We start from the raw sequence: 205518 nt of genomic DNA on the forward strand, positions 1-205518 counted from the left end.
CTTAACGAGCGCAACCCTTGTCCTTAGTTGCCAGCACTTCGGGTGGGGACTCTAAGGAGACTGCCGGTGTTAAACCGGAGGAAGGCGGGGACGACGTCAAGTCATCATGGCCTTTATGTCCAGGGCTGCACACGTCCTACAATGCAACATACAAAGGGCAGCGAACCCGTAAGGGTAAGCAAATCTCAAAAAGTGTTGCTCAGTTCGGATTGCAGGCTGCAACTCGCCTGCATGAAGCTGGAATCGCTAGTAATCGCAGGTCAGCTATACTGCGGTGAATATGTTCCTGAGCCTTGTACACACCGCCCGTCAAGCCACGAAAGCGGGGGGCGCCTAAAGTCACTGAGCTATCTCTTCGGAGGGGCAGGTGCCTAGGGCGAACTTCGTGATTGGGACTAAGTCGTAACAAGGTAGCCGTAGGGGAACCTGCGGCTGGATCACCTCCTTTCTAAGGATGACTAATGGGAGGCAGATTAGACGTTTCTTTCGAGGGGCGTTTGGCTGTCAGACCATCCAAACCAGCAGTTTCGGGATTGATTGATTACCTGCTTTCAATCTGCCGAAACTCACAACTTCAGATCTCAACCTGTTGCTATATGCAAAGCCGGTGGACGGTTAATACTGTCCATCGGCTTTTGCATGCGCAACGGCGAAATTTGGGGAGTGCCATGAGCGTTGCAGTTAGCAGGTTGCCGGCGAGCCCCAAAAAGTGTGTGTTGGTGTCGGCAGGTCGGGTGCGTCAGGATTCCCTTTTGTCTGTGGAATATTTTTTGAGAGACAGCAGGAACTGGATTCGTGGTTGTTTCAGAACTGTTTCACCAGGGGAAGCCGTAGCCAAACCACGGTTCAGTGTTTAAGGCTGACCTTGACATTGGTGACCGTTTACGGTTTAGCATGCAGGTTTGGTGGTACAGCCATTCGATATTTTCAGGTGCGATGACCGGAATCACGGATTTCGTTCTTAATCAGGTCGGACCAGTTTCTGTGTTAGGACTTAGTCAAATCGATAGATTGTTCTCTCGCAACCTGGATAACCTGGATTTTGGTGGTGCCCGGCGGCAGCAGGTCTACGACTCTGACGGCGACTTCCATAAAAATGGGGTCAATGTCCACGTTACGCCGGTTCAGGACTTCAAAAAGGAAACGTGAATGAATCGTCACACAACACAGGAGTCAGGGGCCCATCACCAGCCAAGCCATGGACCTCGTTGTTCCATCAGATGACGATGATTTTTGTGGCTGAGCCACTTTGCCATCATGTTCAACATTTCGATCTACCAGAGGCAACCCTTCTTCCGTGCCAGATTTCAAACAATTCAAGCTGATTGCTCCGCTGGAACGGGCTATCGAGGAAGAGGGCTATGTGACTCCAACGCCCATTCAGGAACAAACGCTTCCCGCTGCACTGGAAGGGCACGATATTCTTGGGTGTGCTCAGACAGGTACCGGGAAGACGGCAGCATTTCTGTTGCCAATTCTGGATTACCTGGCGGACCAGGATTTCAAACCGGTCGCCAGACGTCCGCTGGTACTGGTTCTGGCGCCCACGCGTGAACTGGCGATTCAGATTGGTGAGAGCTGCACAACATACGGGCGTTATGTTGATGTGAAGCAGTCGCTGATTTACGGAGGAGTCGGACAGAGCGGGCAGGTGAAAGCTGTTCAGCGGGGCGTCCAGATTGTGATCGCGACACCTGGCCGTCTACTTGATCTGATGCAACAGGAACATATCCATCTGAATCGTTTGCAAATCTTTGTGCTCGATGAAGCGGACCGCATGCTGGACATGGGATTTCTGCCGGACCTGAAGCGAATCATCAGATCATTACCGATCCGCAGACAGTCGATGTTTTTCTCTGCGACAATGCCTCAAAGCATCAGCAGGCTGGCAGAGAAGCTGCTGCATCATCCTGTCAGGGTAAAAATCAACGCTGAGCAAACTAATGTGGAACTTATTGACCAGCGAGTGATTTTCGTCTCGCATCGTCAAAAGAAACCACTGCTTGCCGTGTTGCTGAAGGCGAATGACGTTGGTCAGGCGATCGTATTCACCCGGACCAAACGTGGTGCCAACTATGTGGCCGAATATCTGCGTCGGGACCACATTGAAGCTGTGGCGATTCACGGGAACAAATCACAAAATGCTCGCCAACAGGCGCTCACAGCGTTTCGTGCCGACAAAGTCCGGGTGCTTGTCGCTACAGATCTTGCCGCACGTGGCATTGATGTTGAGGGAATTACTCACATCATCAACTTCGAAATTCCGGTTGAACCGGAAAGCTACGTTCATCGGATTGGGCGAACCGGACGAGCCGGTGCGCACGGTATAGCGATTTCGTTGTGCAGTCCGGATGAAGAAGGTCGTCTGAAGAGTATTGAGCGACTCATCGGATTCAAACTGCTTGAGGATGGTCGGACACCCGACCCATTGCCCGAATCTGACGCGAAAAACAAATCGGATGGTGGTACTTCACCGCCGGGCAATCGCAATCGCAACCGCCGCCGACGGAGACCTCGAACACGAAGTCCTGTCGCGAATGTCCGGAGTGACAGTGATTCCGGGGCAACAGAGTCAACGACAGCAGACAGTTCCCGGAAGAAAACCAGGGGCAAGGGGCGTCGAGGGCGACGGCGGCGTCCGAACGATGGTGCGGATGTAAAGTAGCAGTTGCTCCATCTGCCAGGCTGTTTTGACATTGACCCGGATGGTCACTGATGAAAATCCGACAGAGCAGTTAGCCCTGATTGACTGCCTGTCGTGGATTTTGCAACAGTTTTGACAGTGTCTGCAGCCAGCGTGCGGCGGGTGCGCCATCAATGACGCGATGATCAAATGTCAGACTCAGTCCCATTGTTTCACCAGCCACGATGTTATTGCCGCTTACCACCGGTTCACGAACGATGCGTCCGATACCAAGGATTGCCGCCTGGGGCAGATTAAGAATAGGGGTGAAAAAATCGACGTCAAACATACCAAGACTGGTGACGGTGAACGTACCGCCCTGCAAATGGCTTTGCGACAGCGTTCCTTTGCGAGCCTGTTCCACCAGTGACAGTGACTGGCGGGTGATTTCTGGCAGTGTAAGAGAACTGGCGTGGTTGAGGACCGGAACCACCAGGCCCTCCTTCGTATCGACAGCAATTCCAATGTTGATGTCGTCATAAACAAACACACCCTCGTTGTACCAGCACGCGTTGAGTTCAGGGCATTCTTTCAACGCTGTGGCTGCCAGCCCGACAACGATGTCTGTGTAACCAGGAATCACAGAAATGCCGGCATTGGATTTCAGCGCACTGCGAAACGCCACAATCCCGGCAGCATTCAGCTTTGTGGTGAGTGTCACCGGGGCCGCCTGTCGCATTGCCGCAGTCATACGTTCCGCGACCGCTCTGCGGATCTTTGAAGCCGGGTGATGAGTTCCGGGCGACGCGGGAGAAAATTCAGCCGACCGATGCGCACGATCGATATTGCTCCTGCCAATTATATCTCGCTCGCGAACCCGCCCGTTACGACCTGTTCCGCGAACACCAGTCCAGTCAATGCCCAGTGCCTGCGCTGTGCGACGAGCTCTCGGTGATGCGATCCTTCCGGCCCGTTTTCTGCTGTCGGAGACAATATTCTGTTTACTGACGGCTTCAGCAGTTACTGAAACGTTGGCCGGGCTCACCGGTGTTTTTTCTTCACCGGAAATGTCGGGTGATGAAACGGTGGACTGAAGCGAGGTCGGAGGAGCATCTCCATCGGCCAGCAAATAGCCGATCAGTTGTCCAACCACCACGGTATCTCCTGGCTGTGGAGCATCCGGGGGAAGGTGAAGTGTTCCGGAATCGAATGTCTCAATTTCGTGAATAGCCTTCTCTCCTTCCAGTTCGAAGACCATGTCTCCCGCTGCGACAAATTCGCCCGATTTTTTTAACCAGCTGCCAAAGGTCCCCTCGTCCATCGACCAGCCAAGACGCGGCACTGTGATTTCGACAGGCATGGTTACTCTTCCAGCAAATTCTGCAAAGTCGCAACAATTTTATCGACGTTGGGTACGACCGCCTGCTCCAGGGTCGGAGCATAAGGTGTCGGTGTGAAGGCTCCGTTGAGTCGTTTGATCGGAGCATCCAGGTCATCGAAGCCGGAGTCGGCAACATGGGCCACGATTTCGGATGCAACACTGCACGGCTGAAACGCTTCGTCGACAACCAGTAACCGACCGGTTTTTGCTACGGACCGCAGAATCGTTTCTGTGTCCAGCGGTGAAACGGTTCTTGGATCGATAACTTCAACTGAAATACCGTTGTTTTCAAGCTGTTCCGCCGCGTTAAGGGCATGCTGCACCATCAGTGAAACGGCCACAATCGTGGCATCGGTTCCCTCACGCACAACGGCCGCCTGTCCAAACGGAATTTCATAGTCTGTTTCCGGCACAGGACCTTTTGTGGCCATTAATTCCCGGTGTTCGAGGAACAAAACGGGATCGTTGCAGCGGAGCGCGTGAGCGAAAAGTCCTTTTGCGTCGTAGGGAGTTGACGGCATGACAACTCGCAGACCGGGAATGTGCGAATAGATCGAATGATACAGTCCGGAATGGTGTGTGGCGGCCGAATGCCCGATACCGCCACAGCCGCGGAGCAAAATCGGCATCTTCAGACGACCGCTGCTCATGTACTGCATTTTGGCGATCTGATTGATCACTTCGCCGAACGCATCATTAATGAAGTCAATGAACATGAAGTCGATGATCGGGCGGGTTCCGGTCATCGCAGCGCCACAGCCCAGTCCCACGAATCCACGTTCGCAAATAGGAGTATCACAAAGCCGCTCCGCTCCGTACTTGTCGAACAGTCCGGTTGTCGTGGCAAAATTACCACCACGTGCTCCAATCCCTTCGCCCATCACCCAGATGGCCGGATTGACTTTCATTTCCTGTTCCAGGACCTCGTGTGTTGCCGCCGTATAACTCAGGATGCGTTCGCCGGGAGCTGGTGGGCCCGGCGGGTTCGGTCGGGAATCTTCAAAATAGACATGTGTCGTGGCCGTGGCTGCATCAGGCCAGGCGGCCGTATCTGCGGATGTGGCTGCATCGGCCACCCGAGTTTTGATTTCTTCATCGATATCTGTCAGTTGCTGTTCTTTTGCCAGATCATTCGACTGAACATGTTCTGCAAACCTGCGGATGGGGCAGCGTTCTTTCCATTTGGCAACGTCCTCACGAGTCCGATAAGTGAAATCGCCCATTCCTTCAGCGTGAGCTCGTGTCCGGTAGGTCCTGCATTCAATGAGTGTCGCTCCCCCGCCGGACCGGGCACGCTCGACGGCCTCCTGAGCTGCCTGATAAACGGCCACGAGATCATTACCGTCCACCTCACTGCCGGGCAGGCCATAGTTTGCAGCTCGTCGTCCGACATCAGGAATACCACTGGAGTATTCGAAGGCAACCTCCGTGGCGAACTGATTGTTCTCGCACACAAAGACAACGGGCAGATTCCAGATGCTGGCCATGTTGAGACCTTCATGGAATGCGCCATTGTTGACGGCTCCATCCCCAAAAAATGCCACGGCGACTCTGTCCTGCTGCAGGATTTTGAAACTGTAACCGCCGCCGCACGCCTGCAGGATACACGGACCGACAATCCCGCTGGTTCCCATCAGACCTATCTCGGGTGCAAACAGATGCATACTGCCGCCTCGTCCGTACGAAACGCCGGTACTGCGACCAAAAAGTTCTGCAATCAGTTTTTCTGGTTCCAGACCCTTGGCCAGTGCATGGCCGTGACCGCGGTGTGTACTGAACACCACGTCCTCATGATTCAGGTGAGCGCAGATTCCGGTGGCAATCGCTTCTTCACCAACATAGGTGTGACACGCGCCGAGTACGGTTCCTCGCTGGTGACACCGCGCCAGGTGTTCCTCGGTTTGCCGAATTGTCTGCATTGTTCGATAGAGCGACAGTGCTGTTTCGTGATCGAGACTTACAGATGATTCAGATGCTGTGCTGTTACTCATGTGTCTCTCCGCGAAACGACTGTATGACGCTGTGTTCATGACCCGGTGTTCCGCCGGCGTTCATTGCCATATTGCCGCCATCCATGGGAATGATGGCACCGGTGATCCACTCTGATGCATCGGAGGCGAGCAGCGCTGCCAGGCCCATGATGTCCCTCGGTCGTCCGAGTCGTCCCACCGGTATGCCTTTGAGGAATCGGGTTTCAAGTGTGGGGTCATCTTCCATGCGAACTTTCAGGCTGGGATTGGTTACCTGGGCAGGTGTCACACAATTGACGCGCACACCGCGATGGCTCCATTCGGTGCTGAGTTCCCGCGTCATCTGAATTACGGCTCCCATTGCCATGCTGTACGCAATATGACCTCGGCCGAGTGCGGTGGAACTTGCCAGCGAACCAATGTTCATGATGGAACCGCTTCCCTGATCCAGCATGCGACGTCCGGCTTCCCGACACATGACAAACCGACCAACGACCAGGTTCTGCAGCACTTTGAGCAGGTCGGGGACCTGGAGATCTTCCGGTTTCACCAGGTGACCGTCACCTGCGATGTTTCCCAGAAAGTCAACACGACCGAATCTGGAGTCTACCTGCTGAAACAGTTCTGCAATTGCTTCCGGGTCAGAGGTGTTGGTTCCGGAAACGAACGCGTTTCGGCCCATCGACCGAATTTGTGCGGCGGTTGCTTCCGCTCCGTCGACATTTCGATCAACCAGTGTGACGTCGGCGCCGCACTGAGCCACAGCAATGGCTGTCGCCTGTCCGAGCCCCTGGGCTGCGCCCGAAACCACTGCGACTTTACCATCAAGGTTAAACAGTGGATGTGTCATTGATCGTGTGGCAGTTTGTTTATGCGGGTTTAGTTTTATTTGATTCTTGGCAATCGTAGCAAACCAGTGACGGGTCAGCGCTTCCAGGCGGCGGGAGAGTCATGAATCGATGTGATTGCCGAATCGTCTCTGTCACTGCTGGCCAGGCCGTACGGTTTTCAAATATCGTTTTCCTCACGGAACCTCACTGCGCCCGTTCCGTCAACGCAGAGAACGTCAAAAAAACGGATACGGATTCCGGTACCGGATCATTTTTTGCGACGGCCGACAGGAGATTTGCCGGTGAGTTACCAGCAGCATTGTCAGTACAAAACAATCGCCCGTCCGGGACCTCCGTGACAGTCCCGGACTTTCACAGCAGCGAACAGGAAATATGGGTTGCTGTCAGGGATGTTACCGGCGTTGTGCAGGAATTCGACGCCCACCATTTCCCGGCTGCCCAGGGTCCAGTAAGTCATGAGTGCCTGCCTGGGATCAACGCCGCCCAGATTGGGAGCGTCGGTCGCAACACAGCGGATTTTCTTTTGTTTGAGGTACAGAATTGCATCCGGGCCGGGCGCAGGCCAGCCTTCGGAATTTCCGCTGAGGGGGTCCAGCCACAGTGCCCGATCAGCCGGATGGGGTGTGAGATGAGTATCGATGTGTCCGGTGTGAAAAATGACCACGTCGCCTGGGTTTAGTGAGCCGTGTTTCTTTTCAAATGCCTGGATATGACGGGGCGTAATTTCGGGTGAAGCAGGCCACTGCTGACGTTCGGTTGTACCAACGAGCGATCGTACGTCGATCACTCGTGCCTCACCGCAGGTCCAGGAAAGCGGAACCTTCTCCGTGGTCATCGAACTGGTGCCGCGTTTGCCGTACTTGGTCTCGAATTCCTCCAGCCAGCCCCGAACTTCCGGGGCATATGCGGGCTGCTCATCCGCTGTTGGCAGAGTATACGAGGGCGGTACCAGGTGTGTGCCGGCCATCGAATCCATCAGATGCCCGTGGTGCCAGAAGTCCAGGTATTCAATAAACAGAAAATTGATCTGCAGATAGGTTTGCCGGTGATCTCCCGTGGTGAAGCCGGGTGACGTTACAGGAGTGTCGGTTGAGAGTGTGGGGGAAAGATCAATGGCACGCTTGTTGGTGCAGGACGCAATCAGTCGTTTTGGCAAATCGCCTCCCACAATCGAAAATGCCCGACCTTCGCCATAGGCTCCGTCTTTGTGTTTCGGACCAAGCAGACAATAGAAGGCCCCGGTAGGAGGTATTGCTCCCAGGTTGGTTGCTCCTTCGGTCCAGATCATGCCGTATTTCAGTCCGGCGTAATGAGTCGGCTCACCCAGCGTTGGGAGCGGCCCCATGCTCGCGCTGTCGGTGCCCAGCGTCATCACACGTCGTTTTGCCAGGAATTCCATACAGTCCGGGTCCGGGTCCGGATATCCGGGCGCTTTACGTTCCAGAATGTCTGTGATGTAACGGTGACCCTCCGGAAACGGACGGTAGTAGCGGTCTGAATAATCACTGCGGAACAGGACAACATCGCCGAAGTGCAGTCTGCGATGTCTCTGTTCGAATCGTTTGACATGTCGGGCGGTGACCAGCGGGCTGACACCATTCGATTCCTGATCCAGCAGGTCGCGCACATCGACCACACAGGCTTCCCCTCCAAACTGCCAGGCTTCGATCCGATCCGTATACGCCAGACCATATGGTCCGGATTTTTCACGATTCAGCTCCGGCCTTGCCACCGAATGTGGCGGCACATCCAGCTGGGTTGCTGTGTTTCCGTCGATCAACAGTACGTCGACGTTGTAGGCGGAATCGAGTCCGAGGCGACGTTGATGTGTAATTTGAAAACGAGGGAATGGATACGACGGCCAGGTGCAGGGGTATTCCGGGGCCACCAACAGCGAATGATCCACAAATCGTGGTTCGTCGGCAGTCGCAGTAGCCGGATTAATCATTGCGCAGGCTGGTATCAGCAGACAGGCACAAAAAGTACGCGTTATAACACTGTGGCTTTTGTGAGTGTCGAATTGCATGGATTGGTCCTTGCTTCTGCGGGGAGCCCAAACGTACAGCCAAGTTTCACCCAGGATCTGTCATTTCACAATATCATGAATCATGGCCGTAATCACAATCGACGAATCACAGAACGTCTTACAGCTATGATCTGATGATTTGTTAAGGATCATGTCCCCTGTGTCTGACAACAAGAAGTGAATCGAGACCACTGTCCACCGGTGACACGAGCGAATCATCCTGCGTTCATTCGTGCGTCGTGATGCCTCAATCCTGTAAAATTGCCTTTGATTGACACATAAAAAGAAGATCGGGGCCTCTGGACACCTGTGTCGATTGCACGATACTGCAGTGGCGACGTTCGAAGCCATCACATTTGTCAGATGCACTTTGGTTGTGCCCGACTGGTGGTCGGTGATTCTTCGGACGTACCGTATCCGGGTGTCTGTTGAAAATTCGAAGAGAATGGTTTTTGAAATGCAGCCGCGGTCTCACCTTCTCCTGAATCACTGTTCCCTGTTCATTGCCATTGCTGCTGCAGTGGCACTAATACCGTCAGCGACAGCAGGCGATCCGGTCCAGTGGCAAAAGCACATTGTGATGGACCAGGGACACTGCAATACCGCAGTCGCACTGGATGTCAACGGAGACAAACCTCTTGATGTGATTACCAGTGTCAACGGGAAAGTCAGTCTGTTCATCGGGCCTGGCTGGCAGAAGGAGGTAGTTCTGCATCGGTTCTTCGGCGGAGGCACGTGTATTCACAGCACAGTCATCGATGCCGACGGTGACGGCGATCTGGACTGGGCCGGCGCCCTGGCCAGTGGTCATCCGTTTTGGCTTGAGAATCCAGGAAAAAACAAGGCGCTGCAGGGAGCGTGGACACCTGGAGTGATCGATCCCGATATCACTGCCATTCACTGTCTGACAACGGCGGACATCGATAATGACGGGCGCGATGATTTGATTATCAACAATTTTGACCCGCAACAGGGAATTGGAGATTCCATGGCGTGGTTCAGCGTTCCCCGTAATCTTCGAACGGCAAAGCACTGGAACCGCCACGTCTTTGCTGACCGTGACGCCCGCGGCGGCAGTCACTATATGGGCGCTGGTGACATCGACGGAGACGGGTGGAAGGAGATTGCTGTTGGAGCCAAGGGCCAGCCGTTTGCCGACGGCAACTGGTTTGGCTACTGGAAAAACCCGGGCGCTGAGCGGGTAAACGATGCCTGGGAGAAAGTCGTTCTGGCTGATAAACAAACCGGGGCCACCAATATACTGCCGGCCGACGTCAATGGCGACGGCCGGGTTGACTGGCTGGCCTCACGCGGCCACGGAATCGGCGTCCTTTGGTTTGAAAATCCGACCTGGAAAATGCACGAGATCGATACGGATCTTGAATTCCCTCATGATCTGACCGTTGCCGATCATGATCAGGACGGTGACCCTGATGCTGCCGCCTGCGGTTACGGCAGTGAGCGTGTCATGTGGTATGAAAATGACGGTACGGGAGGTTTCACTGCTCACACGCTCGACAGTGGTCAGCAAAGTTACGATCTGAGATCGATCGACATGGACCGCGACGGCGATCTGGATCTGCTCAATGCGGGGCGGGCGACGGCCAATGTTGTCTGGTACGAGAACCCACTGAAGTGAGTCGTGCGAGTCAGGCTGATCATAGAAGCCGGATTGAGAGGCAGCGGAATGGCGACAACAGACGACAACGAAGTGTTTCAGCGGATCAAGCAGTTTCTGGACACTGCGGAAGTTAGTTACGAGATGAGGGAACATGCGCCCACATTTACTTCCGCACAATCTGCGGCCGCCCGGGGAGAAGATTTGAGTACCGGAGCAAAAGCCCTGCTCATCAAATGCGACGGCGATTTTCGACTTTTCGTGATTCCGGCCGACCGAACGCTGGATTCAAAGGCGGCTAAGAAATCTCTGGGTATCAGAAAGATGCGCTTTGCAACAAAGGAGGAGTTATTGGACAAGACCGGCCTTGTTCCCGGCGCTGTTCCGCCGTTTGGCGAGCCGGTGCTTCCGTTTCCGCTGCACATCGACCAACAACTGAATCAAAACGAGCGCGTTGCCTTCAACGCGGGAATGCTGACTCGTTCAATCATTATTTCCGGTGCCGATTACGCTCGTGTGGCCGGGGGGCGCACCGGAACATTTGCCACTTCGTGACAGGGGCCGACTGCACACACTGATTAGTGTATGAACTTTCCTGTTAAAGCAGCCCGTTGAGGTCTGTTTGCGGACCGCGTTTCATTGCGGGCAGGCAGGCGCGAACGGTGATTTCCCTAACCCTGTCCGTTCGTCAGTTTTCCACGCTGCGTCTGAGCACGGATTCGTCTCGCCACGGTGGAATATGTTTCTCAAGTTCCCGGGTTTCACGTGCGAGTCCCGAACAATTTGAGGCCAGTACTTCAAAAACCTTATTGGCCACAATCCGATGACCCAGATCATTGGCATGCACGGCGTCGTGATGGACCAGCCAGTTTGCGTTGCCATAAGCTGAAAGCAGATCGACAAACAAACAGTCTTTATTAGCTGCCACCTGCGATGTGACCTCGTTGAACACATGAAACTGCTGCAGTGTGGCTTTGTTCCAGTGCGGCCCAAACTGATCGAAGGCCGTCATGTAGTAGGGGCCGAGCAGTACGATCAGTGGTTGAATCCTGGTGCGAACGTGATCGATCAGTTTTCGCATGTTCTCCGCAAACCGGTCAGGCTGCGTGCCGCCGCGGGCGTCGTTGAGTCCGTATGAGACCACGAGCAGGTCGGGTTTGTGCCGGATCACGTGCTGATCAAGTCTTTCCAGTGCGGCCGGTTTTCCGCTGTGTTCATACGAAGGACTCTGCGTGGAGATCACATTTGCACCGATCCCGACATTGACCAGCTGGACGGGGATGCGCTGGAAGTCGTTAATAAGATCAGGCAGCAGATGAGCCCAGGCACGTTCTCTGTGACTCGCCCATCCGCCGGCTGTTGTGCTTTCGCCAAGCGTTACCAGCGTTCGAAATTCTTTATTCCACCAGTCTCGTTTGCCGGCGGGGTCAGTCGTGTCGGCTGTCTTCGGTGCCTGACCGACCGACGATTCGATCAGGCCTGCTGTTACAGCCCCGGCGGTTGCAGTGGATGTAATGATTTTTCGCCGTGAAACTCCGGTCATCGCGATTGTCTCTGTTTCGACTCAGGGGGCACCAAAGAATATCACGTGAGTTTATACCGGTTCCCGGTTTTTGACGAATGACCTGTCGGGTCGTTCGTCTGTGTGATGTTGCGTTTGCTGCAGCTGTTTTCTTAGGCAACGTGCAGTGGTGAAGGCGTTGCCGGCTGTATGAAATCGGTGTTGCCGACAACTGAGTGCTATCGCACGGAACTGTCGTCCGTATTGAATCAGGCTCGGTGCAATGTTCTAATGTGCTTTCAAGCCTGTCACTCCGGCCGAAAGTCTGCGCGACCATGTTTCATCGTCGTGAAGTTCTGCAAATCGGATACTCTTCCTTCTTCGGGCTCGGCCTGTCCGGTGTCCTGGAGTGTCAGGCGGCAGCGGCTTCCGGGGTGCGACGTGCCAAATCTGTCGTCCTGATTTATCTGACGGGAGGCGGCAGCCACATCGACATGTTCGATCCAAAGCCGAAGGCGTCTGAGGTCAAAGGCGAATACGACTCGATTGCAACCACGCTTTCCGGTGTGCTGTTTTCGGAAAAAATGCCCGGGCTGGCGAAACGAACGGACAGGCTGGCGATTGTTCGTTCGATGTCTCACGGTGACAATCGACACCTGTCGAGTTCACACAATGCACTGACCGGAGCCGTCCAGCCGTTTCGTGGATCATCGAACCAGGAAAAAACGCTGAACCGAGCCGACTGGCCTTCATTTGGGGCGACTGCTTCACGGCTGCGACCTCGAAGTGACGGACTGCCGAGTCAGGTCACGCTGCCAAATTCACTGATCGAAGGTCCTTTGGTCTGGCCAGGCCAGCATGCCGGTTTTCTTGGTCCCCGACATGATCCGCTGGTGTTGCAGGGCGATCCCAACAGTGAAAATTATCAAGTGCGAGGTCTTTCGCTCATCGAAGGTATGAGTGCGGTGCGACTCGATCGGCGACGCCTGCTTCTGGACAAAATCAACCGCCAGTGCCACTCGCTCGATCAGTCGCAGCAGGCGATCCGATTCGGCGGCGAACGGGAACGAGCCTTTTCGATGCTGACATCACCGGGTCTTCGGGGGGCGCTTGATATTAACGCGGAATCTGCCGCGACCCGGGATCGTTACGGTCGGCATCAATATGGTCAGACGCTGCTGATGGCGCGGCGGCTGGTTGAACTGGAAATGCCGGTGATCCAGTGCAACATGGGGCACGTCCAGATGTGGGATACACATGTCAATCATTTCCCCAGACTGAAGACGATGCTGCCTGCACTGGATAACGGCTTCAGTGCACTGCTTGATGATCTGGAACAGCGCGGACTGCTGGATCAGACACTGTTGGTCTGTGTGGGCGAATTTGGTCGCACGCCGACCATTTCGCCACTTCCGGGACAAACCGTACCGGGACGGCATCACTGGGCCTCTGTGTATACGGCTGTCTTTGCCGGCGGTGGTGTTCGGGGTGGACAGGTCATCGGTCAGTCCGATCGTATCGGCGGTTCTCCGCTGACGTCCCCTTTCCATCCCAATGACATTGGTGCCACGATTTACAATGCTCTGGGGATCAATCCGCATCAGACGATCATCGATCGCTTTGATCGTCCACGTCATCTTAACCTGGGAAACGCGATGGATGTCCTGTACACCGGGGCTGTGGTCTAGCGGTTAGTTGCTCACAAAGAAGACCGGACCGAAGGCCATGTTTCGAAACGATCGTCGGATCAGGGAGGTGATGCTTCCAAAACAGCGGTTGCCCCGGTTCGTTTTGACACCAACAGGCCCGCAGTCGTACAGCACCTGGCGTGCGGCTGAGCATTTCGGATCCCCGACCGGTCAGTCGGAGTGGAAGCGGACTGAATAAAGGTCGGCATCTTTCATTTCAAAACGCAAACGAATGGTCTGACCGGCCAGGTTGCTTACGTCGCTGCTGCCACGCCATGACACCACCCGTTCAATTTCATCGCCGATGATCTCCTGGCAGTCACTCAACCGGAAGCCCGGCAGGGCCTGGCCGGCATTGTTCTGGATTTCAACGCGGATTCCTCCGGCAGCGGATGAGGCATAGTTGATTACCAGTTGTCTGCCAGAGAAGGTTAGGGGCTTGGTCGTCATTTGGCCGCCGCGATAGGGGGCCCAAACCGAGGCAAAGCCATCGGTCCGCAGCGTCAGACGTTCAATATGGGCCGTGGGCTGGCCATAGTGTCGTTTCACATACAGGGACATTTCCGTTTTACCGGTTGGGACGACACCACGTGCCAGATAATTTGACCGGGCGACCCAGTCCTGCAGATCCTGGCCAGGACGAAGGAACGATTCCAGGAATGTTCGTTCAAAACGCCGGCCCCCCCGGCTGCTCAGCAGTACGCAGTCCGAGAGTGCCGCACGCAGATTCAGGTAATCGTCAAGGCCAGGCAGGTTGAGCTGTTGTTCCTGAGCGTCCGTCAGTGCCCGGCGGCGGGGCATAAAGCGGGCCGCCATTCCCAGGTAAATATGTGGGGCGCGAAAGTACGGTTCGGTCTGGTTGGTGTAGATATGTTCAGCCGGTGCATCACCAAAGTCCGCTTCTACGGCCGGTTGCCAGTTAAGAAAATCCAGTGATGTGGAGCGTGAGACCCAGCGTATTCCGTCTTTCATTGTCCGGAAGTAGCAGACATAGCACTGTTCACTTTGCGACCAGAAGGCGTTGTTCTGCGAGTCGAATGTGCCTGCGGTAATGATTGGTTCGTCCCTCAGCTTCTTCCAGCGCAAACCGTCTGCCGACACATAGGCAAACAATCCAGCAGGGGGGAGCCCTCCAATCGCTTTATAGCGTTCCGCGGCCGGCGCGTCGGGCCGTCGGTCGATGAAGGGAGCAAAGTTGACGGCATCGTGACCGACATCAGTCAGGATCACGTTGTTATTCTTCGTACCGAACACGCGGTGAAATCCAAGATTTGGCCGGGTCCAGCTAATCCCGTCATTACTCTCTGCATAACAACCGACCTCCTGTGACCGGGGTGTTCGGACGCGAGGTGCCCGACCGCGGTAGTACATTTTGTACTTTCCCTGATCGAGGATTACGGTGATGTAGGCTCCCATCATCGGTTCCCAGGGGCGGTCCATCTTCAGCGCCACACCGGCACGTTGTGGATGGTGCAGTCTAAGCCGGGTGCCATTGAGTTGATCGATGAGAAAGTGATCGACGAACAGTTCCCGGCGTGAACCGATTTCAAGCGTCTCGACGGTGAATGCAAACGGAGCGAACCCAATCGTGATCAATCCGAAAAAAATCCAGTGGACGTATCGCATCGTCGATTCGACCTTCGGTGAGTGAAAAGGGAAGTTTTGCGCCGGAGTGAAATCACCGGCGTTTCCGCAGGGAAACGGATCCGATAACCACCGTTGGATGTTACCGGGCAGTTTGACCCCGATTCGAACGCCACGGCTGCAGAAAGATGTGTCGATACTGTTCCGGCCGGAGCACTAATTTACTCCACAGGCCGGGTGTATGGAATGAACTCCTTTGCGTTGACCTGTTCGGTGAGTGGCTGCCGTCACAATCCATGGGCAACAGAATGGAGTCAGCCTCTTCATTTGTTTGAGCAGCAGCGGGCTGTTAATGTTTACTGAAATTTGACCGATTGAACACGGGTGCCTACAGCGGAACATCAGCGAATTCTATGTCAGTCCCGACAGCAAAAATCATCTACACACTCACTGACGAAGCGCCAGCTTTGGCGACCGCGTCACTGTTACCGATTATTCGCGCTTACACATCAACGTCCGGTATTGAAGTGGAGCTCAAAGATATTTCACTTGCCGGACGAATCATTGCCGCGTTTCCGGAGAATCTTAAAGAGGAACAGCGACAGACCGACGCTCTGGAGCAGCTGGGTGTGCTGGTAAAGCAGCCAGGGGCCAATGTAATCAAGCTGCCCAACATCAGTGCATCCATACCTCAGCTTACGGCTGCGATCAGTGAGCTTCAGCAGGACGGTTACAATATTCCGGACTTTCCGTCTCAGCCGCAGTCCGATACAGAGAGAGACATTCGGACCCGTTACGCGAAGGTCCTTGGAAGTGCTGTGAATCCCGTTCTTCGGGAAGGAAATTCAGACCGTCGGGTTGCCGCGCCCGTAAAGAAACACGCTCAGAGCCGTCCCCATTCCATGGGAGAATGGAGTAGCGATTCAAAGTCACATGTGTCACACATGGATCAGGGGGATTTTTTCGGAAGTGAGCAGTCCTGTGTGCTGGCCGATGCCGGCGGCGTGAAAATGCTTCACACTGATTCCACAGGTCATGTGACGGAGCTTCGGGACCAGGTTGGTCTGGAGGCCGGTGATGTGATTGATGCCTCGGTGATGAGCTGCCAGGCGTTGCGGGAGTTCCTAGCGAACTCCATTAAAGATGCCAAAGAACAGAATGTGCTGTTCTCACTGCACCTCAAGGCCACCATGATGAAGGTGTCCGATCCGATTATTTTTGGTCACGCGGTCAGTGTGTTCTTTGAAGATGTATTCGAAAAACACGGATCAACACTGAATGAACTGGGCTTCAAACCGGCAAACGGCGTGGGAAATCTGTACGCTCGTTTGGGCCAGTTACCTGAGGATCAAAAGTCCGCTATTCTCGCCGACATAGAGGCTGTTTATAAAGAACGGCCGCAGATGGCGATGGTCAATTCCGACAAAGGGATTACGAATCTGCATGTTCCGAGTGACGTGATCATTGATGCGTCAATGCCGGCGGCCATTCGAACTTCGGGCCGCATGTGGGGGCCGGATGGTGAGTTGCATGACACAAAATTCGTGATACCGGATCGTTCCTATGTGGGTGTGTATGAAGAAGTGATCAATTTTTGCCGGGAACACGGGGCTTTTGATGTAGCCACCATGGGGAATGTCTCCAACGTAGGACTGATGGCTCAAAAAGCCGAAGAGTACGGATCTCACGATAAAACATTTGAAATTGCTGCCGCCGGCACGGTGCAGGTTGTGGACGACGCCGGCACAACGCTGATGAAGCACACTGTCGCCGCAGGCGATATCTGGCGAATGTGCCGGACGAAAGATGCTCCGATTCGAGACTGGGTGAGGCTGGCTGTCAGTCGGGCCCGGGCAACCGGGGCTACCACGGTCTTCTGGCTGAATCCAGGTCGGGCTCACGATCGAAATTTGATTGCGCTGGTTAAAAAATATCTGAAAGATCATGACACCGGCGGACTTGATATTCAAATTCTGTCACCTGTCAAAGCGACTCGTCTTTCCTGCGAGCGAGCCAAAGCGGGGCTGGATACAATTTCTGTGACGGGAAACGTGCTGAGGGATTATTTGACGGACCTGTTTCCGATACTGGAGTTAGGGACCAGTTCCCGCATGCTCTCGATTGTGCCTTTGCTTGCAGGAGGCGGCTTGTTCGAAACGGGTGCCGGCGGGTCGGCACCGAAGCACGTCCAGCAATTCAGTGAAGAGGGCCACCTGCGCTGGGATTCACTGGGTGAGTTTCTGGCGCTGGCGGTTTCACTGGAGGATCTGGCGGAAAAAACGGAGAACGCCAAACTCTCTGTGGTGGCCAAAGCGCTTGATACTGCCACAGACAAATTTCTGAAAAACAACCGTTCCCCGTCGCGCAAAGTCCACGAACTCGACACGCGGGGAAGTCATTTTTACCTGGCGCTGTACTGGGCTCAGGCCTTGGCGGAGCAGGGCGATCACCTCGAACTGCAGCAGGAATTCAAAGCACTGGCAGAATCGTTAAGCAACAGCGAACAGACCATTATGGATGAGTTGAATTCTGTTCAGGGTCTGCCTCAGGATATCGGCGGGTACTATTCGCCCGACAGTGAACAGGTGCAGCGAGCCATGCGACCAAGCCTCACACTGAATGCTGCACTTGCCGCGCTGCTTCCCACAGAACAACCTGCGTGATAATTCTTGCCATAGAAACATCGGGACTGGATGCATCTGTTGCCCTGGCGGATACAGGCCGGCTTGTCGAAGAGAATGTTCTGGACACTGCCGGACGTCGTAGTGCGCGACTGCTGGTGCCGGCGGTTGACGAGATGCTTCGGCAGGCCTGTTTGCGGCCGGCACAGGTCGATGTGGTTGCCGTGAGTGTGGGACCGGGGAGTTTTACCGGTCTGCGCGTCGGAGTTGTGTTTGCCAAGACATTCGCATGGATCAATCAAACAAAACTGGTCGCGGTAGACACGCTGCAGGCAATTGCTCAACGTGCTTCACCGACCGACAGAACGGTCACTGTTATCGCTGATGCCCAGCGCGGGGATGTCTTCGTCAATTCATATCGGGGACAGGAAACCGTTCAGCCGCTGGGAACGGTACGGATAGAAAGTCTGGAAAGTATTCTGGAAACACAGCAAGGGCAGGCTGATGGTCTGCTCACAGGACCGGGAGTTGACAGGTTCAGTGACCGGATTGCCGAATCCGTTCCGGTTGTCGCACCTGATTGTCGATCACCTCGGGCATCGGCTTTGTTTCCACTGGCGTCTGAAAGGATTGATCAGCAAAGCTGGTCGGACCCGGACACGCTCGAGCCGGTGTATTTGCGGCGCAGCTACGCGGAAGAAAAGCGGGACACATGACGGCAGTGGACGTGTGGACGGACCAGAGGGCAGTTAACCATTGAGCCGGCAGTGACTGAGTGTCGTCCGTCGCAAAATTGCGGACAGGAAAAAAGTTTCGCTCCGGCAAAGAGCAACATTATGAAAGTTCTTGTCGCCGAAGATGATCGCCACACACGTGAGGGGCTGGTGGAGGTCCTGCAGTCTGAGGGGTACGATGTTGTTTCGGCCGCAGACGGAATAACGGCGATAAGACTGTTCAGGGATTCTACGCCGGATTTCGTGTGTCTGGACATCATGATGCCGGGGGCCAGCGGATACGAAGTGTGTAAATCAATCCGGGAGAATTCACCGGACCTGCCGATTATTTTCATCAGCGCCAAAGCCGAAGAGATTGACCGGCTGGTTGGATTTGAACTTGGAGCAGATGATTTTATCATCAAACCATTCAGTGTGCGGGAAGTCGTGGCACGTGTGCGTGCGGTGTCTCGCCGCTGTTATGCCCGGCAGGACTCCCCACCCGAGGAATTTACGATTGATGATCTGCTGGTGATTCCGGCGGAGCTGCGAGCTCGCCGGGGAGACAGCATTGTGGAACTGAGTCCCCGTGACGTGAAGTTGTTACAGCTTCTTCACGAGAACGTCGGTAAAGCGCTCGATCGTAACACGTTGTTTCGTCAGGCCTGGGGAGAAGATTACCTCCCCAGCAGCCGCACGCTGGATCAGCATATTTCACAGCTTCGCAAGCGTGTCGAAGTCGATCCCAAACATCCACGAATCATCAGAACGGTTCACGGGGTTGGCTATCGATATGACAGACAGTCGTCACCCTAACGGTTCAGAGCGGACCTGCAGTGTTCAGCATTGCAATACGTCCGGATTCTGCTGGTTCACCAACACACAGTCTTCGTTTGACAAAAGGGCTGCTTCAGTTCAATAGATCCTTAACGGTATCTCGTTCTTCACGAAGTTCGGCGATGGTTGCGTCGATTTTGGTCTGGGCAAATTCATTGTGGACCAGACCCTGTTCGATGGACCATTGGCTGCCGTTACTGGTGAGCGGGAAGCTGCTGATTAGGCCTTCGTCCACACCGTAGCTGCCGTCACTACAGACGGCCGCACTGAATGTTTCACCTGCCGTTGTGGCCCCCGAAATGGCTTTCACGCTGTCGATGATCGCGTTTGCTGCTGAGGCCGCACTGGAGGCCCCTCGGGCTTCGATGATTGCTGCCCCGCGTTTTTGTACCGTACTAATGAAGTCGCCCTGCAGCCAGGCTTCATCACTGATGGCATCCGCCGCAGGCTGGCCGTTGATTTTTGCATTATAAAAATCCGGATACTGGGTTGCCGAGTGATTGCCCCAGATGGTCATATTGGAAACCGCCGCCACCGGCTGACCCGATTTCTGAGCCAACTGGGAGACGGCGCGGTTCTGGTCCAGCATCGTCATGGCGTACCACCGGTCGTTGGGAACGTTGGGGGCGTTATTCATCGCGATCAGGCAGTTGGTGTTGCAGGGATTTCCAATCACCAGCACGCGAACGTCGGTGGCGGCCGCATTGGAAATCGCTTTGCCGGTACTGGTGAAAATGGGTCCGTTGGTTCTGATCAGGTCACCGCGTTCCATGCCTTTTTTGCGAGGCACACTGCCCACACACAGGACATAGTTGCAATCGCCGAACCCGTCTTCCAGATGATCGCTGTCGGCCTTGACCACACCGGCCAAAGTTGGAAACGCGCAATCGTCCAGTTCCATGTGCACGCCGTCCAGTGCCGACATCACGGGCGGAACTTCAACCAGGTGCAGAATCACGGGCTGATCCGGACCAAACACCTGACCCGATGCGATACGAAAAACGAGCGAATAACCAATCTGACCGGCAGCACCAGTGACAGCAACTCGAATGGGAGACGACATAGATTCAACTTTCTTTTCGTGCAGCCTCTGAATTCAGGCAGGCCGTTTGTCCGTTGCTTACGATGCCCCTGTTGCATCCGGACGACAAATCCCGACCATTCAGCAACCAGCCGAATGATTCCGGCAACATTTCCGAATTGTAGCGTTGGCGCCTCAGGTCTGCCAAATAGGCCTGGCTTTCCCCACAGGCAGGAATGCCGCTTTTCCACAATCCTGCTGTCAGCCTCACTGCAAAGCAACCTGGTCCGGTATCATGACCTGAAGCGGGTCATCAGCAATACTGTCTGCCGCGCCGGTACGCCGAATCTTGTTCTGTTCAGACTGCCCTGTGTCTCTTCGAAAAGTCACGCGAGGGTTCCCGGATTCACATCGCCGCACCGACACCCACGTTGGCGACTGTTGCTTTTTCGATACGACCTTCTTTAAGTCGTACGATGCGGTGTGCCTGACCGGCGATTGCTTCGTCGTGAGTCACCATCACAATCGTCAGCCTGGTTTCTTCGTTCAGATTTTTTAGCAGAGCCATGATCTCCTGACCGGTTTCGGCGTCCAGATTGCCGGTGGGTTCGTCTGCAAGCAGGATTCGAGGCCGGGTGATCAGTGCTCTTGCAATGGCTCCTCGCTGGAGTTCACCGCCGGAGAGCTGTGACGGTCGATGTTTCGTGCGGTGTTCCAGACCGACCTGTGCCAGCATTTCCTGTGCCTGCTGTTTGATGCTCCTGCGGTGTTTCCAGTAGTTCCACAGCGAGTATCGAATCATGAGGGGGGCCATTACGTTCTCAAGCAGTGAGAGTTCCGGCAGCAGATGGTAGAACTGGAAGATGAACCCGAAGACACGATTGCGCAACAGGTCACGAGCCTTTTCATTCAGGTTGTCGATACGCCTGCCTTCGTAGAGGACTTCGCCGACGTCCGGGGCATCCAGCAGGCCCAGCACATGCAGCATTGTGCTCTTGCCTGATCCACTCTGGCCGATCACTGAAATGAATTCCCCTTCAGACGCCGAAATGCCGGCGCCACGCAGGACCCGCACTTCATGCTGCCCGGTTTTGTATGTTTTCTGGATGGCTTTGGCGCTGATCAGTGGTGTGGTCATTTTAATGGTTTGCGACATGAGTGAGATTCCGTCGACAATGAGAGTGGAAAACGACTGAGCTGATAGACATCTTTAGTCGAATCGCAGGGCCCTCACGGGATGGAGTCGGGACGCTCGGCGTGCCGGCAATACACTGGCCAGTACAGCAATACCAATTGCACCGACAGCCACCCAGAACACCATCATTGGGCTGACCTGTGTCGGAATACTCGAAAAGTAATAAATGTCCCGATCAAAAACTCTTCGTCCGGTCAGCCAGCTAAGTCCGGCTTCAATCTGATTGATGTGATGCACAAACACCAGCCCCATCGTGACACCGGCCAGGCTGCCGACCAGTCCGAGACCCAGGCCATAAGACAGGAAGATCGACATGACACCCTGCGAACTGGCACCCAATGACTTGAGGATTCCGATGTCACGCGTTTTCTCAACAACGATCATGAAGAAAATCGCCAGGATGCCGAATCCTGCCACGGTGATGATCAGAAACAGCAGTACGTTCAGGATCGCGGTTTCCATTTCCACCGCTGACAGCAGCAGGCCCTGCTTGGACTCCCAGGTTCGGACAGTCACCATTCCTGGAGGAAATACGGCTTTGAGTCGTCGGACAACCGTTTCGGAATCAGCGTAGTCTTTGAGTTTGATTTGAATCGATGTAACGGCATCACCTGCGATATTGCCGTTTTCGTCAAGTGTCAGCATGCCGCGATTCTTCTGCAGTTCTTCCAGATTCATCAGTACGAGCTGGCTGTCGTATTCGCTCATGCCGCTGCGGAAAACATCACAGATTGTGGCCTCAAAGCTGACGGGCTTTGGTGGTCGACCCCGGGTTACCGTGGTCAAGGTCACGTCTTCGCCGGGCTGAAGCATCATGACTTTTTCGAGGTTCCCGGTCTCCGGATTACGAACCTGATAGCTGACCAGCTCTTCACCTATGTAGATACGAGCGTCCTGTGGTTCCTTGCGAATGCCGGAGGCCACATCATCGAAGGCGACGTCTTCAAAATCTTCAAAAGGATTTTGGTCATCAAATGGAGAAGCAGCCTGGCTGTCGGTGGTTGCTGGTTCGTCGAAATCAGGTTCCTGGAGTGTTTCTGATTCTGTCGCATCCGCGACAATGGAATGCTGCGGGCCCGGTTCGGTGAGGCCTGAGGTTTCAAGGAGTCCCTGATTGCGCAGCAGGGATTCTCTCTGCTGCATAATGGCCCGCCGCCGTTCGGCGGCATCGCCGGTGAGCTCCCAGCCGACCGGTACATCGCGGGAACGAAGAGCAGGTCGAGCGCTGCCGTGTTCTGTCCCTGGGTTGTAACTGGCGAGACAGTCCAGCAGTGGGCCGACTCTGGCTTTCTCCGATGGCACAATTCCAATAATCGTCACGGGGGTTGTGTACGTCTCGCCTCTGATGTCCATCGACACCACACCTGGCATCTCAACGGTGCACGTTGCCGCTTCCACATGCTCCCCGACAGCATCATCAACCCGCTTCAGCAGATCTGCGGAGTCCGGAATCCCGTCTGCATTGCGCGATTCAATCAGAACATCGGCAAGATAACCGTGGATTCGATCTCGCATTTCAGTCGTGAAACCGGCCATCACGCTGTTCACGACGATCATCGTGGCCACGCCCAGCATCACGCTGATAATGCTGGCCAGAGCAATGTAGCGAGTCCGCAGATAACGGATGCAAAGCAGCAATTTGTACATTCGGGCACTCCTTTGCCTGAATCAGATCATTCCCGCAGGGCGCTCGGTTTCCCGCGAATCGAGCGCACTGTAAATTCTGGCAGAATGTGCTGATCGGAGCAATGCGAGGTTGATTTTTGCGTGTAAAAGCCGGCTTTCGGACGTCAGCAGCCCCTCGGAAGTTTCCGTAATGCTCCGGCAGACGTTCGGACAAGCCAAAGGTGGGGAATCACTTGACTGCCTTCAACGTGGCCAGCTCAACTAGGGTCCGTGCAGGCCGCCTTCAGGCGATGTTTTTGAGAACATACCGCCAAATCCGGGTTGTTCACTCCTGCATTGATGGCTGATGCCGGAACCGGGGAAACTAACATTCCCTGCTCACCAGACAAAATCTGTTCTTCCGGTTTTTTTACATGGGATAGGGATCTGCAAACGCAGCGAATGCACCGAGACCCCCGTCGACCTCAAGATCCGCTCCGGTAACGAACGAGGCGTCACCGCTCGCCAGCCATACTACAGCCTGTGCCACTTCATTTGGTCGGCCAATCCGACCGAGTGGATGCCGATTGGCCAGCTCAGCTTCACCTCCCTGAGCTTCAGCACTGGCTTGAACCAGTGGAGTGTCAATTGCTCCGGGGGATACAGACACAACGCGAATGCCTTCGCGTGCGTATTCGACTCCCCATTGTCGCGATTGCAGCACGTTGGCTGCTTTGATCGGACCATAAGCGCCAACACCCCGTGCCGTTCGATGAGCCTGCGCGCTGGCGATATTCACAACAACACCGGATTGTTGTTTTTTCATCACACTCAGGGCGTGCCTGGCGAGCAGGGTGTAACCCGTGAAATTAATTCGAACAATGCGGTCCCAGATTTCGATTGGCAGTTCATCCACCGGTCGATAGGCCTCCACAGGCTGAATCGCCGCGTTGTTGACCAGTACATCCAGACCTCCGTGAGTCTCCACGGCGTGGTCAACGGCTCGTCGACAATCGTCATCCGAACCCACGTCGCCGCGAAGGTATTCCACGCCGTCAGACAAAGGGACATCTGTACAGGGTTCTGCGATATCCAGACAGATGACGATTGCTCCTGATTGAGCAAATGCATCACAAATGGCTTGTCCGATTCCTGAGACGCCTCCACTGACGAGAACTATGCGCCCCTGATTGTCGTAGGTGACTCTGCCCACAGACCTGCCCATCGCGATTGTTTCCCTTAGATTTCGAAACCCGTTAACACCACAAAGCCCGGTAACAGGGCCGAAACTGTGCAGAGAGTCTGCTGTTTCACACGTTTACCGGCTGATGCTGTCATGTGGCAGTCGGGTCACCATGTTTTAATCGTTGCGTGCAAGATAGTCTGCGATGATTTCGTCCGGCGCATCTTCGAAGGCCTGACGACAGCCGTCACAACACACATACCACTTCCTGCCGTTGTGCACCACTGAAATCGTTCCCTGACCGCCGGTGACCACGCATTCCCGCTGATTTCCGGATGTCTGCGCAAGTTTGTATCCCGATCGGGTGTAACCGATTCCGGCGATCCGTCGGAAACTGCCCGTGGAGACGGTCTGTCGCTCGAACAGCATTACCAGACGAATGTCTCTGAGTTGCTCAATGGTGCATCGATAACGTGAGCCGTCCTCTGCGGGTGGAGTAACGAGTCGGATCCTGGCCGGCAATGCAGCGGGAATGTGACCACGGTAGGTCCGGGCAGGCTTTCCATCAATCTGTTGGTGCAGGATCAGCTGTTTGCCGTCAGTCGAAATCGTGAGCGTGAGTCGTGAGAATTGACGACCGTCTTGAGTATCAAACCGGACCGCGGGCTGATTGGCTGAAAAGTCCCAGCGGCAAACGGTTTTTTCCTGCCAGGCGCCTTTTCGCGAACCATGTTTGGGTTGTCCAATGCCACGCCATGATCCGATGACGGAATTGAATGGCTGTAGTCGTCCGGGACGCCCGGTGTTTTTGGTGGAATCTATCACGGATTCCTGTTCGTTTGCTCCGATGGCCAGCGAGGAAATAACTACAGCGGAAATCAGCAGAATTCCACCTGCTGTCACTGACGAAAACAACCACTTCGGGTTGTGACCTGAATATTGAGTCATGTTTTAATCCAGTCGGATGTTATCAGTCGGTTCGATACTGATCCTGCAGTGGATTGACCGCAGATTCGGGAAGTGAGTAAAGATTGGCGACGAATTATTCTCAATCGTTCCGTTCTGTCTGCCGAAATTGTGGCCTGTGTGAAACAGGTCAGTCCGGCTAAATTCCTGAAAATTTTGCGATCCTCTCATGCTGCGACCTGTGTATGGAGTTGGTGTGTGTCCCGTGACCACGACGTTCCTGCCGGTTCGACACAGAGCTTTTCCGTCCGCAGGCGAACAGGTGTTTGGTGCAGATCGCCTGTTTTTTCGGCTCTGTTCCGCCTTGTTCCTTGCCTGTGCCAGATTGACGAACCTGGTTCTCTGCTGTCGGAATCAACCCGTTTACCGGTGCCAGGTGTCGATTGAATCCTGTTATTCAGCTTGCGGCAATTCGTCACAGTGTCGCGTACGGGACTTGTGGTTACCTAGATGATGATTCGTGTGGGCGGTGTGGTTACTGCTTCCCCGGTGTGTTGGGTATGGCACACCGTCGGACTGCCCCCGTAAAATGTGCTCGTTCTGTCACCCCTCCCCGCTTTGGTTGCGAACAAACCCGCTGATGGAATTTTTCAGAACTTCCGACATGCAGCACGTGGGACACAGGCAACCGCAACCAGGCAGCTGATAACAATTCGTCTACAGCCCGTTAATACACTGCCCCGCGTCTTTGTTGTGCAAATTCGGGTTGTGCGAATCGCTCGACTGAACCACAACAGAACGTGCTACGCTGTTGCGGCTTATGCGCTCCCGGCGATCGCAGGGCGTTCCTATGAGACTGCCGACTTCAGCTGGTCTGCCTTGTCTGTGGATTCCCAGGTGAATTCCGGTTCATTTCGGCCAAAGTGACCACCATGTGCTGTATTTTGGAAGATAGGTCGGCGCAACTGCAGATGGTTGATGATCCCTTTCGGATTCAGCGGAAAGATTTCTCTGACAGCTTCCTGGATTTTTTCTTCAGAATAATCTGACGTTCCGTTGGTATCCACACGCACACTCACCGGATCTGCCACACCGATGGCATAGGCCAGCTGAACTTCACATTCGGTTGCAAGTTCCGCGGCTACGATGTTCTTGGCAACGTAGCGGGCGATGTAGGCGGCAGATCGATCGACTTTGGTTGAATCCTTGCCGGAAAAGGCTCCACCACCGTGCCGTCCCCACCCGCCATAGGTGTCCACGATAATTTTGCGGCCGGTGAGACCTGTGTCACCATGCGGGCCGCCGATTACGAACAAACCGGTTGGATTGACATGGTACTTGGTGTTGGCATCCAGCAGTTCGGCAGGAACGGATTCCGGAACGACGTTATTCACAATATAATCACGAATGTCCTGCTGGGAAACGTCGGGTGAGTGCTGGGTCGACACCACAATCGCGTCGATCCGGATCGGACGGTTGTCCTGGTATTCGACTGTGACCTGACTCTTGCTGTCAGGACGCAGCCAGTCTACGTCGGCGTCCTGTCGCTTCTTTGCCAGCAGATTTATGATGCGGTGAGACAATGCGATCGGCAATGGCATCAATTCTTCGGTCTGGTTACATGCGTATCCAAACATCAGGCCCTGATCACCAGCTCCGTCACGATCCACTCCCTGAGCAATATCTGTGCTCTGGTTGTGCAGTGCCGAGAAGACACGACAGGAATCAGCATCGAAACCAATATCATCACTCACATAGCCAATTTCACGAACGACTCGACGGGTCACATCGACGTAGTCGATCCTGGCATCCGTTGTGATTTCCCCGGACAATACGACCAAATCCGTCGTGCACAGGGTTTCGCAGGCCACGCGAGACTTCGGATCCTGTTCCAGCAGCGCATCCAGGATGCCATCCGAAATCTGATCGGATACCTTATCGGGGTGACCCATACTGACCGACTCACTGGTAAATAAGTAGCTGGTCATAACCTGTGGCTTTCGTTCAACCGTAGATTTCGGAGGGAATTCAAAGGAGAGAGAATGATGATGACCGTCAGTCTACGCCGGTAATACAACAGACTCAACGGTCGCAGCCGATCTCGAAATCGAGATTCCGTGAAGTGGCTTGTCCTGTCTCGCCGGCTGAAAATAATGGCGAACACGGACCGCACCCTCATGGGGGTGAGACATTATTATGTTTGAGCGTCCTGCGACCTGAAAAATGTTCTGGCGGTAGAAGACCGTGCTGGAACGTCATCAGGGGCAGCGTTTGGTTGAGGGAAACGGCGTGTGGCTTCTGATCGGTATTGTCAGTGTCGGGAAAGTTGTCGGTTGCGATGCTGCACCGGAGCAGCTGGTGGTTTGTAGAGGTGTTCTCATGGAATACGATGGTTTTGCAGAGCCGTGAGAACTGGTGATCTAAACGTTTGTCTGCAACTGGCCCGGTTGTGGTGGTGTTTTCTATAGTTATCACTGTGTGTGACTCACTGCCGCACTTTTCACTGAACACTGTTTGACTCCGACTCAGAAAAATTAACTCCGACTCAGAAAAACGGATGTTTCGATGGAATATGTTTACTACACGCTGTTAGCACTGGCATGTGTCCTGATCTGGGCTGCCTGGCGCGTTCACGTGTGCAGATGTGGTTTTCAGGCCTGGGTTCTGCACGCGATCGCCCGGGGTTACACGCGTTTGATGTTTCGCGTGAAGGCGGCTGGCCCGCGAACGATTCCGGAAGACTCCGCCGCCATCATTATTGCCAATCACACCAGTCCGGTGGATCCGATGCTGATGTGGGCAGACCACTGTCGCGAATTCAAAAAATCCCGGATTCGCCTGCCAGGATTTATGACGGCAAAGGAATACTGTGAGATGCCCGGAATCGTCGGCTGGATTTGCGGTGTGATGGAATCCATTCCTTTGGCCCGCAGTGGTCGCGATATGGGACCAACCCGTGTTGCGCTCCAACGTCTCAAAAACAACCAGCTCGTTGGTGTCTTCCCGGAAGGCAAGCTGAACGACGTTGCGCCGGATGTCCAGTTGATTGAAGGAGATACCGGTGCAGCATGGCTGGCCCTTAAGTCCGGTGTGCCTGTGATCCCCGTTTATATCCACGGTGCCCCGCGTGGGAAATCGATGCTGCGTTCATTTCTTGTTCGGACACAGACAACGCTGCACTACGGACAGCCGATTGACATCAGCCGGTGGTTTGGTCAGCGACTGACTCAGGACATGCTGCGTGAAGTGACCGATGAACTGATGACCCAGCTGGCCAGACTTGGGGGGGTCCGCCCGCCGGCTCCCCGTGGCGGTAAGATCTCAATGCTGGCATCCCGTCAGACGTCTGAACAGCCGGTCGACGCCGGCCATCCGGTGTAACCGGAAATCCATTTCAATTCGTGCCTTTATGAGAAACCCGTCATAGTGTCCGGCCGCGACCAAAGAAGTTCTGTCCGTCCTGAGTTCGATCAGGTGATTTCCCGGCTTGCGGACTACGTCCTGGATCCTGACGCGACTGTTTCCTCGCTGGCGCTGGAAACGGCGCGGTATTGCTGGATGGATACGGTCGGTTGCGGACTGTATGCCCTCAGATATCCGGCCTGTACAAAGCTGCTGGGGCCCGTTGTTCCTGGTGCCGAAATGCCAGGTGGTGCACGTGTTCCGGGTACTGCCTGGGAGCTGGAACCGGTTCGTGCAGCCTGGAATATCGGGGCGATGGTCCGCTGGCTGGACTACAACGATACCTGGCTGGCGGCAGAGTGGGGGCATCCCTCCGATAATCTGGGTGCCATTCTGGCACTTGCCGATTTTCAGGCACGCAGCAGCTGCCCCGAGCTCACCATGCGCGACGTGCTTGTCGCGATGATTCGTGCTCATGAAATTCAGGGCGTGCTGGCGCTGGACAATTCGTTCAACCGGGTTGGCCTTGATCACGTGTTGCTGGTTCGGGTTGCCTCAACAGCTGTGGCGGCTGCGATGCTGGGATGCTCGCGCGATCAAATTCGCAGTGCTGTGTCTCATGCATGGCTAGACGGATCTTCATTAAGAACATATCGACATGCTCCCAATACGGGTTCCAGGAAATCATGGGCTGGCGGTGATGCTTCAGCTCGGGGGCTGTTTTTGGCACTGGTGGCTCAGCGCGATGAAATGGGATACCCGTCGGCTTTGTCCGCACCGCACTGGGGGTTTCAGGAAGTCAGCTTTGGTGGGAATCCGGTTAGATTGTCACGGGCTCTGGGAAGCTATGTGATGGAAAACATCCTGTTCAAAATTTCGTTTCCCGCTGAATTTCATGCACAGACGGCGGTTGAGTGTGCATTGCAGTTGCACCCCGTCGTTAAAGACCGACTGGACGAAATTGAACGCGTTGTGCTGGAAACGCAGGAATCAGGAAATCGAATCATTAACAAGACCGGTCCGCTGGACAACCCGGCAGATCGCGATCACTGCCTGCAGTACATGGTGGCTGTGCCACTGATCTTTGGGCGACTGACTGCCGACGACTATGAGGATGATATTGCAGCGGATCCTCGAGTCGATGCTCTGCGGGCCAGGATGGTGTGTTCTGAAAACGAAAGATTTACGCGGGAATATATGGAGTCCGGCAAACGTGCCATAGGAAATTCTGTGCAGGTCTTTTTCGGTGACGGCACATCCACGGAACGTATTCGGGTGGATTATCCGATCGGCCACCGACGTCGCCGCGATGAAGGCATTCCATTACTGATCAGCAAATTCGACCGTTATCTTCGGGGTGCGATTGAATCAGACGCGGCCGACCGGATTCTGAATCGGTGCAGCGATCAGACCTCATTTGAATGCTGCACCGTGAACGAGATGATGAAGTTGCTCACGCCACCTTCTAAATGAATCTAACTGACTAAATGAACCTAACTGAACGGTAATTGAAATGACCTGACCGGTTGTCTGAACGGCGTTCAGCAAGCTGAATCGCACCATCCGGCTCGTCTTGGTTGTCGATGCTGACAATAGTTCGAATTTTGTGGGTTTGTTACAGCTTTGTGTACTTCAACGCGGGACTGTGTTCTGTCGGCGGATCACCGGGTGTACCGGAAATGACGTCATCGGTTTGGAGCATTAACAAACCCGTGCTGTGGCACCAGCCGCATCCCTGCGGTGGCCTGTTGCCCGTCGCTCCACTCAAGAGGCACCTGGATTGCACACATGGCCGGCCTGTCACTGTCGTGCCAACGACTTATGTTCATTTATTTTGTGCCAGTTCAGACATCCAGGAGGTCGGGCCTCATGAGCAGCAGACTCCAAGCATTTCACTGGTGGGTCCCACTGTCGGGCAGTTTTTTTCAATAAAACACAAGGATGTGGAACAAAACGGACGAGTGAAAGTCATCGATTGTAATTATTCCATTTATTGACTTGCACAACATTATATGGTAATAAGGGGAACATGAGGATCTTGTGTTTGTAGGGTTAAGCTTCGTGTCTATACACGTAGCTGCACCTTTGCTGTCATGTTTTTTTATGTTCTAAGTACAGAGGTGGTTTGATGTTAACAAAAAAACAGTTGAAGTCCGGAAAGTCGCCGGGGTTCACATTGATCGAATTGTTGGTCGTGATTGCGATCATCGCGATTCTGATTTCCCTGCTTTTGCCGGCCGTTCAGCAGGCCCGCGAAGCGGCCCGACGGACTCAGTGTAGAAATAACCTGAAACAAATTGGATTGGCGTTACACAACTATCACGACGCTCACAATACCTTCCCTTGGGGACTTTATGCCGATGACACTTTCGGCTGGGGCGTCTACATTCTGCCGTTCCTGGATAACGGCGACGTGTATGATGCACTCAGTCCTGGAGATCCGACCGTCTGGACAATTATTGACTCGGACCCCGGAGATGATGATGCAAGTCACCAAACCCGAGGCATGATTCCGGACTGTGCGAACGGACCGGCGGCCATCCGTCAGCAGCTACCTGCCTTTATTTGTCCGTCTGTCATCTGGGCTCTTAACGACGCTCCAGCCGCAAGTTCATGTGGTGTTTCGGATTATTGCGGCAATCGTGGTTCCGGCAACATGACTGACGGTATCGGGGACGACGACCGTGGTAATACCCATGGAATGCTTGGTCAGCTGTTGGACAAAAATGCAAACGTTGGCGGTGAAGGGATTGTCAAAATTCGTGACGTCACCGACGGAACCAGCAATACCATCTTCGTGGGCGAAGTAAGGAATCACGATGACGACACGGGTAATCCAGCTGCCACAATTAATGACGACGACCTCCCGAATGCCGGTGGAAAGCGTTCCTTTTGGGCAGGGGTTTCCGGCGGTTTTGGCGGACGGCTTTGGGACAAACACATTCGTATGACCAATACCGAACATAGCATCAATCAGCTTCCGAAAGGTCTTAACCCCACTGGACCCAAAGACGGTGACTGGAGCTTTGGTAGTTTTCATCCAGGTGGAGCACAGTTTGCCTTCGGCGACGGCTCGGTTCATCTCTTGAGTGAAATGATGGCTGGCTCGGTTTACGAAAGACTTGGCTGCCGTGACGACGGTTTAATCGTCGGTGAATATTAAAAGTACGTTTTCTCAAAGACGACTTAGCTGCTGATTGCAGCTAAGTCAGTTGAGACTGATTTCGCTGAGAAGTTCCGTCTTTTTTTAAAGGCGGAACTTCTTTCCTTGAACCGTTTCCGCTTGTTATTTTGTCAAATTAGTGAAGAGAGTAAAAAGTGAAAAGCCAGCTGCTATATTTGCCGTATCGGTTCATTACAACGGTGTTGCTCGGAACGATGTGTGTGTTCGGTGCAGGTTGTGGCGTAGAAGGTGAAACCTTTGAGTACGTAACGATTCGCGGCACGGTGACTTGTGAGGGGAATCCTGTTCAATCTGGTGAAGTGCGGTTTGCGCCTAGGGAGAAGCCCATAAACCAACCAGGGTCGCACCTGACCGGCAAGCCCGCCTATGCCAGCATCAAGTCGGACGGGACGTATGTCCTCACCACGAGTACGGCGGGTGGCGTGCCGCAGGAAGGTGTTGTTGTTGGTGCGCATCGTATTTCCATCACCCCGTCCAGCAGACCGGTCACGGAAGTGCTGATGGTGGATGATGCGGATTCGGTGGAGGCGGAGGAGCTCGAAGAGGAGGCCGAGGAGGCTGGTTTCGATAATCCGCTCTTGATTCCGCTTCCCTGTGCCCAGGTGGCCGATCTGGATGTTTTAGTCACTGCGACGGACAGTGTGATTAACATTGAGATGTCCGGCGGAGGGAAGATCACCAAGGGCACTTCCGAATAATCTAATAACCGGCTGCTCTGAAGAAATTCACGAGTGATGTCGTCGGTGTATCATCAGACATCGGATCAAGGCGTGTGTTATTCTGAACAGTTTGGTGCGCAGCTGTGAGCCGGAACCGTTTATCTGTCATCGGTTGATACCGGCTCGTCGGCTGAAGATTCCCAGTCGGTGCTGTAGATTCGCGGGTGATTCCTCAGAAACTGTGACCAGCCTTCGAGATTCGGTCCCCAGGGTGGTTCAGCAAGTGGCTCTGTGAGCGGTACGATCCAGTCTGCCGGCCAGATGTTGTAGGGCTCTCGTGCAAGATCAACCGTGGGATCAATCAGTCTTTGCGGACGGCGTCCGTTGATTGAAAGCCATCCGTCGACACGTATTTCGATCGGTCCCTTCAGCCCGCGACGACGCAACTCGTTCTGAATGTCGGCGTTGCCTGCCAGAAACCTGGCAAACTGCTGAATCATCCGTGGCTTACCCGCATATTTTTGGATTTGCCGTTTATTTAGGTATCCGCCTGGGTCGAGTTCCAGGGATCGACCGGTTGCCGGTTCATGAGCGAAAAAGCGGGCGACTCCGCGCTTGGAGCGAAGCATCATGTGCCAGGAAAAACGGTGACCTTCTTCAGTCCAGTTGACATCTCCGGGATACAGATGGTGGCGAAAGGGGACGAGACACTGTAATCCCAGATACAAGGTCAGAATTGCAATTACTAATTTTTGTGGAGCTCCGAGTGTCACAACGGTCGAGTCTGCGATTTCGGCGGGCCGTACCTGTGTAAACCTGGACAGCAGGCGACGAGGGACGTCGATTGGAAAGTAGATCAACGTTGCCAGCATCATCAGCCACGGAAAAATTCCAATATTGAACAGCAGGGTGTTGGTCATATGAAAGAAAATCGTGACCGCGTAAGCCAGCAGGCGGGTTCGTCGCCACAGGATCATCGGGATCACCAGGAGGTCGTAAAACAGTCCTCCGTAGCTGAACAGGATTGCGGCTTCCCATGTGCGGAAAAACTCACTGATTGCGCCCGGGAACCAGTGGGCCTTTTCTGACAACCACAGATACATGGGCTCCCCCCGCAGCCAGTCGTGATTGATTTTTGCGATCCCTCCGTAGAAGTACGGGATAGCGACCTGGAGCCTCAGTAGCCACAATGACCAGGCGGGCGCTACGTTCGAACGAATGCGGGGTCTGATGAGGGCGTCGAGTGAAAATGCCTGGTGTGCAGGAAGAAAGGTCATCACCAGCGTCAGCAGACAGACCAGGTAGAAGTGGTTCAGGTAGTTGATCTGATTGAGCAGAAACAAATAGGTAAAACCCAGGAAGAACAGAAACATACTCAGGCGGTACATCAGGCCTGCAATGATGAAGACCGACAGAATGCCCATTATTCCAAGGAGAACCCACATTCCGTTGCCTGGAAGCGGCTGAACCCATTCAAAGCCCTGATATTTGAAAAGGAACGGATTGTTGATATTCCAGGAAAGCCGGTATCCCGAGTAATGCTTCCAAACCGTGTAGAGCATTTCGATGCCGAACAGGATGCGAAAGTATACCAGCCATCCATTGTCGACCGGTTTGAACAGAGCGCTGCTCCACGGCATTGATGTCCGTTGCTGCTCTGGCGACTTGTCCGGAACCTGATTTGGGGTCGCGGGTGCGTCAGTCAATGGGGCGGGATCCGTCGGACTGTGCCGTTTTGAAGTCAATTGCAGGCCTCATGCGTTGTGTGCAGTCGGGCTAAGTTAAGCGTTGCCACAGAGTGAAACAACAGGCGACGCCCACTTGAAATCTTAACACCACCGAGCCGGTGTCGGAATAAACCGCTGAACGAATTTGAGGGCATCTGAAAGCTTCATTCGCAACGTACTGCGAATCCCGTGACCGGATCAGTGATGGCAGTACTGATCCGTACGTGTGTTTCGGATTACTCGAGGGGCTCCAGGAACCAGTCCCTTTGATAAAGTGGCGGTACCTCAGGCTCCTGCAGGCCTTCACCGGTAATCTGATCAATCGACCAGAGGCTTGTATAACCAATGAGACCGGGAAGCTCATCGTCAGCTGTGAACTGCAGAGCAGGGAGTGCGTCACTGGACTTCATGCGGCCCAGACTGACGGACGACATGCGACGCACTTTGGGTTGCTCGGGTTCATCAGGATCTTTGTCGGTCATTCGATCTGCGAAAAGTTCCGTAAGATCCGAGGGTGCACTTCCGGCATAGAGATGCCCCAGCGACCAGATGGCAGCCGATCGGGGTTCGAAATGGAAACTGTTTTTGGGGATGTAGCGGCGAAGCAGCGTCTCTGATTCGGCAAATTTCATCTGGCCAAACATCTGAAAGATCTGCGAGACTTGTTCGGCGGTCCGGACATTTCTGCGATTGGAAGCAAGCTTTGTGTTTGTCATGCGTGTGGCGTAACCAAGCAAAGGATCCAGAGTATCGGGAATCGCCAGTTTTCTCAATGACCATGCTGCCGCCACGAATACTTCCGGACGTTCGAATTCAAGCAGTTCAATGAGTCGGTCGGCAGCCGGTTCGTGGTCCAGGTTTGCTGCCAGAATCGCTGCCTGCTCCAGGCCCCGCCAGCTACTGGTTCTCAGCATATTCATCGTCTGTTCCCGGACCACGGTATCGAAATTTTCCGATGTGGAGAGATCGGCCAGTGACATACGAACGTAGCGTCGCAGGGCGGGATGGGGATCATCCAGCATCGTTCCGATTTTCCTGATCGTATCGACCGACGGACGAGCGACGAGGGCCTCTGCTCCCAGTCGACGAACGTTGGCGTCAGCACTGCTGATGATCTGATCTGACATAGAGACGATCAGATTGGGGTCGAGTTCCAGCAATCGCTGCAGCGCAACTGCGGCGACCGCCGGTTCCTGGTCAAGTGCCAGTTTCAGCAACAAGGACCGCGTTTCCTCGCTGCTGTGACGAGTCAAAAAATACGCCGATACCAGTCGGTCAATCAAACCTCTCGAAGATTGGTCAGCGGCCAGGGCCGCGGCAGGCTCTTCAAGCCCGCTCGTTTGAAGGATTGACACAGTCCTGGCCGCCTCCAGGCGAATGTCTGCCGGCTGCTCACGGTTGGTTGCCAACTCCAGCAAAGTGGCAGTTGCCCGAGTGTCTCCGACGGTTGCAATTCCGTTGATAGCAAGCAGCAGGGGGCGTCGCAAAAATCCAGGATCCGCCAGCCGGGCCAGCCAGACATCCCGAGCCGGTTCATAATCCCACCGGGCCAGTGCAGGTTCCACAAACTGTCTCGCGTTGCCGCCGGCAGTGCTGATATATTTTGAAAGGAGCGGTGCGGACACACGCGCATCGAGGACCACCAGGGCACGGGCGGCCGACAGACGGACGAGGGGGTGCTGCGACGTGTCCGAAAGAGTTTCCTCGATGACCGGGATTGTTTCTTTGAGTCCTGGCATGCCGAGTCTGTAGGCACGGACAATCGATTCGATCACTTTTCTTTTCAGATCTGCGTTATCGCGTTCGAGTACCGATAGCCACAGAGGTAAGAGCTTTGGCGAGAACCTGACTTCGCGCTGCGGGACTGTCAGGTCCGGATCCTGATCGAGAATGCTGTCGACGTCGTTGACATTCTGAGCCCTCAGGATTCCGGGGGTCAGCATCATGAACATGAGTAATGTCCGTATCCCGGCACCCCGAATAAACATAACGGGTGAGCTGAAGACGGCCGAAGTCCGCTGGAGGAGTTGATGATTCAAACGTTGTGGATCGTGAAGCATTGAGAATCGGATGAGGGTTACTGAGGACGGGTTAATCGCCAGGTTTGGGTGAGCAGTACTGCCAGCATGATCGCAGTCAGGCTTCCCATCATCCACCAGTTGGCGGTTACAAGATCATATTGTGTGAATCCGGGTGCCTTGATGGCTGAAAGTGCAGCCGCCATTGGATTCAGAGCCAGCGCCGTTTCTACGGTCGATCGTCCGAATGGTGCATCCTCGCCCAGCCAAACCAACATTGTGCCGGCAAACAGACTGAACAACATCACGTAGGTGGTTGTTGTTGCCGGTGCTGTCCGGGCAAACAGACTGCTGACTGTGGCACTGAGAACAACGACAAATCCGGCTGTTACCAGCAGGCAGGCAATCACCTGCTGGATTTGCAGACGCAGCCCCGGGTCGATGTACATCATCACTGCGTATCCCGGCAGTGTCGCCAGTAGTAACAGCAGGACCGGCCAGACGACGCTGAGCAGCTTGCCTCGCAGTATGGCGCCGGCAGTCAGAGGAGTCAGCAGCAGCATCCGCCATCCGCCAGTCTCCCGTTCCGCGCTGATTACTCCGACAGCGAGGCTCGGTGTCACAAGGACAATCAGCGCCACCTGCATCACAACCAGAATCCCTCCAATGGTCTGCACATCCCAGTCCATCGTGCCAGTGGTCGTGAGAATCGACAGCGTCAGTGACAGGATGGTGCAGCCGGCAACCATCCGGAGCATCCAGTGCGACCGCCCAAAGCGACGACAGCGAAACTCCTTAACCATTACCGGATTGGCCCACCTGCTAATGGATGGCTTCCGTCGCTGTGGATCGACCAGATACAGTAATCGCCGTATCAGCCGGGTGGATTCGGATTGATCGTCGGTGATGGCTCCCGACGATCGGGGACGATCGAGCATTGAAGAGTTCAGTCGGGTGACTGTGGCCAGCACATAGGCACCGGTGGTTACTATCGAAAACAGAACGTAGCGCCAGGACGCGGACACCTCAGTGATTACTCCCTGTGAGCCGATATCTTCCTGTCCCAGTAATTCCATCACGGCCGGAATCGGCGATACGCACTGCAACCAGGCAGCAAGTTTTGAGAGCAGGCCTGGCTGACCCTGAAGGAACAGGTGAGGGCCCAGGACAACCACCGTGGTGACCAGTACGAGTCCGTATGTAATTCGCAGGGAGGAGTCCGATGAGCCGGCGCGTGAACTGACGAACAGTCCCAATGTGGCATACTGAACAGCCACCAGCATCAGGATTCCGTACAGGCCAAGCACACCTGTGACGAGGCCGACTCCTCCCATGGCATAACAGGTGACAGCAGCAGGCAGACTCATGACCAGCAGCATCAAAGCGAATCCCAGAACGCCCGCCAGTTTGCCGACGTAGATTTTCCAGGGACTCATCAGAGTGTTGATTAAAAGCGCCAGGGTTCTGCCGGTCCGCTCTCGAACAATTGATGTCGCCGGAAAAACCGGCACAAGCAGAATGAGCGTGGCCAGTAAGCCGTAACCAAACAAGCGAAACACCTGTCGAGACTGTGAGCCGGAAAGATCCACTAACGCGTCCGTCGGCCAGCGCAGCAGTACGAGCAGAGCGAAGAACACAGCCACGCTGACCTGAAGCGCAAACGCTCTGCGTGTTCGCAGGATTCCCACTAATTCACGGTGCAGGATCGGATTGTTCATTCCTGGCCTCCGGATTCGTCACTCCGGCCGGCTGCCGACGTCGACGGTGATTGCTTCCCTCTCTCGTCTGTTTTTCGTGCAACCGAAAGAAATACGTCCTCCAGATTACTCTGAATTTCACCGAACCGTGAAACAGCAATCCCGGCCGCCACCAGCTGACCCAGCAGCTTCGTGACATCTGCTTCGGATTTGACGGTCCGAAACCGCACGGTTGCCTCGGCCGCCGATGCGGTGATTTGAGGCGATTTTTCCTGGTCGACGAATTCGCGAACCACACGTGTGGCCTCATCGAGCTGATCTGCGGACAGGAGCTGTACTTCGATTGTTTGCTCCTGGCTAATCTCCCGCATGATTTCTTCCAGAGTACCAAATGCCCGCAAACGGCCGTGAGTGATCATCGCCACCTGGTCACAGATTCGTGCCAGTTCCGGCAGGATGTGGCTAGTCACAATCAGTGTTTTGCCCATCTCGGCCAGTCTCAGCAGCAATTCCCGCATCTCAATTCGTGCCTGGGGATCCAGGCCATTGGCCGGCTCGTCAAAGATCAGCACTTGGGGGTCGTGCAGAAGGGTACGGGCAATACCGACTTTCTGCTTCATTCCATGACTGAGTGTTTCGACATACCGGTCCTTCATATATGTTGACTGTGTCGTCTCCATCACGGCTTCAATTCTCTTTCCGCGTTCTCCGCGGCCGATGCAGAATGCAGCTCCGAAGAAGTCCAGATATTCATGGACTCGCATATTGTCGTACGAGCCGAACGTATCGGGCATATAGCCCACCAACTGCCGAATCTGTCTTGCGTCACGAACGCAGTCGACTCCGGCGATGTAGGCCGACCCGCTGGTGGGTCGCGCAAGTCCCACCAGGATGCTGATTGCCGTGGTCTTGCCTGCGCCGTTGGGGCCGATCAAGCCCAGAATCCGGCCTCGATCCAGCTGCATCGACAACGAATCCAGGGCGGTAAATTCACCGAAACACTTGGTCAGATTCTCCGTGACGACCACGGGGGAAGACTGTTCCATCCTGATACTCACGTATTTATTTCGTATTGAAGACTAAAAAAGGGCCTGTCCTGACAACACGGGACGGGACAGTCTGGTAGAGACTTGGTGATTGCAATCACCGGATTCTTGGGCAGGGCAGTTTCAGCGATCAGGGCTCAAGTGTCTCTCCCTCCGCCTCGACCCGCAGCGAATCAATCCTCCACAGGTTAATCGAACCCGCATCAATGTTTTCAATTGTCGCTTCGTTACCCTCGGGAACGAACACAAAGATCCCCAGCGTTAAACCGCCCTTCTCATCGAGCACCAGTGAATTCGTACGGTCTACTTCCAGTGTCACACTTCCGACAGGAGATTGATTACTGGCAATCACAACAGGCTCGTCTTCTGTTTCCTGCGCGATTTCAATTCGCGTGACAGGACCGGTAATACGGATCATCACAGCCACCCGGCTAAGTTTCATCGGGAGAACTTCATCCGGGAACTGCACCCGCAGCCATGTCTTGGTCGAAGTCTGCTTTTCCACCCATTCCCCGGTGCGGTTCATATAGGTGGAAGAAGAAACTCTTCCCTGAGCCGTACGATAAGGAAGAAACGGCGACGGTATCGCCACCTGGGTGTTCGGCGATGTGCGTTCCATAACCAGTGGAATGGCAAACAGGGCCGTACCCAGTATGCGGGTTTGCTCGGGAAACTCGAACCCGGTTGCAACAGATGGTCCCCAGGCAAACAGTGTGGGCCGATCAGGGTAGGGGGTGTCGGTTACTCGCGGCATCAACCGTCGATAGATTTCCTGTCGGCGGCGCTGTTCATCACTTAGCAGACTGGTGGAGACGAATTCACCCTGGGCCAGTACGTCATCGCTGTTGACGGTAAATTCTCCCGTTGACGACATCTGAACCGAGAGACTTTGACGACCGGGGGTCGCAACCACGATATCAGTCAGTTCGTCAGGAGATGATGTTGATACCTGGCCCTCAAATCCGCCGGGGCCAAAACGGCCTCTGGCCTGAACCGGAGTGGGGGCCGTTGCGGTGAGTTCAAAAGTTGCTGACTGTTCCCCCGGAGGCAACGTCATGTTCTCCCAGTGCCAGGAGCCCAGATCTGTCGACAGCATACGAATCGCTCTGCCTCGTGATTCATCGGAATGCGGAACCAGGACACCACCGTTTGTCGCTGCGATTGTGGACTGCGCGGGACTTTGGTAATACAGACTTGCCACACCGGATACCTGCAGGGCATCGCTGCCCGCAGCGGTCTGCACGAACTGCATTTGCGCCAGCGTGTTCGGCACGGCCTGTTTTAGGGATGCCCCCTTCAACGCAATTGCCGCCGCCGCCGCGACGGCAATGGTCGGCCCCAGCCATCCGAGCTGTTCAAGTCGTCCTCGTCGGATCAGCCAGAGTCCGCCAAAGAGCACTCCACTGCAAAACGAGGCCAGGGTGGCTGCGACAACTCCACGACCGGCAATGCGGTACCCAATCTGTTCGGCCAGCATCGGGGCGAAATCTTCGGTTGGAACCGGTGGCGGGACCGACGGCTGAAAGAATCGGTCAGCCAGCGTCTGCAGAGGGAGGGTTGCCAGGTAGTTTGATGAGAACAGCGGCTTGGTGACAACTTTCTCGTCCGGCGGACGAGACCGAAACCACCCTCGGGGGCCGAGCGTGGTAAACAGAATCTCTCCCTGACCAGCTCTCTTCCAGAAAGCTGCCGGCCAGCCGTTGACTGAATAGGCCACTTCACACCGGCCACTCATGACACGCAGAAGTTGCACGGGCTCTTCGAATTGACGGAGCTCACCATCAGGTGTTTCGTAACCCTGTTGTTGTCCTTTAATCTGCAGTTCAGTGAGACCGACCTGATCAACCACCTGACAGTCAAATGTCTCACCCAGTAACAGGCTAACGGTCTCAGGCTTCAGCTGGTCGAGCATGACCCACAGCCGGCCACCCGAGTGCAGCCAGTCACGTATCGCTGTCAGCCCCGCCGTATCTTCAGCGATACGGTCGCCGGAGACGATCAGCTGATCCATAGCCTGCAATTCGACCCCTGATGCCGGCAGGAAATCGTCTAGGTATTCAGAGACCACGCGCGAGCGTCCCGTTGCAATCCTTGCTGCCATGGACAACTCCATGGCCTCCTCGTCCGCACCGACATCCTGATCGCTGATTGACTTGGTCACGACGGGTTGCCAGCCGGCGGGAAGAATTCCGTCGTCAAACATCCGTCCCTCGCGGGTCTTCACAACTACACCGTCTCCGTCAGCCGAATCGAGTAGCATCGTTTTGACGTCGTAGCGATTATTCTCGGGGACTTTCTGTCCCGGAGGCAGGATCATCACTGTCGACCGATGGACACTCAGAGGTGGTAGCCACAAACTCTTGGCATACTGAAGATTGGGGTCGTTGGCGAAGTGTGTCGCAACGACCACCTCTCTGTCCGTGTCCGCCCTGTTAACGACTTCAACACCCATCGTTCCCCATTTTTGCGGCATGTAGTGGCCGACTCCGGCGGGCACGGCCGCCCGACGCAGGGCGGGCGGTCGGACAGTGTTGTTCTGAGCAATGCAAAACGGCAGAGAGTGCACAGCAGCTGTGATCCACAACAGGCACAGAACTGGCAGTCGCACGCGAAATCTCTTAACGCGGTCTGTCCTCGCCCGAATTTGAGCTAACTCCAGGAAAAACTCCCGACAGTTACTTCGTATATGTGCACAGAACGTTAAGAACCCGGACCAAAAGTAAGTGACCCTCTGCATCATCGGACCTGCAGGGAGAGAAAACTTGTCAGCACCCACCATTAGACGTGTAGCTCCCCGTTCAATAAACATATTATGACAGGACGTGACAGGACGTGACAGGACGTGACAGGATTTGAGCAGGGATTGCCATATTGCCGGTGCAGCCAAGCTGGCAGCTCATACACGTCAACAGCAAACCAACTTTGCGAAGTATTGTCAAACAGAAATGGCTGACGGTTTGAAAGATCGAAAACGAACCTGTAATTGACCATTCGGCGACGTGTCACCACAGCATGATATTCCGGCTGTCCCGGGCGAAAGTGCGTTTCGGCGTAACTACTCCTGCACTACGTGCACGGATCGCGTTCCGATACAGGACGCCGTTCGAGACCCGGCGCGCGTTGGTTGAAGGTGGCATTGAACCGTGGTGACAGGCATTCGGTGTCAAACCGTTTGGCGGTCTCAGTTGTCATTTCTGCGAATTAGTTTTTCCGGTATTCGAATGATGGCTCAGCAGCACGTCCCACTGGTGTACGGGCAGCGTCCAGGTTTCCTCGCGCAGCGGCTCTTTCAATGGCAGGATCCATGGTTTGTGCCGCAGTGATCGGTGTTCGGCCGCCAGATTAATTTTCGGATCGATCAATGCCTGCGGCCTTCGTCCGTTGAGCGACACCAGCATGCTGGCGCGGATCTCAACCTGATCTTCCGGTGATGTTTTTAGTTGCTGTGCAAGGAATTTGCTGAATTGCAGGACCATATCCGGATCCTGAAGACGAACAGCCTGGTACCTGGCCAGGTAAGGCTTGGGGTTGACATTGACGGTTTGCCCCGTTTCTGTATGTGTTGCGATAAAATCGAGGCGAACTTTCTTTTCACGCAGCATCATCCGCCAGGCGAATCTGGCGCCTTCTTCCGTCCAGTCGACATTGCCTGTGTAAAGAAAGTGTCGGAACGGAGCCAGCAACTGGACGCTCACGTATGCGCCCAGTCCGACGACAATAAGTTTCTTTTTCAGCGAGAGACTTCCATTGCCGCTGCTGTCGACCCTTTCAACAGCAGTTCGACGTCGTTGCCGCCAGAGGTACCGGGGCCATTCCGGTCGAAAGAATACCGTCGTCGCTCCAATCATCAGCCACGGGAACACACTAATGTGGAACAGCGCCGCATTCGCCAGGTGAAAAGCTACGGACAGAATGAAAGCCGTTTTTTGAGTCCGCTGCCATAAGAGCAGAGGGACGACGAGCAGGTCAAACGCGAGTGAGCCCCAGGCAAAGAAAAAGATCATCCAGTCCTGATCGACGTAAGGTCCGATCAGCGGATACCCCCCCTTGTCGGCCAGCAACAGTCGTATGGGAGCTCCCTGCAGCCAGTCGCCGCTGAGTTTTGCCGTGCCTCCAAAGAGATAGGGGATCCCGATCTGAATTCTAAGGATCCACAGTGCCCATGCCGAAACAGCTGCCGATCGAATTGTCGGTACGCGAATGGCATCGACAGCAAATGCCCGGTGTGCCGGCAAAATTGCCATCAGCAGACCAATGAGCACGATCAGGTAATTGTGATTTTGATAGGATGTTTGTTCCAGTAGAAACAGATAACTAAAACACGCACACAGGAATGGGGCAGCGATCCGATAGTAAAAGCCGAATGTGACACAGATCGACAGTGCCACCATCACGACAAAGTGAATGTACATGCCGGCACCGGGCCAGGGGCGTATCCACTCAAAACCGTACCAGGTGAAGTGAAATACGGGGTCGATGTACAGTCGTTTAATCCAGCCTTCATCGCTGATGATTAAAGACGATGCGTACCACAACATTGTCAGTCCATAGACGATGCGGAAGAACGCCAGAAAAGATATATCCACAGGGACAAAGAGCTGACGCGAGACCGCGTGAGAGACAGAAACCAGACGGTTTTTTAGGGGACTGCTGACGGATTGCATCGTGGGCACACTATCTTGATCTGGGGTCCGGATCACCGCGACCCGGCTACAGGCGGCTTGTCGCGGACTTTGATTCGTACCCCGACCCTTGTGAAGCGACCCGGGTGTCGCTCAAATATTTTGTACTTGGGATATCGCGACACCAATGGATGGGATTCGTACCGAATTCCGGGCCATGAGTAAAGGGGATCCGTCCGGACGGTACGCTGACAGCCGGCCGCCGGTGAGGACTGGAGCAGGTAGCAATTCTGTTGTTGCCCCTGGCTCACGGTCCTGCAGCAGAATGGCCTGTCCATGTTTTGTAAGTCTATATTTATAATGAGCTTGCGGCGACAGCGCGGTGGTTGAAGAAGCTGGCAGTGGCTGTGTTGAACGTTTCACGCAATGCCGGATTTTTCTGTTCGGTTGACAGAAGTCCACGATCATTTAAAAGCGGTGACTCAGGTATTTCGGGCCTTTGGCCAAATCAGTTTCATTGATTTCTAAGTACGTCGCGGCTGTCCCGGTTGCTGTCTGTATCAGGAATCGGTGCGGTGTCTCTACAGCTCAGGCTGCGGCGGAAGATCATGCCGCAGTTACTTGAGCGGCTTGCCGGTTTGAATCCGGTTGAGCCGGAACGCAGAACTGTTTATGGCGTGTCCAGGATCAGTTGGTGACGTACAAACAAAGCCGAAAGAAGGCCCGCCGGTGTTGCGAAGAAATTTTGGCTGAATTCCCCGGCTGTCTGACTGATCACACAAGCCGCGGCAACTGACCGGATTGCGGGTCTGGAGTTATCCAACGCCGGTTTGCCATCAATGAATCCGGCGGAGAGATTTTCAAAACTGATCGAATAACGTGGCGATACAGCTCAAAAAAGTGGTCACACTAATGAAGCGCGGAGCAGACTGAATCATGAGTGAGAGAAACCGACATCCGTTCGTCAACAGTCCATCGATTGTTGCTACGGTCGCCATCGTTGTCGTGCTTGCACAGGCTGCCTCACAATCACCGGCAACTGAGCCGGAAGGTCTCGTTGGCCACTGGTCATTCAATGACGGTACGGGCAGGGACTCATCCGGTAACGAGCAGTTGGCCGGGTTGGGTGGAGCGAAAATATTCTCGCTGGGAGACGGTCAGGCCTGTCTGCAGTTTGCTGAAGAAGTCGATCCTCTGCGGATTCCTGTCTCGCCAGAGTCCCCGGCTGCTATCGAAAGGGGGACTGTCAGCTTCTGGATGAGTACGTCCAGCGATCGGACCAGCATCATCAGGTTCAATAACCGAGCCGTTGAATTGAATTCGTATCGTGGCGACTTTCAGGCTCGGTTTCGTGGCAACGACGACTTCAGGTACGGAACGCTGGTGATGGATTATGACTGGCCAAAGTACGACATGCGAGAATTCGCCTTCTATGGACATCCTCGGGCGGCCGTTGGCGATGCTGAGTGGCATCATTTTGCGGTTGCTTACGATGATCAGGTGGGAAAGATCATCGGTTGGCGGGATGGGCAGCTGATCGCGGTCGTTGATCTGTCAACCGTGGGTCCGGAACCGCTGATGCGACAGGGATTGAGCGAAATTACGGCCGGAGAGGAATTCATTGGTTTCCTGGATGATTTGCGGATCTACAACAGGGTGCTGTCCGACAGTGAACTGCGGTCTGTCTATTCGTCAACCCGCTCAGTGTATGCCGATCGCCGTGACACGAATCATCCGGATCGGCCCATGAAGTCCTACAGGTTTCAGGAGCAGGATCGCACGCTGTATCGTGCGTGGCTCCAGTATCACCCGCCTGCACGTGAACAGGGTCGCGAGTTACTGAAGACCATCGTCGCCGAAGGCCGGCATTCCACAGTCCGGACAGCAGCATCGGAGTTGAAAGATGCCGTCAGATCCATGTTCTCATTTACGCCGTCGGTGACCGAACAGGCTGATTCCGGCACAAAAGTAGTACTTGGCACACCCGCAACGTCCAGCTGGATTCGCAGTCACGCCGACCAGTTGGGGCTTGACCGCATCGCGGATGACGGATTCGTGATCAGGACTGTATCGTCAGGGGAAAGTTCCACGCTGGTTGTGGCAGCACGTATTCCGGCAGGTGTGATCTTCGGCACGTTCGATCTGATCCGGCGCATACAAACCGGACAGGACCCGCGGCAGCTGGACGTGTTCGAGAACCCTGCAATTCCCATTCGCATGGTCGATCACTGGTCATATTTCCGAGGTGTCTTCGGTGACAGATGGCGCGGTGGCGGCCGGGACAATTCGATCTTCAGCTGGGAGGAGTTAAGGACGGGTGATACCAGGCAGATTCGCGACTGGGTCCGCATGATGGCCTCAGCCGGCTGGAATGCCATTTGTCCCTGCGAAGTGAACTGGCACTACCGAGACAATTTTCTTGATCACCTGGACGAAGTCGAAGTCCTTGCGGAAATCCTGCGGGATTACGGCATGAAACTGTACTGGAGCCCCAGTTATCTTCTGGCGCTCGACCAGAGTACGGCGGACGCGTTGTATGCGCGCGTCCCTGACTTTGGCGGGTACATGATGAAGCTGGGGTCAGAAAAACAGAATGGCCACCCCGGGCCGCCGATGGTGAATCGTATTGCAGACACCGTTATGCCCTGGGGGGGGACGGTGCTTGTTCGCGGGTTCGTTTACGGCAATCTGCGTTACACGCCGGAACCGTATCGCACTTTGATTCCCCACGACATTTTTGCGCCGAAAGACGGAGAATATCGAGAGAATGTGATTATTGTTCCCAAGGGCAGTGCCGGTGACTGGGACTACTCCGCGCCCATTCCGGCAATTGATGGGGCGCTGCAAAAAAATCTGTCCGGAAGTGAACAGGTCATCGACAAGAAGTTTCCCAGTTCCTGGGTAGAAAAATGGAAATGGTGGCTGGAGCAGGATCATTATCACGATGGTCCCGGTAGCCTGAACAAGCTGAATGTGGACTGTATCATGGGCGTTTCCATGATCAGTCCCTCACCCTCGTGGACATCAACTCCGCTGAATATGGTCAACTACTATGGCCTGGGCCGGCTGGCCTGGAATCCTGATCGAACTGTTGACGAAATTTATACGGAGTGGATTCAGCAGACATTTGGCCACGACCCGGAAGTGGTTGACATTATCCGGGACATCCTGCTGATTTCGGACGATGCAGCCCGAAAACTTTATATGTACAGGGGTTACCGAGGAATCTGGATTGACAAAGGTGATGTCGGCCTGGTCGAACGCAAATTACCCTACGTGATCAACCGTCACGGGATCGGGCCGACCAGTTCCCGACTGCAGCAGCGGGTGCTCAGTCAGTACTCAGCCGGCCTTCGCGATGTTTTCGCTGATCCGTTGCGCAGTGAAGAGTACCTGTCTGCCTTTCACTTCAAACGTCACGACTACCGATTGTCCATTGGTCGGACACTGATCGAGGACGTCTACGGGGGTATGGAAGAAGCAGTGGATCTGGCCGCAAAGATGGTTCGTCTCTGGTCGGGGCTGGAAAACAGGATTGACGACCGTCGATATGAGTACACCCGTGAAGCGCTTGTCGAATTTGCTGAAGACGCACGCATCACTCGCGACGCGACAGCAGCCGCATTCGAAAAGTACACCGGCCGGGATCGCAAAGAAACTCTGGCTGGTCTGACTGCTGACGGCCTGGCGAGAGTTCAGGTTTGGAATGTACGGCATTTCGGAGCCGGTGAGCACGCCGCGACGAACGATGCTCCGGCGTTCAACGCGGCGATTGATGCCTGTTCATCTGCCGGTGGTGGTACTGTGTTTGTCCCGACGGGAATCTACCCGGTCGGGACCATTCACCTCAAAAGTAACATTACGCTGGTGCTTGATAAGGGGGCCATCCTCAGAGCCGCTGACGGGCACATGGACTCCCGGGAGCCCAATCCACATGCCCACGGGCTGACAGATCCTGCGTTCTATCACTGGGAAGCATCACTCATTCGGGGCAGTAATCTGGACAACATCAAAATCTACGGTCCCGGAACGCTGGATGGTTCCTCGCTGACCGTCGGCAGCGATGTACCGGAGGGGACCGGAGACAAGGGCATTGCCCTGAGAAATTGCCGGGATGTGGAAATCCGCAATCTGAATATCCGTAAGGGAGGGTATTGCGCACTGCTGGCGACGGGTTGTCGAAATCTGCTCATCGACAATGTCACCATCAAAACCGACCAAAACGGGATCACTCTGGCGCAGTGCAGGGATGTTGACGTCGCTCATTGCCACATTGATGCGGTGCGCTATGACGACGGCTATCCGGCCGGCGGTGAGGATGCGATCAAGCTGTGCAGTAATCTGTCACTGGGAACGGTACGGCCCACCGAAAATGTGACTGTACGTGACTGCAGTCTGGCTGCTGGCGGTAGTGCGATTCATGTGGGTTCCGAGACCGTGGGGCCGATCAGCCACATCGAATTTGACAACATCAGGGTCCATCGCGCCGGCCATGCCGGCATCAGCGTGACGGCCAACGACGGCAGCGATATCAATGGACTTCGCTTCCGCGGGATCCGTATGGAAAACACATTTGCTGCCGTATTTATCAGGGTGACTGATGCCGCTCGCGTTCCGCCAGGCACCTATCGCCGTGGTTCCGTTCGCAATGTTTCCTTTGCGGATATGACGGCCACCGGCTGCTCGAGGGCAGGGTCGTGCCGGGAGATGCCCTGTATTATATGGGGTAAACCGAATTCTCCTCTGGAGGGAATACGGTTCGATCGTGTATCGATCAGTTCGGAGGGCGGAAATAGACTGTTTGGTGCAGATGGGGATCCGCAGGAAAACGACATTCATGATCCTCAGCAGCTGAATTCCGTCCCGGCCTGCGTTTTGTACTTGCGGCACGTCAAAGACGTGGCTTTTGCAAATTGCCGATTTTACCTGCGAAAACCTGATAAACGCCCGGCAATTGTGGTGGACAACGTGCAAAAGATCACGTTAAAATCGACGGAATTACCTTTCGACACAGAGTCAAGTGCTAGGATTGCTGTGCGCGGAAGGATGACTAATCTTGAAATTATGAATTGCTCTGGTTTTCGCGATATGCAGCTGACCACTGGGCATCGATCGTTTTGATTGGTACCGAGAGGTGGCTTCTCATTCTCAAGTGATAGCCGGTTGCGGTCGATCAACAGTTTAAAGGGCGACCAGTTTTATAACTGGCCTAAGTCTTTTAACCGATATAGGTAATGTAATGCTTTCAATCTTTAGTGGGCAAAATCGTGACTGCGAAGGAGTGTCGCGACGAGAGTTGTTTCGCGTTGGAGCTTTAGGGGCTACTGGACTTTCCTTACCCGGTTTAATGGAACTAAAGGCGGCTGAGGCTGAGGCCGGGGCCGTGAAGGATGTTTCGGTGGTCTTGCTGTGGCTGCAGGGGGGGCCGTCGCATATTGAGACATTCGATCCAAAAATGACGGCTCCTGTCGAAATTCGTGGAATGTTCGGCGAGGTCAAAACATCGCTGCCCGGCGTCACGTTTGGCGGGACTTTTCCTAAACTGGCCGGAATGGCTGACAAACTGGCCGTTGTACGCTCTTTCCAGAGTGGGATCAGCAGTCACAAGACAGGTAGTCGTTGGGTTTCCTCTGGTGGAAATTCAACCGAAGCTAACATGGGTTCGCTGTACGCTCGAATGGCCGGCAATAATAATCCCCATACGGGTATGCCACGCAATGTGCTGTTACTGCCATCTTCGGCCGGCGAGGAATACAAAGATTTCATCCGGAAGGGGCCCGAGCGATTCACCCAGGTTGGTGAACTTGGGTCGTCCTTCGCTCCGTTTGACCCCAGTACCGGTTCTGGTGGTCAGGGTGTAGAGAATATGAAACTGCACCTGCCCGATGGTCGGTTTGAGGATCGTCGGACGCTACTGACTGCTTTGGACCATCTGAAACGGCAAGCGGATTCAAGTGATGTTCTTGCCGGAGCAAATACGGCTGAGCAGCAGGCAACCTCGGTTCTGCTGGGTGGTGTGTCTGACGCATTTGACCTTTCAAAAGAAGATCCCCGTACAGTGGCCATGTATGACACCGGTCATTGCACGATTCCTGAAAGCGTCCTGAAGAAAAAGAATCCTGACATTTGGCAGTATTCGCCCGTGGCTCTGGGCAAGCAGTTGCTGATGGCTCGCAGGCTGTGTGAAGCGGGCGCTGGTTACGTGACCGTGTGCAGTACCGGCTGGGACATGCACGGAGGTCGCTTTGGTATCGTCGACGGGATCCCCTGTCTTGGTTCTGCACTTGATCATGCCGTGTCGGCCTTCATCACGGACCTTGAACAACGGGGACTGACCGACAAAATTCTGTTGGTGATGATGGGTGAAATGGGCCGGACTCCGAGAATCAATCGCAAGGGAGGCCGGGACCACTGGGGTAATTTGTGTTCGGTGGCCTTTGCGGGAGGCGGTTTGCCAATGGGACAGGTAATTGGCACTTCCGATCGACTTGCGAGTATGCCGGCTTCCGACCAAATCGGTGTCTCCCACGTGCTGGGAACGATCATGGACAGTGTTCTGGACCGTAATGCGTTGCGTAATGACAAAAGGATGGACGAAAACCTCCTGCGTTCAATCGACGCTCCAACGATCCCGCAGTTGAGCTGATCGGCACTGTTTTGATGTCCCTCCGGGAGCCGAAGGAAACCACTGGCTGCGATCAAGGTTGAGTGACTGCCATATCAGGCTCGACTGGTTTGCCCTGATCGCAGATGCTTTTTCATTCGGCACGAAGACCGGGTGATTTCTGGCTATGGTTTGCGTCGTTTGGTGTGAGCGGCGACGGTTGGGGTTGGGTCAATTGGCAGAGTCTGAGCGTTAGTGTTGCGCCCCGAGTCCTCTTGGCATAGTCAGATCTTCGGGCACTCACAAAATAAGTCGTTCGAGATACCGCGATTGAACGAATTTAACAGACACTCGAGGAAACGAGTTGCCGACGTGTTCGGGATTGTAGGGCTGTGGTATTCGCCGGTTTTCCGAAGAGCAACAAGTGGCAGCAGTGATGACTGAACGACATCGAAATATGACCGCCAAACTGGTTCCGGGCGCTGTGGCTGTTATTGTCGCGGTATTGCTGATTCCGGTCGGGTATTGGATTCGGCCATCAATGGGTGCCGAAGCCATTGTCGACGTCCTGGACAGGTCGGGCGATGAGCTACCTGAGTTCCGGGGCATCCGTAATCCGCCCGAAGGTATCGAGCATCCGGAACCTGAGGTGGCGGGACACAGGTCAGAATTTGTCTCCAGGTCCGGTGATTTGGGTGCTGTAGAGACTGAGGACAGGTCGAAAGTCAGTCTGATGCCCGAGGGTGGTGATGCATACGTTCAACTGGACCTGCCTGCAGAGTCCACGGCCGGCAGTCCGAACAAACATCCTGTAATTGTGAATTCGATCGGCATGTCGTTGAAGTTGGTGCCGGCGGGAAGATTCCAAATGGGATCGATTTCGGGCGACAGTGATGAAAGACCCGTACACGAAGTGACCCTGACTTCCCCGTTTTACCTGGGGATCTATGAGGTGACACAGCAGCAGTATGAGCGAGTGACGGGGACAAATCCGAGCAGCTTCAAGGGACGGGCCAAGAACCCGGTTGAGAATGTCAGCTGGGAAGCTGCTGTAGAGTTCTGCAGCAGGCTGTCGGCGATCCCGGCCGAGAAGTCATTCGGGCGAGTTTACCGGCTGCCTAGCGAGGCAGAATGGGAGTACGCGTGTCGTGCTGGAACCACCACTGCGTTCAGTTTTGACGATGACCCTGGGCAACTCGCTGATTATGCGTGGTTCAAAGGTAACTCAGACAGAAGCACGCAGTCGGTTGGCAAGAAGCAGCCTAACGCCTGGGGACTCTACGATATGCATGGAAACGTATGGGAGTGGTGCCAGGACTGGAAGAGCGATTATTCGAGCGGCTCAGTGACGAATCCCGTGGGGCCACCATCGGGTTCAACCCACGTGTACCGGGGCGGCAGCTGGCGCAGCAAGATCAGAAGTTGCCGATCGTCAGACCGATTCAAACACATTCGCCCGCCGGGTTACCGCGACAATCGCGTCGGCTTCCGGGTTGTTCTGGAAACGCCCCTCTAACCGTCTGCACAAGTGAGCATCCTTTGTTGCCGGTTTTATGTGGGTCCGTTGCTATGTCAGGACTCGACTGTGCGGACAGATTGATGTTTGATCATTTCGTTTCTCAGATGATTGAGGACACGACCGTTCTCACTCCTCCTTGCCGTACAGATCCATCGCGTTGGTGACCGTACTCCGGTCGGTACACACGCACGCTGGCCTGGCAATTCTTCAACACGGACGGTTCCGCGGTGGCGTTCCGTCATGAGCTCTTGTTTAGCACCGCGTGATCACAGACCACCATGCCCAGTGGTTCTGGTTTCGTCATCAGTTAAGAAAACTTCGGCCGAAGACCATGTCCGAGTACAGGCCGTCAGGAATCTCCAGAGGATCTGCAAGGCGGTAGCGGTCAATTGTCGACTGATTCAACTCGATTCCCAGACCGGGCGCTGAACTTAGTGTCAGCTGGCCATCGCGGACTTCAGGTGGTTCGACAAGCAGTTGTTCCACAAAAGGATTGCCCGTCTGGTCCATCTCGACTGTAAGCCCGTGGTCGATCGAGGCAACGACATGAGCATTAGCGGTGATGGTGACAGCGTCGCTCCACGTATGAGGCGCCACACGCAGGCCGGCAGTTTTGGCCAGTTCGGCAACGCGCCTGACTTCACTGATTCCTCCGCAGCGACTGGCGTCGGGTTGAACGATATCAACAGCACCGGCACGGATCAGCTCGCGAAAACCCTGGAAGCCGAATTCGTTTTCGCCCGCAGCCACAGGCACGGGGCAACCGTCGCGGAGGGCTGCATAGGAATCAATATCCTCCGGTTCGAACGGTTCTTCAAACCACAGTACTTTGCATTCCGCCAAAACATCCGCAAGTTGACGGGCCGTGTCCACGCTGTAACGCATTGAACCATCGACCAGAACGTTGTCGTCGCCGAGGATTCCGTGCACCGCTCGCACAGCTGCAACATCCAGTTCCGGATCGCGGCCAAGTCGCATTTTTGCTCGGCGGAAACCCCGCTGTCGGTGTCGTAACGCTTCCTGTTTCAGGTCTGCCACGTCACTCCACAGTAATCCACTGGCATAAGCCGGACATGCTGTCCGGTCGCCACCCAGCAGTGACCACACTGGTTTGTCCTGATTTTTTCCGCGCAGATCCCAAAACGCTGTATCCAGCGCGCCCAGGGCCGACACTGCGGCACCTTTTCGTCCGTACCAGCGGGTGACCTGATACATCATCTCCCACAGACGCTCAACATCGGTTGGGTCTTCACCCAGCAGCAGTGGTGCCAGCTGTCGTTCAATAATCAGATGCAGAAGTCCCGGATGGGAATACCCGGAGCCAAGTCCGACATCACCGGTATCAGTGTGCACCCGTACGAGGGTGGTCACGCGTGCCGAACACCGGCCCCCGGCATAGATGTACCCGTTCTCGTATTCGAACCGCAAAGTGATGACTTCGATATGGTCAATTTTCATTGGCGATCCCTGTTTGTTGACTAAGACGGAACTACCTGGAACCGGGCCTCTGTGCATCAGTCGTTCGATGCGGTCAGTCTGGTTCAGTCCGCGGAACCCTCGTGTTGGGGACACAACAGGACCTTCATTGCGTTCGGTTCACCTTCGTAGAGTCTGCGAAACCAGTCTGCTCCGTCCTCAAGGGGAGCCCGGGCAGTTATCAGAGGTTCCACCTGGATCGCACCGCTTTCCAGAAGTGCGATACATGCCGGGTATTCACCATTGCAGCCACAGGTTCCGTAAAGACTCAGTTCCCGGGTGACGACGTCCTGCAGCGGTAGATCGATTTCCGGCGTTACGTTGCCGACCAGGGTTACGGAACCACCTTTGCGAGTACCGGCGATTGCGGATTTGATCGTCGGCGTCGTACCGACCACTTCCATTGCCACATCTGCTCCTCGGCCCTGTGTCAGTTCGTGAATTTTCGCCGGAGCGTCCTCGTCTGCTGCATTGATTGTGAAGTCTGCACCCAAAGTACGTGCGACGTTCAGTCGATGATCATTGACATCCGTAGCAATAACGCGACTGCAGCCGGCGAGACGCACGGCCTGAATGACTAACAGTCCGATCATTCCGCTGCCAACGACAACTGCTGTGTCGCCCAGTCTGATCGGGGTGCGATTGGCTGCGTGAACCGCGACCGAGACAGCTTCGATCAATGCGGCGTGTTCGAACGACAGGGTTTCCGGAATACGGTAGACAATGCGGGCCGGCACAGAAATGAATTCGGCGAAGGCTCCGTATCGGCGGTAATCCCCGCATGAGACTCCCAGCACCATTCTGTTCTCACACAGGTTGGCGTCGCCGTGAGAGCAAAACCAGCAGCTGCCACAGGAAACCATTGAATCGAAGGTGACACGGTCGCCTGTCACAAAATCTGTCACCCGGCTGCCGACGGCAGCGACAATACCGGACGCTTCATGCCCCATGACAAGTGGAGGGACACGACGTCCGCTGCTGCCGTCCCAGCCGTGGATATCACTGCCACAAATGCCGCACGCCTGCACCTGAATTAAGACATCGTCGTCACCGATTTCCGGCTGATGAAGTTCAATGAGGTCCAGCTTTTTGTATTCCGACAGCAAAAGTGCTTTCACGACAAACCAATCGATCCGGAGGCTTAAAAATTAAGTTGGCGAAAGACCTGACTACGGGTTAGTTATCGTAGCCTCCGGTCGGTGCGACTCAATGTCGACCCCGGCAGTCCATCGATTGGGAATCATAGTGAAATCGTGCGGCCTGTTGTCTGGACAGGAGATCATACGAATGATCTGTAAGGGTTCCGCAGTCCCTGCCTGTGTGGCTTGCCTCGCTGGCGGGGGAACGACATGTTCTGCCGATAAATCCTGGACGCTGCGTGGCAGGCATTGCACCCGGCATGTCCAGGATTCCGGAATGCCGGACCGTTCTGTCAATCCCCCTGTCGTGAGACGCCTTCGTCAGGGGGTTGGTCGTATTCCTGTCTTGCACTGTTTTTTTTTGTCGGTAGATTCGGATTTTCCGTGAAACGAATCTCTCGTGTTACGAACGTATCGTGTCTGGCTTAAGGATCGAAATCATGGCACGACCTTTATGGCTGGTGATCGTTCTGTTGTTTCAGGCTCTTTCCGCGTCAGCGAGGGATGAGGGGCCTGTTACGATCGAGCGGCCGTTTCTCTGGGAATTTTGGGAGCCCGGTTCCCGTGTTACGTCGTATCTGTTTGGTACGATCCATGTCAATGATCCGAACATTACGAAGCTGCACCCCGCTGTGCTTTCGGCGTTTGGTTCTGCTTCAGCAGTCTGGTTTGAAATCGATTTTGTAAAAGACAATGTTGTTCAAACCAGGGCAGTTTCGTTGCCGCCAGGCCGACATCTTGAATCCTTAATTCCGAAATCCGCAGTTGGTCGGATCGATCGGCGGCTTAAGAAGCTCAGCCCGTTGCTTACGCGAAACGTTCTTCCGGAATTCCGTGTGGTAATGTGGCCACTGGTTTTGGCCAATCTTGAAGCTCAGATGAGCCGGCCGGGTACAGCTCCAATGGACATGCAGCTTCAGATGTCCGCTGGTGAGGCTGGTAAGAAGACCGGAGGCCTGGAAGACCCGTCTCGCCAGCTTCAGCCGCTTCTGGATCTGTCGATTGAAAAGCAAATCGAATTTCTTGAAGCATCGCTCGACATGATGGATGCAGACGATGCCGGCGGCATTCACCCACTTGAGCAGCTTGTCAAAATTTATGCGTCTGGAGACAGCCACGCTCTGCAGGAGTATTTGCTGCAGGAAATAAATCGCCCTGAAATGTCTGAGGATCTGAAAACTTTGTTGATCGAGACTTTGTTGATCAGGCGGAATGCCCGTATGGTCCGGGCGATCGTGGCAAATCTGAAGGCGGAACCTGGTGAAGTGCATTTCGTGGCAGTCGGTACCGCACATTTGCTGGGAAAGGAATCCGTAGTCGAAGGTCTGCGAGAAGCCGGATTTACAGTGCGGCGTGTGTCCGTCACTGATGAGCATAAAAAAGAATAGCGATCGTTATGCTCGTGACTCCCCCCGGTGTTACGGGCTGTTTGCAACGATCTTCCTTATTCGTCACGAACAGGTCACTATTGCACCGGCCTGGAATGCGGTTGTTTTCGCGACGGACGATATGCTGATCCATGACCGCAGTGGTTATGGTGGTGATGTGCAGACTGCATCGTTTTCTTCGTAGCTGCGGATCCCCTTTCAGGTTTGGCGTCCTGCTTCTCAACATCCGTTAAGTTTGTTTTTTGTTATCTCAGCAGGCGAAAACATTCGGAGAGTCTGACTACCATCATTGCTCGTGGTTTCCATCGCTTCTGCCCCATGCAAGACCTTCTCAATGCGATTTTTCCTGTCTTCTGTGTTGATCGTACTGCTGCTTTTTGTGTCCGTCGGATTACGGGCAGAAGATCGGGTGTCGTCCGTTCGCGTGACGCCGCTTGTTCCGGTCGAAGAGCAGTGGAAGCCCAGCGCCGTACCTGACCGCATTGTGATCAGCTGGAGTGACGATCCGTCGACCACGATGTCGGTTACCTGGCGCACAGACACTACGGTCCGACAGGCGGTTGCTGAGATTGCTCCGGCGGAAGGTGGTCCGAAGTTCGTCACCAGCAGCAAATCCATCGACGCCTCATCGCAGTCGCTGGAAACGAATTTGGGACCTTCGCTGAGGCACACTGTGACATTCCAGGGACTGAAGCCTCAGCATGAGTATCTGTACCGTGTCGGTGACGGGACCAACTGGAGCGAGTGGGCTGATTTTCGGACGGCCTCGTCGGAAGCTGCACCGTTTAGTTTTGTGTATTTTGGAGATGCTCAGAATGACGTGAAGTCACACTGGTCACGTGTTGTGCGGCGAGCCTTTCGTGATGCTCCCAGGGCGTCATTCTTTCTTCATGCAGGTGATTTGATTAACCGATCTGATAACGATGCAGAGTGGGGTGAGTGGTTCTATGCGGGGGGCTTCATTCATCGATCCACTCCGTGTGTCGCGACACCTGGCAATCATGAATTCGGACGTGTGGGAGATACCGATCAACGTCGTCTCTCTATTCACTGGCAGCCTCAGTTCGCGTTTCCTCAAAATGGTCCGGACGGGCTCAGGGAGACAGCCTACTGGTTTGACTTCCAGGGAACACGGATCGTCTCACTGAACTCGAATGACAGGATCGAGGAGCAGGCGGAGTGGCTGGATGCTGTGCTGACAGACAATCCAAATCAGTGGACTGTGATGACGTTCCATCATCCGATGTACTCGGCCAGCGCCGGCCGTGACAATCCCCGTCTGCGCGAGTTGTGGCAACCCGTTATCGATAAACACCATGTGGATCTTGTTCTGCAGGGTCACGACCACACGTACGCCCGTTCTCAGCTGATGACAGCTGAAGTGAACCTGATCACGGGAGTTTCTCATCAGGATCCGAATACGGGGACTGTTTATGTTGTGTCGGTGAGTGGTCCAAAAATGTATGAATTGGGTCGTCGACCGTTCATGCGGCGAGCTGCCGAGGATACGCAATTGTATCAGATCATCAGGATCGACGGTGTGCAGCTGATCTACGAAGCCCGCACAGCTGTCGGCGAACTTTACGACGGTTTTTTGCTACGCAAAGACGAGGGCGCGAAACGCACTCTGATCGAACAGATTCCGGGTCTCCGTGAATCACGACGTCCGGAAAGTGAACGTCGGAAAAAGTGAGTGACGGAAACAACTACAGGCTGGAAATGGTCTGAGGAAACGGTTGAGGGAGGTCGACAGTCGGTTCACTCGCGACGAGCTTCCCGTTGACTGATTTTGGTGCCGTCGAGCCCGGTCAGGACTGATGCTTATCTCAGTGTCGGAACTGGTTGTGAGTGCACGGAATGTGTCGGTGGGGCCCGTTTCGGTTTTCCGGTTCTGCTCACCGAAGACTATGCGGATCTTTCATTTTCAACGAGGCCGGGGTCATCCGTCCACGAACGCATTGTGCTGATAAACGACATGTGAACCGTATACGTGTGTACGTGAATGGCGAATACCTGCCCGATACCGACGCCAGATTTCGATCTTCGACCGCGGCCATTTCGAATGGCCGATGGTGTTTACGAAAGTGACCAGCGTTCTGGGGCAGGTTGATCGATTTCGGCGGCCATGCCGGACGGCGACCGTGATTTCATGTTTTCCGATCCGGTGACCACTGTGCCAATGCCTGTGCTGTTCACTCAGGCGAAGCGGGGCTGGTCAACTTCCTGGTATCCAAAACCGGCATCAAGGTCATTTCGATCGAGGATATCCCCCGGGCTTGGGGCTGCCGCGACATCAAGACAGTTCAGCTGCTGCATCCTTCAATGGGCAGGATAATGGCCAAAACGCAGGACTTTTCCGATGCATGGACGATCGAAGACAACTTCGATACGGCTGAAATCCGCAGTTAAGGTGTACGGATTGGGCCTTAGCACCAGATACAGCGAACTATATGGATGATGTGGGAGGTCTTTGCTGCTGGTTTTTGCGCAACACTGGACAGGTTCCGGGTTTGAGCCGCATTGTTCGATAATAGGTGCAACCTGTTACCCTGCAAAAGATTGCGCAATCCGTCCAACTGGTTGCGCGGTCATGGCAGGAATCGAAAAGATTGTACGTGGCATCTTGCGATTTAACGCGGCGATGCCTAACCTGGACGGGGCACTAGCTTGCCATTTTTGCATTGCGTGAGAAAATGTCCGGTTCCGGAGTCGGATACGGGTGATACCGGTGTCCTGACGCATCACAATCGATTGACAAATGTCCCGATCAACGACGTATGAGACCAGGTTTCTTCAAAATCTCTGTGAGAATTGAATTTAATTGTATTGCGCGAATTTTCTCCGTCGATCCGGGATGGAAATCCGGGAGCGTTCGTTGCACGTTCTTCTCCCCACTTCCCGTGAATCGCTTCGTCGCTGACACGATGTCATATGGTGGGCCGACTCCACAGTTCGAACATTAAGCCTGCCCCAAACACGTTCATGACGTTTTGGTCAACGCGTTCGATAGAGCACAAAAAGACGGTCTGAAGACAGCACTGCAGACCTTCGACCAGAGTCCGGACGATATCTGCCGCCCTGCGTACCGATGGTTGAGAACAACCAGTCCGGTTTCTGTTTGGCGGAATAACGACCGGGCTAACTGAACAGGAAAAGACACGATGGAAGACATTCGAGGAAATGAGTATCCCGCTCAATTCAGTGCACCCTTTGGCGCACCGGCGGCACAGGGTCTGTACGATCCGAAAAATGAACATGATAATTGTGGTGTTGGTTTCGTTGCCCATATCAAGGGACAGCGCAGCCGGTCCATCATTACGGATGCCGATCGAATTCTGAAGCACATGGATCACCGGGGTGCCTGTGGCTGTGAAGAAAACACAGGTGATGGTGCGGGGATGCTCACGGCGCTGCCGGTCGAGTTTTTGAAGCGCGTCGCTCTGGAAGATATGGGCGTGGAGTTGCCTGAGTCTGGTCGTTACGGTGCGGGCATCGTATTCCTGCCGCAGAATTCCGCTGAGCGCAAAACGTGTAAAAAAGCGGTTGAGAAGATCATTAGTGAACAGGGACAGTCACTGCTGGGCTGGCGGGACGTGCCTGTTGATTACGATGGTGCCGATATCGGCACGACAGCCCGCGCATGTGCACCGTTCATGGAAATGCTGTTCGTTGCCGCTGCCGAGGATATCGGCCAGGAGGCACTCGAACGTCAGCTGTTCATTATTCGGAAACGAGCCAGTCATCAGTTGCGGAATAGTGACCTGACAGAGGCACTTCAGTTTTACGTGTGTACCCTGTCGACGAAGGTCATCGTTTACAAAGGAATGTTGACATCCTTCCAGGTGATTCCGTTTTTCAGAGATCTGCAGGCCGAAGACTACACGAGTCATTTGGCGATGGTTCACAGTCGGTTTGCCACTAATACGTTTCCCAGCTGGGATCGTGCTCAGCCACTGCGATTCATGTCCCACAACGGCGAGATTAATACTCTCAAGGGAAACAGCAACTGGATGTTCGCGCGCCAGGGAAAAATGAAGAGCGAACTTTTCGGGGAGGAACTGGAGAAGCTGTTTCCCATTGTGGAACCACATACATCTGATTCCGGCTGTTTCGACAATGCAATGGAAATGCTTTACCACAGCGGTCGCACGCTGCAGGAAGTCGTCATGATGATGATTCCGGAAGCCTGGCAGAATCACCCGTCCATGCCGGAAGAGAAGCGGGCATTTTATGAGTATCACTCGGCGCTCCAGGAGCCGTGGGACGGTCCGGCGTCGGTGTCGTTCACGGACGGCAGGTATATCGGGGCGAGTCTGGACCGAAACGGTCTGCGTCCGAGTCGATTTTATGTGACCAAAGATGACCGTGTGGTCATGGCCAGTGAAGTGGGCGTACTGGATGTTGAGCCGGAGAATGTGGCTTTCAAGGGACGATTGCAGCCCGGTCGCATGTTTTTGGTCGATTTTGAGCAGGGGCGAATCATCGATGACGGTGAACTCAAGTCAGACGTCGCATCACGCCGCCCGTATCGGCAGTGGCTTGAAGAAAACCGAATCCTTTCGGATGAAATTCCCGCAGGTACCAAACCGGTCTTCTATCAGGATCAGGACCTGTTTAACCGAATGAAGGCGTTTGGTTACACCACGGAAACGCTTGATTTTCTGCTGATTCCGCTGCTTCACGCAAAAAAAGATCCCATCGGTTCCATGGGAAATGATGCAGCGCTGGCCTGCCTGAGTGATCAGCCGCGTATGCTCTATGATTACTTCCGACAGCTGTTTGCCCAGGTGACGAACCCGGCGATCGATTCGATCCGGGAAGAAATCATCATGTCACTTGAATGCTGTATTGGTCCCGAAGGCAATCTGCTGGACACCACTGCGGAACAGTGTCACCGTCTTGTGGTGCCGCATCCGATCCTCAGCAATCAGCAACTGGCTGATCTCAGTGCGATGGACCATCGAGGCTGGAAATCAAGAGTCATTGATATCACGTACGATCGATCCGAGGGATCGGACGGCCTGCGGCCCGCACTTGAGAGGATTTGTGAGGAAGCTCGGCAGTCAATCCGTGATGGTTACAGCCTGATTGTCCTGTCTGACCGGGCAATTGGCCCGGAGCGTGTGCCCGTGAGTTCTCTGCTGGCGAGCGGTGCGGTGCACCATCATCTGGTCCGGCATGAAGAGCGCACTCAAATCGGGATTGTCGTCGAATCCGGTGAAGCGCGTGAAGTGCATCACTTCTGTCTGCTGATTGGATTTGGTGCCGACGCAGTCAATCCGTATCTGGCGCTTTATGCGCTGCGGCAGGCACGTGTTGACGGGCGTCTGCCGGACGATTTTACAGACAAAATTATTGTGAAGCGGTATCGCGAAGGTGTTGCCAAGGGAATGCTCAAGGTGATGGCCAAGATGGGGATCAGTACCCTGGCCAGTTACAAGGGCGCTCAGATCTTCGAAGCCGTGGGTCTCAGGGACGATGTCATCGACCTGGCATTTGCGGGAACGGCCAGCCGAATTAAGGGTGTTGGTTTCGATATCCTTGGAAAAGAATCCCTCATCAGACATCACTCCGGTTATCCCGGAAATCCGGAGAGTGAATCGGCGGAACTGTCGAACCCTGGTCTGTTCCACTGGCGGCGAAATGGCGAGAAACACGCCTGGAATCCGCATACCATCGGTCGTATTCGGCAGGCTGCTCGATCCGGCGACAAAAACGCATACGTGGATTTCAGCACTCTGGTCAACCGTGAAACCACGCGAGCCTGTCATCTTCGGGGATTGTTGAAGTTCAGGTCCGGCGCGGCAGTCCCGGTCAGCGAAGTTGAGCCTGCCAGTGAGATTGTTAAACGATTTTGCACCGGTGCTATGAGTTTCGGATCCATTTCAGCCGAAGCCCATGAAACTCTTGCCATTGCTATGAATCGCATCGGCGGAAAGAGTAACACCGGTGAAGGCGGTGAGAAGTATGAACGATTCAATCCAATGGATAACGGGGATAGTAAACGTTCGGCCATCAAACAGGTGGCCAGCGGTCGTTTTGGAGTGACCAGCTGGTATCTCACCAACAGCGACGAACTGCAGATCAAGATTTCGCAGGGAGCAAAGCCAGGTGAAGGAGGGGAACTGCCGGGACACAAGGTGGACGACGTGATCGCCAACACGCGACTGTCGACGCGCGGTGTCGGGTTAATCAGTCCACCTCCACATCACGACATTTACTCGATCGAAGACCTGGCTCAACTGATTTATGATCTGAAGAACGCCAATCGACGGGCCCGCATCAGTGTCAAGCTGGTTTCGGAAGTGGGCGTTGGCACCATCGCCTCCGGTGTCGCGAAGGGGCACGCCGACAATATCCTGATTTCCGGAAGCGAAGGTGGGACTGGTGCGTCACCATTGACCAGTATTAAGCATGCCGGTCTGCCATGGGAACTGGGTATTGCAGAAACTCATCAGACGCTGGTGATGAACAACCTGCGCAGTCGAGTACGTCTGCAGACGGATGGACAGCTCAAGACCGGTCGTGACGTCGTTGTTGCAACATTGCTGGGGGCCGAGGAGTATGGCTTCAGTACAGCACCGCTGATTACGATCGGCTGCATTATGATGCGCAAGTGCCACTTGAATACATGTCCCGTCGGAATTGCAACGCAGGATCCGGTGCTTCGGAAGAAATTTCGAGGGAAGCCGGAACATGTTGTCAACTATCTGTTCATGGTTGCAGAAGAAGCTCGCGGGATTATGGCCCAACTGGGCTTCCGTACGATTAATGAAATGGTCGGTCGAAGTGACATGCTGGAGCTGGACGAAGACGTTGCACACTGGAAAGCAAAGAGCATTGATCTTTCGGCTATCCTCACGCCGGCGAAAAAACTTCATCCGGATGTTCAAACGTTCTGCACGATCGACCAGAAGCACGGTCTGGAAGATGTTCGAGATATGGAATTACTGGAGAAATGCCGTGAGGCACTTGAGTCCGGTACTTCGGTCAGAGTCGATACACACATCGAGAACATCGATCGAGCCTTCGGCACAATCCTCAGTAATGAGGTCAGTCGCGCTCACGGAGAAAACGGATTGCCGGACGATACGATCCACATCAAAGTCAACGGATCGGCCGGGCAGAGCGTTGGAGCCTGGCTGTCACGGGGCGTTACGATTGAGGTTGAAGGTGACGCCAATGACTACGCGGGAAAGGGGCTGTCCGGCGGCCGACTGGTGGTTTATCCGCCTAAGACGTCAGATTTTGTCGCCGAGGACAATGTGATTGTGGGCAATGTCGCACTTTACGGCGCGACAGGGGGAGAAGCCTACTTGCGAGGAATTGCAGCAGAGCGGTTCTGTGTCAGGAATTCCGGTGCCTGGGCAGTCATTGAAGGTGTCGGTGATCACGGTTGTGAATATATGACGGGAGGGCGCGCTGTCATACTGGGCCCGACCGGGCGGAACTTCGCGGCTGGAATGTCCGGGGGAGTTGCATACGTCTATGACCCGCATGAGAGGTTTCTGATGAATTGCAATCTGGAACTGGTGGAACTGGAACCTTTGGAGGCAGAAGGTGACGTACATGAACTCAGGCAAATGATCTCCAATCACCGGCGCTACACGGGTTCAGAAGTTGCCGACCGTATTCTGAACGACTGGGAGACAGCTCTGAGTAATTTTGTGAAGGTTATGCCGGTGGACTACAGGAAAGCTCTTGAAGAACTGGCCAGTGAAACAACGATGGCAACATAGAAATACTGAACGGCATGGTTGCCGATTGTAAAACCGGATCCGATCCACGTGTGAAGCAACTCAACTGATAGATGCATGGGCCGGAACGTATCGTCTTCACGCTGCTTCCGGCCAAAACGCGTTCCTGTTTGCGGGCCGATGGCGGTCAGCGTAACAGGAAGACCACAATACATTGATGCGACCAACTGACGAAAGAATGGACGATGGGCAAGCCAACGGGCTTCAAGGAAATTGAACGGAAGGTTCCCGGGGATCGCGACCCGCTTTTGCGCATCCTGGACTGGAATGAATTTCACGATTATATGCCCGCAGAGGATTTGCAGGGACAGGGTGCGCGCTGCATGGATTGCGGAGTCCCTTTCTGCCACACCGGGGAATTGATGTCAAATATGGCGTCAGGTTGTCCCGTTAACAACCTGATCCCCGAATGGAATGATCTGGTTTACCGTGGCCAGTGGCGTGAAGCACTGGATCGTCTGCACATGACGAACAACTTTCCGGAATTCACCGGTCGTGTCTGTCCCGCTCCCTGCGAAGGTTCCTGTTGTCTGGGAGTGATTGAACCTCCCGTCACAATCAAGGCAATTGAATGTGCAATTGTTGATCGTGGTTTCGAAGAAGGCTGGATTGTTCCCCGGCCTCCCGATGTTCGAAGCGGTAAAACGGTTGCCGTTATTGGTTCAGGACCAGCCGGACTGGCTTGTGCAGCACAACTGAACAAAGCGGGGCATCTGGTCACCGTTTATGAACGGGACGACCGAATTGGGGGATTGTTGATGTACGGTATCCCCAACATGAAACTCGATAAGGAACAGGTAGTGAATCGTCGTCTGAAGCTTTTGGAACAGGAAGGTATTTCCTTCGTCGTCAATACGGAAATCGGTAAAGACATTCAGGCTGACCAACTCCGGCGGGATTTCGACGCCGTTGTGCTGTGTACCGGAGCGACCCGCCCCCGCGATCTGCCAATTCCAGGTCGGGAACTCAGGGGCATCCACTATGCCATGGATTTTCTGCGTCCGAATACCTGCAGTCTGCTCGATTCAAATCTTGAAGACGGCAATTACATCAGTGCTAAGGACAGGAATGTTGTGGTCATTGGAGGGGGTGATACCGGCACCGATTGTCTGGGTACTTCTCTGCGGCACGGCTGCAGAAGTCTCGTCAACTTTGAAATTGTTGAACGTCCGTCGACGGAACGACCTGATGATAACCCGTGGCCGGAATGGCCCCGGGTCTTCCGCGTCGATTATGGACATGAAGAGGCTGCTGCAAAATTTGGGCAGGATCCACGAGAGTTCTGTGCTCAGACGATTGAATTCATTGGCGACGATGATGGCCACGTCCGGGCTCTGAAAGCCTGTCAGGTCGACTGGAACCAGGCGACGGAAGGTGGTCCCCCGTTTTCCCCCATCTCGGGTTCAGAGAAAGAATATCCGGCTGATCTGGTGCTGCTGGCAATGGGGTTCCTTGGTCCGGAAAACGGACCTGGCGAACAGTTGGGCATTGGGATTCGTGAGGGACGGGGCGGCATGTCCTGGTTCACAGCGGAACATGAGCAATACACGACCAGTGTGGACGGTGTCTTTGCGGCCGGTGACTGTCGCCGCGGTCAAAGTCTGGTTGTGTGGGCGATCAACGAAGGACGAGGAGCTGCGCGCGAAGCTGATCGGTGGCTGACGGGATCCAGTGACCTGCCGTAGCGCCGTCTTATGCGTCGGCGAGTGCCTGACAGGCGGACCGCAACAACTGCGCGGTTGATTCAAAGCTGATGCATCCGTCGGTGATGGACACACCGTATTCCAGTCCCGAGAGGTCCGTGTCCAGCGATTGTTTTCCGGGATTCAGGTTGCTTTCCAGCATCAGGCCAACAATGGTTTCGTTACCGACGACTCTCTGACGAATCACATCATTCCAGACGGCCGGCTGTTTTGTGTAGTCCTTGTTTGAGTTGGCGTGGCTGCAGTCGACGACGAATCGGGGAGGCAGTCCTGTCTCAGTCAACAGGCGTTTGGCTTCTGCCAGACTGGCCTCGTCGTAATTCGGTCCCGTACGCCCGCCTCGGAGAATCAGATGTCCCAGCGAATTACCTCGGGTTTCCACCACACATGTCTTGCCGTCGTTGTCCATGCCCAGAAATCGATGTTCCGCCCGAGCTGTCTGCATGGCATTGATAGCCACTTCCAGACTGCCTTCGGTGCTGTTTTTGAATCCGACCGGCATTGAAAGGCCGCTGGCCATCTGTCGGTGCGTTGGTGATTCTGTTGTTCTCGCCCCAATTGATGCCAGCGTAATCAAATCGGCAATGTACTGCGGCGTGATGGGCTCAAGCACTTCGCTGGCAGCCGGCAGGCCGAGTTCGGCCACGTTTAGCAGAATTCTGCGTCCGAGTTTCAGGCCCGCGGGCAGGTCGAACGTATCGTTGAGGTGCGGGTCATTGATGAGTCCTTTCCACCCGGTCGTGGTGCGCGGCTTTTCGAAATAGACCCGCATCACGACGACAATCTGTTCCTGAACCTCATCTGCCACGGACTGTAGCCGTTCCGCATACTCCATTGCCACTTTTTCACTGTGAATCGAACACGGACCAACGATTGCAATCATTCGACGGTCTTCTCCCCGCAGGATCCGGGCAATGGTCTGGCGGGAATCGTAAACCATCTGCGCAGCTGCATCTGATACCGGGAACTCAGCCTTAAGACTGGCTGGTGATGTCAGTGGCATCGTGCCGACGATGTTGACATCCTGAAGATGTTTTTGGGTTTCGGTCATAGCCATGTCTAGTGCGGCACGGCCGCAAACAATTTTGAGTGGTGATTCCCGGCGCGTCGGGAATTCGTTGTCGGTTTGGTAAGACGCACGCCGTTAACAAATAAAACGTCTTTCCCTATGAATCGAAAGCACAATTCGGACGGTTCCCGTATCCGCCGGATTTCCGGGAATCAATCGTATGCAAACCGGATATGCGGTGTCTTTGACATGGCCAGTATTTGTTGCACCGGCAAATCGATCAATTGCCGAGTCGCAATTCCCTGGAATCCGGAATTGATTTGGCAGACTGATCCCAACGTGTCAGCGGGCAATTCGCTGCCAAAGCCCGCGATAGATGGGCAGTCCGAGTTGTCTTTTCTTGCGTTCGAAACTGGTCTGGTAGTCCATGTCGTGTTCGGCTTCACGTTCCGCAGGTGGCGATAATGTGTCGAATTGAGAATGTTCATTCATCAGCTGCTGAATTACCTCAAAATATTCCGCCACATCACTCCACGAATGGACACAACCGCCGTCTTCCAAAACCCTTGCCAGCAGATCAACGAAACCTGCAGTGAACAGACGGCGCTTGTGATGTCGCTTCTTCCACCAAGGATCCGGGAAGTACACATGAGCCGCCGCTACAGATCCCGGCTGAACCAACTTTGACAAGACGATATTGCAGTCGCCACCAATAATACGGGCATTTGGCTGATTCCGTTTCAGGAGTCTCATGGCACCACGGCGACCTTCGCGATAATCAACTTCGATTCCCAGAAAATTTGTCTCCGGATGGCGTTCAGACGCGTTGACCGTAAACAGTCCTCGTCCGCAGCCGATGTCGAGCTGCACAGGTCGGTCGTTGCCAAAGAACCGCGACCAGTTGAGCGAATCACCAACATCTTTGATTGTCTGAAACCACGGTTTAAGTGGTTTAACGGGAGCAGTCTGCATTTCGGACGTCTCGAACGGGCAGTCCTTTGATGATTGATACAGCCGCGATTGTTTCTGTCCCGCAGTCTTTTCTCGTCAATAAAAGCGCAGGAAAATCGAAATTTCACCAAATTGTGAGGCTGGATCAGGGGGATCTGACGGGGAACAACAGAGCGAGAGACTTTCCCTGGCTTGTGGAAAAGTTTTGACGGTCGATCCGGAAAGAAGTCGTCTGTTCCGCGGGTAGACACCAAATCGGCAGTATGGTTCGTCTACACGACTGTATCTCCGTCGATGTCGTGTGCCTGTCACCGGAAAAGTCGGGGTAGCGGAAATATTCCGAGGAATCTGCGCGCCCGAGATGTTCTGTCACCCGCTTCTTCAAACGGGGATGTATCTGCTGAATCGGACCAGTCCGGTTCAGCCGGTGTTCCGTCGACTGTAAATACGGGTTGAGTCCATGCCGTCTGAGTCGTGTCCCGGGTCTGCAGAAACTCGGGTGGACGCAGCGAAATCGATCCCGGCGCACGCCGATCGGCGGGTGATTGTTGTGTGCCGGCGACTCGTATGCGGCTGGCCATTTCCCGCAGGGTAAGATTCTCACCGTTTGGAACCCTGGGCACGACCCACAGAGCGGTATCGATTGAAGGATTCGTGTTGATTCTGGAAAACGACAGCGTCAGCTCTGTGTCGCTTACGGGAAGTATCAGACGGACTCTTCGTGGAAGCAAATGCCCGCTGAAGTCCTGATGGTTGCTGAGTTGAGCCCTCACAATCGCGGCCCCGTTTCGATCGAATGCAATATGTTCCCGAACAACGCGTTTTTCCCGGTCAACTTTGATTACATATCGATGAGCGTTCTGCCCGTTCGATTTCCGGACCGAACTGAGCCACAATTCTTTGCCGAGTGGATCAGACGTCCGTTCCAGCACATAGTCATCTGTGTCAAGCTGTTTCACTCCCAGTACAAGCATTAACCAGTCCGGGTCTATGTACGGAACCTGAACCTGCGAAGGAAGTTCCTGCAGGAGGTGCGAGTCTTCGTGCCGCCAGGAAATTACGCCGTGATGACCAGGAGAACTCTGAAACCAGCAATACTCTGAATTTGCTCCCATATCGGCTGATGCGACCAGGCTTGTTGCCGTCAGATGAAAGCGGTTGGGGTACTCGCAGGCTATGTTTCCCTTCATTGCCGGAACATGCACCACGCCAGGAAACCGGGCCGTCAGACGCATGTCTGTACATTGCCATGCCTTTAAGTTTCCGGACTGCTGATTGAGATGATCGATGAGGTCCTCGCACGACACGTTCATAGGCAGAGGAGGATCAGCGGGAGCCGTATGTCGATGCGCCCATGACCCAACTTGGCAACCCGAACCCAAAAGTGCGATCAAAATGACTGACGTGTTTCTGATCATCCCTGACCTCACAGTCCGGCGACTGTTTCTCCCGGACTGCTTCCGCCCGATGTCATGTCACCGAACCGGAAAATAACTGATTCTGCAACTCTTCAATTCGGTCACCGGACAAATCCCGTTCCAGCACTTCAAATGGTCCCTCGCCCCCGGTCCCGATCAGACGCATGACCTGGTGTTCGTCCACGAGTATCGACTGCTCCAGCTGCAAACGGCGTTTACGCATCAGCAACAGAGCCAGAACGTACTGATAATCCTGTTCGATCTTATTTGGGGATTCGCACAGCTGGACGAAGTAGTCGAACAACGAGTCTGTATCGAATGTGTTGACAGAGCCGGAGTTACGTTCCGGCACCACACTTTGCCAATATCCGACCATTCCATCCGGCGGACCCGTCCAGGATTCATCGCAGTAATCCTTTCTCACGACCCGCCCGTCCAGCTCGATCAGCACAGACCAGCAAACTTGTCCGGTAAGGAGCTCCTGGCCCGAGGATGCACAGGTTCTTCCAACTGGCCGTACGTTGAAGTCCATTTCAACCGGGGTCCAGGATCAGAGGAATGACGAATGACGTGGTGCGAACTCCGCTCCAAAATCCGCTGTGGCATCGCCTCAACATCAGGAGATGGATACCACTGATCGTACGGTATGTGTGGAATCTTACCAATATCAACATCTGTTGCTTCTGATCAGCCTAGGTTTGACTTCGGATCAGTCTGCAGCATGCCGTTCATTCACCCAAAGCCTGCTGGCTCGCCAGACGGCCATAATGCTGTTTTTGTTAACAGACTTTTTATTTTTACTTTTTGTCCAAAAGCTTCACAATTTGCCCTGTCTGTTCAGTGGATTCACTGAGCCGTACGATCCCCATGCTTGTCCGGTTCGGCGTAGACGTCGCGCATTTGCAGCTACGCGACGGAAAGCAGGATTGAGTTCTTGACGACAAACCATTTCGGGGAAAGAGTATCAGGGAAGTAACATCGCTGTATTGAACGGGTGAGTTCTGCAATATGAACACGGTCAGTTTCCCGGACTGACATCTTCTGAAAATGCGTTGTTAACCAGTTGTAGAAGCAAAAAAGGAGATAGATCATGAGAAATTTACTGGCGATTTGTCTGACTCTGGTGATGGGTCAGACGGCATTTGGACTGGATCACCATCTGGAGCCGGTTCCTGAACCTGCGGATGGTGATGTGGAACTGTTCCAGTGTGTGAAATACAAAGACCATGACGAAATAGCACCATGTGCCGTTCCGAAGATCATCCAGGTGCCGGACCCCTGTGCCTGCAAAGATGCCTGTGACTGTTGTCAGTGCTGTGAGCCGAAATGTGTTTCAATCCGAATCTGCGTTCCACCGTGCGGGTGTGAGCAGGTCAAAGTCAGCAAAAACGGCACCCGGATCAAGTATGACTACGGTGAATACGAAGTAGATGTTCGAGTGAAGGATGGCTACATCGAAGTCGACTATCAGGACTAGTACATTATCAATGTCTGGTTTTACGGTTCTGTCGTTGCTGCCGAAGTCCTGATATTTCGGAGTGGCAGACTGTTCGGAACCTTACGACCTCGTCACAGGCCGGTTGTCAGACCAGACAATGCACCGGCAGCGTTCTGGTCATAGTGGTTCAATACCGGTTTGCATGAACGGCCAACAGACAGGGAGAACGCTCACGCGTTCTCCCTTTTTTTGTGAATCGCAAGCATCTTCCGGATGCATACAATGTTCGGCCGTCTGTTGAATATCTGCAGATTAACCATATTTGCCCGCTGTTTCGCTGTTTCTGAACCTTGCACTGATGTGCAGCGCGCACCAGGATGCGGGAATCTATGCCAGCACTCAAAGGGTAAACTATGGACCTGCCCACATGTCCTTCCTGCGGTCAGTCCGTACTCGACGATGAGCCTGTTTCTTGTCCGTTTTGTGGTGCCGCCATGGACGGGTCTTCCGGTTCCACCGCTGTCCCCAAACCGGTTCCGTTAAGAAACGAAAACCGGCCTGCCGAAAATTCACAGCGACAGCCGGATCAAAGGCAGCAGGATGACGTGCAGGACGACGACCCGTTTGACATTGCTGAGCTCCCGCAGACACATCGAGCGGTTGCCTGCTCATCGAGGCGTACAAAGTCTCGGCCGGTACGTGTTATCTGTCCCATGTGCGATACGCCGGGATTTGTTCCGCGAACGGCCGCCGGTCGGCAGCTGAAATGTTCCAATCCTAAATGCCTGGTTCCGGTATTTACGGCTCCGGATCCGGGGAAAACAAAATCGAAAACCTTGCCGACGCGAATCAGTGATCAGGCTGCGCAGCAGGAACAGCAACTCACTCGTCCCGCCGACAACCGCAGTTCCGCGGTCTTATACGTCATTCTTGGCTGTGTCCTGCTGGTGTCCGGAATGGGACTCAAGTTCTATCTTGATCGTGAACCGGACATAGATCATCTGAGCAGGCCTATTGATCTCCCCGTTGCTCCCGTTACCGTTGTCGATGGTGATGATGTCACTGGTGTTGATGTTGATACTTCGCCTGATACCGATAACACACCTGACACTCAGGTAATGACACTGCGACTGGCTGGTCAAATGGTTCGGTCTGCGCAAATGAGTGTGAATCGAGACAAGGCGCTGTGTCGTCGCATGACCGCGGATGCATTTCTGAGACTTGGTGACGACGAACGTGCCCGCAAAGAATTCAGTCAGTTGCGGGTTGTGTCACGCCAGCGAAATCTTCGCAGGGAGTACTACAGAATCAAGCCGATGGTCAGGAGCTACTGGGCAGCCATCAGGCAAGACGATCGTAACGCAGCGGATGTGGTCTTCAGTAAGCTGGAACCAGATGCTGCAACGATTCCAAAAACCGGAATGCTGGCCGTAGAAGCTGCGATCCACTGGGGAGCCGTTCTGGTTCAGCGCGACCGGAACGAATCAGCACAGCAGCTTGTCGAACGGCTGAAAATTGATCACTCGATCCGTCGACGGGTCGATGAGCTCAATCGGTCTGTCTGGTCAGCGATGATGATATCCGGGGCAGAGGTCGGGCAGCTTTCAGATTCACCGGTTTGTACAATCATCTGGACAGATCCGATTGCAACAGCCATCGCACTGGAACTGACATTTCAGGGTCAGTGGACACCCGCACTTGCCTGGGCAACATCGTGGGATGACCGAAATATCCGAACCGATTTGCTTTCAGCAACGGCACGGCAGGCCATACGTACAAAGGCTCCGGCCGGCGTAATTGAGGCAGTCGCCGAAGCCTCGCAAGGCGATCAGGTGGGCCGGCACCGGGTTCAGGCAGTACTGGCACAGTTATCCGACGAACGTTTGATGGCGGCAGTTGCTGAAATCAAACCGTCCGGTAAAACTGAAGCAGGAGCACTACCGACGGTTGGTGAAATGCTGCGATTTCGAAAACCGAATGTCTCGACAGTTCGCAGCAATGCCCGTACGTTGATGGAACTGGCAAGAAGCGCCGTATTAAGAGGGCAGACTGAAATTGCGACTGAACTGATAGTCAGTTTGTCCGGCTGCCTGAATGCGGCTCTTCCTTCAACATGGGCCGTCAGAGAAGCTTCCGGAGAGCTGGATCGGTCTGCGGATCTGGTTCGCACTCGAATTCGAAGTTTTCTGGGGGCGTCTGAATCGGCAAACATTACTCCTCAATTCAACAATTATCGGAGTGGGCTTGACCGTCTTGCCGCAGCGGTTGAATCACGTCGTCTTTTTTTGGTTCAACTGTTATGTGGAATCGTGGAATTGGACGGTGGAACAAGCCTGAACCTGGCTCTGAAACAAAGCGAGTTGCTGAGAAATGAACTGACACTTGATTCTCTGTGTCATGCGATTGCCGCAGAAGCCGTGGGGGCCGGCGGCGATATGCCGGGGCTGACAGACATCACCTCCCCTCGCGTTGTCCGTGGTCAGCGCACTCATGCACTGGCTGAATATCCGCTGGCGTCCGCGTGGCTTGCCACCGAACAGTCCGCTCGGGAAGGGTATAACAAGACACTCTTCTCCCCCTTTGAGTCCACACGGAATCTTCCAGGACTGCGCGCGTGTTTGCAGCGCAGAATCACAGAATCGAGAGCAAACGAGGCGGATCTAAAAATTCTGACAGCTGCAGTTTCCATACAGAATGCGACCTGCCGCGAAAACTCTTTGTGGACTGCAGGCGTCTGGCTGGCCCGGGGCGGGTATGCTGCTGAGGTCGAGTCATGGACAAAGACTGCTCAACTGACGGCAACCGATCGGGCTTTTACTCTGTCAGGTATCATCGCAGGTCTGGAGATCTCAAAACCCGTGTCGGAATGAGGTCTCGTTCAGATCTGTGCCTGCACATCTGTCAGCGAAGTACAGACTCTGCGACTCCCTGCTGTTCGATTGCCATGACTCTGTTTTCCGTTGACAATACCGGAGAGTCGGTCATCAGCCTGCAATGCCGCGGAGTCGCGGGACAGGAGCATAAAACGCAGATGATAATCCGTTTGCGCAGTTTTTCCGGGTGAGCCCTTCATGAACAGATTCAGTCGACGTGAAACTCTGGCTGCCGCTGCCATGCTGTTGCCGGCCAGATGGTCAGTTGCAGCGGATGCCCGCCGTGTTGTTCCTCAAGCTGCCCTCCGACTGGGACTTGTGACTTACAACTGGGGGAAAGACTGGGACCTGTCAACAGTTGTCAGGAACTGCGAGAATACAGGTTTCCAGGGAGTCGAGCTGCGCAGCACCCATCGCCACGGAGTTGAGATCAGTCTAAGCAAACAGAATCGTGCCGATGTTCGTCGCCGGTTTGCTGATAGTCCGGTTGAACTGATGGGACTCGGCAGTGCTTGTGAATATCACGCGACTGACCCGTCGGAACTTAAGCGGAACATTGCTGAAACAGCTGAGTTTCTGAAGCTCAGCCACGACATCGGCAGTACGGGTATCAAGGTTCGTCCGAATCAGCTTCCCGCACAGGTGCCTGTTGAAAAAACGATCGAACAAATTGGTCTGTCGCTGAACAAAGTCGGCGAAATAGCGGAAGATCTGAATCAACAGGTACGAGTTGAAGTTCACGGTCGCGGTACCAGCCAGCTGCCGGTCATGAAGGCAATTATGGATATAGCCGATCACCCGTCTGTTGGCATTTGCTGGAACTGTAATCCGGCCGACATGAACGGCGACGGATTTCGGCACAATTTCAAACTCGTGCAGGACCGCTTAGCAACAGTTCATATTCACGACCTCAGAAGTGACCGGTATCCGTGGAAGGATCTGTTCACGCTGCTCAGACTGGTTGACGCTCCTTCGTTTACCGGCTGGACGCTGCTCGAAGATGGCAAGGTTCCGGACGACATCGTGCGGTCAATGCATCAAAATCGGAAGCTGTGGAAGCAGCTGATCAGATGATTCGATTCCACCTGTATCTTATCGTAGCGCTGTCGCTGGTTATGACCGGCACTACGACGCGTTCGTGTTCTGCTTCCGATGGTCGTGATGCGTTTCTTCTGGGGCTCAGGGCCCGTGGTTATTTCGATACGGCACTGCAGTACCTTGACAGGCTGGCTGCAGATCCGGACACATCCGATCGTCTTCGAACGTCATTTCGGCTGGAACGGGCCACGATTTGGCTGGACCGCAGTGCAGCTTCCCGCCGTGCTGATGAGCGAGATGAATTTTCCGGTCGGGCTCTGGCCGCATTTGAATCCTTTCTGGACGAGTTCCCTGGACATCCTCAGGCTGCCTGGACCTGCGAACAGATGGGGCGTCTGTTGATGGACCGAGCCCGTCAGAAACTCTGGACTCGCAATGCATCCGGTGATTCTGTTCAACGCACCGAACGGACGGACTCCGGCCGCCGGTTGCTGGTACGAGCAAAAAAGGCGTTTGTTCAGGCGCGCGATCTGTCCAAAACACAGCTGGAAATCCTGACGTTCGTGACTCTGGAAGAAGATGAAGCCGGCTATCAGTTGCGGCGACGAACTGAATTTCGTTACCAGCAGACATGGCTCAACTCTGTCGAGTGTTTGTACGAAGAGGCACTCACATATGATCCTGACAGTGAAAAGCGACTTGATCTGCTGAAACGTGCTGCGGCGGCCTGCGAAGAGATTCGCACGTTCAGCCGGGAAGGGCTTGGGCAGTCGGCGAAGCTCATGATGGGCAGGTGTCGGTTGCAGATGGGTGATATCAATCAGGCACTGGGTTATTTTGACGAATTGCGAAATCAACCGTCGCAGCAGACGTATATGCTGGCGCTCAGCCGTGCGGCTCAGTACAACCGCCTGATCTGTCTGAATCATGAGTCCAGACGGGAATACCAAAACGTGATCACGGAAGCCACGCGATGGCTTAAACAGAATCAGTCGGCCTGCAATACAGAGGCGGGACTGGGCATTCTGTATGAAAAGACAATAGCGTCAGAAGCCCTGGCCCGTAACGAGGAACTTAGCGAAGAGCAGCGCCAACTGCGATTCAGAAAAACTCTGGCGGATCTGGATTTAGTAAGTGCCGTGCTGAGTCCGGTTCAGGAGCCGGCTCGTGCAGCAGCAAGACGGCTCCGCGACGAACTTGGACAGGATCGCCGTGAACCGAAAAACTTTGAAACGGCCTTCGACCGAGGTCGGGAAATCATTGGACAACTGCAGGGAGTCCGCAGTGCCTTACAACTGGTAGAAACTGATCCGCAGCAAACGCAGGCAGCTCAACAGCTTGAACTGCTTGAAGCTGAAGCCGGAAGAATGTTTCAACTCGCCCTTCAGTTCCGGGAACCTGACTCCGACCGCTCGGCTGTGGCGCAGGCCCGATATCTGCTGAGTTACATATTTCTCCGGCAAAGAAAGAACTACGACGCATTTGTGCTGGCGCGTCATGTCATGCGCCGCCATACTAAGGATGCCGATGAGACGGCCGCCAATGCCAGCGAAATGGCAATCTCTGCAGCGGTACAAATTTGGGAATCAGCTCCCAAAGATGATCGTATGTTCGAGCTGAAACTGGTTCATGAAATCTGTGAAGAGGTCCTCCGCAGATTTCCGGGGTCACGACATGCGACAGATGCCCGGATGCGACTGGGACGCGTTTATTTAGAACTCGAACAGCCGCAGCAGGCGGCAGAAGTCTTTCAGCAGGTGTCCCCCGACGATACCGGGTATGCGGCCGCCTGCATCGAAGCAGGTCAGGCGTGGTGGCTGGCGTGGGCCCGGGCCGGCAGCAGTCCAAAAGGACACAGCCAGACGCTAATTGATGCAGCGACGCTGTCCTTGTGGAAAAAAAGAGCCGTCAGTCGGCTGACCGAAGGCGTTCAGTTGAGTCGCGACGCCCTGACCGGCAGCAGCCTCAGCGATGACATCGTACGTGCTGAGGTGTCTCTGAGCAGTCTGATGAACGAGGACGGAAGATTCACCGAAACGGTTCGACGGCTGACTCAGGGAGATCCTGCGGTTCTGAGGGCGATAGAGTCGGGTGAGGAACGCCCGGAGCGCGGGGTCAACAGTCGGGCGTTTGCCGGACTTTTTTACCGGACGCTGTTACGTGCCTACGTGGGAACTCAGCAAATCGATGACGCCGTCCTGGTCATGCGGAAACTGCAGACACTTGACTCCGCCAACACCACAGCCGTTTTTGTTCAGCTCGGACGTGAATTGCAAAAAGAACTGAAGAGACTCCAGGATGCAGGAAAGAACGACCAACACGATCAGTTGCGTGCCTCGTTTCAGGAGTTTCTTGGCCAGGTCTATGAATCTCGCGATTCAACAGAATTTGGAGCTTTGCTGTGGATTGGTGATACGTACGCTGACCTGGCCCTGGAAAGCCAAGATACTGAACAATCTGTAGAATCGTTTGCCAGAGCTGTTGAGACATATCAGCAACTGCTTCAGTCTCCGATTGACGAACCGACTGCTGCGGCCGTCTCGCTGAGACTCATTCGTATCTACCGCCGGCAACAGAGCTATCAGCGCGCAGTTGAGCTTGGTACCAAGGTGCTTACCGGGAATCCGGCTTCCGTGTCTGTCCAGCTGGAAATTGCTCATGTGCTGGCGGACTGGGGAGAGCACGGAGAACCGGAACGGCTGCTGGAATCGATTGTGGGATCCCCGGTCCCCCCGAAAGACAAAATTATCTGGGGCTGGGTAACACTCGCACGAAGACTGCAGAAATCACGACATCAGGAGAACTGGACTGATTTGAAACCGTTGTTTCTGGAAGCTCGTTACGAGCTTTCACACAGTCGCCTGAGATATGTCCGAACGAATCCGGACCTCGGTCAACAGCAACTTGAGGCGGCGGCCCGGGAGTTAACATCCATGGCTGAGTCCATGAATGACTTCGACCAGGAATGGCGGGACCGTTTTCAGGGACTGTACGAGGAAATCCGGAAAGCGATGGGACGACCAGGGCTGGCCCTGTTCCGTTCCTACGACGTGGCAGGTCCGACAGAGAATGACGCCCGGACCGCCATCCATGATTCAACGGTCACCGGCAACACGGATGCTGTGCCGGTATTGGCGAATGACGGAAACCCGCCCAATGAAGACCAATTGTCCGATTCGCTCTACCTGATTCTGGGAATCAGTCTGATGGCCGTCGTGGTGGCAGCCGGCAGTTTCATAATCATGCGACAACCGAAAAAGAAAATTCGGACCCGATACGGCAACCCGCCGAATCCGGACCTGCTCACGACGAAAAATCGGAACATTGCAAAACGAGCGTCATCACCGCGTACAAATGCTGCCGGTCAGCGCAAGGCACCATCTCAGCCATCCGGACCGCAGAGTGCTGAGAAGCGTCAATTAACGACAGGCGAAACAGCTGCCGAGTCCCGCAGATCGCGTGTCCGGAAACGTTCTCCCCCACCAGAGAATCAGTAGTCGACTGTTTGTTACATGAGACGTGAACACCAGAGCTCAGTTGTTGCTGTCACCCGAACGCTGCAGCGTTCGGGTGGTACCTTCGTCCCGTTTTGTGAGTATGCCATGACTTTGTTCTGTTCGCACGCGTTGATCCTGCGATCACTGATGATTTGCATTTTAATCACAACAACATCGACGTTTGCTGCCGACCAGGTGACTCGTATCAGCGATGGCGAGACGATTCGGGGCGAATTCAAAACGCTTTCGAAAACCCAGATCGTTATTACACGATCGAACGACCAGTCCGAAACGATATCACCGGCCAATATTTACGACATTCGATTTCATCGTGAACCTCCTCCTCTGCAAACAGCACGAAGCAGCGAACGAAATGGAAGCTACAAAGCAGCCATCGGGCAATTACAGGAAGTCAAAGCAGAGTATGCCGGCAGCGACAGACGGGTTCCGATCGAAATTGATTTTTTGACTGCCCGCTGTCACGCGCGTCGTGCGTTATCGAATCCCGAGGAAACTGCTGTGGCGCTTGAGTCGCTTCAGTTATTTGCTCAACAGCATGCCGAAAATTATCGAACGCTGGAGGCCAGGTTACTGCAGGCACAGTTGCTGATTGAATTCGATCGGGTTCAGGGCAGGAAACTACTGAAACAACTGCGCAACTGCCGTGTTGAAGGTTTTGAGGTCCAGGCAGGTTTGATCCTCGGACATGCATTGCTTGAGGAAGACCAAGTGGATCAGGCTATGCAAATCTTTTATGTGGTGACCGGGAAGAGTGCGGAAAACCCGACACTGCAGATTTTACATTACGACAGCCGGATCGGGCGTGCGGAGTGTTTTCAGAGACAGAACAGATGGCCACAGGCACTGGAGACGCTCAAGGCAGTCATTGCCGAAGTTCCCGAGGACGAGGAGCCGATTCTGGCGAAAGCCTGGAACGATATGGGTGACTGTTATCGACTCAGCAATCAGCCGCAGGGTGCCCTTATGGCGTACCTGCACGTCGATATTTTGTACTCCAATGTGCCTGTTGAACATGCAGAAGCCCTGCATCGGCTTGGGGCACTGTGGGAAGATACCGGCCACCCGGACCGGAGTCATGATGCCCGATCGCGGTTGCAGGCTCAGTACCCGCAGAGTCCGTGGGTCCGGCAAGTCAGCAATTAGTGCTGATTTCCTGTTTTATCGCCTTGCCCGAACGGCCCTTGTTTACGGGTGACGGATAATCGATCGTGTACTAGAGTGCGGGACAACCTCACTCAGCCCGATCACCTGTATCATTGAACAGTGACTGGTCTGTGATGAGGTTCACCTGATTGCAGCCAGTGGAGTAACAAGAGAATGTTGAGTCTGACTTTGTCTGAAAACTCCCGCCCGAGGCGATTTGCCTGGAAATTCCTGTCAGTCCCGCTTGTTGTTCTGCTGTTTGTGACGGCACTGCCTGACTTGAACTCCGTGGTCTTTGCTCAGGCGCCTGCTGATCAGAACGACGCTGCTCCTGTGCAGGAGACCGATGACCAGCCGGCGACCAGCCGCAATTTTCTGACATGGATGATCGAGGCGCTGGGTCTGTTCTGGATGTTTGTATTTTCCGGGCTGTCATTTGTGATGGTGGCTTTGATCATGATGAATCTGATGCAGGTTCGTCGTGAGGTCCTGTTGCCGAATGAATTCGTTGAAGACTTCGAAGGTAAACTGAATGCCAAAGATTTTCAGGGAGCCTACGATCATGCTCGTAACGATGACTCGTTTGTCGCGCGCGTCCTGGCGGCCGGAATGGGTCGTCTGAGCCGAGGATACCCGGAAGCGATGGAAGGAATGCAGGAAGCCGGCGAAGATGAGAACATGGCCCTCGAACATCGCCTGAGTTACCTGGCACTGATTGGAACCGTGGCACCCATGTTGGGCCTGATGGGTACGGTTCAGGGAATGATTGCCAGCTTCGACAAAATTGCCACCAGTCCGTCAACTCCGAAGCCTGCGGATCTGGCTCAGGGAATTTCTACGGCCCTGTTTACTACATTGATTGGTCTTGGGATTGCTGTGCCGGCAATGATTTTTTACAGCATTCTTCGCAATCGGATCCAGCGACTCGTGCTGGAAATTGGCATGGTCAGTGAGGGATTGATGAGTCGTTTTTCTCTGGTCGGCAAGCAAAAGGGAACGACGATAGATTCCTAAAGAAAAATTATTAATGCGATGTCGCATCTGTTACTTAACGACGGCGAGGTACCTGATTTCCTTTTTGACGGCTGTCAAAAAGGAAACAAAAATAGATTCGCAGTTGTAACAGACGACGTTGGGAACGTTCCGATACCTGATCTGCGGTCGTACTCATGAAAATCCGATCCTTCGGATCTAACGTACCTGAAATTAACATGACGCCGATGATCGACATCGTGTTTCAGCTGATTGCGTTTTTTATGGTGATTACGAATTTTGAACAGAATCAGGCAGATGAACGAGTGCGATTGCCAAAGGATCAGCTGGCCCGTCCTCCGGAAGTAAAGCGAGAAAATTCTTTTACACTGAACCTGGGATTTCTTCGGGACAGTGAAACCGGCCGGATCACAGACCCGGATCCTTATTTGTTCTTTGGAGCGGATCAGGTGAAGGTCGGGGACTGTGCGGTTCGACTGAGGCAGGAGGCTCAGTTTTACGAAGCACTCGATGTGGATCTGGCCGAAGTCACTGTGGAAATCCGCTCTGACGGAGATGTTTCAACGGGACTGGTGCAGGAATTGATCCAAAAATGTCAGGAAGCCCGAGCCTCACAGCAGAGCACCGAAGGATTTCAGCGGTTTGCTCTGAGAGCAACCCGGAAAACAGATTGATGTATCAGCCTGCGTTCGGTCGCCTTTGATCGACCCGGACCCATCGTATGAAAATCCGTAACCGAAATCCGACTGCCGACAAGATTGAGTCGCAGATGACGCCAATGATTGACGTCGTCTTTCTACTCTTGATTTTCTTCATGTTCACGCTGAAGATTATTGAGCCGGAAGGTGACTTCAACATCAACATGCCGCTGAGCCGACCGGCAGAGGCAGCTGTTACGGATGCTGAACTGCCGCCGTTGAAAGTGCGACTGGAAGCGGATCCCGGGACTGGTGACCTGCGGAGCCTGCGATTTGGGGATCGAGATCTGGGTGGAGGTCCTGACGCGTTTCGTACGCTGAATGAAGAAATCAACAGGATCGTTCTGGCTTTGCAGAATGTGGGGCCGGCCGATGCTGAGGACGGTGCTGAAACGCAGGAAGTGGAACTCGATCCCGATTTTAATCTGGACTACCGGTACGTTATCAGCGCGATCAGTGCCTGTTCCGGAAGAGTAACAGCTGAAGGTACGACCGTGCCGCTGCTAAGCAGAATTAAGTTCGCTCAGGTTCGCCAGGAAGAACCGTTGCCTGTCACGGAGCAGTGAGAGCGAATGCTTCCGGATACAGTCCTGGCTGTCTGCAGAGAGTTCAACCGGCAACGTCGAGTCTGAAGTCAGGGATCAAACTGCAGGTCGTTACGAGTTTGCACAGTTCAGGCAGTAGCTGTTGTCGCCTATCAACAGTCCGGGACAACGACCTCGTCCGGCGGGCCAGGGATTGATTTTTTGAATGACAGATTGCCAATTCTGTATTGTGATGATCAGTACGTTGCGATTGCCAAACCCGCAGGCATGTTTGTGCACCGTACGAATATGGACCGACGTGTTCGTGATGTGGTTGTACAGACAGTGCGCGATCAGTTGCATCGTCCTGTGTTTCCGGTCCACCGAGTTGACCGTCCAGCATCCGGTATTGTGTTAATGGGACTCAGTTCTCAGGCGGCGTCGGCAGCATCGGAATTGTTCCGTGACCGAAAAGTGGACAAAGCCTATCTGGCACTCGTCAGGGGCTATCCCCCGTATGACGGCCACATTGATCGGCCCCTGACCAAACCGGAAGCAGCGTGTGGTGAACCCCTGGAGGCGATAACTGAATTTACGACAGAGCGACGGTTCGAAGTCCCGCTCAGGTCGGACCGGTTTCCCACAACACGCTGCAGTCTTGTTCGGGTGTTACCCAGAACCGGTCGGTTCCATCAGATTCGCCGACACCTGAACGGGATCAATCACCCGGTGATTGGTGACACGTCCCACGGTGACAGCCGGCAGAATCGTTTTTTTCGGAGATATGCGAACGCCGTTCGGCTGATGCTGCATGCCGCTGAACTCAGATTTCACCATCCGGTAACCAAAGAATGTGTCGAGATCCGATGTCCGATGCCGGACGATATGCTGGGGCCATTGACACGACTGACTGACCACAGCCTGCCGGAGACCGTTCAGCACTGTGAGCCTCCCGGTCATTTGAAACCTCAGGCGGGCATACAGTTTTCAGTACGGCCGGATGGTCTTTAAGCGATTCCGTGAATCGGAAAACCAGATGGCATACAGCGGGTCATGATCACGCTATGAGTGCATCACAAAGCCGCCATCGACGTTGATCGTCTGACCGGTAACCTGAGCAGCCCGTCCGGAAGACAGAAACAGGATCATGTCAGCGATGTCCTCCGGGCGCTGCCATGTTTCCAGAGGAATCAGCTTTCGAACCTTTTCATCACCCCATTCCTCATAGGTCAACTTACTGTCAGCGGGTTCACGTTCGTTCCATGACTGCCAAACGAGACGGTTGAGCGGCGTTTTTACCATCCCTGGACAAACGGTGTTCACTCGAATGCCGTTAACCGCCAGGTCTTTGGCCATGATCTGAGCGAGATTAATATTCGCAGCTTTCGAGGCACTGTAAGGCGGATCAGTCTGTGAACCAATCTGGCCGGCGACTGACGCCACGAAAACCATTGTTCCGCCACCGTGCCGTATCATGTGTGGACCGACCGTATGAGCAACATTCACCATTCCGGTGACATTCACGTCCAGAATCCGTGCCCAGTCATGTGGATTCAGATTGGTGTAGGGGAATCCGTATTTACCGGAACCGATGGCGGCGGCGTGTACAAGGTGGTCGATCGAACCAACGGCCAGCTCCGTTTCGCTGGTCACACGTTCCACGGCTGCCAAATCAGAAATATCGACCTGAAACTCAATACAACGACCATCGCCACTGTGCTGACTGTTGGCTGCTGCGATGTCCCAGATGACCACGCGCGCGCCTTCTTCCAGAAATGCATCCACGCTGGCTTTGCCAATGCCGCTGGAACCACCAATGACCAGTGCTACCGACTCTTCCAGATGAAGTAACACGGCTGAATCCTGCTGTTTGAAATGGAAGGGCTCTGTCCGGGACGGACCCGGAAAAATCAAGTGGGATCTGCAGAACCGGAATCCTCCGGTCTGTGTGGATAGTTCTCAACACCAAACCGCAGCAAAGCCCCGGGTTGACCCAGGCCACAGACAAGCTGGGCCGCAGCTACTGAGATTTCCAGACCGGATCCTGATGTGATTCATCAACGGAACGGAACCAGCGGGTTAATGTTGTTTTCTGCCGGGTGTAAAACTGTACGCCTTCAGCTCCCTGGATGTGCAGATCACCAAAGAACGACTGATTCCAGCCGGTGAACGGAAACCATGCCATCGGGGCCGGCACGCTGACGTTGATGCCGATCATACCGGCATTGAAGTGCTGCTTGAATTCCCGGGCCGCATATCCGTCCTGGGTGAAAATTGAGGCACCATTTCCGAACGGGCACTGTCGTCCGATCGCCAAAGCGGCCTCCAGATTCTCGGCACGCACAACGGACAGGACGGGGCCAAAAATTTCTTCACGAGCCAGCCGCATTTCCGGCTGTACACGATCCACTACGCTCGGGCCGATCAGGAACCCCTGCGAATCCGAATGGCGACGGCCGTCCAGAGTCACGTCTGCTCCTTCTGCCTCTGCAATATCCAGATAACCGGCAACGCGTTCCTGGTGTTCGCGGCGAATCAGTGGTCCCATGTCCACCTGTTCATTCCCGTCTGTGGGGCCAACGCGCAGAGTGTCGGCGTGATCGCAAAGCTGACTGACCAGTGAATCAGCAACGGAACCAACAGCAACCGCAATGCTGCCTGCCATACAGCGTTGCCCGGCACAACCATAGGCACTGGCTGCGACAGCTTTGACGGACTGATCCAGGTCGGCGTCCGGCATAATGATCAGATGGTTCTTCGCACCGCCGGCAGCCTGTACCCGTTTGCCGCTGCGAGTTCCTGTTTCATAGATGGAACGAGCAATTGATGTTGATCCCACAAAGGAAACGGCTGCCACGTCCGGGTGTTTCAGCAATTGATCAACGCAGTTTTTGTCTCCGTGAACGATACTGAACACACCGGCGGGCAGCCCGGCTTCCATCAGCAGTTCACCAATCCGTACGGCGGACAGCGGAACTTTTTCAGACGGCTTCAGTACAAAGGCGTTGCCACAGGTGATGGCAACCGGAATCATCCACATCGGCACCATGAACGGGAAATTGTAGGGCGTTATTCCGACACAGACTCCAACCGGATGACGAACGGTTTCTGCATCTACAGTCCCTGCAATATTTGCGAGCGTATCACCCATCAGCATGTTGGGGATCCCGCAGGCGAATTCCACCATTTCCAGCCCACGCTGAATTTCAGCCCGGGATTCTGCCAGAGTCTTGCCGTGCTCGCGTGTGACGACCGTTGCCAGTTCATCAAAGTCACGTTCGATAAGCTGCCGGAGTCGAAACATGACACGGGCACGTTCGACGGGTGATGTAGCGGCCCAGGCGGTCTGAGCACCGCTGGCGGCTGCGACGACTTTGTCAGTTTCTGCTGCGTCACACAGAGGAACCTGGGCAATCACGTCACCGGTAGAAGGATTGAACACATCCGCTGTCTTCGCGGACGTGATCGTGTGAAATGTTCCGGCTGTCAGGCACGGTACGTGAGATGTAGAGGTCATCGTCTGTCTTTGCCGGTGGAGGCGTAACTGGATTTGAATGAATCGAAATTGTCACGAGTCGACGAATGGATATCTGTCGTTCCTGGCACCGTGTCAGTATTGCAGAAAGGTGCCGGAACAGGTACCGGTCCCGTGCGGAATACTGTCGGTTGGGTCCACCGGAGAACTCATGACCCTGAGTTTCTGGTTGCAGTCGCGGAATGTCAGTGATCCTCGGCAACTGTATCTGACTGTACAGTTGCCGGATCAGCAGGCCGGGGGCAGCCATCGTTCAGATGGTCGTCCGGCAGAGCTGTTGCCCAAGTTCGCAGCCGGTTGATCCTGTTTGACACTGCCTGTCGTTCTGGCTAGTTTGGCGTCTGACCTGTCAGCGGACCAAGAGGTTTCTGACCGTTTCCAAAATGCGTTCCTCTTTGATTCTGCGCGTAGCGCCGCATTGTTCCTGAGCCGGCCGTTGAGGCGTTAGCGCTGGATACGATAACTCGCCCACATATCCATCCGGCCTGAGGAAAAACATGAGTCAGCATCGGCTCATTGTCACGACTGCTTCCTGGGCAGCGGTGTCCTGTCTCCTTAGTGTTTATGCAAACGCCGGTCGTCCCCAGACCCCGCAGGGCCTTGAGCTGTTTGAAAAACGCATCCGGCCGGTACTCATTCGACACTGTTACGAATGCCACTCATCTGCTGCGAAGGAACTCAAAGGCGGATTGCAGCTTGACAGCCGTGAAGGTATCCGACGGGGAGGCGAGAACGGACCTGCGGTTGTTCCCGACAACCCTTCTGAGTCACTGCTGATCCAGGCGCTGCAGTACGAGTCTCTGGAAATGCCTCCGGATTCCAGGTTGCCGGACAGTATCATTTCCGACTTCGTGAAATGGATTCAGATGGGTGCACCTGATCCTCGCGATCACCCTCCAGGGCCCGATGAGGTTGCCGATCTGTCCTGGAAACTGAGTTTGGAGAGCCGTCGTGACTGGTGGAGTCTGGAGGATGTTATGGAACCAGCGGTGCCGGAATCCGCTGATCATTCCTGGTCGGATCATCCCATCGACCGGTTCATTCAGGTGCGATGCCGGGATGCAGAGCTCAAGCCGGCCCCTGATGCCGAACCGCATGTGCTGCTGAGACGTCTGAGTCTGATTCTCACCGGTCTGCCACCCATGCCGACCGAAGTCGCTGAGTTTGAATCGCTTATGGCCGTGGATCCCGGGACCGGTTATGAAATCCTTGTAGAGCGTTTACTTGAATCTACTCATTTTGGCGAACGCTGGGCCCGGCACTGGATGGACGTCGTCCGGTTTGCTGAAACCCATGGGTATGAATGGAACCACGAAATCCGTGATGCGTGGCAGTACCGTGACTATCTGATTCGAGCCTTCAACGACGATGTTCCTTTTAATCAGTTCGTCCGTGAACACATCGCCGGTGATCTGCTTGACTCACCACGGATCAATTCTGAACTGAACATTAACGAGTCTGTAATTGGAACAGCGTTCTGGCGTTTCGGGGAACTCGGCCACGATAACTGTGTCACATTCCCGGAGATTCGGTTTGACGCACTTGACAACCAGATTGATACGTTCACCAAGGCTTTCCAGGCAACCACGGTTTCCTGCGCCCGGTGCCATGATCACAAATTTGATGCTGTCTCAACGCGTGACTATTACGCACTGGCTGGCATTTTGGAAAGCTCTCGTCAGGTTGTACAGACAATCGACACACCGGAGCGCATCCGAAACCAGGTGCAGCAGCTCAGATCTCTGAAAAAGCAGATCCGTGAGCAGCTGGCCGGTCAGTGGATTCAGTCACTCGGCGATGTCGATGGTTTAATACTCGACGTGTTACGACCTGACCGGGAGACGGAGGTTCGTCAACCTGCAGCGGCACTGGCGCAGCAGTTGGCCGCTGATGAGATTGCCGTGGAGGATCCGTCATCGATCCTGAAGCAGGTGGCCGGGACCAACACTGAACAGGCACTGCGTGTCGCCTGGCGGGAAGCAGGAATCTCCTGTCAAAAAATTCAGTCGGAACGGGCAGATTTCAACGCTCGGAACTTCAGGCGGTGGTGGTCATTTGATGAAGAGCACCCGGTCGGATGGTCTGCTGCCGGACTTGGACCGCAGAACCAGCTCTCGCGTTCCGGGGAGTTCGTGGTGGCCCTGACGGATGACTCGGTGGTGTCGGCTGTTCTGCCAGCCGGCATTTATACGCACTTGCTTTCCAGTCGGCTCAATGGAACGGTTCAGTCTTCCTGTATGCCAGGAGATTACAGGAATGTAAGTGTCCGTTTTCTGGGTGGCGGGCTGAGCATGATCCGTCCGGTTGTCGACAGCTGTGCCCTCAACGAATACGTCGGTGGAGGTGTGAAATATCTCAGTGATGACCAGTTCCGGTGGCAGACATACCCGACGCGTGTTGATGAGTCACATCGGGCGTTTGTTGAATTGACCACCAAATCTGACAACGTTCGCTGGCCCGACCGACCGGGGATGGCGGGAAAGGACGAAGCTCTTCTTGCTTCTCCTCGTTCGTGGTTCGGAGTTGTGGACGCTGTTGTGCACGACTGCAGCGGTCCACCTCAGACAGAACTCGGGCATCTGCTTCCACTGTTTGAGGCATCGGAGCCCAGGGATCCGGCTGAGGTGGCGGGTATCTTTCGCGACATCTGTACTGATGCTGTTGCCAGCTGGAAAGCCGGGACCACCACGGACGAGGACGTTCGGTGGATTAACTGGATGCTGTCGGTCGATCTGCTTCCGAATTCACTGCAGTGGAATGAAAAGCTGGATCGACTGGTTCAGGAGTATCGTGACGTTGAGTCACAAATGCCGCTGCCACGGGTGGTTGCCGGGATGGCCGATCACGGAACCGGGTTTGAGTCTCCGCTACTCGTTCGCGGGAACCCCGTTACGCCCGGGGCGCCTGAACCGCGGCGTTATCTTGAAGTTGTTTCCGGAACCAGACGCCCGTTTGAGTCGATTGGCAGCGGGCGACGGGAACTGGCAGAATTGATTGCCGGTGCAAAGAATCCTCTGACTGCTCGGGTGATGGTGAATCGTGTCTGGCACTATCTGTTCGGTGCAGGCCTGGTGCGTACCCCGGATGACTTTGGTCATCTGGGAGAACGTCCTTCACATCCGGAACTTTTGGACTACCTTGCCTCCGAATTTGTCAGCAACGGCTGGTCGGTGAAACGACTGATTAGGCAGGTTGTGACAAGCCGAACATTTCGTCAGTCCAGTGTGTCGACTTCGGAATCCATGCAGGTTGACCCGGAGAATCGGCTCCTGCATCACTTTCCTGTAAGACGACTCGAAGCAGAAGCCATTCGCGATACAATTCTGGCCGTCACGGGGGGACTGAACCGGACGCAGTTTGGTCCGGGTATTCACCCGCATCGACCGGAGCCAAAGGAGCATCGGAAGCTTTACTCAGGTCCACTGGACGGGGACGGGCGTCGAAGTGTTTATCTAAAAATCACTCGTATGGAGGGACCACGATTTCTGGAGCTGTTCGATATGCCTGATCAGACAGCCACACGTGGCCGTCGTGATCAAACCAATGTTCCGGCTCAGGCGCTGGCGCTGCTAAATGATCCGTTTATTATCGGGCAATCAGTCAGGTGGGGGAAGGTTCTGGCCACCAGGGATGATGCTTCCATTGTGGATCGAATCAACCATCTTTTTCTGCAGGCGCTGTCCCGTTCTGCCGATTTTCGGGAACAGCGTCGAATGCTCAGTTTTGTGAATCAGCTGGCAGACCTGCACGGGGTGCCGCCGGAAAATATTCTGTCCAGCCCGGTGATCTGGCAGGATGTGGCGCATGCAATACTGAACATGAAAGAACTGGTCTATGTCCGATAGTCTCACAAGATACCACGCGCGGGGACCTTTCACCGGTCACTTGGGCCTGTGTTCCCGGCGAGACATGCTTCGCAACGCTTCCAACGGATTTGGTCTGACGGCTCTGTCGTCGCTGCTGGCAGATCGTGCTTATGCGGGACTTTCTGACGGAGCTGTCCAGCACCATCCTGCCGCTGCGAAAAGTGTGATTTTCTGTTTCATGGCCGGAGGTGTTTCCCATGTTGATTCATTCGACCCAAAATCGGCTCTCGAAAAATATGATGGTCGGTCGGTTGGTGATCTGAGTCACGAAAAAAAATCGCAAAACAACGGCAGCCGTACTTGGCTGAAGAGTCCGTGGAAGTTTCGGCCCCACGGTGAGTCGGGTATTCCTGTCAGCGAACTGTTTCCACACACAGGCGGTTGCATCGATGATATTGCGGTTGTGCGTTCGATGGTTGCAGAACTGCCGCTGCACGCAGCCGGCAATCTGTTCATGCACACCGGGCGACTGCGGGCCGGTTCCCCGAGTATTGGATCATGGATTGCCTACGGGCTTGGCAGCGAAAACCGTAACCTGCCGGGATATGTGCTGCTGGAGAATGGCAAAGTACCGCCCGGTGGACGCGAAAATTATGCCAACGGCTATCTCCCGGCAGACTTCCAGGCAACGCCGATTCGGGCACAGGGAGTTCCGGTGGAAAACATCGTTCCGGCTGGAGCATCACGAGACGTGCAGCGGGCTAAACTTGATTTTTTGGGTCGTCAGGACCGTGACTTCAGTACCGCACTGGGCAGAAGTGACGACAGTATCGAATCAGCGATTCGCAACTACGAAATGGCCTATCTGATGCAGTCATCTGTTCCCGATCTGCTGGATCTGTCAGAAGAAACACTCAGCACCCGGCAAATGTACGGTGTCGAATCTGATGACGAACAATTGCGGCTGTACGGCACCCAGTGCCTGAGAGCGAGGCGACTGGTGGAGCAGGGCGTTCGATTCGTTGAAATTACCGCAAACCCCCTGGAGATGTCTGTTGGGTCGTGGGACCAGCACGAAGATCTGAAGGCTAACCATGAGCGCAATGCGTTGGTCGTTGACCAGCCGATTGCCGCTATGATCACTGATCTTAAATGTCGTGGCCTGCTGCAGGACACGCTGATCCTGTTTGCCGGAGAGATGGGCCGCACACCCCATACCGAGAATGGAGACGGTCGCGATCATCATGTCGGAGGGTTTTCTGTCTGGCTGGCCGGTGGCGGTATCAAAGGTGGCACTGTGCACGGCGTCACAGACGAACTTGGTATGCATTCCGTCGAAGGCATTGTGTCTGTGTTTGATCTGCACGCCACGATCCTGCACCTGCTTGGTCTGGATCATGAACGGTTGACGTACCGTTACGGAGGTCGCGACATGAGCCTCACGGACGTTCACGGCAGGGTCATTCACGAGATCATAGCGTAGCCGTTTTGTGCGGCGCCGCTGTTCGAACTGTTTCTGAAGTCACAGATCGAACCCTGCAGACAGCTGTTTCTGCACAACGCTTATCCCGGAAAAATTCCGTCGCCGGCAATTATGCCGTCTTTCATGTAGATCTGTCGTTTGGCTTCACGTGCGATTTCCGGTTCATGTGTCACCATGATGATGGTGCGCCCTTCGGCGTTCAGTCGATGCAGTATCTGAATAATCTCGGCGGATGTTGAGGAATCCAGGTTTCCGGTTGGCTCGTCGGCCAGAATGATCGCCGGACCGTTGACCAGTGCCCGGGCGATCGCCACTCGCTGCTGTTGTCCGCCGGACAGCTGGCTGGGACGATGATCAAGCCGGTCGCTGAGTCCAACCTGATGCGCCAGTTCCGTGCACCAGTCGATATCTTTCCGAGTCATTCGTGGTCTGCCGGGACGATAGCTCAGCGGCATCTGGATGTTTTCCAGAACAGTAAACTGTGAAATGAGATTATAAGACTGGAAGATAAAACCGATAAGCCTGTTGCGAATAGCCGACAGTTCGTGATCCGTAAGTGTTGAGACATCATTTCCTGCGATGACGTAGCGGCCGGAGGTCGGGCGATCGAGGCCGCCAAGAATATTCAACAGAGTGCTTTTGCCGCTGCCGGACGAACCCATGATGGCCACAAAGTCGCCGCCAGGAAATTCAGCGGTGACTCCCCGCAGTGCTTTCACGACCTGACTGCCGAGGTCGTAGTACTTGTGCAGGTTGTCAATCTGTCCGGCGAGTTCCATGAATGTAGGACCTTGCATACAGAGAACGGTGTTTGAAAGACGCGTTATTCGTGCCGGAGCGCTTCAATGGGATCCATGAGTGCTGCACGTCGCGCCGGATACAGACCAAACAAAACGCCGACTCCAACAGAAATAAAAAATGCGGCCATGATTGACCACGGTGCAATGATGGGTTGCAGCTGCTGAATGGTGGGTGGAAGAGATCGCCAGACCTCCGGACGCCAGTTCTCTATTGCCCACAGAACAGCAAAGGTTGCCGGCCCGCACAAAAAACCACAAACGACACCGACAATTCCGCCTAGACCGGACAGGACCATCGTTTCCGCGAGGAACTGTTCAATGATGTCGGTCTGACTGGCCCCCATGGCACGCCTCACGCCAATTTCTCTGGTACGTTCCGTTACTGTCGCCAGCATGATATTCATGATTCCGATCCCGCCGACCAGCAGAGAAATTCCGGCGATGACGACCAGCAGGACGTTGAACATCTTTCTGAGCATTTCGGCCTGCTTCAGAAGCTCTTTGGGAACCGTGATCGAGAAGTCACTCTTGCTGCCGTGATATTTATCAAGCAGAACCTCAATAATGTCGGATGCATCGTCGACATCGGACAGGTCACCAACGGTTGCAGTAATCTGGCTGAGTTCAACCAGTTCGCCCTCCATGCTGCCTGTTCTGGATGTTACGATCTGGTCACCGATTCGGGAACGAAACGTTGACAGGGGAATATAAACGTCCTGGTTGTAATCACGGCCTTCAAGGCTGCTGCCAATGGAAGCAGACGGCATGCGACTCTTTGTCTGTCCGACGACAAGGTAAACGTCCACTCGATTGTTGGCTGTGATTTCGATCGTTTTACCAACGGGGTTTTCATAGCCAAACAGCAAATCCGCGGTTTCGGCAGCAATGACGGCTATGTTCTGACGTTCTTCGACGTCGTGGTCTGTCAGAATCCGACCTCGTACACTGCTCAGAGAATTGATGTCGAACCACGCGGCCGTGCATCCAATCAGGTGGACGTCAGCATCACGGGTTCCGGCCCGGACATTGCTGATGATTTCCCGCATCGGGACCGCGCGTTTGATCGTTGGAACTCCGTCCATGATTCGATCGTAGTCGTTTCTGGTCAGTCCGTACTCCACAATGATACTACGACCTGAGGATGAACTCGCCGACGGCTTGACACTCTTAAGGATAATGTTTGTTGCGCCAAGTTCCTTGATCTGCTGCTGAGCCTGATAGCTCACACCCTCTCCCAGTGCGACCAGCCAGATGACGGCCGTGACTCCGATCAGGATTCCCAGCACCGCCAGACCGGCGCGCAGTTTATGCAGCAGAAGGCTCTTGAAACTGTAAAGCAGTGTGTGGACAAGTCGTTGGAACACAGAATACGACCTTGTTGCGACGATAATTTTTCCGATGGTATCTCGACGGTCCGAAAAACAAACCGTCCGTGTTGTGGACAGGTAAGATTCTTCGTGTTTCGGCCTGGCCCCGACTTACTGTCGGCGGCTTTCCCTCAATTTCGACCTGCAAATCTCAGCGTCCACGTTGCTGTCGCAATTCTTCAATTTCCTTGTTTGTGATTCCACCGTCGCCATCGGTGTCCATGCGGTCAAAGAAAGACCGCATACGCTCCGGAGCTTCTTCTTTGGAGACTTGACCATCGCCATTGCTGTCGTACTGCATCAGATCGAAGCCTCCTCCCGCATTACCGGGGCGACCGCGATCCGATGTCCCGTCCCTATCAGCGGGTTGTGTACCGGGAGGTCGTCCTGCACCACCACCGGCAAATCGTCGTCGACTTTCAAGCATCGTGTCGGTTTCTGTTTCATTCAGCGCACCGTCTCCGTCTGAGTCCACGTGACTGAACCAGAATTGCGCAGACCGCTGAGACTGTTCATCCAGTTCCGACTGCGCAACCTTGCCATCACCATCTTTGTCATACTGAGCGATGTACTCCCGTCCCGTTTCCGGCAGCGTGCTCTGTCCGCCGGAAGTGGAACGTGACGTACTGTTTTCAGTCCGGGTGGCTGCCGGACCTTCCGAACCGGACCGTGGTTCGCCGGTTTCGTCCGGTGTGTTTTCACTGCCGAACTGTGATCGGTCTCGTTCGGAATCCCCCTGAGGCGCCTCTCTGACAGCTTCGTCGATGACGGTTCTTGGATTCCGCAGTACTTGATCGCCTTCGTCCACACCCTCGAGCACTTCGACGATCTTGTCGTTGGTGCGGCCGAGCTCCAGTTCCTGTTTGTGAATTCCATCGTCTTTGTTGACCCAGCAGAAGTACGACTCTCGCTGTTCCACAACCGACGACACAGGCACTGTCAGCACATCCTTCAGATTGGCAACGAGAATCTCCACATGGGCCGTCATACCAGGACGCAGAGTCATCGACTCTCCTTCAATTGCCACAATTGTTGCATATTCTTTGACATTCGCTGAAAAGAAACTGGTGGGTTCCGGCTGGCTGGCTACGGAAACCACGTGTCCCCTGTATTCGACATCCTGGATCACGATTCGAGCCGGCATTCCGGATTGCAGCTGATCAATTTTTGATTCATGGACAGTCACCCGCACCTGCATCCGTGACAGGTCGGGCAGTCGGATGATTGTCTGTCGTTCGCGAATGGTGGCCCCTTCCTCAATCTGGACGTCCTGGTTGCCACGAAAGCGACTGCGACCGGTATTATTGGCGTACACAACCATTCCATTTTGCGGCGCCTGAATCACACAGTTTTCAAACTGCTTTCTGAGTCGTTCCAGGCGGGCTTTTTCCAGGTCGAATGCTGCCTGATTTGCCCGAGCCTGTGCCGCAGCCGCTTCTCGTTTTGCTTCCAGGTCTTTAAGGGTTTTTTCCTTTGTGAACTCGACGAGCACTTTTCTCCGGGTTTCTGCTGCTTCCAGATCAAGCGTTGTTCGTTCGACAGCAAACTGATCGGCCTCACGCTGCAGCGAAGTTGCGAACCCCTTACGCACCATTTTCTTTGTGAACACCAGGAGACTCTCGGCGGACCGCAGATTTTCCTGTGCAATCCGAATATCCGCTTCAGCCTGCTTCAACTCCTCAACAAAAGTTCCTTCCCGGTATTCGTTGACGGCGAGGATGGCAGCCTCATGATCTTCGGCAGTCTGTATTTTTGTGGCATTCGCATTTTCAAAAGTGATCTTTTGTGAGTTCAGCTGGTCCTCGATGTTTGACGTATCAAGCCGAACGATTTCATCGCCGGCTTTGACCGTCGTGCCATCTTCAATGATCCACAGAATCGTACTGCCGCCACTGATCGAACATTTTACGTCAATGTTGTCCGCACTTTCGACGTTTCCGTCTTCGTTGACTGTTACGAGAATGTCATCTCTGGCGACGGTATACAGCAGAATTCCATTTTCTCCGTCGTTCGCGATACTCCCGCCAAGGGTGGCCCAGACGAAGGCTCCCCCGCCGATCAGGCCAAACAGCAGCAGTAATCCGATTGCTGTGGTACCACTGCTCCCTCGACGGTGTGATGCCTGTAAGGCACGTTTTTGCACCTGTGGTTCGAAAGTTTTCATAACAGTGGTTCCCATGCCGGCGATGCGGAAGGATTGCGCAGCTCAGAGACGTCTGCGCGTACAGAGACTTCCGTATTCTACGGTCCGGATAACCGGAAGTGTATCAGAACAAAGCTCGGACAGACGATTTCGCTGCCGGTGTTTTCATTTGGTTCCGGACGTTGTGGACAGCGACAAATTGAGATCTTCCCGGAATCCCATCTGACCTCGGTTGCCTGATGAGCCCGGCATTATATCTGCTTCAGGTGTGTTTTCTGACAGTGCAGTCGTTCGATATTCGGATTCGAAAACGCGACGGGCAATTTGCCTTCCTGCTCTCCCGTTCATCGCCTGGCGGGATTCGCCAGCAGAAGAACCTGTACGGCTGTTGTTCTGCATGAACTCCGGATCCTGTTGAACTTTTCCTGTGGAGGCCTGTTCACTGTCCGCATGTTGACGTTCCGGCGGGAGCCACTGATGCGGGACCGCCGGCGGCAGTTGCTGATTCTCGCCTGCTGCTTCAGCAGGCGACAGGAGTTCATGAATCGGTACGTCAATCCATAATCCACCGGCGTCGATCTGCATGATTCCGAGTTCTCGGTAGAGCTGCATCCGGGTTGCGTGGTAGTTGAGCCACACACTCATCAGATTGTTTTGTGAATTTCGAAGGTCGGAGAGTGCGAACAAAAGATTTTGTGCGAGCGTTGGACCAAACGACTGTGGAAGCTGCCCGGGTTCGGCGGGTGGCACTGGCTGATTCAGTGCCTCGCGGGTCTGATCAACGCGACGAATCGCGATCGCCACAGCGCGACGCTGAATTTCCAGATTGTTGTACAACTGTTTGAGGCCACGGATCAAATCCCGAGTGTTTTGCATGATTTGATCTTCAAACTGGATCATCTGTCTTCTGGCCTGCTGATATTCCACCAACTGCTGTCGGAAACTATTGCGTTCCAGCAGTCGGGTCAGAGGCGGATCCAGACGTACTGACGCACTTAGAGATCCCGTTTGTCCGTCGAATTTCACCGGGTTGCTTCGACGTGTACTCATGTCACCGTCGAACCGAATACTCAGATCAGATTTCAATGCGTTGGCATTAAACTCGATCAGTCGCCATGAATCGACGAGTGCTGCCCGGTTATTCATCCAGTCCAGTCGGTTGGTGCGGGCGATTTCCAGTGCCGTTTCCGATGTCAGATCAATCGGATCAACCATGATCATTTCCAGACGAGTGCGTGCCTGAACCAGGGATCCTTCACCAAGAATGGCACCAACTTCGTTCAGAACTTCCACAACGCCGTCAGCGACGGTCTCACGACGGTCTTCCGTCAGGCTGGATGCCAGTTTCTCGAGCTGCGAACCGGTCTGCAGCAGCCGATCCTGAAGTGACACAAGTTCGGTCTCCAGCCTCTCTCGCAGGCCTTTGAGTTGCCGAAGTTCTTTACCACGTAGAGTCGGGCTCCGTTCCGGAACCACCTGATCGAGAGCCTGAAGTTCTGACGGCAGTTGTTCCAGGTGCTCACCCACGAGTTTCACAAATCTGCGGACCTGGGTAAATGCGGACTTCAGCTGCTCGTCAGCCGGACGTTCCGGCAATTCTCCAAAGTTTCCGATATAGGCGGTGATTTGTGTCTGCAGCTCAGTCAGCTCAGGAGCAATGAGCTGAAACTGACGGATGATCGTATCGTCCGGCGTCAGTTCCAGATTCGGCGGCAATCCCAGTGTGGTGCGTTTGAATCGGTCCTGCGTGGTCGCAAAGGCGTTGAGTGACTGAAGCAGATTGGCGCGTTCGGTTTCAATATTTTGGCGGAACTGATCCACCTGCGCAATATCAATCAGGCCTGCTTCCAGGTTGGATTCCAGCAGCGCCAGGGTCTGGAGTTGGGCATTCAGGCTGTCTTCCGTGTTACGAATCTGCTGAATCTGCTGAAGCAATCCCATAAATCCTCCAACTGTTCCGGCCCCACCACCGGCGAATCCGGCCCCGCCGTCAGCTCCTCCGGTGCCCCCGCCTCCTCCTCCGAATGCGCGACCGAACCCTGTTGCATCGCCGACGCCGCCGAAACCGCCTTGTCCCTGGCCGGAAAATCCGGTGAGCCCGGTTCCTCCCTGAAAGCCGCCTCGTCGCTGCGGCCCGCTGACACCCAAATCACCGATGGCCACTCGGGTGAAAAATCCCTGACGATATCGCTGCAGTGACCTGAGATTGCCCAGTAACGCTCGTTCAGCAATCGTCAGTCGTTCGAGCTCAAACTCTCGTCCTCCGGCCCTTAAAAGTGGCTGTAAAAACGTGAAACCAAGGGTTGATTGTGCGGTACTGGAATCCGGTCCGAAAAATTCCCACGTAAATGAATTTGCAAAATCGACGAGGAGCTGTCCGCCGGTCGCCATTCGACGATTGAACGTGGCAGGACTGAAACCCGAATCTGTGTTAATTGCCAGAAGGTTACTTTCTCCGCCTGGACGTTTCCTGCCGAGATGTGTGGAGCTGATTCCTGTTCCGCCAAAGAACTGCACGTCGTACCGGAATCGTTCCGAACTGACATCCAGAGCCGAAAAATAAAGTGTTTCCAGCTGTTCCTGCCAGTCAGGAGAATGGATCAGTGCCAGTTTCACCGAATCTTCCAGCGTGAACAACATCTCACCCTGTTCATTACGAACGGTCGCACTGTCGAGGTACTGTTTCCAGTAGGGATTTTCCAGATCAGTGATGTTGCCGTTGGCGTGCCATTTGTCCCAGTGTTTCTTCCCGTCGAGGCAGTGCATCAGCCGATGGGCTGTCGGATCATCGGGAGGCATCGGTGGGTGATCAGGGTCGTACATGTCGGCATAGCGACTTCTGTGGTCGACATCGATGTTGAAATTGCGCAGCCCCCAGCGAGCGTCGTTCGACTTTTCTTCAATCAGGCATGCGACTTCATGATCTGCCTGCAGACGATAATGCTCTCGGGCACAACCCGACAGGAACAGTGCACACATACCCACAGCACTCGTGACCAAGGTCTGCGTAAAACGCAGCGCTGCCTCACGATCAGATACATATTTCGCGAACATTAGTGACGAGTGTTTCGATCGTTGACCGCAGTTGTGGCAATTCTGAACCACTTCTGTCCCCCCCTGAACAGAATATCAGCGGCGCTTACACTACGTTGTTGCGCCGATATGTTTGCCACCAGTTACCCCTTGGCTGGCACGCAAACCGTCATCGTTTTTGTGCTGTTTGCTCATTTCTAAGCGAACAGTAGACTTTCGGCACGCCGGAAAACGTCAGTTTGGCCAGGAGATGGCTTTGCCAGATCCTCATGATGATTACGGACGCGCAAGCTATGAGTAGCAATCGGCGTTCTGAATTTACCTGCTTGAATGAATATGTGGGTTGAACGGTCTGTGACGGGTTCTGCGTATGCCGTTCCCGGTTCTGCTGTAGGCTGGAATACACCGGACCCCGCTGTATCAGCAGGCATTGCCGGATCAACGGGGACTCTGGCACGTGTGCATCGGTTGACCGGTCGTCATTAGACGGACGATACCGTTGCCGTTGCCGGTGACTATTTGTCTGTCGACGTCGGTCCGGACGAAAGAGGTGCACGGATGCCGCCACTTGTGCTGTTCAGCGGTTCTCTCTTTCGTCTGGCATCGAGCGCGGCCGGAAGGTCACAACCGATTTGGCACTGGATACCGCCTTTGCATCGTGAAACACGATTTCCACAGGCATACCAGTGGAAATTGATTTTGGGTCCTGTGTGTTGACACCTTCAATCCGGGCAACAACACGAACGTTTTCATCGAGTTGCACAACACCCGTGCAACAGGGATTCGTTCGGCCGTAGCCTTCTTCTTCGAGTGCCGGGGGCGGAACAGAGATGCAGGTCGCTGCCACCAGCCTTCCGGTTCCTTTCATTTCTGTCCATTCCATCTCCCAGCTGCGGCATTTGGGACAGTAGCATCGTGGCGGTACGAAATGGACAGAACAGGACAGGCACCTGGATCCCATGAATCTGCGTGCAGCGAGAAATTCAGCGAAGGAATGGTCGCTGAAGGGGTGAGTTTTCAATCGGTTATCTCCGCTCAAGAATCGTGAATGTGCTCGTGCCGCCGGTTCCGCCCAGATTGTGAGCCGCTCCGATACGCAGGTTGTCGTTGGGAATCTGCCGGTTACCGGCTTCCTGTCGCAGCTGGAGCCAGACTTCCACCAGCTGCGCGGCTCCGGTGGCACCGACCGGGTGTCCTTTGCATTTCAGGCCTCCTGATGTATTGATTGGCTTGGGACCGTCCAGCCGGGTCAGCCCGTCTGCGATGGCTCGGAAGCCTTCCCCCGGTCCGAAGAATCCAAGGTCTTCGATGTGCATGATCTGGGCAATTGAGAAACAATCGTGAACTTCGGCAAACTGGATGTCGTCCGGACCCAGACCGGCCATGTCATATGCTTCTTTTGCCGCCTGCCGCGTTGCTTCGAAGCTGGTGAGATCTTGGGCGGCATGTAGTCCGTGCCCGCTGCCCTGACCGATGCCGGCCACGTAAAGCGGGTTGTCTGAGAACCTGTGAGCGATCTCCTCCGCAACCAGCAGCAGACAGCTGGCTCCGTCACTAATCGGACAACAGTCGAACAGATGGATGGGCGAAGCCACCGCAGGATTGGCTGTCGTGTCTCGCAGAAACTCCTTTTCATCGGACCACGCCGGAACTGGTTCGCCGCGGTCCGCTGCACGTCGTGTTTTGTCCTCCATGATTTTTCGGATTGAACGGTTCAGCTGAGCTTTGGGATTGAGTTCAGCGTTGTTGTGACTTTGGATTGTGACGTTCATCAGGTGCTCACGTGTGGCACCATACTTTTCGAAATACGCACCGGCGATGACACCAAATACGCCGGGAAAGGTGAACCCGACTTCGCGTTCACCCGGCATCGCCGCCAGCGCCAGACCCTCGGCAACCTCCGCAGTGGAGCGACCGGACATGTCCTCAACGCCACCGACGAGTACGACATCGTAGAACCCCGAGGCAATGGCAAACACCGCTTCGCGAAATGCCAGACCGCTGGAAGCACAGGCACCTTCGGTACGGGTGGCCGGCCGGGGAACATGACCCAGAGCATCAGCGAGGACTGCTCCCCAGTGCGACTGAGCTACGAAGAAGTCGTTGGTGAAATTGCCGAAATACAGCGCGTCGATGACCGACGGATCGAATTCGTTATCCACTGATTCGGCCATTTGCCGGAATGCTTCCAGAAACAGGTCGGTCGAATTCCTGTCGCGGAGCAGACCGAATGCAGACATTCCCGCACCCACGACGGCGACGTTGCGTGCAAGTTTTCTCTGTCGGTTTCGGTTCATGGGCGGCTCATGTTATGACAGTCATGTTTTACGTGTGTATTTCTCGCGAAGCACACGCTTCATCATCTTCCCGTAATTATTCCGGGGGATCTCGTCAACGAAATCGACAGATCGCGGCTTCTTGTAGCTGGAGACATGTTGGCGACAAAAGTCAATCAGCTCCTGACCTGTCACTGAGTTTCCGGAGGTCGTCGACACAACGGCCTTGACGGACTCACCCCACTCGGGATCGGGCACGCCAATCACGGCCACTTCCCGAACAGCCGGATGCCGTACCAGCACTTCTTCAATTTCACGAGGATAAATATTTTCGCCACCGCTGATGATCATGTCTTTTGAGCGGTCCATCAGGAACAGATATCCGTATTCGTCAAAACAGCCGATATCACCCGTGTACAGCCATCCGTTCTTCAGCGAGGCTGCTGTTGCCTCGGTGTTTTGCCAGTAACCCTTCATCACCATGTCCGAACGTGTCACAATTTCGCCGCTGGATCCGGACGGCAGCGGGTGGCCGTTTTCATCGACAACAGCCACTTCAACATCGGTTCGCGGGATCCCCACAGAAGCCAGACGCCTGTTCTGATCGTGATCGCCGTCTACAACGTGGTCCCGGTGCGGCAGGTACGTGATGGTCATCGGCGATTCTCCCTGGCCGTACAGCTGAACCAGGCACGGTCCAAGCTTTGCGATGGCAGTTGTCAGATCCTCCGCCAGCATGGGCGCGCCACCGTAGATCACGGATTTCAGGGAACTTAAATCGCAATGGTCGAGTTCCGGACAGTCAATCAGTCGTTTCAGCATGGTTGGAGCCACGAAGATATTCGTGACACGATGCTGTTCGATCAGACGCAGCACACCGGCCGGGTCGAATGATGTACTGTCGGGAATCACGTGAGTAGCAGCCCTGGCGACATTGGGAACAGCATACAGACCGCTGCCGTGGGACAGCGGCGCGGCGTGCAGCGTGACGTCATCCGGACCGCAGCCAGGACACATGTCGGCCAGACAGTTCATCGTCATCGCCGTGAGATTACGTTGGGTCAGCATCGCTCCTTTGGGCTGGCCGGTTGTTCCCGATGTATAAAACAGCCAGGCCACATCGTCCGGTGCCAGATCGACGTCCTCAAATTCAGATACCGATTCGGAAAGTACTGTTTCGTAGTCCAGTAATCCTTCTTCCGCGCCGGAAGTCGTAATGAAGTGACGCACCGTTGACATTTGATTTTGACGTTGTTTCAGCGCCAGATTGAACTGTTCCGTGGCCACAACAACTTTTGATTCCGACTGATCAATAATGAACGTGAATTCATTTGGGTGCAGTCGAAAATTGATTGGTACGGCGCCGAATCCGGCTTTGAAACAGGCAAACATCGCTTCAAGCATTTGTGGTCCGTTGTACATCAGCAGTGCAACATGATCGCCTTTGGATACCCCCAGTCCGGCCAGTGCACCGGCGAGTCGATTGACACGTTCATTGAACTCCGCGTAGGTCCACATCTTTGAGCCGTGTATGATGGCTGGATTCTGCGGAATACTGCGGGCGGACCGGGTCAGGAACTTTCCGATATTCATGACAGACTCATTCAGATTCGGAATTCAGGTTCAATTTGGTGGCTGGCATCAACGACTGTGATCATTGTATGTTCGTGACCGATTGGCACTGGCGAATACACGATAGACCAAATGCTGAATGTGATCGGGAACAAACCTGTGACCTGGCACCCGGCGCAGAACATCCATCACAGGTTGTTCATTGCTTCCACGTACCGCAATCTGTTCGTCCACCATCTTCCGACGCAGGTGTCGGTACATGTCCTCCTGTCCCACCTCAGATTCCTTCGGGGGTGCAAACAGGATACGCACGACATTCGGTAACGCGTTTGCCGGTGGGGCTACTAGGTTCGCGGCTGGATTCGTATCCTGTTCGCTGGGTCGTGGTAAACACTGTGATTTGAACCGTGACGACTGTCTGGTTGTGGATTTGTGGTATCTCACGGACCCTGATTTCTCCCGACGGAATCCTGCCTGCTCGGGCAAATGATCATGGCTAAATTTCGATTAGCTGTCGATGGCGGCAATCAATGCCTTGATGTAACCGACAGTCCAGGCGCGGGCCCGGTGACACCAGTCAGTATCGCCAACCATTCGCGGTACATGATCCGGGATCAGAAAGCCGTTAAAATCGACCTGTCTGAGTGCGCGAATCGTTTCGACAGGATCGCAGTTCCCTTCGTCCAGCAGACATTCAGTAAAACACTCTGCCGGCCCCTGGACGTCTCTAAAATGTACGTAAAATATTTTACCACGCTCGCCGAAATACTGAATCGCATCCAGCACTCCTTCGCCGGCTCGCATTTCGGACCAGCAACCGTGGCAAAAATCAAGTCCATGCACGGGACTGTTGAACGTGTCCATTGCTCGTCGAAAATTTTCAAAATTTCCAAAAATTCGGGCGACTCCGCCTAAGCTTCTGATTGGTGGATCATCGGGGTGTAATGCCATTTGCACTCCCGATTCTTCGCAAACCGGGAGAATTCGTTCCATGTACCAGCAGTAGTTGTCCCAGATGTCTGCATCTGTGTACTCTCGATCAATCGGTATCGTCGCATAAACACTGAAGCTTGTTTCTTCGCCTGGTCGAACCGACTTTGCTTTTTCGTAATCGAACGAAGTGGCCAGCGCCCCGCCCCCGACTGGTGTATCGTCTGCGGTTCGCCAGACGCCGCCCGGCATGAAGTGATAACCGAGGGCAGGAACACCCGCTCGACCCAGATTACGCACCGTGTGGACCATGTTGTCGAGTTGTTTTTCCCGACCGGGTTGGCCGAGCATGATCCTGTCGTAAAACGTGGCTGGTACGTTTTCAATTGCCATCAGTCGTAAACCGGCGTCGTTCGCACTCTGTACGGCCTTGGCAATGTCTTCGTATTCCCAGCGTTCCGAACCGGGAAACTTCGGGGTGTTCAACAGAAAGTCATTGCAGCCGCACTGTTTGATAAACTGCAACCGTTCGCTGCACACCTCATCGAATTGTCCCATTCCGACTCTCATGGGAAGTTCCTGGAGGTTAATCATTTTTTCACTGTCTTTGCCGGCTGTGGTTTCGTATGAGTCCTCTCGCAAGGCAAATGTGGAGGTGTCACGCCTTGTGAACAAGCATGATATCGGTGAGACCGGCGAGCTGCGAATGACGTCGATTTCCAGACACCCCGGGCCAGGTTGAAGGCTCTGGGTTTTTCTGTCGGGTTAGCCTCGTGCTGCGACAGCCAGACTAGAAACCTGTGGCACCAATCAGATGATTTTCAGCCATAAAACGAATCATTTCTCGCGCCACAGGTCCTGCTGCACGACTTCCGGAACCACCGTGTTCCAGCACCACAACGAAGGCGTAGCGGGGCGCGTCTGCCGGCAGATAACCAGCAAACCAGGCATGATCCGGTTTTCCCGGTGATGTCTGGGCGGTTCCGGATTTACCGGCAACTGACATTCCGCTGAGCCGTACAGATGAATATCCGGTTCCGTACGGCTGTTCCACGGCTGCTGTCAGCCCCTCGCGAACGGCGTCCAGTGTTTCACGGTGCAACCCCGTAATCCGGTGACGTGACAAATCACGTGGTGAGTCGTCTATGTCATCCGCTGTTCTGGCGATTCCATCGGGACTCACAACGTGAGGGATCACCAGCCATCCTCCATTAGCGATCGCTGCCATCATACGGACGATCTGTAGTGGAGTGACTGTCAGACGCGACTGTCCGATTGCGAGGCCCAGCGTTTCACGTTCGAACTGATGACGATCGGCTTCCGATGACGCTTGCCGCGGACGTGGCGGTAATTGACCTGATTTTTCAAACGGCAGATCAATACCCGTCTGGGCACCAAAACCGAAGCGAACGCACCAGTCGTACAGAAGATCAATGCCCATACGACGGGCCGCTCGGAAGAAATAGACGTTACAGGACTGAGCCAGCGCCCGGTGAAGAGTCATGTCTTCATGAGCTGTTCCGTAGAGCCGAAAGATCAGGCAGCGGTGCTCATCAGGATTATTCAGATACCCCTGACAGTAAACAGGTGTGTCCGGATTCAGTGTTCCGCTTTCGACTGCGGCAGCCCCGACCAGTGGTTTGAAGACCGACCCGGGAGGCAGCGTTACTGATGTTATACGCGACAGAAACGGCTGACGGTGATCAGAGTTGACCACAGACCACTGCTCCGCCGTACCCGCCGTAAACAGCTTCAGATCAAATGCCGGAGCGCTTGCTGCAGCAAGCAGCCGGCCGGTCTGTACGTCCATGATAAGCAGGCATCCGCCCCGCGGCGTCGTTCGGGATGAATTCTCCTCTTCTGCAGGGTCCGGGAGCAGCGACCGGGGCAGATCCGTCAATGCTTCGGCCAGAAGTCGTTCTGCACGTCGCTGCAATTCCAGGTCAAGTGTGAGTACGACGTCACCACCAGCCGCAGCATTTCGTATGATCGACGATTCGACAATTTGCTGGCGACGATTTCGTACTGTTTTTTTTAGTCCCGGTGTTCCGCGCAGTCGATGGTCCCACGAGAATTCCACGCCGGACCTTCCGTGACGCGGAATCCAGTCACTGAGCGCCTGCCTTGTCTGACTGTCGAGCTTTTTTCGTTCTTCGTCACGCAGGATTGTACGCGCCCCAACGACATGACTTCCCAGTGACTGCAGGGGATAGGTGCGACGTGTCGAGACAGTGACCCGGGTACCGGGAAATTGCTCCGGATGTGCCCGAATGGAAGCCGCATCGGCCAGAGGGACATCTCGCAGGATAAGATGAAAGCCCTCCTCTTCCCGAACAACAATGCGATCCTGGCCGGTTCGTCGAGGCGAAGTGGTGATTGCTCGCCGGATTTTTGCGGCAATCCTCAGTGCCACGCTGTCCGGTTCCGTGCCAGGAAGGGCGTCGTGATCCAAGACCTCGGCGCCGGACAGTTGTCGCAACCGATTAAGATGACGACGATTAACGTCTGTGGCAATTCGTTCAACCCGATTTTGAATTCGCTGACGTGTCGTTTTCAGTGTTTCTTCAGAAACACCTGAGAGTTCCTGCAGGGTCCGCCACAAAGATGCTCGTTCGAGCAGGCGCTGTTCACGGACATGGGCTGTCAGTTCGGAGTTGCGTCGTTCTTCGCGAGTTAACTCTGAGCCAATATGTTGCTGCAACCACCGTTCACTGACCGGTTCCTGCAGCCAGCGATAGTGGACCTCGACAGAGTACAGGTCTTCATCAGCAGCCAGAACTCCTGTGTCCGTGAGTATTCTGCCGTCTCGTGCGGGAATGATTTCGTATTCTGTGGTCGTTATGTTGAGTGCATTGAGGTACGACTCCCGAAGCTGGATCTGAATCCAGCCGATTCGTCCGAGAACGCAGCCGACTGCAACACCGAAGACTGCGACGAGCAACCGGAACCGGTCTTTCGATCCCGGTTCGATGGTTTCGCGTGCATCACCAGCGAACGCCGAATTGACGAGTTGATTGAGCATAGACGATCAACGTCACGGGCCCGGGATGAACACTGAGACACCGCCGGCCTGTCTGCGGGCAGTCCGGTACCGAACGCACTTGATATTCAAATTCATTAACAACCGGATCAGGTCATCCGGCGCAGGCCGAATTCGCCTGCAAGTTTCATGACTCCGGTCATCAGCACTGTTAAGGGGATTGATACCATCGCATACGACCGAATGAACTGCAGAGCATCCCGCAGGCTGTAATGTTGAGTGATGATTGCCGGAGCAGTTGATACCAAAATGGCAACAACGACCAGGACTGCGGGCTGGATCCAGTCGGGGATTTGTGGCACCCCGGGGCGTATTGTTCCCCATGGATCAGAAGCTGTTTGCACGATTAGTACTGTGGCGGCAAACGTGAGTACAACCGGGAGTAGTGGGATGCCCTGCGGACGAGCAATCCAGTCTAGAACCAGTATAATCCCACCGGTAAAAACTCCGTCGGCCGTACGATTCCACAGCATGCTGATAATGACCAATGGCTGCAGGACCGCCCCGGCTGGCAGAACCCCGGGTCGGCTCTGTTCCAGAATCATCGCACCCCATGCGAGTATTCCGGTGACCAGGAATCCTTTCATTGAAGTCTCCGCACCGTTGTTGACTCGTGTCCGGCTGAAATTTGATCAGCATTGAGTCCGGGTACGACGACAGCAACTTCGTTGATTCCGGAAAGCTCCATCGCGGGCTTCATGAAAACGGACCATCCCGCAGCTGACTCGAAGTCGGCCTTCACGACGGTCCCGTAATACAGACAGGGTCCGGACATCCCGTTAATATCAGCCGAGAACACTTCATCGCCAACGGCGACTGATGCCACGTCTGCAATTCCCGATATTCGACACGAATCTCCGGTGCCTTCGAGCATGCCTTCGATGCCTGTCTGAGTTCCGTGAGCGGAATGCCGAATTAGTCGAATTCTGGCAGAATAAGATTCATCCGTCACCGGTACCAGTTGACTGACCCATCGTCCGGCCCGGGCAATTCGACCCACCACAACTGATCCTGCTATCACCGGTCGGCCATCGGTGACTCGGTGGTGGATGCCGGAATCCAGCACCGTTCCTGTGGCGTCCAGCACCAGTTCCGATCGTCTCAATCCATGGACTTGTCCTGCATCGATCATGGCCAGCCGAAGACAGGACGGCATACCGTGACGGCTGAGAATCTGAGCAGAAACCAGATCGAAACCAATCAGTGGCGCCCGTTGATCACTATGTCCATTCGATGCACTCAGTCGCTGCAGGCGATTGTGCAGTTGAGTATTTTCGATGATCAACTCTCGGCGTTGTTGCTCCATCTCCTGCAATTGTGACGTTAGTGATGACAACCGTGACTCTTCTTCTGCACCGGTAAAAACCGACTTTGGGCTTTCGGAGACTGCGGCAACCAAAAACCGTCCGGGACTCAGGAAATCGTTCATCGACAAACGCAGACCGGACAGTATCTGAAACCGGTCGGCTGTCGCTGCCACGATGGTCAACAGCAGCACTCCGGCGAATGCAGTCCACAGATTGCGGGTCTGATGAGCTGAGTTCATATCACCAAGTCAGGACTTATGACGCCGATCGCCGCGAATTATGAATCATGGGTGGGAGCGACTGAGTTTTATTGTGAGATGTGATTGTGATGGTCAGTGAAACATGAGACCGACGAAGTCAGAAATACCGCCTGAAACAGGTTCGACAAATTTAAGCTCCACTGTCCAGTCGATCGCTCCAGCGGTCGAGATGTTCCAGACAGATCATGGCTCCACGCGTCACTGTGGTTCGGGGAGACTCCGCAATTCGGACAGGAAGTCCAAGTCTTTGGTTCAAATACCGATCGATTCCCCGGAGAAGTGATCCGCCGCCAGCCAGAACCATTCCGGTATCAGCCAGATCTGCAACCAGTTCGGGCTGCGAGCTTTCTATCGTGGCACGAACGGAATCAACGATTTGTTCAAGTGGTTCCTGCAACGCCTCCCGCACTTCTTCGCTGGTTACTACGGCTTTCCGCGGCACTCCACTGGCCGTATCCAGTCCGCTGATTTCTCGACTGACTTCGTGATCGAGCGGAGCCGCGCTTCCGATATGCCGCTTGAGTTGTTCGGCCGAATGTTCTCCCGTGCGTAGGGAATACTGACGGCGCAGATACTGGACGATAGCAGCGTCCATGGCGTCTCCTGCGACGCGGATCGAGCGACTTGCCACGATATCTCCCAGACTCATGACTGCAACTTCTGTGGTTCCTCCTCCAATGTCACAGACCATACTGGCCAGAGGTTCAGACACCGGCAGTCCCGCACCAATTCCTGCTGCACGTGATTCTTCGATCAGCCAGATTCGTCCGGCTCCGGCACGCTCCAGGCTGTTGAAGACGGCACGCTTTTCCACAGCAGTGATTCCGCCGGGAACAGCAACAACAACTCGAGGCTTCATCCCCATTTTTTGGCGAGCTGCCTTGCCAATGAAATACCGCAGCATAGATTCGGTGAGCTGGAAATCACTAATGACGCCGTGGCGCAGGGGACGTACAGCGGTGATACTTTTCGGGGTGCGTCCCAGCATTTGATGAGCCAGCTTGCCAACGGCAGCCCCCTTACCGGCCACCTGGCGTGAGCCGGAAGGCACCGCAACCACAGACGGTTCGTCCAGTCGGATCCCTTCGCCCGGCAGGCCAATCTGAGTTGAAGTCGTCCCCAGATCGATCGCTAAATCCGAGGAAAATTTTTGTCGCATCCAGCTGAGCATCCGTACTGCCAGATCCCTTTGTTGGCATTTTTCCGAATCCATCAGGCCGTTTTTGCCATTGGCAGGTTTCAACGACCCATTATTGCCTGTGGGCAATTGTATCGCCGATCGGCAAACCACCGCAAGATGCACAAACGGGCTGCGGTTGACCGGATTGTCAACGCTGCCGTTGTATTCCTGATTTCCAAAGAGTCTGCCAGGCTCCCAGAAGGATCCCGGCAGCAAATCCAGCTAGGTGAGCTGCATTGGCAATCGGGCCGAAAGCACCGCCCATGCATAGAAACAGCCACAGAACAGCAAAGACCAGTGTCTCCTGAGGGAGCCCTAACCCCTGGTGGGGCTGGGTTTTACCCTGCATCCAGACATATCCGATCATCCCGAATACGACGCCCGACATCCCCCCAAAAGTTGGACCGGACCAGTAAAATTCAGCTAGATTTGATATCAGAGCAATCAAAAACACCAGCACAAGAAAGCGTCGCGTGCCTTTTACAGACTCAACGGAAGACGCCAATTGCTTCATCCACATCATATTGAACAGGAGATGCAGGACACCGAAGTGCAGGAAAATCGGGGTGATCGGTCGCCAGACTTCCCCGCGTAAGACCGCGTTCCACGGGGTTTCGTATTGGATCATGCGGGTACCGTCGTAGTCAACAATTTCCATGTGAGCGACGTACAGGTGCCTCAGCAGAACGGAATCCTGATTTGTACACAACGCGGGGAACCCGAGCATGCCGGGTTCCATACGTTGCCAGTCTGTACACACAACGGCCACCAGTACGGAAATTGTGATCAGGAGGGTGGTGGCCGGATGAGCGTACCACCAGTGGCCACTCCAGCGTTTTGTCATATCGATCTGACGTCGCTGAATCTTCTTTTGTACGGCCGTTTCCTGACGTGCCAGCTGCTTCGCCTGGCCCACGGCCGTGTCGTAGCGACTGTCTTGCGGATCCGCCCGGAAATCTTCCAGAATCTGCCGCGCAGTCTCACGATCATCGTCGTTGATCACCCAGATGATCCACTGACCCTGCTCTTCTTCGACCTGAGCCGCGATCGACTGCGTCATCAGATAGGCGGCAAGTCGCCCGGCATTTTTTTTGTCTTGAAAAGCTGTGAGTTCGCGCATTTCCCCGATTCCAGTGGTGCCGCAACAGACCGTCCTCACAATAGCAACCGTGGTTTGATGACTCCAGTTGTGATCTGGAGCAAATAACCTGCTGATGCATGCTGGTCGGCCGCTGCTGCCCTGCACATAATGCATTCCGGCAGAGTCTACAGAACTTTAGCGGACACCGTATTGTGGCACAGCGTCCTCTTAGCCCGCATCTCGGCGGAATTGTCCATACTTACCAACAGTACGACCCGGCAAATTTTCCGCCGTCGACAGGGGCCTCACCCGATCTTGTCTCCCCGGTATTTGAACACATGCTTCACTGGGGGTCGATGAGAGAATTCACGGAAGAGGAGCTTGCCAATGCCATCCGGCTGGACCCGGGCCAGTTCCCCGGACTCGGTCCCAGCCTTGAGTCGCTGATTGCTATTCTCGAAGAAAGACGAAAACGTATCCTGGAAAAATATGAAACGGATACTGTTCGGCAGCTGGCGACTCAACAATTCGCAGAAACGTCTGCAAACATCGATGCCCCGTCGGAATTTCGTAAACAGCTGTACCGGACGATTCGTACTGAGCAGCTCTATCAACTGGAGCGTTTGTGGTATCAGGCGGAGCGCAGTCACCCGGAGTTTGCTTCGGGACTGTTGTGGGCGATGCAGGCACTTGGTGAAAAGTACAAGATCGAGTTTCTTGCATCAAACTGGGAATTCACGGGGCGCGAGGCTCTTAGTATTCCGCGGGCGATTGAAGTTCTGGAGGAACTCAAACAGATCGAAGAAGTACTGAAACAGCTGCAAGAAGCCAAAGAAACGGCTCAGCTGGCGATCATTGACATGGAGGATCTGGCCGACTTTGCCGATCCGGAATCGATCGAACAACTTGAAGAGTTTCAAAAACAGGTCCAGCAGTATCTCAAAGATCTGATGCAGAAACAGGGCATTACCGATGCCGATGGTCAGGTGCAGCTTTCGCCTCAGGCATACCGCATCTTTCAGGGAAGACTTCTTGAACGTATTTTCAGCGATCTGGAATCCTCGCGTTCCGGACGGCATCAGGGACCTGTCGAAGGCGAGGGCGCGGTGGAACTGCAGCGCACCAGGCAATATGAGTTTGGTGATTCCGTGGCACAGATGGATGTGCCTCAAACCATGATTAACGCCATGCTGCGGCAGGGAACGGAACGGCCGCTTCGTCTTCAGTCGCGGGATATCGAAGTCCATCGGTCTCGCAACAATCCGAAGTGTGCGACGACCGTCCTGATGGACATGAGCGGGTCCATGCGCTACGACGGCCAGTATGTGAACGTAAAACGCATGGCTCTGGCTCTGAATGGACTCATCCTGTCTGAGTATCCTGGCGATTTCCTGCGGTTCATCGAAGTTGCCAGCTTTGCAAGAATGGTGCCCGCCGGGGATGTGGTCTCGCTGATGCCGAAAATTCCGACGATCACGGATCCGATTGTGCGAATTCGCGCCGATATGAGCAACGAGGATATCAGTGTCGGTCAGATACCGCCTCACTTCACGAATTTGCAGCACGGTCTGCAGATGTCGCGGCAGTTTCTTGCCGGTCAGGATACTCCGAATCGACAGGTAATCCTGATCACCGATGGACTGCCAACAGCTCATTTTGAAAACAGTGATCTTTTTCTGTTATACCCACCCGATCCTCGTACAGAACGTGCCACGATGCGGGAAGGTCAATTGTGCCGTCACGAAGACATTACGATCAACATCTTCCTGTTGCCCAGCTGGTCGCAGTCGCACGAAGATGTTCAGTTTGCTCATCGCCTTGCCGAAGGCACTGGTGGTCGAGTGTTTTTCACCGCTGGCAGCGACCTGGACAGATTTGTCGTTTGGGATTACGTCAATCAGCGGCGTGAGATTATTGGATGAGGTCTGCGGGCGACTGAGTCGTAGCGAGTCTTACCAACAAAGGCGGGTGTTTTGCGCATTGCAGCCTGCTTTGTGAACGAATCATCACGTGGACGCAATCGCTAATGGAATACAGCAGTTTACCGGCACAAACGTGGGTTTAATGCGACGGTAGCAGGTGCAATAACTGCAGGCCGCTCCGTTGCCGCAGATTCCTGCATCGGCAGACTGTTATTCAGCACTTGATGAATCCGTCTTTCCAGACAATGAATTGACGCAGTTGGCTTTCTTCAAATCCGGCCAGAAATGTATCAGGAGACGGGAGAAATATGCCGGACGTGTGGTTTCGTATTGCAATTTTATCACCTCATAACGATTCTGTGCTCTCCAAAGAATTATTCTATCGCTGGCAACTTACATGAAGAAACACGGATTCAAAAGCTGGGTTTTTAATCGTATTGAGGTCCAGCGCAGGATGACGGCTGCTGCCCCCGTGGGCATGGCGGCCGTCGGGCTTGTTTTATTCCTGCTTGAGGCGGGATTCCTTTTTCTGGTGTTTTTCAGTGCCTACAGCGCAACCGCGGGAATTCTGGTGAATCTCGCGGTGTTTGGAGTCATGGGACTGTATACCTGGAATCAGGCCCGGACTGATCTTTGTGATCGCAAACACAAAGCAGTTTGTAACAACGACAAGATCGTACTCAACCTGGTTCCTGCAACATCGTCGGTATGGTCATGGGCTTTTGGGAGTATGGACCCGGACCTTTCCTATGGGGAAAAATTCATTGGGATTGCAATGCTGGTTCCGCGACTGTTCTTTGGCGCATGGTATACATGGCATCGTCTGGAAGACGTGAAGAACATTGATTCAAAAACCACCCTGGATGTCATGAAAATCCTGTTTCGCAGTGACCAAAGTGTAACTGTGCAGGCTATTGCTGACGGAATTGGCGATGCTGACCTGAACAAAGCAATCAGGGACATTTCATTGCTGGACGGTGTCGTGTTTATGACCAAGGAGGGAGTCAGCGTGTCAATTGCGCCGCGTCTCAATGAAGAATTCGAAGCATGGCGTTCTATCGAGTCCACAAAAGATAACGGTGAGCTGGTTGGTCGGTAGCCGTCGGAATTGTCTGCTGTCTGTCGAGAATCTCGGCAGGCTGTGTTACATAATCACGAAACAGAAAATAAAGCGTCCTGTACAGTCGGTCACTTTTCTGTCTGTGTGACTACCGGTGGTACTCAATGGTCGCCGGGGACCTCCGTTCGGCGTACAATCAGGACATGCGCAGCTCGAACAGAACCATTCGGACAGAACTGCCCGTTGAACTTCGGGCGTTGATACGCATGCTCCGTCGGCAGATGCGCCGATATTGTCTGCTGTCCGGACTGTTAGGGTTGGTCACTGCCGCTGCTGTCATCTTTTGGGTAACTACCGGACTGGATTTCGGCTGGTTTGCGCTGCAGCGACTTGAACTGCCTGTTGGCCTGAGAGCAGGACTGCTGGTCGTGATGCTGGCGGGAGCCGTGTGGTTATTGTTCCGTAATCTGGTGGTGCCACTGTGGCGGCGTCTTCAGGACCGAGATCTGGCCCTGTTACTGGAACGTCGATTTCCGGAATTTCAGGACCGTCTCATTACGGCCGTCGAAGGTGTAGAGGGTCTGACCTGCAGCGGGCCGCTTTCATCTCAAATGCTGGCTCGTACGATTTCTGACGCATGTCAGATGTCACAGAACACGCCCTCATCTGCTGTTTTCAAAACTGCTCCGCTCAAACAACGCAGCTGGACGGCCGGAATTCTGGCAATGTCAGTTGTCGCCACGGGCGCGGCAGCACCGGAGACTCTGCCCCGATGGTGGAAAGCATTCGTCCGCTGTGATGTCGTTTATCACGAGCGAACGACCGATCTGGACGTCTATGTGATCCAGCAGCCTGGCGACCGACGGCTGGCATTTCGAACACTTTCCGAACAACGAGTCTACCTGCACCCGAGAAGCAACGATTTGGAACTGGAATTCATAGTTCCGGAAACCGTGCGCCGGAACGGAGAGCCATGGGTCATTCCGGAACGTATTCGAGTCGACGTCCGACGGACCGACGGGACGACCAGTCGGACGTATGTGTCGCCCGCCTCTGAACGGACGTTTCGTTATGTGGTCACTCGATTGCAGGAAGACATCGAGATTGAATTGCTGGCAGGCGACTTTCGAATTCCGCGGCCACTCACTGTGCGAACGGTTTCACCGCCAGTACTCGACAATATTACACTTCAGTGCAGATATCCGGGTTACACGCAATGGAACCAACTGCGCGGAACTGAACTACAAATCACCGGCAGTGAAGTTTCACTGCCGGTTGGAACAGAATTTCGTCTACAGGCGGTATGCAGTAAACCACTGCAGGCAGTCCGTATTTCCACGAATGAGTTTGACCTGTCCGGCGGTGCGGATACATCAGTTATTGAAATCCACGACGGTGGTTTGCCCATTAGGGGGGCAGGGCTGATTTCGGCGGACGGTTTTCAGGTGATGACTGATTTTGTGTTGATGAGAAAGGATGAAAAAATTCCTGCAGAGGAGCAGGACGATCTGCTGTACAAACCGGACACAGAAGATGCAGCATTGTACCCGGAGAATGTTCTCAGAATTCCTCCCAATACCTCATTGAAATTCTCACTGCATGACCGCGACGACATCGTGTCCACTCGTCCGCTGGTCTTTCACGTTCGGGGTATTGAAGACCGTCCTCCGGTGATTGATGTTCGTGTTGACGGAGTTGACAGTGCCATCACGCGCCGAGCTGTTATTCCGTTCACCGGTTCCATTAGTGACGATTACGGGCTGATGTCGGCCGGCTTCGAATTCACAGTTGACGACGAGACACACTGGCGCCCGCGACCGTTTTCGGACGCATTTTCAAAAAACGCCACAGTGTTCTTGCTTGGTCGTGAGACGATTGAGTTGCCGTCCGTTCGCAAACCCGAGTTATTTCAGGTGCAGCCGCTGGACCTGACTGAAGGGCAGACTCTGTCGATTGCCCTGACGGCCGGCGACGGCTGTGCGATTGACAATGTCAACATTTCTCGTGGTAATCCATTCGTCTTTAGAATTGTCAGCAACGAAGAGCTTCTTTCGCTGTTGTACGCCCGGGAGATCAACCTTCGACGACGATTTGAGCAGGCACTGCGCGATCTTGAACAGGTGCGTAACGATCTGATGCTTCACAAAGTTGTTGCACTTCGAATCGAGTCCGCGGGTGATGAAGCATCCTCCAAAGATCGTATCGGACTCACGACATGTGCGACTGGCAGTGGCAATACTCTTCGGCGTCAAAGAAACGAATTCAAATCAATCCTGCTCAGCTTTGACGAGATCATTCAACAGTTGATCAACAACGCTGTTCCGCCGGCTCAGTTGTCTGAAACGATGAGACGAAAGATCGTTGTTCCGCTGCAGGCAGTCGTAAATACCGAAGTGCCGAAGGCCGACCGGGTGTTGAGCCGTTTCCGGGTCGCTGCAACAGAACGGAAACCGGTATTGGAGCTGGTTACCGAATCGGAAAAACAGATTAGCTCATTGATTACGAGGCTGAAGCTGGTCCTGGAAAGCGTGAAGGATATGGCTGAATTCCATGAAGTCCTGAGCGATCTTCGCGCCGTCCATGAAGAACAGAAACGTATTCAGGAAGAGACCAGACGGCTGAAACGTCAAAGACTGATCGACAGTCTGTAGAAAACCCCGGTATAACTGCTTGTGGCTGTCCGTAGACTGATACCGGACTCAAGTTTCTGTCCCTCTCAAAAACACTAAAAGCTTTGTGTTTACAATCGGGGTGACTGATTCCGGGACAACATTTTTTATTGTGCGGCCGCTGGCAACGTCGGGACCTCACTGATCGCAGATTCTGTGTGCGGCTGGTCCAAAACTAACGACCGAAACGGAGTCCCGTTGCAGTCCGATAACCATTCATGAATGCGATCGCGTCCATGGATTGTTTCCCTTCCGGCTGAATGCGGTTGACCTGCAGCATCCCGGAACCGGTAGCGACCGTGAGAAATTTTTCCGTTTGGACGATCGTTCCTGGTTCGACAGTAGTTGTCTTGGTTAACGGCTGCACATCAACCAGAATACAACGCAGCCTCCTGTCCCCGGAATCCATCCAGGTGCTCGCTTTAGGCCAGGGCTGCATCGCTCGTACCTGACAATCGATTTCGACTGCTGACTGTGACCAGTCGATGAATCCGTCTTCCTTGCGAATCTTGGGAGCCAGTGTGACCAGTCCGCTGTCCTGAGGTTCGAAAATGACTGTGTTGTCGGCCAGACGACTGAGGACTTCCAGAGTGAGGGGACCACTCATCTCCGCCAGACGCTGCATGAGTTCGCCGGATGTTTCTCTGGGGCCAGTTGCTGTGGTAACTCGTCCGACGACGGGGCCGGAATCCAGTGCCGGTTCGATCTGAAATATCGTGACACCCGTCTCGCAGTCGCCCTTCCAGATCGAATACTGAACCGGCGCGGCTCCCCGGTGACGTGGCAGGAGTGAGCCGTGAAGATTAAATGCACCCAGGCGGGGTATCGCCAGAAAATCGGGCTTCAATATCTGACCATAGGCTGCGACGACAAATAAGTCGGCGTTAAAAGACCGCAGTTCGTCCAGCACATCCGAATTATTGACCCGCTCAGGCTGGCGTACCGGTATGTCGTTTTCTTCTCCCAGCACCCTGACCTGGTTCACGTGACGATGATGGCCCCTGCCGGTACGATCGGGCTGGGTGTAGACTGCCACAACATCATGTTCTGACGCGATTAGTGCGCGAAATGACGGTAGCGCAAATTCACCGGTTCCCAGAAGCACAAGTCGCAGCGACATGACTGGCCAATCCTGCTGCTAGAGCGTGGTTCCCGGTCACCTCACCGGGTTAGTGTCACACCGGTCCGGCCCGGCGTCACAAATCCGATCAGCCCCAGAATTTATCACCGTGCCAGTTGACCGGTGGGTGTGTCTCGATTTCCATGTCGCCGTGGACTTTGGCCTGACACGCCAAACGCACATCTTTTCCTTCATTACTCAGGACCTTGAGTCCCAGTAACGGATGAGCCCACTTCCACAGTGATTCCAGAAGGCCCTTCCGGCTGCAGTTGTCAGAACCCTTTTTGACAATCACATTGCAGCTGCCGCAATGGCCGAATCCCATACAGTTGAAAACTTTGTGCGGGCCCGAATACAGCTGTACGCCGTTTTTCCTGGCAATGGATCGGAGGTTGTCGCCGTCCGCCGCATCGGCAATCACCTTCTCTTTAACAAAGTTGATTTTGGGCATGGTCAGGACTTTCGATGGAATTGTTCGCGATCCGCCGAAGCGATCGTACCATGACACACACCAGGCAGCGACACGGAGACTAGGTCACTTTGACATTCACAATAATCGGAAATTCCGGGCAGGTCAGTTTCTTCCCGACTAAACAAACACGATTGTCACTAAAACCGGCGCGTCATCTGATTCATATCTTCAAAAAAGAGACACTCTGCAAGTCTGAAACTTACTAAGTAACAAATGTCAACGACTCAGGACTCACGACTCTGCACAGTGTACAGTTTCTGAATGTCTTCGAGTGTGACTGTGATTTCCCGGGTAAACCCGGTGTGGCTGCGCTCATACCGGATTTTTGCGGCGAGTTGCGGATGCTCGTGAATGGTCTGTGAAACCCAGCGACGGTCTTCGTTGGAAAGTTCCTCGCCAACAGACTCATCCCACAATGTGCGGGTTTCTATCACCAGATCGTCGATTCTTGGATCGAATTTGCCTGCCATCTGTTTGTTCCCGGCTTTATGGCTTCACTGCATGAAGGACGCTGCTCGTCAGTTGCATGCGTCGAATACAATCAGTGTGAATCGACACGACAGAGTCACTTTCCGAAGAATGTTAGCTGCCGGCTGAGAGACTGACCAGCTTCCGTGCTCGTTCCTGGCGGTGCATCAGTGCAGCGAGCTCCTCATCGCCAACGGCTTGTTCGGCGATGGCAGCTCCCAGATCCGCTTGTGCCTTCGTACGATCAATTTCACTGAGTGGCTGAACCGAACTGGTCAGGACGGAGACCTGTTCGCCCTTGACCTGAATGAATCCCCCGTCAATAAAATAAGATTCGCTACTTCCGTCGTTGCCATTGATCCTGAGTTCCCCAATACCCAATCTTCCAACCACGGGAGCACGACGAGGATAAACACCTGCGCTGCCATCGAACATCGGCACTCGAATCGACGCGACCGTGCGATCAATGACTGTCTTTTCGGGAGTAACAACAACCAGATTGAGATCTGCCACAAATTGATTCCAGATTTTTGTCTTTGTCTGTTCAGCTAATAGCCACTAAATGCTGGTCCTGTCCATACTGCGGCCTAGGAGCCGGATTCCGCCTGCATTTTCTTGTGCTGTTCTTCTGCTTCCTCGATGGCTCCAACATACATGAAGGCCGCTTCCGACAGGTGATCCCACTTACCGTCGCAGATTTCTTCGAAGCTGCGAATCGTTTCTTCCATCGGAGTAATTTTTCCAGCTTTTCCCGTGAACACTTCTGCCACAAGAAACGGCTGTGAGAGAAAGCGTTCGATTCGGCGAGCACGATGGACGATCATCTTGTCGTCTTCACTGAGTTCATCGACACCCAGAATGGCGATGATATCCTGAAGTTCGCGATAGCGTTGCAGTGTCTGCTGAACACGACGAGCAATATTGTAGTGCCGTTCACCAACATATTGTGGGTCCAGAATCCGACTGGAAGATGCCAGTGGGTCAATCGCCGGATAGATCCCTTTCTCTGAGATCTTTCGTTCCAGGTAGATGAACGCGTCCAGGTGAGAAAACGCAGTCGCCGGAGCCGGGTCTGTGGGGTCGTCCGCAGGAACGTAGACGGCCTGTACAGATGTGATCGCCCCATTGTTGGTTGAAGTAATACGCTCCTGCAGTTCGCCAAGTTCGGTGCCGAGCGTTGGCTGATAACCGACTGCGGAGGGCATGCGACCAAGAAGTGCAGACACTTCGGAACCGGCCTGAGAGAAGCGAAAGATATTGTCAACGAAGAGCAGTGTGTCCGATCCCGTTGCATCACGGAACCACTCGGCCATTGTCAGAGCAGACAGAGCGACTCGCAGACGGGCACCAGGCGGTTCGTTCATCTGGCCGAATACCATGCAGGTTTGTTCGATGACCGACCGTCCCGTATCGCCGATTTTGGTTTCCTGCATTTCCAGCCAAAGGTCATTCCCTTCACGGGTACGTTCGCCAACTCCGGCAAAGACTGAGTAACCACCGTGAGCACTTGCTATCCGGGCAATCAGTTCCGTCAGAATTACGGTCTTGCCGAGACCTGCACCACCGAACAGGCCCGCTTTGCCCCCACGAACGAACGGGGTCAGCAGATCGACGACCTTGATTCCGGTTTCGAACAATTCGGTTTTGGCCGAAAGGTCCTCGAGTTTGGGGGGATGCCGGTGAATCGCCCAGCGATCGTCGTGCTCGACCTCGCCGCGACCATCGATCGCATCTCCCGTGACATTGAATACCCGTCCCAGCGTTCCTTTACCAACTGGGACAGACAACGGAGCACCAGTGTCGGTCACCGTCATTCCGCGGACCATGCCATCCGTGCTGCCCAGAGCCACACAGCGAACTTTGCCGCCTCCAAGATGCTGTTGCACCTCACCCGTGACGTTGATCTCGATACCCTTGACGGTCTCATCGATCTTTAACGCATTGTAGATTTCCGGAAGTTTGTCTTCCGGGAATTCGGCATCAAACGTTGAACCGATGATCTGACTCACCGCACCTGTATTTGCATCGCTCATGTTGTTACTCCAGTGCTGCTGCACCACCAATGATTTCGGCCAGTTCGGAGGTAATTGCCGCCTGACGCGCCCGGTTGTACTGTTGTTTCAGTGTACCCGCCATTTCGTCCGCATTTTCAGTTGCTCCCTTCATGGCAACCATCCGGGCAATTTGCTCACTGACGGCAGCATCGAGGAAACACTTGAACAGTCGTGCGCGGAACGCAGCAGGAACGAGTTCTTCCAGAATTTCCTGGGGAGACGGCTGGAATTCGTAATCAACGGCGGCACTGCTTGATTTATCTTTGGAATCGGTCTCGCTGCCGAGGCCCGCGAGAGGCAGAATTGTTTCGACAACTGCATTTTGACGTGAAATTGATTCGAACGCGGTGTAGGACACGTCGAGTCGGTCGATTCGCCCGGCGACAAAATCTTCGACGAACCGTTTTCCCAGTTCATCGACTTCTGTAAAGGTTGGTTTGTCTTCGAAGTGTGTATAGGTGCGGTCGATTGCGATCTGCTGAAAATTCAGAAACTTGATGCCACGTTTTCCTGACACTTCCAGTGTGTATTCAACGCCGGTTTCTTTGAGTTCCTGAAAATGACGAAGAGTGTTGCGGAGCACGGATCCGTTATAGCCGCCACAGAGTCCGCGATTGGAGGTCAATACGAGGAGTACCGATCGCTTTGTTTCAGGTCGTTGCTCCAGCAATGGATGTGAAAACTTCAGATCAGCCTGCCCCAGGTCGCCGACGATTTCTGATATCTTTTTCGTATAGGCAGCAGCTTCGGTCGCACGATCCATCGCCTTCTTAAAACGACCCGTCGCGATCAGCTCCATCGTGCGGGTGATCTTACGAATGTTGCGGACTGACTTCAGTCGTTTTACAAGTGACCGTGCGTTAGCCATGTTTGTATCTGATGCTGCGTTCCAGCCCCGGAGGGACGGCAGGGTGTCGCCTTGGGCGAAAGCCTGAGTTCGCTGTTATTTCATACGATGAGGCCTGACGGGAGGACCGAGGTCACCGCCGAGATTTTTATGTCGCCTCTTCGAGGATTATCTTTCCGTTATTCCGTGTCTCCGGGCTTGCGCCCGGTATGTAGACTGTTGTCGCTTCGTTGTTTGTTGTGGGATTTACACTTTTCCTGTTCTGATTCTGATCTGCAGAATGCCCAACTCCGGCGAGTCAGGCTGCAGTCACGCACTCGCCTGGCGTGCATTGAATGCCTCCAACGCACTCTTGAGTGCCTCTTCAACTTCCGGGGTCAATTCTGCCGCTTCCACCAGCTTGTCACGCATGTCCGCATGTTCCGTCTGGATGAAGCTGAGCAGGTTCTTTTCCGTTGCCTGCACATCGGCGACAGAGACGTTGTCGAAATATCCCTTCGCTCCTGCGTAAATGACGATCACCTGATCGGCCACGTGCAATGGTTCATATTGTGCCTGTTTCAACAGTTCGACCATGCAATAACCGCGGTCAAGCTGCTGCTGAGTTGCAGCGTCAAGTTCCGTTCCCAACTGAGCGAACGCTTCCAGTTCCCGAAATGCGGCGAGATCAAGACGCAGCGACCCGGCAATCTTTTTCATGCTTTTCGTCTGAGCATTTCCGCCTACGCGGGACACACTGATACCAACATTGATCGCCGGGCGAATCCCCTTCCAGAACAGGTCCGGTTCCAGATAAATCTGACCGTCCGTGATTGAGATGACGTTGGTTGGAATGTAGGCCGAAACTTCACCTTCGAGTGTCTCAATGATCGGTAACGCAGTCATCGAACCTCCACCCAGTTCATCACTGAGCTTGACGGCTCGTTCCAGCAGTCGGCTGTGGCAGTAGAAGACATCTCCGGGGAATGCTTCGCGACCCGGAGGACGTTTCATCAACAGCGAAAGTTGACGATAGGCGATCGCCTGTTTTGAAAGGTCGTCATAGACCACCAGTGTGTCTTCGCCGTTGTACATGAAGTGCTCAGCCATTGCGGCCCCGGAGTACGGAGCGATGTACTGCATTGGGGCCGGATCGGCAGAACTGGACGCAACCACAATCGTGTAGTCCAGAGCTCCGTGTTCACGAAGAACTTCGACAACTCCGGCGATCGATGCCGCACGCTGACCGCACGCCACATAGACGCATTTAACCCCGGTACCCTTTTGGTTCAGAATGGTATCGATAGCAACAGCCGTCTTGCCGGTTTTGCGGTCCCCGATGATCAGTTCGCGCTGTCCCCGTCCAATTGGCGTCATAGAATCGACGGCTTTGATCCCGGTTTGCAGCGGGACCTTCACAGGCTGTCTTCCTGCGACACCAACGGCCTCGTGTTCCACGGGTCGAGTCTCCGTGGTCATAATCGGGCCCTTGCCGTCCATGGGATTCCCCAGTGGATCAACAACCCGGCCAAGCATGGCGTCACCGACGGGCACTGACAACAGCGCACCGGTGGACTTCACTTCGTCGCCTTCGGTGATTTGGAGGTAGTCCCCCAGAATCACCACGCCAACGCTGTTCTCTTCCAGATTGAAGGTCAGGCCACGAATTCCGCCGGGAAATTCGAGCATTTCACCGGCCATTGCGGTAGACAGGCCCGTACACCGAGCGATGCCGTCCCCAACTTCAATTACCCGACCTACCTCCGCAGTCTGAATCTGACCACGAAAGTCTTCAATCTCCTTCTGGATGACTGAAGCGATCTCGTCCGCTTTGAATTTCATTGAGTGTTCTCTCCGTCAAACGACCCGACAGTGTCTTGATGCGGGTTCGCAGAGATGAATCGTAAACAGTGTCGCCGACCTGAATAATCAGACCGCCGATCAGAGTTTCTTCGACCGACTCAGTGAGAATCGGATCGAATCCAAGTTTGTTTTTCAGTTGTTCGGTTATCTGACGGCGTGAAGCCTCTGACAGCGGTTTTGCGCTGCGAATATTCACTCGCTGCTGCCCCGCCTGTTCCTCCTGAATCTCAGCAACCGCTTCGCGAATTTGTTCAATCAGACCAACCCGACCGTGTCGGAGAAGGACCTTCAGGAAATTCGCAAAGAATTCGGTACTCCTTGGTGTCAGTACGCGCTCAATCAGACCAAATTTTTCGTCGCGACTGATCTGGTCTGAAACCAAGATCTGCCGGAACTCTGCATTCTGAGACAGCACCTCGTCTACAAACGAGTTTAATTCTTCAGCAGCGTCGGTGACGCCGTTCTCAGTTGCTGCGTTCAGAAAGGACCGGGCATAAAGACTCGCAACGGCCTGCGCACCGGGATCTTCCAGTACGTGGTCGGGTCGAGTTTTCAGCTGCTCGGACATAGTTACCTCAGAATTCACATTCCGTCACACCGGAAACACACGATCATTTTCAACCGGAGATTCCCGATAATGCTTCCTGAACCAGTCGTTCCTGATCATCGTCGTTGAGTGCTCGACCCAGAACATGTTCAGTGGCCAGAGCGACCTGACTGTTGACCGTGCCAAAGACTTCTGCCAGCGCTGCATCTTTGGCACGACTGATGTCTTCTTTTGCTCGTTCCCGCATAGATTCCACGTCAGCCTGAGCTTTGGCGACAATATCCTGACTGGTACGTTCCGCATCGCGTTTGGCTTCAGCAACCATTTCTGCCACCGTTTGCTCTGCTCCACGAAGCTTTTCCTCGTAATCAGCGAGTGCCACCTGGGACTTACGCCGGCCTTCCTCTGCTTCTGCGATGGCGGCTCTGATTCCGGACTCGCGTTTGTCCAGTCCCTGAATCATTGGAGCCCATGCTGTTTTCTTTAAAACAAACAGGAAGATCAGGAATACAATCAGTGACCAAAGCGCGAGATCCGCTTTAAAACCGATGGGAACACCGGTTTCCGCATGCTCGGCGTCGCCGTGACCCTCATCATGTTTTTCTGCGGCAACAGTGTCGGCGGCGGAAAGCTGAGAGCAATTTGCCTGTAAGCAGGCAACCATGCTTGCCAGAACGATTGCCCGGAACGCCCCAAAACCAAACTGTTGCAACATCATGAAACCACGCCAGCAACAAAAAACAGGATAAACAGACCGACGTCCGACTGCTATGCAATCGCACATCCAGCGAAAACAAAGCTTTCAGAGCATGCAGACGATCAGTGCGAAGAATGTCGCACCTTCAATCAAAGCAGCAGCAACGATCATCGCCCCTCGAATGTCGCCGATTGCTTCCGGCTGACGAGCCATACTTTCAACAGCTGCGGCTCCGATTTTTCCAATACCCAGTCCTGCACCAAGCAACACGATACCGGCGCCAATAGCCGCAGGGATTTCCGTGCCACCAGCTCCCTCCTGAGCCATGGCCGACACGCTTAGTGCCATGAACGCGGCGATCCCCACACATAGGTATTTCACAAATTGACTCACGGGAAACTCCTCTTTCGAACATTGTTGCTACAGGAAAACCTTGAATTTTAATGACCAGACCAAACCGTCAGCCAATTGACAATCGCCTCCATCGGCTGACGCACAAACGAAGGGTCTAATGCTCGTGCACGGCACCAGCAATAAAGATTGTTGCCAGAAACACAAACACATATGCCTGCAGGAAAGCGACAAACAGTTCCAGCAGACCAATCAACACCTGACCAAACACGCTGCCCAGAGTGACAGCTCCCCACAGCAAACCGTTACTGGTGGCTACCGCTGCAATGAACCCAAGTATCACTGCGACCACGGTGTGGCCACCCATAATGTTTGCAAACAGACGAACAGCCAACACGGCGTGCTTGACGAAAAAACCGAAGACTTCAATAGCCAGGATAAAGTATGAAAGAGACACTCCAACCGGTCCGGAAATCCCGGTATCAGGCTTCATGTTAAGAATGAAACCACCAGGGCCCATGGCCTTGAACCCATACATCACCGTGGCAACAAAAGCACAAACTGCCAAGGCTCCGGTGACGTTGATATTCCCGGTTGCGGAACCCATCCACGGGACAGCACCCAGCAGATTGCAGAACAATATGTAGAAAAAACAACTCCAAATGAATGGCAGGTATCGATCAGCCGCATGACTATCCTGCGAGGAAACGCCATGTCCGTGACTGTCTGCACTATGGAAATCGTATTCATCTCCATGATCATGACCATGGTCACCAATGGTAGGACGGACCACTTCGTCACGAAGATAAAGAGCGATTGCTTCCCAGAAATTCCAAAAACGCCCCCTGGCCGGCTCGCCGTTTTTGATCCGCCGCGCCAAGCCACGAAACACAAAAAACACCATGACTGCCGCAACGACCTGCAGCAACATGAACTTGGTCAACTGCCAGCCAAAAATTTCAGGAAGCAGAAAGTCCAGGGTTCCGTGCCCGTGGGCATCTGCCATGCCGCCGGGAAAGTCGAAACCTGCCGCGTCACGAACGTGGTGAAAATTGTCGACTTCGTGTTGTTCGGCGCTCATTGAAACGCGATTCAACTCCTGATGACGACCTACTCTGAACGATGAGTCTGTTCAGTATCTGAAACAGACACCGCCAAACAACGCGGGCCTCGTTGTCGATAAAACATCCAAACTTCGGTAACCAGTGCCAGCAAATAAAACCCGGTCAGCCAGCCAAAAAAATCAAGGAAACCAAGTTCAGGGTGAGTTTTCCTGACCACAACAGCCACGACGGCCACTGACATCAGCCTGACCATGGTATGAACAAGAACCACTGACAGGTCACTCCACAAGACTGTGAGGCCTGACACAAACACAACAAACCAGCCGGGACCAAGGCAGGCCCCTGCCGCAATCGACATCCACCAAACCCCGGATTCACCTCCGAGCATCCTTGCCGGCCAGAAACACACAAGCCAACCTGCAGCGATGACCGCAGTAAGATACAAGGACTGCCGAAGAACACTGACGTTTTGCTGGGAGGTCACTCGTCCCGAGCTTTCATGCCGGTTGAATCTCGACGCGACTCACGATCGAGCCGAGCCAGTAATCTGCGCAAAGAAAACACGCCTGATATAGTTCCGAGGATCGCTCCACAGACCGTTAGCAAAGGTTTCCAGCCCAGTTTCAAATCCAACCAGTACCCCACTCCCGCAAAGACAGCGATCCCAATGGCCGCCGACATGACTTCATGAGAGTCGCGATAGGCCTGAGCAATTCCGGCAATTCGCCTGCGTCGACGAGTCGTCGAATTGTCATCCATGGTAGTCCTTTGGGAAACAACCACATCAGATCAGTGCAGGCCATGCCGGAAACGTCACTCCTGTCGCAAGGTGCCGAAAGTCTAGCTGCGTCCCTTTCCCAGTCAAAGAACAGTGAGATTGCGTCATTTCATTCCCACAGTTGGGGCGCGTCAGTCCCAGCGTCGCAACCATACGGGGAGGGAGTATCAGTCACCTGCGAACCAGCTTCGTCTGGCCAACAGATAGGGTGTATGCCTGGCTGAAGAATCGGTACTACCGCCACGAACGCCAAATACGGTCCTTGATCATCGGGTGATGGTGAGGACCTGACCACTTTAGGACGAAATCAAAGTTGAGTTTTCCGAAGAACAACATCTAGCGGTGTGTTTCTACAGCTGAACGGGTGCCTGTGTATTTTGCGCCCGTGGCAGATCCGGCATGTTCGCTACCATTCAATTATTCATTATTCATTTGGCTTGCGCAGGAAGGGTCTGTCTGCAGTGATGGAGACTCCGCCCCGGACAGCGTGAACCCTGCCGGAGTATTCCAGTGGAAGGCAACCGATGAATGGTTTGCTTTCGGTTTTGCCACGTGATGGGATCAGAAAGCAGGCTACTGTCGATGTTCGATCCTGACTGGATTTTTATTGGTTTATCGCACCAGGTCCTGTTCGGGTGACCGAATCGAAACGTTCATTCCTATAGCTTCAGTCATTATTCCGGAAAAAACCCCTGGATTTCTTATTGGCCCCGACCTGTCTTTCTGGACGTGAATCGTCCAACATGTCATTGTTTATGCTCTGTCTTGTTCCTTTTCGTACGTTTTGCCCCCTGTCCGGAAGTCACGGTTTACTTGGTGGTAACCACCGGAGTAACGCAACTGGTCAGATTCAGGTCTGACCGCGAACCATGTATCAACGGCCCGGGAGTCTGGGCAGTTATGTCCGGATGCCCAAATGACAATCGAGAGACAGTCGAGCGACAGTGACGTCTCACTGCTTTGGTGGAACCTATGATTCGGAACGCCGGGACCCACGACGAGAGTTTGCGATGGTACAGGGCAGTTTTTGTTGTGACCGCATTAGCAATCACTCAAACAACGCTGCCAGTGATTGCTCAGGAAGCTTCGTCGAGGTCACAATTTCAGGATCCTGAGCGCGAAGAGTATGCCGGGCGGCAGCGCCATGCAGTGCAGACAGTTCGAGACATCAATCTCAACCTGCTTGAAGCAGTCCCCGAACTGACACTCACGGAAGAGGATCAGTTTCGCAGGATCCTGCGAGACGGAACTCAGCGAGGAACACCTGGATTTCGCATCCTGCAGGATGGACTGAGATGGGAGATCTATCGAGCGTCAGACCCGGTGTATAAATCGAGTCCAGCCAGGTTTCAGGGGCTGAAAACGAGACTTCAGAACAATATTCTGGACAACGCAGGCCGAAGTATTGGCGGTCGCCGTCAGAAGCTGGCGTTCCGCGAACTGGTCTGCAGCGAGGCGCTCAGCCTTTTGAAGGACCTGCTCAACAACAATTTGCAGGCGCGTTCTTTAGCCATCGAACTGCTGCCCTCACTGGAAACGATTACAGACACCGGACAACGTCGGATCCTTGATGAGGCTGCGGATGTGCTGATCGATGTTCTCAATGACGTTCAGCAGCCGGACGCGGTTAAACTGCGGGCTGCCGAGAGTATCACGCTCTATCTGCAAAATGTTGAACCGGGGGCGCAGATTGAGATTAAATTTGCAATGGCGATCGGGAGTGAACTGGAATCCTGGCTGCCCGCGACCGGGTATCAGGTTCATCTGATTGATGCAATCTCCCGTGTCCGTACCGCCAGAGAGGTCATTGGTGCCACACGTCGACCGGTCGTGATTGAAACACTGGTTGATGTCATACAGGACAAACGAAGAGAACCTCTCGTTCGTTGCGGCGCTGCCGGTGCCCTGGGGCTCGTCGGGGTTGATCAGAGAATCAATGGCGATCCTCTAGCGTGGAAGGTGACGCAGCTTTCAGCGGAAATGGCTGCGGCCTACAACCAAAACTCCGGTTATCAATACTGGAGTACATGCAGCCTGGAACTTTTCTTTGCGTTTAAGCACCGGGACATCGAGTCGCAAAGTACACAGCTTCCAAACGGCATGTTGAACAAATGGGACCAGTCAACTTTGGTTCGGAGTGCGTACGCTCAGGTACTTCCGATTGTTGCTGCTGTTCTCGACCGCCAGGATCAGGTTGATGCAGCTACGATCGAGAATGTCAACCAGTGGGTTGCTGACAACCAGCCTAACAATATGCGTTTTGACCCGGATTCACTGCCCGTGAATCCGTGAGGCGTTTTGTTGGAGGTAAAAAAGGCCTCCCGGTCCGCCAGCGGTCTGAAAACGTTGCTCTGACGGGATCGGCAGTCAAATCACGCCGCCGTGTACCCGATAAGGTGTAGCCAGATCCGGAAGTTCCAGACCCCAGACACGTTCCCAGACCTCTGGTATGTGCCGCAGTCCTTCCGATGAGTAAATCAGCTGGCGAGCGCGAATGTCAGGTGACGGATTCCAAATTGGCATGGCACAGCCGAAGTTGACTGCCGTAAAGGCCATTAACAGCAATGTCAAAAGATGTTTTCGCATTCGCAGATTCATCGTGGCGTCCTTCCCTGGACTTCAACTGCTTTGGGCAGTCGATGACGAGAGATCCAATTTCAGACCATACGGCACGTTCAGAAAACGTACCGCTGATCCCAATCGGAAAGCATGATCTGCTGCGAACCCTGCCGCCGAACATCGGAGAAAACATTTCAGGAGTTGAACCCGGTCTGCCTGAACGTGGAACTGTTTCCATATCCAGGTGGCTGGGAACTCTCCGCTCCGGGTGGGTAAGTCCTTTCCTGAGCTTCTTCAGGAAATTGACTGTCACCCGCTGAATTCTCTGCCGTTTTGATGGCCTGCAAACGAGCGTTTTCTGCTATCTCCAATTCCCGCACACGTTCTTCCATTTCCTTGCCGGGCTTGAACGTCACCACAAACTTTGCCGGAACCTCTACTGCTCCGCCAGTTCGAGGATTGCGTGCCTTTCGAGCTGCTCGTTTTTTCACTTCAAACACACCAAAATTTCGCAATTCAATTCGGTGGTCCGTAACTAGTGTTTCAACTATTGCATCAAACGTCTTCTGTACGATTTGCTTCGTTTTAAGCTGGGTAAGACCCAGCTCCTCGGAGATCGCCTTCACAATCTCTTTCTTGGTCACGAAAATCGTCTCCCGAGAAAGGTTCTCTGAGTCGCCGTCAACTATCGCTGATCTGACTCAACTGTATGATTGCGAACGACTTACTGTCAAGACAGTTCAACGGGCTTCACGCTGCTGAACCACCAAATACGGTTCGCATCGGATCATGATTTCTGATTGGGATGTCAAAGAACAGGTTTCAGTACGGAACTCCGCACCTACGGACCTGTTATCGACTCCATTTGTTTGTCAACTTAGAAAAATTCAGCATAACCCGCATAAATGGCCTAAACAGCCCGACATCATGAGCTTCGGAACACACCATTCCGGAGTCACTGGCCTGGGTTTAGGGCGGCCACAGGTTATTTCCGGTACACGCAGTCTGTTTCACTGGTGGGCCATGGTCCGTTCAAGTGTGCTAGGTCTGCACGTAACCTGAAGTCCAGACACTGGTTGTGCCGGCGAATACAACCGGTAACCAAGCCGCCAGTTCCGGACGGATAAGTCCGGCGTTTCCCAGCAGCAGGCTTCCTTCGGTGATACCGAAGATGGCTGCTAAAACGCAGCTGCAGATTGCCAGATTGATGACCAGTCCTGTTGATTCCTTCCGCAGGATCAATGGCAGTGCAATAGCAGCCCCCATCATCGACAGCAATGGTTTGGTTACCCTGGAATGTAGTGCCAGACTCTGCTGACGCACTGTCACGCTTCCGGTGGCGGGGTGACGAATCCGCTTCACTAACTGCATTGAAGACAAGAGTTTCGGGTTGCGACCCTGATAATACAGTTCGTCGAAATTAACCTCTGATGCAACGAAGACGTCCTTGCCATTCGATTTTGGAATGATTCGCTTTCTGCCTTCGTCAGTCAGGAGTTTTGGGTCAAATACGCCGGTTTGGTTGGTCAAAATCCATCCGGACGGATGCCTGTCATTCGCAGGCAGGTAGATTGCTGATTCTGCCCGCAGCGCACATCCACCCTGTGCCAACTCAGGTGGAAGATAAAACGTCGCTGTATCCAGCCGTGACTCGGCGACAGACACGGATTCTCCATCGATCGACATCATATGATTTGAATAGTCATATACCGGGATCACCTCTTGTTTTATGGTCTGATCTCTCCCCCTTGGTGTCTGAAGTTCTACGGCAATTGACGGAATGATGAGCTCCTGATTACAAATGATCAGGAAATTTAGGGCTGCAGTACCCATCAGGAAGGGTTTGAGTAACCGAAATGCAGGAATGCCGGCTGCCAGCACAGGGTGGGATTCCGAGTTCTTCTCCATTAGGCCCAGGACCGCCATCGTAGAAATTGAGACAAGTATCAGTCCGGCCAGTCCCAGATAATCGCTTGATCTGTATAAATAATAGAGTGCGATCTTTCGGACCATGGTTGCCAGCGCACTCTGTGCGGAGCTGACGGTCGGGGAGGCCTTTTCAGTTTCCATTTGAAAGGCATCGATGTTCGTGAACAGATCGATCACGATATACAGACCGTATGTTGCCACAAAGAACACGACAAACGTGTGCAGCATCCGTCCCCAAAGGTATCGGTCAAATGTTGTGAACATGGCGTTTGGATTACACGTCAGAGGCAGTCTTTGCGTCAATAGGGATCCAGAACACCGAGCGCAGGTCGGATCAACGGGGCTGACGGCACCCCCGTGGGGCCTCACGGTGAAAACGGTTGCTGTTTTCAAATCAATGGCTTTCCGGGATTTAGCTCTTTGATCAGGATTCCGGTTGAACCCAAAAGCTCTGGCAACTCACTTCCGGCAGGCTGTCACTCTTTGTGAATCCGGGCTCACCGGGATCTTGAGCCCTTTAGGAGATCTATCATGATCCGTGCCGTGGTATTTGATGCGGTGTGGACGGTCATCTATCCCTCACCAGGAATTACGGAGGTCTATCAGCAGGCTTTCGCTCGACACTGCAATCTGCGGTTGTCGGCGGTTCACATTCGAAATACGCTCAATTCGGCCCTTAGCCGGCGCAGCAGAGACAGTGACCTTCGAACAGACGAATTGAGCGAACACAATTTTTGGTATGAACTCATTAGTCGTTTGTGTGGGGATCATCCGGGCCGGCAGGCGTGTTTCGACGATTTGTATGAAGGTTTTCAGCGCCCCGACCGATGGCGTTGTTTTGAGGATGCCGCAGAGTTGATTGACCGTTTAAATGAAACCGGAATCACCACGGCCATCGCCTCAAATTTTGATCAGCGACTCCACATGGTCCTTGACGGCCTTAGCCCGCTTTCATCAATCACTCACCGATTTGTATCGTCTGAAATTGGCTGGAGGAAACCGGCACTTCCGTTCTTCCGGCATGTCTGCAGTGAGCTCAATGAACAGCCGGAATTCGTGTTGTTCGTGGGCGACGACCTGCAAAACGACGTGCTGGGTGCTCAACGAGCAGGTTGTCGGTCTGCGTGGATCAGAAGAAAACCAGAGGGATTCGAACCCGTTCCTGCCGGAACGATTCCGCTTAATGAATTAACGGAGCTGTCTGTACTTGTTACGGGAACGTCGCAACTTTGAATTTGCAAACCCAGTCATCATCTGCGGCTGTCACGGGAGATCTGGTGGTCATTCAGCGGAACTCCATATCGGGTTCCGGCAGACGCAATCGGGCACTGCTGGATCTGATTCGTGAACTCAGACAGCGTCAGTTCGAAGTTCGTATGTTTTCCGATCGCAATCAGCTGGACGTCTTCACTGCTCGCGAATCTGTCACACATCGAATTCGCTGTATGGTTGCTGCAGGCGGAGACGGAACTGTGACAAGTTTGGTCAACCGGCACCCGGAGCGTGTGATTGCCGTCCTGCCGATGGGCACTGAAAACCTGGTTGCCCGCCATCTTGATATGCCCTGCAACGGAGCTGTTGTGGCAGACGTGATCAAAGACGGATATACCCGTGTCTTTGATACAGCAAAGATTGGCAGTCGTTGTTTTCTGCTGATGGTCAGTGCGGGGATCGATGCCCAGGTTGTTCACCGGCTGAATGCGCAACGGTCCGGAAATATTCGGCACTGGACGTATCTGCGCCCGGTTCTACAGACGTTTCTGAGCTATGGTTTTCCAAAGATTGATGTAACGGATGTGAGGACCGGAAAGACGGTCACCGGGACACACGTCATTGTAAGCAATTTCCGGGAATATGGCTTCAATTTGAAATTAAATCCTGATGCTGACCCGGCGGACGGCCAGCTGGACGTTTGTGTGTTTCAGAAATCTTCTCGGGTGCGACTGGCCATTCACGCGATCCTCAGCATTTTTCGGACACAAAAAGGGTCTCATCTTGTAAGATTCCGGTCACCGCACGTTTCACTTTCTGCTTCGGTTGAGTCCGGTATCGTTTGCCCGGGCCGTTCCGTCATTCCGCTGCAGGTTGATGGAGACACGGGAGGTCAGCTGCCGGTCGATATCCAAATCAAAAAATCTTCAATGCAACTGATTGTTCATCGCCAATAATCGACGCATTTCTGCCTGTGTCACGAACTTCACCTTCTCCTGGTGCCGTCGCACCACAACATAACATCCGGTTACTCGACCTTATGCTTCGGGTGGCTGTCGCTACCGTCATGCTGGTTGCCGGAACCTGGGGAGCACTCGGTCGCATCGTTGCCGAAAAGCTTGCAACAAAGCTGATCATGCCGACAGGGCTGGTCTGGCTGATGTTGCTGGTTTCTCTGCTCGCAGCCCGTCGAGCCGGACGTGGTGATCTGATTCTGGCAGCCGGCATGCCGTGGATCGCCCTGACGTTACTGGGAAACGGCATCGTTGCGGAGACTTTGGTACGTACTCTGGAAGATCCCTATCGCCATATTCAGCCACTGAAGTCTGAGGCTTTTGATGTGATTGTGGTGCTGGGAGGCGGGACCAATATGGGTGCCAACCGACGTTTTCAGGGAAATTCCGCTGGTGATCGAGTCCTGCTGACGGCTCAAATGTTCCACGCCGGACTCACCAGACGCGTTATCTGCAGCGGTCGGCGAATCGATGAACTGAATCCAGATGATACGAATCCGGCCCGACAGTCAATGGCGATTCTTAAGTCGTTATCCGTCCCGGAATCGGTGATTGGACTGGTGGAAGGTCGGACAACGTCCGAGGAAATGCACCTGCTGGGCCGGTCATTCGGAGGCAGCAACAGACGAATTGGACTGATTACATCGGCCTGGCATCTTCAGAGAGCGCTTAAGCTGGCGAAACACAACAATCTGGAAGCCGAGCCGTTGCCGGCCGATTTCCTGACGGAGCCGGTATCGAGACCTACGACCGGCGCGATAATCCTAAGCTGTGTCCCCCAGAGTGATGCTGTCTGGAGGACAGGAAAGGTGCTTAAGGAATATCTGGGAATGTTTGTGGGACGCTGAGCCCCGGTTGTATGGTGTGATGTGACACCTAAAAGTTCTGCTTAATTTTCTGTTGTTCTGCAGAGTTCCGCTCAGGATTTACTATGTCTTCCCGCATCTGTCTGATTCTGGCCGCGGTATTTGGATTTCTTGCTGTTCTTTGCGGAGCTTTTGGGGCCCATTTTCTGTCGGATACCGGCTACCTTGAACACAAATATGCCGATATGGATCCCAGGCAGGTTTCCGGAACGCAGTTGACCGCTGCTTACAAGTATTATCAGGACTTTCAGACTGGGGTGCGCTATCACATGTGGCACGCTCTGGCTCTGATGGCCGTTGGTGTTTGGAAACATCAACGGGAATCCCGTGCGCTCAGTATCGCGGCCTGGTCTTTTTCGGTCGGAATCACATTGTTCTCCGGGGCACTTTATCTGCTGGTCATCGGGGGTCCTCGTTTCGGAGGAATTCCGTGGGGTGCTGTAGCACCGCTGGGAGGAACAGCTTTGATGGCCGGCTGGACGGCAGTTCTGTTCGCAGCCGTCCGGCAACCGCGGAACACGCGGACGCGCGAGTAACTCCGGCTTATTTCAACCGCGCGGATGGCACTGGCTGTGCACTGTTTTCAGTCTTGAGTGATCGACCTGAGTGTAAATCTGAGTTGTACGAATACTGGCATGCCCCAGCATTTCCTGCAATGCCCGGATGTCGGCTCCACGTGCCAGCAGGTGCGTTGCAAAACTGTGACGCAGAGTGTGTGGGCTAACATCGGTTCCGCAACCGGCGCGCGCTGCATACCGACGAATTAACTCCCACACCGCTTCGCGCCGGAGTCGTCTGCCGCTTCGGGAAACGAACAGATATTCTCTGTCATCAGAGGCGTTTCCCACCATCAGTGGCCGCTCCAGATTCAGATACCGATTGATCGCATTCACTGCGACCGGATTCATCGACACCATCCGCTGTTTGTTGCCTTTACCTGTACAACGTGCGTAGCGTTCTGTCAGGTTCACGTCTGACAGTCTGAGATCAACGACTTCCGATACTCGACATCCGGTTGCATACATTACAGCGAGAACTGCCCGATCACGGCGGGCGTATCGATCGATTGAGCCCTGCGGAGCCGCCAGCAGGTCTTCGACCATTTCAGGACTCAAAACTTTGGGAAGACGCTGCCAAAGTTTGGGTGACGAAACCAGGTCGACCACGCTTTCAGCGACGACATTTTCCAGCATCAGGTAACGAAAGAACATTCTGACCGCGACCAGGTTCCGACCAATACTGGTTGCTGCCAGGCCCTGTTGCGTCAGATGATCAAGAAAGGCGGTCATGGTGGGAATGTCGACTTCGTGAACCGATTTGCGCTGATTCTGCTCATTCCAGTTCAGAAACTTTGTGAGATCACGTCGGTAGGCCAGCACCGTGTTAGGTGACATCCCGCATTCCGATTCCAGATACGCAATGAATCCCGATTCCCAAGCAGAGGGATTCTGAAGGCTCATCCGGGAAAACCGAATCTGTCCGGGTGGTTTTTTTCTGCGGGGCATGGTCGTGTGCGGCAGGTCTGACAGCTGTGACTGAACGAAGTGGTTTGCTGCGCAATAAGAATCGCCGTCACCGTTCAGAGGGGGTTGAACGATGACGGCGAATAAAAACCGTTTATGAAACGGTATTCGGACTGAGGTTTTGGCGAGTTGCTGTCTCGCTACGTCATTATCGTCGGAGTCAGTCGGTGATACCGCGGATTTCCAGAGGAGTACCGGTTGTTCCGGTTAGAGTGAGCAAATCGACAGTGTTTCACGGACAGCGGTGCTGTGCATTGACCTGAAAGATTTTTCACTGAACACGACTTAGGATCATGTTGATACCGAAATCAGGACGGCGCGACGAGTGAAACCCTTTCTGGACAGTTAATTCGTATCAATCGCTGCTTTCTGCTTCTTCCCATTCTCGTAATCGACTGATGAATTCTTCTGTCATTCCGGCTGCACGACGGGGCTCTTCCAGAAACAGTTTGCCGCGTGCTTTTGACGGGCGCAGGGGCCATGTGAGGTTCTGTTCCCAGACCGTAAAGTCATCCATTCCTGGTGGTTTGAGTCTTCGCAGCCATTTCAGTCCAAATTCCACATGACGGATTTCGTCGCGGTGAATGGAACGCATAATTCCGGCGCTGCGGCGATCACCGGCATCCAGAAAGTACTCTTCGAATTCGGCCGTGTGATCCAGGTTGCCACCCTCAAATACCAGTGGGAGACCGCAGACGTATTCCAGCACACTTGCATATCCGACTGCTCTGGTCCAGATGTAGCCGTTCACCGGCAGTTCACCGAACCGGATACCCAGTTCTGCTGCACGTTGCACGTGTAGTCGGGTATGCCGTTGTTCATCCAGCATGATTTCACCCACACCCCGGCGAAATCCAACCGGGGCCTGAGGGAAAGCCAGAATCACCATTGCCATGACTTCCAAAGCCTGCAGTTCGTGGTTCGCCATGATGTGATGTGCAATCGCGCGCTTGCGGGGATCTTTCAGAGCAGCAGCCTTTGGCATTTTTGGCGCTGTTCTTTGTGCGGCAAACTGCAGTTGCTCCGGACGGGCAGGACGAATCACTCGTTCTGCTTCATGTTCTAATCCGTCAGAAAACGTCTCACCCGGAACGGCCAGTTTCCTGTCGAGCTGTTCGGATGACAGGACACATCTTGCAAAGTCACTGAGCTCCACGGGCCGGTCTTTCCTGGTGAAACAAAATGCGTCCCGGAAAACATCAGGAAGAACTTATTCGCCGGATCGGAATACATTAAAACGAATGTATTCCCAGTGACGGTACAATTCAGAGCTGATTACCAGTTCATCGTGAGGGCCGTCCGCAACCACTCGACCATCATTCAGCAGGACCACCCGGTCACATTTTTTGACGGTGGACAGCCGAAAGGGCAGAAAGACGACTGTTCGATCCTGACAGATTCGATCAAAAGTATCATCGAGAAGTGCCTTGGTTTCGCTGTCCAGCGAAACATGAGGTTCTTCGATAAACAGCAATGCGGGTTTGCGAACGATGGCACGTGCGATGGCCAGACGAAACGCCTGTCCGGCATCGAGCGGGACACCGTAATCACCGACCTGAGTTTCGTAGCCCTTCGGCAGCTGTCGTGTGAATTTTTCCGCGTGAGCAATTTTTCCGGCTTCCATCGCCTGTTGCCTCGAAATGTCAGCCTGTCCGCATGTGATATTTTCCAGCACGGTGGCGTTGAACAGATTGTTCATCCCCGAGACGATCATCGACTCGGCTCGCAGCGATTCCAGCGTCGCCTGTCGGATGTTTCTGCCGTCAAGAAGTACCTGTCCGCTTTGTGGATCGTTCAATCGGGGAACCAGACTCACGAGCGCACTGGTTTCTTCATAGCACAGGGAAATCAAAGCCACTCGCTGGCCGACATCGATTTTTAGGTCCAGTTGATTCAGCAGGTTCGGGTGGTCGGGTGTGTCAACGCAGATTTGATCGAACTGCAGGTTGCGCGACAGAGGCTCCTGGAACCGTGCGCGTACGACCTGACTCACGTCCGGTACAGACCGAATGTATTCATTGATTTCTTCGGCGGCGACACTGCCTCGGAGCTCGTAGTCCTGAGAAAGCTGCAATGCACGCAGTGTTTGATAAAGCAGCACCAGGCTGATTCCAATGATCGTAATGCCTGACAGGCCGATCTGATCGTCTGTCAGCAGATGTCGTAACAGAATCCAGCTAGGAGCGCCGGCGGCGAAAATCAGAATGGCTCGATTTACCCAGACACCCCGACGCAGTTCACGACTCACCTGTCCACGGTGTCGATCGAAGGCATTCAGGTTCTCTTCAAATTGCTCATGTTCAAAAGACTCCATGCCATAGCCCGCAACGATTCGTGATTTTTCCAGACCGTTAGCCAGGCGATTCAGACTGCGGTCCACCTGTTCGCTCAGCAGGTCGGAAGTGTTCGACAGACGTTTTTCCTCCATCATCATCAGAAACCAGCCTGCGACGACCGGAATCATACATTCCATGCCTGCATAAAAGTGCACAAGACAACAGGTCACAGGTAAAGCAACCAGATCAGCCATGCCTCCGATTGTCAGTCGAGTCCACTGATGGACTGAGGTCTGAACCTGATCGGCTGACTCCCGGAACAAACGTCGACTCGTATCGATACGTTCTCCGTGAAGGTCTCCTGCATTCAGTCGCAGAGACTGCCGATGCAGATGTTGCCGCAATCTGCGAACGCGTACAGACGCATATGCGGACGACTGACCCGAGACCGCTGCCTGCAGCAGCCACCGAAGTCCTACGAATATCAGTCCGGCAACCGTAAGAACGGGCAGGGGCGAACGATTCTCACGCAGCAGGGGAATCTGATCGACAAGTTGCCGTAATATCCGCTCTGGAAATGTGTCGTCCTGCAGTACTGATTGCAGAGCCATTTCACCCTGGCCGGCAATTCGTACCTGAATCAGTCCGGTAATCGCCCCAGCGCAAAGAATGAAACCCACCAGACAAACTGACGCCGCAACGGCGCAGACTGTTGCTCCGAGCAGGGCCGGACGGAACAACTGCCGAGTCGATACGATCCGACTGAACAGATTTGCTTCAGACACGGAACACGCCTTTTTTGCAGACAGGAATCCGGAAACGGCCCTACTACAACAACCTACCCGTGCATTGGTACCGGAACAACGGTAGTGGCGGCAAGCCTGCTGAATTCTGCCCGTCCGGCAAACATCCGGGAAATTACGCTGACCTAAGTGCTAATATACTAACAGTAAACGCGACATCCGGTGAGGCGAACCTGAAGATCGTATAGAAAGGGAGGAATCCGTTGTTAAGTGATTCCACTGCAACCGCTCTTGGACCGGGTAGTGATCTGAAGTCTATGCCAGGTCTCTGTCTTCGAACAAAATGAACGCAAACAGAATTGTTGCGGTTGCGTAGGCAATACAGTAAAGCAGGGCGGTGCCAGGATAGGCAGGCAGCACCTGTGTTTCTGTCGCAATTGCTGCTGACACATTGAATGCATCCAGAGAGGGCACAGCGGTTGCGATCAAACGAGCGACGAATGTCACTGCTTCGTTTTGAATGACACGCTCACTTTGAGAGACCATCATGGGAGTCAGATTGCCGATGACGAAGATGGCGAAACAGACAACCAGGTTGACGACCATTGGCAGTCGGGTGGCAACCGCCACGCTGACGGCGCCCAGAACGGCGATCTCGAAGAACACCAGAACCACTCCGGGAATCACCTGGTTCACCACCGCCATTCGTTCCGGATGAGGCATGGGCAGGTTGAGCCCCAGGACCATCGTATTTTCAAACAATGGTGAAACAGTCTCTGACATTTCACGCTGATCGTGTCCGACTTTGTAGAAGATCAGAACCCCAAAGATGATGGCGAGCGGAACCAGCAGCCACAATGTCCCCTGTAGAATTCCAATGTACTTGCCCAGAATGAACTGTCGCCGGTTGATGGGCTTCGACAGCAGAGTCATGGCCGTTTTGCCTTCGATTTCATTCGTAATCGATGTGCCCGCCGTCCAGACAGCCAGCAGAACGCCGGCAATCAGCAGGGTCGCCAGACCACACTCCTTCAGCATCTTCACATCAGCTTCGAGTGTGAAGAACGGGATAAACGTGTTCACCAGCAGGACAAATCCTGAAATCACCAGCAGCAGGAAAAACAGCGGTTGGCGCACTGCCTCTTTGGTTGTGGCACGGGCAATAATGCCGGCCCGGGTCCAGTAGCCAAACCCAATCAGGGCGAACAGAAACCCGAGGGCCACCAGCCATGCGGGGCCCCAGTTCACGTCAGTGACAGCAGTTGACTGAGCCAGGACCGGAAATGCATTCATTGGAAATTCAGCGATGCGGGATCATGATGGTATTGGACGCTCCCGCGCAGAGTGAAGTCAGCAACCAGGCCGGAACTGCGGGGTAATATGTTTACGACGCGACGAGCACCTGCGTTGGAGCGAATTTTCGGGACTCGGGATCAAAGATAAATGTGTCGTAACACCTTTAAAAAAAACATGTTAGGTCATGCCTCCGGTTAGGATGCCAGGTCGATTTCAGCTGATAATGCGGTCTGGGCGACGTTGGTTGGATCGGACGACGAGACATGACAGAATGGTGTTTCATACCCAGGAAGACTTTAGCGGACGTAATTAGAATTCATGTCGCAGCCGGACCCGGAAGTTCCCGAATTACTGCGACACCTGAATTTACAGCAGTATAAAGCTGTGGTTCACGGTGAATCTCCATTGCTGATCATCGCCGGTGCCGGCACCGGTAAAACCACAACCCTGGCTCATCGAGTCGCCTGGCAGATCATGTCGGGTGTTGATCCGGCCCGGATTCTGCTACTGACGTTTACCCGTCGAGCCGCCACGGAAATGCTTCGCAGAGTCGAAAGTATTCTGCTGATGCTGAATGCTGAGGCCGGGACAAATCCAAACATCACCAAACGCAGGTATGTTCGTCAGATTCAGGGTGGAACGTTTCATGCGGTTGCCACTCAACTGCTGCGGCGATTTGGTCACCTGATTGGCCTGCATCCGGATTTTACTATCCTTGATCGCAGTGATTCCGAAGATCTGATGAATCTGGCCAGATCGGAAGTGAAGCTGCCGGGAAGCGGCAGCAGGTTCCCGTTGAAGGGCACCTGCCTTGACATCTACAGCCGCTGCGTGAATACGCAGCAAACCCTGGATGTGATTCTCCGGAAACACTTTCCCTGGTGTTGCGAACACGAAGAGCTTTTGGGGCGATTGTTTACGTTGTTTGCTGAACGCAAGGAACAGCAGCGTGTCCTGGATTTTGACGATCTGCTGCTGTTCTGGAACGCGCTGGCCGCATCGACCGGTGGCAGCGAGATACTCAGCAGTAAGTTCGATCGCATCCTTGTGGACGAATATCAGGACACCAATGTGCTGCAGGCCGGCATCCTGAAACAAATGTCACCAAACGGACACGGAGTGACGGCTGTTGGTGACGATGCACAGTCGATTTACTCCTTTCGGGCGGCAACCGTCCGCAACATTCTGGATTTCCCGGATGATTTTCCTGAGACCTCTGTGATGCCCCTCGAACAGAATTATCGCAGCACACAACGAATTCTGGACTGCACCAATCTTGTGATCGCTGAGGCCGGCGAGCGGCATCACAAGGAGCTTTGGTCAGATCGTGGTGATGGAGCTGTCCCTGTACTGGCGACATGTGCTGACGAAGACGCTCAGAGTGAATTTTTGATTGATCGGATTCTCGAACAAAGAGAACAGGGAACAGCGCTCAGGAGCCAGGCGGTCCTGTTTCGGGCGTCTCATCACAGTATGTCACTCGAAGCTGAACTAAGCCGGCGGAATATTCCATTCAAAAAACATGGCGGGCTGCGATTTCTTGAAACCGCGCATGTCAAAGATGTCATGTCGTTCCTTCGACTGGCAGAGAATCCATTCGACGCAATCGCCGGGTTTCGAATTCTGGTTCTGCTGCCGGGCATCGGACAGGTCAAAGCGGGCACTCTTGTTAATCTGTTGAGAGAAACCGGAGGTCGGTTTGATGCCTGGCTGGACTGGAAACCACCGTCGGCACTGAAAAACGACTGGCGGACATTCGTTGAATTGCTGCTGAGCATTGCCGAACGTTCTGACTCGTCTGACGTCGGTCCGGCAACTGATCTCCATCAGATTCGGTCCTTCTACAGTCCGCTGGTGACAGCCCGCTACGACAACGCGAAGGCTCGGATCAATGACATCAGACAATTGGAAGTCATCGCAGCCCGATATAAAACTCGCAGGGAGTTTCTGTCAGAAATGACGCTGGATCCTCCGGCGTCCACACAGGAACCTGCTGCAGATTCGTGGCAGGATGAGGACTATTTGATATTGAGCACCATCCATTCAGCAAAAGGGCTCGAATGGGATTCGGTGTATGTGATTCATGCGGCAGACGGCAACATTCCTTCGGATATGGCAACCGATTCACCGGAAGAAATCGAAGAAGAGCGACGTTTGTTCTATGTGGCAATGACGCGAGCAAAAAATAATCTGACCGTCTGCCGTCCCGAACGTTATTATTTCCATCATCGGCGTCGCAGCGATCTGGGTTCCCTGTCCCGAATCACTCGGTTCCTTCCGGCCAGAATTCAGGAGGCGTTCCAACTGATATCGTTTGGTGTACTGTCTGAAACAGACTTGGAAAATCCCGACAGACTGATCTCCGCAGACACTTCTGAGATTCGTCGGAATATCTCAAAACTGTGGTCAACGTAGTTCCGTATTATGCGGCGAACAGAGCTTCCACGAATCCGTCGGGGTCGAAGAGTTCCAGGTCATCAATCTGTTCGCCAACGCCAATGTACTTGACCGGAATGCCCATGTCCTGACGAATGGCGACAGTAACCCCGCCGCGGGCTGTTCCGTCCAGTTTGGCCAGAACAAGTCCGGTACATTCCACTGCTTCTGAAAAACTTCGAGCCTGACTGAGTCCGTTTTGTCCGGTGGTTGCGTCCAGTACCAGGAGACTCTCATGGGGAGCGTCCGGGATGACCTTCTGGATGACTCGACGGATCTTGTGGAGTTCGTCCATCAGATTCTTCTGAGTCTGCAGGCGACCGGCCGTATCCACGATGAGGTAGTCCGCCTGGGTTTCGACGGCCTTTGTGGCTCCTTCCCAGGCGACAGCCGCCGGATCGGCCCCGCGTTCTTTGCGGACGATCTCGCATCCCAGCCTTTCGCTCCACATGGCCAGCTGTTCCACAGCAGCTGCCCGAAAGGTATCCCCCGCCGCCAGCACGACCCGGTGTCCCTGTTTTTGCAGCAGGTTCGAGATTTTGGCGATTGATGTTGTCTTGCCGGCGCCATTCACACCCGCCACCAGAATGACTGTCGGACCCGACTCTGCCTGTGTGAGTGGCGAAAGCGGATTGTCCAGATCCCATTTGACGGTGCTGTCTCCCTTAAGCAGATCGACGAGTTCTCCGCGAACCGTGGCCCACACAGCGTCGACATCCACCGTTCGGCCGCCATGATCTTCACGCAGCCGAGACACAATTCTGTCGGTCGCCCGAACGCCCATATCGGTTCGAATCAGTCGTGCTTCAAAGTCCTGAAGCAGTTGATCGTCCAGAATGTCGCCGGCACGAAACAGATCGCGTACGTCGGTCCGCAGAATATCTTTGGTTTTTTTTAATCCGGTCCTGAGTCGGTCAAACAGTCCCATCGTTCTCTCTCTTTTTCCGCATCCTGATGCTGACGGTTCAGCACTCGAGTTCGCTTATACCTCGATTCCGGTTTTCCAACAATCCGCAGGACCGGCAGAACACCGTCATCTTTCTCACGGTCCTGCCTGTCAGTGCTGAAATCGCTCCAACGTGGATAGAACAGGCCACCTTCAGTCCTCTGATGACCGTCTGGTCACTGCCGACTTAAATACGGGGATGGTGACCGAGTCGGCGGTGGTCTTCTGATTCTGCAGTTCCCTGTACAGATCGATTCGATTGTGTGCTGAAGGATTGATACGATTTGTGACTTGAAATGAGTTTCCGGGATTCCGTTGAGTTTTTCTGGTGTGACACCGTTCGGATCGTGATCATGTCATCGATTGAAATTGACTGCCAAAGCGTCAAAGCCAGACTCGATTCGTCCGACAGTTTCCTGCTGCTGGACTGTCGTGAACAAAGTGAGTGGGACCATGTTCATATTCAGGGGGCCATTTTGCTCCCCATGAGCGAAATACAGGACCGGGTTGATGAGCTGGAACACCACCGTAACTGTGATGTGGTTGTACATTGTCATCATGGTGGTCGAAGTCTGCAGGTGGCTCGGTGGCTGCTTCGACAGGGATTCAGCAGTGTGTTCAATATGACCGGCGGAATCGACGTCTGGGCTCAGGAAATTGATAACAGTCTGCCTCGTTATTGAATGAGCAGCATGCCTGTCGGCTGCAGGTGCCTGTACCTCGTTTCCCCCGCAGACCACTGGACTTTTTTCTGATGCCGTTATCTGTGAATGTGCTTCATGGACAGTGCCAGGGGCCCAGGTGTTCCATCAGGCCGCAATGGCTGTCAGTCTGCAGCGATGATAACGCCGAATCAAAAAAACAGACAAAAGGTCATGCCGGACCGCGTTACAACAGACTCGAAAAGTAAATACAGGAACGGAACAGAACTCATGCAAATGTTAAGGAAAGTCGGAATTTCGTCGCTGGCCCCGGTGTGACATGACACGGAACCGTATTGCCGGTGACATTGTTCCGAACTGGTGAGACGTGGTAAGTGGCAGCTGTCGTTCGCAGTGGCACGGGGATAGCTGATTCAGATCATAACCGACGTGTTCACGGCTGTTCAGCGACTGTATTTGGTGTGAATGTTCTGATGCTGCCGCGAGCTGGTTTTTACAGCGAATCACACGGCAGCGATCTGCTCGTAGGCCTGCCCCTCGTTTTCATCAATGCGTTCGGGACGACCTTTGTGCAGATAGATCAGTTCCCGATGGTCGATACCCATCAAATGCAGAATCGTTGCATGCAGGTCGTGGACGTGCAGCCGATCTTCGACGGCATGCAGTCCGACATCGTCGGTCGTACCGTAGGCGTAACCGGACCGGACTCCTCCGCCCGACATCCACATGGTGAATCCGGTTGCATTGTGATCACGACCATCCCCCTTCTCACTCATCGGAGTCCGCCCAAACTCGCCACCCCAGAATACCAGTGTTTCATCCAGCAGCCCGCGCTGCTTCAGATCCGTCAGCAGGCCTGCCACCGGCAGATCCATCTGCCCGCACATCTTTGAATGGTTCTGTTCGATTTTGGTATGAGCGTCCCATTTATTGCCCGCACCGTGATAGCACTGGACGAATCGAACTCCGCGTTCAACCAGCCGTCGAGCCAGCAGGCAGTTGCGACCACAGGCCGCTGTGGTTTCGCGGTCCAGACCATAAAGTTGTCGAGTGGCGGCCGTTTCCTGTGACAGATCAACAGCTTCGGGAGCATGCGACTGCATCTGATAGGCGAGTTCATAGCTTCGAATGCGGGCTTCCAGATCGCTGTTGTCCGGACGGGATCTGGCATGCCTGCGGTTGAGCCGGCGAAGGAAATCGAGTTTCACACGCTGTTGTGAATCACTGATATGATCGGGCGACACCAGGTTGGCAAAAGGCGGGCCTTCCACCTGCAATGCTGTTCCCTGGTAGACCGCCGGCATGAATCCTCCACTCCAGTTGCGCGGCCCGTTGGTGATGGTGGCGGGTGTGTCCTGCATGACCACAAAGGCGGGCAGGTTTTCGTTGGTGCTGCCCAGCCCGTATGTCACCCAGCTGCCCAGCGACGGGCGTCCGGCAAACTGGCTGCCGGTATTCATCTGACACACACCGCCCGAATGATTGATTCCGTTTGTCCAGCAGGAACGAATGACGGCCAGATCATCCGCATGGTTTGCCGTATGGGGCAGCCAGTCGGAGACCCACAGACCACTTTCCCCGTGTTGTTTCCACGAACGCTGAGACGGCAACACCGGAGAATCGAATTCTCCCATGGGCGTAATAACTCGTTCAAAGCTGTCGGGAATTCGCTGTCCGGCCAGTCGCTGCAGCGCCGGTTTGGGATCAAATGTGTCTATGTGGCTGGGACCACCTTCCATGAACAAAAAGATCACACTTTTTGCCTGTGCCGCACGGGGCGCCAGTTTTGCCGTCAGGGGAGACGGCATCGATGCTGCCGTCGTATCACTGTTTATAAGACCGGCCAGCGCGAGCGCGCCAAATCCGTTCCCGCTGTTGAGCAGCATGTCACGCCGGAGAAGTCTGTCGGATTCAATCGACATAAATCAGTTCGCTGGAATTAAACAGTGTATGCAGGAACGCCACCTGAGGTTCAGCTGCCGGCGTCTCCGGATTGTTGGATCCATACGCTTTCATAAAACGTCGTGCCGACGTGATTTCGACATCCTCCGGATTACGAAAGTACAGCCGGCGATATGCCTTTTGTATAAATTGGGAGTCAGACACAGCATTCAGGGTTTCAGCCATCGCAGTGGCCCGATCGTGCACCCAGGGACTGTTCATCAGCAGAAGTGCCTGAGGCGGCGTGGTTGTTCGGTGCCGCTGACCGATACTGCGAATTCGATCAGGAAAATCAAACGTGGCCAGGAGCGGGTCGTGTTTGTTTCTCATCACGGGGCGGTAGACGGCTCGCCTGACTGTTTCCAGTTCGCCGCTGGCATAAAGGATCGTATCCACAATTTCTTCGCTCGACAGTCGCCGACAATCCATTCGCCACAGCAGTCTGTTGTCAGGATCGAGTGTTGCCCGCCGGTCACCCGGTGTCCATTGAGACGTCTGACGCCAGGTGGATGATGTCAGAATACGATGGTGCAGTTTTCTGAGACTCCAGCCATCTTCTACAAATCGGCTGGCCAGCCAGTCCAGGAGCTGCGGATGAGAAGGGAGGGTCCCGAGATGTCCAAAATCACTGCTGGTGTTCACCAGGCCGTGACCAAAGTGTTGTTGCCAGATTCGGTTTACGATCACTCGTGCGGTCAGTGGATTGGCTGGATCCGTAATCCATCCTGCCAGAGTCGATCGACGGCCGGTTGACTGCAGGCCTGTGGGAACAGCATTGATTTCTGCCGGGCCGTCGTTGAATACAGATAGAAATCCGGGCGCAATCGGTGTTTGATTCGGATCGTCCGGGATATAGGTTGGCGGAGCAACCGATCCAACATCACTGACCACGAAACTGAGCGTTGGCAGCGCGGTCGGTTTTATGGAATCGAACTTTGACAGCTGTTGGCGCAATTTCCGGCGTTTTGCTTCGGTGGCTTTGTCCAGCTGTTCGGCCAGCTTGCCGGGATGCAGCTTCATCTGACGCAGCGCCAACGAGGCAATCTGGTGTTCATAGGGAGACCGATAGGCCGGGCGGCTAAGCATCATTGCTTTGAGCCGTGGTACGAATTTGTCAAAAGGTTCCCCTGTGGCGTTCTGCAGGAGAACAGGTGTTTCGATGTTATGGATCTGCCGTCTGACAGTGTCGGTTGCTTCCAGCCATTTGCTTTGTTGATCGTGAAACTGAGTTCGGTCTGCAATATTTGCTACCGGCATGACTTCTGTGGGCTGAATGGCCTCAAAGAATGCCCGTATGCGGAAGTAATCCTGCTGAGTGATCGGATCAAATTTGTGATCATGACACCTGGCGCATTTGATTCCCTGCGCCAGAAACACATCCGCTGTGGTTTCGGTGATATCGTCCAGAATTTCGCGCCACTGGCGTTCGACGTCCGGCTGGTTTTGTTCATAAATCCCGTGACGCAGAAACATGGTGGCGATGATGGCATCCCGATTACCCGGATCCGTTTCGTCACCGGCCAGCTGTTCGACTACGAACCGGTCATAGGGCTTATCGGCGTTAAAAGAACGAATGACGTAGTCGCGGTAGAGTTTTGCGAATGGTCGTGGACCGTCGGATCGGTAACCGTCGGAATCAGCGTATCGCACGAGGTCAAGCCAGAAACGTGCCTGGTTTTCCCCGTAGGTCGGACTGTCCAGCAGCTGGTTGACCAGCATTTCGTAATCATCATCGCCGTCGACATAACGCACTGCTGACTGATCCGGTGGAAGACCGGTAACAGCAAAGTGAACACGACGGGCCAGTACGGACGGTGCGGCCTCGTTTGATGGTTCAACATCGTTCGCGCTCATTCGGTCAAAAATAAACTGATCAACCTCGTTGCGGCACCATCCGTTATCGACCACGTCGGGTACCGGCGGATCCTCAATCGGCTGATAACACCACCAGTTGCGGTCAGCGGCTGTCGACTTGCTGACGGGCTGAAGTTTCATGCCGTTCGGCCATTGCGCGCCGGCATCGATCCATGTTCTGATACCTCGCACCAGTCGTTCTTCCAGAGGTCCGTCCGGAGGCATTTCCAGTGATTCGTATCTCAATGCCTGAAGCAACAAACTTTGTTCCGGCTGACCCGGAATGACGGCCGGTCCGGAATCGCCACCGGTCAGTATCGATTCCGCTGAATCCAGTTGCAGGCCGTTTTCGTGTCTGGTTGGACCATGGCATTTGATGCAGTACTTCACCAGGACGGGGCGAACATGTGTTTCAAACAAATCCCGATCCGCCGGCAGGATGTCTTCCGCGCAGACCATCATCACATTTGATGCAAGCAGGAGTAACGCTGCAACGCTGATGCCTGGACGGCACATCAAAGCGTTCACGGGATTCTCCGGAGGAATAAATCAGTTCGGATCGCCATGTGACTGCCTGGATCAGACCTTTGTTCATTTGATCCGAACCGCACAGTATTATTACAGCGTTGGCATCAGGAATATTCGAGTAAGAATGGCACACAGAAGCCTCGCTTTTTCAAACAACCGGACTTTTCTGCCGATGTTGCAGCGTTTGTGGAATTGTGCCTGTGACTGCAGTCGGTCCCGCATGTCGACAGGCTGTATTCCGGAAAACCGGCAGTCACTGTGTCAATGAATGGTGCTGCTGTTTGACGTTAATTCTGCGTCTGGGAGCCAGACGCTTTTGCTTTTGTCAAACCCAAACGTTCGGGTCAGGCAATGATATCTTTTACGACATGCCCGTGAATATCTGTGAGACGGAAATCACGGCCGGAGTATCGGTAGGTCAGTCGTTCATGGTCCAGCCCCAGCAGGTACAGAATCGTTGCATGCAGGTCGTGGACGGTGACGATGTTTTTCACGGCCTTGAAGCCGAAGTCATCCGTTGCACCGTAGGTCATCCCGCCGCGTATTCCACCTCCGGCCATCCACATTGAAAAACCGTAATGGTTGTGATCGCGGCCGTTTCCGTTTTCCGAAACTGGTGTCCTGCCAAACTCACCACCCCACACGATGAGTGTCTCATCGAGCAAACCTCGTTGTTTCAGATCTTTCAGTAATGCCGCGATCGGCTGATCAACTTCCCGGGTGGCTTCACGAATCTTGCGGTTGATGTCACTATGATGATCCCACTGGTTGATTTCGAGCTGCACGTAGCGAACCCCACGTTCGACCAGCCTTCGGGCCAGCAGACAGCCGTCCCCAAACCATCCGTCACCATACGACTGGCGCAGCGACTCTGTCTCGCGGCTTAAATCACAGGCTTCACCGGCGGTGAACTGCATTCGGAACCCTGTTTCCATGGATCGGATTCGGGCGTCAAGCACGCCGTCGCCGGCGCGACGTTCCCGATGTCTGAGGTTAAACTGCTGCAGAAACTCAAACTGGCGAAGCTGATCTGCCGGAGTCAGCTGTGAGTTTCGCAGGTGCGCGATCATTTGTTCAGGAGTCTCCTTTGAGACATCGATTGGTGTTGCCTGGTGCTCGCCGGGCAGATAACCGTGGCGAACGTACCGTGACGGGGTCGCGGCTTTTCTCAACGACACAAAGGCAGGCAGATTCCGGTTTTCTGTTCCCAGACCGTGTGACATCCAGGCGCCGAGTGTCGGATGAATCTGATCGATTCGGCCGGAGAACATCCAGTTGCCCGCGGGAGCATGATTTGGATTGCCACCCACCATCGACCGAATCACACAGATATCATCGATGCATGCTCCAATATTCGGGAACAGGTCGCTGACTTCCAGACCGGACTGTCCGTAACGCCGAAAATCAAACGGTGAAGGCATGAGTCCCCGAGTCACCCGCTCGGTTCGCAGCTTGACCCTTTCCGGTCGCTGACCGGCATACTTCGTAATCAGCGGTTTGGGATCCAGTAAATCGATGTGTGACGGGCCACCTCTCATGAACAGAAAAATGACATGTTTGGCGCGCGGCACAAAGTGTTGTTTTGGCGGAATGCTTCCGGATGTTCGGTTTTCGGACAACAAATCGGCCAGAGCCACACCGCCGATTCCGGCACCAAGTGAACGTAGCGCTTCTCGCCGTGTACCACATGTCGGAGTATCAGAAAAAAGTGCCATTGCTAATCCACGAAAAGAAATTCATTACTGGCCAGTAGAGAATGGGCGAGCAGGTGGAGTCCGGTTTGACGTGAGGAGGCGGAAGTCAAAAGTTTTTCGGCGTTTTTCAGTTCATCACCATCCGGACGGCGCAGCAGGATTGTCTGGAACAATCGCTGTACGGAGGATGATCTGAACTTGCCATCCTTTTCAGACATCAGGGCTGAGTGCTGAAGCAGAAACGGGCTGTTGAGAAAATAAAGCTGCTGGAGTGGTGTGGTGGTCAGTACACGCCGATCGGCATGTCGTTTTCCGTCCGGGAAATCGAATAATTGTAGTACGGAAGAGTTTGTTTGGCGGCTTACTTTGCCGTAGATCGTACGTCGACGGTTTTCGTATTCGTCAAGATTTTCTGATTTGCCGAACATAGTGGTATCAAGGCGACCACAGACCGCAAGTACGGCGTCCCGCCAAATCTCAGGTTCCAGCCGCAATCGGTTCATTTTCCACAGCAGCCGATTTGACGGGTCGGCAGTGTGCCCTTTTGTTTCATCGTAACCCTGTGAGGCCTGGCGATAAGTTGCCGAAAGCATGATCTCGCGGTGCAGCCATTTTAATGACCAGTTGTGAGCCACAAAACGCCGGGCCAGGTCGTCCAGCAGCCGGGGATGCGAAGGGCGATCACCCTGCGCTCCAAAGTTACTGGGCGTGCGGACCAAAGGCTGGCCACAGTGCCATCCCCAGACCCGATTGACGATCACACGCGCGGCTAATGCCTGCGCGTCTGTGAACATAGCGTCCGCCAGTTCCAGACGTCCGCTGCCGATGTGGAACGGCCTGGGAGGGCCGTTGGAAAGCACTTCGATGAATCGCCGCCGAACAACCTTTCCGTGATTGTTTGGATTTCCTCGAATGAAAATCGGCAGATCACGTGGCTCGCCTGCACGATACTCCATCACTGTCCAGTCGGGATCCCGGCCATCGACCCATACGCCTGCATCGCGCACGGCATTGGCAATCGGCCCCGTGAAAAGCTCCCGCTGCTTCAGTGTCTCCAGAGTTTCCTGATGTCTGCGGATGAGCATTTCATAGATCTTGCCAGGACGCTGCTCGATTTTAGCAGCCGTCTGCATTTGTTCAGCGTAGTTGACACGCTGTTCATAGTCGACGATCGCTTGCCGCGTCTGGGTCAGTGCAGTTGCCTCGGCGTGACTGGTTTCGACAAGCGGCCATTCGACAAGCTGTGTGCTCGCCATCACTCCGGCCAATGCATAATAATCTTCCATACGAATCGGATCGAACTTGTGATCGTGACAGCGGGCGCAGGCCACGGTGAGTCCCAGGAGGCCACGGGTGACCGTGTCCAGCCGTTCGTCCCATTCGTCAGCAGCGATGATGGAGATGACCGGTGCCGATAATCTTGGTTCCTTGTGATAGACCGGAGAAACACCCAGGAAACCGGTTGCGGCGATCTGCTCCGGACCGAGTTCACTCATCAAATCTGCGGCGAGTTGCCGCCGCACAAATTCGTCATAGCCCGTGTCATCATTCAGCGACCGGATCACCCAGTCACGATAGGGCCAGGGGTACAGTGGTGGTCTACAGGTGTCTTCGCTGGTGGGATTGTCCTCGGCATATCTTGCAATATCGAGCCAGTGTCGGCTCCAGCGTTCCCCGTAGTGAGGGGAAGCCAGCAAACGATCGAGGAGTTGTTCGAATGCGTCTTTGCTTTTGTCCGATACAAATCGAGCGATCTGTTCTAACGTGGGAGGCAGACCGGTCAGGTCGAAGCTGACGCGTCGAATATACGTCCGTCGATCTGTCGCTGGAGCCGGGTGAAATCCGTGATCTTCCAGCTTTCGAAGTACAAATTGATCGAGTGGTCGCTTTGGCCAGTCCCGCATGTCCACGTTGGGAAGCTTCTGAAACTTCAGAGGCTGAAATGACCAAAATGTGCGTCCATGTTCGATCGATACAGATTTTTTGGGTTGTGGCGCATTGGATGAATCGTCATCCGGAAGCGGTGCCCCCATCGCGATCCATTTGCGAAGATCTTTGATTTGCCTCTCCGGCAGTTTTCCGGAGGGAGGCATGTCGCTGATTTCACCGGAATAAGAAACCGCGTCAACAAGCAGGCTCTGTTCGGGGCGGCCCGGATTAATAACGGGCCCTGAATCGCCACCGGATCGCATCGCACCTGCTGTGTCGAGTCGAAGTCCGGCCTGAATGTTTTTTGCATCGGCAGAGTGGCATTCGTAACAATGCTTCACCAGTACCGGACGAATACGCCGTTCGTAAAAGTCGAGCCCTGCCTCTTCCTCAGTACCGGATTCAGCCTGACTCAATCCAAACAGGCAGAGTAGTGGCAACGTGACCCACCAGTGCAGCCTCAGCAGGGGTGTCAGCCATTCAAATCTCATCGCTTGCGTTACCAAACTGGTGTATGCCTGTCCCTACCTCATAGCGTTTGTTACGGACGAACGCAACGAAGAACCAATTGATCTCAGGTTGGCAGTTCGAATCCTGTTCTGCGAGGGCGGTTGAGAAGCTGGTTGGCCTGGGCATCATCGGGAAAAACTTCGTTGCTGGGATCCCAGCGCAGCGATCGTCCCAATTCGCGGACGATATTAGCCAGATGGCAAACCGTTGCAGCCCCATGGCCGACCTCGATCGGCGCATTCGGCGTTTTGCGGCTGCGGATACAGTCCAGCCAGTTTTCGATATGGGGCCTTGCCACGAAACCGGCACCCTTCCATCTGGCCTGCTCCTGTGGATCCGGAGCAGGAATCAGATCGGCAGGTTCCGCGCGATAGTCGTTTCTTTTGATTAACAGTTTGCCGCGGTCACCGTAAAACACGGCATCTTCGGCATCGGGGTGAAATCGCAGTTCGACACCGTTGGCATACTGCATTGTAACCGGGCAAAACCGCATTTCGTCGGCATTGCGATTTTTTAAAGTGCCGAAAGGCAGCGTCACTTTCTTCCATCGATCAGCCAGCGAAGCACTGAGCAACTGCTTTTGCGGATGGATTTCCACCGGTCCGCCGTTGTCGATCCCCAGTGCGTAATGGACCATGTCAAGGCGATGGGCTCCCCAGTTCGTCATTCCGTGTCCTGAGTAGTCTCGCCAGAAGTCCCAGCCTCGCCAAAGCAGATTTCCGACTTTAAACTCGTCCTTGACCCACAGCCTGCGATGATGCGTTCGTACTGGTGTTGGCCCCAGGAAAAGATTCCAGTCCAGGTGGTTCGGAACCGGCTGGTCGTCCAGGTTGTCGTAGGGAATCGGTCCGGGAAAATTTGGCACATCGATCCGCGATAATGTTCCAAGACCACCATCGCGAACAAATTCACATGCGAAACGATTCACCTGCATCGTACGTTGCTGGCTGCCGACCTGAACGATGCGTTTATATCGCTTTGCTGCGTTGACCATCGCGCGGCCTTCGGCAATGGTGAGGGCCAGTGGCTTTTCCACGTACACATCCAGCAACGCCTGAAAGGCCAGCAGCGCTGCCTGTGCATGATGATGATCCGGCGTAGCGATGATGACTGCATCGAGCTTCTCCCGATCGATCATCTGTCGATAGTCCTGATAGGACGTGCAGTGTCGTGCTTCAGATTCACGAAACTGCGCCAGCGGTTTGAGGAATTTTCCCGCTGGGTGGAGGGTCTGGTCGATTCGTGACGATGAACAGTCACACAACGATACGACCCGGCCGGCCGGCGGCATGTTGGCAATCAGATATTTGCCGCGGGCGCCGGTGCCGATCACTCCAATGTGAATGCGGTCATTGGCTCCAACCCGTCCCCGGCCACCCAGTACATGCGCCGGAACAAACAGCGGCAATGCAGGCGTCACGCTCTTGCGGAGCATCTCGCGACGCGTTGATTGTTGATTTGTCTTCATAACGGGTTTTTGATCGACGGAGTTGATCTTACAGCCGGTCATTCACAGTGTTAAAGACCTAGATGATCTCTGGCCCAGGTCAGACTTGCTCTGACGTTGGTATGTTCCCGTTCGACCTGTTTCTCCGGTGACAGAGATGTGACGTACGGCAGTTCCTCTGCTGCGGATTCGTGTACCGTGCGCAGAGTGCGGGCCAGATCCCGCCCCGGGACATCTGGAAATGTGGCCCAGTACTTTTGTGTCAGTACAGGAACCTTGATTGGATCACGAGTGATCAGTTCCAGGCTGAAGTGAATGTTGGGTTTAGCGTGACGCAGGATTTTCACCATGCTTTCGAGATCAAGAAATCCCTGACCAAGTGGAATATCGCCCAGCCAGAATCCGTCGCTGGTTATTTGAACTGCCTGATCTTTGAGATGGACGGAATGTGCCCACGGGGCGAGGGCTCTGACCGTTTCGATTGGAGATTCCAAAAGAGCGAAGCTGTTGCCGGTATCGACGCAGGCTCCCACGAATTCACTGTCGATGTGTCGGAACAGAGCCACCCGTTCATCGTTGCGATGATCTTTGTGGTTTTCCACAGCCAGCGGTAAACGATGTTTTTCTGCGATTGGAGCCGCCAGTTCCAGTGAACGTCTGCCACGGGCTTCGAACTCTCGAAACGTATTCAGGGAATCGAAGTATTCATACCGACGTCCGGAAATGATCACGGTGCGGACCGCCTTTGCTCCAGCCGCAACCGCCTGCTTCATTTCCGCGTCAAACCGCTGGATGTCCTGATTGTTACGGGGAGGATTGATGATTGCTTCAATGTACATACCCGATGTTTCAGCAATTTTGCGAAGATGCTTCGCTTCCTGTGTTTTGTCCGCTCCGAGCTCGATCTGCATTCCTCCGGCTCCGAGTTCGCGACAGTAGGCCAGAAAATTCAGCGGCTCATAGAGATCAAACGATGGTTGGCTCTGCTGCACAAAGTCTCGTCGCAGTCGACAACAGTTTCTGACGAGCCCAAGGCTCGTTCTGCCGGAGTTTTCATCCGCTGCGTCTGCCCGGTTCGGCCTCATTACAGTGGCCGCTGCTGATCCGGCCAGTGCGCCCAGGGCCTGTCGACGATTGAATGTGACTCGTTTTGGCATGTGTTCTCTCCAGACAGTGACGGGACGCCTGTTACTGCAGCACGTTTGATCTGACTATTGGTGATGTCAGGCAAACAATGAGCTGCTTACCGATATGAACCCGATACTGACATCATAAATGACCGGCCGGAATTCTCAGACAAAAGCTTTGCCTTTTCAGGAAAAGTCGGCCATCTCAGCCCCTGGATATCACTGTGGTTTGAAATCGATGTTTGAATCTGATGCCGGTGATCTGTTACGGCGTCAGTTGCGTATTACCGGTCGGGCATGTTCGTCCGGTACGACGGCAGAATCAAGACGGATACCGTGGTGAGCACGGAGAACATATGAAAGGTCAGTTCCAGTGACCGCAACACGATACACGGCGTTACCTTAGATTTTCCTGGCCGGTTGATATCGGCAGCACTTACTGACTCCTGCAATGCAGCCTGCTCAGTTCTGTAATCGACCACAGGCATATCAGTTTCATTCCGGATAATATGTCTGAGACAGTTGCAGGTGAAAATTGATCGGGCGACGTAAGCGGTCCCGCTGTTTCTGGGTCAACTTTCAGGCCGGGAGCTGATATATCCGGATGGTTATTATGTTCTTTCATCTGTGTCGTTCGTCTTAACACTTCGTTCGCCGGTTGCATAAGGTGATCTGATGACCCGCAGGTATGTGGCTTTTGACATAGAGACTGCAAAGGAGGTTCCCGGCGATGATTTCAACTGGAAATCTCATCGTCCGCTGGGAATTTCCTGCATCGCTTCGCAGTCAACAGAGGATCCTGAACCTCGTGTGTGGATGACTCACAGCAGTAATAATCAACCTGCGCCTCAAATGTCCCGCGAAGACGTCACTGCGTTCGTTCAGTATCTGCTGGAAGTCTCACGTCAGGGATTAACGCCACTTTCCTGGAACGGCCTTTCATTCGATCTGGATGTTCTGGCCGAAGAGTCGGGACTTGTGGGGAGTTGCAGGGAACTTGCGACTGCTCATGTTGACATGATGTTCCACGTGGTCTGTGAGAAAGGCTTTCCGGTTTCGCTGGGGAATGCGGCGTCCGGACTCGGACTACCAGGCAAGCTGGCCGGAGTGGAAGGAATGGATGCACCGTCGCTGTGGGCTGAGGGCAGGTTCGAAACAGTTACGGAGTATGTGGCGCAGGACGTTCGCACGACGCTGGCTGTCGCACTCAAGTCGGAACAACGGAAATCGTTTGCCTGGAAAACCCGTAAGGGATCGGTGAGCTCCATGCCGCTGAGTCGCGGCTGGCTGTCGGTTGAGGAGGCTCTGAGACTGCCGTTGCCCGACACATCGTGGATGTCAGCCCCGATTTCACGGTGTGACTTTACAGCGTGGTTGTCAGGCGATGCTCTGCGCCACCAGGACCTTTGACAGGATCGCTGTCGAAATTCCGGAGCCAGGCTGTGTTCGATGGTTGTTGTGATTACTCCAGGGCCGGGTTCATACTCAATCTGTTTATCTGTGAATCTGCGGCCCGCATCATTTTCATGCTGTCGCCTGTATGATCTCTCACATGTCTGCAGTGAACCGGAGCAGCTGATACACTGCAGCTTGCAGATCCTGATGATGGTCTGTGTCACTTAGTTTTGGAAAGTCTGACGATGACCTGGGAATTCGAACTGCTTCAGCCCCCTTACGGCGATGTGAGTGAGGGACCTGTTTGGGACGGCACCTCGCTGCTGTACACTCAGATTCAGGCGTGTCGGATCATGCGCTACGATCCGCACAAAAAAAAACTGACGATCCATCGAGACAACACCAACTACGCCAACGGATTGGTGATGGATGCTGAAAAGCGGATTCTTGCGTGTGAAGGTGGCGCACGCAGGGTCGTTCGTTACGAACACAATGGAGCTGTTACTGTCCTCGTTGACTCTTTTGAAGGAGTCCCGCTGAATCTTCCCAACGACCTGGTGATCGACCCGCACGGGCGAGTCTGGTTTACGGATCCGTTTTATGAAGGTTCCGGAGGGCCGTTCAGCTACGATCGCAGCAACAGGAAATTGGATCATGATTCCGTCTATCGTCTGACGCCGAAAGACGATAGTCGCTGGACCGTCGATCGAATGACGTTTGACACCACACGTCCCAACGGGCTGCTGTTTTCGCTGGACAGCAGGACACTGTACGTTGCGCAAAGTGGGCGGCGTTCGGATGAAAAACGTGAATTGCGGGCGTATCCGGTCGAAGACGACGGCAGTCTGGGTTCATTTTCGGTACTGCACGATTTTGGTGAACACAGGGGTGTGGACGGAATGTGCCTGGACACCAGTGGCAACATCATCGCCACTGCGGGATTTGAACTGGGCGGTCCCGGCCCGTCGATTTATGTGTTTTCACCGACTGGCGAGGTTCTCCAACGACACGATGTTCCTGCGAAACGACCTACAAACTGTGCGTTTGGAGATCAAGATCTTACGGTACTGTATGTGACATCAACAGAAGGCCATCTGTTTCGCACTCAGACAGACCTTCAGGGGCTGACTCTGTTGGGCTGAGCGAAATCGATTTGACATTGGAGGTCTATGTGCTTCCTGTTTCAACGTCACAGCATGTAAGACTTAAGCAATGTCTCACGAACAGATGATTGTTTCCGGCGATGTTCTATCTCATTCCATCTCAAACACGGCCTCCACGAATCCTTCTAACCTCGATACTGTTGCTGGGTGTCCTGTCGTCAATAATCTGTGAAAACAGTTTGGCCGGGCAGGCAACGCAACCAGATTCGATTCAGACACCCCCGGGATTTCGTGTCGAGTTGCTGCATTCTGCGACGGAGGAGCAGGGGTCCTGGATCAGCATGACACTGGACGATCAAGGACGTTTCATTGTTGGCATTGATGAACAGGGAATCGCTCGTATTGCGGTCGATGGACCACGTGACTTGTCGTTCGAAATGATCAACGATTCGTTGAAGCATTGCCGTGGTGTGTTGTGGGCATACAACAGCCTGTATGTTGCAGCCACAAACAGCAGTGGGTTCTACCGTTTACAGGACACCAACGGTGATGACCGGTTTGACGACGTCCGATTGTTATGCCAGATGGACTACCGCAGTCGTTACGGCCACGGTACGAATCAAGTCGTGTTGGGACCAGATGGCATGCTCTATATCGCCAACGGAAACGATGTCTCGTTTCCCAGGCAGGTTACAGGCGACTCGGCTTATCGTGACCCGCAAAACGATTGGTTGTTGCCCAACCCCTACGACTTGGGGGAGGACAATCGTGTCGGGCATATCTTACGTACAGACGCCGACGGACGTCACTGGGAAGTCATCGCAGGAGGATTGCGGAATCAATTTGACATGGCGTTTAACGACGATGGAGAACTGTTTACCTGTGATGCCGATATGGAATGGGATGTAGGCCTGCCGTGGTACCGGCCAACACGCTTGAACCATATCGTATCAGCAGGTGAATACGGATGGCGCTGGAGAACGGGTAAATGGTCTAACTACTTCGCGGACAGTTTGCCGACAACTCTGGACACAGGCCTCGGCTCACCCACGGGAATGATTTTTGCCGCGGCTGGTCGCTTTCCGGCTAAATATCAATCGGCGCTGTTAATGGCAGACTGGCAAAACGGGCGTCTCTTAGCCGCTTATCTGACACCTCGTGGTTCCAGCTATGTGGCTCAATATGAAGTCTTTATGGAAGGAGCGCCGCTCAACGTTTGTGACATGGTTTTTGGCAATGATGGGGCCCTGTACTTCATTACCGGAGGTCGCGGATCTCAGTCGGGTTTGTATCGCGTTTCGTACACAGGGCAGGACCTGGAACCAGAACTAACGGCAGGCACAGGCTCCCCGGATGACCCACAGAGTACATACGCACGCCGGTTGCGCCACCAGTTGGAACGTTTTCACACAACGATCGATCCGAACGCAGTTGATTTCATCTGGCCGCATTTAAATAGTGAAGATCGCTGGATTCGTTTCGCTGCTCGAGTCGCTTTGGAACGCCAGGAAGTGGTCTGGTGGAAAGACAAAGCCTTACAGGAAACAGATGTCACAACTAAACTGCATGCCCTGCTGGCACTGGTCCGATCGCTGACAGAGAACCCCAAAGTGGCCATCCTTGAGGCTATGAATAGTGTGGCACTGGGGGAGCTCGAAACGGAATCGTTGCTGGTTGCCCTGCGATTGTACGCACTCACGTTCGTGCGACATGGCTCTCCTGACAAAATCACTCAGGACACACTTGCAGCGAACATGATCATTCTGTTTCCCCACGAGGACGTACGAATCAATCAGGAACTGGGAGAGCTGCTCGTCTATCTGCAGACGCCGAATATCATTCCGACGCTGCTTAACAGGATGGAAACCGCACCCACTCAGCAGGAGCAGGTCCACCATGCGATGGCGTTACGACACGTTCAGCAACCCTGGACGCCAAACCAACAACAGCGGATGACTGACTGGATTCAACGTGCCATGAGCTTCAACGGAGGGAAAATGGTAAATGTGGTCATCGATGAGATTCGCGACGACTTTCTGGACACTCTTGACAGGGATCAGCGCAAACATCGACAGAAAAAATTAGTGCGTCAACCAACCCGGGAAGATCCGAATCTGTTCAGTCTGAAAATTCATCCACATGTCCAGGACTGGAAATGGAATGATTTGCTGCCTGCACTGGACCAATGGGATTTAAGTAAACGATCATTATCTCGAGGTCGTTTGGCAGTAACAAAGACGCACTGTTTTCGTTGCCATCGAATTGGTCACGAGGGCGCTCAGGTTGGTCCTGATTTAACCGGTTTGGGAAACAGGTATACTCCGCGGAAAATTTGGGAGTCGATCGTTGATCCTTCCCGGTCAATTGATCCCAAATATCGTCAGACAACCTACTTTCTTGAGTCGGGAAAAGTTGTTACGGGTCGAACGGTGAGTGTTTCCGGAAACGAGTTGATCATCGAAACCAGTCCGCTCACAGCTGCAATGTCGAAAATCACACGAAAGAAAATCGAATCTTCCCGTCCGTCCGCGATTTCCGTCATGCCGGGCGGTCTGATAAACGTGCTGGAAAAGGAAGAGATTCTTGATCTGATCGCCTATCTGGTATCTTCGTCGAGCAGTAGAGGCGACAACGAGACAAAGTAATGGGCGTCGAGATCGTCACTTCCGCGGTCTGCTGACACCGAAGTCCAAACACAGGCTGGCTTCGAGTGAGGAGGTGGATGTGTCGAAAGGGGTGTGAGCATGAGCTGCCTGTGACCAGTCAACCCGGACAGACAGTCTCTGTTCCGGATACCTCAAGGCGGTTTCCCATGATTCGCAGCTCAGGTTTCAGATTCGGTGATTGGTGCCAGCCAGCGATCAAACACAAACGGTCCGAACGGAAGCACAGCTGCGATGATTCCTGTGATTGCGAGTCCCTTTGCCAGAGGCACTTTCTTCACAGCAAGGACAAACATTACCATGAGACATACAAACAGAAATCCATGGACCGAACCGGCAATCCGTACGGCCATCGGTATTCCGGCGAAATACTTCAGAGGCATCGCGATACCAAAAAGAATCAGTGTCGAGATTCCCTCGACCGCACCAAGCAGCCGCAGGCGTTTCAGAAACGTCAGATCGCGAGTCTTCATCGTTGCTGTGTCATTTGTCGTCTGCCTTTAGGTAGACGACTCGTAAGTGAAGGAAGGGGTGTCGATCGAACGGATCGAGGCAGCGTCGTTCGGATTTGGGACTGTCGATCAGTCTACATCCCCTGCATGTCACAGCGAAACATTGCCGACGGAGTTCGTAACGGCTGTGACGTTTTTCTGGGCGTTGCGGGGGCACTGATGCGGCCTGCCGACACAGTTCCGGCTGATACCGAAATTTAAGCGAGGGGTGGCCGCGAGCATCCATCGTTTGGGAGGCTTGAGACGGGCTGCAGGTATTGATGCGATCAACAGTTGAAAGTGGGACGCCAGACTGAAATGACAGGCTTTAGTGGCGGACTCTTACCATTACGCATGCCTGTCCATAGCACCCGTCATAGTCCCGGAACACCGGTCGGGGCAACTTGAATTTGGCTACCGTCATGCCATACCAAAGCTGGATCGAAGAGAGAAAGGCGGCTTCCCTGCCAAACAGCCATCCATGGTAGCTTCTTAGAGCAACCGTGCCGCCGGGCGGGTACGTGTTGAGCGAACAAGCGTGCCTTTCTCTCTTTCGATCCGTTCTGCATCCGTCACGTCTGAGATCTCTTGGAAACAGCCGCTGTAAAACTGCGGCTGTGCCGATCATCATTCGGTAAGGTTCTTAAAAAGGTTCCCGAATTCAGGCATTTCATCACGCAAAACATCCATCCATATAACCGGGTTCCAGATCTCCACACAGATCACCGCTCCCACGACGACCACGTCTTCTCCTGCGTTGACTCCCAGGAACTGTCGGAATCCCTCCGGGATCAGAAGTCGGGAACGTCGCGCCAAACTGACTTCCTGATGACGTGTTGACAGCAATCGGCCCAGACGCTGGACATCTCCCCAACGTTGTTCCATTCGACCGGCATCAATCTTTTGCCTGAGCAGACTGACACCGCTTTCAAGTCGCTTTTGCCATTCTTTGACGGGCCACAAACTCAAACAGCCCGCCTGTTCCTTTGCCACCACCAGTGTCCCGGTTTCGGTTGAGACGGCCTCGGCAAAGTCTTGGGGCAACGTTAGACGAAACCGCTCGTCAATCGTGCGTTTGATTTCACCCGTCAGAAACATAGAGCTGCCGATAAATCGGAATGTTCTCGATAACGATTCCGTTCTAATGGGCGTTGTTTCCACTTTCAACCGGATTTCAAAGAACTTGTGGGGCATAAAACCCACAAGTGGAAAATATGAGGGTTTTGTGGACCAGACAACCGTTTACGATCCGAATTCCTGGATTTGGACGGAAATGATGATCGGATCAGAAGGAACCCGACAGCGATCGCACCGGTTCCGGAGGCGAATCGCGGTGACCGCATCGTCAGCAGTCTGTGAGATTCTGTCCGCAAGAGCGAAGCGGCAAGGTAAGGTCTGCGGGCATTCCTGAATGTTGCATCTGGGTAAGATCCAACGTTCGAGGTTCGAAAAACAAACAATCTTCGGCCATATCTTGGGCTAGTTCACAAGTTCTTCTCACACCGCGTGATAGGTTTGAGATGTCAAAATGAGTTGTCGTTCCGTACGGCTGGTCATGTGCCGAGGCCATCATGAAGAACTTAAAACCATTTATTCTGGGGTCCATTGCCGGTTGCGGGATGATGTTTGTGGCACTGCAATATCACCTTGTACGTTCGCAGGAGGGATTCCAGTTGATTCCCCGGGCTCCTCAGGCGGCCCTGGGTTTGGCATGGGCGGATGTTCGGGAATGGGACATACAAAAATGGTCGGATCGTCCGGAGCTCGCACGTGCGGCGGTGTCTCACGGTTCTTCCGGCCTGATTTCAGAATCCGTTGCCGGTGAAATCAAGAATTCTCTGGAGACTGATTCCGGCACAGTCGGTCATTTGCGGTCACTGCTGAATGGTTCATTGTCTGTTGATTTCGATGCTCCGGTGTTCGGCCCCGAGGATCCTCCGGAATTTGGCAACATTCAGGAAGACCGTCTGGCCATTCCGTTTCCGGATGAGGCAGCCAGCCCGCGGTGGGAGGAGTCACTGACTGATCAGGCAGACTATGAGGATTCCTGGTCAGACGTTGGCGATCATACCTGGAGTCGCTCAGATGAGTCCGGTCCCGAGTTCAATTCGGGCTTCAGCCAATCGGATGAATACGAATCATCAGACAGCAGACGTCCATGGCCCCGCGACGGGTATGTGGATGACGAGCAATCGTATGAATCCGGTGAATGGTCGGAAAGCAATCCGTTTTCCGTTCCGGACCCGTCATGGGACTCCGCGTCTCTTAGTCATAAGAGGCCACGGTCAACTGACACCCAGGAAGCACGCTTGCGGCAAACGACGACGCTTGAAGATCTGTTGTTTGAGGAGCGGGAAGAGACTGTGTCTGTCCAGTCTGTGGAGGATTCCGAATTCAATTCTGTGACGCGTGCACTTGATTCGCGTGCTGCCCGCTCTTTGAATCGAGTTGACAACAGATTTCCTGATCATGCTGACAGTCACAGCAGGAGCGGTGAGATACGGCAGAGAAAGAGATCCGAATCCTCGTATCCACGAGCCGGTGACGCCCGCGAACGACGTGCACCAAATGCGATTCGTGCCTTACGAGAAGGCTATGATCCGTTTCGGAACTGATCCGCGGAAGAAACGGCGTTGTTTGGACTTGCCTGCAACGGCACCGGCCTCGGTCACGAGTGACAGAGGCCGAGGAATCGAAGTTCTTGACAACATTCACAACGGGGTTGCCGACTGACGGGCCCTGACCGGCGGGTGATGCCCCGTACTGGATCAGCCGGCGCGGGGACCTGCTTCTTCACGTCCAGTACGCCGACCGACAGCTGGTTTCGTCATTCCGGTCTTTCGAAGCCCCACAGAGCGGCTGCATTCAGACCGAGAATCTTTTCGCCGTCTTCACTGCTGAAGAACGGAATTTCGTGCCGAATCAGATCAATCTCTTTGTCCAGTGTCGGTCTGCTGTAATCGGCGCGGGCGGCACCTGGATATCCGGTTCCAAACAGAAGTCGATCCGGGCCGAATGTTTCGTAAAGACGTTTGATAACCGGCCATGCGTCCGAAAATGGATATTTCCCGGACTTTGACACCGATGCCAACTCCGAAACCTTGACCCGCACACTCGGATATTGCGCCATGGCAAGCAGACGTTTTATATTCGGTTCAGGATCTTCAGCACCCAGATCCAGTTGACTGAAATGGTCAATAATCACCGGCACATCCGGATAGGCTTTAACCATGACTGCTAGTTTCCGCAATTGTGTCGGTGCGATGAAATAATTGAAGACCGCTCCAAGATCGGCGGCTGTCCTCCACAAACGATGTGTGTCAGCAGAGTTGATCCAGCCATCTCCGCCGTGATTCCCGTTTTGGTAGTAAATCGCGCTAAACCGCATTCCGTGCAGTCCATGCTCCTTCATCCAGAACCGAAGTTTGTCTGCGACGTTTGGGTCTGTCGGGTCGATGAGTCCGTGAGCTTTCAGTCGATCGGGATGCTGTTTGACACAGTCAGCGATGTAGGTGTTGTCCCAGCCGTGATAGATGACCTGAACGAGGACAGCGTGGGTACACCCGTGACGATCCATATCTTCGATTAACATTTCGACCGTGGCTTCGTGGGGAGGCCCATCGAACGTGTTTCCGTATGGATAAGGAAAAGGGTAAAGGGGTGAATCTTTCCTGGCCCAGACATGCATGTGGGTGTCGATGACAGGTTGCGCGGGGGTGTTGTTCTGACCGTTTTGCCTGCCACGGGTCGTTGAGGTCGAATAGAGACCAGCTGCCGCTGTTACCTGTGCGGCCGAACGCAAAAAACTGCGTCGATCTGCAATTCGCTGCATCATTGATGTTCCATATGTGGATTGCGGATTGGTATTCATTCCAGGGATTCCAAAGGTGGCTTGGTTACACGGACTTCCATCCTAACAGGAACCGGAACACCAGGTCACACGAGATACCTGATGCCAGCGTGCCGGCGCAGATCACCACCGACCGACCAGATCATTGCCAGGGTTAAACAGCATCAAGATGTTGCAGGTTTATCAGGAGTTCTTTGATTTCCTGTTCGCAGCGTGTCCCCTCTGGGATCCGGTCATTCCAGCAAGGCCGTGACTCCCGGAGCCGTCGTGGAGAATCGAAAATTTACGGCTGTGTCGCCGAATATTATGCACCGAGGGTTGTCTTTTTCGAGTTCGCCGGTCAGCACCAGAAAGAGAAACGAGTCTCAAAGTCCATAAGCAGGACTACCGGAATGAGAGAACCTGGAGCCGAAATTGTCGACTAAGAACAGGACAGAAGTGTGAAATCCGGCCGGCAGAAAACCAGATCCATGTGACCGGGTGTATGAGATTCAGCAGCCGCCGCTTGTTCCGGCTGCCGTCTCGGTGACCGGCTATTCACGGGTTCAAAGACCATTGATTGTGCTGCCGGGACACTTGTTGATTAACCGTGCGATTTAGGCAGCGCAGCCCCTTCCTTTTGTTTTCGTTACAGACTCGATGTTAAGTAAGGTTAACACCCTGCTTAACATTGTTGTCAAGAACATGATCATTCCTCAAGCCATCTTCTTGCACCTGAGGACGGTGCGGTCCGCCATAAATGTCTGAGAAATAATATGTTATGTTGAATTTCCGTATGTGCTGGTTGTAGGGGCCGCATGGCTGGTACGGATAATGCCTTTGTTTTGGGTTGTTGTGGCAGAAGCGATTTTGTGGTTTCCATCAGTTGCAATGTCTGCCGCTGGTGACTGAGATCATCGGCAAGGACATTCGGATCTGTTTGCTAAAGCTGAGTCGCTGTCTGCCTCTGATGCTCCGACCGGGCATGGGGCATTTCACATCAGAAGTCTCCCGTGTGCGACCGGAGGCGTGGTTTATTGAGGTTGAGATCGGCCAGGTTCGGGAATTTGTGATTCACCGTGCTTCATGATCTCATCATTTGAATGAAAAGGGGCCATGATCCTGTTCGCCAGCCAGCAACAGCCAGCCTTTCAGACTGTGTCATCTCTCGGAGAACGTGGTTGCAGGACATCCGTCCTGAAGCCTGATGGTCACTTCATGGAGTTCCATCACAATGGTCAGCTGATCAGGGTGTTTGCTGGGCCTTCCGGTGGAACCGTTTCAGCGAATTTGACCTGTGACGATGGTTCTGCGCTGTCGAATACAATCGCTGCAGAGCTTGTCAGAGCCATCGGAGTCAAGGACTCCTACACATGTGCACACAGTGACCGTGTTGCTCAGTTTGCGTACCTCACGGCGCAGACGCTGCATTTGGATGACATCGAATGCGAACGCATTCACCTGGCGGGACTTCTGCACGATATAGGCAAGGTTGGTATCTCCGACGAGATTCTCAGGAAGACATCTGCCGTCACCGAGTCTGAGATGCAAAAAATCCGCCAGCATCCGGTGATTGGCTCTGAGATTCTGCTGCAGTTGCCTGGCTTCGAATGCATAGTGCCAGGAGTTCTGCATCATCATGAATCCTTTGACGGTACCGGATATCCTGATGGACTCAGCGGTACTTCGATTCCACTGTCCTCCCGTATTCTTGCAGTGGCAGATTCATGGGACGCAATGACAAGTGACCGATCTTATCGACGAGCGATGTCAGCTGATCGGGCAGCGTGTATTCTGCAGGAAGGTGCCGGACAGCAGTGGGATCCGCAGTGTGTAGACGCATTTTTGAAATGTGTGAATGCTGTCGACGTCCGGGACGGACACTGCCAATTCCAGGGCTTTGTTTCACGCACGGTGTGGAGTACCCCGGTGGGCTCTGTGTCTGCATAATCACATCAGTGCAGATATAATGCAGCGATGCATGCCTGTTAAATGCCTCTGTCAGGCTGTCTGGGTTCTTGTGGTGCTGTTGGCGGTTGTTTCAGACCGGCATTATGTCTGGCAAAAGTGAGTGGTGAGAACCGACCATCGCCGTTGCTGATTTTATGGTTCTGACGACCACACCACTGGTGTTGGCAGGAGAGAATCTGGGACCGTCGTCAGTTGCTGCCGGTTTTTAAGTGATCAGTCCGGACAGCCACAATGGAAGTCAACCACGCTGCTGCGGTACCACGAATACCTGGTTTGACGGGAATCACGAGGAGAACCCCTCTGGGATCCGGAGACTGTACAGCGTGGTCAGATCCATCCTCTGTCTGTTCAGGCACAGCGCGGGTCGCCGTGTTTCCAGCGATTGAATGCAACGTCTTCCGAACGAGCCAGTTCATGTCGCGTCTGTCGCCAGGATTCGGCCCACGCTTCGGAGCTGACCTGTTCCGAAGCCGGATTGGACTGGCTGCGGGCAACGAAGCCGGGAAACCAGCGTCGTCCGGTTGCCTGTCCGATCGGCTGGTAGCGCAGATCGAAACTCCAGCGGATTTCATTGCTGTGGTTGACCAGGCCACTGTGTTGTGTCTGACGGTGCATGAACAGGACGTCGCCGGGATCCATTGGCAACGGCACATTCTTTTCTGACAATCGGTTTTCCGGGATACACACCTGGTTGAACGTCAGCGGATTGGGACTGCGGCAGTGCAGGGCCAGACCATCGTGATGGCTGCCCGGTACGACCGCCATACAACCGTTTTCCACGGTGGATCTTGTGATCGGCAACCATACGGTCAGCATTTCGGTATTGTCAGCATCGTCGGTCACAACACCCAGATCCTGATGCCATGCAACCTGCGCTGTGAGTCCTGTGCGGGATGGTTCGGGCAGCAAATGTTCGGGGAGTTTGATACGTGTGTGCTGAACGGGGTTCGAATAGATCTCGGGGCCGACAAACTGCTCTACGGCATCCAGGAGTCGGGGACTGCGCAGTAAATTAAACACTGCCGGACCGTTGTGGATTGGTGTTTCATCAGTGATGTCTGCCTGCGGCAGTGAGATATCAAAGTGCTGATCGTAGGCCGGCTCAGCTTCGATCACGATTTTCAGCAGCCGTTCGCAAAACGGCAGGTGATCGTACGTTGACCTCAGCCGTCCCTCGGCCAGCCACTGGCCGGCCAGTCGATCCAGCACTGCAGAATATTCGCGGATCACGGGGGCGATATCGAGTTCAACATCCAGCAGTCCGCGAACTACGACATAGCCATCCGTGTCAAATTTTTTGAAGACAGACGACTCAATCATCCACAACAACTCCAGTTCGATTGACAGCGATTCGATGGGCCCGTCGCACGGGATTGGCACGAGCGCGCGCCTTTGCCGGTTGACTCAACGTTGACTTCAACAGGAATCCCGACGTTGTGTTGCTTTGTATTGAACGCTGCACACCGCGACCTTACCAGAATATCACAAGATTCAACAACAGTACCACACAAATCACCAGCGTAGTCCACACGCTGGTACGTTGAAACCATTTCAGCCCCTCCGACGGCACCTCGAACGGGAACTCCGGTGCTTCCGATATCTGTATCCGTGACGAATCCAGCCAACCTCCTGCAGATTCCATTTCCCTGTCATCATGATGTTTCGAATGAGCACGGAACATCATTGCACCAACATCCTCAGGAGATGCCCAGCCATGCCACATGCTGGTGATGATCATTGCCGTGAACGTTATTCCACAGCTCCACAGATAACCCTGGAACGTGCCTGTCCACCACACCGGCAGTGGACTGTCGAACAGTGTGACCGTGAGGGGGTCCGCGAAACGCGTGAGGCCGATCACGATGCCAACGCAAAGTCCCACTGCACCGGAAGAACGGGACACGCGTGTCAATACGCCCATCAGGTACACGGTGAGCAGCGGCATGACGGCGACACCCACCAAACGGAGATAGAATGCCACCATCCCGCCTTGCAGGAACGGGATATACACGAATGACAGCCCGATCACAGCAAACGTGACACATCGCGAGATCTGGACATAGTGTCGGTCGCTGGCCTGCCGCACCATGAATCGCGCATAGACGTCACGGGTAAAGACCGAAGCGAGTGCTGAGCCGATGGAATCGTAGGTTGAAATTCCGCCGGCCAGCAGCCCGGCGACTACGATCGCAGTCAGTAGATCACCCATCGGAAACAGATACTGCTGGACAAGCAATGGAAAGATGCTGTCGCCGGTTTCAAGATCCGGGACCAGGGCCCGGCCCATGACGCCCAGAGTGATGTTGAACCAAAGTACAAATGCAGTCACTGCTGCAGCCGCTGCGGCCGCCATTCGCATGTCCCACTTCGACCGTGACGCAAGCATCCGCATCGCCTGTGACTGGTTAATTACGCAGTAGGATGTCATCACCAGAACAAACCCGACCACCACCATCCATGCCGGCGTATTTGGTTCTGTCACACCGCCCACGTGTGTCATGGCGTGTGCCTGTTCAGCAGTGATTCGTCCTGACTCAGTGTGTTCCGTCAGTTTCGCTTCGATCCCCGACCATCCGCCCACATGGCTCCATACGGTCCACCACAGAATGATTGCGGCCACCAGCATCACAACGGACTGCAGTGAATCGGTAACCGCGACAGACTTCAGTCCACCCATCGCAGTGTAAGCTGCGGCTGCTATCGCGATTCCGGTCACCAGCCACCACGTATCCTGTTCCCAGCCGGTCAGCATGTCAAAAGTCAGATACAACGAGAAAGCAACATTCCCCAGAACGTTGGTTCGAGTCTGCAGCTGAATGAAGACCGCGATCACTCGTGCTGTTGGTCCGAATCGGTATTCAAGATATTCGCAGTTGGTGAACATTCCGCTGCGGTACATCGGTACCAGCACCACCCATGTCATGACCATCCAGCCGACGGTCATTCCAATCCACCATGCTGAGATGTACGGCATGCCCTGCTGATAGGCGGCACCAGCCACAGCCACGTAATCGCCGCTGTCCACGGCTGTTGCAAACATCGACAACCCGACCATCCACCACGGCAGTCCGCGTGCGGCCAGAAACCAGTCGACAGACTCATGGGTTTCGCGGGCTTTCCACAGGCCGAACAGAATGATGGCGGCATTGATGCCGATTACGAGCATCCATCCAAAGGCGGTCAATTTTGACTCCTGTCGTCTGTGCCAGTCATGTGTTCGTGCTCAAGTTCGTGGGAAGCAAACGTATTGCTGTCCTACGAATCCGGTACCAAACCAGTATGGCAGTATTCGTTCCCAAGTTGAATTCTGCAGATTCATTCTTCGCTGCAGTACCCGGACAAGGGCAGTGTCCCTGATCCATTTCCAGCGGTCGCATGGAAGCACGCGAGCTGCTTCCGCCGGTCGCTCTGCAGTATATGCGCACCATCACGCACATATGCGACTCTAAATGATCAAACGCGACATGCGGACAGAAGTCCGATTTTTCAGCCGATGCTGTCGTGTCTACGGATCAAAATTAGATATCCAGAACGAAACTCAGTCTGATGTTTCGGGTTGTTTCAGGCTCGACAGATATGCCAACAGGTCCGCGACCTGGTTCGATGTCATGTCACGCAGCAGCAGTTCCGGCATCATGGACTGCTGTTGTTGAACCAGCTCTTCGACGTTGTCGGCAACGATCGTCGTCAGCTTGCCTTTCGTATCTTTCAGGACAACTTCGCGATCATCTTTTTTTAGCAGAAGGCCGGTGGCCACCAGACCATCAACCGTCTGTACCAGATACATACGGTACTTCGGATCGATTTCACGGGACGGATTAAGAATCGTGTCGAGTAGCCGGCTGCGTTCCTTATATTTTGAAGCAATTCCGCTTAGATCAGGCCCGACTTCGGTGCCATGGCCGTTGATCCTGTGACAGTTCCGACACTGCACACCGGCTGCTTTCAGATACAGCATTTCGCCACGGTCTTTGTCGCCGGTCAGGGACAGGATTTCGTCCGGTCGAATCACATTTCCAAGTCGTTTCGGCCGCAAATCCTCCGGTAAAAATCGCTCAAACAGATCACGGATATGAGAGGCTGAACTGTCTGCCGCACGTTCGATGACTTCGATTCGAATGGCAGGATGAATTGAATCAGAATCCGTCACACGCATCAGGTCAATGGCACTGGTTGTTGTCGCCAGCAGCTCGTCAATGTGGGCGGTTCGTGCTTCGGCAGACGTGTGTTCGTTTAGTAATTCAGCCATACTTTCAGCTGAATTCCCTGCTTCCGACGGCTGGAGTCCCGAGATCCAGTCATGAATCAGGTTCAGTCCCTCCTGATCGACCACAGCGGATCCCAGTCTTGGCATGCGTCCCGGTCCCAGTTTTGCCATCCGATAGAACAGCACGCTGCGGTTCGAATCGCCTGGTGCAAGCATGCGGGCATCAGGAATGTAGAATCCACCATGCCGCGGGCGTTCGTCGCTGATTCCCATTTCGCCGTGACTTAATGAGGCGAGTAAGCGGAATTCGCCGTTACCGCCGCCCCATTTGCGGTGACAGTGTGAACAGTTGGCGTGCAGATAAGAACGGGCGCGCAGCGCAACATCAGAGTCGGGATCCCGATAATTCTCCAGAGACGGCAGTTCGTCCGGCTGTTCGGGGAGATCGTCAGTGAACAGACCAAGTCCTGCAAAGACCTTCAGCTGGTTTTCCGCAGAGTCTCCGTATTTCATATCACGGTTTATCTGCAGCGTGTTAATGCCCAGGACGTATTTTGCCGCCATGTTATGGCATACCGTACATTCTGCCCTGCCGGGAAAATGCCACGTCTGAATTCGTTGGGTTTTCGGTGCAGCCGGATCACCAATCAACAGTTCAACGTCTTTTCCGGAAGGATCTTCCAGCAGGACAGCGTCGGTCTGCTGATCATTCCATATATAGGTATAGCCTCGCCACAACTGATCGCCGACGGTTTCGCTTCCCACAAGTTTTTCGTAATGCAGCAGGCGTGTTTCCAGTCGGCGCCGACTGTCCGGGTTCCCCGGCTGCATCTCCATGGTAATCGTCTCCATCGCGACCGTGCCGTCCGGAAATTTCCAGCCGTGTGGAGCGCCCGGTGCAGGTTGAGGGTAGGTAATCCCATCGAATTCAATTTTTGATTGACCGGGCAAGGCCAGATATCGCTGCTTTGTCGCGCCGTCTGCCCACTGAGGCGCATTGACGTCGTAAGGAATCACCCCTGGCGATACCCGGTGGTCGCGGACAGAATCGAAAAGTCCGGTTTCGCTGAGCCGACGTGGGAAATCCACCGTCTGAATGGCAGCGGGACTGGCCTCCAGCCGGTTAATCAGTCCGCTCATGTGGTCAACCAGGAACAGTTCACCCGAGTTATCTTCGCCAAACCCCACCAGACGTAGTGCTGAATCGACAAGCTCGCGATGTTCGGTCACTTTTTCATTGTCACGGTCATATCGAAACATCCAGATCTTGCCTGTGTCGTAATCACCATAGATGTAAGCGCCCGTGAGTTCGGGCAGCCTGGTTCCGTGGTAGACAAAACCTCCGGTGATGGATCGAAATTCGGTGTGATTGTGTTCGACGATCGGCGAAATAAACGGCGTCGGACCACGTTTACGTTCAGGCCGAAACACGTGACCTCCTTCCATAACGCTCCAGCCGTAGTTACCTCCTCGCTCAATGACAAAAACCTGCTCCCACAGGTCCTGCCCCACATTACCGGTCCACAGGTCCCCCGTATTTCGGTCGAACGTAAACTTCCAGGGTTGTCGGAGTCCATACGCCCAGATTTCCGGTCGTGCGTTGTCCATGTCGACAAACGGATTATCAGGGGGAATCGAATACGGTTGCGCGGTACCTGGACGATCGACGTCGATCCTTAACATCGCGCCGGAAACATTGGAAAGATCCTGGCCGGTCCGCAACTGGTCGGCGATACCACTTGAATCACCTGTTGCAAGATAGAGGTACCCGTCCGGACCAAACTTAATACAGCCGCCGTTGTGACCACCCGACCGCCACTCGAAAATGACTGTTTCAGAAGCAGGATCAATCGTTGGTGGATTACGTTTTGCCAGTTTAAAACGAGACACACGAGTTCCCCGGAGATCTTCGTCAGCAGGATCAGCTACCAGAATGGTGACGAACACATAACCGTTCGACCGGAACTGCGGATGAATTGCGAGTCCATATAGCGTTTTGCCTGTGAGATCGAGTGCCACATCCGCGGAATCTGCTGCGGGATCGTTTTCAAACGAAATGATGCGCCCTGCCTGTTCCGCAACGAAGAACCGGTTGGAACCCGGAGCGGATGTCATGGCCAGAGGTTCGGTCAGTTTGATGTTCGGAAATGCATTGACTGTGCGATACGGCGACGGAGGATCCGGAGTGCCTGTTACTCGCGACGTCTTCCAGAGCACCCGTTTTTCGGTGCTGAATGACGAATGGTCCTGCGCAACCAGGGATCCACACACCAGGAGAGAGAAGAGGACGGCCCACAGACTGAGTTGATGTGTTTGACGACTCATGTGATCTTTCCTGAAGACTTTTGTTCTATCAACAACTTTCAACACATGTCGCGATCCGTACCTGTCGGCTGCGTGAGGCCGTTCTGCCTGTCACCAGCGGCGACCGCGTACGATCTGCTCAGTTGTGTATTAGACCGGTCAGCAAGAGACATCCGAATTGTCGACAAGCCTCGGTGCAAATTCAAACCGCGATCGCAGACTTTTTACGATCCCGCTGGTGACGCCGTGTTCGTGAGTAAATACAACGGTTCCGAATTCAGCGGTCATTGGCGGATGTTTCAGTGCCGCGGTGAGGAACCCTGCCTGGAAACACCAGACTGCAGAGCCATCCCACGACGAGTGTCGGCACGCAGGTAAAAGCACCGTACCACCAGTGTGATACTTCGGTTTCGCTCCAGATGATCATTAATACAGAAGCTCCGGCGACGAACCCGGTCCATGCGCCGATGCTGTTTGCTTTTCTGCACCACATTGCCAGCAGAAATAATCCAAGCATCGGACCGAAGAGGGCACCACTGATTTTGATAACGATGTCGAATACGTTCCTGCCAAGGACGGGCACGAGCAGTGATGCAACAATCGTAAGCAGCCCAAAGCCGGTACAGAGCCATCGGCTGAACCTCACGCCGGGATGCCGTCCCTGCATCCAGTCAATGACGATGGTTAAGGTCAAACTGTTGATTCCGCTGTCAATACTGCTCATTGCTGCGGCAAACAGACCTGCCACAAGCAGCCCCGTCAAACCGAACCGGGAAATTTCTGTCACGACAAAAACCGGCAGAAGCTGATCTTCACTGTTAAGCGGTGGAAATCCTGACGCTCCAGGTTGATGGTAGAACACGAACAATACTGTTCCAACGATGAAAAACAGCAGGCAGATTGTGGCCGACATGACGGCATTGACGACTACACATCGTCGTGCGGCAGCAATAGTAGGGAGTGAGACGAACCGCTGGACCGTTCCCAGAGAGATCGCCTTGGCCGGCAGATAGACAAAGATTCCGAAGGCTGCGGCGGAAAAGAAATTGGCTCGATGGGTCAGATCGAATCGCATATCGAACATCCGGAACTTTTGTTCGGACGTTCCCACCTGCCAGACCGTGTCCCATCCTCCGTCGATCTTTGCGACTGCCATCAGCAGAACTACGGTCATCCCTCCGCCCAGCGTGATCGCCTGCAGCACGTCGGTCCAGATGACGGCTTTGACACCGCCTAGAGCCGTATACAAAGTCGCCAGCAACCCCACGCCAATCAACGTCAATCGGAGTTGATCAGGTGACAAATCGAGTACCGCCTGCAGGATGACTCCCACCGCATACAACATGCTGCCCATCCAGCCAATGGTGTAAACAATGGACAGGGCACTGCACAGGCGACGAACCGAACGATCGAATCGCAGTTCCATGTACTCGTAGGGGCTGGTGACCTGCAGACGGTGGTACAGCGGGACAAACCAAATCCATACAATCGGTGATACGAACAGCGGGATATAGAGTATCGCCAGATAGAGATGGTAATCCTCAAACGCCGCTTCGCGCGGCAGTCCGACGAATGACAGCGAACTGAAGGTGGTGGCGAACAGCGAAAGGCCGACCGGCAGCCAGTTCATGGCCCGGCCGCCAAGGAAATAATCTTCATTGGAACGCTGTTCGCCGGCAAATTTCAAACCCAGTGCAAGCACGACGACGAGGTACAGCACAAACAGGGTCCAGTCGAGCGTCGTCAGGGAAGCTGCCATGCTGACCATTCGTTCTTATCGGTGGACAGATCGAGTTCGGATTGAATCGGGAGAAGCGTCTGCTTCTGTCACCACTTTGTTAACTCACCAGGGCAGGTCTGGATTTCCAGAATCCGGTGGCCTGTTCAAACGCGTGCGCCAGTTGCAGCACACCAAATTCATCGTGATGTCGTCCGACAATTTGCACTCCGACCGGCAACCCGTCATCGGTAAATCCTGCCGGGACGGAGATGGCAGGCAGTCCGGTGACAGTGATGTAGTAACACGACTTCATCCAGTCGATGTAGGTTTCCATGTCGGTCCCTGCGATCTGAGTCGGATACTCGGTATCGATATCAAATGGCGGCACCTGACTGACGGGCATCACGAGGTATTCACAGTGTTCCATAAATTTTCGTACACGATGATAAAGTGCTGTATGTTTTCGTTCAGCCCGTCCGATTTGCGGCCCTGTTAATTCCTTCCCACGTTCTACATTCCAAATCACTGAGTCTTTGATTTGATCCCGCCGGGTTTCCAGTAATTCGTTGAGTTTGAGTTCCATGGCCCATGCTCGCCAGACTTTGAAGACTTCGTCGGCGTCGCTGAAATCGGGCTGATCATCTGTGAGGACACAGCCCAGATCTTCAAACACGTTTTTCCGGGCATCCAGTACGTGAGTGACTCGGGGATCGACAGGCAGACCGCCCAGATCTCTACTCCACGCCACGCGAATTCCGTCGAAATTTCTGTGGAGTGACCGACGAAAAATTTCACCTGGGTCAGTCAGGGAGATGGGGGCCCGAGGATCGGGACCGGCGATGGCGCTCAACATCAGGGCCGTGTCCTCCACTGTACGAGCCATCGGGCCCTGGACGGAGATGGGAAACCAGGCCACGTCGGTGGGCCAGAAAGGCACCCTGCCTGGAGCTGTCCGAAACCCCACCACATTACAGAAATTGGCCGGATTTCTCAGTGACCCTCCGGTGTCACTTCCATCAGCGATCGGCACCATACCGCAGGCCAGTGCCACCGCTGCACCACCGCTGCTGCCGCCGCATGTTTTGGATGTATCATACGGATTCAGTGTGGTTCCGAAAATTTTGTTGAACGTGTGAGACCCGGCTCCGAATTCCGGTACATTCGTTTTGCCCACCATGATTGCGCCCGCATCGCGCAACCGTTCAATAATCAGGCCATCTTCATCCGGAATGTGATCGGCATAGATCGGTGAACCCAGGGTTGTCCGAACGCCTTTAGTCGGAACAAGATCCTTGTGTGCGACAGGAAGGCCGTGCAGAGGACCGATCGGTTGCCCCTGCGTGAGGGCCACATCAGCTTTTTTCGCCTGTTCCAGGGCTTCGTCGGCGACGATGGTGACGATGGCATTCACTTTGGAATTGATGCGTTCGATCTGTGTGAGATGTGCCTGCATCACTTCCAGACAGGACAGCTGCTTCGACCGAATCTTTTCAGCCAGATCCGTCGCCGTAAGAAAACATATCTCGGATGTCAACGTTACCTGCCCCTCTCAGCATTTCAATTGTCGGACTCTGCACCCTGTTTATCATCCCATCAGTTTTCCCACGACAGTGCCACCGACATGGGTCAGTCGAATGTCAAAACTGCCGAATCGTTTCGAGAGCTGAAGACGATTCAGGCCAAATAAATGCAGCAGTATTGCGTGGAAATTGTTGATGCGCTCAGGGTCCTCGACGGGTGCCCAGCGGATTGCATCGGTGCGACCTGCAACCTGGCCACCTTTAATGCCACGACCAGCATTCTACTCGGTCCCGAAGTCGGCCAGGATGGATGTACCTGCTTTCACTCGGTCGCCGAGTTGAGTGTGGATCGTGAGACACGCTTCTTTTGGCAGGACCAGTTCGGTTCGCGACCCGAGTTTGATCATGCCGAATTGCTCACCCCGCTTCAGATCATCACCAGGCTTGAGCCAGCAGACAATACGCCGGGCAATCGCACCGGTGATCTGACGAACTACGATTCCACGATGATGGCCGTCATCGGTTTCTATCATGACTGCGAGCTGCTCATTCTCTCGCGCAGATTCGGGACGCAGTGCATTGAGGTATTTGCCTGATCGGTAAGCCAGTCCGATCACCCGTCCAGATACGGGGGCTCGATTAATATGAACGTTAAAGATGGACAGAAAAATTCCGATTTTCACCGCCGGTCCGCCCACGTGGTCGTCGTTGTCCAGTTCTTCGATGTCCACAATCTTTCCATCGGCGGGTGAAATCACCAGACCGGGTGCTGCAGGAGCCTCACGCGGTGGATCTCGAAAGAACCATGCAATCAGGCCGGCAATCACCAGAAGTACGGCACTCGCAAACCAGGCAATGAGTTGAACAGTGCCTGTTGAGACTGATCCTGCCCATGCGAATACCAGACCAGCCACAGTGAAGCCGCCTCCAATAACCAGCAGTTCAGCCAGTCCGACACGGGCGAATGGAATTCTGTCACGCCAGCGAAACGGGTCGTCGGCGGAATCCCAGTACCAGCCACCCTGATTTCGGTGAAATTTCAGGTCACGGGAATCCAGTACGTCGTGGGGACACGGATTAAAATCACCTTGGCGCAGTGACTCCATACGCTGCACCCATCCACGACGAAATAATTTTAACCACCAGCGCCGAACGTTTCCCCACTTCTGTTCCAGACGAATCACGACACCGCCCCCCGGCTGAATATCCCGAAGTCGGGGATCCATTGGCTGAAGCGGACGAGATGTGGATTTGGATTGTGACATCCTGGCATTCCGTCGTAGGCAACTGTGTCGGGATTCGGCTGCTGAAGGTGGATTATGCCTGCGGCCGGCAGACGATTCAGTTACAGAAGACCCCGACGCGGCCTCCTGAGGCGAGAATCCTCGTTTGGAGATTCTAAGGAATCCAGTTAGTGAGGGGCACTCTTCCTAAAATCAATCGGGATCGATAAATTCACCGGGCGGTCACTGGCAGGAAACACATATATCTTTGTCCGAGGCATCATTGGGTACTTCTTCCCGCAGCACTGAGTCACGAAATTATGCAGCAGAGCTGGTCCTGACCGGTACGGGGACCAGTATCGGCGTGCCTGTTGTGGGTTGTGACTGTACCGTTTGTATTTCCGACATTGACTCGAATCGTCGGATGCGGTCCGGAGTGCTGGTACGTGCTCCTGACGGGGAGTTTGTGATTGATACGAGCCCCGAATTACGGCTCCAGCTGATTCAAAACAAAGCTTCACTTATTCAGGCAGCTTTGTTTACTCACGCTCATGCCGACCACGTGATGGGTCTGGACGATCTGCGGATTTTCAGTCACCGAATGGATGCCGACCTTCCGTTGTTCTGTGAAGATTCTGTGGAACGCTCGATTCGGCAGATGTTCGGCTATGCATTCGCCGACCGGGAAGAAATGGCTCACCGATTTGCTGCACCCCGGTTTCAGTTTCAACGGATCGTACCGGGAGAACCCTTTGATCTGCTGGGGTTGCAGGTCATACCCATTCGGCTGAAGCACGGTCGACTGCCGATTCTTGGTTTTCGAATCGAAGATGTGGCTTTTTGTACCGATGTGTCTTCCGTCCCGTCCGAATCAAACGAGTATCTGCAGGACCTCGACACATTGATCCTGGGTGCTTTGCGCTACAAACCGCATCCAACACACCTGCACGTGGATGCTGCCGTGCAACTGGCGAAAAAATTCAACCCCCGTCGGACTTTTCTGACGCACATGGCCCACGACCTCGATTATCCCACGCTTCAAAATGAACTTCCGGACGGCGTCGAACCTGCGCATGACGGACTGGTAATTTCCATTCGTGGTGGCTGAGTTCGATTTCGGACAGAACTCGATTGAGGATCGTGGGGCGAACGCCGTTTTGGCTGTGTGACCGCGTCTTCCGGACGCAATCGACTGGGTAAATCACCCGGTCAGTTTCATCCAGCCGATTCTTCGTCTGGACAGACCACACTGTCCGGCTAACTGACTGCCTGCTCACGCTCCTTGGAAACGGCAAGTGTGTCCACGAAGTCGCCGGCCACATTCTGCAGGCGGAAAGCGTTGCGAACCAGAACCGCGAGACCGGCGGCAGCTACCGAGAAAACGGCTCCCATGCGGGCTGCTCCCTGCAGTCCGGGATCGGAAAACGCCTGCCCGCTCACGAAGAGCGCGACCGTCAGGCCAAGTCCTGCAACGACACTTGTCACCACGACATGACCGGCGGTCATGCCAGACGGAAGACGAAAGCCCATCCAGTGAGCCACCAGGGAAAACACAGTGATTCCGATCGTCTTGCCGGCAATCAGTGATGTCAGAATGATCCAGCTGAGACCATTGACTTCGGAAAAAGCAACACCTGCATTGGCCAGAGCAAAGAAGAACAGACCGAAGTCGACCAGTCGTTTGAGGTCATGTTCGAAGGATTCCAGCGGTGAGTGGCAATGAACAGGTGTTTTGCCCTGGTAGAGTCCCGCGTCGTGACACGGTCCTGGCAGGAACGGGACAATAAACACCAGTGCCAGTGCCGGATGCAGGTGAGCACTGTGCAGCCCCCACCATGACAATCCGCCGCCGATCAGGACGTACGGGATCCAGTTCTGAACCTGTCGACGTCGCAGGCCCCAAGCCGTTGCTATGGCGGGGATCAGCCAAATCAGCTGTCCCCACTGTGTTGGATGATGAGGGTCCGGATAGCCAATCGCGATGATCCCCAGTCCGATTGCGTCATCGGCCACGGCCAGCAGCAGCAGAAAACTTACGGCCGGATGAGTTTTGCCGAACAGGCACCGAATCACCAGCCATGCCAGCGCGATATCTGTTGCCGTCGGAACCCCCCAGCCGTTCATCCATTCACTCCGACCAAGCAGGGCGTTGAGTCCCAAAAATACTGTAACCGGTCCGATGACCCCACCGGCCGTGGCAAACAACGGATTGACCGCCTTGGAAACCGGGTTCAGGGCCCCGTTGGGCAGGCAGGACTCCGTGATCTCTTTGGCTGCGATTCCAAAGAAAACCACCATAAAAATGTCATTGGTCAGGAAATGAAGGGTAAAGAAATGTTCCCAGCCGTCATGAGGTATCGGCAATGCACTGCCGGCCTGCAGCCAGTCACCGATTTGGTGAATCGGTGCGTGGATGACAGCGTCATAGCTGTGCGGGCTCACATTGGCCCAGATCACCGCCACAATCACACCGGCAATCAGTGGAATCGAAAATTCCTGAAGGCGTTCTACTGTCTTCGCCATCGACACCGTCCTCATTTTTCCAATCTGTCAGCGCGTTCGATAAAACCGGCACAAGCAGGTTTTAAGACTGCTTCGGCTGATTTTTCCGGATCCGGTACGACAGGTTCCGTGTGGAATGTTGTTCTGTCATCGACTTACATGGCACGGTTTTGCGTCACACGTTCTGTGTTTTTGAGCAGACACGCATGAGTTTTTGTTCTGTACCATTTAAACCGTTTCTGCCGGCCGACCGCACCAGTGGCGCGAATACTAAGTCTGAGCTGGCTTTCAGCACCAGACCTTCTTTAGCTGGCGGAATTTTGGATGACGGATCCCGGGAATTAAATTTGTTCCCAGTCCGAATAGCGACTCGTTCCTCTTCGACTTTGATTTTTTGCGTGCTGGCTCGCGACGTGATTCGGCGGTTTTCCGGTCGCCATGCTGCCCGTGAGACTCAGGAATCAGGCGACGATTGTGCTGCCCAACACGGTTGCCATGATTGCTAAGTGCCGCAATTCCGAAACCGCTCAACAGTTTATCGATTTTGTTCTGTCCGAAGAGACTGAGTTGCAGCTGGCTTCAGGGACAGGACGTCAGATTCCGCTTGATTCGGTCAGTGACTCACTACTTCCTGCAGAATGCAGCCGTTGAGAGAGTGGGCGGACGACGTCGTTCTTCTGACGACAGCGGCTCGGTTGTATTCTGTTGTAGGGGAATGGCTGAAGGCGGAGTCAACAGGTCAATGACAATATGGTTGGTGTTGACATGGTCTGTTGTTTGAACAATCACTCTTGCCACCTTGGGCGTATGGCTGGTAACCGTGTTGTTGTCGCAGATTCAACAGGGCGTCTCAGCGTCACGTTGTGCGACCCGGCTGGTCATGGCAGTTGCTCAGGCGATTCCAGGAATCGCTGCACAGTCGAATCGACTGTGTTTGTTGCTGACCGGTTCATAGCGGGGCGATGTTCATGACCTGTGAATCACTGGTCAAATTACACCTGAGGTTCCATCGACCATATAAGACACAGGAAATCGGCGTGATCAGACTGGCTGAGACGTTGAGTGATCCGCGTCGATTCCTTGCGTATGCCATGACGTTTGCAGTTCATGGAAGATATAAATGTTGTTCGGCAGCAGCGGCTGTGCTCCGTCACTGTCAGGAACCCGGGTCCGTTTTCGCAGGTGCTGTGTGGTTCCGACCCGGACGGACGGATCCGTCACTCCGGCAAGCATGAAATCTGCACAGCTTCCTACGGATGGAGAGTGCTCAATAACCTTATTCCGGATGGCGCGGACAGCGAATGTTCGGCTCAAAATTGTGGTCGAAGGTGGTATCCGGGAGTTACCGGACCCCGCAGAACAGGGAGTTGGCACACAGGATTCCCATAGCCGTATTTTACAGTTTTTGGCAGAATACGGGCTGAAGTCCCGGCAATGGCTTCAGCAGCCTCAAAATTACGGCACGTTGATGAATCTGACCAGGGGACCATGGATGAAGCCCTTTGCACAAAATCAGAATCAAATGTCCGCAAGATGGCTCATGTTTGTGACTGCCGTCGCGGTCGGATTTGGCGCATGGTTTTTCGATTTGGTTCCGCAACTGCGTCCTGTTCCCTCAGGACAGCTGTCAGTGCAGTCAGATGACGAAATTTCCTTACCTTCTCACTGGAAGGAGATAGATGACCGTACCGATGTCTCAGTGGAGTCCGGCAGTGACGAAGTTGATCCTCTGTTTGAAGCCATCGCTGATGATGTGGATTTTCAGGATCAGGCCCTGACGGAACTGTCGGAGCCGGACATTTCAGAAGAACCGTCGTTCGGTTCTGATTCACAGTCTGAGTCGGTGAGCGTGGTTGACCCTGCAGTGCGGCAGGCGTCCTTTGATTCTGATCTGCGGTCTGAGGGGTTGGAACTCGGGGATTTACCTGATTCCGACGTTGTCCGGGCTGTCGAATCCGGCACAAAAGTTTCCGTTCTCTCTGCGGAAACAGCGGATGCACTGCGAAATGTTGATCTGCTGGTGGGACAGGAAAAGATTGTTGAAGCTCACAATGTTCTGTCCAGTCTGTACTGGAAACAACCGAAGATCCGATCTGTCCTGAAAGACCGAATTGAGTTTACGGCGGCAGAGATTTTCTCAGAACCTCATCGACACTTTGGTGCTCCCTACCTGGTGGAACCTGGAGATACGCTGGAATCGATTGGCAGGAAGCACAATATCTCCTGGCAGTATCTGGGACAGCTGAATCGTATCGAACCGATGGAGCTGCAGGCCGGTCAGCAGCTGAAGGTCATGCGTGGTCCGTTTTCGGCCGTGGTCGATTTAAGTCGCTTTGAACTAACAGTCCATGCGCATGGTTACTTTGTTCAACGTTACGATGTTGGCACTGGAGAAGGTGACAACACTCCGCTTGGAAAATTCACTGTCCAGGAAAAGGTCGAGAACCCGGCCTGGTACAATCCTGATGGCGGACAGATTGACAGTGACGACCCACAGAACCCGTTAGGTGAATACTGGATCGGGCTGGGGGACCACATAGGAATTCACGGGACGATCGATCCTCAATCAATCGGCTCAGCACGATCACGTGGCTGTATTCACATGCGCGACAATGACATTGCCGAAGTTTTCTCGCTCCTGGGGCAGGGGGCCAGTGTTCGCATTCGGCCGTAGTTTCAGAATTCCAGGAACGTTCGGTTCGAGAATTTCATTCAGTTACGCGTTCGGCAACCCGGTCCGGGTGATGCGGCCCTGGATCAGGACGTCTTCATCGATCTGCAGTACGCTCAGTTTTTCCAGATCTGACGTGGTGGGAATTGATGGGCGGCCGATGCCTCCGATCGGAGACAGTGCTTTCGTTCCCCCAACCAGTTTGGGGGCGATAAACGCATGGACTTCATCGATCAGCTGAGCCTCAAAAAAATGGCCCGTTACGCCTGCACCGGCCTCAATCAGGACGTGGGTCATGTTACGCCGCCCCAGTTCGTGCATGAGAGAAACAACGCACAGGTGTCCCTGTTCTGTTTTCGGCAACAGCAAAACCTCTGCACCAAGATGCCGGATTCGCCGGGCGATGTCTGCCGGCTGGTTGTCGGCCAGGCAGACAATCAGCGGTGCGACTGACTGTGTTTGGATGAGTCGCAGCTTTTCATGGATGCTGCTGCCGGTACTGTCCAGCACGATTCGGGTAGCTGTTCGCGGTCCGGGTGGTCGTGCTGTCAATCGGGGATCATCGCAGCGAACTGTGCCCGCTCCGGTAATGACAGCATCCATGATACCACGCAGTTTGTGTACCTGCTCGCGTGATTTCCGGCATGTGATCCACCGGGAGTGCCCCGTGGATGCGGCAATACGTCCGTCAAGGGTCATGGCCCATTTGGCATGGATCCAGGGGCGACTGTTCCGCTGCAGCATGGCAAAGGGGGCGATCAGCTGCCTGGCTTCAGCGTGACACAACCCGGTCCGCACGGAAATACCGGCATCCTTCAGACGGGTGATTCCGCGTCCCGATGCATGCGGTGCGGGATCTTCACAGCCAACCACCACTTCTGCGAATTCCGCAGCAATCACGGCATCGACACACGGTGGTGTCTTACCGTGGTGGCTGCAGGGTTCCAGGGTTACGAACATACGTGCGTCCCGGGTTGTCCGGGCACTCTGAATCGCCATCACTTCTGCATGTTGGGATCCAAATCCTGCGTGCCAGCCTTCGGCAATCATTCGCCTGTGCTGATCGACAATCACGGCTCCGACGGCAGGATTGGGTTCTGTGTGCCCCAGCCCCTGTAACGCGATTGACAGAGCACGGCGCATGATTGACTCATCGTCCGGAAACAGATGATCTTCCGGCAGGTCCGCCGGCGTTGTGCTTAATCCTGTCCCGGCAGCCACAGTTTACCTGACGATTGTGGTTGAGTTTCATGACCGGTAGTCACAATGACGGGAGTTTCAATTTCGGCCAGAAACTGCTCACAGCCCGTACGTGTCAGTTCCTGACGAACGGCTTCCGCCACTTCAGGGATCTTCTGGAAATACTGATCCCGCATCGAATGTAGCAGTGGCGAGATCCCGGGGTCCTCCGGATCATCCAGGCGAAAGCTCAGTTCCTTCAGGTCCAGTTCCAGTCGTGACTTGAAATGATCCGGGTCATCCATCGTGGCCTTTCTGGCAGCATCAAAGCATTTTGCCATATCGTCGACTCGGTTTTGGAATCGGGCGACCAGCGCCCGCATCATGTGGGCCCTCAGCGGTGAGTATTGTTCCAAGGCTTCGGGACGCCGGAACAACTCATCAGTTACCTGCTCGAGCAGTTCGACGTCACGAATCAGTTCAATTCGGTTGGCAAGCTGTACCAGCTGAACATTCGTCAGATCAGGCAGAGACAGCTGCCAGTAGTGCAGCAGTGGAATGCCTTCGATGGTCTGGTCCTCGTCGATTAATCGGGAAGCCGGCGCCGGAATGTGCAGCTGTTCGCGGAGATCACTCATCCGAATCTCATGATTCTGTCGCTGAGTGAGTGCGTGCAGAACAACAACAGACGCAGCTGCGGCGACTTTCAGTTCCGGGTCGTCCGCTGCCTGCTGCGGCGATCGGTCATTTAGCTGTGACTGAGGTCGCTGTAACCAGGATTCGATGGAGCTGGTAATACGACCGTCCACAGCCGACCGAATGTTCCTGGCCGGAACCGTCGGATCGAAATGCACATTCCAGTCGAAATCGCTACAGCAGGACGGAACCCATGATTCGATTACCGGCTCCGTCAGCTGATCGTCCTCTTTGAGGCTGTTTTCCGCGGCTTCACGTACTACATCCCAGGCTGCCTGGTGGGTTGCTTCCGGCCCGCTGACGCTGACCATATGCCTGTCGGATTCGTTTTCCAGATTGGCCGTTACCACAACGACACCCAGCTGTTCCCGTCCGCCGTCGTCTGCAGGAGGAACATCCGCCAGAATGCGAAAATGATGATCGGAATGTTCTGTACTGTGCAGTTCCGACCCCGGAGTTTCAAAATGAAACTGACGGTGCTCCTGCAGTCGGGAACTCAACTCGCGAGGCCGTCGAATTTGCTGTGAATTTTGGATCGTACAGATCCGATCGTCGGAAATTTCCAGATCGAGCAACACCGCGAGGGCTTCGGCTTCAACGCAGGTGTCGAAATCCTGCAGCAGTGTTGCCGCTCTGTGCAGTGCCCCCGCTGCCTGTGCCATTCGGTTATCCCACAGATGAAACAGTCCCAGGTTGTACCAGAGTGTTCCGTTCTCCGGCTCTGCATCAGTAAGACGTGAGTAGAGGATGGCGGCAGGTTCCCAGCACCCCAGGTTACTCAGACGGATTGCTTTCTGTTCTGTTTCCCGCTGGTCTTCACCGACATCCGCGACAAACAGTTCCAGGCTTCCCAGCAGCGGAAAATGGTGCGGGATTCCTTTTGTCCAGCTGCTCAGCAGGAACAACAGCGACGATCGCAGTTTCGCAGGTGCAAAATGAATGGCCCGACGAAGATGAGCATAAGCAGATGCGGGGTTGCCATTGCGGAAGACTTCGTTGGAAACCGACGCCAGCAGCATGGCGATTCCCTCATAATGCACCGGCTGAGCCAGCTGGATGGCCCGATGCATCAGTCGCCGCGCACCATCGAAACCTTCCGTCTGCATCGTGAGGTCAGCCAGAAGAATAACAACCCGGATTTCGTCCCGGTTGCGTCGCAGGAACTCGATACACAGTTCACGAGCCTCTTGGTATTCGCCCCGTTCCTGTACCAGGCCAGCCAGTTCAATGACCAGCACGTCCTTGTCAGGGTGAGATTTGTACAGCGCGCGCAGATGCTGTTCAGCCACGTCGGGCTGGTTGTCGCGCAGCTGCTCAATGCGTTGCATGTCTGTAAGAATATCCTGGCAGCAGAATTTAAGTTTTCTGCCGCTTCCGCAAATGCAGGCGGAATAGGGATCGTTCGCCATGTTGTGGCTCCTGAGGCGTTCAATGGAATTCTATTAGTGGCTCAATATGTGATATGGCCGGCGGACAGGATTCCGACGTCGGCGAAATATTGTTATGGAAGCAGACTTAATGTTGTGACGGTCGTGTTCCAATTAAAACACTGCACCCCGTATGATGACAGGATCACTTCAGATTTTCACGGCAGTGCCTCCTGTCTGATCCTCGGAGCCAACAGACACCAGGGACTGGGGCCGCGAAATGTCGGATCCTGATGGACCCTGACGGACCGCTGCGGGTAACTCAGGGACAGCAAAAGACACGGGTCGGGCAGTCGCAAAAATCTCAGAGGTATTCGCAAATTCGCGGCAGAAACACCAGCAGGCCCACTGCTGCAGCCGTGATTGCTGCAAGTAACACAGCTCCGGCGGCCAGATCTTTGGCCTGTCCCGCTAACGAATTTCGGGTGGGACAGGTGAGATCCACGACTCGTTCCAGAGCCGTATTCAGAGCTTCCGCTGTCCAGACAAGGCCGATTGAGAGAACGATCAGGCACCATTCAACGGAGGAAAGTGAAATTGTCGCAGCAGCTGCTGTGACAATGACTGTGCACCCCAGATGGACTTTTGCGTGAGTTTCAGTGCGGACCAGTTCAGTGATCCCGCGGACAGCGTTGCGAAATGATCCGGCTCTTTCCCGCAGGAATGCACTCATTTTCAGATTCCTCAGACAGCAACAGGAGCTGTGAGACCGTCCGATGTCCGTCGCCATTGATGACCGAGCATGAACAGCTCCGAAACGGCACATGACATGAACACAACGACAAAGTTTGTCGCTTCGTTTAACGAATGTCGATGCATTCCGGCAGGGAATTTTTTCCGGTGTGTTCGGGGATTTTACATCCACCGACCCTGGGAAAAGCAGTGTGAGATGATCCAGGCACTCGCGAGTCGTCTGTTCGGCCGATAAGATTGGGAGAGAAACTCGTTCCAAATGGGCGCGCGATGTATGCCTGGCAATTCGTTCGGACAATTCCTTCGTATCACAACTGCAGGTGAAAGCCACGGACCAGGTAACGTGGTAATTGTGGACGGAGTGCCACCCGGCCTGGCGCTGAGTGAAACAGACCTCATTCCGGATCTCAATCGTCGTCGTCCAGGCCAGAGTCATCTGGTGACACAACGGAAAGAATCGGATGAACCTGAGATTCTTTCCGGAGTATTTAACGGTGAAACAACCGGGACCAGTATTGCTGTTTTGATTCGGAATAAGGATCAGCGCAGCCGCGATTATACGGAGATTAAAGATAAGTATCGTCCGGGGCATGCAGATTACACGTTTGATGCCCGCTATGGAGTCCGTGATTATCGGGGCGGTGGTCGCAGCAGTGCTCGCGAAACAACCGCCCGGGTGGCGGCAGGTGCGATTGCAAAAAAACTGATCGCTCAGGCCTTTGGGGGCACCGTAGTTGGCTATGTGAGACAGGTCGGCGATGTCATAGCGCACATTGACGCACCCGAGGCTGTGACAGCCGAACAGGTTGAAACATTGCCCGACGGTTCACCGAATCTGGTGCGCTGTCCGGATCCGGAAGCTGCGGCCCGAATGGTGTCGTTGATCCAGGACGTTCGTCGGGATGTGGATTCGGTTGGGGGGGTTTCCGAAATCGTGGCGACCGGAATTCCGGCGGGGCTTGGTGATCCGGTATTCGACAAACTCAAAGCAGATCTTGGGAAAGCACTGTTCAGTCTGCCGGCTGTGCTGGGAGTGGAGTACGGAATCGGATTTGGATGTGCGGTTCTTCGCGGCAGTCAGAACAATGATATTTTTGTCGCCGAAGACGATCGTCCCATTGCCACTCAAACCAATCGACACGGCGGAATGCTGGGCGGGATCAGTTCGGGACAGCCGATTGTGCTGCGTGCCGCCATTAAACCTACCAGTAGTCTGGCCCGGCAGCAGCCCACGGTCACTCGTGACGGCCAGCCAACGACCATTGCCACGAAAGGACGCCACGATCCGTGCCTGTTGCCAAGGTTTGTGCCTATGGGAGAAGCCATGGTGGCTCTTGTACTGGCAGATCACTGGCTGCGATGGAAAGCTGTGACGCCTTCTTCGTAGAATGGGACAGCGCGTTGTTCGATCTTGCCCGATTTCAACGTCGGCATTCCGGTTTTCGGTTTCTGCCGACAAAGTCCATCGTTTCAATTGATGCACGCCACAGAATTTCTTGCCAGTGAATCCGGAGCGCCTGTGGTGCCGGTGATGGTTCTTTTTGGATCGGAACGTTCACTAAAGATCGATGTGCTGCACCGGGTTCCAGGTTGTCAGGCATCCGGTGATGACGATTCCGATCTCTCGTTCTCGCGGGTTACCGGGGATGAAGCTCAACTGACTGACGTGACCGATGAACTGCTGACCGTTTCGATGTTCGGAGATCGTCGCGTGGTGATGGTGGAAGACGCTGACGGATTCGTCAAAGACAATCGTGGGGGGCTGGAGAAGTATGTTGCATCGCCGGCCAGGTCATCGCTGTTGATTCTTGACGTCAAATCGTGGCCCAAAAACACACGACTGGCAAAATCCCTCAGTAAGTCAGGACTGGCAGTCGAATGCAATCCTCTGCATGGACTGGCTCTTGTTCGTTGGCTGCAGCACACAGCAAATGATCAATTCGCCAAAACACTTGATCGTGATACCGCAGCTCTCATGGTGGCTCTGGCGGGCGATCGTCCGGGTGTACTGCAGCAGGAAATCGCCAAGCTGGCTTCGCTGGCCGGAGATGCCGACCGGATTTCGTCCGAGGACGTTCGGCAGGCCGTGGGAGACTGGCGAACTCAAACCACGTGGGTCATGCTGGACGCGGTCCGTGACGGAAATGTGGCGGAGGCCATTCAAAATCTGGACAGCCTGGTCAGTGCCGGGGAACCGGTTCAGAAGATTATGGGTGGCGTCACGTTTGTGTTTCGCAAGTTTGCGGAAGCGACCGAACGGGCCCGCCAAACCCGTGATGTTCGCGGAGCACTGACGGCGGCAGGCGTGTTTCCTTCCGCTGTCGGACCCGCAGAAGCGTATCTTCGTCGTATTGGTTTTCATCAGGCCAGTCGTATCCTGCAGCTGTTGAGCGATACCGACGCAAACCTTAAAGGCGGCAGTCGGATCGATCTGCATCGACAACTCGAAGAACTGCTCGTCCGGCTGAGCGGTACCCCACAGACGAATTAACCAGATCCGCGATTGATCTTATCCAGTCAGGCAGATTTCGTGCCCCGAAAAATTGATATCTGTTTATTGCCGGACCACTGTCCGGCTGCCCGGTTGCAGGGTGGAATCGCTGTGATGGTGGATGTGCTGCGTGCATCAACAACCATCCTGACGGCGCTCTATCACGGTGCACGCGGGGTCATTCCCTGTTTGTCGGTCGCCGATGCCCGGACTCTTCAGGTGTCGGATCCGACACGACTGCTTGGTGGCGAACGTGGTGGTGTGAAGATTGATGATTTTGATTTAAGCAATTCGCCCGCAGAATACGATCGTGTTACGGTTCAGGACCGTACAATTGTGTTCACCACGACGAACGGAACGCGGGCATTGCTGAGTTGCGCCGCTGCGGAACAGGTTGTGATTGGAGCGTTTGTAAATGTGGAGCGGCTGGCAACTTACCTCGCCGACCGGCCTGAGCCGTTGTCGATTGTTTGTGCCGGGACCGACGGCGAAGTTACCGGGGAAGACGTGCTGTTTGCCGGCTGTCTGATTGATCGGGTCCTGGCATTCAGCCAGGATCATTCCGGAATCGAGCTGACAGATACCTCTGAAATGGCGTATGCCTGGTGGAAAACCGAATCCATGACACGTCCGCTGACAGAGCGGCTCAGGTCCACGCGCGGCGGCAGAAACCTGGTCAAGCTCTCATTCGAAAGTGACGTCGACATCGCTGCCGATCGGAATCGCTATCCGATACTGGCCGGATTCGACCCGCAGAGCCGACTGATCGTGCCTGTGGAGTCCGCTGAAATCTCGAACCATATCTGACGGCCATCCGTTATCTGATGCAGGGCAGCGTGTATCTGATCTATGGCCAACGCCCCGTTCTGCGCACATTCGGCGAAATCCCGGACTGTTCGACGGGTGGTTCGGACTGACATAGCGAGTTAGCGGCAATCGTGGATTCTCATGTTCTGTCACCCCTGCGGGTGAAACCAGCCACTGTTCGCTGGTACTCTGGTGCCGGGGCTCAAACAGGACCAGTTTCCGGACTTGTCGCCTCGACAGTCGGTTCAACAATTTCAGGAATGCAACATGATCCGTGTTGAGTTGTCCTGAACTGTCAGGAAAACCTGGACGGAGCTTTCAGAGGAGACATGCAGTGAGTCAGGTTGACTATCTGGTTTTTGATATTGAAACAGTCGGTGACGGTGACCTGATCCGGCAAGTCCGATACCCGGACTGTGACCTGTCACCTGCAGAAGCCATTGCGAGATTCCAGACCGAGTTGCTTGAACAGACGGGGCGCGATGTGCTGCCTCCAACCTTCACGCTGCCGGTTTCCGTGGCCATTGGAAAAGTCACGTCTGATTTTCAGCTGGCCGATCTGACAGTACTGGACCCGCCGAAATTTCGGCCGGAAGAGATTACCCGCCGATTCTGGCAGGGATGGATGCACTACAACCGACCGTGTTTTGTGACGTTCAACGGCCGCGGTTATGATCTGCCGGTCCTGGAGCTGGCGGCCTTTCGCTACGGGATCAGTCTGCCGGGATGGTTCAATGTGGAATCACGAACCTATGAACAGGCTCGTAACCGTTACAATATTCAGCGACATATTGACCTTTGCGATCTGTTTTCAAACTTCGGTGCCACGCGTATTCACGGGGGCCTGAATCTGATGGCGAACCTGATTGATAAGCCTGGTAAATCGGGTGTCGACGGTTCGCAGGTTCAGCAGATGTACCAGGACGGGCAGCTGGACGAAATCAACGACTACTGCCGCTGTGATGTGCTGGACACTTATTTTGTGTTCTTACGCAGTCGGGTGTTACTTGGACGGCTGACACCCGACGAAGAACAGGAACTGGTCCACGTCACACGAATGATGCTCGAAGAACAGGCGGATGACCATCCGGCATACCGCCACTATCTGCAGCACTGGGACCAACGCGAACAGCACAGACTCTTCCGGAACACTCAGCAAACCGAAGCGGTGCAGATCGAAAAGGTGTCGCACTGACTGTGTCGCAGAAGGAGAAAGCGTGTCTGCTGTTTTCCGGCCGGCTGACAGGTTTGTCCCGCGCTCAGTCTTCACTGTCTGAAAAATCAAACTCAACGGCCAGTCGATTAAAATTCACCGTGTATTTTTCGTCACCATCAAATCTCAGTGCATGATAAGACAGATTGGACCCCACATCGCTGTCGGCATACAGCACATGACCTTCGGCCACATCGATGATTCTTGTGGCAATCGTGGTGCCCAGACTTCCAGGGGTTTGGCGACGTTTGCGACTGACCAGTATCAGCAGCGGGGCTGACGGAAGTGTCGGAGAGTTTTCTGCATCCGGAATACGCAGGTATTCACCTGCGGCGGTTCCGGTCCAGACGATGGAACCGTCCCGTGTGTCCAGAGCGAAGATTGGTCCATTCACCGGTACGGCTGCATTTACGATCATGGTTTCTTCGTCGACTGTGGGTGCGTAGGTAAGCACCAGCAGACGCTGATGAGATTTTCTGAGATACAGCCGCTCGCAGTTCGCGATTTCCGGGACGGCATGGTCGGCAGTCAGAGTTCCGTCTGAGACCTGTCGGATCTGCAGCCGATTGTTATCGGTCAGGGTTGCGATCAGCCCTTCGGATACGTTGGAGAATACGCAGTTTGCAGGAAGTTTTGTCTGCCAGGCGACGTCGGGGCTGCTCGCAGTTCCGGAACTGAATTCATAAGAAGTCAGTGTTGCGTTCTCCGGCTGCACTGTGAACATCAGACAGCGGGTACCCTCAACCGCAATCCGCCACGGATACTCACTGCCGGATTCAAGTTCGATGTGACGGACGGAGACGTCATACAGGGAATTGCCTTTGGTCCACCAGTCCGGTAAGGGGATGGACTGCCGCAGTGCACCGTTACGCAGATTACGTACCTGAATCTGACTGACTGATTCGGAAATCACACACAGACGGTCAGCGTCTGCCGCCAGTCGACTGTCATCCGGAAGATTGTCCTGAATCCACATCTGTTGTCCGGTCCATGGATTCAGGACAACGAGTCGCCGACCACGAAATAGTGGTAACCCGAATTCTGTCAACTGTCCGACTGGTGCATACGCATCGGGCTGACGATCGTAGACCGTTGTCCGCTGCCAGTTGCGAATGGATTTCTGATGATTGGTCGCAGCAGGCAACACCTGATCCAGTTTGACACTCCACAGCATCTGTGGAGGATCGTCTGCCGCGTCAAGCATATACAGCCGGCCGTCATCTGTGAGGGCAATCAGTCTTCCGCAGGCAACCACATATTCTTTTGCCAGGCCGCGATTATCGGAACGGATTTGAGTTCCGCTGCCTTCGTTCGGATTAAAGACCCAGCGGCGACGTCCTTGATCATCGATCGCCAGAATCCCCGGCCGGCCGTGAATTCGTACAAACTCCCATCCCCGGTAAACACCCGGAGTCCCGTACACAGGGATCCGGTGTCGCGGAGCACCCTGAATCACCTGCATCAGCGGCTGGTTTGCGTCGTGCGCATCACCGATGCTGACTCGTGGTGTCGTGCCCGGCGGCGGATCGGTACGATAGCGGAGACGATCAGCCAGCCGGCCAAGATTATCATTTCCAGGTCCCTGTCTGGCATCATCTGATGCTGTCCGGACGTTTTCGGAAATCACGTCTGTTTTGGTGATGTAGCCGGCCAGAGTTTCCCGGGCCCTGTCGAGATCCAGCAGACCGGCGCTGCGCGACACCATCAGTTGCGAAATGAACGCCTGCTGAGTTGCTGCCGGTAAACGGTTCACGGTCGCTTCGTCCAGCGGCATCAGGCATTCTGTCAGTCCGGCCATCCAGCAGAAATACAGCGGATCCGGGGACACCTGATCGTCAGATCTTTCTGCAACGATGCTCCGGACGGACGGTCGAAGCAAATCGACAGCACGCCGGTGTGAATCAGCATCCAGTTGGTTCAGTGCGGTCTGAATTGTGGCCGCAGCCTGATTTGCCTCCAGCAGTATCAATCGGCCTGTGCGCAACCGGCGCTGTGGCTCCGTCAGAACTGCCGGAATGATTTCTGAAACCTGTGTCACAAGCTCGTCGGCTGTCAGGTCGGGTTGTGTGGCGAGTCCCTGAACGATGAGTCGGCGCAATCGATTCCTGTGGACTTCTGCCATATGAACAGTGTTCCAGTATTCCGCAAACACAGCTGCATCAAAAAGTGTCATACCCAGTGCTCCGCGAATCGCTTTTGCGATCTGAGCCGGTCTGAGGGCACTCGCCGAAATCATTTGTTTCAGCAGCGGAATCTGATGGTGATTTCGGCCGTAGTCCAGACGCAGTGATTCGAGCAACTGTTCTGTCAGCAGTTTTCTTGCGTGTGGATTGTCCGGTGACTTTTCCGTCAGTCCGGTCAGCTGTCCGATTGCAGCATCCGGATCACCGCTCAGCAGAGATTCCTCGATCATTGCCAGCTCATCATCGTTCCGGACATCGATCGGTTTCCAGCTGGTCACACTTGTTGCATTCTGAGCAATCAGTTGTCCAGGAACACTCAGCAGATTACCTGCAGAAGAATCGCAAATTCGCCGGTCCAGCAGACGCCGTCCGCTGAGGACATCGACGACCAGTAAATGTCCCTCCCGGGTGGGAAGATATATCAGACGATCGGTTGTTGCCGGCTGAGCAGAAATTCGGACATCGGTGAATTCCTGTTCCCAGACAGGATTACCGTCGCTATGTCGAACGGCAACCAGTCTTGCCGGCCCGGCGAGCACCAGCAGCGAATCGGTCAGAGCGGCCACATATCGCAAATTACCCCGCGGCCTGGACCAGATCTCTTTTCCGGTATGAAGATCCAGACACAAAATCTGACTGGAATCTCGCGGCATGATCAGCACGCGTGACCCGGTACTGCGCACAAATGAATCATGTGGACGCAGCCGCATGTCGCGTCTCGCAGAGTCCAGGTCGCTCATGGCATTACCGAAAACCGGACCGTTTCCGCCGATTTCTTTTGGCCGGACACTGGATCGATATCGACAGACCCACTTAATTGACAAATCGTTCGCAGCCAGACCCAGGACCTGCTCATCACAGCCCTGACAGACAATAATGCCGTCACTGAAGCAGGGTGTCAGCCCTGCGTAGCGGCGCAGAGGATGCTCCGGCAACTGATACTGCGGCACCGACAGCAGCTGGCGATCCAGAATTCTGAACTTCAGTTCGGCGTCCGCAGCAGAGGAGTCAGGCTGCAGACCAAGTTCCAGCAGGTGAATTCCGTGAGGATCTTCTGCAAGGATAAAAATCCGGTTCTGCAGCAGCAGCGGGGTACCCAGAAAACAGGTGGCTGCAAAGGGGTTTCGCAGTCCGGAATCAGCAGGAGCCGACAAACCTCCGGCCTGGCCCCGGAGTCGTCCCGTCGACAGATCGTACACACGCAGAACATTAAAGTCCTGAACCTGCAGACTGACCGGAGCTCCTGCCAGAAATGAGAGTTGTCCCTGCGAAGTTTCTTCGACACTGAACAGAAGCTGTCCGTCACTGGCCAGTTGGCCTCGAACATGGTTTCGAGGGGCATCGCGTATGATCCGTTCGAAAGTCCGGAACCCGACAGAATGATCACCTTTCAGTGTCCACTGAAGTGCTGATAGCAGCTGCCGATTGTAACGTCCGGATTCCCACACGAATTCGCCGCTGAACCGGTTGACGGCCTGCAGGTTGCCAATTCCCTGGAAAATGACCAGATCGTTTGTCACCAGCGGAATTGCCGGAGAGACCGGAGTGTCGTCGGCTGTCAACAAAATGTGCCGCTCCAGATCCTGCAGAAGACGGTTCACTGCCGGATCTGACCGGGAATGAAAAACGGCTTGTTGCCAGGCCTTCGTGATTCGGGCCGGCTGTTGGACCTGCCTGTGTGACACCGAGGCTTGGGGCTGCAGCCAGGCGGATGAATGTTCTCGTTCGCGAACGGAGAATTCGGTTGCCAGCCAGTCGGAAATTCCACCAGCTGACTCCGGCAGTCGAATCCGTTGTGATTGGAAGCGCAGCTGACTTCCGTAACCGACTTGCTCTGCCAGCCGTTGAATGGTCTGTTGAGACTCTCTGGGAAATCCTGCCCGCATCCAGAGAACAGCCGTCAGCAGTCGGCGCTCGGACGATTCACCTGCAGAACGTTTTTCAGCCTGCTGCAGCATCAGGACCGCGTTCAGAAAATCCCCGCGCGCGACTGCGTCCGTAACGAGATACATGACAGCCGCTGCTGAGGAGTCACAGTTTTCGTAACGCCGGACAAGCCTGATCAGTGAACGGCGATCACCGAGCTGAATTGCTTCCTGAAGCACACGACCGGCAGAACCATCGTATTGCCGCTGGTATTCTTCACGAAACGCGGCTGGCGCGGTCCGGTAGATGGTACGCAGCTGTATACGAGCACCGGCATTCGGCCGATGTTCTCCGGGGCTAAGCGTTTGTGTACCTGCAAAGCGAAGTTCGGGGGTCTGGTCTTCTCCCTGGTGAAGCTGCTGCCACGCAGTATCGAAGGATTGTGCGGCATCCAGCCAGCGTTTCTGAACAAGGGCCTCATTCAGCGATTGCAGCAGAACCTCCACCGGGACTTCCATCATCGCTGAGTCTGTGTCCGGCTGTGCAGTCGCCGGCAATGCCAGCAGAAGGCCAGCAATGATTGGATTAAGAGTCAGCACCAGCGATTGACCTGCGACTGGAACAAGGGGACCAACAGATCTGTTTTGCACGGAAGAACAGTCAACATTTGTGCGTCATCCGCACCGGTCGTGACAATCCCACTCTGTGGAACATGCAACCTCAACCAACCATCTTCGCACAGTCCAGGCTGACTTTCCATGCGACTCTAAAAAGACGACCGGAAATCTCTGCGGCCGGATCCGGCAACCTGTGGTGATCGTAGGGATTGTAAGGCCGGATTCCGCCCACTGAAACGCGGCCGACTAAATCGGGTCAGCAGATTCCTGACGGAAGCTCCTTGACCCGCAAAAACTGCAACCTAGTTTTCAGCGGAACGTTTGAGATCCTGCGGCCCGAAAAGTGCCCAGGCATGTGTTTCCGGATGGTATTGCTGCCGCAACAGTTGTCTGCGGAGCAGTTTTGTGATTCAGGTTTTTGAGCTGAGGGGTATCGTGCTGCCTTACTGGATTCAACTGTCTGCATCCGATCTGATGTCGGGAACAGCCTTCCTGGCAATATTGCTGATCGTTTTCAGCTTTCAGTTTCTGGTACCAACCGGACGAGCGTGAATCTCTGCTGCTGACACTGAAGGACTCTGTCACTGATCCGGCTGCGTCTCAGGCGGACAACTCATAACAATTTCTGCAACTCCATACAGGTGATCAGAAACGATGGACTGGAATGAACTGCTGACCAGCAACTGGCATGTCAAACTGATATCCGCCACCCTGATTTTGGCGGCCTGGATTGATGGCAAACAACTCAAAGTTCCTAACTGGATTACATTCCCGATGGTACTTTCAGGACTGGTTTACACCACCTGCATGGGTGGTTGGGGTGGTTTGGGCTCAGGACTGGCCGGCATGGCCACGGGCCTGGCGTGTCTGCTGCCACTGTATGCCGTTGGAGGTATGGGGGCCGGTGACGTCAAACTGATGGCCGGAATCGGAGCATGGCTTGGGTGGCAGATCACTCTGGAAGCATTCATTGTTTCCGTGATCGTTGGGGCCATCATGGCTGTGTTGATGGTTTTGTACTGCGGAACCTGGAAGAAACACTACGAAAATTTTCTGACGATTCTCTCTGAGTGGATCGTTATTCGAAATCCCTACGAACTTTCCCGCATTGCAGCAGAACGTAAGCCAACAATGGCTCTGCTGCCGTACGGAATTCCTATCTGCATCGGATCAATCGGCTACTTTCTGTATGCCGGCCTGATGTAAGACGTTGATGCGATGTGGAATCCGGCATGACAGTGCTGGCTTTCACTCATGGACAATTGCCGGATTTGTTTTCCTTCCACCATTCTTTGAAGCGATGTTTTCGTCTTTGCCGATAAAGATGATGGTGGGACATGGTTTGATCGTACGGCCTCTGCCAGTACTGAGGAATTTTCCGAAGTCGAATGATTTCGGCAAATTCAGCAGAAACGCAGTGGGTCCGGCGTCAGGCCGGAGGTTTCACTGATGAAAAGTCAGACGTTGATTTTGCTGATTGTGGCTGCCGGATGCGGTTTGGTTGCCATGTTAGGTATTCAGCGTGTGTTGAATAAAAAGGGGGAAGATGAGACGCCAAAGGTTCAGGTTCTTCAGGCGTCGGTTGATATTTCACTTGGCCAGAAACTGACTGAGGCGAACACGCAGTTTGTGTCAGTGGATGTTTCTGCTGTTCCGCAGGGTGCGGTCACAGATCTTGAACAGATCAGGGATCGAAGTGTCCTGATTCCGGTACAGGTCGGTGACTGGATCACGGTGAAGAAACTGTCCGAAGTGGGGGATACGGGCATCTCGGTCAAGATTCCTTCCGGGATGCAGGTTGCCACCATCCCGGTCGACCCGACAACAAGTCACAGCGGCATGCTGCAGCCTGGTCATCGGGTTGATCTGATGATTAATTATGAACACAAAAATGAAATCGGAGAACGAACGCAGAAAGTCAGACGAATTCTGCAGTATGTGGAAGTCTTCGCCGTGGATGACAAGGTTTATGGACTGAACGACGACGCCCAGATCGGTAAAGCCAAAAACATTTCTTTACTGGTGACACCTGAGCAGTCCTTGTTTCTGGAACTGGCGAAAACACAGGGAAGGATGTCGACAGTGCTGCGAGGCAATGGTGACGATGAGCAGGTTGACTCAGAGGAACTGTCTGTCAGTGAACTGGATCAAAACGAACTACCGGAATTGAATGATCGTTCCGCTCGTGACTCCGGCCCGGTGTCGGAATTCGAAGTGGATCAGGCGTCATCAGATTCGCTGCTGGATGAACTGCAGAGCGAATTTGGAGACATTGAAACAGGACCGACTCTCGTGGCTGTGCCTGCTGTGGAAGAAACCTGGCAAATCGCAATCTGGGAAGGAACCAGCGTGCGGGTGGATGTTGTCAATCTCCACTCGGACACACCGATTCCGGTGAATGGAAATCTAACAGCACCTGTGGTTCCTGTTCAGGGTGACTTTGGTGTAACAGTGCCGCCGGATGCACACTCGGCCGGTGGGCAGCAAGGGCTGAAAGATGATACCGCGTCTGATCTCTGGAGCCTTTTCGGAGATTGACTCAGAAATTCAGACGAACTGACAAGTCCGACCGGCAGCATGGAAAGATCAGCCACGGTTTTCAGTTCACGACATGTATACTTTCGATTCGCGCGGAGCGCGTTATGAGTTGGGGATGTGGTTCCGGTCGATCGGCCGGAACCGCGCTTCCACACTCAGGAGAGCACGGATGCCAACACTAAAAAGCCTGATCACAGCTGTCCTGGCAGCTATCATTCTGGTGGGGCTGTCAAATTCTCCCAATGCTCAGGAGTCGCAGACATCATCCGTCTATCGACTTCAGAATGGTGAGAATCAGCTGAGTATGTACCAGCGATTTACCACGTTGCTGGAGCACACGGCCCGCATTAAGACCGTGCTCGATTTCGATACAGAAATCATTGAAGTCAAGGTTGTGCAGGGAAACCCGCATCAGGTCCGTATCTTTGCGATGGAGACAGGTGTCACCACGGTCACCATTTGTGATGAGTTCGACGAGTATTTTCAGGTCGAAATTCAGGTCGAAGGTGATGTGCGCCACCTGCAGTCTTATCTCCGACGTGATTTTCCGGACGACGACGTTCGTGCTACTGAAATTAAAGGGGCGGTGAAACTGACCGGCTGGGTGACACAACCCAGTCACATTACTCAGATCGTGGAAATTGCTGAACAGTTCTACGGTACTGTGATCAACCACATGAAGGTGGGTGGTGCGCAGCAGGTGCAGCTCAGATGCGACATCCTCGAAGTACAGCGATCGAAGGTTCGGAACTTCGGTATGAATTTTCAGTTCCTGCGTTCTGACGGCTATCTGATTTCCACACCGGGACCTATCACGCCGATTTCGACACTCGATGCAACTGCCGCCGGGCCGGTATCGACTCTGACCGGATTTGCTGATTCCACACTGAGTTTCGGATTCATCAGGAACAACGCGATCTTTCAGGGGTTTGTCCAGGCGCTAAAAATTGAGGGTTTGCTCAAGATCCACGCCACGCCAATTGTGACGACAATGAACGGCCAGCCTGCAACTCTGCTGAACGGAGGCGAAACTCCCGTGATTGTCCCGGCCGGATTAGGGACCACGGCGATTGAGTTCAAGGAATTCGGGGTTCTGCTGGAATCAGTGCCTCACATTCTCGGAAACGGACGCCTGCGAATGCAGGTTCAGACAGAAGTGAGTGAACGTGACTTTTCCAACGCGGTCACGGTGAGCGGCGTGACGGTTCCCGCATTTACGGTTCGTCGAGCGAGTACCGAAGTTGAAATGAACTTCGGTGAAACGATGGTGCTGGCGGGGCTGATCTCGCGACGCAATGACGCGACGACTGCAAAAATACCGTTTTTTGGTGAACTTCCGTGGATAGGTGCGGCCTTCAGCCGAAAGCGATATTCCGAGGCCGAAACAGAACTGATCATTCTGATTACACCCGAACACACGGCTCCCATGTCACCCGAACAGGTTCCGTCCGGTGGTCCTGGTAAGTTCACGGATAACGTGACTGACAAAGAATTGTATTTTCACCACCTGCTTGAGGTTCCGAAGTACGGTGATGAATGCCACAACTGTACGACCTGCCAGGAGCAGGGTTCATGCCGGCAGCATCCCGCCGGGTGCCCGGACTGTGGTGATAATGATGGCGGTCACGTGAATAACCAGCCGGTATTCTCCGGAACGTTACAACGTGAATCCGCGGCAGAGACGTCGGAAAAAACGTTCATACGTCCTGCAGCGTTTTCATCCACACATCGAAAGAACAAACCCGTCTCCGGGAACTTGATTGTTCCGGAGTTACAGTCAACCCAGTAACGGCAGAAGATCTGTTGGCCGGCTGTTCATCCGGAAGTCAGCGTGGCTGTTTGATCACAGGTCTCATCACTTCCGGACAGCGTGCCTGGTCAGCTCAGATAATTTTCTGAAACGTCCTCTGCCCATCGGATTTCAACATGAAGAGTGTTCTTCGAGTCGCAACTGTTGATCCCAGTGAGGATTCGCGCAATGCGCTGAAAAATCTGCTGCTGGGAATTGATACTGTGTGGCTGGAAGCGGAATGCTCCCGCTATGAATTTTTTCTGGATGTTATCCAGCAGACACAGCCTGATATGGCTCTTGTGAATGTCGATTCCGATCCGGCGGAAGCCATACGGATGATCGCCGACATCAGTGCGGATGCTGCTCAGTGCGCTGTACTCGTGGTCAGCAGTTCTCAGGAAGGCAGTCTGATTCTTCAGGTGATGCGAAGCGGAGCCCGTGAGTTTCTGAATCAGCCTCTGCAGCTGGATGACTTCGTTGCCGCGCTGGACCGTATTCGCGGATCCCGGCTGACTGCATCCGGTGACGCCGGGATGGAGGCGGGAAAAATCATCACTGTGGCAGGTGTTGGCGGAGGTGTCGGCAGCACCGCCGTCGCCGTCAATACGGCCGCCGAATTTGCTCAGATTCCGGGCAATTCTCCCGTTGTCATTGATCTGGACCTGACACTGGGTGATGTGGATGTGTGGCTGGATATTATTCCGGACTACACCTTGCGGGATGTTTCGGAAAACATCGGGCGACTGGATTATGCGCTTTTGAAACGATCGCTCACCCGACATGACTGCGGCGTGTTTTTACTGCCGCGACCCGTGGAACTTGAAGGTCAGGATTTGGTCCGCACAGATGACCTGAGACGAATACTGGCGTTACTCAAAGCCACGTTTTCACACCTGATCATCGATGTAAGTAAGTCTTTCGGTCCTCTGGACCTGTTGGCGATGGAGGTCAGTGACGAGATTTTGCTGGTCACACAACTTGATCTGTCGTGTCTGCGAAATGTTGTCCGCATCATTCAGCATCTCAATCAGAACAGCGGCCTCGACAGTAAAGTGCAGATTATTGTCAACCGCATGGGACTGGAAGACAGCGACATCAGTATCAACAAGGCATTGGAAACGATCGGTCGTGAAGTTTTCTGGCAGCTTCCCAACGACTATCCAACCATGATTGGTTCGCGTAATAACGGCCGGCCGCTGTGTCAGTATTCACCGAAAGCCCGGCTGACTCGCAGTATTAACGATCTGACGACCCGCCTGTCCTTTAACGAAGAATCCCGGATGGAAGCGTCAGAGGCTGAGAAGAAAAAAAGCGGGCTCTTCGGACTGTTTTCACGCTAACAGACGTACGGCAGGCACCGTTCCCCCTGCAGCCCGCTGCAGTGTCACGTCACAACACTGCTGACCTTTGACAGTCCGGTCGTCAGCCGGGGCGTTCAAAGTGTTGTTGTGTGCAGTGAATCCGGCAGCTACGGACACCTCAAACTCGCGGCTGTCTCAGGAAAAACGAATTGTGGCTGTGGCCGGCTACGCATGCCCAATTGAATCGGGTATCGTTCACTGATCCGCTGTTGCGCGGGACCGACGTCACTGCACAGGAATCGTTCATCATGCCCATTGTCCTTCGGATGCATCACGTGGGACGTTCGTTCGACGGTCCCGGCGGTTCGGTTTCGATTCTGTCCCACGTTGATCTTGAACTGCGGTCCGGTGAAGCCGTTGCCATTGGCGGACCGTCCGGCTGCGGCAAGAGTACGCTGTTGCTGATGGCCGGAACACTGGACACCCCGTCAAGCGGTGTCGTTGAAATCCTCGGCGAAAACCCGTGGATCCTGTCGGCGGGCCGGCTGGCGCGATTTCGTAACCAGCACATCGGGTTTGTGTTTCAGGAACACCGTCTGCTGCCACAGTTGAATGTCCTTGAGAATGTGCTGATTCCGTTGCTGTCGGGGTTTGAGGCCGACAAACCGGCAGCGGAGAAACGAGCCAAAGAACTGCTGGATCGGGTGGGGCTGAAGGATCGTCTGAATCATCGACCTGCTGCACTGTCCGGCGGTGAACGTCAGAGAGTAGCCGTCTGTCGGGCACTCGTTCTGCAGCCGTCGCTGTTGCTTGCCGATGAACCAACCGGCAATCTGGATCCTCAGACCGCCGAAATTATCGGTAAACTGTTGCTGGATGTTGCCGCAGAAAATGAGACCGGTTTGTTGTGTGTCACTCACAGCGCTTCTCTGGCCACATCATTTCCTCAGCGAATGACGCTGCACGAAGGGCGCCTGGTGAAGGCAGATCACGCAGCAGCTTCGCATCACTGACGACTCTGCGGCACAGGTTGGATGATCTTTTGTTGTGCTGTCAGGAAACCTTCTTCGTCCGATCTCTGTTTTTGTTTGCGGGCCTGTGCCCGGAACAGCATAACGTCGGACAATTTGATCTTACCGTTGACACCCAGCCTCCGGCGCGCCTGTATGAGTCTGCCCCGCACATCCTGCAGGCCTGAATGTTGATTTGACCGTAATTCCGTTTAATTTGGACCTGGTGCGGCAACCCGAATGTCTTGAATTCTCAATCAAAGACGCCACCATGCTGACGCGTATCTCCAAAGCGGTTGCCCGACGTCTGCTGTCCCGCGAAGGGTATTATTTTTTTCGTGCGTATCTCGACCTGGATGAGCCACACGTCCGGGACCAGCCACGGGTCATGGCTGCCTACAGCACATCGGGCTCACGAGACCTGGACTTGATGTACCACCCGACTGACAGGGAGTGCGTTATCGACGGATCGCTGAAGATCGTCTCCAGTGACTATGTGCGCCGCTGTCATCTTGACGTTATCTCCGGCTATTTGCCTGACAGAGGAAGAGTACTTGAAGTTGGCTGTGGCAATGCGATCAATCTCATTGAACTCAGAAAAATGAACCCGAACCTTGAGTTCTTTGGCGTTGATTACGTTCCGCAGCGATTGGAGCAGGCGCAAAAGTATTTTGGTGCTGACCTTGATGGAATCCATCTGCAGGAAGGTGATGTTCAACATCTTGATTTTAATGACAAATCGTTCGATGTCGTGTTTTCGATTCACTGCCTCGAGCAATGTGAGAGAATTCTTTCGAAGGCTGTGTCGGAAATTTTGCGCGTTGCGAAAAAGGTGGTACACATCGAACCGGATTTTCAAAATTCGAATTATGCTCAGAGAAAATTTCTGAAATCACGGGACTACCTTCGGTCTCTGAGGCGGGAGTTGCTGGCGCATTCGGACTGGAAGACGACCGTTTCAGGTCTGGATACCTATTTCAATCCGTTGAACCGTTCAGGACTGTTTGTTTCGTCTCCGCCAGTTTCTGAAGCCCGTTAACCGCACCCCTGGCAATCACCATTGACAAGCCTGAACCTGCGACCGGCGTCAGCTGACATCGGTGGATGAGGTGAGGATGAAAGCGGTTCAGGACTGCTCGCTGTTAACTGACGTCGGACGGAAACAGTTTAATGAGCAGGTTGCCGGTCGGGGTGTGTGAAGGTGTCAGGCCGCTTATCTGAAACCGTAACGACTGAGCGTATCCGTGATACATGTTTGAATGTGCACAAAGACGGACAGCAGAACCCTGGCTATTGTTTCACCAATGAAAAAACAAATACGCCCGGCAGGATTCGAACCTGCGACCTACGGTTTAGAAGATGGAGCGGGCCTGTTCATTGTTTCCACAGACTAGGGAAATCATTGACGGCGCAACCTCAAACTTCTCCGCTGCACCCATGGCTTCCATGGGCCAAGGTACATTTTGAGGTACATTTTTCTTTAGAATACGACGCGGCTAGCTCGACGGAGTGAAATCGTTTTCATGGACTGATGCCGACGAAACCAAACGCATTGAGGAGGATCGAACCAGTGAAACACATCACCCTTGGAATTCTTTTCTGTTTGGCTATTGGTTGTGGCAGTGGCGATAGTTCAACATTGACTCAATCAACACTGAGATCACTTGAGGATGGGATGACACTAAAAGAGGTCGAAGGAATTTTAGGAACAGATCACACGACTGTTGGGGACTTCGGCCCTGCAGCGACACATCAATGGGTAACAGGTGAAGGTGATTCAACACGAACCATCGTCGTCAATTTCACTGACGGCAAATTATCAATGAAGGTGGGCACGAACCTCCCCAATGACTGATCCAACGTTTTGAGGTACAGACGCGGCTAGGCTGATCCCCGAACCCGGTTTTCCTGAACCGCTGCCGCGTCAGTTTTTTTTTTCAGGAGTTCGGATTCAGGAGCCGAGCTGTGGACACGGAAGAAGAACGCAAGTTTTTTGACTGGTTGAGGGAATGGTGGTACCTCTTTTCCTCTTGGATTGAAGATCCAGAGCCAGTCGAAGACGACACGTACAAAATCGCATTGCTGCCGGACACTGTTCGCGGCCAAGACGTCCGTCCGATTAAGAATTTGCGACGCGCCATGATCGCTCAATTTCATGGTGGCTGGGACTATATCACCGGGCCGTCCTTAGAGCGTGACGAGCTGGCAAAACTCGCAAGCGAAGCATGGACTGTTTATCAGCGACTGCACTCGCCCGGTGCAGAACAAGAGCAACAGTCAGAAATGGTGAAGACGGTGACGGGGCTTGAGCTGCCGCGAAATGAATTCACCGAGGAAGCCCGACGCACCGGCGCTTGGTGTCAGATTTTGGCCCCCCATAATGGTGGCGAGCCATTGAGTACATCACACTGGCACTGCCGCACGAGGGGCAAAAAGGGTGAGTTGATTCGTATCTGTCAAACGAAGAATCAGTACTTCATCGTCCACCTTGACGAGATCCCGGACAACCTAAAAAAGAAGGTGCAACGGGAGCGATACCTTTCTGCAAACAAGGTTTCGTAAACCGTTCGTCCCCCGTTCGTCCCCCGTTCGTCCCCCGTTCGTCCGCTCTCTATCAAGGCCGCCAGAAACCCTCTGGCAGGCTTTTTTTTATGCGCTAAGGTTCCGGCAATGCAGCGGAAGCAATGGGCTTCACGGTGTTTTGAGAACCTGAAGATGGAGCGTGAGAATGGATGAGGTACAGAGGGATAAATTCGGACGGGTACTGGCACCCGATGGAATGCCGCTGGGCGGTAATGCCCGTGTGAATGAGGTGGCTGCTGTTAGCGGCCTGCGGCGGAGCAAACTGTATTCGATGTGTGAAGCCGGTGAGCTGGCCAGTGTTCGTGTCGGCCGCACAGTTTTGATTCCGTGGAGGGCAGTCCGCAGCGTGCTTTTGGAACCGGGGGTGCAATCATGAGCCGTAGACGTAACCGGCCGAAACGTGTGGCAATGTCAGCCTGGTCAAAGGACAGCGGCCAGTGGCCTACATTTGAAGATCTCATCGACGAACTATGCCATGCGCACGATCACGGAGTATGTACGCTGTATGCCGGCCTGGAGTGGAACTTAGACGTGGAAGTCGTTGAGGCAATTCTGAAACTTAGCGGCCGCAAACTACGGAAGGAATCTGTCTGATGGAATACGAACCGCTCGCGTGGCTGGATGCACAGGACACGCAATAAAAACACCTCGGCCAGTGAATCGCCTGGCCGAGGCTTTGAATCAACAGCTATATAGGAGCTGAGATGATGAACATTGTAACAAAACAAAGTAGAGAAGTCGCTTTGTCTGAATCAATACCCGTGGAATTGAAGGAGCGTCCACAGTGGGTTTTATGGAAAAACGTATCACGGAATGGTGACGTCTCTAAGCGGCCTTACAGCGTCACGGGGGAGGATGCCAAATCGAATGATCCCGAAACGTGGGCTACATTCGAAGCGGTCGTCGATGCATTCGATCCCGAACGATACGCGGGCATCGGATACACGTTTTGTGAAGACGATCCATTTGTCGGCGTCGATCTCGATGGTTGTCGTAACCCAGTGGATGGCTCACTAACACCGTGGGCGCAGGAAATCATTAATCAGTGTGACACTTACACTGAAGTCTCACCCTCACAAACCGGCGTAAAGCTGTTTTGTCGTTCATCCACCCAACCGCCCAAAGGAAAAAACAAGAGGCTGCCGGGTGAACCTATTGACGGCAAAACACCCGGCGTAGAAGTCTATTCTCGCGGGCGTTATTTCACGGTGACGGGGGACTTGCTGAACGGCCATCCTTACATTACCGATTGCACTTCACAGGTTGGTAACTTACTGGAAAAGCACTGGCCACACGTTTCCAAAGCTGGACAGGTAACGACTCAGCTACCGGCGTTTTCAGACGATCATGTCATGGAACGTGCAAGGAAATACGTTGCGAAGATGCCCGGAGCCGTGAGTGGGCAATCTGGGCACAACCAAACGTTCGCTGTGGCGTGCAAATTAGTTCAGGGTTTCGATCTGTCCCAGCAACAGGCTTTAATGATCATGCGGGAGTTCAGCTCACGGTGCGAACCGCCGTGGACTGAATCAGACATGTGCCACAAAGTCGAAGACGCCGACAAACAACCAGGTGAGCGAGGTTATCTGCTAAGAGCCTCACACTCTCGTAGGGAAGACGAAAGTGACGAGAGGATGGTTTGTACGTTCGCGGGTGTGGATGTTGCGGAGCATTGGCACCTGATCGACGAGCCGACACAGTGGCTCGTGAATGACGTCTTCGCATGTGGCCAACCTACGATCGTGGGAGCAAAGCAAAAGAGCCTCAAAACGACACTGATGGCGGATCTCGCCGTTTGTTTTGCGACTGGGTTTCCATGGCTGCGAAAGTTCGAAGTACCAAAGCAGCGTCGCATCCTGGTAATCACCGGAGAGGCGTCGCTGAAGTCAGCACTGAAGAAGATCGGACAGGCAGCTGACTCACTCAACGTGAAGCCCGAACAACTCAAGGGGTGGGTAAGAGTGGAAGCAGTGGACTTCCCGACTTTACCCCGGCAGGAAGATTGTGACGCTGTAGCGTTGGCCATCCACGAGTACGACATTGACGTTTGTATTCTTGATCCGCTCTACATGGGCCTGGAGGGACTGAACACCGCGAATCTCACGGAGGTTGGCCCAGCCATGCGACGATTCATGGCGGCGTGCAAACCGGCTGAAGTAATCATTTGCCACCACGTGAAGAAAACTGCCAGCTTTGACGATGCTCCCAATCTCGAAGACCTAAGCCAGGCAGGTATCGCTGAATTCGCTGGCAATTATTGGCTCATGGGACGAATGAGCGAATACATGGGAGACGGCCAGCATGAAATCGCCATTAGGACAGGTGGCCGAGACGATCAGTTCCACCTTCTACAAATGAATTTTAACGAGATCTTGTGGCAAGCCGATTTTGTGGACCTCCAGGAACACCGAGAAAAACGAATAGCCGACAGACAAACAAAAAAACACGAAGCTGAAGCCAA

The 205518-nt window shown here is 54.2% G+C and carries 150 protein-coding genes and 1 rRNA gene; 68 read left to right on the top strand and 83 right to left on the bottom strand.

Annotated features, from left to right (window positions below; all coding sequences use genetic code 11):
• The 3 genes from MK110_15145 to MK110_15155 form a co-directional block, all read left to right on the top strand.
• Positions 1-448: ribosomal RNA gene (locus tag MK110_15145) — 16S ribosomal RNA — on the top strand; the annotation flags it as partial.
• A 488-nt stretch (positions 449-936) separates the two neighbouring features.
• On the top strand, positions 937-1149 hold the full coding sequence (locus MK110_15150) for a hypothetical protein (protein ID MCH2212638.1): 213 nt from the start codon (positions 937-939) through the stop codon (positions 1147-1149).
• Between the two features lie 148 nt (positions 1150-1297).
• Entirely contained in the window at positions 1298-2665 is a 1368-nt protein-coding gene (locus tag MK110_15155; GenBank protein MCH2212639.1) for a DEAD/DEAH box helicase, read from the top strand.
• 70 nt (positions 2666-2735) lie between these two features.
• On the opposite strand, the gene MK110_15160 is transcribed toward MK110_15155, so the two are convergent.
• From MK110_15160 to MK110_15175, 4 genes are all read right to left on the bottom strand, one after another.
• Positions 2736-3983, bottom strand: coding sequence for a 2-oxo acid dehydrogenase subunit E2 (locus tag MK110_15160; protein ID MCH2212640.1), 1248 nt, complete (start codon positions 3981-3983; stop codon positions 2736-2738).
• A 2-nt stretch (positions 3984-3985) separates the two neighbouring features.
• Positions 3986-5995: a dehydrogenase E1 component subunit alpha/beta gene (locus MK110_15165; protein MCH2212641.1), complete on the bottom strand. Its 2010-nt coding sequence runs from the start codon at positions 5993-5995 to the stop codon at positions 3986-3988.
• Complete coding sequence (locus tag MK110_15170) at positions 5988-6824, bottom strand: SDR family oxidoreductase (protein ID MCH2212642.1); 837 nt, start codon at positions 6822-6824, stop codon at positions 5988-5990. Before MK110_15170 ends, MK110_15165 begins: the two co-directional genes overlap by 8 nt.
• Before the next feature lie 302 nt (positions 6825-7126).
• A complete protein-coding gene (locus MK110_15175) occupies positions 7127-8851 on the bottom strand; it encodes a cyclase family protein (protein ID MCH2212643.1) in 1725 nt (574 codons plus the stop codon).
• Positions 8852-9308: 457 nt separating this feature from the next.
• On the opposite strand from MK110_15175, the gene MK110_15180 reads away from it, so the two are divergent.
• Positions 9309-10490: a VCBS repeat-containing protein gene (locus MK110_15180; protein ID MCH2212644.1), complete on the top strand. Its 1182-nt coding sequence runs from the start codon at positions 9309-9311 to the stop codon at positions 10488-10490.
• Positions 10491-10493: 3 nt separating this feature from the next.
• The gene (locus MK110_15185; GenBank protein MCH2212645.1) at positions 10494-11024 is read left to right on the top strand and encodes a hypothetical protein; all 531 of its coding nucleotides are present in this window, start codon (positions 10494-10496) and stop codon (positions 11022-11024) included.
• Positions 11025-11157: 133 nt separating this feature from the next.
• Here MK110_15185 and MK110_15190 read toward each other — a convergent pair whose 3' ends face one another.
• Complete coding sequence (locus MK110_15190) at positions 11158-12012, bottom strand: SGNH/GDSL hydrolase family protein (GenBank protein ID MCH2212646.1); 855 nt, start codon at positions 12010-12012, stop codon at positions 11158-11160.
• Between the two features lie 293 nt (positions 12013-12305).
• Between MK110_15190 and MK110_15195 the strand changes: the two genes are divergently transcribed.
• Positions 12306-13658 carry a DUF1501 domain-containing protein gene (locus MK110_15195; protein MCH2212647.1) on the top strand — a complete coding sequence of 451 codons (1353 nt, stop codon included), beginning with the start codon at positions 12306-12308 and terminating at the stop codon, positions 13656-13658.
• 171 nt (positions 13659-13829) lie between these two features.
• Here the strand turns inward: MK110_15195 and MK110_15200 are convergent, their stop codons facing one another.
• On the bottom strand, positions 13830-15284 hold the full coding sequence (locus tag MK110_15200; GenBank protein ID MCH2212648.1) for a hypothetical protein: 1455 nt from the start codon (positions 15282-15284) through the stop codon (positions 13830-13832).
• 371 nt (positions 15285-15655) lie between these two features.
• Between MK110_15200 and MK110_15205 the strand changes: the two genes are divergently transcribed.
• The 3 genes from MK110_15205 to MK110_15215 all read left to right on the top strand — a co-directional run bounded on the left by MK110_15205 (position 15656) and on the right by MK110_15215 (position 19392).
• Positions 15656-17905: an NADP-dependent isocitrate dehydrogenase gene (locus tag MK110_15205; protein MCH2212649.1), complete on the top strand. Its 2250-nt coding sequence runs from the start codon at positions 15656-15658 to the stop codon at positions 17903-17905.
• Positions 17902-18579 (top strand): tRNA (adenosine(37)-N6)-threonylcarbamoyltransferase complex dimerization subunit type 1 TsaB, encoded by a 678-nt coding sequence (gene tsaB, locus MK110_15210; protein MCH2212650.1) that lies wholly within the window; start codon positions 17902-17904, stop codon positions 18577-18579. The genes MK110_15205 and tsaB overlap by 4 nt, the downstream gene beginning before the upstream one ends.
• Positions 18580-18699: 120 nt before the next feature.
• Complete coding sequence (locus MK110_15215; GenBank protein MCH2212651.1) at positions 18700-19392, top strand: response regulator transcription factor; 693 nt, start codon at positions 18700-18702, stop codon at positions 19390-19392.
• Positions 19393-19486: 94 nt separating this feature from the next.
• On the opposite strand, the gene MK110_15220 is transcribed toward MK110_15215, so the two are convergent.
• The 6 genes from MK110_15220 to metK all read right to left on the bottom strand — a co-directional run bounded on the left by MK110_15220 (position 19487) and on the right by metK (position 27311).
• Positions 19487-20476: a malate dehydrogenase gene (locus MK110_15220; protein MCH2212652.1), complete on the bottom strand. Its 990-nt coding sequence runs from the start codon at positions 20474-20476 to the stop codon at positions 19487-19489.
• A 364-nt stretch (positions 20477-20840) separates the two neighbouring features.
• The gene (locus MK110_15225; GenBank protein ID MCH2212653.1) at positions 20841-21590 is read right to left on the bottom strand and encodes an ABC transporter ATP-binding protein; all 750 of its coding nucleotides are present in this window, start codon (positions 21588-21590) and stop codon (positions 20841-20843) included.
• 54 nt (positions 21591-21644) lie between these two features.
• Positions 21645-23276 carry an FtsX-like permease family protein gene (locus tag MK110_15230; protein MCH2212654.1) on the bottom strand — a complete coding sequence of 544 codons (1632 nt, stop codon included), beginning with the start codon at positions 23274-23276 and terminating at the stop codon, positions 21645-21647.
• 388 nt (positions 23277-23664) lie between these two features.
• Entirely contained in the window at positions 23665-24459 is a 795-nt protein-coding gene (locus tag MK110_15235) for an SDR family oxidoreductase (GenBank protein ID MCH2212655.1), read from the bottom strand.
• 135 nt (positions 24460-24594) lie between these two features.
• Entirely contained in the window at positions 24595-25365 is a 771-nt protein-coding gene (locus MK110_15240) for a hypothetical protein (GenBank protein MCH2212656.1), read from the bottom strand.
• An 806-nt stretch (positions 25366-26171) separates the two neighbouring features.
• A complete protein-coding gene (metK, locus tag MK110_15245; GenBank protein ID MCH2212657.1) occupies positions 26172-27311 on the bottom strand; it encodes a methionine adenosyltransferase in 1140 nt (379 codons plus the stop codon).
• A gap of 256 nt (positions 27312-27567) precedes the next feature.
• Here metK and MK110_15250 point away from each other — a divergent pair, with 256 nt between their 5' ends.
• The 5 genes from MK110_15250 to MK110_15270 all read left to right on the top strand — a co-directional run bounded on the left by MK110_15250 (position 27568) and on the right by MK110_15270 (position 32607).
• Complete coding sequence (locus MK110_15250) at positions 27568-27732, top strand: hypothetical protein (GenBank protein ID MCH2212658.1); 165 nt, start codon at positions 27568-27570, stop codon at positions 27730-27732.
• A gap of 156 nt (positions 27733-27888) precedes the next feature.
• Positions 27889-28704, top strand: a complete 816-nt coding sequence (locus MK110_15255) for a 1-acyl-sn-glycerol-3-phosphate acyltransferase (protein MCH2212659.1) — start codon at positions 27889-27891, stop codon at positions 28702-28704.
• A gap of 93 nt (positions 28705-28797) precedes the next feature.
• Positions 28798-30198 (top strand): bifunctional 2-methylcitrate dehydratase/aconitate hydratase, encoded by a 1401-nt coding sequence (locus tag MK110_15260; protein MCH2212660.1) that lies wholly within the window; start codon positions 28798-28800, stop codon positions 30196-30198.
• 655 nt (positions 30199-30853) lie between these two features.
• A complete protein-coding gene (locus tag MK110_15265; GenBank protein ID MCH2212661.1) occupies positions 30854-31888 on the top strand; it encodes a DUF1559 domain-containing protein in 1035 nt (344 codons plus the stop codon).
• A gap of 155 nt (positions 31889-32043) precedes the next feature.
• Positions 32044-32607: a hypothetical protein gene (locus MK110_15270; GenBank protein MCH2212662.1), complete on the top strand. Its 564-nt coding sequence runs from the start codon at positions 32044-32046 to the stop codon at positions 32605-32607.
• A 119-nt stretch (positions 32608-32726) separates the two neighbouring features.
• On the opposite strand, the gene MK110_15275 is transcribed toward MK110_15270, so the two are convergent.
• The 6 genes from MK110_15275 to MK110_15300 all read right to left on the bottom strand — a co-directional run bounded on the left by MK110_15275 (position 32727) and on the right by MK110_15300 (position 43720).
• Positions 32727-34274, bottom strand: a complete 1548-nt coding sequence (locus MK110_15275) for an HTTM domain-containing protein (GenBank protein MCH2212663.1) — start codon at positions 34272-34274, stop codon at positions 32727-32729.
• Between the two features lie 257 nt (positions 34275-34531).
• Positions 34532-36247, bottom strand: a complete 1716-nt coding sequence (locus MK110_15280) for a hypothetical protein (protein MCH2212664.1) — start codon at positions 36245-36247, stop codon at positions 34532-34534.
• A 125-nt stretch (positions 36248-36372) separates the two neighbouring features.
• Positions 36373-38031 (bottom strand): ABC transporter permease, encoded by a 1659-nt coding sequence (locus MK110_15285; protein MCH2212665.1) that lies wholly within the window; start codon positions 38029-38031, stop codon positions 36373-36375.
• Positions 38028-39056, bottom strand: coding sequence for an ABC transporter ATP-binding protein (locus MK110_15290; GenBank protein MCH2212666.1), 1029 nt, complete (start codon positions 39054-39056; stop codon positions 38028-38030). Before MK110_15290 ends, MK110_15285 begins: the two co-directional genes overlap by 4 nt.
• Before the next feature lie 130 nt (positions 39057-39186).
• Entirely contained in the window at positions 39187-41664 is a 2478-nt protein-coding gene (locus tag MK110_15295; protein ID MCH2212667.1) for a hypothetical protein, read from the bottom strand.
• 580 nt (positions 41665-42244) lie between these two features.
• Positions 42245-43720: an HTTM domain-containing protein gene (locus tag MK110_15300; GenBank protein MCH2212668.1), complete on the bottom strand. Its 1476-nt coding sequence runs from the start codon at positions 43718-43720 to the stop codon at positions 42245-42247.
• An 894-nt stretch (positions 43721-44614) separates the two neighbouring features.
• Between MK110_15300 and MK110_15305 the strand changes: the two genes are divergently transcribed.
• From MK110_15305 to MK110_15315, 3 genes are all read left to right on the top strand, one after another.
• The gene (locus tag MK110_15305) at positions 44615-48799 is read left to right on the top strand and encodes a right-handed parallel beta-helix repeat-containing protein (GenBank protein MCH2212669.1); all 4185 of its coding nucleotides are present in this window, start codon (positions 44615-44617) and stop codon (positions 48797-48799) included.
• Between the two features lie 118 nt (positions 48800-48917).
• A complete protein-coding gene (locus MK110_15310; GenBank protein ID MCH2212670.1) occupies positions 48918-50324 on the top strand; it encodes a DUF1501 domain-containing protein in 1407 nt (468 codons plus the stop codon).
• A 394-nt stretch (positions 50325-50718) separates the two neighbouring features.
• A complete protein-coding gene (locus tag MK110_15315) occupies positions 50719-51798 on the top strand; it encodes a formylglycine-generating enzyme family protein (GenBank protein MCH2212671.1) in 1080 nt (359 codons plus the stop codon).
• Between the two features lie 306 nt (positions 51799-52104).
• On the opposite strand, the gene MK110_15320 is transcribed toward MK110_15315, so the two are convergent.
• Positions 52105-53259 carry a mandelate racemase/muconate lactonizing enzyme family protein gene (locus tag MK110_15320; protein MCH2212672.1) on the bottom strand — a complete coding sequence of 385 codons (1155 nt, stop codon included), beginning with the start codon at positions 53257-53259 and terminating at the stop codon, positions 52105-52107.
• 83 nt (positions 53260-53342) lie between these two features.
• Complete coding sequence (locus MK110_15325) at positions 53343-54395, bottom strand: galactitol-1-phosphate 5-dehydrogenase (protein ID MCH2212673.1); 1053 nt, start codon at positions 54393-54395, stop codon at positions 53343-53345.
• A gap of 461 nt (positions 54396-54856) precedes the next feature.
• Between MK110_15325 and MK110_15330 the strand changes: the two genes are divergently transcribed.
• The 5 genes from MK110_15330 to MK110_15350 all read left to right on the top strand — a co-directional run bounded on the left by MK110_15330 (position 54857) and on the right by MK110_15350 (position 65246).
• Positions 54857-55804, top strand: a complete 948-nt coding sequence (locus MK110_15330) for a TraB/GumN family protein (GenBank protein MCH2212674.1) — start codon at positions 54857-54859, stop codon at positions 55802-55804.
• Positions 55785-55988, top strand: a complete 204-nt coding sequence (locus MK110_15335) for a hypothetical protein (protein MCH2212675.1) — start codon at positions 55785-55787, stop codon at positions 55986-55988. The genes MK110_15330 and MK110_15335 overlap by 20 nt, the downstream gene beginning before the upstream one ends.
• Positions 55989-56138: 150 nt before the next feature.
• Positions 56139-57497, top strand: coding sequence for a metallophosphoesterase family protein (locus tag MK110_15340; GenBank protein MCH2212676.1), 1359 nt, complete (start codon positions 56139-56141; stop codon positions 57495-57497).
• 1468 nt (positions 57498-58965) lie between these two features.
• Positions 58966-63543 (top strand): glutamate synthase large subunit, encoded by a 4578-nt coding sequence (gene gltB, locus MK110_15345; protein ID MCH2212677.1) that lies wholly within the window; start codon positions 58966-58968, stop codon positions 63541-63543.
• A gap of 203 nt (positions 63544-63746) precedes the next feature.
• A complete protein-coding gene (locus MK110_15350) occupies positions 63747-65246 on the top strand; it encodes a glutamate synthase subunit beta (GenBank protein MCH2212678.1) in 1500 nt (499 codons plus the stop codon).
• 7 nt (positions 65247-65253) lie between these two features.
• Here MK110_15350 and MK110_15355 read toward each other — a convergent pair whose 3' ends face one another.
• The 4 genes from MK110_15355 to MK110_15370 form a co-directional block, all read right to left on the bottom strand.
• Complete coding sequence (locus MK110_15355; protein ID MCH2212679.1) at positions 65254-66267, bottom strand: 3-deoxy-7-phosphoheptulonate synthase; 1014 nt, start codon at positions 66265-66267, stop codon at positions 65254-65256.
• Between the two features lie 348 nt (positions 66268-66615).
• On the bottom strand, positions 66616-67245 hold the full coding sequence (gene trmB, locus MK110_15360; GenBank protein ID MCH2212680.1) for a tRNA (guanosine(46)-N7)-methyltransferase TrmB: 630 nt from the start codon (positions 67243-67245) through the stop codon (positions 66616-66618).
• 287 nt (positions 67246-67532) lie between these two features.
• Positions 67533-68537 carry a hypothetical protein gene (locus MK110_15365; protein ID MCH2212681.1) on the bottom strand — a complete coding sequence of 335 codons (1005 nt, stop codon included), beginning with the start codon at positions 68535-68537 and terminating at the stop codon, positions 67533-67535.
• Between the two features lie 157 nt (positions 68538-68694).
• Entirely contained in the window at positions 68695-69066 is a 372-nt protein-coding gene (locus MK110_15370; protein ID MCH2212682.1) for a hypothetical protein, read from the bottom strand.
• A gap of 666 nt (positions 69067-69732) precedes the next feature.
• Here MK110_15370 and MK110_15375 point away from each other — a divergent pair.
• Together MK110_15375 and MK110_15380 are read left to right on the top strand one after the other, a co-directional pair.
• Positions 69733-70119, top strand: a complete 387-nt coding sequence (locus MK110_15375) for a hypothetical protein (GenBank protein MCH2212683.1) — start codon at positions 69733-69735, stop codon at positions 70117-70119.
• Between the two features lie 374 nt (positions 70120-70493).
• Positions 70494-72950: a hypothetical protein gene (locus MK110_15380; GenBank protein ID MCH2212684.1), complete on the top strand. Its 2457-nt coding sequence runs from the start codon at positions 70494-70496 to the stop codon at positions 72948-72950.
• A gap of 8 nt (positions 72951-72958) precedes the next feature.
• Here the strand turns inward: MK110_15380 and MK110_15385 are convergent, their stop codons facing one another.
• Positions 72959-73153 (bottom strand): hypothetical protein, encoded by a 195-nt coding sequence (locus MK110_15385; GenBank protein ID MCH2212685.1) that lies wholly within the window; start codon positions 73151-73153, stop codon positions 72959-72961.
• Between MK110_15385 and MK110_15390 the strand changes: the two genes are divergently transcribed.
• The 7 genes from MK110_15390 to MK110_15420 all read left to right on the top strand — a co-directional run bounded on the left by MK110_15390 (position 73152) and on the right by MK110_15420 (position 81878).
• Complete coding sequence (locus MK110_15390; GenBank protein ID MCH2212686.1) at positions 73152-74027, top strand: sugar phosphate isomerase/epimerase; 876 nt, start codon at positions 73152-73154, stop codon at positions 74025-74027. The two genes, MK110_15385 and MK110_15390, sit on opposite strands and share 2 nt — an antisense overlap.
• Positions 74024-77488 (top strand): tetratricopeptide repeat protein, encoded by a 3465-nt coding sequence (locus tag MK110_15395; GenBank protein ID MCH2212687.1) that lies wholly within the window; start codon positions 74024-74026, stop codon positions 77486-77488. Before MK110_15390 ends, MK110_15395 begins: the two co-directional genes overlap by 4 nt.
• Positions 77489-77503: 15 nt before the next feature.
• Positions 77504-78652 (top strand): tetratricopeptide repeat protein, encoded by a 1149-nt coding sequence (locus MK110_15400; GenBank protein ID MCH2212688.1) that lies wholly within the window; start codon positions 77504-77506, stop codon positions 78650-78652.
• 174 nt (positions 78653-78826) lie between these two features.
• Positions 78827-79666, top strand: a complete 840-nt coding sequence (locus tag MK110_15405) for a MotA/TolQ/ExbB proton channel family protein (GenBank protein MCH2212689.1) — start codon at positions 78827-78829, stop codon at positions 79664-79666.
• Positions 79667-79863: 197 nt separating this feature from the next.
• Positions 79864-80319, top strand: coding sequence for a biopolymer transporter ExbD (locus tag MK110_15410; protein MCH2212690.1), 456 nt, complete (start codon positions 79864-79866; stop codon positions 80317-80319).
• A 47-nt stretch (positions 80320-80366) separates the two neighbouring features.
• Positions 80367-80909, top strand: a complete 543-nt coding sequence (locus MK110_15415) for a biopolymer transporter ExbD (protein MCH2212691.1) — start codon at positions 80367-80369, stop codon at positions 80907-80909.
• Positions 80910-81089: 180 nt separating this feature from the next.
• Positions 81090-81878 (top strand): pseudouridine synthase, encoded by a 789-nt coding sequence (locus MK110_15420; GenBank protein MCH2212692.1) that lies wholly within the window; start codon positions 81090-81092, stop codon positions 81876-81878.
• Between the two features lie 51 nt (positions 81879-81929).
• Here the strand turns inward: MK110_15420 and MK110_15425 are convergent, their stop codons facing one another.
• Together MK110_15425 and MK110_15430 are read right to left on the bottom strand one after the other, a co-directional pair.
• Positions 81930-82721 (bottom strand): SDR family oxidoreductase, encoded by a 792-nt coding sequence (locus tag MK110_15425; GenBank protein MCH2212693.1) that lies wholly within the window; start codon positions 82719-82721, stop codon positions 81930-81932.
• Between the two features lie 166 nt (positions 82722-82887).
• Positions 82888-84384 (bottom strand): CoA-acylating methylmalonate-semialdehyde dehydrogenase, encoded by a 1497-nt coding sequence (locus tag MK110_15430; GenBank protein MCH2212694.1) that lies wholly within the window; start codon positions 84382-84384, stop codon positions 82888-82890.
• Positions 84385-84553: 169 nt separating this feature from the next.
• On the opposite strand from MK110_15430, the gene MK110_15435 reads away from it, so the two are divergent.
• From MK110_15435 to MK110_15445, 3 genes are all read left to right on the top strand, one after another.
• The gene (locus MK110_15435; protein ID MCH2212695.1) at positions 84554-84703 is read left to right on the top strand and encodes a hypothetical protein; all 150 of its coding nucleotides are present in this window, start codon (positions 84554-84556) and stop codon (positions 84701-84703) included.
• 196 nt (positions 84704-84899) lie between these two features.
• The gene (locus tag MK110_15440) at positions 84900-88247 is read left to right on the top strand and encodes a PSD1 and planctomycete cytochrome C domain-containing protein (GenBank protein ID MCH2212696.1); all 3348 of its coding nucleotides are present in this window, start codon (positions 84900-84902) and stop codon (positions 88245-88247) included.
• Positions 88237-89691, top strand: coding sequence for a DUF1501 domain-containing protein (locus tag MK110_15445; protein MCH2212697.1), 1455 nt, complete (start codon positions 88237-88239; stop codon positions 89689-89691). The genes MK110_15440 and MK110_15445 overlap by 11 nt, the downstream gene beginning before the upstream one ends.
• Positions 89692-89771: 80 nt before the next feature.
• On the opposite strand, the gene MK110_15450 is transcribed toward MK110_15445, so the two are convergent.
• From MK110_15450 to MK110_15515, 14 genes are all read right to left on the bottom strand, one after another.
• Complete coding sequence (locus MK110_15450; protein MCH2212698.1) at positions 89772-90470, bottom strand: ABC transporter ATP-binding protein; 699 nt, start codon at positions 90468-90470, stop codon at positions 89772-89774.
• A gap of 44 nt (positions 90471-90514) precedes the next feature.
• Positions 90515-91855: an ABC transporter permease gene (locus MK110_15455; protein MCH2212699.1), complete on the bottom strand. Its 1341-nt coding sequence runs from the start codon at positions 91853-91855 to the stop codon at positions 90515-90517.
• A gap of 154 nt (positions 91856-92009) precedes the next feature.
• On the bottom strand, positions 92010-94022 hold the full coding sequence (locus MK110_15460) for an HlyD family efflux transporter periplasmic adaptor subunit (protein MCH2212700.1): 2013 nt from the start codon (positions 94020-94022) through the stop codon (positions 92010-92012).
• Positions 94023-94166: 144 nt separating this feature from the next.
• Entirely contained in the window at positions 94167-97055 is a 2889-nt protein-coding gene (locus MK110_15465) for a TolC family protein (protein ID MCH2212701.1), read from the bottom strand.
• Positions 97056-97611: 556 nt separating this feature from the next.
• Positions 97612-97917, bottom strand: a complete 306-nt coding sequence (locus tag MK110_15470; GenBank protein MCH2212702.1) for an OB-fold domain-containing protein — start codon at positions 97915-97917, stop codon at positions 97612-97614.
• A 142-nt stretch (positions 97918-98059) separates the two neighbouring features.
• Positions 98060-99331: a hypothetical protein gene (locus MK110_15475; protein ID MCH2212703.1), complete on the bottom strand. Its 1272-nt coding sequence runs from the start codon at positions 99329-99331 to the stop codon at positions 98060-98062.
• 21 nt (positions 99332-99352) lie between these two features.
• Positions 99353-100903 carry a long-chain fatty acid--CoA ligase gene (locus MK110_15480; GenBank protein ID MCH2212704.1) on the bottom strand — a complete coding sequence of 517 codons (1551 nt, stop codon included), beginning with the start codon at positions 100901-100903 and terminating at the stop codon, positions 99353-99355.
• 48 nt (positions 100904-100951) lie between these two features.
• Positions 100952-101158: a hypothetical protein gene (locus MK110_15485; protein MCH2212705.1), complete on the bottom strand. Its 207-nt coding sequence runs from the start codon at positions 101156-101158 to the stop codon at positions 100952-100954.
• Between the two features lie 231 nt (positions 101159-101389).
• On the bottom strand, positions 101390-102406 hold the full coding sequence (locus MK110_15490; GenBank protein ID MCH2212706.1) for a mannonate dehydratase: 1017 nt from the start codon (positions 102404-102406) through the stop codon (positions 101390-101392).
• Positions 102407-102602: 196 nt separating this feature from the next.
• Positions 102603-104834, bottom strand: a complete 2232-nt coding sequence (locus MK110_15495) for a hypothetical protein (protein ID MCH2212707.1) — start codon at positions 104832-104834, stop codon at positions 102603-102605.
• A gap of 107 nt (positions 104835-104941) precedes the next feature.
• Entirely contained in the window at positions 104942-105439 is a 498-nt protein-coding gene (locus MK110_15500; GenBank protein MCH2212708.1) for a hypothetical protein, read from the bottom strand.
• Entirely contained in the window at positions 105436-106398 is a 963-nt protein-coding gene (locus MK110_15505; protein MCH2212709.1) for a hypothetical protein, read from the bottom strand. Before MK110_15505 ends, MK110_15500 begins: the two co-directional genes overlap by 4 nt.
• Before the next feature lie 151 nt (positions 106399-106549).
• Positions 106550-107590: a rod shape-determining protein gene (locus MK110_15510; protein MCH2212710.1), complete on the bottom strand. Its 1041-nt coding sequence runs from the start codon at positions 107588-107590 to the stop codon at positions 106550-106552.
• 157 nt (positions 107591-107747) lie between these two features.
• Positions 107748-108719 carry a rhomboid family intramembrane serine protease gene (locus MK110_15515; protein MCH2212711.1) on the bottom strand — a complete coding sequence of 324 codons (972 nt, stop codon included), beginning with the start codon at positions 108717-108719 and terminating at the stop codon, positions 107748-107750.
• Between the two features lie 173 nt (positions 108720-108892).
• Between MK110_15515 and MK110_15520 the strand changes: the two genes are divergently transcribed.
• From MK110_15520 to MK110_15530, 3 genes are all read left to right on the top strand, one after another.
• Complete coding sequence (locus MK110_15520; protein MCH2212712.1) at positions 108893-110602, top strand: hypothetical protein; 1710 nt, start codon at positions 108893-108895, stop codon at positions 110600-110602.
• A 397-nt stretch (positions 110603-110999) separates the two neighbouring features.
• Positions 111000-111701: a hypothetical protein gene (locus MK110_15525; protein MCH2212713.1), complete on the top strand. Its 702-nt coding sequence runs from the start codon at positions 111000-111002 to the stop codon at positions 111699-111701.
• Between the two features lie 125 nt (positions 111702-111826).
• Positions 111827-114313 carry a hypothetical protein gene (locus tag MK110_15530; GenBank protein ID MCH2212714.1) on the top strand — a complete coding sequence of 829 codons (2487 nt, stop codon included), beginning with the start codon at positions 111827-111829 and terminating at the stop codon, positions 114311-114313.
• Between the two features lie 193 nt (positions 114314-114506).
• Here MK110_15530 and fmt read toward each other — a convergent pair whose 3' ends face one another.
• The 13 genes from fmt to MK110_15595 all read right to left on the bottom strand — a co-directional run bounded on the left by fmt (position 114507) and on the right by MK110_15595 (position 124552).
• On the bottom strand, positions 114507-115451 hold the full coding sequence (gene fmt, locus MK110_15535) for a methionyl-tRNA formyltransferase (GenBank protein ID MCH2212715.1): 945 nt from the start codon (positions 115449-115451) through the stop codon (positions 114507-114509).
• 88 nt (positions 115452-115539) lie between these two features.
• Positions 115540-115902: a (2Fe-2S)-binding protein gene (locus MK110_15540; GenBank protein MCH2212716.1), complete on the bottom strand. Its 363-nt coding sequence runs from the start codon at positions 115900-115902 to the stop codon at positions 115540-115542.
• Positions 115903-116147: 245 nt separating this feature from the next.
• Positions 116148-116393 (bottom strand): hypothetical protein, encoded by a 246-nt coding sequence (locus MK110_15545; protein ID MCH2212717.1) that lies wholly within the window; start codon positions 116391-116393, stop codon positions 116148-116150.
• 112 nt (positions 116394-116505) lie between these two features.
• Complete coding sequence (gene atpC, locus MK110_15550) at positions 116506-116904, bottom strand: ATP synthase F1 subunit epsilon (GenBank protein MCH2212718.1); 399 nt, start codon at positions 116902-116904, stop codon at positions 116506-116508.
• A 74-nt stretch (positions 116905-116978) separates the two neighbouring features.
• Positions 116979-118424, bottom strand: coding sequence for a F0F1 ATP synthase subunit beta (gene atpD / locus MK110_15555; GenBank protein MCH2212719.1), 1446 nt, complete (start codon positions 118422-118424; stop codon positions 116979-116981).
• 4 nt (positions 118425-118428) lie between these two features.
• Positions 118429-119313 (bottom strand): ATP synthase F1 subunit gamma, encoded by an 885-nt coding sequence (gene atpG, locus MK110_15560; GenBank protein ID MCH2212720.1) that lies wholly within the window; start codon positions 119311-119313, stop codon positions 118429-118431.
• 288 nt (positions 119314-119601) lie between these two features.
• Positions 119602-121113 (bottom strand): F0F1 ATP synthase subunit alpha, encoded by a 1512-nt coding sequence (gene atpA, locus MK110_15565; protein MCH2212721.1) that lies wholly within the window; start codon positions 121111-121113, stop codon positions 119602-119604.
• A complete protein-coding gene (gene atpH, locus MK110_15570) occupies positions 121064-121702 on the bottom strand; it encodes an ATP synthase F1 subunit delta (protein ID MCH2212722.1) in 639 nt (212 codons plus the stop codon). The genes atpA and atpH overlap by 50 nt, the downstream gene beginning before the upstream one ends.
• A 49-nt stretch (positions 121703-121751) precedes the next feature.
• A complete protein-coding gene (gene atpF, locus MK110_15575; GenBank protein ID MCH2212723.1) occupies positions 121752-122399 on the bottom strand; it encodes a F0F1 ATP synthase subunit B in 648 nt (215 codons plus the stop codon).
• A gap of 84 nt (positions 122400-122483) precedes the next feature.
• A complete protein-coding gene (locus MK110_15580) occupies positions 122484-122771 on the bottom strand; it encodes an ATP synthase F0 subunit C (GenBank protein ID MCH2212724.1) in 288 nt (95 codons plus the stop codon).
• 115 nt (positions 122772-122886) lie between these two features.
• The gene (gene atpB, locus MK110_15585; GenBank protein ID MCH2212725.1) at positions 122887-123810 is read right to left on the bottom strand and encodes a F0F1 ATP synthase subunit A; all 924 of its coding nucleotides are present in this window, start codon (positions 123808-123810) and stop codon (positions 122887-122889) included.
• Positions 123811-123839: 29 nt separating this feature from the next.
• Positions 123840-124151, bottom strand: a complete 312-nt coding sequence (locus MK110_15590; protein ID MCH2212726.1) for a hypothetical protein — start codon at positions 124149-124151, stop codon at positions 123840-123842.
• A 122-nt stretch (positions 124152-124273) separates the two neighbouring features.
• The gene (locus MK110_15595) at positions 124274-124552 is read right to left on the bottom strand and encodes an AtpZ/AtpI family protein (GenBank protein ID MCH2212727.1); all 279 of its coding nucleotides are present in this window, start codon (positions 124550-124552) and stop codon (positions 124274-124276) included.
• 1051 nt (positions 124553-125603) lie between these two features.
• Here MK110_15595 and MK110_15600 point away from each other — a divergent pair.
• Positions 125604-126863, top strand: a complete 1260-nt coding sequence (locus MK110_15600; protein ID MCH2212728.1) for a hypothetical protein — start codon at positions 125604-125606, stop codon at positions 126861-126863.
• 75 nt (positions 126864-126938) lie between these two features.
• On the opposite strand, the gene MK110_15605 is transcribed toward MK110_15600, so the two are convergent.
• From MK110_15605 to MK110_15615, 3 genes are all read right to left on the bottom strand, one after another.
• A complete protein-coding gene (locus MK110_15605) occupies positions 126939-127169 on the bottom strand; it encodes a hypothetical protein (GenBank protein ID MCH2212729.1) in 231 nt (76 codons plus the stop codon).
• Positions 127170-127324: 155 nt separating this feature from the next.
• Entirely contained in the window at positions 127325-127774 is a 450-nt protein-coding gene (locus MK110_15610; protein ID MCH2212730.1) for an integration host factor subunit beta, read from the bottom strand.
• 397 nt (positions 127775-128171) lie between these two features.
• Complete coding sequence (locus tag MK110_15615) at positions 128172-129323, bottom strand: LptF/LptG family permease (GenBank protein MCH2212731.1); 1152 nt, start codon at positions 129321-129323, stop codon at positions 128172-128174.
• 267 nt (positions 129324-129590) lie between these two features.
• Between MK110_15615 and MK110_15620 the strand changes: the two genes are divergently transcribed.
• The 4 genes from MK110_15620 (at position 129591) to MK110_15635 (ending at position 132686) form a co-directional block, all read left to right on the top strand.
• Complete coding sequence (locus MK110_15620; GenBank protein ID MCH2212732.1) at positions 129591-130292, top strand: HAD family hydrolase; 702 nt, start codon at positions 129591-129593, stop codon at positions 130290-130292.
• Positions 130289-131227: a hypothetical protein gene (locus tag MK110_15625; GenBank protein ID MCH2212733.1), complete on the top strand. Its 939-nt coding sequence runs from the start codon at positions 130289-130291 to the stop codon at positions 131225-131227. The genes MK110_15620 and MK110_15625 overlap by 4 nt, the downstream gene beginning before the upstream one ends.
• 17 nt (positions 131228-131244) lie before the next feature.
• Positions 131245-132132 (top strand): YdcF family protein, encoded by an 888-nt coding sequence (locus MK110_15630; GenBank protein MCH2212734.1) that lies wholly within the window; start codon positions 131245-131247, stop codon positions 132130-132132.
• A gap of 83 nt (positions 132133-132215) precedes the next feature.
• The gene (locus MK110_15635) at positions 132216-132686 is read left to right on the top strand and encodes a DUF423 domain-containing protein (protein MCH2212735.1); all 471 of its coding nucleotides are present in this window, start codon (positions 132216-132218) and stop codon (positions 132684-132686) included.
• Between the two features lie 12 nt (positions 132687-132698).
• On the opposite strand, the gene xerD is transcribed toward MK110_15635, so the two are convergent.
• The 4 genes from xerD to MK110_15655 form a co-directional block, all read right to left on the bottom strand.
• Positions 132699-133544, bottom strand: a complete 846-nt coding sequence (gene xerD / locus MK110_15640; protein ID MCH2212736.1) for a site-specific tyrosine recombinase XerD — start codon at positions 133542-133544, stop codon at positions 132699-132701.
• A gap of 484 nt (positions 133545-134028) precedes the next feature.
• Entirely contained in the window at positions 134029-134829 is an 801-nt protein-coding gene (locus MK110_15645; GenBank protein MCH2212737.1) for a ferritin-like domain-containing protein, read from the bottom strand.
• 54 nt (positions 134830-134883) lie between these two features.
• Positions 134884-136734: an ABC transporter ATP-binding protein/permease gene (locus MK110_15650; protein MCH2212738.1), complete on the bottom strand. Its 1851-nt coding sequence runs from the start codon at positions 136732-136734 to the stop codon at positions 134884-134886.
• A gap of 273 nt (positions 136735-137007) precedes the next feature.
• Positions 137008-137985, bottom strand: a complete 978-nt coding sequence (locus tag MK110_15655) for an ABC transporter permease (GenBank protein MCH2212739.1) — start codon at positions 137983-137985, stop codon at positions 137008-137010.
• A 321-nt stretch (positions 137986-138306) separates the two neighbouring features.
• Between MK110_15655 and MK110_15660 the strand changes: the two genes are divergently transcribed.
• Positions 138307-140403: an ATP-dependent helicase gene (locus tag MK110_15660; GenBank protein MCH2212740.1), complete on the top strand. Its 2097-nt coding sequence runs from the start codon at positions 138307-138309 to the stop codon at positions 140401-140403.
• A 7-nt stretch (positions 140404-140410) separates the two neighbouring features.
• On the opposite strand, the gene ftsY is transcribed toward MK110_15660, so the two are convergent.
• Positions 140411-141352 carry a signal recognition particle-docking protein FtsY gene (gene ftsY / locus MK110_15665; protein MCH2212741.1) on the bottom strand — a complete coding sequence of 314 codons (942 nt, stop codon included), beginning with the start codon at positions 141350-141352 and terminating at the stop codon, positions 140411-140413.
• A 371-nt stretch (positions 141353-141723) separates the two neighbouring features.
• Between ftsY and MK110_15670 the strand changes: the two genes are divergently transcribed.
• Complete coding sequence (locus MK110_15670) at positions 141724-142053, top strand: rhodanese (protein MCH2212742.1); 330 nt, start codon at positions 141724-141726, stop codon at positions 142051-142053.
• A gap of 482 nt (positions 142054-142535) precedes the next feature.
• Here the strand turns inward: MK110_15670 and MK110_15675 are convergent, their stop codons facing one another.
• The 6 genes from MK110_15675 to MK110_15700 form a co-directional block, all read right to left on the bottom strand.
• Positions 142536-143954: a DUF1501 domain-containing protein gene (locus MK110_15675; protein ID MCH2212743.1), complete on the bottom strand. Its 1419-nt coding sequence runs from the start codon at positions 143952-143954 to the stop codon at positions 142536-142538.
• On the bottom strand, positions 143944-146355 hold the full coding sequence (locus MK110_15680) for a PSD1 and planctomycete cytochrome C domain-containing protein (protein ID MCH2212744.1): 2412 nt from the start codon (positions 146353-146355) through the stop codon (positions 143944-143946). Before MK110_15680 ends, MK110_15675 begins: the two co-directional genes overlap by 11 nt.
• A 344-nt stretch (positions 146356-146699) precedes the next feature.
• Positions 146700-148070, bottom strand: a complete 1371-nt coding sequence (locus MK110_15685) for a DUF1501 domain-containing protein (protein MCH2212745.1) — start codon at positions 148068-148070, stop codon at positions 146700-146702.
• Positions 148071-148072: 2 nt separating this feature from the next.
• Positions 148073-150469, bottom strand: coding sequence for a PSD1 and planctomycete cytochrome C domain-containing protein (locus MK110_15690; protein MCH2212746.1), 2397 nt, complete (start codon positions 150467-150469; stop codon positions 148073-148075).
• Between the two features lie 83 nt (positions 150470-150552).
• The gene (locus MK110_15695) at positions 150553-151956 is read right to left on the bottom strand and encodes a Gfo/Idh/MocA family oxidoreductase (protein ID MCH2212747.1); all 1404 of its coding nucleotides are present in this window, start codon (positions 151954-151956) and stop codon (positions 150553-150555) included.
• A gap of 50 nt (positions 151957-152006) precedes the next feature.
• A complete protein-coding gene (locus MK110_15700; protein ID MCH2212748.1) occupies positions 152007-153092 on the bottom strand; it encodes a sugar phosphate isomerase/epimerase in 1086 nt (361 codons plus the stop codon).
• 645 nt (positions 153093-153737) lie between these two features.
• Here MK110_15700 and MK110_15705 point away from each other — a divergent pair.
• From MK110_15705 to MK110_15715, 3 genes are all read left to right on the top strand, one after another.
• Positions 153738-154472, top strand: a complete 735-nt coding sequence (locus tag MK110_15705; GenBank protein MCH2212749.1) for a 3'-5' exonuclease — start codon at positions 153738-153740, stop codon at positions 154470-154472.
• A 230-nt stretch (positions 154473-154702) separates the two neighbouring features.
• Entirely contained in the window at positions 154703-155599 is an 897-nt protein-coding gene (locus MK110_15710; GenBank protein ID MCH2212750.1) for an SMP-30/gluconolactonase/LRE family protein, read from the top strand.
• 302 nt (positions 155600-155901) lie between these two features.
• Positions 155902-158205, top strand: coding sequence for a c-type cytochrome (locus MK110_15715; protein MCH2212751.1), 2304 nt, complete (start codon positions 155902-155904; stop codon positions 158203-158205).
• Positions 158206-158384: 179 nt separating this feature from the next.
• Here the strand turns inward: MK110_15715 and MK110_15720 are convergent, their stop codons facing one another.
• From MK110_15720 to MK110_15730, 3 genes are all read right to left on the bottom strand, one after another.
• The gene (locus MK110_15720; protein MCH2212752.1) at positions 158385-158696 is read right to left on the bottom strand and encodes a DUF3817 domain-containing protein; all 312 of its coding nucleotides are present in this window, start codon (positions 158694-158696) and stop codon (positions 158385-158387) included.
• A 346-nt stretch (positions 158697-159042) separates the two neighbouring features.
• Entirely contained in the window at positions 159043-159345 is a 303-nt protein-coding gene (locus MK110_15725) for a hypothetical protein (GenBank protein ID MCH2212753.1), read from the bottom strand.
• Entirely contained in the window at positions 159342-159908 is a 567-nt protein-coding gene (locus tag MK110_15730; protein ID MCH2212754.1) for a division/cell wall cluster transcriptional repressor MraZ, read from the bottom strand. The genes MK110_15725 and MK110_15730 overlap by 4 nt, the downstream gene beginning before the upstream one ends.
• Before the next feature lie 377 nt (positions 159909-160285).
• Between MK110_15730 and MK110_15735 the strand changes: the two genes are divergently transcribed.
• On the top strand, positions 160286-161329 hold the full coding sequence (locus MK110_15735) for a hypothetical protein (GenBank protein MCH2212755.1): 1044 nt from the start codon (positions 160286-160288) through the stop codon (positions 161327-161329).
• Positions 161330-161541: 212 nt separating this feature from the next.
• On the opposite strand, the gene MK110_15740 is transcribed toward MK110_15735, so the two are convergent.
• Positions 161542-162585 (bottom strand): amidohydrolase, encoded by a 1044-nt coding sequence (locus tag MK110_15740; protein MCH2212756.1) that lies wholly within the window; start codon positions 162583-162585, stop codon positions 161542-161544.
• 862 nt (positions 162586-163447) lie between these two features.
• Between MK110_15740 and MK110_15745 the strand changes: the two genes are divergently transcribed.
• Both MK110_15745 and MK110_15750 read left to right on the top strand, forming a co-directional pair.
• Complete coding sequence (locus MK110_15745; GenBank protein ID MCH2212757.1) at positions 163448-163633, top strand: hypothetical protein; 186 nt, start codon at positions 163448-163450, stop codon at positions 163631-163633.
• Positions 163634-163659: 26 nt separating this feature from the next.
• Positions 163660-164493 (top strand): HD-GYP domain-containing protein, encoded by an 834-nt coding sequence (locus MK110_15750; protein MCH2212758.1) that lies wholly within the window; start codon positions 163660-163662, stop codon positions 164491-164493.
• 369 nt (positions 164494-164862) lie between these two features.
• Here the strand turns inward: MK110_15750 and MK110_15755 are convergent, their stop codons facing one another.
• The 6 genes from MK110_15755 to MK110_15780 form a co-directional block, all read right to left on the bottom strand.
• Positions 164863-165894, bottom strand: coding sequence for a phytanoyl-CoA dioxygenase family protein (locus tag MK110_15755; protein ID MCH2212759.1), 1032 nt, complete (start codon positions 165892-165894; stop codon positions 164863-164865).
• Between the two features lie 91 nt (positions 165895-165985).
• Positions 165986-167698, bottom strand: coding sequence for a hypothetical protein (locus MK110_15760; GenBank protein ID MCH2212760.1), 1713 nt, complete (start codon positions 167696-167698; stop codon positions 165986-165988).
• Positions 167699-168052: 354 nt separating this feature from the next.
• Positions 168053-171046 carry a PQQ-dependent sugar dehydrogenase gene (locus MK110_15765; GenBank protein ID MCH2212761.1) on the bottom strand — a complete coding sequence of 998 codons (2994 nt, stop codon included), beginning with the start codon at positions 171044-171046 and terminating at the stop codon, positions 168053-168055.
• Between the two features lie 256 nt (positions 171047-171302).
• Positions 171303-172784 carry a sodium/solute symporter gene (locus tag MK110_15770; GenBank protein ID MCH2212762.1) on the bottom strand — a complete coding sequence of 494 codons (1482 nt, stop codon included), beginning with the start codon at positions 172782-172784 and terminating at the stop codon, positions 171303-171305.
• Positions 172785-172863: 79 nt separating this feature from the next.
• The gene (locus MK110_15775) at positions 172864-174279 is read right to left on the bottom strand and encodes an amidase (GenBank protein MCH2212763.1); all 1416 of its coding nucleotides are present in this window, start codon (positions 174277-174279) and stop codon (positions 172864-172866) included.
• 267 nt (positions 174280-174546) lie between these two features.
• On the bottom strand, positions 174547-175530 hold the full coding sequence (locus MK110_15780; protein MCH2212764.1) for a phosphatidylserine decarboxylase family protein: 984 nt from the start codon (positions 175528-175530) through the stop codon (positions 174547-174549).
• A gap of 226 nt (positions 175531-175756) precedes the next feature.
• Here MK110_15780 and MK110_15785 point away from each other — a divergent pair, with 226 nt between their 5' ends.
• Entirely contained in the window at positions 175757-176596 is an 840-nt protein-coding gene (locus tag MK110_15785; GenBank protein ID MCH2212765.1) for an MBL fold metallo-hydrolase, read from the top strand.
• Positions 176597-176745: 149 nt separating this feature from the next.
• Here the strand turns inward: MK110_15785 and MK110_15790 are convergent, their stop codons facing one another.
• A complete protein-coding gene (locus tag MK110_15790; GenBank protein ID MCH2212766.1) occupies positions 176746-178011 on the bottom strand; it encodes a Na+/H+ antiporter NhaA in 1266 nt (421 codons plus the stop codon).
• Between the two features lie 417 nt (positions 178012-178428).
• Here MK110_15790 and MK110_15795 point away from each other — a divergent pair, with 417 nt between their 5' ends.
• Complete coding sequence (locus tag MK110_15795; protein MCH2212767.1) at positions 178429-178641, top strand: hypothetical protein; 213 nt, start codon at positions 178429-178431, stop codon at positions 178639-178641.
• 634 nt (positions 178642-179275) lie between these two features.
• Entirely contained in the window at positions 179276-180664 is a 1389-nt protein-coding gene (locus MK110_15800; protein ID MCH2212768.1) for a L,D-transpeptidase family protein, read from the top strand.
• Positions 180665-180706: 42 nt separating this feature from the next.
• Here the strand turns inward: MK110_15800 and ribD are convergent, their stop codons facing one another.
• The 3 genes from ribD to MK110_15815 all read right to left on the bottom strand — a co-directional run bounded on the left by ribD (position 180707) and on the right by MK110_15815 (position 184636).
• Positions 180707-181882 carry a bifunctional diaminohydroxyphosphoribosylaminopyrimidine deaminase/5-amino-6-(5-phosphoribosylamino)uracil reductase RibD gene (gene ribD, locus MK110_15805; GenBank protein MCH2212769.1) on the bottom strand — a complete coding sequence of 392 codons (1176 nt, stop codon included), beginning with the start codon at positions 181880-181882 and terminating at the stop codon, positions 180707-180709.
• On the bottom strand, positions 181861-183945 hold the full coding sequence (locus tag MK110_15810; protein MCH2212770.1) for a tetratricopeptide repeat protein: 2085 nt from the start codon (positions 183943-183945) through the stop codon (positions 181861-181863). The genes ribD and MK110_15810 overlap by 22 nt, the downstream gene beginning before the upstream one ends.
• Positions 183946-184267: 322 nt before the next feature.
• Positions 184268-184636, bottom strand: coding sequence for a diacylglycerol kinase family protein (locus MK110_15815; GenBank protein MCH2212771.1), 369 nt, complete (start codon positions 184634-184636; stop codon positions 184268-184270).
• Between the two features lie 363 nt (positions 184637-184999).
• On the opposite strand from MK110_15815, the gene aroC reads away from it, so the two are divergent.
• The 4 genes from aroC (at position 185000) to MK110_15835 (ending at position 189149) form a co-directional block, all read left to right on the top strand.
• Entirely contained in the window at positions 185000-186043 is a 1044-nt protein-coding gene (aroC, locus tag MK110_15820; GenBank protein MCH2212772.1) for a chorismate synthase, read from the top strand.
• A gap of 90 nt (positions 186044-186133) precedes the next feature.
• Positions 186134-187147 carry a DNA polymerase III subunit delta gene (gene holA / locus MK110_15825; protein ID MCH2212773.1) on the top strand — a complete coding sequence of 338 codons (1014 nt, stop codon included), beginning with the start codon at positions 186134-186136 and terminating at the stop codon, positions 187145-187147.
• Between the two features lie 39 nt (positions 187148-187186).
• The gene (locus MK110_15830; protein ID MCH2212774.1) at positions 187187-187954 is read left to right on the top strand and encodes a 2-phosphosulfolactate phosphatase; all 768 of its coding nucleotides are present in this window, start codon (positions 187187-187189) and stop codon (positions 187952-187954) included.
• 334 nt (positions 187955-188288) lie between these two features.
• Positions 188289-189149, top strand: a complete 861-nt coding sequence (locus tag MK110_15835; protein ID MCH2212775.1) for a 3'-5' exonuclease — start codon at positions 188289-188291, stop codon at positions 189147-189149.
• 64 nt (positions 189150-189213) lie between these two features.
• On the opposite strand, the gene MK110_15840 is transcribed toward MK110_15835, so the two are convergent.
• Positions 189214-193815, bottom strand: coding sequence for a PQQ-binding-like beta-propeller repeat protein (locus MK110_15840; GenBank protein ID MCH2212776.1), 4602 nt, complete (start codon positions 193813-193815; stop codon positions 189214-189216).
• 672 nt (positions 193816-194487) lie between these two features.
• Here MK110_15840 and MK110_15845 point away from each other — a divergent pair.
• The 11 genes from MK110_15845 to MK110_15895 all read left to right on the top strand — a co-directional run.
• Positions 194488-195039, top strand: coding sequence for an A24 family peptidase (locus MK110_15845; protein ID MCH2212777.1), 552 nt, complete (start codon positions 194488-194490; stop codon positions 195037-195039).
• Between the two features lie 243 nt (positions 195040-195282).
• Positions 195283-196371 carry a Flp pilus assembly protein CpaB gene (cpaB, locus tag MK110_15850; GenBank protein ID MCH2212778.1) on the top strand — a complete coding sequence of 363 codons (1089 nt, stop codon included), beginning with the start codon at positions 195283-195285 and terminating at the stop codon, positions 196369-196371.
• A 169-nt stretch (positions 196372-196540) separates the two neighbouring features.
• A complete protein-coding gene (locus tag MK110_15855; GenBank protein ID MCH2212779.1) occupies positions 196541-198160 on the top strand; it encodes a pilus assembly protein N-terminal domain-containing protein in 1620 nt (539 codons plus the stop codon).
• Positions 198161-198297: 137 nt separating this feature from the next.
• Entirely contained in the window at positions 198298-199503 is a 1206-nt protein-coding gene (locus MK110_15860; GenBank protein ID MCH2212780.1) for a pilus assembly protein CpaE, read from the top strand.
• A gap of 269 nt (positions 199504-199772) precedes the next feature.
• A complete protein-coding gene (locus tag MK110_15865) occupies positions 199773-200477 on the top strand; it encodes an ABC transporter ATP-binding protein (GenBank protein ID MCH2212781.1) in 705 nt (234 codons plus the stop codon).
• A 268-nt stretch (positions 200478-200745) separates the two neighbouring features.
• On the top strand, positions 200746-201513 hold the full coding sequence (locus MK110_15870; protein ID MCH2212782.1) for a class I SAM-dependent methyltransferase: 768 nt from the start codon (positions 200746-200748) through the stop codon (positions 201511-201513).
• Between the two features lie 531 nt (positions 201514-202044).
• A complete protein-coding gene (locus MK110_15875) occupies positions 202045-202329 on the top strand; it encodes a hypothetical protein (protein ID MCH2212783.1) in 285 nt (94 codons plus the stop codon).
• A 110-nt stretch (positions 202330-202439) separates the two neighbouring features.
• A complete protein-coding gene (locus tag MK110_15880; GenBank protein ID MCH2212784.1) occupies positions 202440-203036 on the top strand; it encodes a hypothetical protein in 597 nt (198 codons plus the stop codon).
• A 166-nt stretch (positions 203037-203202) separates the two neighbouring features.
• The gene (locus MK110_15885) at positions 203203-203433 is read left to right on the top strand and encodes a helix-turn-helix domain-containing protein (protein ID MCH2212785.1); all 231 of its coding nucleotides are present in this window, start codon (positions 203203-203205) and stop codon (positions 203431-203433) included.
• A 32-nt stretch (positions 203434-203465) separates the two neighbouring features.
• Positions 203466-203651, top strand: coding sequence for a hypothetical protein (locus tag MK110_15890; GenBank protein ID MCH2212786.1), 186 nt, complete (start codon positions 203466-203468; stop codon positions 203649-203651).
• Positions 203652-203764: 113 nt separating this feature from the next.
• Positions 203765-205518 (top strand): AAA family ATPase (locus tag MK110_15895; protein MCH2212787.1); only part of this gene is annotated, 1754 nt, incomplete at its 3' end.

This window comes from Fuerstiella sp., from assembly GCA_022447225.1.
Taxonomy (GTDB): domain Bacteria; phylum Planctomycetota; class Planctomycetia; order Planctomycetales; family Planctomycetaceae; genus S139-18.

Bases quoted from the DNA above. Each gene is read 5' to 3' on its own strand.
- MK110_15225 (MCH2212653.1), bottom strand. From the start codon at position 21,590: ATGTCGCAAACCATTAAAATGACCACACCACTGATCAGCGCCAAAGCC.
- MK110_15845 (MCH2212777.1), top strand. From the start codon at position 194,488: ATGGACTGGAATGAACTGCTGACCAGCAACTGGCATGTCAAACTGATA.
- MK110_15765 (MCH2212761.1), bottom strand. From the start codon at position 171,046: ATGAGTCGTCAAACACATCAACTCAGTCTGTGGGCCGTCCTCTTCTCT.
- atpB (MCH2212725.1), bottom strand. From the start codon at position 123,810: ATGAGCGCCGAACAACACGAAGTCGACAATTTTCACCACGTTCGTGAC.
- cpaB (MCH2212778.1), top strand. From the start codon at position 195,283: ATGAAAAGTCAGACGTTGATTTTGCTGATTGTGGCTGCCGGATGCGGT.
- MK110_15890 (MCH2212786.1), top strand. From the start codon at position 203,466: ATGTCAGCCTGGTCAAAGGACAGCGGCCAGTGGCCTACATTTGAAGAT.
- MK110_15230 (MCH2212654.1), bottom strand. From the start codon at position 23,276: ATGTACAAATTGCTGCTTTGCATCCGTTATCTGCGGACTCGCTACATT.
- atpH (MCH2212722.1), bottom strand. From the start codon at position 121,702: ATGTCCGAGCAGCTGAAAACTCGACCCGACCACGTACTGGAAGATCCC.
- MK110_15375 (MCH2212683.1), top strand. From the start codon at position 69,733: ATGAGAAATTTACTGGCGATTTGTCTGACTCTGGTGATGGGTCAGACG.
- MK110_15490 (MCH2212706.1), bottom strand. From the start codon at position 102,406: ATGATTAACCTCCAGGAACTTCCCATGAGAGTCGGAATGGGACAATTC.
- MK110_15635 (MCH2212735.1), top strand. From the start codon at position 132,216: ATGTCTTCCCGCATCTGTCTGATTCTGGCCGCGGTATTTGGATTTCTT.
- MK110_15180 (MCH2212644.1), top strand. From the start codon at position 9,309: ATGCAGCCGCGGTCTCACCTTCTCCTGAATCACTGTTCCCTGTTCATT.
- MK110_15735 (MCH2212755.1), top strand. From the start codon at position 160,286: ATGAAGAACTTAAAACCATTTATTCTGGGGTCCATTGCCGGTTGCGGG.
- MK110_15290 (MCH2212666.1), bottom strand. From the start codon at position 39,056: ATGGAACAGTCTTCCCCCGTGGTCGTCACGGAGAATCTGACCAAGTGT.
- atpG (MCH2212720.1), bottom strand. From the start codon at position 119,313: ATGGCTAACGCACGGTCACTTGTAAAACGACTGAAGTCAGTCCGCAAC.
- MK110_15365 (MCH2212681.1), bottom strand. From the start codon at position 68,537: ATGAACGTGTCGTGCGAGGACCTCATCGATCATCTCAATCAGCAGTCC.
- MK110_15810 (MCH2212770.1), bottom strand. From the start codon at position 183,945: ATGGCGAACGATCCCTATTCCGCCTGCATTTGCGGAAGCGGCAGAAAA.
- MK110_15620 (MCH2212732.1), top strand. From the start codon at position 129,591: ATGATCCGTGCCGTGGTATTTGATGCGGTGTGGACGGTCATCTATCCC.
- metK (MCH2212657.1), bottom strand. From the start codon at position 27,311: ATGACCAGCTACTTATTTACCAGTGAGTCGGTCAGTATGGGTCACCCC.
- MK110_15320 (MCH2212672.1), bottom strand. From the start codon at position 53,259: ATGAAAATTGACCATATCGAAGTCATCACTTTGCGGTTCGAATACGAG.
- MK110_15440 (MCH2212696.1), top strand. From the start codon at position 84,900: ATGAGTCAGCATCGGCTCATTGTCACGACTGCTTCCTGGGCAGCGGTG.
- MK110_15285 (MCH2212665.1), bottom strand. From the start codon at position 38,031: ATGAACAATCCGATCCTGCACCGTGAATTAGTGGGAATCCTGCGAACA.
- MK110_15815 (MCH2212771.1), bottom strand. From the start codon at position 184,636: ATGAGTGCATTCCTGCGGGAAAGAGCCGGATCATTTCGCAACGCTGTC.
- MK110_15235 (MCH2212655.1), bottom strand. From the start codon at position 24,459: ATGGGCAGGTCTGTGGGCAGAGTCACCTACGACAATCAGGGGCGCATA.
- MK110_15330 (MCH2212674.1), top strand. From the start codon at position 54,857: ATGGCACGACCTTTATGGCTGGTGATCGTTCTGTTGTTTCAGGCTCTT.
- MK110_15465 (MCH2212701.1), bottom strand. From the start codon at position 97,055: ATGTTCGCGAAATATGTATCTGATCGTGAGGCAGCGCTGCGTTTTACG.
- MK110_15470 (MCH2212702.1), bottom strand. From the start codon at position 97,917: ATGGAATGGACAGAAATGAAAGGAACCGGAAGGCTGGTGGCAGCGACC.
- MK110_15395 (MCH2212687.1), top strand. From the start codon at position 74,024: ATGATTCGATTCCACCTGTATCTTATCGTAGCGCTGTCGCTGGTTATG.
- MK110_15315 (MCH2212671.1), top strand. From the start codon at position 50,719: ATGACTGAACGACATCGAAATATGACCGCCAAACTGGTTCCGGGCGCT.
- MK110_15685 (MCH2212745.1), bottom strand. From the start codon at position 148,070: ATGGCACTTTTTTCTGATACTCCGACATGTGGTACACGGCGAGAAGCG.
- MK110_15525 (MCH2212713.1), top strand. From the start codon at position 111,000: ATGAAGAAACACGGATTCAAAAGCTGGGTTTTTAATCGTATTGAGGTC.
- MK110_15255 (MCH2212659.1), top strand. From the start codon at position 27,889: ATGGAATATGTTTACTACACGCTGTTAGCACTGGCATGTGTCCTGATC.
- MK110_15335 (MCH2212675.1), top strand. From the start codon at position 55,785: ATGAGCATAAAAAAGAATAGCGATCGTTATGCTCGTGACTCCCCCCGG.
- MK110_15445 (MCH2212697.1), top strand. From the start codon at position 88,237: ATGTCCGATAGTCTCACAAGATACCACGCGCGGGGACCTTTCACCGGT.
- MK110_15160 (MCH2212640.1), bottom strand. From the start codon at position 3,983: ATGCCTGTCGAAATCACAGTGCCGCGTCTTGGCTGGTCGATGGACGAG.
- MK110_15590 (MCH2212726.1), bottom strand. From the start codon at position 124,151: ATGTCGATTGCGGCAGGGGCCTGCCTTGGTCCCGGCTGGTTTGTTGTG.
- MK110_15190 (MCH2212646.1), bottom strand. From the start codon at position 12,012: ATGACCGGAGTTTCACGGCGAAAAATCATTACATCCACTGCAACCGCC.
- MK110_15435 (MCH2212695.1), top strand. From the start codon at position 84,554: ATGACCCTGAGTTTCTGGTTGCAGTCGCGGAATGTCAGTGATCCTCGG.
- MK110_15885 (MCH2212785.1), top strand. From the start codon at position 203,203: ATGGATGAGGTACAGAGGGATAAATTCGGACGGGTACTGGCACCCGAT.
- MK110_15400 (MCH2212688.1), top strand. From the start codon at position 77,504: ATGAGACGTGAACACCAGAGCTCAGTTGTTGCTGTCACCCGAACGCTG.
- atpF (MCH2212723.1), bottom strand. From the start codon at position 122,399: ATGATGTTGCAACAGTTTGGTTTTGGGGCGTTCCGGGCAATCGTTCTG.
- MK110_15220 (MCH2212652.1), bottom strand. From the start codon at position 20,476: ATGTCGTCTCCCATTCGAGTTGCTGTCACTGGTGCTGCCGGTCAGATT.
- MK110_15730 (MCH2212754.1), bottom strand. From the start codon at position 159,908: ATGCCCCACAAGTTCTTTGAAATCCGGTTGAAAGTGGAAACAACGCCC.
- ftsY (MCH2212741.1), bottom strand. From the start codon at position 141,352: ATGGGACTGTTTGACCGACTCAGGACCGGATTAAAAAAAACCAAAGAT.
- MK110_15195 (MCH2212647.1), top strand. From the start codon at position 12,306: ATGTTTCATCGTCGTGAAGTTCTGCAAATCGGATACTCTTCCTTCTTC.
- MK110_15310 (MCH2212670.1), top strand. From the start codon at position 48,918: ATGCTTTCAATCTTTAGTGGGCAAAATCGTGACTGCGAAGGAGTGTCG.
- MK110_15165 (MCH2212641.1), bottom strand. From the start codon at position 5,995: ATGAGTAACAGCACAGCATCTGAATCATCTGTAAGTCTCGATCACGAA.
- MK110_15170 (MCH2212642.1), bottom strand. From the start codon at position 6,824: ATGACACATCCACTGTTTAACCTTGATGGTAAAGTCGCAGTGGTTTCG.
- MK110_15700 (MCH2212748.1), bottom strand. From the start codon at position 153,092: ATGCCAAAACGAGTCACATTCAATCGTCGACAGGCCCTGGGCGCACTG.
- MK110_15710 (MCH2212750.1), top strand. From the start codon at position 154,703: ATGACCTGGGAATTCGAACTGCTTCAGCCCCCTTACGGCGATGTGAGT.
- MK110_15390 (MCH2212686.1), top strand. From the start codon at position 73,152: ATGAACAGATTCAGTCGACGTGAAACTCTGGCTGCCGCTGCCATGCTG.
- MK110_15405 (MCH2212689.1), top strand. From the start codon at position 78,827: ATGTTGAGTCTGACTTTGTCTGAAAACTCCCGCCCGAGGCGATTTGCC.
- MK110_15615 (MCH2212731.1), bottom strand. From the start codon at position 129,323: ATGTTCACAACATTTGACCGATACCTTTGGGGACGGATGCTGCACACG.
- MK110_15450 (MCH2212698.1), bottom strand. From the start codon at position 90,470: ATGGAACTCGCCGGACAGATTGACAACCTGCACAAGTACTACGACCTC.
- MK110_15530 (MCH2212714.1), top strand. From the start codon at position 111,827: ATGGTCGCCGGGGACCTCCGTTCGGCGTACAATCAGGACATGCGCAGC.
- MK110_15660 (MCH2212740.1), top strand. From the start codon at position 138,307: ATGTCGCAGCCGGACCCGGAAGTTCCCGAATTACTGCGACACCTGAAT.
- MK110_15510 (MCH2212710.1), bottom strand. From the start codon at position 107,590: ATGCTCAGCTGGATGCGACAAAAATTTTCCTCGGATTTAGCGATCGAT.
- MK110_15280 (MCH2212664.1), bottom strand. From the start codon at position 36,247: ATGTTCATGATGCTGACCCCCGGAATCCTGAGGGCTCAGAATGTCAAC.
- MK110_15415 (MCH2212691.1), top strand. From the start codon at position 80,367: ATGAAAATCCGTAACCGAAATCCGACTGCCGACAAGATTGAGTCGCAG.
- holA (MCH2212773.1), top strand. From the start codon at position 186,134: ATGCACGCCACAGAATTTCTTGCCAGTGAATCCGGAGCGCCTGTGGTG.
- gltB (MCH2212677.1), top strand. From the start codon at position 58,966: ATGGAAGACATTCGAGGAAATGAGTATCCCGCTCAATTCAGTGCACCC.
- MK110_15515 (MCH2212711.1), bottom strand. From the start codon at position 108,719: ATGCGCGAACTCACAGCTTTTCAAGACAAAAAAAATGCCGGGCGACTT.
- MK110_15605 (MCH2212729.1), bottom strand. From the start codon at position 127,169: ATGAATCTGCGAATGCGAAAACATCTTTTGACATTGCTGTTAATGGCC.
- MK110_15870 (MCH2212782.1), top strand. From the start codon at position 200,746: ATGCTGACGCGTATCTCCAAAGCGGTTGCCCGACGTCTGCTGTCCCGC.
- MK110_15540 (MCH2212716.1), bottom strand. From the start codon at position 115,902: ATGCCCAAAATCAACTTTGTTAAAGAGAAGGTGATTGCCGATGCGGCG.
- MK110_15175 (MCH2212643.1), bottom strand. From the start codon at position 8,851: ATGCAATTCGACACTCACAAAAGCCACAGTGTTATAACGCGTACTTTT.
- MK110_15690 (MCH2212746.1), bottom strand. From the start codon at position 150,469: ATGAGATTTGAATGGCTGACACCCCTGCTGAGGCTGCACTGGTGGGTC.
- MK110_15800 (MCH2212768.1), top strand. From the start codon at position 179,276: ATGGCGCGGACAGCGAATGTTCGGCTCAAAATTGTGGTCGAAGGTGGT.
- MK110_15855 (MCH2212779.1), top strand. From the start codon at position 196,541: ATGCCAACACTAAAAAGCCTGATCACAGCTGTCCTGGCAGCTATCATT.
- MK110_15380 (MCH2212684.1), top strand. From the start codon at position 70,494: ATGGACCTGCCCACATGTCCTTCCTGCGGTCAGTCCGTACTCGACGAT.
- MK110_15500 (MCH2212708.1), bottom strand. From the start codon at position 105,439: ATGAAAGGATTCCTGGTCACCGGAATACTCGCATGGGGTGCGATGATT.
- fmt (MCH2212715.1), bottom strand. From the start codon at position 115,451: ATGTCGCTGCGACTTGTGCTTCTGGGAACCGGTGAATTTGCGCTACCG.
- MK110_15410 (MCH2212690.1), top strand. From the start codon at position 79,864: ATGACGCCGATGATCGACATCGTGTTTCAGCTGATTGCGTTTTTTATG.
- atpA (MCH2212721.1), bottom strand. From the start codon at position 121,113: ATGAAATTCAAAGCGGACGAGATCGCTTCAGTCATCCAGAAGGAGATT.
- MK110_15200 (MCH2212648.1), bottom strand. From the start codon at position 15,284: ATGCGATACGTCCACTGGATTTTTTTCGGATTGATCACGATTGGGTTC.
- atpD (MCH2212719.1), bottom strand. From the start codon at position 118,424: ATGAGCGATGCAAATACAGGTGCGGTGAGTCAGATCATCGGTTCAACG.
- MK110_15720 (MCH2212752.1), bottom strand. From the start codon at position 158,696: ATGAAGACTCGCGATCTGACGTTTCTGAAACGCCTGCGGCTGCTTGGT.
- trmB (MCH2212680.1), bottom strand. From the start codon at position 67,245: ATGCAGACTGCTCCCGTTAAACCACTTAAACCGTGGTTTCAGACAATC.
- MK110_15505 (MCH2212709.1), bottom strand. From the start codon at position 106,398: ATGAACTCAGCTCATCAGACCCGCAATCTGTGGACTGCATTCGCCGGA.
- MK110_15150 (MCH2212638.1), top strand. From the start codon at position 937: ATGACCGGAATCACGGATTTCGTTCTTAATCAGGTCGGACCAGTTTCT.
- MK110_15770 (MCH2212762.1), bottom strand. From the start codon at position 172,784: ATGGCAGCTTCCCTGACGACGCTCGACTGGACCCTGTTTGTGCTGTAC.
- MK110_15675 (MCH2212743.1), bottom strand. From the start codon at position 143,954: ATGTCGATTGAATCCGACAGACTTCTCCGGCGTGACATGCTGCTCAAC.
- MK110_15670 (MCH2212742.1), top strand. From the start codon at position 141,724: ATGTCATCGATTGAAATTGACTGCCAAAGCGTCAAAGCCAGACTCGAT.
- MK110_15265 (MCH2212661.1), top strand. From the start codon at position 30,854: ATGTTAACAAAAAAACAGTTGAAGTCCGGAAAGTCGCCGGGGTTCACA.
- MK110_15695 (MCH2212747.1), bottom strand. From the start codon at position 151,956: ATGAAGACAAATCAACAATCAACGCGTCGCGAGATGCTCCGCAAGAGC.
- MK110_15240 (MCH2212656.1), bottom strand. From the start codon at position 25,365: ATGACTCAATATTCAGGTCACAACCCGAAGTGGTTGTTTTCGTCAGTG.
- MK110_15460 (MCH2212700.1), bottom strand. From the start codon at position 94,022: ATGAAAACTTTCGAACCACAGGTGCAAAAACGTGCCTTACAGGCATCA.
- MK110_15340 (MCH2212676.1), top strand. From the start codon at position 56,139: ATGCGATTTTTCCTGTCTTCTGTGTTGATCGTACTGCTGCTTTTTGTG.
- MK110_15750 (MCH2212758.1), top strand. From the start codon at position 163,660: ATGATCCTGTTCGCCAGCCAGCAACAGCCAGCCTTTCAGACTGTGTCA.
- MK110_15495 (MCH2212707.1), bottom strand. From the start codon at position 104,834: ATGCTCAATCAACTCGTCAATTCGGCGTTCGCTGGTGATGCACGCGAA.
- MK110_15595 (MCH2212727.1), bottom strand. From the start codon at position 124,552: ATGGATGACAATTCGACGACTCGTCGACGCAGGCGAATTGCCGGAATT.
- MK110_15780 (MCH2212764.1), bottom strand. From the start codon at position 175,530: ATGTCACAATCCAAATCCACATCTCGTCCGCTTCAGCCAATGGATCCC.
- MK110_15305 (MCH2212669.1), top strand. From the start codon at position 44,615: ATGAGTGAGAGAAACCGACATCCGTTCGTCAACAGTCCATCGATTGTT.
- MK110_15705 (MCH2212749.1), top strand. From the start codon at position 153,738: ATGACCCGCAGGTATGTGGCTTTTGACATAGAGACTGCAAAGGAGGTT.
- MK110_15545 (MCH2212717.1), bottom strand. From the start codon at position 116,393: ATGGCAGGCAAATTCGATCCAAGAATCGACGATCTGGTGATAGAAACC.
- MK110_15715 (MCH2212751.1), top strand. From the start codon at position 155,902: ATGACACTGGACGATCAAGGACGTTTCATTGTTGGCATTGATGAACAG.
- MK110_15215 (MCH2212651.1), top strand. From the start codon at position 18,700: ATGAAAGTTCTTGTCGCCGAAGATGATCGCCACACACGTGAGGGGCTG.
- MK110_15475 (MCH2212703.1), bottom strand. From the start codon at position 99,331: ATGAACCGAAACCGACAGAGAAAACTTGCACGCAACGTCGCCGTCGTG.
- MK110_15205 (MCH2212649.1), top strand. From the start codon at position 15,656: ATGTCAGTCCCGACAGCAAAAATCATCTACACACTCACTGACGAAGCG.
- MK110_15790 (MCH2212766.1), bottom strand. From the start codon at position 178,011: ATGGCGAAGACAGTAGAACGCCTTCAGGAATTTTCGATTCCACTGATT.
- MK110_15355 (MCH2212679.1), bottom strand. From the start codon at position 66,267: ATGCCACTGACATCACCAGCCAGTCTTAAGGCTGAGTTCCCGGTATCA.
- MK110_15350 (MCH2212678.1), top strand. From the start codon at position 63,747: ATGGGCAAGCCAACGGGCTTCAAGGAAATTGAACGGAAGGTTCCCGGG.
- MK110_15860 (MCH2212780.1), top strand. From the start codon at position 198,298: ATGAAGAGTGTTCTTCGAGTCGCAACTGTTGATCCCAGTGAGGATTCG.
- MK110_15300 (MCH2212668.1), bottom strand. From the start codon at position 43,720: ATGCAATCCGTCAGCAGTCCCCTAAAAAACCGTCTGGTTTCTGTCTCT.
- MK110_15480 (MCH2212704.1), bottom strand. From the start codon at position 100,903: ATGAATATCGGAAAGTTCCTGACCCGGTCCGCCCGCAGTATTCCGCAG.
- MK110_15725 (MCH2212753.1), bottom strand. From the start codon at position 159,345: ATGATGATCGGCACAGCCGCAGTTTTACAGCGGCTGTTTCCAAGAGAT.
- MK110_15795 (MCH2212767.1), top strand. From the start codon at position 178,429: ATGCTGCCCGTGAGACTCAGGAATCAGGCGACGATTGTGCTGCCCAAC.
- MK110_15865 (MCH2212781.1), top strand. From the start codon at position 199,773: ATGCCCATTGTCCTTCGGATGCATCACGTGGGACGTTCGTTCGACGGT.
- MK110_15655 (MCH2212739.1), bottom strand. From the start codon at position 137,985: ATGAATGCATTTCCGGTCCTGGCTCAGTCAACTGCTGTCACTGACGTG.
- MK110_15430 (MCH2212694.1), bottom strand. From the start codon at position 84,384: ATGACCTCTACATCTCACGTACCGTGCCTGACAGCCGGAACATTTCAC.
- MK110_15740 (MCH2212756.1), bottom strand. From the start codon at position 162,585: ATGAATACCAATCCGCAATCCACATATGGAACATCAATGATGCAGCGA.
- MK110_15385 (MCH2212685.1), bottom strand. From the start codon at position 73,153: ATGAAGGGCTCACCCGGAAAAACTGCGCAAACGGATTATCATCTGCGT.
- xerD (MCH2212736.1), bottom strand. From the start codon at position 133,544: ATGTCACCTAACACGGTGCTGGCCTACCGACGTGATCTCACAAAGTTT.